This is a genomic window from Nocardia yamanashiensis (assembly GCF_021183565.1).
Classification (GTDB): domain Bacteria; phylum Actinomycetota; class Actinomycetes; order Mycobacteriales; family Mycobacteriaceae; genus Nocardia; species Nocardia yamanashiensis.
Map to the genome: position 1 here is coordinate 1708554 of NZ_CP089226.1, position 228239 is coordinate 1936792.

At 68.3% G+C, this 228239-nt stretch carries 210 protein-coding genes and 3 pseudogenes (1 of these 213 only partly in view); 102 read left to right on the forward strand and 111 right to left on the reverse strand.

The window, feature by feature from the left end:
• Window position 1 precedes the first annotated feature (1 nt).
• Together LTV02_RS08215 and LTV02_RS08220 are read left to right on the forward strand one after the other, a co-directional pair.
• Window positions 2–661 carry a response regulator gene (locus tag LTV02_RS08215; protein ID WP_233039410.1) on the forward strand — a complete coding sequence of 220 codons (660 nt, stop codon included), beginning with the start codon at window positions 2–4 and terminating at the stop codon, window positions 659–661.
• 139 nt (window positions 662–800) lie between these two features.
• A complete protein-coding gene (locus tag LTV02_RS08220; RefSeq protein WP_233039411.1) occupies window positions 801–1775 on the forward strand; it encodes an Acg family FMN-binding oxidoreductase in 975 nt (324 codons plus the stop codon).
• A 12-nt stretch (window positions 1776–1787) separates the two neighbouring features.
• Here the strand turns inward: LTV02_RS08220 and LTV02_RS08225 are convergent, their stop codons facing one another.
• Window positions 1788–2420, reverse strand: a complete 633-nt coding sequence (locus LTV02_RS08225) for a maleylpyruvate isomerase N-terminal domain-containing protein (protein ID WP_233039412.1) — start codon at window positions 2418–2420, stop codon at window positions 1788–1790.
• Between the two features lie 107 nt (window positions 2421–2527).
• A complete protein-coding gene (locus LTV02_RS08230) occupies window positions 2528–3718 on the reverse strand; it encodes a cytochrome P450 (protein WP_233039413.1) in 1191 nt (396 codons plus the stop codon).
• Between the two features lie 453 nt (window positions 3719–4171).
• Between LTV02_RS08230 and LTV02_RS08235 the strand changes: the two genes are divergently transcribed.
• Window positions 4172–4456: a hypothetical protein gene (locus LTV02_RS08235; RefSeq protein ID WP_233039414.1), complete on the forward strand. Its 285-nt coding sequence runs from the start codon at window positions 4172–4174 to the stop codon at window positions 4454–4456.
• A 17-nt stretch (window positions 4457–4473) separates the two neighbouring features.
• Here the strand turns inward: LTV02_RS08235 and LTV02_RS39205 are convergent, their stop codons facing one another.
• The 5 genes from LTV02_RS39205 to LTV02_RS08260 form a co-directional block, all read right to left on the reverse strand.
• On the reverse strand, window positions 4474–4944 hold the full coding sequence (locus tag LTV02_RS39205; RefSeq protein ID WP_269821613.1) for a transcriptional regulator: 471 nt from the start codon (window positions 4942–4944) through the stop codon (window positions 4474–4476).
• A gap of 235 nt (window positions 4945–5179) precedes the next feature.
• Entirely contained in the window at window positions 5180–6949 is a 1770-nt protein-coding gene (locus LTV02_RS08245; protein ID WP_233039415.1) for an acyl-CoA dehydrogenase family protein, read from the reverse strand.
• A 519-nt stretch (window positions 6950–7468) separates the two neighbouring features.
• The gene (locus LTV02_RS08250; RefSeq protein WP_233039416.1) at window positions 7469–8722 is read right to left on the reverse strand and encodes a cytochrome P450; all 1254 of its coding nucleotides are present in this window, start codon (window positions 8720–8722) and stop codon (window positions 7469–7471) included.
• 298 nt (window positions 8723–9020) lie between these two features.
• A complete protein-coding gene (locus LTV02_RS08255) occupies window positions 9021–9761 on the reverse strand; it encodes an RNA polymerase subunit sigma-70 (protein ID WP_233039417.1) in 741 nt (246 codons plus the stop codon).
• Entirely contained in the window at window positions 9758–9910 is a 153-nt protein-coding gene (locus LTV02_RS08260; RefSeq protein ID WP_233039418.1) for a hypothetical protein, read from the reverse strand. The genes LTV02_RS08255 and LTV02_RS08260 overlap by 4 nt, the downstream gene beginning before the upstream one ends.
• Window positions 9911–10142: 232 nt before the next feature.
• On the opposite strand from LTV02_RS08260, the gene LTV02_RS08265 reads away from it, so the two are divergent.
• Window positions 10143–10724, forward strand: coding sequence for an Rv1733c family protein (locus LTV02_RS08265; protein WP_233039419.1), 582 nt, complete (start codon window positions 10143–10145; stop codon window positions 10722–10724).
• Between the two features lie 12 nt (window positions 10725–10736).
• On the opposite strand, the gene LTV02_RS08270 is transcribed toward LTV02_RS08265, so the two are convergent.
• The 3 genes from LTV02_RS08270 to LTV02_RS08280 form a co-directional block, all read right to left on the reverse strand.
• Window positions 10737–11174: an SRPBCC family protein gene (locus LTV02_RS08270; protein ID WP_233039420.1), complete on the reverse strand. Its 438-nt coding sequence runs from the start codon at window positions 11172–11174 to the stop codon at window positions 10737–10739.
• A 103-nt stretch (window positions 11175–11277) separates the two neighbouring features.
• On the reverse strand, window positions 11278–11505 hold the full coding sequence (locus tag LTV02_RS08275; RefSeq protein WP_067712616.1) for a SelT/SelW/SelH family protein: 228 nt from the start codon (window positions 11503–11505) through the stop codon (window positions 11278–11280).
• Window positions 11506–11535: 30 nt separating this feature from the next.
• Window positions 11536–12021, reverse strand: a complete 486-nt coding sequence (locus LTV02_RS08280) for a carboxymuconolactone decarboxylase family protein (protein WP_084534978.1) — start codon at window positions 12019–12021, stop codon at window positions 11536–11538.
• Window positions 12022–12067: 46 nt separating this feature from the next.
• On the opposite strand from LTV02_RS08280, the gene pdxR reads away from it, so the two are divergent.
• The 4 genes from pdxR (at window position 12068) to LTV02_RS08300 (ending at window position 17288) form a co-directional block, all read left to right on the forward strand.
• A complete protein-coding gene (pdxR, locus tag LTV02_RS08285) occupies window positions 12068–13492 on the forward strand; it encodes a MocR-like pyridoxine biosynthesis transcription factor PdxR (protein WP_233039421.1) in 1425 nt (474 codons plus the stop codon).
• A gap of 154 nt (window positions 13493–13646) precedes the next feature.
• Window positions 13647–14636, forward strand: a complete 990-nt coding sequence (locus LTV02_RS08290) for a DUF2332 domain-containing protein (protein ID WP_233039422.1) — start codon at window positions 13647–13649, stop codon at window positions 14634–14636.
• A 244-nt stretch (window positions 14637–14880) separates the two neighbouring features.
• Window positions 14881–15540 carry a hypothetical protein gene (locus LTV02_RS08295; RefSeq protein ID WP_233039423.1) on the forward strand — a complete coding sequence of 220 codons (660 nt, stop codon included), beginning with the start codon at window positions 14881–14883 and terminating at the stop codon, window positions 15538–15540.
• A gap of 779 nt (window positions 15541–16319) precedes the next feature.
• On the forward strand, window positions 16320–17288 hold the full coding sequence (locus LTV02_RS08300) for a family 2 encapsulin nanocompartment cargo protein terpene cyclase (protein WP_233039424.1): 969 nt from the start codon (window positions 16320–16322) through the stop codon (window positions 17286–17288).
• Window positions 17289–17312: 24 nt separating this feature from the next.
• Here the strand turns inward: LTV02_RS08300 and LTV02_RS08305 are convergent, their stop codons facing one another.
• The 4 genes from LTV02_RS08305 to LTV02_RS08320 form a co-directional block, all read right to left on the reverse strand.
• Window positions 17313–19007: a sensor histidine kinase gene (locus LTV02_RS08305; protein ID WP_233039425.1), complete on the reverse strand. Its 1695-nt coding sequence runs from the start codon at window positions 19005–19007 to the stop codon at window positions 17313–17315.
• Window positions 19008–19115: 108 nt separating this feature from the next.
• Entirely contained in the window at window positions 19116–20075 is a 960-nt protein-coding gene (locus LTV02_RS08310) for an acyl-ACP desaturase (RefSeq protein WP_233039426.1), read from the reverse strand.
• A gap of 121 nt (window positions 20076–20196) precedes the next feature.
• Entirely contained in the window at window positions 20197–21519 is a 1323-nt protein-coding gene (locus LTV02_RS08315) for a family 1 glycosylhydrolase (RefSeq protein WP_233039427.1), read from the reverse strand.
• Between the two features lie 94 nt (window positions 21520–21613).
• The gene (locus tag LTV02_RS08320) at window positions 21614–22792 is read right to left on the reverse strand and encodes a Rieske 2Fe-2S domain-containing protein (RefSeq protein ID WP_067712596.1); all 1179 of its coding nucleotides are present in this window, start codon (window positions 22790–22792) and stop codon (window positions 21614–21616) included.
• A gap of 396 nt (window positions 22793–23188) precedes the next feature.
• Between LTV02_RS08320 and LTV02_RS08325 the strand changes: the two genes are divergently transcribed.
• The 4 genes and pseudogenes from LTV02_RS08325 to LTV02_RS08340 all read left to right on the forward strand — a co-directional run bounded on the left by LTV02_RS08325 (window position 23189) and on the right by LTV02_RS08340 (window position 26585).
• The gene (locus LTV02_RS08325) at window positions 23189–24430 is read left to right on the forward strand and encodes an oxygenase MpaB family protein (RefSeq protein ID WP_233039428.1); all 1242 of its coding nucleotides are present in this window, start codon (window positions 23189–23191) and stop codon (window positions 24428–24430) included.
• A 310-nt stretch (window positions 24431–24740) separates the two neighbouring features.
• Window positions 24741–25200, forward strand: a pseudogene (locus LTV02_RS08330) (AMP-binding protein); the annotation flags it as partial.
• Between the two features lie 150 nt (window positions 25201–25350).
• On the forward strand, window positions 25351–26280 hold the full coding sequence (locus tag LTV02_RS08335; protein WP_233039429.1) for a tellurite resistance/C4-dicarboxylate transporter family protein: 930 nt from the start codon (window positions 25351–25353) through the stop codon (window positions 26278–26280).
• A gap of 32 nt (window positions 26281–26312) precedes the next feature.
• Window positions 26313–26585 (forward strand): helix-turn-helix domain-containing protein, encoded by a 273-nt coding sequence (locus tag LTV02_RS08340; protein WP_233039430.1) that lies wholly within the window; start codon window positions 26313–26315, stop codon window positions 26583–26585.
• A gap of 18 nt (window positions 26586–26603) precedes the next feature.
• On the opposite strand, the gene LTV02_RS08345 is transcribed toward LTV02_RS08340, so the two are convergent.
• Both LTV02_RS08345 and LTV02_RS08350 read right to left on the reverse strand, forming a co-directional pair.
• Window positions 26604–27761, reverse strand: a complete 1158-nt coding sequence (locus LTV02_RS08345; RefSeq protein WP_233039431.1) for an alpha/beta fold hydrolase — start codon at window positions 27759–27761, stop codon at window positions 26604–26606.
• A gap of 89 nt (window positions 27762–27850) precedes the next feature.
• Window positions 27851–28726, reverse strand: coding sequence for a M23 family metallopeptidase (locus LTV02_RS08350; protein ID WP_233039432.1), 876 nt, complete (start codon window positions 28724–28726; stop codon window positions 27851–27853).
• 293 nt (window positions 28727–29019) lie between these two features.
• Here LTV02_RS08350 and LTV02_RS08355 point away from each other — a divergent pair, with 293 nt between their 5' ends.
• A complete protein-coding gene (locus LTV02_RS08355; protein ID WP_233039433.1) occupies window positions 29020–30426 on the forward strand; it encodes a hypothetical protein in 1407 nt (468 codons plus the stop codon).
• Here LTV02_RS08355 and LTV02_RS08360 read toward each other — a convergent pair.
• Window positions 30369–31055 (reverse strand): TetR/AcrR family transcriptional regulator C-terminal domain-containing protein, encoded by a 687-nt coding sequence (locus tag LTV02_RS08360; RefSeq protein ID WP_233039434.1) that lies wholly within the window; start codon window positions 31053–31055, stop codon window positions 30369–30371. The two genes, LTV02_RS08355 and LTV02_RS08360, sit on opposite strands and share 58 nt — an antisense overlap.
• A 108-nt stretch (window positions 31056–31163) precedes the next feature.
• Here LTV02_RS08360 and LTV02_RS08365 point away from each other — a divergent pair, with 108 nt between their 5' ends.
• Window positions 31164–31715: an ester cyclase gene (locus LTV02_RS08365; protein ID WP_233039435.1), complete on the forward strand. Its 552-nt coding sequence runs from the start codon at window positions 31164–31166 to the stop codon at window positions 31713–31715.
• Window positions 31712–32515 (forward strand): MBL fold metallo-hydrolase, encoded by an 804-nt coding sequence (locus tag LTV02_RS08370; protein WP_233039436.1) that lies wholly within the window; start codon window positions 31712–31714, stop codon window positions 32513–32515. Before LTV02_RS08365 ends, LTV02_RS08370 begins: the two co-directional genes overlap by 4 nt.
• Here the strand turns inward: LTV02_RS08370 and LTV02_RS08375 are convergent.
• Window positions 32473–33147: a TetR/AcrR family transcriptional regulator gene (locus LTV02_RS08375; RefSeq protein WP_332909566.1), complete on the reverse strand. Its 675-nt coding sequence runs from the start codon at window positions 33145–33147 to the stop codon at window positions 32473–32475. The genes LTV02_RS08370 and LTV02_RS08375 overlap by 43 nt on opposite strands.
• 92 nt (window positions 33148–33239) lie before the next feature.
• Between LTV02_RS08375 and LTV02_RS08380 the strand changes: the two genes are divergently transcribed.
• Together LTV02_RS08380 and LTV02_RS08385 are read left to right on the forward strand one after the other, a co-directional pair.
• Window positions 33240–34571, forward strand: coding sequence for a lipase family protein (locus tag LTV02_RS08380; RefSeq protein ID WP_233039437.1), 1332 nt, complete (start codon window positions 33240–33242; stop codon window positions 34569–34571).
• A gap of 31 nt (window positions 34572–34602) precedes the next feature.
• Window positions 34603–36198 (forward strand): GMC oxidoreductase, encoded by a 1596-nt coding sequence (locus LTV02_RS08385; protein ID WP_233039438.1) that lies wholly within the window; start codon window positions 34603–34605, stop codon window positions 36196–36198.
• Window positions 36199–36204: 6 nt separating this feature from the next.
• Here LTV02_RS08385 and LTV02_RS08390 read toward each other — a convergent pair whose 3' ends face one another.
• The gene (locus LTV02_RS08390) at window positions 36205–37773 is read right to left on the reverse strand and encodes a serine/threonine-protein kinase (RefSeq protein ID WP_233039439.1); all 1569 of its coding nucleotides are present in this window, start codon (window positions 37771–37773) and stop codon (window positions 36205–36207) included.
• Between the two features lie 93 nt (window positions 37774–37866).
• On the opposite strand from LTV02_RS08390, the gene LTV02_RS08395 reads away from it, so the two are divergent.
• Window positions 37867–38472 carry a phosphoribosylanthranilate isomerase gene (locus tag LTV02_RS08395; protein WP_233039440.1) on the forward strand — a complete coding sequence of 202 codons (606 nt, stop codon included), beginning with the start codon at window positions 37867–37869 and terminating at the stop codon, window positions 38470–38472.
• Here LTV02_RS08395 and LTV02_RS08400 read toward each other — a convergent pair.
• The gene (locus LTV02_RS08400) at window positions 38450–39325 is read right to left on the reverse strand and encodes a LysR family transcriptional regulator (RefSeq protein WP_233039441.1); all 876 of its coding nucleotides are present in this window, start codon (window positions 39323–39325) and stop codon (window positions 38450–38452) included. The genes LTV02_RS08395 and LTV02_RS08400 overlap by 23 nt on opposite strands.
• A gap of 83 nt (window positions 39326–39408) precedes the next feature.
• Between LTV02_RS08400 and LTV02_RS08405 the strand changes: the two genes are divergently transcribed.
• The gene (locus LTV02_RS08405) at window positions 39409–40404 is read left to right on the forward strand and encodes a bile acid:sodium symporter family protein (RefSeq protein WP_233039442.1); all 996 of its coding nucleotides are present in this window, start codon (window positions 39409–39411) and stop codon (window positions 40402–40404) included.
• A gap of 5 nt (window positions 40405–40409) precedes the next feature.
• On the opposite strand, the gene LTV02_RS08410 is transcribed toward LTV02_RS08405, so the two are convergent.
• Entirely contained in the window at window positions 40410–41672 is a 1263-nt protein-coding gene (locus LTV02_RS08410) for an oxygenase MpaB family protein (protein ID WP_233039443.1), read from the reverse strand.
• Window positions 41673–41742: 70 nt separating this feature from the next.
• Here LTV02_RS08410 and LTV02_RS08415 point away from each other — a divergent pair, with 70 nt between their 5' ends.
• Window positions 41743–42354, forward strand: a complete 612-nt coding sequence (locus LTV02_RS08415) for a TetR/AcrR family transcriptional regulator (protein ID WP_233039444.1) — start codon at window positions 41743–41745, stop codon at window positions 42352–42354.
• A gap of 70 nt (window positions 42355–42424) precedes the next feature.
• Here LTV02_RS08415 and LTV02_RS08420 read toward each other — a convergent pair whose 3' ends face one another.
• The gene (locus LTV02_RS08420; RefSeq protein WP_233039445.1) at window positions 42425–42808 is read right to left on the reverse strand and encodes a hypothetical protein; all 384 of its coding nucleotides are present in this window, start codon (window positions 42806–42808) and stop codon (window positions 42425–42427) included.
• Window positions 42809–42933: 125 nt separating this feature from the next.
• On the opposite strand from LTV02_RS08420, the gene LTV02_RS08425 reads away from it, so the two are divergent.
• Genes LTV02_RS08425 through LTV02_RS08435 form a run of 3 tightly spaced genes read left to right on the forward strand, consistent with a single transcriptional unit; the run spans window position 42934 to window position 45876 of the window.
• Window positions 42934–43890 (forward strand): GlxA family transcriptional regulator, encoded by a 957-nt coding sequence (locus tag LTV02_RS08425; protein ID WP_233039446.1) that lies wholly within the window; start codon window positions 42934–42936, stop codon window positions 43888–43890.
• Window positions 43891–43905: 15 nt separating this feature from the next.
• Window positions 43906–44640, forward strand: a complete 735-nt coding sequence (locus LTV02_RS08430; protein WP_067712552.1) for a DJ-1/PfpI family protein — start codon at window positions 43906–43908, stop codon at window positions 44638–44640.
• A 48-nt stretch (window positions 44641–44688) separates the two neighbouring features.
• The gene (locus LTV02_RS08435) at window positions 44689–45876 is read left to right on the forward strand and encodes a cytochrome P450 family protein (RefSeq protein ID WP_233039447.1); all 1188 of its coding nucleotides are present in this window, start codon (window positions 44689–44691) and stop codon (window positions 45874–45876) included.
• Here LTV02_RS08435 and LTV02_RS08440 read toward each other — a convergent pair.
• From LTV02_RS08440 to LTV02_RS08450, 3 genes are read right to left on the reverse strand one after another with little or no spacing between them, the layout of a single operon-like run.
• A complete protein-coding gene (locus tag LTV02_RS08440) occupies window positions 45777–47180 on the reverse strand; it encodes a HupE/UreJ family protein (protein WP_233039448.1) in 1404 nt (467 codons plus the stop codon). The two genes, LTV02_RS08435 and LTV02_RS08440, sit on opposite strands and share 100 nt — an antisense overlap.
• A gap of 48 nt (window positions 47181–47228) precedes the next feature.
• A complete protein-coding gene (locus tag LTV02_RS08445; RefSeq protein WP_233039449.1) occupies window positions 47229–47894 on the reverse strand; it encodes a hypothetical protein in 666 nt (221 codons plus the stop codon).
• 20 nt (window positions 47895–47914) lie between these two features.
• On the reverse strand, window positions 47915–48931 hold the full coding sequence (locus LTV02_RS08450) for an alpha/beta fold hydrolase (protein WP_233039450.1): 1017 nt from the start codon (window positions 48929–48931) through the stop codon (window positions 47915–47917).
• Window positions 48932–49019: 88 nt separating this feature from the next.
• Here LTV02_RS08450 and LTV02_RS08455 point away from each other — a divergent pair, with 88 nt between their 5' ends.
• The gene (locus LTV02_RS08455) at window positions 49020–49586 is read left to right on the forward strand and encodes a helix-turn-helix domain-containing protein (protein WP_233039451.1); all 567 of its coding nucleotides are present in this window, start codon (window positions 49020–49022) and stop codon (window positions 49584–49586) included.
• 17 nt (window positions 49587–49603) lie between these two features.
• Here LTV02_RS08455 and LTV02_RS08460 read toward each other — a convergent pair whose 3' ends face one another.
• From LTV02_RS08460 to LTV02_RS08475, 4 genes are all read right to left on the reverse strand, one after another.
• Window positions 49604–50332, reverse strand: coding sequence for a hypothetical protein (locus tag LTV02_RS08460; protein ID WP_233039452.1), 729 nt, complete (start codon window positions 50330–50332; stop codon window positions 49604–49606).
• Complete coding sequence (locus tag LTV02_RS08465) at window positions 50332–50679, reverse strand: GntR family transcriptional regulator (RefSeq protein WP_233039453.1); 348 nt, start codon at window positions 50677–50679, stop codon at window positions 50332–50334. The genes LTV02_RS08460 and LTV02_RS08465 overlap by 1 nt, the downstream gene beginning before the upstream one ends.
• A gap of 114 nt (window positions 50680–50793) precedes the next feature.
• Window positions 50794–51690 carry a phosphotransferase enzyme family protein gene (locus LTV02_RS08470; protein ID WP_233039454.1) on the reverse strand — a complete coding sequence of 299 codons (897 nt, stop codon included), beginning with the start codon at window positions 51688–51690 and terminating at the stop codon, window positions 50794–50796.
• On the reverse strand, window positions 51687–52922 hold the full coding sequence (locus LTV02_RS08475) for an XRE family transcriptional regulator (protein ID WP_233039455.1): 1236 nt from the start codon (window positions 52920–52922) through the stop codon (window positions 51687–51689). The genes LTV02_RS08470 and LTV02_RS08475 overlap by 4 nt, the downstream gene beginning before the upstream one ends.
• Before the next feature lie 186 nt (window positions 52923–53108).
• Between LTV02_RS08475 and LTV02_RS08480 the strand changes: the two genes are divergently transcribed.
• Window positions 53109–53453, forward strand: coding sequence for a hypothetical protein (locus tag LTV02_RS08480; protein WP_233039456.1), 345 nt, complete (start codon window positions 53109–53111; stop codon window positions 53451–53453).
• Window positions 53454–53541: 88 nt separating this feature from the next.
• Here LTV02_RS08480 and LTV02_RS08485 read toward each other — a convergent pair whose 3' ends face one another.
• From LTV02_RS08485 to LTV02_RS08495, 3 genes are all read right to left on the reverse strand, one after another.
• Window positions 53542–53835: a hypothetical protein gene (locus LTV02_RS08485; protein ID WP_233039457.1), complete on the reverse strand. Its 294-nt coding sequence runs from the start codon at window positions 53833–53835 to the stop codon at window positions 53542–53544.
• Between the two features lie 231 nt (window positions 53836–54066).
• The gene (locus tag LTV02_RS08490) at window positions 54067–55716 is read right to left on the reverse strand and encodes a DEAD/DEAH box helicase (RefSeq protein WP_233039458.1); all 1650 of its coding nucleotides are present in this window, start codon (window positions 55714–55716) and stop codon (window positions 54067–54069) included.
• Between the two features lie 196 nt (window positions 55717–55912).
• Window positions 55913–57499, reverse strand: a complete 1587-nt coding sequence (locus LTV02_RS08495) for an MFS transporter (protein WP_233039459.1) — start codon at window positions 57497–57499, stop codon at window positions 55913–55915.
• Window positions 57500–57603: 104 nt separating this feature from the next.
• Here LTV02_RS08495 and LTV02_RS08500 point away from each other — a divergent pair, with 104 nt between their 5' ends.
• Together LTV02_RS08500 and LTV02_RS08505 are read left to right on the forward strand one after the other, a co-directional pair.
• Window positions 57604–58242, forward strand: a complete 639-nt coding sequence (locus LTV02_RS08500) for a TetR/AcrR family transcriptional regulator (protein ID WP_233039460.1) — start codon at window positions 57604–57606, stop codon at window positions 58240–58242.
• Window positions 58239–59141, forward strand: coding sequence for an LLM class F420-dependent oxidoreductase (locus LTV02_RS08505; RefSeq protein ID WP_233039461.1), 903 nt, complete (start codon window positions 58239–58241; stop codon window positions 59139–59141). Before LTV02_RS08500 ends, LTV02_RS08505 begins: the two co-directional genes overlap by 4 nt.
• Here LTV02_RS08505 and LTV02_RS08510 read toward each other — a convergent pair.
• From LTV02_RS08510 to LTV02_RS08530, 5 genes are all read right to left on the reverse strand, one after another.
• Window positions 59119–59988, reverse strand: a complete 870-nt coding sequence (locus LTV02_RS08510) for an NAD(P)-dependent oxidoreductase (RefSeq protein WP_233039462.1) — start codon at window positions 59986–59988, stop codon at window positions 59119–59121. The genes LTV02_RS08505 and LTV02_RS08510 overlap by 23 nt on opposite strands.
• A 48-nt stretch (window positions 59989–60036) precedes the next feature.
• The gene (locus LTV02_RS08515; protein ID WP_408639346.1) at window positions 60037–60726 is read right to left on the reverse strand and encodes a dioxygenase family protein; all 690 of its coding nucleotides are present in this window, start codon (window positions 60724–60726) and stop codon (window positions 60037–60039) included.
• A 116-nt stretch (window positions 60727–60842) separates the two neighbouring features.
• On the reverse strand, window positions 60843–61220 hold the full coding sequence (locus LTV02_RS08520) for a suppressor of fused domain protein (protein ID WP_233039463.1): 378 nt from the start codon (window positions 61218–61220) through the stop codon (window positions 60843–60845).
• 202 nt (window positions 61221–61422) lie between these two features.
• Window positions 61423–62151, reverse strand: a complete 729-nt coding sequence (locus tag LTV02_RS08525) for a hypothetical protein (RefSeq protein ID WP_233039464.1) — start codon at window positions 62149–62151, stop codon at window positions 61423–61425.
• Window positions 62152–62175: 24 nt separating this feature from the next.
• Window positions 62176–62475 (reverse strand): hypothetical protein, encoded by a 300-nt coding sequence (locus tag LTV02_RS08530; RefSeq protein WP_233039465.1) that lies wholly within the window; start codon window positions 62473–62475, stop codon window positions 62176–62178.
• 201 nt (window positions 62476–62676) lie between these two features.
• Here LTV02_RS08530 and LTV02_RS08535 point away from each other — a divergent pair, with 201 nt between their 5' ends.
• The 5 genes from LTV02_RS08535 to LTV02_RS08555 all read left to right on the forward strand — a co-directional run bounded on the left by LTV02_RS08535 (window position 62677) and on the right by LTV02_RS08555 (window position 66213).
• On the forward strand, window positions 62677–63294 hold the full coding sequence (locus LTV02_RS08535; protein WP_233039466.1) for a hypothetical protein: 618 nt from the start codon (window positions 62677–62679) through the stop codon (window positions 63292–63294).
• 75 nt (window positions 63295–63369) lie between these two features.
• Window positions 63370–64041 carry a sporulation protein gene (locus tag LTV02_RS08540; protein ID WP_233041525.1) on the forward strand — a complete coding sequence of 224 codons (672 nt, stop codon included), beginning with the start codon at window positions 63370–63372 and terminating at the stop codon, window positions 64039–64041.
• 35 nt (window positions 64042–64076) lie between these two features.
• Window positions 64077–64856 carry a class I SAM-dependent methyltransferase gene (locus tag LTV02_RS08545; RefSeq protein ID WP_233039467.1) on the forward strand — a complete coding sequence of 260 codons (780 nt, stop codon included), beginning with the start codon at window positions 64077–64079 and terminating at the stop codon, window positions 64854–64856.
• Between the two features lie 98 nt (window positions 64857–64954).
• Entirely contained in the window at window positions 64955–65341 is a 387-nt protein-coding gene (locus LTV02_RS08550) for a hypothetical protein (protein WP_067723324.1), read from the forward strand.
• A gap of 2 nt (window positions 65342–65343) precedes the next feature.
• Window positions 65344–66213 (forward strand): alpha/beta hydrolase, encoded by an 870-nt coding sequence (locus LTV02_RS08555; protein ID WP_233039468.1) that lies wholly within the window; start codon window positions 65344–65346, stop codon window positions 66211–66213.
• Between the two features lie 49 nt (window positions 66214–66262).
• Here the strand turns inward: LTV02_RS08555 and LTV02_RS08560 are convergent, their stop codons facing one another.
• Together LTV02_RS08560 and LTV02_RS08565 are read right to left on the reverse strand one after the other, a co-directional pair.
• On the reverse strand, window positions 66263–67612 hold the full coding sequence (locus LTV02_RS08560) for a M1 family metallopeptidase (protein WP_233039469.1): 1350 nt from the start codon (window positions 67610–67612) through the stop codon (window positions 66263–66265).
• Window positions 67612–71670 (reverse strand): Pls/PosA family non-ribosomal peptide synthetase, encoded by a 4059-nt coding sequence (locus LTV02_RS08565; protein WP_233039470.1) that lies wholly within the window; start codon window positions 71668–71670, stop codon window positions 67612–67614. The genes LTV02_RS08560 and LTV02_RS08565 overlap by 1 nt, the downstream gene beginning before the upstream one ends.
• A gap of 164 nt (window positions 71671–71834) precedes the next feature.
• Between LTV02_RS08565 and LTV02_RS08570 the strand changes: the two genes are divergently transcribed.
• The 3 genes from LTV02_RS08570 (at window position 71835) to LTV02_RS08580 (ending at window position 75719) form a co-directional block, all read left to right on the forward strand.
• Complete coding sequence (locus LTV02_RS08570; protein WP_233039471.1) at window positions 71835–72998, forward strand: AI-2E family transporter; 1164 nt, start codon at window positions 71835–71837, stop codon at window positions 72996–72998.
• Window positions 72999–73216: 218 nt separating this feature from the next.
• Window positions 73217–74479 carry a cytochrome P450 gene (locus tag LTV02_RS08575; RefSeq protein ID WP_456299825.1) on the forward strand — a complete coding sequence of 421 codons (1263 nt, stop codon included), beginning with the start codon at window positions 73217–73219 and terminating at the stop codon, window positions 74477–74479.
• A gap of 13 nt (window positions 74480–74492) precedes the next feature.
• The gene (locus LTV02_RS08580) at window positions 74493–75719 is read left to right on the forward strand and encodes a cytochrome P450 family protein (protein ID WP_233039473.1); all 1227 of its coding nucleotides are present in this window, start codon (window positions 74493–74495) and stop codon (window positions 75717–75719) included.
• 44 nt (window positions 75720–75763) lie between these two features.
• On the opposite strand, the gene LTV02_RS08585 is transcribed toward LTV02_RS08580, so the two are convergent.
• The 6 genes from LTV02_RS08585 to LTV02_RS08610 are packed head-to-tail and all read right to left on the reverse strand — an operon-like array spanning window position 75764 to window position 84187.
• Window positions 75764–77251: a serine/threonine-protein kinase gene (locus LTV02_RS08585; protein ID WP_233039474.1), complete on the reverse strand. Its 1488-nt coding sequence runs from the start codon at window positions 77249–77251 to the stop codon at window positions 75764–75766.
• Entirely contained in the window at window positions 77244–78476 is a 1233-nt protein-coding gene (locus tag LTV02_RS08590) for a DUF7373 family lipoprotein (RefSeq protein WP_233039475.1), read from the reverse strand. The genes LTV02_RS08585 and LTV02_RS08590 overlap by 8 nt, the downstream gene beginning before the upstream one ends.
• A 12-nt stretch (window positions 78477–78488) precedes the next feature.
• Window positions 78489–79964, reverse strand: a complete 1476-nt coding sequence (locus LTV02_RS08595; RefSeq protein ID WP_233039476.1) for a serine/threonine-protein kinase — start codon at window positions 79962–79964, stop codon at window positions 78489–78491.
• A complete protein-coding gene (locus LTV02_RS08600; RefSeq protein WP_233039477.1) occupies window positions 79951–81504 on the reverse strand; it encodes a serine/threonine-protein kinase in 1554 nt (517 codons plus the stop codon). Before LTV02_RS08600 ends, LTV02_RS08595 begins: the two co-directional genes overlap by 14 nt.
• Before the next feature lie 5 nt (window positions 81505–81509).
• The gene (locus tag LTV02_RS08605) at window positions 81510–82721 is read right to left on the reverse strand and encodes a DUF7373 family lipoprotein (RefSeq protein WP_233039478.1); all 1212 of its coding nucleotides are present in this window, start codon (window positions 82719–82721) and stop codon (window positions 81510–81512) included.
• Window positions 82718–84187 (reverse strand): serine/threonine-protein kinase, encoded by a 1470-nt coding sequence (locus tag LTV02_RS08610; RefSeq protein ID WP_233039479.1) that lies wholly within the window; start codon window positions 84185–84187, stop codon window positions 82718–82720. The genes LTV02_RS08605 and LTV02_RS08610 overlap by 4 nt, the downstream gene beginning before the upstream one ends.
• Window positions 84188–84426: 239 nt before the next feature.
• Here LTV02_RS08610 and LTV02_RS08615 point away from each other — a divergent pair, with 239 nt between their 5' ends.
• Entirely contained in the window at window positions 84427–85383 is a 957-nt protein-coding gene (locus LTV02_RS08615; protein WP_233039480.1) for an alpha/beta fold hydrolase, read from the forward strand.
• Here the strand turns inward: LTV02_RS08615 and LTV02_RS08620 are convergent.
• The 6 genes from LTV02_RS08620 to LTV02_RS08645 form a co-directional block, all read right to left on the reverse strand.
• The gene (locus tag LTV02_RS08620; RefSeq protein ID WP_233039481.1) at window positions 85351–86670 is read right to left on the reverse strand and encodes a lipase family protein; all 1320 of its coding nucleotides are present in this window, start codon (window positions 86668–86670) and stop codon (window positions 85351–85353) included. The genes LTV02_RS08615 and LTV02_RS08620 overlap by 33 nt on opposite strands.
• 119 nt (window positions 86671–86789) lie before the next feature.
• A complete protein-coding gene (locus tag LTV02_RS08625) occupies window positions 86790–88046 on the reverse strand; it encodes an RNA polymerase sigma factor (protein WP_233039482.1) in 1257 nt (418 codons plus the stop codon).
• Window positions 88046–88471, reverse strand: a complete 426-nt coding sequence (locus LTV02_RS08630) for a YciI family protein (RefSeq protein WP_233039483.1) — start codon at window positions 88469–88471, stop codon at window positions 88046–88048. The genes LTV02_RS08625 and LTV02_RS08630 overlap by 1 nt, the downstream gene beginning before the upstream one ends.
• 109 nt (window positions 88472–88580) lie before the next feature.
• Window positions 88581–92084, reverse strand: a complete 3504-nt coding sequence (gene car, locus LTV02_RS08635; RefSeq protein WP_233039484.1) for a carboxylic acid reductase — start codon at window positions 92082–92084, stop codon at window positions 88581–88583.
• 124 nt (window positions 92085–92208) lie between these two features.
• Window positions 92209–92889 (reverse strand): helix-turn-helix domain-containing protein, encoded by a 681-nt coding sequence (locus tag LTV02_RS08640; RefSeq protein ID WP_233039485.1) that lies wholly within the window; start codon window positions 92887–92889, stop codon window positions 92209–92211.
• Entirely contained in the window at window positions 92886–94412 is a 1527-nt protein-coding gene (locus tag LTV02_RS08645) for an APC family permease (RefSeq protein ID WP_233039486.1), read from the reverse strand. The genes LTV02_RS08640 and LTV02_RS08645 overlap by 4 nt, the downstream gene beginning before the upstream one ends.
• Window positions 94413–94609: 197 nt before the next feature.
• Between LTV02_RS08645 and LTV02_RS08650 the strand changes: the two genes are divergently transcribed.
• From LTV02_RS08650 to LTV02_RS08660, 3 genes are read left to right on the forward strand one after another with little or no spacing between them, the layout of a single operon-like run.
• The gene (locus LTV02_RS08650) at window positions 94610–96058 is read left to right on the forward strand and encodes an APC family permease (RefSeq protein ID WP_233039487.1); all 1449 of its coding nucleotides are present in this window, start codon (window positions 94610–94612) and stop codon (window positions 96056–96058) included.
• Between the two features lie 27 nt (window positions 96059–96085).
• The gene (locus LTV02_RS08655; RefSeq protein WP_233039488.1) at window positions 96086–98023 is read left to right on the forward strand and encodes a primary-amine oxidase; all 1938 of its coding nucleotides are present in this window, start codon (window positions 96086–96088) and stop codon (window positions 98021–98023) included.
• Window positions 98020–98415, forward strand: a complete 396-nt coding sequence (locus tag LTV02_RS08660; RefSeq protein ID WP_233039489.1) for a hypothetical protein — start codon at window positions 98020–98022, stop codon at window positions 98413–98415. Before LTV02_RS08655 ends, LTV02_RS08660 begins: the two co-directional genes overlap by 4 nt.
• On the opposite strand, the gene LTV02_RS08665 is transcribed toward LTV02_RS08660, so the two are convergent.
• A complete protein-coding gene (locus LTV02_RS08665) occupies window positions 98375–99775 on the reverse strand; it encodes an aldehyde dehydrogenase family protein (RefSeq protein WP_233039490.1) in 1401 nt (466 codons plus the stop codon). The genes LTV02_RS08660 and LTV02_RS08665 overlap by 41 nt on opposite strands.
• A gap of 87 nt (window positions 99776–99862) precedes the next feature.
• On the opposite strand from LTV02_RS08665, the gene LTV02_RS39210 reads away from it, so the two are divergent.
• Window positions 99863–100480, forward strand: a complete 618-nt coding sequence (locus LTV02_RS39210) for a TetR/AcrR family transcriptional regulator (RefSeq protein ID WP_269821614.1) — start codon at window positions 99863–99865, stop codon at window positions 100478–100480.
• A 126-nt stretch (window positions 100481–100606) separates the two neighbouring features.
• A complete protein-coding gene (locus tag LTV02_RS08680; RefSeq protein ID WP_233039491.1) occupies window positions 100607–101791 on the forward strand; it encodes a glycosyltransferase family 87 protein in 1185 nt (394 codons plus the stop codon).
• An 82-nt stretch (window positions 101792–101873) separates the two neighbouring features.
• Here the strand turns inward: LTV02_RS08680 and LTV02_RS08685 are convergent, their stop codons facing one another.
• Window positions 101874–102488, reverse strand: coding sequence for a TetR/AcrR family transcriptional regulator (locus tag LTV02_RS08685; protein WP_233039492.1), 615 nt, complete (start codon window positions 102486–102488; stop codon window positions 101874–101876).
• 98 nt (window positions 102489–102586) lie between these two features.
• Between LTV02_RS08685 and LTV02_RS08690 the strand changes: the two genes are divergently transcribed.
• From LTV02_RS08690 to LTV02_RS08705, 4 genes are read left to right on the forward strand one after another with little or no spacing between them, the layout of a single operon-like run.
• The gene (locus LTV02_RS08690; RefSeq protein WP_233039493.1) at window positions 102587–103480 is read left to right on the forward strand and encodes a metal-dependent hydrolase; all 894 of its coding nucleotides are present in this window, start codon (window positions 102587–102589) and stop codon (window positions 103478–103480) included.
• A 50-nt stretch (window positions 103481–103530) separates the two neighbouring features.
• On the forward strand, window positions 103531–104514 hold the full coding sequence (locus LTV02_RS08695; protein ID WP_233041527.1) for a PDR/VanB family oxidoreductase: 984 nt from the start codon (window positions 103531–103533) through the stop codon (window positions 104512–104514).
• 19 nt (window positions 104515–104533) lie between these two features.
• The gene (locus LTV02_RS08700) at window positions 104534–105997 is read left to right on the forward strand and encodes a flavin-containing monooxygenase (RefSeq protein ID WP_233039494.1); all 1464 of its coding nucleotides are present in this window, start codon (window positions 104534–104536) and stop codon (window positions 105995–105997) included.
• Window positions 105997–106860, forward strand: coding sequence for an SDR family oxidoreductase (locus LTV02_RS08705; protein ID WP_233039495.1), 864 nt, complete (start codon window positions 105997–105999; stop codon window positions 106858–106860). The genes LTV02_RS08700 and LTV02_RS08705 overlap by 1 nt, the downstream gene beginning before the upstream one ends.
• On the opposite strand, the gene LTV02_RS08710 is transcribed toward LTV02_RS08705, so the two are convergent.
• Window positions 106790–107332, reverse strand: a complete 543-nt coding sequence (locus LTV02_RS08710; protein WP_233039496.1) for a DUF1772 domain-containing protein — start codon at window positions 107330–107332, stop codon at window positions 106790–106792. The genes LTV02_RS08705 and LTV02_RS08710 overlap by 71 nt on opposite strands.
• 88 nt (window positions 107333–107420) lie before the next feature.
• Between LTV02_RS08710 and LTV02_RS08715 the strand changes: the two genes are divergently transcribed.
• Window positions 107421–108008 carry a TetR/AcrR family transcriptional regulator gene (locus LTV02_RS08715; protein WP_233039497.1) on the forward strand — a complete coding sequence of 196 codons (588 nt, stop codon included), beginning with the start codon at window positions 107421–107423 and terminating at the stop codon, window positions 108006–108008.
• Window positions 108009–108551: 543 nt separating this feature from the next.
• A complete protein-coding gene (locus tag LTV02_RS08720) occupies window positions 108552–108851 on the forward strand; it encodes a hypothetical protein (RefSeq protein WP_233039498.1) in 300 nt (99 codons plus the stop codon).
• A gap of 74 nt (window positions 108852–108925) precedes the next feature.
• Here LTV02_RS08720 and LTV02_RS08725 read toward each other — a convergent pair whose 3' ends face one another.
• Both LTV02_RS08725 and LTV02_RS08730 read right to left on the reverse strand, forming a co-directional pair.
• The gene (locus LTV02_RS08725) at window positions 108926–110737 is read right to left on the reverse strand and encodes a hypothetical protein (protein WP_233039499.1); all 1812 of its coding nucleotides are present in this window, start codon (window positions 110735–110737) and stop codon (window positions 108926–108928) included.
• Window positions 110734–111246 (reverse strand): hypothetical protein, encoded by a 513-nt coding sequence (locus LTV02_RS08730; protein ID WP_233039500.1) that lies wholly within the window; start codon window positions 111244–111246, stop codon window positions 110734–110736. The genes LTV02_RS08725 and LTV02_RS08730 overlap by 4 nt, the downstream gene beginning before the upstream one ends.
• Before the next feature lie 339 nt (window positions 111247–111585).
• Between LTV02_RS08730 and LTV02_RS08735 the strand changes: the two genes are divergently transcribed.
• Both LTV02_RS08735 and LTV02_RS08740 read left to right on the forward strand, forming a co-directional pair.
• Window positions 111586–113217, forward strand: coding sequence for an ABC-F family ATP-binding cassette domain-containing protein (locus tag LTV02_RS08735; protein WP_067722743.1), 1632 nt, complete (start codon window positions 111586–111588; stop codon window positions 113215–113217).
• Between the two features lie 236 nt (window positions 113218–113453).
• Window positions 113454–113702, forward strand: a complete 249-nt coding sequence (locus LTV02_RS08740; RefSeq protein ID WP_233039501.1) for a helix-turn-helix domain-containing protein — start codon at window positions 113454–113456, stop codon at window positions 113700–113702.
• Window positions 113703–113837: 135 nt separating this feature from the next.
• Here the strand turns inward: LTV02_RS08740 and LTV02_RS08745 are convergent, their stop codons facing one another.
• The 4 genes from LTV02_RS08745 to LTV02_RS08760 all read right to left on the reverse strand — a co-directional run bounded on the left by LTV02_RS08745 (window position 113838) and on the right by LTV02_RS08760 (window position 116393).
• Window positions 113838–114800, reverse strand: coding sequence for a hypothetical protein (locus LTV02_RS08745; RefSeq protein ID WP_233039502.1), 963 nt, complete (start codon window positions 114798–114800; stop codon window positions 113838–113840).
• Window positions 114801–114811: 11 nt separating this feature from the next.
• A complete protein-coding gene (locus LTV02_RS08750; RefSeq protein WP_067722738.1) occupies window positions 114812–115273 on the reverse strand; it encodes a hypothetical protein in 462 nt (153 codons plus the stop codon).
• Between the two features lie 193 nt (window positions 115274–115466).
• Entirely contained in the window at window positions 115467–115883 is a 417-nt protein-coding gene (locus LTV02_RS08755) for an acyl-CoA thioesterase (RefSeq protein WP_067722736.1), read from the reverse strand.
• Window positions 115884–115970: 87 nt separating this feature from the next.
• Window positions 115971–116393 (reverse strand): cupin domain-containing protein, encoded by a 423-nt coding sequence (locus LTV02_RS08760; protein ID WP_408639393.1) that lies wholly within the window; start codon window positions 116391–116393, stop codon window positions 115971–115973.
• A 146-nt stretch (window positions 116394–116539) separates the two neighbouring features.
• Between LTV02_RS08760 and LTV02_RS08765 the strand changes: the two genes are divergently transcribed.
• On the forward strand, window positions 116540–117046 hold the full coding sequence (locus LTV02_RS08765) for a MarR family winged helix-turn-helix transcriptional regulator (RefSeq protein WP_067722732.1): 507 nt from the start codon (window positions 116540–116542) through the stop codon (window positions 117044–117046).
• 4 nt (window positions 117047–117050) lie between these two features.
• Here the strand turns inward: LTV02_RS08765 and LTV02_RS08770 are convergent, their stop codons facing one another.
• Together LTV02_RS08770 and LTV02_RS08775 are read right to left on the reverse strand one after the other, a co-directional pair.
• Entirely contained in the window at window positions 117051–117617 is a 567-nt protein-coding gene (locus LTV02_RS08770; protein WP_233039504.1) for a TetR/AcrR family transcriptional regulator, read from the reverse strand.
• Window positions 117618–117800: 183 nt separating this feature from the next.
• Window positions 117801–120593 carry an aconitate hydratase gene (locus tag LTV02_RS08775; protein ID WP_269821615.1) on the reverse strand — a complete coding sequence of 931 codons (2793 nt, stop codon included), beginning with the start codon at window positions 120591–120593 and terminating at the stop codon, window positions 117801–117803.
• Between the two features lie 199 nt (window positions 120594–120792).
• On the opposite strand from LTV02_RS08775, the gene LTV02_RS08780 reads away from it, so the two are divergent.
• Window positions 120793–121344 (forward strand): Rv1476 family membrane protein, encoded by a 552-nt coding sequence (locus tag LTV02_RS08780; protein ID WP_233039505.1) that lies wholly within the window; start codon window positions 120793–120795, stop codon window positions 121342–121344.
• Window positions 121345–121582: 238 nt separating this feature from the next.
• A complete protein-coding gene (locus LTV02_RS08785; RefSeq protein ID WP_269821616.1) occupies window positions 121583–122998 on the forward strand; it encodes an NlpC/P60 family protein in 1416 nt (471 codons plus the stop codon).
• A gap of 33 nt (window positions 122999–123031) precedes the next feature.
• Here LTV02_RS08785 and LTV02_RS08790 read toward each other — a convergent pair whose 3' ends face one another.
• Both LTV02_RS08790 and LTV02_RS08795 read right to left on the reverse strand, forming a co-directional pair.
• A complete protein-coding gene (locus LTV02_RS08790; RefSeq protein ID WP_233039506.1) occupies window positions 123032–123907 on the reverse strand; it encodes a patatin-like phospholipase family protein in 876 nt (291 codons plus the stop codon).
• A 216-nt stretch (window positions 123908–124123) separates the two neighbouring features.
• A complete protein-coding gene (locus LTV02_RS08795; protein WP_233039507.1) occupies window positions 124124–124399 on the reverse strand; it encodes a hypothetical protein in 276 nt (91 codons plus the stop codon).
• Window positions 124400–124627: 228 nt separating this feature from the next.
• Here LTV02_RS08795 and LTV02_RS08800 point away from each other — a divergent pair, with 228 nt between their 5' ends.
• On the forward strand, window positions 124628–125734 hold the full coding sequence (locus tag LTV02_RS08800) for a trans-sulfuration enzyme family protein (RefSeq protein ID WP_233039508.1): 1107 nt from the start codon (window positions 124628–124630) through the stop codon (window positions 125732–125734).
• A 160-nt stretch (window positions 125735–125894) separates the two neighbouring features.
• Window positions 125895–128231, forward strand: a pseudogene (locus LTV02_RS08805) ((Fe-S)-binding protein); the annotation flags it as partial.
• A gap of 110 nt (window positions 128232–128341) precedes the next feature.
• On the opposite strand, the gene LTV02_RS08810 reads toward LTV02_RS08805, so the two are convergent.
• Window positions 128342–129802 carry a DUF6882 domain-containing protein gene (locus tag LTV02_RS08810; protein WP_233039510.1) on the reverse strand — a complete coding sequence of 487 codons (1461 nt, stop codon included), beginning with the start codon at window positions 129800–129802 and terminating at the stop codon, window positions 128342–128344.
• On the opposite strand from LTV02_RS08810, the pseudogene LTV02_RS39590 reads away from it, so the two are divergent.
• Window positions 129746–129877 (forward strand): annotated as a pseudogene (locus LTV02_RS39590) (hypothetical protein); the annotation flags it as partial. The gene LTV02_RS08810 and the pseudogene LTV02_RS39590 overlap by 57 nt on opposite strands.
• A gap of 29 nt (window positions 129878–129906) precedes the next feature.
• Here the strand turns inward: LTV02_RS39590 and LTV02_RS08815 are convergent.
• Window positions 129907–130527 (reverse strand): DedA family protein, encoded by a 621-nt coding sequence (locus LTV02_RS08815; protein WP_233039511.1) that lies wholly within the window; start codon window positions 130525–130527, stop codon window positions 129907–129909.
• A gap of 229 nt (window positions 130528–130756) precedes the next feature.
• Here LTV02_RS08815 and LTV02_RS08820 point away from each other — a divergent pair, with 229 nt between their 5' ends.
• Both LTV02_RS08820 and LTV02_RS08825 read left to right on the forward strand, forming a co-directional pair.
• Window positions 130757–131674, forward strand: coding sequence for a short-chain dehydrogenase/reductase (locus tag LTV02_RS08820; RefSeq protein WP_233039512.1), 918 nt, complete (start codon window positions 130757–130759; stop codon window positions 131672–131674).
• 176 nt (window positions 131675–131850) lie between these two features.
• Window positions 131851–132078 (forward strand): DUF397 domain-containing protein, encoded by a 228-nt coding sequence (locus LTV02_RS08825; RefSeq protein WP_067707974.1) that lies wholly within the window; start codon window positions 131851–131853, stop codon window positions 132076–132078.
• Between the two features lie 81 nt (window positions 132079–132159).
• Here the strand turns inward: LTV02_RS08825 and LTV02_RS08830 are convergent, their stop codons facing one another.
• The 3 genes from LTV02_RS08830 to LTV02_RS08840 are packed head-to-tail and all read right to left on the reverse strand — an operon-like array spanning window position 132160 to window position 134366.
• Entirely contained in the window at window positions 132160–133071 is a 912-nt protein-coding gene (locus tag LTV02_RS08830) for a helix-turn-helix domain-containing protein (RefSeq protein WP_233039513.1), read from the reverse strand.
• 15 nt (window positions 133072–133086) lie between these two features.
• On the reverse strand, window positions 133087–133761 hold the full coding sequence (locus tag LTV02_RS08835; RefSeq protein ID WP_233039514.1) for a trimeric intracellular cation channel family protein: 675 nt from the start codon (window positions 133759–133761) through the stop codon (window positions 133087–133089).
• Window positions 133758–134366 carry a cysteine hydrolase family protein gene (locus LTV02_RS08840; RefSeq protein WP_233039515.1) on the reverse strand — a complete coding sequence of 203 codons (609 nt, stop codon included), beginning with the start codon at window positions 134364–134366 and terminating at the stop codon, window positions 133758–133760. Before LTV02_RS08840 ends, LTV02_RS08835 begins: the two co-directional genes overlap by 4 nt.
• A gap of 152 nt (window positions 134367–134518) precedes the next feature.
• Here LTV02_RS08840 and LTV02_RS08845 point away from each other — a divergent pair, with 152 nt between their 5' ends.
• Window positions 134519–135352 (forward strand): helix-turn-helix domain-containing protein, encoded by an 834-nt coding sequence (locus LTV02_RS08845; protein WP_233039516.1) that lies wholly within the window; start codon window positions 134519–134521, stop codon window positions 135350–135352.
• Here LTV02_RS08845 and LTV02_RS08850 read toward each other — a convergent pair.
• Window positions 135326–136009 (reverse strand): lysophospholipid acyltransferase family protein, encoded by a 684-nt coding sequence (locus tag LTV02_RS08850; RefSeq protein WP_067707984.1) that lies wholly within the window; start codon window positions 136007–136009, stop codon window positions 135326–135328. The genes LTV02_RS08845 and LTV02_RS08850 overlap by 27 nt on opposite strands.
• Window positions 136010–136060: 51 nt before the next feature.
• Between LTV02_RS08850 and LTV02_RS08855 the strand changes: the two genes are divergently transcribed.
• The 12 genes from LTV02_RS08855 (at window position 136061) to LTV02_RS08910 (ending at window position 148188) form a co-directional block, all read left to right on the forward strand.
• On the forward strand, window positions 136061–136711 hold the full coding sequence (locus tag LTV02_RS08855; protein WP_233039517.1) for an NAD(P)-binding oxidoreductase: 651 nt from the start codon (window positions 136061–136063) through the stop codon (window positions 136709–136711).
• A gap of 149 nt (window positions 136712–136860) precedes the next feature.
• Complete coding sequence (locus tag LTV02_RS08860) at window positions 136861–138054, forward strand: AAA family ATPase (RefSeq protein WP_233041529.1); 1194 nt, start codon at window positions 136861–136863, stop codon at window positions 138052–138054.
• Window positions 138055–138080: 26 nt separating this feature from the next.
• Entirely contained in the window at window positions 138081–139055 is a 975-nt protein-coding gene (locus LTV02_RS08865) for a DUF58 domain-containing protein (protein ID WP_067707990.1), read from the forward strand.
• Window positions 139052–140056 (forward strand): VWA domain-containing protein, encoded by a 1005-nt coding sequence (locus tag LTV02_RS08870; protein ID WP_233039518.1) that lies wholly within the window; start codon window positions 139052–139054, stop codon window positions 140054–140056. The genes LTV02_RS08865 and LTV02_RS08870 overlap by 4 nt, the downstream gene beginning before the upstream one ends.
• A gap of 136 nt (window positions 140057–140192) precedes the next feature.
• Entirely contained in the window at window positions 140193–140909 is a 717-nt protein-coding gene (gene fabG1, locus LTV02_RS08875; protein ID WP_067707995.1) for a 3-oxoacyl-ACP reductase FabG1, read from the forward strand.
• A 56-nt stretch (window positions 140910–140965) separates the two neighbouring features.
• Window positions 140966–141805: an NADH-dependent enoyl-ACP reductase InhA gene (gene inhA / locus LTV02_RS08880; protein ID WP_067707998.1), complete on the forward strand. Its 840-nt coding sequence runs from the start codon at window positions 140966–140968 to the stop codon at window positions 141803–141805.
• Window positions 141806–141901: 96 nt separating this feature from the next.
• A complete protein-coding gene (locus LTV02_RS08885) occupies window positions 141902–142894 on the forward strand; it encodes a ferrochelatase (protein WP_233041530.1) in 993 nt (330 codons plus the stop codon).
• A 120-nt stretch (window positions 142895–143014) separates the two neighbouring features.
• Window positions 143015–143710, forward strand: a complete 696-nt coding sequence (locus LTV02_RS08890; RefSeq protein WP_233039519.1) for a hypothetical protein — start codon at window positions 143015–143017, stop codon at window positions 143708–143710.
• A gap of 74 nt (window positions 143711–143784) precedes the next feature.
• A complete protein-coding gene (locus tag LTV02_RS08895) occupies window positions 143785–144030 on the forward strand; it encodes a hypothetical protein (protein ID WP_233039520.1) in 246 nt (81 codons plus the stop codon).
• A gap of 240 nt (window positions 144031–144270) precedes the next feature.
• Window positions 144271–146379 (forward strand): MMPL family transporter, encoded by a 2109-nt coding sequence (locus LTV02_RS08900; RefSeq protein ID WP_233039521.1) that lies wholly within the window; start codon window positions 144271–144273, stop codon window positions 146377–146379.
• Window positions 146380–146384: 5 nt separating this feature from the next.
• Window positions 146385–147542, forward strand: a complete 1158-nt coding sequence (locus LTV02_RS08905) for a sensor histidine kinase (protein ID WP_233039522.1) — start codon at window positions 146385–146387, stop codon at window positions 147540–147542.
• Window position 147543: 1 nt separating this feature from the next.
• Window positions 147544–148188 carry a response regulator gene (locus LTV02_RS08910; protein WP_233039523.1) on the forward strand — a complete coding sequence of 215 codons (645 nt, stop codon included), beginning with the start codon at window positions 147544–147546 and terminating at the stop codon, window positions 148186–148188.
• A 9-nt stretch (window positions 148189–148197) separates the two neighbouring features.
• Here LTV02_RS08910 and LTV02_RS08915 read toward each other — a convergent pair whose 3' ends face one another.
• Window positions 148198–148881, reverse strand: a complete 684-nt coding sequence (locus LTV02_RS08915) for a hypothetical protein (protein ID WP_233039524.1) — start codon at window positions 148879–148881, stop codon at window positions 148198–148200.
• A 97-nt stretch (window positions 148882–148978) separates the two neighbouring features.
• Between LTV02_RS08915 and LTV02_RS08920 the strand changes: the two genes are divergently transcribed.
• Window positions 148979–150229, forward strand: a complete 1251-nt coding sequence (locus LTV02_RS08920; RefSeq protein WP_233039525.1) for a hypothetical protein — start codon at window positions 148979–148981, stop codon at window positions 150227–150229.
• Window positions 150230–150342: 113 nt separating this feature from the next.
• Window positions 150343–151266, forward strand: coding sequence for a DUF808 domain-containing protein (locus LTV02_RS08925; protein ID WP_233039526.1), 924 nt, complete (start codon window positions 150343–150345; stop codon window positions 151264–151266).
• Window positions 151267–151366: 100 nt separating this feature from the next.
• Here LTV02_RS08925 and LTV02_RS08930 read toward each other — a convergent pair whose 3' ends face one another.
• Window positions 151367–152233, reverse strand: coding sequence for a nuclear transport factor 2 family protein (locus LTV02_RS08930; RefSeq protein WP_233039527.1), 867 nt, complete (start codon window positions 152231–152233; stop codon window positions 151367–151369).
• A gap of 91 nt (window positions 152234–152324) precedes the next feature.
• Here LTV02_RS08930 and LTV02_RS08935 point away from each other — a divergent pair, with 91 nt between their 5' ends.
• Complete coding sequence (locus tag LTV02_RS08935) at window positions 152325–152981, forward strand: winged helix-turn-helix transcriptional regulator (protein ID WP_233039528.1); 657 nt, start codon at window positions 152325–152327, stop codon at window positions 152979–152981.
• Window positions 152982–153045: 64 nt separating this feature from the next.
• On the opposite strand, the gene LTV02_RS08940 is transcribed toward LTV02_RS08935, so the two are convergent.
• The 5 genes from LTV02_RS08940 to LTV02_RS08960 all read right to left on the reverse strand — a co-directional run bounded on the left by LTV02_RS08940 (window position 153046) and on the right by LTV02_RS08960 (window position 156160).
• A complete protein-coding gene (locus LTV02_RS08940; protein WP_233039529.1) occupies window positions 153046–153510 on the reverse strand; it encodes a hypothetical protein in 465 nt (154 codons plus the stop codon).
• Window positions 153511–153841: 331 nt separating this feature from the next.
• Window positions 153842–154174 (reverse strand): hypothetical protein, encoded by a 333-nt coding sequence (locus LTV02_RS08945; RefSeq protein WP_233039530.1) that lies wholly within the window; start codon window positions 154172–154174, stop codon window positions 153842–153844.
• Window positions 154167–154451 (reverse strand): hypothetical protein, encoded by a 285-nt coding sequence (locus LTV02_RS08950; protein ID WP_233039531.1) that lies wholly within the window; start codon window positions 154449–154451, stop codon window positions 154167–154169. Before LTV02_RS08950 ends, LTV02_RS08945 begins: the two co-directional genes overlap by 8 nt.
• 65 nt (window positions 154452–154516) lie before the next feature.
• Complete coding sequence (locus tag LTV02_RS08955) at window positions 154517–154936, reverse strand: hypothetical protein (protein WP_233039532.1); 420 nt, start codon at window positions 154934–154936, stop codon at window positions 154517–154519.
• 81 nt (window positions 154937–155017) lie between these two features.
• Window positions 155018–156160 (reverse strand): acyl-CoA dehydrogenase family protein, encoded by a 1143-nt coding sequence (locus LTV02_RS08960; protein ID WP_233039533.1) that lies wholly within the window; start codon window positions 156158–156160, stop codon window positions 155018–155020.
• 74 nt (window positions 156161–156234) lie between these two features.
• Between LTV02_RS08960 and LTV02_RS08965 the strand changes: the two genes are divergently transcribed.
• Window positions 156235–156831, forward strand: a complete 597-nt coding sequence (locus tag LTV02_RS08965; protein ID WP_233039534.1) for a TetR/AcrR family transcriptional regulator — start codon at window positions 156235–156237, stop codon at window positions 156829–156831.
• Between the two features lie 98 nt (window positions 156832–156929).
• Window positions 156930–158411, forward strand: coding sequence for an FAD-binding oxidoreductase (locus LTV02_RS08970; RefSeq protein WP_233039535.1), 1482 nt, complete (start codon window positions 156930–156932; stop codon window positions 158409–158411).
• A gap of 8 nt (window positions 158412–158419) precedes the next feature.
• Here LTV02_RS08970 and LTV02_RS08975 read toward each other — a convergent pair whose 3' ends face one another.
• The gene (locus LTV02_RS08975) at window positions 158420–159166 is read right to left on the reverse strand and encodes a S1 family peptidase (RefSeq protein ID WP_233039536.1); all 747 of its coding nucleotides are present in this window, start codon (window positions 159164–159166) and stop codon (window positions 158420–158422) included.
• Between the two features lie 74 nt (window positions 159167–159240).
• Between LTV02_RS08975 and LTV02_RS08980 the strand changes: the two genes are divergently transcribed.
• The gene (locus LTV02_RS08980; protein WP_233039537.1) at window positions 159241–159735 is read left to right on the forward strand and encodes a pyridoxamine 5'-phosphate oxidase family protein; all 495 of its coding nucleotides are present in this window, start codon (window positions 159241–159243) and stop codon (window positions 159733–159735) included.
• A 77-nt stretch (window positions 159736–159812) separates the two neighbouring features.
• Window positions 159813–160556, forward strand: a complete 744-nt coding sequence (locus tag LTV02_RS08985) for a helix-turn-helix transcriptional regulator (RefSeq protein WP_233039538.1) — start codon at window positions 159813–159815, stop codon at window positions 160554–160556.
• On the opposite strand, the gene LTV02_RS08990 is transcribed toward LTV02_RS08985, so the two are convergent.
• Window positions 160547–160951 carry a VOC family protein gene (locus tag LTV02_RS08990; RefSeq protein ID WP_233039539.1) on the reverse strand — a complete coding sequence of 135 codons (405 nt, stop codon included), beginning with the start codon at window positions 160949–160951 and terminating at the stop codon, window positions 160547–160549. The genes LTV02_RS08985 and LTV02_RS08990 overlap by 10 nt on opposite strands.
• 89 nt (window positions 160952–161040) lie before the next feature.
• On the opposite strand from LTV02_RS08990, the gene LTV02_RS08995 reads away from it, so the two are divergent.
• On the forward strand, window positions 161041–161847 hold the full coding sequence (locus tag LTV02_RS08995) for a class I SAM-dependent methyltransferase (RefSeq protein ID WP_233039540.1): 807 nt from the start codon (window positions 161041–161043) through the stop codon (window positions 161845–161847).
• Here LTV02_RS08995 and LTV02_RS09000 read toward each other — a convergent pair whose 3' ends face one another.
• From LTV02_RS09000 to LTV02_RS09015, 4 genes are all read right to left on the reverse strand, one after another.
• Entirely contained in the window at window positions 161848–163878 is a 2031-nt protein-coding gene (locus LTV02_RS09000) for an AMP-binding protein (RefSeq protein WP_233039541.1), read from the reverse strand.
• Window positions 163879–164075: 197 nt separating this feature from the next.
• Window positions 164076–164483 (reverse strand): hypothetical protein, encoded by a 408-nt coding sequence (locus tag LTV02_RS09005; protein ID WP_233039542.1) that lies wholly within the window; start codon window positions 164481–164483, stop codon window positions 164076–164078.
• 252 nt (window positions 164484–164735) lie between these two features.
• Window positions 164736–165236, reverse strand: a complete 501-nt coding sequence (locus LTV02_RS09010; RefSeq protein ID WP_233039543.1) for a hypothetical protein — start codon at window positions 165234–165236, stop codon at window positions 164736–164738.
• Window positions 165237–165366: 130 nt separating this feature from the next.
• Window positions 165367–166236 (reverse strand): NAD-dependent epimerase/dehydratase family protein, encoded by an 870-nt coding sequence (locus LTV02_RS09015; protein ID WP_233039544.1) that lies wholly within the window; start codon window positions 166234–166236, stop codon window positions 165367–165369.
• A 181-nt stretch (window positions 166237–166417) separates the two neighbouring features.
• On the opposite strand from LTV02_RS09015, the gene LTV02_RS09020 reads away from it, so the two are divergent.
• Window positions 166418–167290 carry an RNA polymerase sigma-70 factor gene (locus LTV02_RS09020; protein ID WP_233039545.1) on the forward strand — a complete coding sequence of 291 codons (873 nt, stop codon included), beginning with the start codon at window positions 166418–166420 and terminating at the stop codon, window positions 167288–167290.
• A gap of 12 nt (window positions 167291–167302) precedes the next feature.
• Here LTV02_RS09020 and LTV02_RS09025 read toward each other — a convergent pair whose 3' ends face one another.
• Entirely contained in the window at window positions 167303–167890 is a 588-nt protein-coding gene (locus LTV02_RS09025; protein ID WP_233039546.1) for a GNAT family N-acetyltransferase, read from the reverse strand.
• Window positions 167891–167989: 99 nt separating this feature from the next.
• Between LTV02_RS09025 and LTV02_RS09030 the strand changes: the two genes are divergently transcribed.
• The gene (locus LTV02_RS09030) at window positions 167990–168571 is read left to right on the forward strand and encodes a TetR/AcrR family transcriptional regulator (RefSeq protein ID WP_233039547.1); all 582 of its coding nucleotides are present in this window, start codon (window positions 167990–167992) and stop codon (window positions 168569–168571) included.
• Between the two features lies 1 nt (window position 168572).
• Here LTV02_RS09030 and LTV02_RS09035 read toward each other — a convergent pair whose 3' ends face one another.
• Window positions 168573–169382, reverse strand: coding sequence for a hypothetical protein (locus tag LTV02_RS09035; protein ID WP_233039548.1), 810 nt, complete (start codon window positions 169380–169382; stop codon window positions 168573–168575).
• Window positions 169383–169641: 259 nt separating this feature from the next.
• Here LTV02_RS09035 and LTV02_RS09040 point away from each other — a divergent pair, with 259 nt between their 5' ends.
• A complete protein-coding gene (locus LTV02_RS09040) occupies window positions 169642–171840 on the forward strand; it encodes an MMPL family transporter (RefSeq protein WP_408639347.1) in 2199 nt (732 codons plus the stop codon).
• Window positions 171841–171864: 24 nt separating this feature from the next.
• On the opposite strand, the gene LTV02_RS09045 is transcribed toward LTV02_RS09040, so the two are convergent.
• The gene (locus tag LTV02_RS09045; RefSeq protein ID WP_233039549.1) at window positions 171865–172689 is read right to left on the reverse strand and encodes a DUF3097 domain-containing protein; all 825 of its coding nucleotides are present in this window, start codon (window positions 172687–172689) and stop codon (window positions 171865–171867) included.
• Window positions 172690–172863: 174 nt separating this feature from the next.
• Here LTV02_RS09045 and LTV02_RS09050 point away from each other — a divergent pair, with 174 nt between their 5' ends.
• The gene (locus LTV02_RS09050) at window positions 172864–173295 is read left to right on the forward strand and encodes an NfeD family protein (RefSeq protein WP_067708069.1); all 432 of its coding nucleotides are present in this window, start codon (window positions 172864–172866) and stop codon (window positions 173293–173295) included.
• Window positions 173296–173298: 3 nt separating this feature from the next.
• Window positions 173299–174501 (forward strand): SPFH domain-containing protein, encoded by a 1203-nt coding sequence (locus LTV02_RS09055; RefSeq protein ID WP_233039550.1) that lies wholly within the window; start codon window positions 173299–173301, stop codon window positions 174499–174501.
• A gap of 52 nt (window positions 174502–174553) precedes the next feature.
• Here the strand turns inward: LTV02_RS09055 and LTV02_RS09060 are convergent, their stop codons facing one another.
• Genes LTV02_RS09060 through LTV02_RS09090 form a run of 7 tightly spaced genes read right to left on the reverse strand, consistent with a single transcriptional unit; the run spans window position 174554 to window position 180725 of the window.
• Entirely contained in the window at window positions 174554–175492 is a 939-nt protein-coding gene (locus LTV02_RS09060) for a TauD/TfdA dioxygenase family protein (protein ID WP_233039551.1), read from the reverse strand.
• A 33-nt stretch (window positions 175493–175525) separates the two neighbouring features.
• Window positions 175526–176875, reverse strand: coding sequence for an LLM class flavin-dependent oxidoreductase (locus tag LTV02_RS09065; RefSeq protein WP_233039552.1), 1350 nt, complete (start codon window positions 176873–176875; stop codon window positions 175526–175528).
• A gap of 28 nt (window positions 176876–176903) precedes the next feature.
• Window positions 176904–177797: an ABC transporter permease gene (locus LTV02_RS09070; protein ID WP_233039553.1), complete on the reverse strand. Its 894-nt coding sequence runs from the start codon at window positions 177795–177797 to the stop codon at window positions 176904–176906.
• Window positions 177790–178623 carry an ABC transporter ATP-binding protein gene (locus LTV02_RS09075; protein WP_233039554.1) on the reverse strand — a complete coding sequence of 278 codons (834 nt, stop codon included), beginning with the start codon at window positions 178621–178623 and terminating at the stop codon, window positions 177790–177792. Before LTV02_RS09075 ends, LTV02_RS09070 begins: the two co-directional genes overlap by 8 nt.
• Window positions 178620–179699 (reverse strand): ABC transporter substrate-binding protein, encoded by a 1080-nt coding sequence (locus LTV02_RS09080; RefSeq protein ID WP_233039555.1) that lies wholly within the window; start codon window positions 179697–179699, stop codon window positions 178620–178622. The genes LTV02_RS09075 and LTV02_RS09080 overlap by 4 nt, the downstream gene beginning before the upstream one ends.
• 50 nt (window positions 179700–179749) lie before the next feature.
• Entirely contained in the window at window positions 179750–179926 is a 177-nt protein-coding gene (locus LTV02_RS09085; RefSeq protein ID WP_233039556.1) for a hypothetical protein, read from the reverse strand.
• A 10-nt stretch (window positions 179927–179936) separates the two neighbouring features.
• Window positions 179937–180725, reverse strand: coding sequence for an IclR family transcriptional regulator (locus LTV02_RS09090; protein ID WP_067708087.1), 789 nt, complete (start codon window positions 180723–180725; stop codon window positions 179937–179939).
• A 489-nt stretch (window positions 180726–181214) separates the two neighbouring features.
• On the opposite strand from LTV02_RS09090, the gene LTV02_RS09095 reads away from it, so the two are divergent.
• Window positions 181215–181550 carry a transglycosylase family protein gene (locus LTV02_RS09095; protein WP_233039557.1) on the forward strand — a complete coding sequence of 112 codons (336 nt, stop codon included), beginning with the start codon at window positions 181215–181217 and terminating at the stop codon, window positions 181548–181550.
• A gap of 71 nt (window positions 181551–181621) precedes the next feature.
• Here the strand turns inward: LTV02_RS09095 and LTV02_RS09100 are convergent, their stop codons facing one another.
• Genes LTV02_RS09100 through LTV02_RS09110 form a run of 3 tightly spaced genes read right to left on the reverse strand, consistent with a single transcriptional unit; the run spans window position 181622 to window position 184043 of the window.
• Window positions 181622–182968, reverse strand: a complete 1347-nt coding sequence (locus tag LTV02_RS09100) for an ATP-binding protein (protein WP_233039558.1) — start codon at window positions 182966–182968, stop codon at window positions 181622–181624.
• The gene (locus tag LTV02_RS09105; RefSeq protein ID WP_233039559.1) at window positions 182941–183321 is read right to left on the reverse strand and encodes a response regulator; all 381 of its coding nucleotides are present in this window, start codon (window positions 183319–183321) and stop codon (window positions 182941–182943) included. The genes LTV02_RS09100 and LTV02_RS09105 overlap by 28 nt, the downstream gene beginning before the upstream one ends.
• 50 nt (window positions 183322–183371) lie before the next feature.
• Window positions 183372–184043, reverse strand: coding sequence for a response regulator transcription factor (locus LTV02_RS09110; protein ID WP_233039560.1), 672 nt, complete (start codon window positions 184041–184043; stop codon window positions 183372–183374).
• A 189-nt stretch (window positions 184044–184232) separates the two neighbouring features.
• On the opposite strand from LTV02_RS09110, the gene LTV02_RS09115 reads away from it, so the two are divergent.
• Genes LTV02_RS09115 through LTV02_RS09125 form a run of 3 tightly spaced genes read left to right on the forward strand, consistent with a single transcriptional unit; the run spans window position 184233 to window position 195425 of the window.
• Complete coding sequence (locus tag LTV02_RS09115) at window positions 184233–194708, forward strand: amino acid adenylation domain-containing protein (RefSeq protein ID WP_233039561.1); 10476 nt, start codon at window positions 184233–184235, stop codon at window positions 194706–194708.
• A 33-nt stretch (window positions 194709–194741) separates the two neighbouring features.
• A complete protein-coding gene (locus tag LTV02_RS09120) occupies window positions 194742–195029 on the forward strand; it encodes an ArsR/SmtB family transcription factor (RefSeq protein WP_233039562.1) in 288 nt (95 codons plus the stop codon).
• Window positions 195030–195035: 6 nt separating this feature from the next.
• The gene (locus tag LTV02_RS09125; RefSeq protein WP_233041531.1) at window positions 195036–195425 is read left to right on the forward strand and encodes a VOC family protein; all 390 of its coding nucleotides are present in this window, start codon (window positions 195036–195038) and stop codon (window positions 195423–195425) included.
• Between the two features lie 12 nt (window positions 195426–195437).
• Here LTV02_RS09125 and LTV02_RS09130 read toward each other — a convergent pair whose 3' ends face one another.
• The 3 genes from LTV02_RS09130 to LTV02_RS09140 are packed head-to-tail and all read right to left on the reverse strand — an operon-like array spanning window position 195438 to window position 198186.
• Window positions 195438–196235 carry an ABC transporter ATP-binding protein gene (locus tag LTV02_RS09130; protein ID WP_233039563.1) on the reverse strand — a complete coding sequence of 266 codons (798 nt, stop codon included), beginning with the start codon at window positions 196233–196235 and terminating at the stop codon, window positions 195438–195440.
• Window positions 196232–197281, reverse strand: coding sequence for a taurine ABC transporter substrate-binding protein (locus LTV02_RS09135; RefSeq protein WP_233039564.1), 1050 nt, complete (start codon window positions 197279–197281; stop codon window positions 196232–196234). Before LTV02_RS09135 ends, LTV02_RS09130 begins: the two co-directional genes overlap by 4 nt.
• On the reverse strand, window positions 197278–198186 hold the full coding sequence (locus LTV02_RS09140; protein ID WP_408639348.1) for an ABC transporter permease: 909 nt from the start codon (window positions 198184–198186) through the stop codon (window positions 197278–197280). The genes LTV02_RS09135 and LTV02_RS09140 overlap by 4 nt, the downstream gene beginning before the upstream one ends.
• Before the next feature lie 220 nt (window positions 198187–198406).
• Here LTV02_RS09140 and LTV02_RS09145 point away from each other — a divergent pair, with 220 nt between their 5' ends.
• Together LTV02_RS09145 and LTV02_RS09150 are read left to right on the forward strand one after the other, a co-directional pair.
• Window positions 198407–199348, forward strand: a complete 942-nt coding sequence (locus LTV02_RS09145) for a pyridoxamine 5'-phosphate oxidase family protein (RefSeq protein ID WP_233039565.1) — start codon at window positions 198407–198409, stop codon at window positions 199346–199348.
• Window positions 199349–199393: 45 nt separating this feature from the next.
• Complete coding sequence (locus tag LTV02_RS09150) at window positions 199394–200413, forward strand: AraC family transcriptional regulator (protein ID WP_233039566.1); 1020 nt, start codon at window positions 199394–199396, stop codon at window positions 200411–200413.
• Between the two features lie 46 nt (window positions 200414–200459).
• Here the strand turns inward: LTV02_RS09150 and LTV02_RS09155 are convergent, their stop codons facing one another.
• From LTV02_RS09155 to LTV02_RS09170, 4 genes are all read right to left on the reverse strand, one after another.
• On the reverse strand, window positions 200460–201329 hold the full coding sequence (locus tag LTV02_RS09155) for an alpha/beta hydrolase (protein ID WP_233039567.1): 870 nt from the start codon (window positions 201327–201329) through the stop codon (window positions 200460–200462).
• A gap of 126 nt (window positions 201330–201455) precedes the next feature.
• Window positions 201456–202952 carry an APC family permease gene (locus LTV02_RS09160; protein ID WP_233039568.1) on the reverse strand — a complete coding sequence of 499 codons (1497 nt, stop codon included), beginning with the start codon at window positions 202950–202952 and terminating at the stop codon, window positions 201456–201458.
• Window positions 202953–203132: 180 nt separating this feature from the next.
• The gene (locus tag LTV02_RS09165) at window positions 203133–204047 is read right to left on the reverse strand and encodes a LysR family transcriptional regulator (protein ID WP_233039569.1); all 915 of its coding nucleotides are present in this window, start codon (window positions 204045–204047) and stop codon (window positions 203133–203135) included.
• Complete coding sequence (locus LTV02_RS09170) at window positions 204044–204679, reverse strand: TetR/AcrR family transcriptional regulator (protein ID WP_067708226.1); 636 nt, start codon at window positions 204677–204679, stop codon at window positions 204044–204046. Before LTV02_RS09170 ends, LTV02_RS09165 begins: the two co-directional genes overlap by 4 nt.
• Window positions 204680–204825: 146 nt before the next feature.
• Here LTV02_RS09170 and LTV02_RS09175 point away from each other — a divergent pair, with 146 nt between their 5' ends.
• The 8 genes from LTV02_RS09175 to LTV02_RS09210 are packed head-to-tail and all read left to right on the forward strand — an operon-like array spanning window position 204826 to window position 213869.
• Window positions 204826–206940 carry an oxidoreductase gene (locus LTV02_RS09175; RefSeq protein ID WP_233039570.1) on the forward strand — a complete coding sequence of 705 codons (2115 nt, stop codon included), beginning with the start codon at window positions 204826–204828 and terminating at the stop codon, window positions 206938–206940.
• Window positions 206941–206951: 11 nt separating this feature from the next.
• Window positions 206952–207323 carry a cupin domain-containing protein gene (locus tag LTV02_RS09180; protein WP_233039571.1) on the forward strand — a complete coding sequence of 124 codons (372 nt, stop codon included), beginning with the start codon at window positions 206952–206954 and terminating at the stop codon, window positions 207321–207323.
• Between the two features lie 2 nt (window positions 207324–207325).
• A complete protein-coding gene (locus LTV02_RS09185; protein WP_233039572.1) occupies window positions 207326–208831 on the forward strand; it encodes an aldehyde dehydrogenase in 1506 nt (501 codons plus the stop codon).
• 42 nt (window positions 208832–208873) lie between these two features.
• Complete coding sequence (locus tag LTV02_RS09190; protein ID WP_233039573.1) at window positions 208874–210160, forward strand: flavin-containing monooxygenase; 1287 nt, start codon at window positions 208874–208876, stop codon at window positions 210158–210160.
• 6 nt (window positions 210161–210166) lie between these two features.
• Complete coding sequence (locus LTV02_RS09195) at window positions 210167–210613, forward strand: RidA family protein (protein WP_233041533.1); 447 nt, start codon at window positions 210167–210169, stop codon at window positions 210611–210613.
• Window positions 210610–211284, forward strand: a complete 675-nt coding sequence (locus tag LTV02_RS09200; RefSeq protein ID WP_233039574.1) for a DUF1028 domain-containing protein — start codon at window positions 210610–210612, stop codon at window positions 211282–211284. Before LTV02_RS09195 ends, LTV02_RS09200 begins: the two co-directional genes overlap by 4 nt.
• Window positions 211285–211289: 5 nt before the next feature.
• Window positions 211290–212447: a M20 family metallopeptidase gene (locus LTV02_RS09205; RefSeq protein ID WP_408639394.1), complete on the forward strand. Its 1158-nt coding sequence runs from the start codon at window positions 211290–211292 to the stop codon at window positions 212445–212447.
• Between the two features lie 15 nt (window positions 212448–212462).
• Window positions 212463–213869: an aspartate ammonia-lyase gene (locus tag LTV02_RS09210; RefSeq protein ID WP_233039576.1), complete on the forward strand. Its 1407-nt coding sequence runs from the start codon at window positions 212463–212465 to the stop codon at window positions 213867–213869.
• A 2-nt stretch (window positions 213870–213871) separates the two neighbouring features.
• On the opposite strand, the gene LTV02_RS09215 is transcribed toward LTV02_RS09210, so the two are convergent.
• Window positions 213872–214885 (reverse strand): DUF1152 domain-containing protein, encoded by a 1014-nt coding sequence (locus LTV02_RS09215; protein WP_233039577.1) that lies wholly within the window; start codon window positions 214883–214885, stop codon window positions 213872–213874.
• Between the two features lie 186 nt (window positions 214886–215071).
• On the opposite strand from LTV02_RS09215, the gene LTV02_RS09220 reads away from it, so the two are divergent.
• A complete protein-coding gene (locus tag LTV02_RS09220; RefSeq protein ID WP_233041534.1) occupies window positions 215072–216478 on the forward strand; it encodes an MFS transporter in 1407 nt (468 codons plus the stop codon).
• Here LTV02_RS09220 and ligA read toward each other — a convergent pair.
• Entirely contained in the window at window positions 216475–218448 is a 1974-nt protein-coding gene (gene ligA, locus LTV02_RS09225; RefSeq protein ID WP_233039578.1) for an NAD-dependent DNA ligase LigA, read from the reverse strand. The two genes, LTV02_RS09220 and ligA, sit on opposite strands and share 4 nt — an antisense overlap.
• Before the next feature lie 109 nt (window positions 218449–218557).
• A complete protein-coding gene (locus LTV02_RS39215; protein WP_269821617.1) occupies window positions 218558–219343 on the reverse strand; it encodes a helix-turn-helix domain-containing protein in 786 nt (261 codons plus the stop codon).
• Window positions 219344–219403: 60 nt separating this feature from the next.
• On the opposite strand from LTV02_RS39215, the gene LTV02_RS09235 reads away from it, so the two are divergent.
• On the forward strand, window positions 219404–219808 hold the full coding sequence (locus LTV02_RS09235; RefSeq protein WP_233039579.1) for a DUF3224 domain-containing protein: 405 nt from the start codon (window positions 219404–219406) through the stop codon (window positions 219806–219808).
• A 20-nt stretch (window positions 219809–219828) separates the two neighbouring features.
• Here the strand turns inward: LTV02_RS09235 and LTV02_RS39595 are convergent, their stop codons facing one another.
• The 4 genes from LTV02_RS39595 to LTV02_RS09255 all read right to left on the reverse strand — a co-directional run bounded on the left by LTV02_RS39595 (window position 219829) and on the right by LTV02_RS09255 (window position 223237).
• Entirely contained in the window at window positions 219829–220023 is a 195-nt protein-coding gene (locus tag LTV02_RS39595; RefSeq protein ID WP_233039580.1) for a hypothetical protein, read from the reverse strand.
• A 384-nt stretch (window positions 220024–220407) separates the two neighbouring features.
• On the reverse strand, window positions 220408–221004 hold the full coding sequence (locus LTV02_RS09245) for a winged helix-turn-helix transcriptional regulator (RefSeq protein ID WP_233039581.1): 597 nt from the start codon (window positions 221002–221004) through the stop codon (window positions 220408–220410).
• Window positions 221005–221189: 185 nt separating this feature from the next.
• Window positions 221190–222167, reverse strand: coding sequence for a TIGR03557 family F420-dependent LLM class oxidoreductase (locus LTV02_RS09250; RefSeq protein ID WP_233039582.1), 978 nt, complete (start codon window positions 222165–222167; stop codon window positions 221190–221192).
• A 41-nt stretch (window positions 222168–222208) separates the two neighbouring features.
• Window positions 222209–223237, reverse strand: coding sequence for a DNA topoisomerase IB (locus tag LTV02_RS09255; protein WP_233039583.1), 1029 nt, complete (start codon window positions 223235–223237; stop codon window positions 222209–222211).
• A 235-nt stretch (window positions 223238–223472) separates the two neighbouring features.
• Here LTV02_RS09255 and LTV02_RS09260 point away from each other — a divergent pair, with 235 nt between their 5' ends.
• On the forward strand, window positions 223473–223646 hold the full coding sequence (locus LTV02_RS09260; RefSeq protein ID WP_233039584.1) for a hypothetical protein: 174 nt from the start codon (window positions 223473–223475) through the stop codon (window positions 223644–223646).
• Window positions 223647–223700: 54 nt separating this feature from the next.
• Here the strand turns inward: LTV02_RS09260 and LTV02_RS09265 are convergent, their stop codons facing one another.
• Window positions 223701–224351 (reverse strand): TVP38/TMEM64 family protein, encoded by a 651-nt coding sequence (locus LTV02_RS09265; RefSeq protein WP_233041536.1) that lies wholly within the window; start codon window positions 224349–224351, stop codon window positions 223701–223703.
• A 232-nt stretch (window positions 224352–224583) separates the two neighbouring features.
• Between LTV02_RS09265 and LTV02_RS09270 the strand changes: the two genes are divergently transcribed.
• Window positions 224584–226443 (forward strand): methylmalonyl-CoA mutase family protein, encoded by a 1860-nt coding sequence (locus tag LTV02_RS09270; protein WP_233039585.1) that lies wholly within the window; start codon window positions 224584–224586, stop codon window positions 226441–226443.
• A gap of 2 nt (window positions 226444–226445) precedes the next feature.
• A protein-coding gene (gene scpA, locus LTV02_RS09275; protein ID WP_233039586.1) for a methylmalonyl-CoA mutase crosses the window boundary here: on the forward strand, window positions 226446–228239 show its 5' portion. Its footprint extends 465 nt past the window's final position; only the first 1794 of its 2259 coding nucleotides appear in the window; its start codon is at window positions 226446–226448; the stop codon falls past the right edge of the window.

Genomic DNA, 228239 nt, shown 5'->3' on the forward strand with positions numbered 1-228239 from the left:
GATGATTCGGGTCTTCCTCGTCGACGACCACGAGGTGGTCCGGATCGGCCTGCGCACCCTCATCGACGGCGAACCCGGTATGCGCACCGTCGGCGAGGCCGCGACCTGCGCGGAAGCCCGCACGCTGCTTCCGCATCAGCACGCTGACGTGGCGATTCTCGATGTGCGGCTACCGGACTGCAATGGCATCGAATTGTGCCGTGAGCTGCGCGATGTGCTGCCCGGTCTGCGGTTGCTGATCCTCACCTCGCACTCCGATGAGGAGGCGATTCTCGGGGCGGTGCTGGCGGGGGCCGACGCGTACCTGGTCAAGGACATCGGGCGGCGGGAACTGCTCGCGGCCGTGCGGTCGGTGGCGGCGGGCAAATCGCTGCTCGATGCCCATGCCACCGCCGGGCTGATGCGGCGGCTACGGGCCGATACCGGCGCGAGCAGGCCGGGATCGTTGCACGACCTCAGCGATCGCGAATACAAGCTGCTGCGCATGCTCGGCGCGGGCCTGACCAATCGGCAGATCGCCCGGCGGATGTTCCTGTCCGAGCGGACGGTGAAGAACTACGTGTCGCAGCTGCTGCGGAAGCTGGGTCTGGAGCGGCGCGCGCAGGCGGCGGTGGTGGCCGCCCGCCTCGGTCTCGCGTCCGATCTGCCCGATGTCTGTTGAGTCGCACCGCCCGGTGAGCTGGGCTTTTGCCCGGAAGTCACGAATTCTCATGACCTTCGATTCGCTGCCGGACCGGCCCCGGCGTGGGACAAGTGGATGAGGAGACCTGCTCATCCACTCGAAAGGACCATCCCCAGTCATGCAGCGTGGCAACCCCGGCCTGGAGACGATTCGAGCCGCGATCGGACTGGCTCAGCGCGCCCCATCGGTCCACAATTCGCAACCCTGGCGCTGGCGCTTCGACGGCGGGGAACTCGACCTCTACGCCGATCGGTCCCGGCATCTGACCGCGACCGACCCCGAACAGCGGGCGCTCGTCCTCAGCTGCGGCGCGGTCCTGCATCACCTGCGGGTCGCGCTGGCCGCCCTGGGCTGGGCCAGCGACGTCGAGCACCTGCCCGATCCGGCGGACCCGGACCATCTGGCCACGCTCCGGCTGACCCGGAAAAGGCCGCGCGGCACCGACTTCGGCCTGACCACCGCCATGGTGCACCGCCGCAGCGACCGCCGCCGATTCGCCTGCGGCGAGGTGCCGCAGCGATACGTCCGCACCGCCTCGGACTACGCCACCCGCTTCGGCGCAGCGGTGCAGACCGTGCCCGAATCGATGCGCCCCCAGCTCGGCAAACTCATTCGCACCGCCGCCGAACGGCACGCCGACGACGCCCGCTATCAGGTGGAACTCGCCGAATGGAGCGGCCGGCGCGGCACCCCCGACGGCGTCCCCGCGCGCAATGTGACCTCGGTGCGCACCGACGACCAGCTGCCCTGTCGTGCCTTCGCCGACCCCGTCCTGATCGATATCGCCCAATCCCACGACGACGCCGAATGGCTGATCGTCAGCACCGACCAGGACGACCGCCGCGCCCAGCTCCGAGCCGGTGAATCCCTCAGCGCCCTGTTGCTCGCGGCCACCGACCTCGGCCTGGCCACCTGCATCCAGACCGAACCCCTGGGCGTTCCCGATCTGCGCGAGGAAATCCGATTCTCCCTGTGCGAGAGCCGCTTTCCGCAGGCGATGATCCGCGCCGGCTGGGTCCGCTCCAGCGCCGCACCCCTGGCGGAAACACCGCGCCGTGGCACCGACGAGGTCTTCGCGGGCACCTCGTACTGACCCCGGCCCAGGTCAGAACGCCGTGATCGTTCCCGGCGCCCGCTCGGCCCTGGTCAGCGCGCGCAGCACCGCGGTCTGGCCGTGCCGGGTCACGGTGAGGCTCGCCAGCAGATGCAGTACCGGTTCGAAAACCCGCGCGGGGAACGCCGGTGTCGGTATGCCCGCGCTGACCGCCAGGTCGTCGGAATGCACCACGATCTCGAGCATGCGGGTGAGCAGGAAGTCGTCGAGCAGCATCGGCCGATCGAGGATGCCGATCAGCCGATCGGGCGCTTGCGTGAACAGCGCCGTCCGTTGGTGCTCGATCGCCGTCTCGACCCGCCGCACCAGCGAGTCCACGCCGTCGGCCGCCGTGGACTCACCGTTGCGGCGGATCCAGACGCTGATGTCCGCGTCGACACCGGCCTCGAATGCCGGTGAATGCGTGAAGAATTCGGTCACCGAGAGCGACGGCGCGACGGGCGGCTCGGAATCGAGTACCGGCGTCACGTGCAGGACCTGGGCGGCCAGATGCCCGGCGAGGCCGTGGAGACTGAATTCCGGCAAAGCGCTGGGCTGCTGCCAGGCGGCCGCGACCGCCGGATTCGCGAGCAGCGTTCCCGTCGCGGTCGCGGCCGATAGGTATGCGTCTCGTACGGCAGTCAATCGCCTTGCCTTCCAATCGGGTTCGTCCCGAGTCGGGCGGCCGTGGCAGACGAGGACGACGGACCATCCGTACCCTCTGGTCTATCGACGGGTCCGCCCGCGGCGTTTCAGCCCGCCCGGGAACCCGGAAGCGGCGGCGCGGGAGCGAAGTTCACCGGCACCGCGTACGGCGCGCGATGGAAGGCGCTCGGCCGCCATCGAATCTGATCCGGCGGTACCGCCAGGACGATATCGGGCAGGGCGTCGAGCAGTTGATCGAGTGCTTCCTGTGCGATCACCATGGCCACCGATTGGGCCGGGCAGGCGCGCGGTCCCGCACCCCAGGCCAGATGGGAGCGATTGCCGGTGCGGTCGCCGGTCAGTTCGGAGTCGTTGTTGCAGGCGGTGGAACTGATGATCACCGGCTGATCCACCGGCAGCCAGACATCGCCCACGATCTGCGGTTGCCGGGGGAAGCGCACGCACGAGTTGGCCAGCGGCGGATCGCGGAACAGGACCTCTTCGATGGCGTCACGCGTCGAGACCGATCCGCCGAGCAGCATGTCCCGAAAGAACTGGTCGGTCGTCATTCGCAAGAGCGTGTTCGCGATGAGATTCCAGGTGGGCGCGGTGCCGCGGGCATAGAGCACCGCTGCCAGCGCGACGATTTCGGCGTCGTCGAGTTCGACCGGATCGTGCACCAGCGCGGAGATCAGATCGCCGCCCGGAATCGCGCGTTTGGCCGCGACGATCTCGGCGATGGCGGCCCGGAACCGGCGATCGTGCGTATCGGCGGTCGCCGCGTCCGTCGATTCCTCCAGGCCCGTCATCGCCGCGGCCAGGCGCTGACCGGCCCCGGGTGAGAAACCCATGAGGTCGTTGATCACTCGCAGGGTGAGCGGGACGGCGTAGTCGCCGAGCAGGTCGGCCGCACCCGTCTCGCAGAAGTCGTTGATCAACGGCACGGCGATCGCTTCGACGGAGGTGCGCAGCCGGAACAGATCGATGTCGCCGAGCGCGGCGTTGTAGGCCGATCGGTACCGGACATGTTGTCCGGCATCGTGTTTGCCCGCGACGGGCGTCCACTCCATCATCGGCAGCACCGGGCATTGCTCGGGCACCGTGCTCTGCCAGGCGCGCGGATCGGCGGGAAAGTGGTCGGCGTCGTTGAGCACGTGCAGTGCGGTGCGGTAGTCCAGTACCAGACTGGCCGGTACCTCGTCGGCGACTTCCACCGGGGCCAGGGCGCCGTGCTCGCGCTTGAGTTGATCGTAATGGTGATGGGGGTCGGCGGCGAAGGCCGCTGAGTGCAGTCTCATCGGCGGCGCGGACCCGCTGGAATGTTGCTGCGGCGGCCCGGATTCGGCCGTTGACCTGCGGAGGATAGACCTGTCATGTGAGCGAGCTCCCTGGAACGAGTGTGCCGACCGCGCCGCGGTCAGCTGAGCAGCATCGAAGTCGTCCGAGGTAGTCGCATCGCTGTCCAGCTGTCGTGTCGCGGTGTATCTATTTGCCCTGCAAGAAGATCTGCATCGATGATTTCGACGTCGTCACTCGCCGCACGGTTCGGGTGAACCTGTCGCCGTGCGCCGGAAGGATCTGCGAAACATCAAAGCGGGTTGCCCATAACATGTTTCGATCACTTGATCATGCTACTACCTGGTCCGGGCGGGGGCGCTGTTGTCGAAAGGATGTGCGCGCGGCGCCGATATTCGGTATAGAAAGTGCCGATAATCGAAACTTGCTTCGAGTGAAGGACAGTCGTGCAGACCGTGAGCGCAAATCCCGCGACGGAGATCCTCGGCGCCGATGCCACCGCCGCGATCGATCTGGTGCGGGCCAAGGCGCCCGAGACCCGGTTCGGCAGGTTCACCGCGCGCCGGGTTCCGGACAGCGCCAAGTACATTCAGGTGAATCGCACCGATGCCTTGGGCGTCATCCTGACCGGCGGCTGGACCTTCCTGGTCGACCTCGCCAAACAGACCGTGGTGCGGGCCGCGGTGGACCCGGACAATTTCGACAGCAAGTCCGCCCTGCGCCTGGGCACTCGCTGCTGACCTCGCCCCGGCGGCGCTCATGCGGTGGCGGCGGTGGTGGCCGCATCGTATTCGCCGGCGTAGAGCCGCGCCGCGACATCGGCGAGCAGCTCCAGCGACTCCGCGGACAGCCCGCTCGCGGTAGTCAGCAGGCGGCGCAGCCGGGGTTGCGACATCTGCCCCGCCAGGCATCGATCGTGCTGCGCGGCAGCGTGTTCCGGCATGCGCGCCGGCACGTAGAAGTACTCCACATCGACGCGGAAGTAATGCGCCAACGCCGCGACCAGCCCGTTCGACGGCCTGGTCCGCACGCCATTGCGCAACTGCGAGAGATATCCGGCCGATAGCCGATGCCCTTGCGCGCGTAAGGCCGCCACCACTTCCAAATGGGTCATCGGCGCCGAATCCGCATTGTTCAGCAACCAATCCAGCCGCGCCGCGAACTGCGCGACGGCATGCTGCGACGCGGGTAGGTAGCCCCTTCGAACTGCGTGGACTGCACTGGTCATGTCGATAGTTCTCCGCTTCGGTCCGGGTGGAACACGACGGTCGGGAAGTCTCGGGCACGGTACCGGGGCCAACGCCCCACCGGTACAGCGACATTCCCGCAATCCCGAATTAGCGGCAACTTCGGCACGACAGGTCACCACCGTGGCACGGAATTGTCGTAGCGACACGCCGGAGCCCGGTCGATCTCGCAGTACCGACCGGGCTCCGTACGGTGATCAGCCTGTCCGCCGGGAATCAGCTGCGCTGGGATTCCTGTCGGCGCGCCTCCCATGCTGCCGGGATATCGTCGGCGAGCACCGGTGCGCCCAGCACGGCATCGTCGAATTCGAACGCGGCCAAGATCGCGGGCAACTGCTCGGCCAGGGCGTCGATGGCGTCGCGGAACTGCTGCTGGATGGCGCGGGCGCCGTCGATGTCCAGCAGCCCGCGGGTGAGATACCACGCCGCATGCTCGTTGAGATATTGCAATGCGAACACATCACGCACGGCGGCTATCTCGGGTTGATCTTCGTACTGGTGCAGCAGGTGCAGCGCTTCCTCGGCACAGTAGGCCTCGGCCAGATTGAGCGCTTCCGGAATGACCGCGAGCCGGTCGGCGAGCGCCTGGGTGGCCAGGAACTGCTGGGCTTCGGCGACGATCGTCAAGGTGCGAGCGCCCAGCAGTCCCAGCCGGCCGACGGGGTCGCCGGGATCGTGCAGCCCCGCTTCGGGGACCGGTTTGCCGGCCAGGTCCTTGGCCAGTACGCGTCCGGCGACGGAACCCAGGACGTGGCAATCGCCTTCGCCGGTGATGGCGGCATGGCAGACGCCGAGATAGTCGGCGACCCGATTGGCGCTGAACATGCCCTGGGCGGCCATTTTCAGCCGACTGTCGGTGACCGTCTGCAGGGCGTGCGGCTGAATGAAGTGCTTGGCCAGCATGACCCGGACGACGGTGTCGCGCGCGGTGAGATCACTGCCCGCGAGGAAGGTCTTGATCGAGTTGCCGTAGATGGTGCGGGCCACGGTGCCGGCCAGATCGGTGAGCAGGGTGTCGCGCACGTGTGGGATGTCGAGCATGAACGGGGTGTCGAAGGGGGTCAGCGGCACCACGCGTTTGGCGGCATAGCGCAGCGCGATGTAGAGCGAGGCGCGGGCGGCGGCATTGAGGCAGGACGAGAGCGCCAGCCGGCCCACGGTGAGCTGGCTGATGGCCGAGGCGAATCCGCGCTTGCGGCTGCTCTCGTCGCGCCAGGTCAGCACGCCGTGCTCGTCGATGGTGGCCAGGTCGTTGCTCAGCCAGGCGTCGCGTTCGACGCGCAGTTTGTCGAAGCTGATGACCGAGTTGTCCATGATGACCAGCGGCTGATGATCGAGCTGGGTGATGGAGACGCCCGGAGCCGGTTGGCCGTCGGCGCCGCGCAGCCGTGCGGTGAACAGGTGCACGCCGTGATCGGTTCCGGTGGGGTCGATATAGCGCGCGCCCACGACGCACACCCGGGACACCGGAATCCCGACGCTGGGCATGAATTTGCGGGCGCGCGGGTTGGGGGTGCTGATGACGAAGCCATCGCCGTCCCAGGTGGCAGTGGTCTGCATGAAGCCGATATTGGAGCCGCAGCCGTACTCGGTGAGCAGCATGACGCCGATGGCGGAGGCGTCGTCGAGATCCTCCAGATATGGTGCCGCCGAATCGGAATCGGTGAGAGTGGCCAGGCTGCCCGAGGCCAGGTTGTAGTGCCCGGAGATCAGCGGGATGAGATCGGTCGCCAGCACCGCCGACCAGTCGAACACGGCGAACAGGGACGGCAGATCGGTCGCGATGGCCTGCGTGCTGCCGATTTCCTTGACCAGGTAACGCAATTGGTCGTAGGCGTTCTCCCGGCGCAGCGCCTGACTCTGCTGCTCGGTGACGAAATAGTCCGGGTTGCTGAGGACCTGTTGCAGCTTCCGGTGGAAGTCCGAGGGGCCGTGCCGAAGGATTTCGGCCAGCGAGTTCTGCCGGGTGTGCCCATGGGTGTCCATAACCGCTCCTACTCATTCACAGATCCCGGCGGCAAGACACCCACCGGGCATGGAAGGCGATCGCGGCGCGGTCTCGCCCACCGGCATCGGTGTTGCGGGGCGTTTACGCGGGCAGCACGGGGTGCGGGGAGACGGGGGCGGCGGAATCACCTGTCACTGGCTCGACGCACCCCTGTCCATCGGCGGCAGGCCGGCCGCGGCACGGGCGGGCGAGTGCGCGCGGTGCGCGGGGGAGTCCGTGCGGTGGGGGCCTGGCGGGCGGGGTGTGGCAAACGGCGGGCGTGCGGCGGGTGCCGGGCGCCGGACTGTTCTCGTGGTCGGGGCAACGGGCGGCAACGTCATTGCCGCACAGTTGCTTTCGACCGACAAGTTCACAATTGCAGTGTGACACACATTGTGTGGCCACTCATAGTGAACATTCACAAAACGGTCAGCGGCGCAGGCAGCCGCCGCGATCGCGAGATCGGCTGCCCGCGTGGCACTACCGCCGCCGCGCCGGTGTGCGCCGGGTTGCTGCAGCTAGACGACGGCGAAGGGACGCACGGGCGGGAACTTCACCGGCAAGGTGGTCAGCGCGCGGTGGAAAGGCCCGGGCCGCCAGACCAGTTCATCGGGAGCGACCGCGAGCCGGAGGTCGGGCAGCAGATCCAACAGCTGGTCGATGACATCGTGCACGAGCAGAATGCCGTAGGGCCGCGCCTGGGCCGGGCAGGCGTGCGCGCCACTGCTGAAGGCCAGGTTCCAGCCGTTGTCCGCGAATGCGCCGGTATTGAGCGCGGGGTCGGTATTGCAGGCGGCCATGCTGATGATGACGGGCTGGTGCGCGGGCAGCCACACGTTGCCGAGCAGGACCGGCTGGCGCGGATAGGTGATGCAGTAGTTGGCCATCGGCGGATCGGTGGCCAGCCGCTCGTCGATGGCATTGCGGGTGGTCAGCGGAACCCCGCCCGCGGGGGTGGTGAAGCGGTCGTCGGTCATCATCAGCAGCAGGGTGTTGGCGATGAGGTTCAGCGGCGGTTCGACGCCGGCGGCGAACAACAGCACCAGCTGATGCACCATCTCCTCGTCGGACAGTCCGGCCGAATGCCGGACCAGCCGGGTGGCCACGTCATCGGCCGGGTGTGCCCGCTTCAACGCGGTGAGATCCAGCAGCGCCTCGCCCATCTGGGCGTTCACGGTGGCGGTGTCGACGCCGTCGAACATGGCGGCGCTGGCCGCCGCCACCCGCTGCCCGATATCGGGCGGACAGCCCAGGATCTGGCAGAAGACCGAGAAGACCAGCGGCAGCGCGTATTGGCTCAGGATGTCGGCTTCCCCGGCCTCGCAGAACGAATTGACCAGCGGGATGGCGGAATTGCTCACCATGGTCTCGACCGTGTACTGGTTGATCCCCTCCAGCGCATCGTTGATGGCCCGGCGGTAGCGGATGTGCGCGGCGCCGCTGGTGCGAATGGCATTGGGGCGGGCCTCGACCATCGGCAGGATCGGGCAGTCGGCGGGCACGCTCTTCTGCCAGGTGCTCGGATCGGCCGGAAAGTGGTCGGAGTCGCCGAGAATGCGCACCGCGGTCGCGTAGTCGATCACCAGCGTGGCGGGCACGCCCGGCCACATGTCGACGGGCACCAGCGACCCGTATTGCCTGCGCATCCGCGCATAGGCGCCGTGCGGATCGGCCGCGAACTCCGGGCTGTAGATCGGGACCCGGGGCCCGGCGCCTTCGATCGTGGACTGCGAATTGAACATGGCACCCTGATGTACGCGCTGCGGATACACGCAAGACTCCTTGAATTCGGTTGCGGCAGAATAGTACCCAGACCGCGATACATACCGATTGGTCCGATTTGCCGGGGTCCGCTCCAGGAAGGTGGGGCGCCCGAACCGAACTGAAATCGATCCACTTCGCACCCTGTGAACGTTAGTGTTCGCGAACCCCCGGCGATGATCATTTCCGCCCGGAAATGCGGGGTTCGCGAACAGGAGTTCCGGATGAGTGCAAGCAGTCCTGCGCAACGCCGAATCAGCTGGGCCGCAGCGGGTTCGGTGGCGGCATCGGCAATGGCAGTCTCGGGCTTCAGGCGGCCGGTTCCGCTTGGCCAACAATAGGTCGGCGAGGCGTTACGCTCATCGCCATGTCGGCGCGCAGCAACTCGATGAGCCCGCTGATGTCGAGTGCTTCGAACGCCTCGATGTACTTGGCGAGCAGTAGTCTCTGCTCGTCGTCGAGGGACCGTGCAGCGTCGTGGCCCCTGTAGTCGATGCGGGACAGTTTGATCCGAGACCGCTGCAACGAGCTGGTCACCGTGGCGATCGTGGTGTCCAGTATCTCCGCGGTCTCCGCAGCTGACCATGCGAGCACATCACGCATGATCACCACCGCTCGTTGTCGCGGTGCCAGGGTCTGCAGTGCGGCGATGAATGCCAGTCGCACCGATTCCCGTTCGATCATGAGGTCGGCCGGATCTCCGGAGCGCACCCGCTGAATGGACCCGCCCCGCGCCGCGTACGCGCGTACGGCCGGGTTCGATTCGGTCACCCATTCGGACAGATCCATCGGCCGTGCGCGGCGTTGCGTGGCTTCGGCCATGTCCAGGCAGACATTGGTCGCGATCCGGTAGAGCCAGGTGCGCAGCTGTGCGCGGCCTTCGAACGTCTCGTACCTCGACCAGGCTCGTAACAACGTCTCCTGGACCGCGTCCTCGGCTTCGAACGCGGAGCCGAGCAGGCGGTAGCAGTGCGCGGTGAGTTCGCGGCGGAACGGTTCGAGCTGCCCGCCGAGGTCCCGGACCGGTGCGAGATCGCAGTCGAGTGTCACGGCTTGCCCGCTGGATGAGGGACATCGCCGCGATGGCCGGCCTCGCTCACGCCGCCCAGCGACAGGTAGGTCAGGACCACCATCTTGCGCACGGCATCCCCTTCGGATCGACTATCGATCAGCCTGCCCAGCCCGGCGACGGCGAACAACGCGCAATCCTGGAACGCACGTTTAGCCGGGCTCAACGCCGGGATCGTGGGTAAGACGTGCGGGCGAACGCCTGCACATTCCGACCGGCAGGGTCGGCCAGGCGATCGCATGTACCTCGCCGTCACTCACGACTGACGTCTCATCCGAATCGGGGGATACGCGCGGTCGCGCGCGGTGGTCTGCTGACCGGTGAAGTCGAGTACTCGCCGACGATCAGGAGGTGGCCGCGGGATGACGACCTATCCGTCGATGCCGGTTCGGGCCTGGCGGGCCGGGCCGTGGAATCCGAATCCGTTGATGGACGGCCTCGATCGGATGGTGGCTTGGGCCGTGCTGGTTCTCGGGGTGGTGATGCTGGCGGCGGTTCCGGTGGGGGCGGCGGTGGGGACCAGTGCGTACAGCGATGCCGCCCTTCGGTTCCGGGCGCAGTACGCCACGAAGACCGCTGTTCCGGCGACCGTCCTCGCCGATCCGGAGCTCGGTGCGGTCGGCGACGATATCGGCCGTCAGGTGTCGTCCACGGCTACGGCATCGGTGCGATGGGTTCGGGACGGGGCCGCTTACACGGGGGAGGCCGACGTTCCGGCCGAAGCGCGTCGCGGGGAAGAAGTCACCATCTGGCTCGATCAGGCGGGACAACCGACCCAGGACCCCGCAGCAGCTCCGTCGCCCGTCAGCACCGGCATAATGGTCGGTCTGGTTGTGCTGCTGGGGATCTGGGGTCTCGCTCTGCTTTCGCTCTCCGGGCTCATGGGGATCCGTGAGCGGCACCGCGCCATTCGGTGGGAACGGGAATGGCGGCAGGGGTTGTGAGCGCCCGTCCGCTCAGGATTGCGAGAGCGCCTTGTCCAAGGCCTGCAATCCCGCCTGGAAGATATCGCGGCCGAACGTGTTCACCAGGCGGGCTTCGGCATCGGCGTCGGCGTCGAACCGGGTCTCCCAGTGCGCGAAGGTGGTGCCGTCAGCGGTGACGGGGGTGAAACTCAAGGTCGCGTGATACGACCGCACCCCGAATGGGTCCTCCTCGAATACGTAACTGAAGCTGCGCCGGTCGTCATCGATGGCGGTCAACCGCTCGACGATGAGATCTCCGCCCGCCGTCATGATCCGCCGAACCGCTCCGACCTCGGATTTCCCTGTGTCGGAGACGATTTCGCAGGAAGCGATCGCCGGATGCCAGCTCAGATCCCCGAAGTCCCGCAGCCGAGCCCAGACCTCCTCGGCGGGGGCGTTGATAACGGCGGATGCGAATGCGAAAGCCATGAGCCACTCCTGTCCACAGCGGATGCGATCGGGCCCGGCGGCCCGATCGTTCCCGCTCACGGTAGCTACGCTCACCGGGTTCACACAGCACTTCGGGGTTGGTTCACGCGATGGATTCGGCTACCGCGGTGACGATCTGGTCGGGGCTGGGGAAGCCCTGGCGGGACTTCGCGGCCACGACCGCGCCGTCGACGGTGACCCGGTAGACGCCGCCCGATCCCGGGGTGAGCACCGGTTCGATGCCGAGCCGGCTGTCGAGGGCTTCGGCGGCGGCGCGGGCGTGCTTCAGATAGCCGCAGGGCTTGCAGTAGGTGATGACGACTTCGGACATGATGGCGCTCCTAGTGGATGTGGTTGGTGGTCAGGCGTTTTCGTCGCCGGACAGGGTCCAGGGGCGGGTGGTAGCGCCCAGCCGGGTCCAGGTGTTGATGATCGCGATGTGCCAGACGAGTTCGGCCAGTTCCTGATCGGCGAACTCCTCCGCGGCCGCCTGCCAGATGTCCTGGCTCACTTCGCTGTCGGCGAGGCGGGTCATGGCTTCGGCGAGAGCGAACGCGGCGCGTTCACGTGGGGTGAAGAAGGGAGCTTCACGCCAGACGGCGACCAGGTTCACCCGGCGCCAGGTGTCGCCGCCGGCGATCGCGTCGCGGGAGTGCATGTCGACGCAGTAGACGCAGCCGTTGATCTGGGCCACGCGGAGTTTCACGAGCTCGCGGAGCGGCTTCTCCAGAGAGGTGCGTCCCGCGGCTCGCTCGAGGCCGTTCATGGCCTTGGCGATTTCGGGGGCGAGTTCGTCGACCGCGAGGCGGGTGGTGGGCTGGACGTAAGCGGTGGTCTTCGTTGTCATGCTTCAACGGTATGGCGATAATGGATCAATTGGAGGAGCCAATCGGATGTCGAAATTATGGTCCACTTCGGATGTCGATCTGCATCTGGTCGTCACGCCCGACACCGGGCGGCGGGTGGGTTTGGAGTACGCGCTGCGGGAGGCGATTCGTGCCGGCCGCCTGGCTGCCGGATCCCGGTTGCCGTCCACCCGGACCCTCGCCGCGGAACTGGGGTTGTCGCGCGGGACGGTCACGGCGGCGTATGACCAGTTGATCGCCGAGGGGCATCTGACCGCGCGGCAGGGCTCCGGAACCCGGGTCGCCGCATCGGTGACGACCCGTGCCGCCCCGTCCATGAGTGGAGTGCCGAAACCCGTTGCGGCACCGCGCTACAACCTGCGGGCGGGCAGTCCCGACGTGAGCCGGTTTCCCACCAGCGCCTGGCTCAGAGCGGCCCGCAAGGCAATCGGCGAAGCACCGGCCGACGCGTTCGGCTACGGCGATCCCCGCGGCCGTATCGAACTCCGCACCGCACTGGCCGACTACCTGGGCCGGACCCGCGGCGTCCTCGCCGACCCCGACCGCATCATCATCACCAGCGGCGTGCAACAGGGCTTGGCCCTACTCGCCAAGGTGCTCAACGCATCCGGCACCTCGACCATCGCCATGGAAGACCCGTACATCCCGTCCTTCCGCGACACCGTGCACGCCGCCGGTCCCGCCGTCACCTCGCTCCCCGTCGACGACGACGGCGCCCGCGTAGACCTGCTCACCACCGGCGAATTCCACGGCATCGGCGCCGCCATCGTGACCCCGAGCCACCAATTCCCCATCGGCTCGACCCTGAACCCGGCCCGCCGCCAATGCCTCGCCGACTGGGCCCGCGCCGGCCACCTCGTCATCGAAGACGACTACGACGGCGAATTCCGCTACGACCGCCAACCAGTCGGCGCCATCCAAGGCATAGCCCCAGACCACGTCGTCTACCTCGGCACCGCCTCCAAAACCCTCGGCCCCGGCCTCCGCCTCGCCTGGATGGTCCTCCCACCCCACCTCGTAGCTCCCGTAGCCGAAGCCAAACAGCTAACCGACAACCACTCCGAAACCCTGGGCCAGCTAACCCTCGCCGAACTGATCACCTCCCACGCCTACGACCGCCACATCCGCTCCTCCCGCCTCCGCTACCGCCGCCGCCGAGACCTCCTCGCCTCCCGCCTCAAACCCCGAGCCGGCCGGCCCCTCACCGGCTACGCCCTCTCCGGCATCGCCGCCGGCCTCCACGCCCTCATCCGCCTCGAACCCGCAGGCCTGACCGAACACGAAGTCCTGACCCGCGCAGCCGATTACGGCCTGGCCCTCGACGGCCTGTCCGGCATGTGGCTTTCGGAGAACTCGGAAACCGCACCCCAAGGAATCGTCGTAGGCTTCGGCGCACCGTCCGAAAGCGCCTACCCGGCAGCCCTGGACGCCCTGGTACGCACGCTGTCCTGACCCGAATTCGATAGGACGGTGGCGGCGGGCCGGAGCTGTGGTTTCCCGGGGAGATGTGGGATGCGTTCCTCGCCGGTGGGATCTGGGGAGCGGGTGACGGATCAGTGTGATTTCGAGGGTGGTCCGGGGTGGGGGTGGACGGTAGGAAGGGTGGATGAGTGGGGAGACCGGTGGGTGGTATCGGCGGTTCGGTGAGGTCGAGGCGCGGGGGAGCTCGGGGCTTTATGAGTTGTGGGCGTTGGGGATTGCGGACGATCCGGGGGTGTTGGGGTTGATCGGGCGGCTGCCTTGGGAGAAGCGGCAGCCGAATTTGGTGTTGAGTGCGGCGCGGTTTCTGGGGGTGGGGGACGTGTCGTATGGGGAGTTTCGGGAGTGGGTGGTGCGAAATTGGGATGCGGTGGTGGGGGTGGTGATGAGTAAGAGGACGCAGACCAATGAGGTGGGGCGGGCTGCGGTTTTGTTGCCGGTGCTGGCCGGGTTGGCGGGGCCGTTGGCGTTGATCGAGGTGGGGGCTTCGGCGGGGTTGTGTTTGTATCCGGATCGGTTCAGTTATCGGTATGAGAGGCGGGGTGGGGTTGATCCCGAAGGGGGAGCTTCGGAGGTTCGGTTGCGGTGTGGGATCAGTGGGGAGCCGCCTATTCCGGAGCGGTTGCCGGAGGTGGTTTGGCGGGCGGGGGTGGATTTGAATCCGTTGGATGTCAATGACTTCGAGCAGATGCGGTGGCTGGAGGCTCTGGTGTGGCCCGGGCAGCCGGAGCGGGTGCGGCGGTTGCGGGGTGCGATTGCCATTGCGCGGACGGATCCGGCGCATTTGGTGACGGGGGATTTGAACGAGACTGTGGCGGAACTGGTTTCGATGGCTCCGGACGGGGCGACCGTGGTGGTCATGCACAGTGCTGTGCTGGCGTATTCGAGTGCCGAGGAGCGGGTTCGGTTCGAGCGGACGGTCCGGGGGTTGGGGTGTCATTGGGTGTCGAATGAGGGGTGCGGGGTTATCGGCTCGGTGGCGGAGCGGCTTCCGGTGCCGGTGGCGGAGACGCCGGGGCGGTTCGTCGTTGCGTTGGATGGGGTGCCGTTGGCGTATGCCGGTGCGCACGGGCAGTGGCTGGATTGGTTCGCGCGCGGTTCTGGTCGGTGCGGATAATCGGAGCGTGCTCTATCCGCATTCTCCTGGGCAGCTCGATTGGTCGGACTTGGCGGCGTTGGTGCGCCGGTATCGGGATCCGGGAGTGGCATTGCCGGTGGGGGATTGCGGACGGATTCATGTGGGGGACAAGAGGACTGCGATTCGTGTCGAGCGGCGGAAGTACTTGGCCGGCCGGGTTTGCGCGCGAGCGGAGTGCGTGACTCGCGGGACGGCGGTGTTTCGGAAGACCCGGGGGTATGCGGTGACGCTGCCCGGGGAGATGCCCCGGGCGACACGGGAGGTGGTGCTGGCGAGTGCGCGGTTGACGCGGTTCGGGGATGCGTTGCGGGAACTCATCGAAGACGGCGGGCGGCGCGCGCAGGACGCCGTGCGCGGGTGGGGGTTCGATGGGCCGGATGAAGCGCCGCTCACCCCGCCCCTTCCGCAGTCCGACCACTGGGGCTGCCGATGCTCGGAGTTCGTGGGGCTGATGGAGGCCGGGCGCACACGGGAGCTGCTGTCGTTCGGTGACAACGAGATTCGGGCCGTGCTCGAGTGCCGGCCCGGTGGGCAGGCGGTGGGGAACAACCTGGGGTTTCTGCTCTATCACGTGCTGCATGTGTACTTGCGGACCAATCTGATCGTTGCCTTCGGGCTCGAGGGCAAGCCGGGGGATTGGGGGTCGATGGCGCCGGGGAGTTCGTTTCGCGGCGAGGTGATGCAGGACTGCGACGGGCTGACATTTCTGCCGGGGGCTCGGCGGCTCCTCGCCGACGATCTCTATGTGGTCGATGGCCACGCCACCGGACAACTCGTGGATGCCTGTTTCAGCTTTCTGGTGCACTACGAAGTGTTGTGCCGGGTCGCCGGGCGGGAGGCGGACTGGGCGTCGCGGATTCGTCCTGAGCTGGGACTCTATTGAACTGGTCGATTGGTTTTCGGTCGGATTGTCCGGTTCTGTGGACGGGTGGGGGCGGGTTCTGGGGAATCGCCTGCGGGCGCGGAGCCGATGATCGATAGTTGAAGTACTGCTTCACCTTTCGATGTCCTGCCTGCTGCCAGATGACCTCTTCGATGCGATGGAGCGACATGATGCCGGTGCCCAGCAACAATGGCGAGAAGATGCGGTCCGCCGGGCCGGCGGTGGATACGGTGCGATCGGGGAGATTGCCGGCGTTCAGTGGGCCGACCGGGCTCGGGAGCGTGCTGGCGCGGCGGTTCGTGGACGAGCCGGACGCGGTGATTGCGAAAAGTGCGACGCTGGGGAGCATGTCGGCTGAGAGTGCGCCAGTCGCCTTGGCTGAGGACGCACCGGTGGAGAGCCCGCGTGCGGCGAGTGCTTCGGTCGAGAGTGCGCTAGTTGAGGATGCACCGGTCGAAAGTGCACCAGTAGAGGGTGCACCGGTTGAGAGTGCATCAGTAGAGGGTGCACCGGTTGAGAGTGCGCCAGTAGAGGGTGCACTCGTCGAGAGTGCACTCGTTGGGAGTTCACCGGTCGGGGGTGCACCGGTCGAGAGTGCACCAGTGGCAAGCGCGACGGCGGGCGGCGTTGCGGAGGCTCGGCACGCTGCGGATCGGCCTAGCGGTTTCGCAGTGCGGGTATCCGCGCCGGGATTCAGCGCGGCCGGAATCCGGCTGGGGGAGGGCACGTTCCGGCTTCCGCTGCGACGGCTGACAGCGGATCTCGAACCGTGTCGCCTGGTGGAATGGGGGGATGGTTCGGCGTCGCCCGTACTCGTTCCCCCCGCGGCGCGGGTCGACGACCGGTTGGCCGAGGAAGTCGACGAGCGGCTCGTGGCCTGGGCCGATTCGCTCGGGTTCACGGCGGAGGAACTGGAGAAGCTGCGCAAGACGGGGTATGGACGGCTCGTCATGCTCGCGCACTCCGACTGCGACGATGCGGACCGGCTGCTCATCGCCGCGCAGATGAATGCCGCCTGGTGGATGGCCGACGACTATTACGCCGATGATTCGGCGCTCGGCGCGGACCCGACACGACTGCCGCAACGCCTGACGCTTGTGATGGCGGCGATGGACCCGCTGCCGGACGCGGGCGAATTCAGCGTGCCGCTGAACGAGGCCATGACATCGGACAAAGTCCTGCGCACCTTCACCTCCGCGATGGCGAACCTGCGCCTGCACGCGACACCGAGCCAGGTACACCGAGCCTGCTACGCCACATTCGCGATGTTCGTGTCCTGGACCGCGTACGCGGCCTGGCGGCACAGCGGCCAGTCGCCGGCGGCCTGGGAGTATCTGGCGGCGCGGCAGCACGACACCTTCTACACATCGATGGCATTGATCGACCCGGTGGCCGGCTACGAGGTGCCCGCGAATCTGTTCTACGACGACCGCGTCCGGCTGGCGGCATTCCGGGCCGGCACCGCCGCGGTCCTGATCAACGACCTGGTGTCGGTGAAAAAGGATGCGGCCGACCCCAACCCGGTCTGCAATATCGTGCTGCAGATCGCGGCGGACCGCGGCTGCTCGGTGGCCGACGCCACCGAGGTCACCGTCGAACTGCACAATCGAATGGTCCGCGACTTCGAAGCCGATATCACCGCCCTGCGCACCATCCCGTCCCCCGAACTGCAGGCCTTCCTGCGCGGCCTCCGTCATTGGATGGGCGGCTCGTTCGAATGGCACAACACCAACCCGAGGTACCGCTAGCGGCGGGTGAGAACCGAAAGCGTTCTACTCCAGCGGAGCCGACCAGCGCAGCCGCGTGCCGTCACCGCCGAGAATGGCGAACGTCCCGCCCATCTCCTCGGCGCGGCGCGCCAGGTTGGTGAGCCCGCTGCGAATGACATCGTCGGGGATGCCGCGCCCGTCGTCGGCGACGACGATGGTCAGGTCGTCGGCGACTTCGATTGTCACGGAGAGGGTTTGGGCGCCGGAATGCCGCACCGCATTGCTGACGGCTTCGCGGACCACGGCTTCGGCGTGATCGGCGAGGACCGGGGAGACCACCGACAGCGGCCCGGACACCCGCAGCGTGCCGCGGATTCCGGTGTCGGCGGTATGCCGGGCGATCACCTGCTCCAGCCGTAACCGCGTGCTCTGATCATTGCCCCCGTGCAGATCGAAGATGGAGGTGCGGATCTCCTGCACCACTTCCTGCAGATCGTTCACCACATCCGAAAGTCGTTGCCGCACTTCGGGAGTGTGTGCGCGAGCGATGGTGCCCTGCAGGCTGAGCCCGGCCGCGAACAATCGCTGGATGACGTGATCGTGCAGATCACGGGCGATCCGGTCGCGGTCGGTGAGCACGTCGAGTTCCCGCATCCGCCGCTGGGCCTCGGCCATCTGGATGGCCAGCGCCGCCTGATCGGTGAAAGCCGCCGCCAATCCCAGGATTTCGTCCGAGAACACCGGTGCGGCGATGGACCGCACGATGACCAGCACCCCGAAGGTACGGCTCTGCGCCCGCAACGGCAGGATCAGCGTCGGCCCGGGATCGGCGATCGGCTTGCCCAGGTCGATATCGACGGGATGATCGAAGCGCAGCGGCATGCCCCCGGCGAACACCTGCCCGACCGCGGACCCCTCGGTACGAACGAACCCGCTGCTCGGCCCGTCACCGGGACCCGACCACCGCGCGATCCGCAATTCGCCGCTGTCGTCGGGCTCCTCGTCGTCGGTGACCGCCAGGAACGCCCGCTCGGATCCGGTCAGCACCCGCACCGACTGCACCACCTGCCCGAGCACCTCACCGGCATCGGTGCTGGCCAGGAACGCGGTCGCCACATCCCGCGTCGCCTCGATCCACGCCTGCCGGGTGCGCGCCGATTCGTAGAGCCGGGCATTGTCGACGGCGATACCGGCGGCGGCGGCCAATGCCTGCACGATCACCTCGTCGTCCTCGTTGAACGGCAGACCGTTGCGTTTCTCGGTGAGATACAGGTTGCCGTAGATCTCCTCGCGAATGCGGATCGGCACCCCGAGGAAGGTGTGCATGGGCGGATGCCCGTCCGGAAACCCCACCGACGCCGGATGGTCGGCGATGCGGTCCAGCCGGATCGGATCGGGTTGCAGGAACAGCACTCCGAGCACGCCCCGCCCGGCCGGCAGTTCCCCGATCCGCGCCGCGGTCTCCTCGTCGATGCCCTCGTGGATGAATGCGCTGAGTTCGGCCCCGGCGCCGCGCACCCCGAGTGCCCCGTATCGGGCGTCGACCAGGCTGATGGCGGTGCGCACGATGGTGCGCAGTGTCTGATCGAGGTCCAGTCCCGCGGTCACCGACAGCATGGCTTCGACCAGGCCGTCCATCCGGTCTCGCGCGTCGATGATCTGATCGACGCGATCCTTGACCTCGGTGAGCAGCTCGCGCAGCCGCAGCTGCGACAGGGTGCCGCGCACCGAGAAGGAATCGCGAGGATCACCGGTCATCTGAGGTCCGTGTTTTCTGTGCGGGATCCGCAGCATCGTGGCGTACTGCGTGCTCGCAGTCTATTTGCGAGGACCCGCGGGCTCCGTTCGCGGTCGGATCGGCGGTCCCTACCGTCGTGCGGCGGCGCGGGCCAGCGACCGGTCGCGCTGCTCCTCGAAACGCGGGATCTGCACCGACCGCAACTGCTCCAGATAGACCGCCAGCCGATCGCGCGCCTGCTCTCCGCGCGGCCCGAAGTCGGTGCGGCCGAACACATCCCACTGCCGCAGCACCGGTTCCAGCACATCCTCGAGATGCTGGCGCAGATCGTAGATGCCGTGCTTGGCCATCAGCACCCCGTTGCGGCGGAAGTTCGGCATCCCGGTGCCGGGCATGCGGAAGTTCTCGACGATCAGGTCGATGGCCTCCATGGCCTGGTCGGGCACCAGTTCCAGGGCCGCCCCGCAGAGCGTGCGATAGAAGATCATGTGCAGGTTCTCGTCCAGGGCGAGCCGTTGCAGCATGCGGTCGGCGATCGGGTCGTCGCAGACCTTGGCGGTATTGCGATGGCTGATCCGGGTCGCCAGTTCCTGGAAGCTGACATAGGCCACCGAGTACAGGAATCCGGCGTGCGCGGCGGCGGTGGCGGCGTCCACGGGCGCGGTGAAACCGTGCGTCATATGGGCCATGCGATCGTTCTCCAGCGCGACCGGATCCACCCCGCGCGTGACGACCAGGTAGTCGCGCAGCACCACGCTGTGCCGGTTCTCCTCGGCCGTCCAGCGCCCCACCCAGGTGCCCCACGCACCGTCGCGTGAGAAGTTCTCGGCGATCTCCCGGTGATAGGAGGGCAGATTGTCCTCGGTGAGCAGGTTGGTGACCAAGGCCGCCTTGGCCACCTCCGAGAGCCTGGACTGCTCTGGGTCCCAATCGATTCCGCCGAGCTGCGCGAAATTGCGCCCGTCGTCCCACGGCACGTAGTCGTGGGGATGCCAGTCCTTGAACACCGACAGGTGCCGGTCCAGCGCCTGCGCGGCGACCGGTTCCAGTTCGACGAGAATCTCACGCTGCGTCAGCTCACGCGCCACGGGTATGGTCCGCCTTCCGGTCCGAAGTTGCTCTTGATCTCCCGGACCACCGTGACGGGGCGGCGGCGCCGGAGACAGGGCCGAAAGTCCCACCGGAAAGTGACTTTGATCTTGAATCCGTTCAGGGGACCGTGACCGGGGCATCACAGCTGGCGGGCGGGTCGACCAATCCGCACTCGGCCGGTTCGCGCACCGGCCGGTACTCGGCGGACACCCCGCCCCGGGCGATGACCTCACGATAGGCGGCGACCGCATCGGTGGGGGTACGCGTCAGCGTGGGATCGGTACGGACATCGACGGTGTAGAGCCCGAACCGCGGCGTGTACGAGCCCCATTCATAGTTGTCGGTCAGGCTCCAATAGTTGTAGCCGATGATATTCATGCCGTCCGCCCGCGCGCGCTGCAACCAGTAGACGGTGTCCCGCAAATGGTCGGACCGCGTATAGCCGTCGCTCCTCGGTTTCCCGTTCTCGGTCGGCAGCCCGTTCTCCACTATCCACAGCGGTTTTCCCGGGAATCGCTTCGAATAGTGCTGCAGCGCATAGTAAATTCCCTCGGGCCGCACGGGCAGATCCCACATGCCCGACGGTGCGGTGGCCGAGCCGTCGGACAAATTCACGGCGACGAGTTCCGGTGGTTCGTAACCGAAGTAGTAGTCCACCCCGACGAAATCCAGCCGATCGCCGATCAGGTCCAGCAGCGGCCCGTTGACCTGCGACTCCGCCCCGGCGACATACCCGACATTGCTGGTCACCATGGCATTCGGCTGCACCTGGTGGATGTAGTCGTAAATCTCGTTGTGCGCCTGCGCTACTCGCCCCAGCATCTGCCCGGCGTCGGTGTGATTCTGCCGCACCTCGTGCATGATGTAGGCGACCGGCTCGTTGACGGTCACCCAGATCGGATTGCGCGCCGCGTAACGGTCGACCACCTTGCGCATATTGCTCAGCCAGTCCGCCACCATTCCCGGATTGCGCCAGCCGCCGCGATCGGCCGCCCACCCCGGATACACCCAATGGTCGAGGGTGAGCATCGGCTGCATCCCCGCCGCGACAATGGCGTCGACGACGTCGTCGTAGAAGGCGAACGCGGCCGGATCCCACACTCCCGGCTGGGTTTCCAGCCGCGCCCATTCTACGCCGATGCGAAACACCTTGACGCCCAGCTGCTTCGCCAGTGCGATATCCGACCGATACCGGGAACGGAAGTCCACCGAATCCCCGAGCCGGTCCCACCCGGTATTGGCATCGATGTAGCGGGTCCAATTGCTGTCCGGTGACTGGCCTTCGGATTGAAATCCGGAGGCCGCCACACCCCAGCGGAAATCCCCGCCGAGCGCACCGGGCGGGGTTTCCGGGGCCGTGCGTGCGACCCCGCAGCCCGGTAGCAGTACCGCGGCCATGACGAGGGCGACCGCGACGAGACAGCGAAATAGTGTGCGCATGAGCACATCCCCGGGAGCAGTACTCGAAATGAGTGAATTCGGTGACTAACTCCTGGATAGCTGCAGTTTATTGCGGGGATATGCCGGGTCGATATCAGTCCATGGCGGGTACCGGCGCCGCTGCGGCCTGATTGGCGAGGTTCTCGGCGACTTCCCGCTCCCAGGCCTTGTTCGCCTTGGTGGTGTCGACCTCGAATTCCAAGCGCTGCACCGACTTCGGGTCGATATCGGCCACGTCGACGTAGAACTGCTCGTACCAGCGGCGCAGGTGGTAGACCGGCCCGTCCTCCTCGCACAGCAGCGGATTGTCGATCTTGGACTTGTGCTTCCAGATCTCCACGTCCTGCAGGAAGCCGATGCTGATGCCCTCCTCCATCTTCTCCAGCAGCATGTCCGCGGCGTCGTCGGGGATGCCGGCGGGCTTGTGCAGGGTCATGCCCCAGTTCAGTACGAACGAGTCGTTGCTGATCGGGTAGTGGGAGTTGATCAGCACGCTCTCGATCTCGAATCCGCCGAAGCTGTTGCGCAGCGGATTGATCATGTAGGACGGGCCGAAGTAGGACGCCTCGGAGAACAGCAGGCTGTCGCCGAACTCGGCGCCGACGCCGATATCGGTGCGCGGCTTGGAGTGCAGGTACTGGGTGGCGACATGGCCTTCGAACACGTTCTTGAAGAAGGTCGGGAAGGCGTAGTGGATGTAGAAGAAGTGCGCCATGTCCACGACATTGTCGATGATCTCGCGGCAGTGCGCGCCCTCGATCACCAGCGAATGCCAGGTCCACGGCGTCCAGTCCGCGCCGCGCACGCCGTCGGGGCCGTACACGCTCTCGATCACCGGGATGGTGACCTCCGGCGCGGGCTGATTGCCTTCGTGGTCGTGCCAGACGAACAGCTGCTCATTGCGCTCGAGCGTGGTCCACGCCCGGGTGCGGGCCAGCGGCGGCACTCGCCGGGCATACGGGATCTCGCTGCATTTGCCCGCGCCGTTCCAGCGCCAATCGTGGAACGGGCAGGCGATGTCGCCGTTCTTGACCGAACCCTTGGACAGGTCCGCGCCCATGTGCCGGCAGTACGCGTCCAGGATCTTGATCTCGCCGTCGCTGTCGGCCCACACCACCAGCTTGGTACCGAAAGCCTCTACGGAATGCGGCTTTCCGTCCCGGAAGGTCTCCGCCAGGCCGAGGCAGTGCCAGCCGCGCGCGAACCGCGTGGGTGCGTCGCCCACGTCGATCTCCCGGACGCCACGACCCTGCTTCGGTGCATTTGTAACCATCGTTTTGTCTACCTGCCCAGTGCGCCAACAGTTTCGGAACCGATCCAGCTTTGAGCCCGATCCGGGACTGCGCAAATTGCGAGCCATCACCGTGAGGCACCCGTATCGGCATCGAGCGTGGCAGAACGCGTTTCGTGATGCGCGGGCGTGTTCTAGTTCACTCGGCGGCACTCCCGGAGGTGCGGAGGGGTGGCGTGCCGTGGTAGGGGGCGGCGTGAGCGGGACCTGATTCGTGGCTCTCCGACGTGCCGGGCCCGCGACCGGCGCCGCTTGATGTTACTGGTCATTCTGAACGCAATCGCTGGTTTCTGCCTTTGGCATGCAAGTCCGGATCTATTATGTGACTCGTGATTCTGGTCGTGTGGTCAGGATCCAGTCTCGACGAGGAGCGCAGGCATGGACGGATTCAGCAGGCGGAACGCTTTGAAGATGGGCGGGGCGATGGGAGCGCTCGGTGCGCTCGCCATGACGGCCCCCGCGCGGGCGGAACCCTGGACCTGGTCACCGGAAGGTTCCGTAGCGGGTACCGGCGCGGGCGCGGATCCGCTCACGGTGTGGGATGCCGAGGCCGATCCGGTGGTCGCGGCCCTGCTCGACAGTGGCGACGTGCCGAGAGTCAATGCGCTGCTGCGGACTTGGACCCGCAATGGCCAGGCGCTGCCCGACGGGCTGCCGGCCGAACTGCGCGATTTCATGGAATACGCGCGCCGGCTGCCGCAGTGGGCGGACGCGGGCAAGCTGGCGACCGCGGTCGAATTCAACAAGAAGCGCGGGCTGTATCTGGGCGTGCTGTACGGGCTGGCCAGCGGGATGATGAGCACCGTCATCCCCAAAGAGGCCCGCGCCGTGTACTACTCGCAGGGCGGCCACGATCTGAAGGACCGCATCTCCAAGACCGCCAAGCTCGGTTACGACATCGGCACCGCGAACGCCTACGGCCCGGACGGCGAGATGGTGGTGACCTGCGTCAAGACCCGCCTCGTGCACGCCGCGGTCCGGCACCTGCTGCCGCAGTCGCCGCAGTGGCTGCAGTACTCCGGTGAGCAGGTGCCGATCAGCCAGAACGACATCATGGTCACCTGGCACAGCCTGCCCACCACCGTCATGCGGCACCTGACCGCGTGGAACGTGCCGATTCCGGGGAGCGAATCGGAGGCCTTCCTGCACTCGTGGCAGGTCGCCGCGCACATGCTCGGCGTGCGCGACGAATACATCCCCAACTCGTGGGCGGAGGCGAATTCCCAAGCAGCGCAAGTGCTCGACCCGATCCTGGCGGCGACGCCGGAGGGTGCGCAACTCGCGGACCGGCTGCTGCGGCTGGGCGTGAACCTCGACCTGACCATTCTCACCAAGCCGGTACTCGGCGCGTTCACCCGCTTCCTGCTCGGCGATGCCATCGCCGACGGTCTGGCCATCGCCCGGGAACCGGTCTGGGATCCGCTATTGCGTTTCAGCTGGGGCCCTTTCATCGCGGTCCGCGAGGGCGTGCTCACCGTGGTGCCGCCGACCCAGGAAGTGTACTGGCTCTTCGACGAGTTCCTGCGCCAGTCGGCGCTCTGGTACCTCGCCGAGTTGCGCATGCCCATCAGCATCGAAATCCCCACGGCCAACCGCGATCTCAGCCAACCACCGCGTTGACCTGCTTCGAAACTTCGGCGGGCCGGACCTCCGGCTCGCCGAATCGAATTCTTACCGAATCGACTGATTGAGCTGGAGGGTTCAGGGGATGGCACGATCGCCGCGATGGGTTCTGCGCACGGTGTCCGAGGGGTTCTCGGCGCTGGCGGTACTGCACAAGCGGGCATGTTCGACCCCCTGCGTCCCGGCGACGCGATCCGGTCCGCCCGTGACGCCGGGACCGTCGGGCCGTTCGTCACCGTCCTGAACCACGCGGTCCGGCGGGATCCGCACGCGGCGGCCATCGTCGACGAACTCGGCACCCGGCGTCCCCCGCGTGCTGTCCTGCTACGACACCTCCTCTCTCCGAGTGATTTCCGCGTCCGGCTCCTCGATTTCCCCCGACCTGAGCCGCCGCACCGCCGCGGCCTTCGGTGACGTGCTCTACAGCCTCTACGCCTCCACCGAGGTCGCAGTGGTCGCCGTGGCCACCCCGGCCGATATGCGCGCGGCCCCGGGCACCGTCGGCCGCCCACCGGTCGGCTGCCACGTCGAGCTCTACGACGAACACCGCAACCGGATCACCACCCCGGGCGCGGTCGGCACCATCTTCGTCTCCAGCGGCCTCAGCTTCACCGGCTACACCGACGGGGCACCAAGGAATCCATCAACGGCCTGCTCTCCAGCGGCGACCTCGGCCATTTCGACGCCCAGGGCCCGATATCGCCGAAGCGGCCGTGATCGGGGTTCCCGACCGGGATTTCGGCACCCGGCTGCGCGCTTTCGTGGTTCCCCCGCAATGCCACCGGAAAGCTGCTGCGCCGCAGGCTCGAAGCAGGCGGCGACTGAGCTCGGCGCGGAGTCGCCGGACAGCTCGCGTCCCGGGGTATCGTGCGAGCGTTCCGGCGTTGCGAGAGCACGGCTGACCTGGCAGGGGTGAGATGACGGATCGGGCGGCAGCATGGTGGCGGGAGCTGCCGCCGGCGGCGGGGGCCGCGGTGATGGCGACCGGGATTCTGTCGATCGGATTGCACCTCACCGGGTTCGAGGTGCTGTCGGTGGCGGCGCTGGCGCTGGCTGCCGTGGTGTGGGTGGTATTGGGAATCGATTTCGCGACGCGGCTGGTGGGTCAGCCGTCGCGCTGGGTGGCGGAAGCGGGTACGCCGCCGGGGCTGACGGGCGTGGCGGCGACCACGGTGCTGGGGACCCGCGTCGTCCTGCTCGGGTGGGATGGTCTGGGCGCGGCCGCGCTGGTGCTTGCGGGGATCTGGTGGCCGGTGCTGCTGGTCGCGGTCATGCGGCGATGGAGCCGGGTGATGCCGGGGTCGGAGTTCCTGGTGTGCGTCGCCACGCAGGGGCTCGCGGTGCTGGCGGCGAGCCTGGCCGGGGCGGGCGGGCCGGTGTGGTTGTGCCGGGCGGCGCTGGCCTGGTTGTGCCTGGGCGTGCTGCTGTATCTGATCGCGTTGACGCACTTCGACTTCCGGCAGATCTGGCAGGGCGCGGGGGATCAGTGGGTGTGTACCGGCGCGCTGGCCATTTCGGCGCTGGCGGCCGCGAAAATCCTTGCCGTGCACTGGCTGTCAGGGGCAGGGCATACGGTGCTGCTGGGTGCGCTCTGGGTGTTGCTCGGGCTGAACTGGGTGCTCTACCTCGTGCTGGGGATCGCCGAGATCGCACGGCCGCGCCGCGAGTACGACATTCGCCGCTGGGCCACCGTGTTCCCGCTCGGCATGACGGCCGTCGCGACGCTGACCGCGGGCACCGTGACCGGGGTCAGCGTGTCGGGGGCGGTGGGTCGCCTGCTACTGGCGATAGCCGTAGCGGCGTGGATCCTCACGCTCGTGAAGGGATTGCGCGGACGCCTCCGCTGATCAGGGCAATTGCCTGGTTAGAGTCGAAACCGATGATCAAACAGGAGGAGTTCGACGAGCGCCGGGACGCGGGTGCCCGGACGTCCCCGGAGCGGACCGAGCTGGATCGGCTGGGTCTCGCGTACGAGTTCGGGAAGCGGGTGCGGGCGGCACGCGAGGCCCGGGGCTGGACCGTGGCGGGGCTGGCTCGGCGCGCGTCGGTGATGAGCGCCGAGGTGGCGGCCATCGAATCCGGAACGCCCATGCCGGCTTCCGTCGCCGGGCGAGTGGCGGCTATCGCCGGGGTCGAGCTCGGTTCCGGCTGAGCTGGTCGCCGCGTCGGGTCAGCGCGGGCAGGTGGAGGCGATGGGGCTGTCGGCGAACAGGTCGCCGATCCAGGGCAGCCATTGATCGGCGACGGCGGTGGGTGCTTCGTGGCCGCCGGGGACGATCAGGTCATGGACCGGGGTGCCGAGCGCGCACATCTTGGCCACGGCCGAGTCGGACCAAGAGGTGCTGACCAGCGGGTCGGCGTCGCCACGGACGATATAGGTCGGGAAGGCGCTGGCGGACTTCGGGAGGTTGGTGCGGGCTTCGAAATCGGCCACGCGCTGGGCGGCCGCGTCATCGGCGAACCAGGCTTCGGCGGGCGTGGCCGACTTGCCCAGCTCGAGATCGGCGGCGGTGAGGTCGCCGGTGCACGCGGCCTCCAAACGCGGTGCGGCGGTGAGCAGATCGCCGTACATGACGCGGTCGTAGGTGAAGGCGGGATCGCCGTACCGGATCGCTTCGACGATGTACGGCAGGATCAGGTACTGGTCCGGGGCATTGAGGGTCCGGGTGCGAACCGGCTCGTCGAGGTTGAGTTCCAAGGCGGGGGAGAGCAGCAGCACGCCGTGGATCTTCAGTTCGGGCGCATAGGATTTCGCGGTCTCGGCGGCCGATTCGGCGGCGCGTCCGCCCTGCGAGGCACCGACGAGAACGGTGTCCCGGGCGAGGGGCATACCGGTCGCGTGCGCGGCGCGGGCCGCGTTCAAGACGTCGTAGCCGGAAGACGGGGTGTCCAGATACGGTGCGGCGCCGGGACCATCGAGACCCTGATAGTTCGTCATCACCACGGCGTGCTTGCCGGTCAGCAACTGGGTGACCAGGGGCGCGGAGCCGAACAGGGTGGGGGAGTTGGTCGGTGCGCACGCGCTGACCACGCCGGAGGTGCCGTGCGCCAGGGAGATCAACGGCCAGCCGCCGGGCGGCGCGGTGCCGGTCGGGACGAACAGCGCCCCCGACACCTCGATCGACGCGCCCGACGGTGCGGTCGACCGATAGCGAAGGTAGGTGGCGGAAGAGGCCGCCGCGGACAGCGACGCATCCAGGTTCTCGAGCGACCGCTGAGCTACCAGCGTTCCCGGTGTTTGCGCCGTCGAATCGGCGGGCTCGGTGGACCGGCCGCACCCGGCCAACACCATGATCAGCAGAATCGGGACCGCGACGGTTGCACGCACGCTGCACCTCTGGAGGGGATCGGTGACGGCTCTATCGGTCAGCCGCAGTATAGCTTCGCCGCCGTCACCGATCCCTGAGCGTCAGGCCCCTAGTCGGCGCCCCAATGCTGTTCCATCAGAATGCCTTTGGCGGCCAGCCAGGACACCGGATCGATCTTGGTCCCGGATTCGTCCCAGATCTCGAGGTGCAGATGCGGTCCGGTGGAATTGCCGCGGCTGCCCACCGAGGCGATCATGTCGCCGGCGTTCACCCGCTCCCCGGCCTGCACGTACATGTCGTTGACGTGCCCGTACACCGCGATGGTGCCGTCGTCCTGCTGCACCCGGATCCACTGCCCGAAGCCCGAAGCCGGACCGGCCTCGATCACGGTGCCGCCGAGCGCGGAATGAATCGGCGTGCCCAGCGGGTCGGCGATATCGACGCCGTAGTGGAATTCTCCCCAGCGGCTGCCGAATCCGGAGCTGATCACACCCGCGACCGGCAGCACTGCGGGCGCCTGCTGGAACACCGGCGTGGCCGGGGCGCCGACCTGCGGCAGCTCCGGCACCTGCACTTCGGGCACCTGTACCTCGGGCACCTGTACCTGCGGCAGCTGCTTCTGAATGTCCTTGATGGCCTGCTCGGCCTGCGCGAGCGGACCCGCGATCTCCACCGGCAGCCCGGTGAGCCCGAACGGCGTGAGCGCGGCAACCGGTTCGGCGACGGGCGAATCCGGCACCGCGGCCTCGACCGGTTCGGCCTCGGCGGCGTCGGGCGCCTCGGTGACGGGCGCGGCCTGCGCGAGCGCGGGGGCGAGCAGGCTGGTGGTGCTGAGCAGGGTGCCGGCGGCCACGGCCGCGCCGGTGAGGGCGCGCATCCGGGTGGTCACGGGCGGTTCGGCGCGATGGCTGCGTGGGGCGGCGGCAGCCTCGCCCACTAGTTCTTTCACGGACAGGGATCCGGCGGCGTGGCGGTGCTGCGACATACGACGTCCTGGCGGTCGATCAACGGTGTACCGTCGGCTCCGGCTCACTGCGGGGTAGTCGATATCGAACCGAGGCTGCGGCGTGACGAAAACTGTACCGCGCCAGGCGTACTCGTGATGATCGTTTCGGCCGCCGGTCTCGGTTCGCCCCCGCGGAATTCACCCGGAGTTCGATTCCCGGGAGTGGCAGCGCCGACCACTTCGTGCCCAAATGTTCGCTGTATCGAGATAATTGCCTCTGAACTGCAAAAATGATGATTGCTGATCTCGGTGGGGTGGGGCATCGTTGAGGGGTGCGGCGACGGTGGCGGGCGCTGGAGACAGCAACGGTGGGTGTGGCGGCGGCGGTGGCCGGGCTGACCGTGATGGTGCCGATCGACCCCACGGTCGGCGTCACGCAGGAATCCTCGGCCTGGGTCGATCTGGCGGTGTTCAATGTGCCGCGCGCGACGCTGGCGGCGGCTTTCGTGACGGTGCTGGCGGCGGTGTGCATCGTGATGGCCAGCGACGCGGTCGGCTGGGTGATGGTGGCGCTGGGCGCGGGCGGGTTGCTCGTGGATCAGGTGCTGTGGAGCAACGAGGTCGGCTCGCAATCCCTGCTGACCTGGATCGACTCGGTGCTCGCGGGCATGCTCATGGGTACCGTCGGCACCTTGGCCTGGCATCGGAAATCGACCGCGAGCGCCTTCCTGTTCGGCGCCATGAGCGGCATTCTGGTCGGTGATTTCACCCCGGCTCCGGCTCCGGGGCAGACGCCGTCCTGGCTGAATCGCTATCTGCTGGAAATGCCGACGATCGGATTGTCCGCGCTCGTGATGGTGGCCGCCGCGCTGTGCGCACTCGGGCTGCGGCATCGGCCGGCGGTGGTCCGCAAACTCGTCGACGTGATCCCGCTGCGCCCGGTGGTGGTGGCCGGCATCGTCTTCCCGACCATTCTGCTCACCTCCGAATGGTTCGCGCAGGAAGGCCGTGAGCTGCGCGTGCTGGTGGTGGGAACGGTGTTGATCGTGTCGGCTGCGGTGATCGGGGCGTTCGTTCTGCCCGGCCGCGACGGCGTCCTCCTGCTGCTGATGGTGGCCTTCGCGGCGGCGGGCAGCACCCCGGTGACCGTGCCCCGACCCGATTGGGCCGTACTGGTTTTCGTCGCGCTGGTGGGTCTGGGCCTGGCCGCCGGGCACCGGCGCGGACTGCCGCTGCTGGCCGCCGGCTTGATCGCCCTGCTGGCTGTGGGAGCCATCCTGACCGCGCTGACCGGCGCGCACGGCATGCTCGTCGCCGTGCTGAGCGGGATGGCGGTGGCGTTCGTGGGCGGCTACAGCCTCGGCGCGGCCACCCCGCTGTTCCCGTCCATTCCGCCGCTGTGCATCGGGGTGCTGTTCGTGCCGTCGGCGGCGGTTGCGCTGTGGGGCAGGGATTTCGATCGCATCGCCTACTCGCCGAGCTGGTATCGCCCCGCCGAGCCCGCACGCGCGATCGCGCCCGGCTTGGTCGCCCTGGCCATCACGCTGGGCTGCGCCGCCGCCATCGCGCTGGTGTGCCGGGTGCGCCCGCGCACCAAGGAAGCCATTCGCGATCGGTGGGCCCGCATGCAAGCCGACGCGGAACACCCTGGCACGATCACGTTTTCGGACAGCAGCCTGTCCTACTTGGCGGCGTCGAGGCGGGACGCGGCGAGCTGGACGAGAAGGTCCAGGGTGTAATCGAATTCTCGATCGCGGTCGAAGCGCGCGAGATGCGGTGCGGCGCGGGCGATCTGGGGCAGCCCGGAGGTCTCGAGGATGCGGCGGCGTTCGGCGATGCCCGCGATATCGTCCGTGCCGAAGGTCGGTCCGGCCGAGACCTCGCGCAGCAGCGTACCGATCAGGGTGGCCAGGAAAGTGCGCAGCAGGTGCACGGCTGCTTCGGGCGAGCAGCCCCCCGCGCACAGTACGGTCAGCACCGCCTCGGTGGGCGCCAGTCCGCCGAACGAGGACAGCTGCCGGGTCAGCACCAGCGTCGCGGCCTCGGGATGGGCGAGGGTGACGCGCCGGAATTCGTGCGCCAGGGCGCGCAGATCGGTATCGAGTGATCCGGTGGGCGCGGGCATCCGGAGCTGTTCGAGGAGATGTTCGGCGACCGCATCGAGCAGACCGTCCTTGCCGTCCACATGGTGGTAGAGGCTTTTCGCGTCCACCCCCAGCACCCGGCTGACCGATCGCATGCTCACCGCCGCAATGCCTTCGGAGTCGATCACCGCCAGCGCGGCGGCCTGGATCGCCGCGCGGGAAAGCTGCGCTTCGGCCTTCGGCGGCCGCCCGCGGCGCGGGGGCGAGGTGGCGGAACCGGTCATGGCGTTCATCATTCCTCACGCTTGCTTATTTCCACGGCGTGGGTTTACTCTACCGATTATTCCCACGCCGTGGGATTCTGAGTGAGCCGAGTGCTCGGGAGTTTCGCCATGACCGACCGTTTCGCCATTCCCGCCGCCGAGGTGCTGCGCGCCCGCGAGAAACTCGTCCTCGATCACTTCCACGACGAAGTGCGCCAGGACTGGGACGACGTGCTGGCGACCTTCCCGCATCCGCACTACGAGATCATTCCGACGCTCACCGTCCACGACGGCGACGCGGAGGTACGCGGTTACTACCACGACACCCGGGTGGCGTTCCCGGATCAGGATCACGAGATCATCGCCATGCGGCACAGCGCCGATGCGGTGATCGTCGAATTCTGGCTGCTCGGAACGCATTTGGGCCCGCTGGGCGGCATTCCCGCCACCGGCGGCAGGCATCGGACCCGGATGACGGCGTATTTCGTCTTCGACGAGCACGAGCGGCTGATCGCCGAACGCATCTACTTCGACACGCTCTCGATGCTCAAACAGCTGGTCGGCGCGCTCGAACTACGCGATCCGCGCACCTGGCCGCTGCTGGTGCGGGCGCTGCGCGGACTGCTCGCCATGTCGAGCAGTCCGGACCCGCGCCTGGTGAACACCCCGGCCGCGGTATGAAGGTCCGTCATCTCAACTGCGGCACCATGCATCCGCCCGCCACGCCGGACGGGCTGGTGTGCCATGTGCTGCTCGTGGAGACGGAAAACGGTCTGGCGCTAGTCGATTCGGGCCTCGGACTACGCGATGCCGAATCGCCCGCCCGGCGTTTCGGGCCCGCGCGGCATTACGTCCGGCCGGTCTTCGATCCGGCCGAGGCGGCGATCACGCAGCTGCGAGCGCTGGGCTACGACCCGCACGACGTCCGGCACATCGTGCTCACGCACTGCGATGCCGACCATATCGGCGGCCTGGCCGACTTCCCCTGGGCGCAAGTGCATCTCACGGTCGCCGAGGCGGCGGCGGTACAGCGGCCCGGGACATTCGCCGAGCGCGGCCGGTACCTTCCCGAACCGCGAGCCCACGGACCGCGGTTCGTCACACACGAACCGGCGGCGGGAGAGTCCTGGCGCGGCTTCCCCGGCGCCGAGGAACTCACCGGCATCGCGCCCGGCCTCGTGCTGATCAGCCTGCCCGGGCACACGCGCGGGCACGCCGCCGTCGCCGTGGACGCCGGCGCCCACTGGATCCTGCACGCCGGCGACGGCTTCTACCATCACGGCCAACTCGACGGTACTGCCTCCGCGCCCCGTGCCCTGACCGCGATGGAGCGCCTCGTTGCCGCGGACTGGCAGCGCGTCGAAGCCAACCACGCCCGGCTGCAAGAACTCTGGCGGGCAGCCGACCCGGACCTGCTGCTGGTCAACGGCCACGACCCCTACCTGTTCTCGGTCGCCTCCGCGGCGGGCGTGCGCCGATAGGGTGCGGCGATCTGCGGACCGAGCTGCGGCGCCGCCGTGGACTCGCGGCGCCGCACGGCCGCGGCCGCATCGGGCTCGTTATCGGCGGTGAGGCGGTAGACGGCGCGTTCCAGTATCGGCAGCACCTGGGCCACCTCGAGGGTGCCGTCCGCGCACTGCCCCAGCAGCGCGAAAGTCATATTGGACAGCACCACCGCGATGTCTTGCAGGTATTGCGGATCCGCGCCGCCCAGCACCGCCGCCGCGATGGGCAGCACGGCATCGAGCCCATGATTGTCCAGGCGCTCGGAACCGGGCCCGACGCGCGCCCGGTGGTAGGCCTCGAGCATGATCGGATGCCGCTCCCACGGCTCGAACACGTGCCGGATCACTCGCATCAGCCCCGCGTACACCGTTTCGCCCGGCGGCGGGGATTCCATTGCGACATAGATGTTCTCCTCCATCCACCGTTCGATGGCCGAGACGATCAGCTCGTCCCGGGTCGGGAACACCTTGTAGATGGTGCTCAGTGAAACCCGTGCCCGCCGGGCCACTTCGCGCAGTTGGACGGCGTCGTAGCCGTCGGATTCGAGCAGTGCGCGCACCACGTCGATGATCCGGGCCCGCAAAGCCTCTTCCGTCTCCCTGCTCACCCCGCTACAGTAACGCCGTTACCTGAGTAACCGAGTTACTCATCGTGCTTCGCCGGGTGCCGCGCCGGGTGAGTTCGCAGAGAAAGATCACGATGCCCGGACAGCAGAATCGGACCCCGTCGCGCCGCCGGCCGGTCACGCGCGCATGGACCCTGGCCGCCGCCACCTGCCTCGCCATTGCCGCGACCTGTCTGGCGGGAGCGCCCGGCAGTGCCGAACCCGTCGACGAGTTCTACTTTCCCCCAGCGCAATTCGATACCGCTCCGGGTGCGGTCATCAAGACGGCAAGCATGCCGGTGTATCTGGCGCAGCCGGGATCCGATGGCAGCTGGCCGATTCCGGCGCAGCGGGTCATGTACACCTCGCGCACCCAGGACGACGTGCCGGTGGCGGTGACGGGGACGTATATCGACGCGAGTCAGCCGTGGCGCGGTTCCGGGCCGCGGCCGACGGTGCTGATCGCGCCGGGGACGGTCGGGCAGGGGGATCAGTGCGCGTTGTCGCTGGCGTTCTCGACCGGTATGTATGCCGCGGTGACGCCGCCGACGTTCTCGGCGAATCAGGAGGCGCTGGCGGCGCTGGCCTGGAATTCGCTGGGGGCCCGGGTTTTCGTCACCGATTACATCGGGATGGGGACGCCCGGGATCCACACCTATGCCAATCGGATCGAGGAGGCGCGGGCGGTGCTGGATGCCGCGCGCGCCGCGAATGCGTTGTCCGGCAGCGGAAGTGAGACGCCGCTCGCCTTCTGGGGATACTCGCAGGGTGGCGGCGCGAGTGCGGCGGCGGCCGAGATGCAGCCGGCGTACGCGCCGGAATTGAATCTCAAAGGCACCTGGGCGGGTGCGCCGACCGCTGACCTGTCGGCGATTCTGGATCGCATCGAGGGCAGCTTGATCGGTGGTGCCGTGGGGTACGCGCTGAACGGTTTCCTGGCCCGCTATCCGGAGCTGAACGGTGAGTTCGATGCCCGGATCAATGCCGCCGGGCGCGGACTGCTCGAGGAGCTGGCCAACGGCTGCATCGGCGACATGATCCTGCGACATCCGTTCTTGCGCACGCCCGCCTTCACCGCCGATCAGCGGCCGCTGGTGGATCACATGCGCGAAATTCCCGCTGTCGGAAGGATTCTGGCGCAGCAGCGCACGGGCTCGCTGACGCCGGGCAGCCCGGTGCTGATCACCAGCGGCAGCAATGACGACACCGTGCCGTACGGACAGGCGCGGCAACTGGCGACCGAGTGGTGTGCCGCGGGGGCGACCGTCACCTTCCGGACCAATGGGCTGCCGCCGATCCTGTACGGCACCACCATTCCGAACCATTTCGGACCGGAGCTGATCGACGGCTTCGGCACCAACAGTGCGGTGCGCTATCTGCTCGATCGGCTCGCGGACCAGCCGCTCGCGGGCTGCACCTTCGACTGACCCGTCAACGTTCGACTCTCGAAAGTCTGCCATGCCGGAAATCTCGCGCCGCGCTCTGCTGACGGGCACGGCGGCCACCGCCGCACTGCTCACCGCCGCCCGTGTCGGTGCGGCCCCGCCCGGAATCGCCGCCCGGGTCAACGATATTCCGCTCACGCGCGAGGAACATCGAGTGGTGGTGGTCGGTTCCGGGTTCGGCGGTGGCGTTGCCGCGCTGCGCCTGGCCGAAGCCGGGGTGCCGGTGCTGCTGCTCGAGCGCGGCATGCGCTGGCCCACCGGGCCGAATGCCCGGACCTTTCCGAAGGCGACAGCGCCGGACAAGCGCATGCTGTGGCACCGGTCCAGTCCGGAACTGTTCGGCCGGCCGGTGGCTTTCGAGCCGTACACCGGGCTCGTCGAGGCAGTGCCGGGAGAGAACATGACCGCCCTGTGCGCGGCCGGCCTCGGCGGCGGATCCCTGGTGTACCAAGGGATGTCGTTGCAGCCGGCCGAGGAGGTGTTCGCCGCGCACTTCCCGTCCGGGCTCGACTGGGCCGCGATGGACAGCGTCTACTACCCCCGGGTGGCGCGGATGCTTGACCTCGCGGTCGCGCCGGACGAGCTCGTCGATTCCGAGAACTACCGGGCGGCACGGGTTTTCGCCGAGCATGTGCGCCGCGCGGGACTGCCGCTGTCGAAGATCCCGATGCCGATCGACTGGAACTTCGCCCTGGCCGAGCTGCGCGGGGAGATGACGCCCTCGTACACCAACGGCGACGGCTCGATGGGCGTGAACAATGGCGGCAAGCACACCGTCGATGTCACCTATATCGCCGCGGCCGAGGCCACCGGGCGGGTGACCGTGCAGACCCTGCACGAGGTCACCGACATCGAGCGCGGCGCCGACGGCCGCTGGATCGTGCACGTCGATCGCACCGATACCTCGGGCACCGTGCTGGAGCGGAAGATCCTCACCGCCGGCGCGCTCGTTCTCGCGGCGGGCAGCCTCAATACGACGCGCCTGCTGGTCCGGGCCCAGGGGCGCGGCCAAATCCCGGACCTGCCGGATGAATTGGGCGGCAACTGGGGTACCAATGCCGACCGGATCTATGTCTGGACCAGCCCCGGCGACGAATTCGGTCGCGAGCAAGGCGGTCCCGTCGTCTATGGCAGCAAGAACTGGACGGATCCGAATGCCGCCCACACCGTCATTCAAGCCTCCATCCCGCCGCTTTCCCTGGACGCGCGATCGACCATGCTCGTCGGCTACGGCGTCAGCGGCGGGCGCGGCGAATTCCGCTACGACGCCGCCACCGGCAGCGCCACGCTGCACTGGCCCGCCGACGGCGATTCCTACATCCAGGACAACCACATCGGTCCCGCTGTCCGGCGGATCGCGGGCGAGGGCGGCTCCCTCCTGGACACGAACGCGGTGTTCCCCTCGACCTGGCATCCACTGGGTGGCGCGAGCATGGGCACGGTCTGCGATCTCGAGGGCCGGGTGCTCGGCCAGTCCGGGCTGTACGTCCTCGACGGTGCGCTCATGCCCGGCAATACCGCGGCCTGCAATCCGTCGATGACCATCGCCGCGGTCGCCGAACGTGCTCTCGCCCAGCTGGTTTCGGTCGATGTCGGCCGGACGATCTGAACGGCGCTATCCGGTCGATCGGCAGGTCTGGCCGGCGGCTTGCGCGGCGCCGGTTCCCGATACGGAGGTGGTGGCCGGTCCCGCGCCGAGCGTCGGTGCGGGCGGCGCCGTGCTCGTCCGGGTCGGAGTGGCCGGTGCGGGGGTGCCCGCCGGGGTGGCGGCGGCGGAGCCCGCGGACGGTTCGCAAGGTGGTAGCAGTTCTCTTTCGACGACCGAGCGCAGCTGCTTGTCGGTTTCCTCGCGGGAGCCCGACGGCAGGCCCTTGGCGATCGAATACTGGCCGGTGGCACGGAAATCGGCGAGTTTCAGTTCCCGGCAGCCGCTCGGAAAGGCCGAATCGGGCGGCACGAGCGTGAGTTCGCCCGATTCGGTGACACAGCCGACCTGGTCCACGTCGCGGATCGACAAACCCAGCACCGAATCCGGCATGCCGCGCAGTACGACCACGCGTCCGTTGTCGGCGGCGACGAAATAGTTGGCGCGGATCAGGTTGTAACCGATCAGCAGACCTGCCGCCGTACCGGCGATCGCGAGTGCGGCGACCAGGCGCCGGCGTGACAGCCGGGGCGCGGGCTTTTCGGGATTCTGTTGTCCGGCAGGGTGTTCCGTACTCGCGTGGGATGCCTTCGGTGGTGGTGCGCCCGGAATCAGCATCGGATCCGGGGTCGGAACCCGGTCCGGAATGACCGCCGGTTGTGGGCGCGGTCGCGGTTCCGGAACCGGTGCGGGCGATGGGGCCGGTGCTGCGATCGCGCGGTTCAGGTCGGCGATCAGCTCCGCGCAATTCGGATACCGATCATCGGGGTTCTTGGCCAGCGCGGTCGCGATCACCGCATCGAGCCCCGGCGGCAGGCCGGAGCGGAACCGGCTCGGCGCCGGTGGGGGCTCCATCAGATGCGCGCCGATCACCGCCGCCTGATCCGAGCGCGGGAAAGGTGTTCGGCCGGTGAGGAATTGGAACAGCGTGCAGCCGAGGGAGTAGATATCGGCGCGATGGTCGGCGGGCCGGCCGGAGAATCGCTCAGGGGCGGCGTAGGCGAAGGTGGCCGAGACGCTGGAGAGCGTGACGGTGTCGTCGAGGGTGCGGGCGATGCCGAAATCGGTGAGGACCGCGCGCATGCCGTGCCGTGGATCGTGTTCCAGCAGCAGGTTGGCGGGTTTGACGTCGCGGTGCTGGACGCCGCGGTGATGGGCGTGATCGAGGGCGTGCGCGGCATCGGTGATCAGGCTGGCGGCTTGATCCAGGGGGAGGCCTTCGGGTGCCGACGACAGCAGTCGCAGGGTGTCCCCGCCCGGGATGTGCCGCATGGACAGCCACAGCGCGCGATCGTCCGGGCCGTTGCGGTCGTAGACGGGCACGATATTCGGATGGTCGAGGCGCGAGGCGACCGCGGCCTCCCGGTCGAAGGCGGCGCGGGTGCGCGGGTCCGCGGCCAGGGCATCGTTGAGGATTTTCAAGGCGACTTCGCGGTCCAGCCGGGGGTGGCGCGCCAGATACACCGCGCCCATACCGCCGGAGCCGAGCAACCGCACGATGGCGAAACCCGCGAACTCCGACCCCGATGGCAACACCACGACACCCCCCGGTTGTGCGTCTGCGCTGCACCGGCACGGGATTCGACCGGGGGCGACGCGAGTTGGATTCTTGCAGGGAATAACCTCGAGGTCGTGGTTTTCGTGAAGGTGTGCGGGTTGAGTTCGATCGGCGACGTCGAGACCGCGGTGGCCGCCGGGGCCGACGCGGTCGGGTTCGTGCTGAGCCGGACCAGTGTGCGGGCCGTGGAGCCCGCGCTGGTGAAGGAATTGGCCGGAAGCGTTCCGGCAGAGGTGGATTCGGTGCTGGTCGTGCACGATGTGAGCGCCGAGGAGGGTGCTCGGGTGGCCCTGGAGGTCGGGGTCGACGTGCTGCAACTGCACGGGCGTTACTCGAAGGCGGATTTCGAGGCGGCGGCCGCGCTGGGCGTGCGGTTGTGGCGGGCGACTTCGCTGAAGGACGAGCCGGATCTGCGGGTGGGGGCGTTCGGGGAGGAAGTGCTGCTGCTGGATTCGCCCAAGGCCGGGTCGGGGCAGCGGTGGGATCTGTCGGCGCTCACTGCGGCGCGACCGACCGGCCGGTGGCTGCTGGCGGGTGGTCTGGCTCCCGGCAATGTGCGGGACGCCATCGCGCAGGCTCAGCCCTGGGGCGTGGATGTCTCGAGCGGCGTCGAATCGAGCCCTGGGGTCAAGGACCACGACCTGATTCGCGCGTTCCTCACTGCGGCGCGCGCGGAGTAACCGAATCCCGGCCCGCCTGCCGGGTATCGGCGGTGATGACCTCCACCAGCGCCTGCTCCGGATCCGACAGCCGGGTGCGGCGATGCATGAGCACGAAATCCAGTTCGCCCAGTTCCGGTAGGCGCGAATCGGTCAGCGGGACGAGGTCCTCGGGCAGCACGCTCTCCGCATGCACCACGATGCCCAGCCCGGCCAGGGCTGCGGCACGTAGACCGAGCAGGCTGTCGCTGACACAGCTGACGCGGTAGGTGCGGCCCGCGTGGCGCAACGCGCGCAGTGCGAGCTCCCGGGTCAGGCTGGGTTCGGGATAGGTCACCAGGGGTATCGGATCGTCGAATTCCGTTGCGGCGGAACGACCCGCCCAGATCAGCCGATCGCGCCAGAGCAGCCGGCCGTGCCGTTCGCCCGGCAGCCGTTTGCCGAAGACCAGGTCGAGTTCCCCGGCGGTCATCCGCGTTTTGAGGTTCTCGCTCAGGCCCACCGTCAGCTCCAGGTCGACGCCGGGATGGATGCGCTGGAACTCGACCAGAATGTCGGGCAGCTCGCGGGCCATCAGATCGTCGGAAGCGCCGAGGCGGATGAGCCCGGTCAGCGTGGAATCGGAGAAATAGCGTTCGGCCTGGGCCTGCGCGTCGAGAATGCGGCGGGCGAACCCGACCATGGCCGCCCCGTCGGCGGTAAGCGCCAGATTGCGGGTGTCGCGGCGGAACAGTTCCCGGCCCGCGGCCTGTTCCAGGCGGGCGATATGACCGCTGACCGTGGATTGCCGCAGCCCGAGCAGGCGGCCCGCCGCGGTGAAGCCGCCCGCGCGCTCCACGGCCAGGAAGGTGCGCAGGAGATCCGGTTCGAACACCGGTGAATTATCACATTTCTCGTTCGGAGTTATCGGATCGAACGTCTATCGCGATCGGTCGGCCGGCTCCTACCGTTCCAAGGGTGAGCATCCTGGCCAAGCTTCGTATCGATCCGTTCCTGCTCGGCATCCTCGCCACCGTGGCGTGCGCGGCGGTACTGCCCGCGCGCGGCGAGGCGGCGGAACTGCTCGGCTGGGCCACCAAGATCGCCATCGCGGTGCTGTTCCTGCTCTACGGGGCGCGCCTGGAACCCCGCGAGGCGCTGGCGGGTCTGCGCCACTGGCGACTGCATGCCGCCGTGCTGGCAGCGACTTTCGTGGTCTTCCCGCTGCTCGGGCTGGCGCTGCGGGTGCTGGTGCCGTCGGTGCTGAGCGAGGACCTCTACACCGGGGTGCTGTTCCTGTGCCTGGTGCCGTCCACCGTGCAGTCCTCGATCGCGTTCACCTCGATCGCGCGCGGGAATGTGGCGGGCGCGGTGGTGAGCGCCTCGCTGTCGAACCTGGCCGGGGTGTTCGTGACCCCGCTGCTGGTGATCCTGCTGCTGAACACCACCGGCGAGGTGCGGGTTTCGGCGTCGGCGGTGCTGGCGATCGTCGTGCAGTTGCTGCTGCCGTTCCTGGCCGGGCAGCTGCTGCGGCCGCGGCTGGGCTGGGTGCTGCGCCGGCCCCCGCTGCTCACCGTCGTGGATCGCGGCTCGGTGTATCTGGTCGTGTACGCGGCTTTCAGCGCGGGCGTGGTGCAGGGCATCTGGAAGGGATTGTCGGCGAAGGATCTCCTGGCCACCGTCGCCGTGTGCGCCGCGCTGCTCGCGGTCGTGCTGTGCGCGACCGCGCTCGGCAGCCGGTGGCTGGGGTTCACGCGTCCGGACCGCATCGTCATGACCTTCTGCGGGTCCAAGAAGAGCCTGGCCACCGGACTTCCGATGGCGTCGGTGCTGTTCGCCGGGCATGCGGTGGGGTTGATCGTGCTGCCGCTCATGCTCTTCCATCAGATCCAGCTGATCACCTGTGCCGCGCTGGCGCGCCGGTACGCCCGCGCGGATCAGACCGAGGCAGCCGAGCCGGCGATCGCGCGCTGATCCGCTCAGCGGCGGAATTCCTCGACCGGCTGGAATTCCGCGTGCCGGTCGCCCATTTCATTGCGGTACCACCGCTCACGGCGGGCGCGCTGCACCCGGTCGGCGAGGGCGTCCAGGCCGGGCACGATGCGCCGGGCCGTCTCCGCGCCGAAGATCAAGGGGGCCTGTGCGATCGGGTGCAATATCCAGGGGAATCGATTCGGCATGGTATGCCGGGCGTAGGTCGCCGGAGGCAGCCACACGCCGGTGTAGCCGATCTGCACCCGATAGTTGAACTCGTCGCGAATCCGCTTGTGCCACGGGGTATCCGGCTTCGGTGCGAAAGCGGGCAGATACGATTCGACCAGTTCCTCGCCGTCCGCTCCGGCCGTGTGGGCGCGTTTGACGAACGCGGCGAACATGAGCCGCACCGAGTCGCGGAAATCGCGCGGATACCACTCGGGCTGCACGCCGAGCAGGTGACCGACGTACCGCCAGAAGTGCAGTGTCGCTTCGATTTCCCGGATCGTGGTCTGATACCCGATGCTCCAGAGCGCCAGCCCCGGCACCACACTGCCGCCCATCAGGGTGAGGGTGGCGTCGCCGACGCTGATCGGCACACCCCAGGCCGCGTGATCCCATTCGGGCCGCTGGGTCAGCTTGCGGCGGATGAACACGTGCATGATCCGCACCCGCATGGCGGTCTGACGGCCGCGCGCACCGGGATCCAGGCCGCCGGGTTCGGACACATCTATCCAAAACCGCACCGTCTCCAGTTGCCGCTTGTGCGCCCGCGCACCGGTATAGCCGCCGGTGTAGGCGAGTGGTTTTGCGATCGAACTCTCCGAGTACATCTCCAGGGTGCTGGTGGTGGCGAAGCTGAAAACCGAAGTGCCCCAGCGCCGGAACACTCGTGCGCCCAGCTCTGCCAGCTCCGGATCCAGCCAGTCGGGCGGCGTCTCGTACTCGCGGAACAGCCGCACCAGCGACGGCGGCGCGTCCGGCACCGACTCGATTCCGTGGGTGAGCGCGCGATCGAGCATGGCGCGCCCGGCCTTCGGGCCCAACTCGCCCAGATACACCTCGTCCACGAACGCTTCCGCCACCGGATCGGCCTGGTAGTAGGCCGCGCCGAACGCACTCACCAGGTCCTCGGAGGGTTGCGGATCGAAGCGGAAGACGCGCTGCCACAGCCGGCGCGCCCGCTGTACATCGGGATCGGAAATCCGCTCCCGATAGCGGAATTCGGTGGGTGCCGGGTGATCCGGCGAGAAGGCCGCGGTGTTCATACCGAAACTGTAAAATGAGTTCGTGCTCATGTTCTACTTCGATTTCGCGCCGCGTTCGTAGGCCGACGGTATGGCATCTGACCTGCGCAAGAGTCCGAAACAACAGCGTGCGCTGGACTCCCGGGAACGGGTTGTCGAAGCTGCCGCTCAACTTTTCGCCGAACGCGGCATCGCCGACACCTCGACCAATCGGATCGCCGCGCACGCGGGCATGAGCATCGGCACCCTCTACCGCTACTTCGCCGACCGCGAGGAAATCGTGGAGGTACTGCGCACCCGCTTCCTGGCCGAAATCGAGGAACGCTTCACCACCGCCGTCCTCGGCACCCTCGCCGGACCGCCGCGCGACGCCGTCGCCGCCAGCCTGCGCGCCATCGCCGACACCCTCGCCGCCCAGGAGGGCCTGGCCCGCGCCCTGGTCGCGCAGATCCCCCTCAGCGCCCTCGAACTGACCGACCTCGAACGCCGCCTGCTGGTCCTCACCCGCGCCTACCTGCTGCACCAGTGGGGACCCCGTGACAATGCCGACCTCGACGGCAAAGCCCTGGTCATGATGAACACCGGCCTGGCGGCCAGCTTCCGGATCGCGTTCTCGCCCAAAGGGATCGACCGCGACCGGCTGATCGAGGACACCGCCGCCATGATCGGGGCGTGGATCGAGAGTGAACGCGAGCCGGCGTGACGAGGGCAACGGAAGAGGCCCGCGATGCGTTATCGCGGGCCTGGCTGGATCACGCTGCGGCAGGGATGGGTCAGAGCACCACGCTGTAGTAGTCGGTGTCGAAATCCATTGCGTCCTTGGCGGATTCGACCAGGGCGGCAATCCGGATGAGGGAACCGGCGAGCAGGCCGGTGAAGGCGCGGCGGCCGTCGGCGGCCTCGTGGGGGCTGGTGGACTCCGATAGCTCGAGGGCGTCGGCCCACGCCAATAGCGCGGCCTCGGCTTCGGGACCGGATAGGTCGAGGTGGATGGTGCCGAGAAACTCCGGACGGTCCGCGCCGGGCGCGGCGAGGCGGGCGCAGCTGTCCCAGGTCCAGGTGACGCTCGGCAGATCGGTGCCGGTGGCGCTGGCGGCGGTCGAATTCACCAGTTCCGACACCGTATCCATGGCGGCGAGCATGAGGGAATCGGTCACACCGGGCAGGGTCTCACCCGGTCAGCGGGGAATCCGTGTGACGCGCCGGTGCGGGTGTCATCGATGGCCGGAATTGCCATAGTCGTGTCATTGACGCCATCCGGGCGTGGTCGCAGGCTGGAGGCATGCGGGTGGTGCTGATGGTGGTGTTCGACGGGTTCCAATTGCTGGACCTGTCCGGGCCCGCCGATGTGTTCAGCGGGGCCGCGTTCCTGGGGGCCACGCCCGGGTATCGGGTGGAGATCGCGGCGACGCCCGCCGGGCCGGTGCGGTCCGCGAGCGGGGTCGAGGTGATCGCACGACATGACCTCGCGACCTGGGACGAACCCGTCGACACGCTGCTCGTGGCCGGGGGCCTGTCGTCATGGGCGGCGTGCCGGGACGCGGCGCTGGTGGGCGGGATCGAACGGGTCGCCGGGATGTCCACGCGGACCGGGTCGGTGTGCTCGGGGGCGTTCCTGCTGGCGCAGGCCGGACTGTTGGAGGGCCGCCGGGCCACCACGCACTGGGCGGGCGGAGAACTGCTGGCGCGTGAATTTCCCGGTGTGCGCACCGAACCCGATCGGATCTATGTGCAGGACGGGCCGGTGTGGACCTCGGCCGGGGTGACCGCGGGGATCGATTTGGCGCTGGCCATCGTGGCCGCCGATCACGGGCCGGAGCTGGCCCGGGAGGTGGCGCGGTGGCTGGTGGTGTATCTGCATCGGCCGGGCGGGCAGAGCCAGTTCAGCGCACCCATCGCCGCGGGTCCGCCGAAACGGGATTCCCTTCGCACGCTTCAGGTTTGGCTGGAGGAGAACCTCGCCGAGGATCTGTCGCTGGCGGCGCTGGCGGCACGCACGGGGATGAGCACGCGGCATTTCTCGCGGGTGTTCGCCGGGGAGACGGGGCTGACGCCGGCCCGCTACGTCGAACGGGTGCGGATCGGCGCGGCGCGGCGGCTGCTGGAAACCACCGACCAGCCCCTGGATCGGGTCGCGGCTGCCGTCGGGCTCGGCAGTCCCGAGACGCTGTATCGGATCTTCCACCGCCACTTGGGAATTCCGCCGGGCGAGTATCGCGCCCGGTTCACTCGGTTCTGAAAGAGAGATCGTCTGATGACATTCCAGATCGCCATCGTGTTGTATCCGGGGCTCACCGTGCTGGATGCGATCGGTCCCTACGAGGTGCTGCGCAATCTGCCGGACAGTGAACTGCGGTTCGTGTCCAACGAGGTCGGGCCGATCGTGTCCGACAGCGGGGTGCTGGTGCTCGGGGCCACGCACACGTTCGCCGAGACGCCGGCTCCCGACCTGGTACTGGTACCAGGTTCCGCGTCGGCGACGGCGACGGCCATGGCGGACAAGGAATTGGTGGAATGGTTGCGGGCGGTCCATCGGACGACGCAGTGGACCACCTCGGTGTGCAGCGGCGCGCTGGTGCTGGCCGCCGCCGATATTCTGCGCGGGCATCCGGCCACCACGCACTGGGCGGCGCAGCCCGCGCTGGCCGCGTTCGGGGCGAAATCCCGGCCGCACGAGCGGATCGTGCGCAGCGGGAAGATCGTCACCGCCGCCGGGGTGTCGGCCGGGATCGATCTCGGGCTGTGGCTGGCGGGGGAGATCGCGGGGGAGGAGCGGGCGCAGCTGATCCAGCTGGCCATCGAATACGACCCGCATCCGCCGTTCGACACCGGCCACCCGGACAAGGCGTCCGCGGATCTGCTGCGCAAGGCGCGGCTGGAGATGACGAAAATCGCTGCCGGGCCGCGGCTTCCGGTCGATATCGCCACCTCGCTCTGGCGGCTCGCCCTGAATCGCGCACGCGACCGCAAGACCCGCGCCGCGGTGTGAATCGGTCGGTCCGCCAATCGAATCCGGTGATGGGGGTAGCGTCGGGGGATGGAGCGCCTCGAGGCCGGGTTCTTCGTGGACCCGCACGCCTACTACCGGCAGTGGCGGGAACAGGGGCCGGTGCGGTGCGTCGACTTCGGTGACGGGCTGCGGCGGTGGATCGTGCTCGGATACGCCGAGGGGCGGGCGTTGCTCGCCGATCCGCGACTGGCCAAGGACATCGACCGGCTGACCGCGCTAGTGGCGGCGAAACGGGGTGTGCCGCAGCGGGATACGCCGCTCGACCCGGGGATGCGGCACATGCTCAATGCCGATGCGCCCGACCATACCCGGCTGCGTAAAGCGGTGAGCAGGGCGTTCACCGGGCGGCGCATTGCCGGGCTGCGTCCGCTCATCGAGCGCACCGCCGAGGATCTCCTCACCGGGATGGCCGCCGCCGAGGAGGTGGATCTGCTCGAAGCATTCGCGGTTCCGCTGCCGGTGGCGGTCATCTGCGATCTGCTCGACGTCGCCATCGACGATCACGATGCGTTCCGGGAGTGGACCAAGGCGATCGTGGGGACGGTGTCCGCGCCGGCCGATCGGGTGCGGGCGCAGGCTCGGATGGTGGAGTTCCTGCGGAAGTTGCTGCGGCGCAAACGCGCTCAGCCGGGGGATGACCTGCTCTCCGTGCTCGTCACCGATGCCGAGGCGCGGCTGGACGAGGACGAGCTCATCGGGATGGCATTGCTGCTGCTCGTCGCCGGGCACGAAACCACCGTCAATCTCATCGGGAACGGTACGCTCGCGCTGTTGCGGGATCGGGCGCGGTGGGAGGAGTTGTGCGGCGATCCGGCCGGTATTCCGGCGGTCGTCGAAGAGTTCCTGCGCTTGGACGGACCCGTGAATCTGGCCACCACCCGGTACACCACGGAGCCGATTCCGGTGGGGGACACCGTTATCCCCGCCGGTGAACTCGTGTCCATCGCGCTGGCCGCCGCGAATCGGGATCCCGGGCAGTATCCCGCGCCTACCGCCCTCGCACCGGAAACCAACCAGTCGGCCCACCTGGGGTTCGGGCACGGGCTGCACTTCTGCCTCGGTGCGCCGCTGGCTCGGCTGGAAGGCGCGATCGCCTTCACCGCGCTGCTTCGCCGCTACCCGAAGCTTCGCTTGGCTGCGGCCGAATCGGAGCTGCGGTGGTATCCGAACCCGGTCATTCGCGGGCTGACGGCGTTGCCGGTGCGGCTGCGCTGACGTGCTCGGGTGAGCTGGACGGTCAGGACGATGGTCGCGATTGCGCTGGCGGAGAGGATGATCGGGAGGATCGACGTCCCGGTCTGATCCGCGATGCGAGCGATCGGGTTCGGGAAACCGAGCCGATCGAATGCCCAGCCCAGGGCCGCGAGCATCACCAGGAGCGAAGCGCCCACGCGCAGGACCGGCTGGGCTCCGGTGGCCGCCAACACCAGCAGCGGCGGCAGGGCGAGGGCGACCAGTAGTAGTTGCACGGCCTCGATGCCGAGATTGAATCCGAGCACGCTGAGCGCCAGTTGACCGGTGGACAGCTTCAATTCGGCCAGGGTGAATGCGAACGCCATGCCGTGGACCAGGCCGAAGGCTCCGGCGACCAGGGCTTCGCGGCCCGGGAACAGCGGGCGGATCGCATGTGCGCCGCCCACCAGAATCGTTGCGGCGATCAGTGTTTCGATCGGGCGGGCCGGGAGATCCACGCGGGTCAACGCGCTGACCACGAGCGCGACCGAGTGACCGATGGTGAATGCGATGGTGACGGCCACGATGTGCCGCACCGCGCGGCCTGCCCGCCGGTCCGGATACCAGCGACCGGCCTTTGCGATCAGCACCGCCGGCAGAAGCAGGGTGAACAGGAACAGGAGATGGTCGGTGCCTTCGAGGATATGGTGGCCGCCGAGGACGACCATGCCGGCGAAGCCGCGCCAGACGCCGGCATCGGTCAGATCCACCGAGAGCGGCGGGACGGTCATCGAGGCGGCGTCCACGCGCAGGACACCGATTTGCCTTGCCGCGTTACCGGATTCGACCTGTCCGGCTTGCCAGTCCTGGCGGACCGCGACGATGGCGGTATGCGTGACGACCTTGTGTATGACGGCGTCGTAGGTCAGCGTGAAATGGCGCATGCCGGCGCCCGCCGGTGGGGTGAGCACGGCGTGCGCGACCAGTTCCTTATCGGGGCCGGTCGCTGTCCGGTCCGTGTAGTCCAATCTGAGGTCGGTGATTCGGACGGTCCACGGCACACCCGCTGACGTGGCGGGCCGCAGGTGGTCGCGCAGATAGGTCGCCAGTCCGGTGCTCTCGGTGTCCGACAGCCGCGTGCGCAGGTCGACACGGATGCCGCTCGCCTCCGCGAGATCCATCGTGGGGATCAGCAGTTCGGCTTCGATCGCGGTTTCGCGCACATCGAGGAACACCTTGGTTCCCGGCATCGGATGTGCTTGCGCGGGTGCGGTATTCGGGTTGCACAGCAGGGCGAGCACCGCGCAACCCAGGACGATCAGTGCGGTTCGGAGCGTTCGTGTCACAGGCCGATGATGCGCGGATCACCGGGATCGCCGAATCGGCCGATCGACCTATTTCGCGGAGGCGACCTTGTCCACGGCGGCCACGAACAGCTTGTCGAAGGCCGCGGCGTCCAGTCCGGTGTCCATGGATACCGCCGAGAGGTTGACGGTCATCCCGCGCACCAGCGCAATAGCGTCGATCTTGATGCCGGTGGTGGAGCCCGCGCCGGAGCTGCCGCTGGTGCTGTACGCGACGGCCTGATCGGCCCGCAGCCCGGCGGGTAGCTGATGCGCCGTGAACTTCAGGTGAATGTCGCTGTTGCCCTGCCGGATAGTGATATCGGCGCACTTGCCGAGGATGGTGTTCTTGATCTCGGCGATATCCATCGCGCGGTCGATCACCGCCTCGGCGTAGAACACGCCACGATCGTCATCCGTCGCGGCGACCGCCGAAATGCTGCTGTCCGGAACGCCGGACATGACATCCCGGGTGTCCTCGGTGCAGCCCGCCGGCGTCACCGTCTCGTGGCTGACCGTGGTCGATTCCCCGGGCTGCGCGGCCGGAATGATCTCCGTCTTGGTCCCCGCCGGGAAATCCGATTCGGTGAGCAGTAGCTCGGCGCGCGGTGTGCTCGGTTTCGGCTGGGATGTAGTGGACCCGCTATCGGAATCGCCGCATCCGGTGGTCAGTACGGCGACCATGGTCGCCGCTACCGCTATTCCGCCCCATCGCATCCGGCGATGATAGTCGTTCCTCACTCGAGGAAACGCCGTAATTCGGCGGTCACGAATTCGGGATTCTCCTCGACCAGCCAATGTCCGGCATGCGGAACATCAACGGCCCTGACGATATTGGTCATGCGGGGTGACACGGTGCCGCGAACCGCGTCCAGTTGCCCCTGCGCGGTCATGAGCAGGGTGGGTACGGCGGTCGGTGCGGCGGCGGTGGTATCGCGAACATCCTGGTCGAGAGTGCGATACAGGTCGAACCCGCCCGAGAGCCGCTCGGGTTCGCTGTATGTCCGTGCGAATTCACTGATCTCCGCATCAGTGAACGGTGACCGGTCCGACGTGCCCCCGAAAGCCGTGCCGCCGAACGAAACCTGCGGATAGAACAGCGCCAGATACTCCCGCACATGATCACCGAGCACCGTCTCCGGCACGCGCCGCTGATTATGAAAAGCGATGTGCCAGCTCATGGTTCGATAGGTCGCCGCATCGATTGCCGGACCCGGCAACGGCAGATCGAGGTATCCCAGCCGTGCGGTATCCGCCGGGAACTGCGCGGCATATTGGAACGCCACCGCTGCACCGAAGTCATGCCCGATGACCTGCGCGTCACGCACGCCCAGCCCGATCATGAGCGTGTGGACGTACCGCGCCAGCGTGGCCTTGTCGTACCCGCTGGGCGACCCCGAACTATCGCCCAGCCCAGGCAGGTCCACCGCGTACACGGTGTGGTTCTCGGCGAGCGCCGGCATGATCGGCCACCAGCCGTACCAGGTCTGCGGCCAGCCGTGAAGCAACACCACCGGCGTACCCGTGCCGCCCTTCACGTAATGCATGCGAACGCCGTCGACGTCGGCGAACTCGTGCCGGAAGGTGCTTTCGAAAGCCGGATCGCCCGCGGTGGCGGCGGCATAGGGCGCGATGTCCGGTGACGGGTCCGAACAAGCGACACCACCCGTCACGATTGTCAGGCTGAGCAGGGCAGCGCCCGCCGCGCGAACGAACCGCTCATATCTGCCTGCCACCCGCATTGCGCTGGTCATCGAGACTCCTTAGGTCGAGAAGTGCCCAGTCTCGCCACCCACCCCGCGACCTGGCACGCCCTCTTGCGGTTTCGGCAAGATGAATCGCATGGACCGCACCACCGACGAAGTCCTCGACCAGGTAGGCCCCCGCCTCCGCGCCCTGCGCCAATCCCGCGCCATCACCCTCGCCGACCTAGCCACCCGAACCGGCGTATCCGAAAGCACCCTCTCCCGCCTCGAAAGCGGCCACCGCCGAGCCACCCTGGAACTCCTCCTCCCGCTCTCCCGCATCTACGACGTCCCCCTGGACGATCTCGTAGGAGCCCCCCGAACCGGCGACCCTCGAATCCACCTCAAACCCATCACCCGAGCCGGCATGACCTACATCCCGCTGTCCCGCCGCCCCGGCGGCGTGAACGCCTTCAAACTCTTGATTCCCGCCACCCGTGACCCACTGGAACCAACCCTCCAAACCCACGAAGGCACCGAATGGCTCTACGTCCTCAACGGCCACCTCCGTCTCGTACTCGGCGACCGCGACCTCACCCTCCCACCCGGCGAAGCCGCCGAATTCGACACCGCCACCCCACACTGGCTGGGCACCGCCGACGGCAATCCGGTAGAGCTCCTCATCCTCTTCGGACTCCAGGGAATCCGCACCCACATCCGCTGAACCTCAGCGCTTTTCGGTCAGCTGACGTACTCACGCGGATCGACGCGAGCGGCGACCGGCCAAGCCGACGTTTCGACCGCAGGATGCCCCGATACCGCGCGTACGGCTTCGTCGATGGTGCAGGCCGAGCAGATGTAGATGGGACGATCGACGGACATGCGGGTGCGTGCCGGCGCGAAACGGCCCCACGGTTGGGCGCAGCGTGGGCAGTGCGGGGCAACCAATCCGACCCCGTACACCGGGCCGATGGAACGCTTGTCGAGTAGTCGATCAGGTTGGTGCTCAATGTGATACGGAAAGATGCCCATGGCGTGCATGGCAGCGGCGGGATCCGGCAACCCTACGGTGGTCGAGCGGCCATCGGTTCTGCGGATATGCAAAGCGGGGCCTCCTCGCAAGGCCAACGTCTTTACGCGTTTGCGACGCCCTGCGATACCCCAGCCTCCGGTTTTCGCGGTTCGGACGATTTCGACGTGGTAGATGCTTTCTCGGGAAATTTTGTAACGGGGGAAGCCGAAGAACCCGAAATTGACGATCAGGCCGTTGGGTCCTGCGCTGATGCGCTGGCTGGTCGTGAGCAGAGCCTGCGCAGCGGTCAAGGCAAGCCCGACATTGAGGAGGATTTCCCCCCACAGTGGGCCTGGCACAGTCAAGTTGACGCCGTAATTGACGGAGAAGGTACCGATTCCGAACCAGAAGTTCGGCCAGTTGGTGACGCGGCTCGTGTAGACAGTCGCGACAGGCATTACATCAACTCCTGGATCATGCCGAGCACCTCGGCCTTGCTGTACCCATTCGCGCGTGCGGCATCGATCAACTGCCGAGCAGCCTGCTCCACCGGCGCCGAAACCGGAGCCTTGGCGGTAACCCGAACCCCCCGCCCCCGCCGAAAATCCACCACCCCCTCCTCCCGCAGCCGCCGATAAGCCGCCAACACAGTATTCCGGTCCACATCCAACGCCAGCGCCAATTCCGTTGCAGGCGGCAACTGTTCATTCACCGCCAACCCCCCGTTGGTCACCGCCCGCCGAACACACCCCGCAATCTGCTCCTGCAACGACACCCTGGATGCCTGATCGATGTACCACAACATGGTGCTAATGAAACTAGCACTATTTACCGCTCCAGGCGCGCCGAAATCCACCGGAGCCCTGTCCTTCTGCGTCTTCCAGGGTGTGGACTTGCCCAGGCGTACGGCGTGCCGTGACTACAGAGCGCTCCATGTCCATGGCTTGGCGACATCTCCACGCAGGCAGGAGATTCGGTGGATTGCCTGGTGTGCGGCGGAGGGATCGGCGGCTGCTCGATCGAGTGCGAAGCCGACCCAGCGCAGTTCTTGGATGTCGGCGAATAGCCGGAAGTTCGGGTCGGTTGTGAGGGAGTATCCGCCGTACGCGTCAACGAAGGTTCGGTAGGCGTCGGCTGAGATGCGTTCGAAGTCGGTGTAATCCACGGCGAGCTGTACGAGGTCCCAGGCTCGGTTGCCGACCGACACCTTGTCGAGGTCGAGCAGCGTGGGAATGCCGGACTGCTGAGGAACCAGGAGGTTTCCTTGCCATGCGTCACCGTGAATCACGCGGACCGAGTCGCGTGCCGGTGTCGAGGAGAAGGCCTGTTCGAGCTCGTCGTGATGGTTCAACAACCACGACCGATTCTCGGCATCGATTGCGTCCGCATGCGCCAGCCGGGTGCGGAGTCCAGCGAACGGATCGTATGGGGGTAGAACAGGGTCGGATGGGATGGGCAGAGTGTGCAGGGCCCGGAGCATCGTGCCCAGTTCGGCCGGAGTGGCGGGGCGATGGTCAGGGATCCAACGCCACCAAGTGACGGGCCGCGCGTCGATGACTATCGGCTGCGGGAGGTCGGGATTCGGTTCGACCGTGGGAATGCCGGAGCTGTTGAGCCAGCGGGAGATAGCGATCTCGCGCGCGGCGGCGTCACTGGTTCCGGGCCGTCCGATCCTGGCCGCGATGTCACCACCGACGCGGTAGATGGCGTGGGAGCCGTCGCGGATCAAACTGCTGCCAGTTGCGTTCAGGCCCGCGACGCCCGCGGCCCTGGCCAGTATGTCTGCCGAGGTAGCGGTCGTGCTCGGGCGATTCACTCGGTCGGTCTTTCCATGTACGGGTCACCGAGGATCGCGCTGCGGAGTTCGGTAACGCCGGAAATTCGGCGGTGTCGTGACGACGCCGCTGCGAGCTGCTGAAGTTCTCCGTGGAGTCGATGGGAGCTCAGGGTGCTGGCTGTAGCCACCGCTTCCAGTCCCAGTGCCACGGCCTCGGTAGGGTCGCCGAGTCGCATTGTGAGCGTTGCCAACCGGGTCAGCGAGAGCGTTCGGGAACGCGGGTAGTCGGCTCCTTGCAGTGCGACAGCCTTCCGGATGCGCGGTTCGGCCAGTTCGATGCGGCCGCGTTCACGTGCGATCGGGATGAGCGCCTTTCCCGTGCCGCCGAGGTGCTCGGCCGCGTCGTAGTAGCACAGCCACGGTGGGTCGTCCTGTGGTGTACGTGCGGCGAATTGTTCGTCGGCGCTGGCTACTTCGGCGAGTGCCTCGCTGGTACGTCCGAGGGCGCCGAGGTACTGGGCGCGTAGGGCGCCGAGCATGGCACGGGCGGTCGCGGTGAGCCGATCCGAGCGCACCTGCGCGAGTTCGATCAGTGACAGTGCGTCGTCGGTGTTCCCGATGTAGGCGGCTCTGCGTGCCATGTCGGCGAGGCAGGCCGCACGCAAGCCCCATGATCCTGCCGCGTCGGCACACCAGAGCGCGAAACGGAAGTAGCGGTCGGCAGTGAGATGATCGCCGGCATCGAACGCCGCGTATCCGGCGACCTCACTGAGGTTCCCGACGGCCACCAGTAGGGCTTGCCGGATCTGTGTCGTGGCCTTGCCGTCGATCAACGGAGTGAACCTCCGGAGGCTCTCTGCCGCAAGGGAATCCGTGGAGCCGCCGCCACGGGTGTTCTCGGCCGCCGCTGCTTCGCGGACAGCGCTTCGGACATTTGCCACATCGGCAGTCCCGACGTTGGGAGTCGCCGAAATCCGCGCCGGGTCGCTTGCCCGGAAATCGGCCGGCACGCGCGCCAGATCGAATGGGCTGAAGCAACTTACCGCTTGTGGTGCCGACGATCGAGGATCGCGGTGGCGGGCGGGAGTGAACCCGAGTTCGGCATCCGAAGCGTCGAGAACGGCCCGCAGTGCCTCCCGGTAGCCCTCGTTGGGCCAGCGCACCATCCCACGCTCATAGCGGGCAACCGTGTGGCTGTCGAAGTCTCGGCGCTCGCCCCGGGTACGCCAGAGATAGTCGTTGACGGCATCCGCCAGTTCGGTGCGGCTCATGGAACGCCCAGGCACGATCGGCGAGGGTGCGGCCTCGCGACGTCGTTGCAGCTGCAGGTTCGGTGGCATCCTGCTCCGATTTTGCCCCATAATCTGCCCTCTCACGAGATATCCGCGAAGCGCCAGGCTGAGATTCGAGGCCTTCGGCAACCGCTGGGGCTGGACAACCGGTCGAATGGGGCGATCATGAGGACGAAACCTGCCGCGCTGGGTTATCTGCGTACCGACGTCAGCGGTGTACAACAGCAATGGGACGAGACGCGAATTCGCAGTCTCGCAGCCAGATTGGGCTATGCCTTGCGGAAGACGGTCGCCTTCGGTGAGCGCACCGACCAGCCTGTCGAGCGGCTGGTCAATGTCGTGAGAAGACTGGATGCGGAGGCCGTTGTCGTTCCAGGTCCACACCATTTCGAAGGTCATCGGATTCCCGCCGAACTGGTACGAGTCGTCGATGTGATCACCGTTGATCCGGACGCGACCCACGCGCGAACGGCCCTTGGTGAGCTGCCAGAGCTGAACGGAGCCCCGTAGTCGCGGTGCGGTCCGTGTCGAGGTTCGAAGGTGGGGGCACGGTGAAGGCCCAGAAGTGGTGTGTTTCTGGGCCTTCGGTTGTTTGCCGTCAGGCCGCTACGAAGACGGTCAGGCGGTAGAGGACGGCGGAGCCCCAGTTGACGTTTACGTGGACGTCGATTGTTCCGTCGTCGTGTGGGGCGATTCCGCCGACGTTGATGAAGGCGGAACCGAGGAAGGGCATGTCGATGTTGCCGGTGTTTCTGGAGATTTCGACTACGGAGGCCCATACCCGGCTGGAGCGCTGGGTTTGGGGTAGGCCGAGGTCGGTGGACTTCAGCGAGATTTTCTGGACGCCGTTGCCGCGGTAGGTCCAGCTGCCTGCATAGACGTTGAGACTCATGGTTTTCCCCCCTGTGGGCGAAGGCGGGCGCCTTCGCGAGTGGTGTGTCGATCGGATGGTCGGATCGGCACGTTGCCTATGTTGCCGTGTGGTGGGGGTGGTGGAATGCGTAGGCGTCTACTCGAAATCTGCCGGTTTTGCCGTGTTGCTCCAGGTAGATCGACTGCCTGGAAGCGGAATCGCGAAGGCCCGGAAGCGTTGGGCTTCCGGGCCTTCGGAGGTAGTGCGGGGTCAGCCGCGGCGGCGGTTGCCTCCGCCGGTGCGGGAGAAGCCGGCGAGGCCGCCGGTGCTGCCCGCGGGGGCGGCGCCGCGGCCGGAGGTACGGGTGCCCGCGTTGGAGGAGGTGCTGCGGGTTCCGTTGCCGGATGCGTTGCGGCCGTTGCCGGTTGCGGTGCGGCCGTTGGTGGAGCCGGTGCTGTTGTTGCGTGCTGCGCCGGTGCCGGTGGTGCGGCCGCCCGCGTTGGCGGGCTTGCGGCCGCCGGTTGTGTTGTGGGCGTTGGAGTTGCGGCCTTCGCCGGTGGATTGGGTGCCGCGCGCGGGGCGTTTGCGGGCGGTGGGGGCGCCGACGGGGCTGTTGCGGGGCTGGTTGGTGCGGGGCTGGCCCTGGGCGGCGCCGCGGTTGCGGGGGCGGCGGCGGGGGCCGGTGGCGCGGTCGTCGGCCGTGTCGACGGGGTGGGATTCGACGTGGGGGAGAGCCACAAGGGGAGCCACGGTGCCGACCAGGGCCGCTACCGCGGGGGAGTCGGGGGTGACCGGCTGGGGCTTGACGTCGATCTTGGCCTTGCGCATCAGGGCGGTGAGGTCGGCACGCTGGTCGGGGAGGATCAGGGTGATGACGTCACCGGCGCTGCCGGCGCGAGCGGTGCGGCCGGAGCGGTGCAGGTAGGCCTTGTGCTCGGCGGGCGGGTCGACGTGGACCACGAGTTCCACGCCGTCCACGTGGACGCCGCGGGCTGCCACGTCGGTGGCGACCAGGACCTTGGCCGAGCCTTCGGCGAAGAGTGCCAGGTTGCGGTCGCGAGCGGGCTGGGAGAGGTTGCCGTGCAGGTCCACGGCGGGGATGCCGGAGACGGTGAGCTGCTTGGCGAGTTTGCGCGCCTGATGTTTGGTGCGGGTGAACAGGATTCGGCGGCTGGTGCCGGAGGCGAGGCGGTGCACCACGGCACGCTTCGCATCGGCGGTCTTGACCTCGAAGACGTGGTGGGTCATCGCGGCGACGGGAGAGTTGGCTTCGTCGACCGAATGCAGCACCGCTTCGGGCAGGAAGCGCTTGACGAGCTTGTTCACGCCGTTGTCCAGGGTCGCGGAGAACAGCAGCCGCTGGCCGTGCTCGGGGGTGGCGGCCAGGATGCGGGTGACGGCGGGCAGGAAGCCCAGGTCGGCCATGTGGTCGGCTTCGTCGATAACGGTCACCTCGACGGCGTCGAGGCTGATCAGGCCCTGCTTCATGAGATCTTCGAGACGACCGGGGCAGGCCACGACGATATCCATGCCGCGCTTGAGCGCCTGCACCTGACGATGCTGCGAGACGCCGCCGAAAATGGTGGTGACGGTCATGCGGTAGGCCGAGACCAGCGGGTCCATGGCCGCCGCGATCTGGGTGGCCAGCTCGCGGGTGGGCGCCAGCACCAGCCCGACCGGGCGATTCGGCACGCGCTTACCGGCCAGGTCACCGGCCAGGCGATCGATCATGGGGATGGAGAAGGCGAGGGTCTTGCCGCTGCCCGTCTTGCCGCGGCCGAGCACATCGCGGCCCCGCAGCGAATCGGGCAGGGTGTCGGCCTGGATGGGGAAGGGGGCGGTGATGCCGGCGGCGGTGAGCGCACGCACGAGCGGTTCCTTCACGCCGAGGGACGCGAAGGTGGCGGGGGTCGAATTCATAGGTGTTGCAGTGCCTTTCGGGCATCGGGTGGTGCCCGAGCCGTGCTGCGGACGACAGGTCCGCGCCGGGGGCACGAATGGCGAGATTGCCGATGGGCAAAATCGATCGCCGTAAGGAAAGCTTGCCGCGCAGTTGGGGCTGCTTGCGAAGTGGTAGCGATCTACGACGCTTGATGTGACCGTGTCACATCCATGATCAAAAACTTTGGTCGTCCGAGAGTCTAGCCGACTCGCGGGTAGCAACGTCAATCGGGTGATCGAGATCGCGTCGCGGGCGGCCCGGCGCGGCGAGCGCGAGGGCCGCGCCGACGGCCGCGATCACCGCCAGTACCAGGGTGGCCTGGGAGTTTCCGTGCACGAAGGATTCTTTGGCGAAGTCGGCGAGCGGCCGGCCGGCGGGTCCGGCGCGATCGGCGACGGCGAGCGCGGCGGCGAGAGAGTCGGCGACGGGTTCGCGGACGGCTTCGGGCAGCCGGGGCAGCGCCGGGCGGATGCGATCGCGGTAACCGGCCGCTAGCAGGCTCCCGGCCAGCGCGATGCCGATGGCCGCGCCGATTTCCCGGGTGGCGTCGTTCACCGCGGCCGCGACACCGTGCTTCTCGACGGGCGTGCCGGCGACGATGGCCGCGGTGGCCGGTGTCGCGCACAATCCCAGGCCGATACCGCTGATCAGCATGGGCCACAGCACCCCGAGGTACCCGGTGTGGACGGTGATGCGGGTCATCATGAGCAATCCCGCTGCGAGAATCGCCATTCCGGCGCAGGTCATCACGCGCAGGCCGATGCGTTCGGTGAGCCACGGCGCGACGATGGACAGCGAGACCACGGGCAGCATCATCGGAACGAGCGCCGCCGCCGACCTCAGCGGCGAATAGCCCAGGATCAATTGCAGATGCTGGACCAGCAGCAGGAACACGCCGAAGGTCACCAGGAATTGCAGTGTGAGCGAGACGATTCCGCTGGAGAACCCGCGTCCCGCGAACAGCCGGATAGGCAGCAGCGGATGGCTCACCCGCAGTTCGGCCAGCACGAACAGGACGAGCGCGACGAGCGCGCCGGCGAACAATCCGAGCGTGAGCGGGTCCAGCCAACCCCGATGCGGTGCTTCGGTGACGGCGGCGACGAACAGTCCCACCGCCAGCGCCGAGGCGCCCGCGCCCGCGAAATCTATACGCGGGCGGCTGGTGTCGCGAGATTCGGGAATCCACACCGCCGCGACCGCCAATACACCAGCGCCCACGGCCAATCCGACGAAGATGGCGGGCCATTCCCAGCGCTGCATGATCAGCCCGGAACCCAGCAGCCCCGCACCGCCGCCCGCGCCCGCGACCCCGGCCCACAATCCGATCGCCCTGCCCCGCAACTCCTCCGGGAACCCGGCCGTCAGCATCGACAGGGTGGAAGGCATGACCAGCGCCGCACCCGCTCCCGAGAGCGCGCGGGCAGTGATCAACCACGCGGGATCCGACAGCAGCAGCGGCAGTGCCGCCCCGGCGCAGAACACCACCAGCCCGGCGATCAGCACCCCGCGCCGCCCGTACCGATCCCCGAGCGTCCCGCCCGGCAGCACCAGGCAGGCCAGCGCGAGCGTGTAACCGTCCACCACCCAGGTCAATTGTGCCTGCGTGGCACCGGTCGTCACCGCGATCTGCGGCAGTGCGGTGTACAGCGCCGCCATCGACGCGATCACCAGGGCGACCGCCGCGCAGGACACCGTCAGGGTCCAGCGCAGGGCGCGTGCGGAAGGCGGCGCGGGCCGGAGTTCGGTGTGCGGGGCCGTCATCGGACCTCCAGGAAACGCTACTGACAGTAGCGCTACGCTACCGTCGGTAGCGTAACTCGAATGCCCTTGATCACGAAAGGGTTTGGATGAGGCATGATGCTCGGATGGACCAATCCGCGCGCGGCGACCACCGGGGCGAGCCCATCGATCCGCGCCGGCAGCGTTCCCGCGACCGATTGCTGGATGCCGCAACGCAATTGCTCATCTCCGGCGGGGTGCAGGCGGTGACGGTGGAGGCGGTGACGAGCGTGTCCAAGGTGGCGCGCACCACGCTGTACCGGAACTTCGGCAATAGCGCGGGGTTGATCGGCGCGGCCTTCGAACGGTTGCTGCCGCAGATCCAAGCACCGGATCCGGGTGATTCGGTGCGGCGGCAGTTGATCGATCTGCTGCTGCGCCAGGCCGCGGTCATCGATCAGGTGCCGGTGCATGTGACCACGCTGGCGTGGCTGGGGCTCGGATCGACCGGCGACGGGGACCCCTCCGACCGATTCATCGCCCCGGATTCCCTGCGCGCCCGGGTGATCGAGCGTTACCGCGAGCCCTTCGATCGAGTGCTGGACAGTCCCGCTGCCCGAACCGAACTCGGCGATTTCGACCGCACACTGGGATTGGCCCAGCTGCTGGGCCCGATCGTCTTCCTGCGTCTGGTGGAATTGCGTCCCACCACCCAGGCCGATTGCGAACGTATCGTCGACGATTTCCTGGCCACGCATCGCGCACCCGAAGGCGGCATCGCATGAGTATTCGCATGGGCATCAGCACGCCGGTGGTGCTGGAGATCCCGGGCCGTACGCCGGAATGGGAGCGGACGGCCGGGATCGCGGAGATCGCACGGATCGCCGAGACCGCCGACCGGCTGGGGTTCGACCATGTGACGTGCAGTGAGCATGTGGCGGTGGCGGAGCATTCGGCGTCGGCGATGCTGGGTGGGTCGAGGGGGACGCGGTATTGGGATCCGCTGGCGACGCTGTCGTATCTTGCGGCTCGGACCACGCGAATTCGGCTGTGCCCCAGCGTACTTGTGCTCGGCTATCACCATCCGCTGGCGATCGCCAAGCGGTACGGAACGCTGGATGTGATCAGCTCCGGCCGGGTGGTGCTCGGTGCGGGCGTCGGTACGGCGCGGGAGGAATTCGAGTTGCTCGGCGCATCGTTCACCGATCGCGGGCGGCGCGCCGACGAGTCGATCGCCGCGCTGCGGGCGGCATTGGGGGAGCGGAAGCCGGAATTCTCGGGCAGCTATTACCGATTCGACGGTCTGGTGGTGGAGCCGCATGCGGTGCAGGAGCGCATGCCGATCTGGGTCGGCGGATCCAGTGACGCGGCGGTGCGCCGGGCTGCCGAGCTGGGTGACGGGTGGCTGCCCGCCGGTGTCACGCCGGAGCTGGTGCGGGAAAAGCTGTCCCGATATGCGCCCGCCGCAAAGGATTTCGAGGTGGTGGTGGGTACGGCGGAAGTGATCGATCCGATCGCCGCGCCCGACCGGGCCGAAGCGGTGATCGGCGCGCTGGCGGCGGCCGGGGCGACCATCGTGCAGCCGCGGGTGCGGCACGAATCGCTGAACCACTATCTCGAGCAACTCGATGCGCTCACCCGGCTGAGCTGCTTCGAACCGCTCACTCCCGGAGCAGATCGATGACCTTGGTTTCGCTCAGCTCGCCGTGACCGGCGTCCACCAGCCGGGTGAAAATGTCGAGTGCGGCATGGCCCAGGGCGATCGGAGCGCCGACGCTGTCGGCCGATTCGACGCCGATGCGGGTGTCCTTCAGCCGTAGCGTGCCCGTGAACGGGATGTCCCGGTCGTGTGCTCCCTCGAGCATGGCATCGGCCACGCGGATCACGGTGGGGCTGGCCGCGACACTGCGGGAAAGCGCCTCCACCACCGTCGGCAGATCGAGACCGGCGAGCTCGGCGGTGCGCAGCGCTTCGGCGGTCGCGGCGATCTGAATGGACCCGAGCAGGTTCTGCACCAGTTTGTACGAGGTGCCCGCACCGACCTCGCCGAAATGGACGATTCGATTGCACAGCGGTTCGAGCAGCGGTCGAGCCGCCTCCAGGTCGGCGGTATCGCCACCGATGAACAACGCCAGCTCCCCGGCCGCGGCGGCGCTGGGCAGGCCGGTCACCGGTGAATCCAGGTACCGGAGCTGGTGTGCGGCAGCGTGTTTCGCCAGCTCCAGCACCCACGGGCGGGAGAGGGTGGAGCATTCCACGGCGAAGGTCCCGGGCGCGGCTGCGGCCAGCGCCCCCTGGTCGCCGAGCCACATCGCGCGGGAAGCCCGGTCCTCGGCCACCATCGAAATGATCATGTGGGCGTCGCGGGCGGCGGCGCGCGGTGACTCCGCCGCTCGCGCACCTCGCGCCACCAGCGCCGCCGCTTTGTCGGGCGACCGATTGAAGACCGTCACCCGATGCCCGGCGTCCAGCATCCGGCCCGCCATACCCGCACCCATTCGGCCCACGCCGAGAAACCCGATCTTCGCCACGGCGGGAGCGTACCGGCCATCGGTGCATGCGAAACCCGAACCCGCTGATCAGGTCCGGATCGGACGCGAGGGTGCGACGCCGACCGTGAGCGAGATCCGTAATCCCTCGGCGGGTGTGCCGACCACGGTGGCGAGTTCGGTATTCCAGCCGTCGCGGAACACCTTGTCGGTTTCCAGCGACACGTGCGCGAGTTCGGCGAGACTGCGCGCGTATCCCGGATCGAAGGAATAGACCGACTGGCATGCTGGCCGGGGCAGTGCGATCTGTGAGGTGAGCCGTGCCGGCTCTCGCGCCATCGCGGATCCCAGTGAATCGAACACCTCGAAGTGGATGTGCGGCCACCGTCCCGCATAACAAGCCGGGAAGACCGAGGTGAACGTGATGCCCCCGTTCGCATCCGCCACCTGCACGCCGCGCAGATAGTTCTGATCGGCGACCCCGCCGTCATACAGGGAGTACTTTCCGTCCCGATCGCAGTGCCAGACGTACACGGCCATCCCCGCCCCGGCCGCGCCGCCCCGTCCCAGATCTCGCATCCACAGTCGCAGCGTCATCGAAACACCCGGCGCCGCACCCGCGTACGGTCCGAAACTGGACCGGATGTCCGACCGCACCACCGCCGCGTCGAGCAGGACGTCGGGTCCGTTGCTGCCGTCGGCGGGATAGGGGCCGGGTCCTTCGGCGGGCACCGCCGCGACGCCGATGCCGCGCTGACTCGAATTCCGGGAAATGCTCATGGGTGCAGCGTGCGCCGTGGCGGCGGGATGCACGCGAGTACTCGACTACCCGAATGCCGCTACGCGGTGACCGCGCACGGCCGGTAGAGATCGAACAGGTTCGTGCCCCGCGTCTCCTACAGCCGGAACAGTGCGTCCGGTCCGCGCTGGGCCCACACCTGCTCGTATTCCGCGCGGGTGGCGGGCACGAAAGTGACGAAACGCAGTGCGGGATCACCGTATTCGTCATGGAAGACATCGAACTCGGGCCCGGTCGCGAGATGCGTCCAGGCCAGCAGGAATTCGATGCCCGTCCCAGGAATCAACGGCTCGGCATTCGAATACCCCTGCCCGTACGCGTACCCCCGCCCGTTCTCGATGATCCGCGCGGCCCCCACATGCACCAGATACGCCGCCTCATCCTCCTGCTCGGGCAGCGCCGACACCACGCACTCCATCGGCAGCACCGCCTCCACCCGCTGAAACCGCACCCCCGTGGTCGCCGCCGACACCATAGAAATACTCCGATGCCGATGGAACCCGACGGCGAACCCCCGATTCCGCCGATCCACCAACGGCCCCTGCCCATGGGTGACCGGGCCGAGGTGGCGTTCGACATGCGCTAGGAGCTGCTCGAAGCGATCTGGGTCGGCATACGGATATGACATCCAGCCGAATGCTAGTGGATCCGATTCCACAGCCGCAGAAGACGTCCGGTCAGTCGCGTGGCCGGATGATCGCGAATCGACCGTCGAGACGGCATTCGAGGGTGAATGGTGAGAAGACTTCCAAGGACACCGGCGGCGTGTACCGGTGCAGATCGATCAACTGTGTGTCGTCGTCGAGGTCGCCCAGCGCGGACTGCTGTGCGGGCGACAATTCGGCGCGCAGGTCACGCCATGCCCGTGGTTCGAGGTCGGGATCGTGGAAGCTCCACGGGTGCACCACGGATTCCCAGCTGTCGTCGGATGACGCCGCGGCAAGCACATCCGCAATGCGGTCCCACCAGCTCAACAGTGAGGTCGCCAAGTAGGCGTAGGCATCCTCGTAGTCCGTAGAGCACGCCAGGATCGGTCCCCACGCACCGGTTTCCCGATCGATATTCAAGTAATAGAAGTCGCCGTTGGCGGGATCATGCACCTCCAACGCGTTCGCCGCCTCACCGGGATCAACCGGGCCATTACAGGACCACCAGTCCAGACGCGGCCACGATGCGCCGGCCGGGTCAGCGGGCGTGAAGACGTAGTCGGCGCCCGGCCCGAATCCGAGTCCGTCCACCATGATCGCTCCGACTTGGCCGAGTAATGTCCGCTCCGGTTCCGGCAGATGAACCGGGAAGGCATCGAGCTCGGCCTCACTGAACCCGCGGAACAAAGTAATGCGATCCGGCTTCTCGACAGCCAGCGATCGCAGCTTGGCTACGAGCTCGGTGACGGCGACGATCATCGATATCCCCCAACATGTTTCGCGCTACTGCCAAGTGATCGTAGAGGGCACCCTCGTTCGGGCTGCGATCCGCGCCTCGTCAGCCGAAAGGTGCGGCCCGGAATCCGGCCAGAAAGGCGTCTCCTCGCCGACGACTTTGAACGACACGTAATAGGCATGGCCCTTCGAATCGAGTGTCGGCTCCTCGCCCGCCTCGAGCGTGCCGTCCGCACGGGCCACCTCGTGCCAGAAGTCGTAGTCGAGCCGGACCACAAACACTGGCCTACGGACGACCTCGTCGTACAGCCACGAACCCGTCGCAACGATCTCCCGGCCACCCATCATGACCGGATACTACGCAAACCCGGTCGTTCTTCACTGCGCCGTGAGGCTGGCCGTCGAACAGGCCGGCAGATGCTGGGCGCTGATCGCCCGGAACGTACTCATGGTCACGAATTCACGTAGGGCAAGCGGATTCTGGAGTTCGGTGGGGGCCACCGCGGGAACGTCCGGCGTGGTTGGGTACGTCCGCATAGGATTCGGGGCATGAGTTTTTCGGGGTTTTCCCCACGGCCTGAGCAGCCGTGGGGGCGTTCGCCGGGGCGTGCCGGGCCGTCGCTGTGGTGGGTGGTTCCTGGGGTTGCGGCGATTGTGGCGGGAATTGTCGGGGCGGCGGTTTTCGGGTTGAGCGCTGTGTTTCAGATGCCGGAGAAGGTTGGGCAGTTTCAGCGTATTCAGGCGCCGGGGGCTGGTGATGTGAGTTTGGTTGCGGATCATGACTATACGATTTATTTCGAGTATGGAGGGGCCTCTGAGGAAGGGCCTGGCAAGGATGTGGCTGTTACGGTTACCGATCCGGGTGGTGGGGTTGTTCGGTTGAGTGCCTTCAGCACTACGACTACCTATTGGATCAACGATTTCGAGGGTCGGGCCGGGTACAGCTTTCATACGAATCAAGGTGGGACCTATCGGTTGGCCGCGGAGTACAGCTCCGGCGTCACCGTTGCGGTTGGTGAAGGTGCGGCGTCGGGTGCGTGGAAGACCGTGGGGATCGCGATAGCGATTGCGGTGGTCGGATGCCTCGTCGGTGCGGTCATCATCGTCACCGTCGTTATCCGTCGCGCGCGCAATCGTGCGTCGTTCGGCTCCTTATGGGACCTGTGAGACTCTGGGCGGGTGTTGGAGCAACCGTCCAGAAGTGGGGCCGTGGGAGTCGAAACTGTTGTGCGGACTACGCGGGTGTGTCCTGGTGAAACGGTCAGTGGAACAGTTCTTTTGCGTGCTGGGCAGTCTGGCGGGGACGTTACCGGGCTTACGCTCGAAATCGTGACGTACTGGGGGACCGGGTCGGGTGATGCCCGGGGGCACTGCGTCATTCACCGGAGTGAATTGCTGCGCGACTACCACTTGGAAGCCGGAGAAAGCCGCACCGTCGAATTCGAATTGCCGTTGTCCTTCGAGACGCCGCTCACCATCGTCGCGGACGGGTCGCTGCCGGGCATGGAAGTCGAGATCGTTACCAGCGTCGGTATCGACGAGGGCCGCGACGTCGCCACCACCCCCATAGCCGTGCTGCCGCTGCCGGCGCAAGCCGAGATACATTCCGCGCTGACCACTCTCGGCTTCCGGCCGTATGCGGCGGTGCTCGAGGACGGCTGGCTTCGTGGTCTGGAACGTGAACTGCTCGTTTATCAGTCGGTCGACTTCGAGGCCGTGCCGGAACACTCGGGGATCGATCGGGTGCGCGTCTCATTGCTGGTCGGTGAAGACGGTGTCGAGGCGATCATGGAGTTGGATCCGCCGTCCGAGACGGTCTACGGCTCGCTGTACCTGGATCATTCGGAGGTCGGTGAGGACGACCTGATCGATGCGATGCGTGAACAGCTCGCCAAGTTCGGTGAGGGAGCGTGACTCAGGGCGAGGGCTCGGCGGCATAGCATGGCCTAATGGGGAGAAACAGCGAGTGGGAGATAGCGGATCGCGCGACAGTGGAGCGGCGGGCGAACTCGTTCGGGGCGCAGGCCGCTGTCTATGACGAGCATCGACCGGATTATCCGATCGCGGCGGTCCGCTGGGCGTTGGAACCCGTCGCGGAAAGCGGTGGAGTCTCCGTGCTCGATATTGGTGCGGGCACTGGCAAATTGACCGGTGTGCTGCTGGCGGCGGGGGCGGGGGTGACGGCGGTGGAGCCCGATGCGGAGATGCGGGGTGCGCTGGAGCAGCGCTACCCCGGGGTGTCGGCGTTGGCGGGGACGGCGGAATCCATTCCGCTGCCTGATGATTCGGTGGACGCGGTGCTGGCGGGGCAGGCGTTTCATTGGTTCGATCTGGGGCGGGCCATTCCGGAGATGGTGCGGGTGCTGCGGCCCGGCGGGGTGGTGGCGGCACTTTGGAACGGGCATGACGATTCGGTCGAATGGGTTGCCGAGCTGGATCGCCTGTCGCGCAGTTCGGTTTCGACGCAGCGATGGAACAGCGACGGGTTGCCGGAGCATCCGCTGCTTTTTCCGTTCGAGCGGAAGGAATTTCCGCACTCGCAGGTGCGGACCGCCGAAAGTCTCACCGCCACAATCGGAACCTATTCGCACACGGTGGTGATTCCGGAAACGGAACGGGCGGAGCTGCTGGACCGGATTCTGGATTTCCTGAAATCGCGACCGGAGACGGGCGGAGGGGAGTTCGAATTGCCCATGCGTACCAGGGTGATTCGCGCAGTGGCGCGGTGAGCGCGATGAGAACTGGGCGGTTGCACTGATAACTGACAGGCGACACGCGCATCGTGCGGTGACAGGCATTCGGGGGCCGGTGGTGTGATGGTGGGGGCATGACGGGTTACATCACTGAGGCGCAGACGGTTCTGCTGACCAGGGAAGCGGCCGACGCGGTCTCCGATGCGGTGAACGCGCGGGCCGAGAGCGAGGCCGGGGTGTCCTTGCCGCCGCTGGTGTGGGTGTGGAATCGCGGGGTGTTCGCGCTGCCGGACGCGGAGGGTACCGAGGTGGAATTCCGGGGGCGGGTGGAACCGGGGCGGTATCCGGCCGGAGTGCACGAGCAGTTGCTGGCGTGGGCGGCGGGACTGCGGCTGACCGAGATCACCACGCGGGTGGAGCGGGAGCACGGGCGGCGCACCTATTCGGGGTGGCTGGCGGGATCGCGGATCCGGATCAGCGGGCGCACCGATGAATTCCGGACCGACACGGCGTCGGTATAGATATGACGACTCATACCCTCGAATTGCCCGATGCCGACATCGTGTTCGACGTGCACGGGCCGCTGCCGACCGCCGACGGGCGGGCGCCGCTGCTGATGATCGGGCAGCCGATGTGCGCGGACGGATTCGCGGACCTGGCCGCGCAGTTCCCGGATCGCACCGTGGTCACCTACGACCCGCGCGGGCTCGGCCGCAGCAAGCGCAAGGACGGGCGTGTGGAGAACACGCCCCAGCAGCAGGCCGAGGATCTGCACGCGCTCATCGCCGAACTCGGGGCGGGGCCGGTCGAGGTGTTCGGCAGCAGCGGCGGCGCGGTCACCGGGCTGGCCCTGGTCACCGCGCACCCGGATGATGTGCGCACGCTGGTCGCCCACGAGCCGCCGGTCATTCCGGTGCTGCCGGATGCCGCCGCGTCCGAACGCGCCCGCGCCGGGGTGCGAGAAGTGTACGAGGCCAAGGGATCCGGCGCGGGCATGGCCGCGTTCATCGCCATGACTTCCTGGCAGGGCGAGTACACCGACGAGTACTTCGCCCAGCCCGCCCCTGATCCGGCCATGTTCGGCATGTCCACCGAGGACGACGGCACCCGCGACGACCCGCTGCTGTCCGACCACTCCTGGGCCGTCAGCGGATACCAGCCCGACGCCGCCGCCCTGACCGCCGCGCCGACCCGCGTCGTCATCGCGGTCGGCGAGGAATCCGCGGGCACGTTCACCGCGCGCACCTCCACGGCCACCGCGGCGCTGCTCGGTCAGGAAGCGACCGTATTCCCCAGCCATCACGGCGGATTCGTGGGCGGCGACCACCCGTACGCCGGTCAGCCGGAAGCTTTCGGGCGCAAGCTGCGCGAGGTCCTCGACGCTCAGGGCTGAACGGGTCGCGCGGGGGAATCGCAGCGGAGCACGCGACGGTTCCCCTCGGCTACGCCGGCCGGGACGGCCGATGCTCGTGCGGCAGCGGCGGCAGCGGCCGCGCGTACAGCCAGCTGTCCCACAGCGGTCGCAGTGATCCGGCGCTGTAATGCCCGGCCAGATCGGTGAATTCGTCGGTGGTGACCGAGGCGTGCCGGTACCGGGCGGTCCATTCCCGCAGCAGATCGAAGAACGCGCGGTCACCGAGTTCCAGGCGCAGGGCGTGCAAGGTCAGCGCGCCCCGCTTGTACACCCGATCGTCGAACATGCGCTCCGGTCCGGGATCGGCGAGCGTGAGGTCCTGGGGGAGCCGCGCCAGCATCTCGTGCGCGGCGCGGGCCTGCCGGTCGGCGCTGGACCCGCCCGACGCCTCCGACCAGATCCACTCCGCGTAACAGGCGAAGCCCTCGTGCAGCCAGATATCGCGCCAGCGGCGAATGGTGAGACTGTTGCCGAACCACTGGTGCGCCAGCTCGTGCGCGACCAGGCGCTCCGAACCCCGGTGCCCGTCACAGTGATTCGCGCCGAAGGTGGAGATGCCCTGCGCCTCGATGGGGATTTCCAGCTCGTCGTCGGTGACCACCACGGTGTACCCCTCGAACGGGTACGGCCCGAACTTGTCGGTGAACACCTCCATCATGCGCGGCTGCCGGGCGAAATCGTGCTCGAACTCCACCCGCAGCCGCGGCGGCAGAATCGCCTGCATGGGCACCGATCCGCGCGGCGCGTCGATGCGCTGCTTGCGGTACTGCCCGATCTGGATGGTCGCCAGATAGCTCGCCATCGGCTCGGATTGCTCATACACCCAGGTGGTTTGGCTCGCCTTGGTCTGCTTGCGCACGAGGGTGCCGTTGGCGAGCGCGTAGTACGGCGAATCGGTGGTGATCGAAATGCGGTAGCTGGCTTTGGAACTGGGATGGTCGTCGCACGGGAACCAGGAGGCCGCGCCATTGGGCTGACTGGCCACCAGCGCGCCGTCGGTCAATTCCTCCCAGCCGACCTCGCCCCACAGACCGCGAATCGGCTTGGGCGGGCCCGCGTACTGCACGACCATGGCCAGCACGCCGCCCGCCGGGATCCGCTGCTGCGGGGTGATGGTCAGCTTGCCGCGCTGATGGGTGTAGCGCGCCACTTTCACGCCGTTGACGAAGACCTTCGACACCGCCAGGGACTGGGACAGGTCCAGCGCGAACCGATCCCGCACCTCGGTGGTGACCGCGGTGATCTCGGCGCGCCCGGCCAGCCGGTTCGCCGCGACCTTGTACACCAGCTCCAGGTCGTAGCGCGACACCCGGTAGCCGCGGTTCCCGTTCTGGGGCAGATAGTCGTCGATGGGTGTGTCGGTGCCCTTGCCCGGCATCAGCGGCTCACCTCCGTAGTGGACGGCCAGGGTGCGATGGGATTGCCCCACCAGCGCGTCGACGGCGGCACCGAATCGCCGCGCATGACCAGCGACGCGGGGCCGATGGTCGCGCCCGCGCCGATGCTCGCGGCCGGCAGCGCCACACAGTGCGGGCCGAGGGTGGCGCCCGCGCCGAGGGTCACGGTGTCCATGGCCATGATCCGGTCGTGGAAGAGATGGGTCTGCACCACACACCCCCGCTCCACGGTCGCGCCATCGCCGAGGGTCACCAGGTCGGCCTCCGGCAGCCAATAGGATTCGCACCATACCCCGCGGCCGATCTTGGCGCCGAGTCCGCGCAACCACACGTTCAGTACGGGCGTACCCGTCGCGGCGCGCGCGAACCACGGTGCGGCGACGTGTTCGACGAAGGTGTCGGCGACCTCGTTGCGCCAGACGAACGAACTCCACAGCGGATGTTCTTCGGCGCGAATCCGGCCCACCAGCAGCCATTTCGCGATGACCGACGCGGCGCCGGCGACAGCGCCCGCGGCCAGCAGCACCAGGCCGCTGAGCAGGGCGGCCGCCAGATGACCGAGGGTCTGGGCCAGCCAGGCCAGGGTGAACAGCACGCCCAGGCCGATGCCGAAGGTCACCAGGACGGGGATGAGCCGGCAGGTTTCCACGATGGCGCGCGCCACCTTCAGCCGCCACGGCGGGTTGAAAGTGCGTGCGGTGTCACCGGTCTCGGCGGCGCGGCGCAGGCGGATCGGGGGACTGCCCAGCCACGACGATCCGGCCTTGGCCTTGGACGGGGCGGCCGAAAGCACGGCGACCAGGCCGTTTTTGGGGACGCGGCGACCGGGCGCGGTCATGCCGGAATTGCCGAGGAACGCGCGCTTGCCGACCTTGGCCTCACCGATGCGCAGCCAGCCGCCGCCCAATTCGTAAGAGGCGACCATGGTGTCGTCGGCCAGGAACGCGCCGTCGGCGACGGTGGTGAACTTGGGCAGCAGCAGCACGGTGGAGGCTTCCACGCTCTTGCCGATCTTCGCGCCGAGCAGCCGCAGCCAGCCCGGGGTGAGCAGGCTGGCGTACAGCGGGAACAGGAAGGTGCGGGCGGAATCGAGGAGGCGTTCGGTGGCCCAGGCCTGCCAGCCCGCGCGGCTGCGCACCGGATGATGGCCTTTCACCAGGCCGATACCGAGCAGCCGCACCAGCGCGATGGTCACCACCGCGTACACGCCGAGGCTGAGCAGCATGGCCACCGGGAGGATGGCGAACGCGCGGCCGAGCCCGGCGGTGAGGGTGGTGGTGTCGCGAATCCACCAGGCGATGAGCGCGCCGCCGGAACCCAGGCCGAGGATGGGGACGGCGGCCAGCAGCATGGAGGTGACGCCGAAGATGGCGACCCAGTGCGGGGCGCGGTCGGGGGTCCAGGCGGGCCAGCGGTGCTGTGCCTTACCGACTTTCACCGCAGGGGAACCGGCCCATTCCTGCTCCGCCTTGACCTTGCCCGATACCGCGGAACCGGGGGAGATCTCGGCATTGCGGCCGATCCTGGTGCCGGGCAGCAGGATCGAGCGGGCGCCGACCACCGCGCCGGGGCCGATTACGATCGGGCCGATGTGGACGGTGTCGCCGTCGATCCAATAGCCCGACAGGTCGACCTCGGGTTCGACGCTGCATCCGTCGCCCAGTTCCAGCATGCCGGTCACCGGCGGGAGGGTGTGCAGGTCGACGCCCTTGCCGACGCGGGCGCCGAGCGCCCGGGCGAAGGGGACCATCCAGGGTGCGCCGGACAGGTTCTCGGCGCCGCTGGCCTCCGAGAGCCGGACGGCGGCCCAGAGGCGCAGGTGGGTGGAGCCGCCGCGCGGGTGGGTGCCGGGCTCGACGGTGCTGAGCAGCAGCCGGGAACCGGCCACGCACAACGCCATCCGGCCGGGCGGGGAGATGAACAGCACGAAGGCGAACAGCGTCCACCACCACGACAGGTGCGGCAGCCAGGGTAGGGAGCCGGACCAGGCGGCGATATTGCCGACGATGGCCAGCCAGGTCAGCCATTGCAGACCGGTGAGCGTGGTGAGCGGGATGGTGGCGAGCACCTGGAACAGCTGGGCGGGCAAGGGAACCGGGGCCACGTGCCGTTCCTCGACCGCGACGGTCGGGGCGCTGGCGTCCATGAACGCGGCCAGCGCGCCCAGCCGGGGGTGGTCGTAGAGGTCGGCGACCGCGATGGTGGGCTGGCGTTCGCGCAGCGCCGCCACCAGTTGCGCGGCGGCCAGGGAGCCGCCGCCGAGGTCGAAGAAGTCGGCGTTCGGGTCGGTGACCTCCGCGCCGAGGATCGAATCCCACAGTCCGGCAACCCATTGCTCGGTCGGCGAGAGCCCGGCTTCGGCGGTCGCGGCGACGGCCTTGGGCAGCGGCCACGGCAGGGCGTCGCGATCGACCTTGCCCGAGGTGCGGGTGGGCATGTCGGCGACCACCGCGAGGCGGGGCACCAGGGGAGCCGGAAGCTGTTCGGCGAGAATCGCTCTGGCGGAGGCCAGGTCGTAGCCCGGCTCGGGGCCGGTCAGGTAGCCGACCAGGATCTTGTTGCCCGCCTTGGTGGTGCGGATGGCGGCCGCGGCGGCGGTCACGCCCGGCAGATGCTGGAGCGCATTGTCGATCTCGCCCAGTTCGATTCGCCGGCCGCCGAGTTTGATCTGGTCGTCGGCGCGGCCCAGGAATACCAGGCCCGCGCTGTCGTTGCGCACCAGATCGCCACTGCGATAGGCCCGTTCCCAGCCCACCGACGGCAGCGGCGCGTACTTCTCGGCGTCCTTGGCCGGATCCAGATATCGCGCCAGTCCGACGCCGCCGATCACCAGCTCACCGGATTCGCCCTCGCTCACCGGGTTCCCGGCCGCGTCGATCACGGTGAGATCCCACCCGTCCAGGGGCAGCCCGATCCGGATCGGCCAGGACCCGTCCAGCAGCGCCGCGCACGCGACCACGGTGGCCTCGGTCGGCCCGTAGGTGTTCCACACCTCGCGCTCGGAATCCTGATTCCCGGCCAGCCGTTCGGCCAGCTCCGGCGGCACCGCCTCGCCGCCGAAGATCAGCAACCGCACCGACTCCAGGGCCTCCGCCGGCCAGGTCGCCGCCAGCGTCGGCACCGTGGACACGATGCTGATCTCCCGCCGCACCAGCCACGGCCCCAGATCCGCCCCGGTCCGCACCAGCGCCCGCGGCGCGGGCACCAGGCAGGCCCCGTGCCGCCACGCGAGCCACATCTCCTCGCACGAGGCATCGAACGCCACCGACAACCCGGCTAGCACCCGATCCCCGGGCCCGATCGGCGCACCCTGCAAGAACAGCCGCGCCTCCGCATCCACGAACGCCGCCGCATTGAGATGCGTCACGGCAACACCTTTCGGCGTACCCGTAGACCCGGACGTGAAGATGATCCACGCGTCATCGGCAGTGGTAGGGGAGTTCCGCAGCTCATGATCCATGGCGGCAGCACTGTCATCCGCCGCGGTGTTCGGCTCGTCCGTGCCGTCCGTGCCGTCCGTGCCGTCCGTGGTGTGCGTGCCGTCCGTGGTGTGCGTGCCGTCCGTGGTGTGCGTGCCGTCCGTGGTCGACGGGTCGACAGCTTTCGCCGTGGCGGCTTCCGTAGCGGCGGAGGGAGTTTCGATGCCTGCGGCGGTGACGATGGCCGTCACTTTTGCTTCGCCGAAGACCAGGCGGGCACGTTCGTCCGGGTCGTCGGCATCGACGGGGACGTAGGCGGCGCCGGCGTGCAGGACGGCCAGGATCGTGATGTACAACGCGCGGGTGCCCGAGGGCATGCGGACGCCGACGCGGTCGCCGCGGCGGACACCGGCGGCGATCAGGGCGGTGACCGCGGTGTCGATCTCGGTGCGGAGTTCGGCGTAGGAGAGGACGAGTTCGCCGTCGTCGATGGCGGGGGCGTCGGGGTAGGCCGCGGCGGTGGCGGCGAGGATGTCGACCAGGGTGCGGGCCGGGGGCGCCAGCGCGGCCCGCAGCAGCGGGGACGCGTCGGGGGTGATGTCGGCCTGCGGTTGCGGCATCGGGTACAGCCCACCTCTCATCGAACGGCCCTGCGTTTCGGCGTTCGTTGTTTCATATGAGGGTTACCAATTGGCAAACACTTGGGTGGCCACCCGCTCACGGTACCCGTGTTTCAGAAGTCGCCTTCGCCCGGTTCCAGGGCGTGTCATGCCAGACTGGGGGCGTGAGCGACCCGGTGAACGATACTGACCAGGAACATAACGGCCATCCCGCGCCGCCCGAACGCGGTGTCGTCATCGGGCGCGGAATACTCTGGCTCGCAAAGTGGTCGGTCTGCCTGGTCGCCATCGCCGCCGCGGGCTGGGTGCTGGACTATCTGCTCGCCAAATTCTGGGTCGCCGTGCTGCCCATGGCCCTGGCCTTGGTGATCTCCACCATCCTGTGGCCGCCCACGCGCTGGCTGACCCAGCACGGGCTACGCCCGGCGCTCGCCGCTTCCATCACCACCCTGGGCCTGCTCGCCATCCTGGCGGGGGTGATCGCGGGCATCGTGCCGTCCGTGGTGGACCAGGCTCCGGAGCTGGCCTCGCAATCGACCAAGGGCGTCAATCAGGTTCGCGACTGGTTACAGGGGCCGCCGCTGAACATTCGCCAGGAGCAATTGGATTCGGCGGTCGACGCCATCGTCAGCCGCGTGCAGTCCAGCGCCGAACGCATCGCCACCGGCGTGTTCACCGGCGTCAGCACCGCCACCTCGGCCATCGTGACCCTGTTCCTGGTGCTCATGCTGGCGTTCTTCTTCGTCAAGGACGGACCCAAACTGCTGCCCTGGATCCATCGGAACATGGGCAGCGTGAGCGGCCGCCACCTCGAGGAGGTGCTGAACCGGGTGTGGGCGACGCTCGGCGGCTTCATCCGCACCCAGGCGGTGGTCAGCTTGATCGACGCGGTGCTGATCGGCGGCGGGCTGGTGATTCTCGGCGTCCCGCTGGCGGCGGTGCTGACCGTGCTGACCTTCCTCGGCGGTTTCGTGCCCATCGTCGGCGCGTTCGTGGCCGGGGCGCTGGCGGTGCTGGTCGCGCTGGTCACCAAGGGTTTCACCACCGCGCTTATCGTGCTCGCCATCATCATCGTGGTGCAGCAATTGGAAGGCAATGTGCTGCAACCCATCCTGCAGAGCCGCAGCATGCAGCTGCACGCGGTGGTGGTGCTGCTGGCCATCACGGTGGGCGGTTCGCTGTACGGCATCGTGGGCGCGTTCCTGGCCGTGCCGGTGGCCGCGGTGATCGCGGTGGTGTTCCGGTACGTGAGCGAGCAGATCGATCTCGCCACCGCGCCCGCGCCCGTGCCCGGCGACCCGGACCCGGAACCAGACCCTGCCGTCTGATAGGCGCGTGATGCCCAGCGGCTCAACGCAACTGGTCCGGTCCAACCTCTTGGTCCGGTGACCTGCAATCCTTCCGCAAAGGTGGGAGTCCCACCTCCGGTACTGCTAATCTTGCCCCGCCGTCGAGGTACGGCGTTCCGGCGACCCGCTCGCCGGCGCGCCCGCCTCCGAAACCGGCTGTCGGACAAGGATTGTGAGGTTGGCAGTTGACCCAGGGGATGAACACGCAGATGTCCGGGGGATCGGCGACGGGCGGCTGCCCGGTCCGCCACGGTTCGCCGAACTCCGTGGACGGACCCCGAATCCTGCTGGGCACTGAGGAATTCGCCGCCGATCCGCACGCCGCCTACCGGGAGATGCGGCGGCGGTACGGGTCCATGGTGCCCATCGAGCTCGCGCCGGACGTGCCCGCCACCCTGGTAATCGACTACCAGACCGCGCTGCGCATCCTCAACGATCCGGATCACTTCCCGGCCGATCCGCGCGCCTGGCAGCAGACCATCCCGGAGGATTCACCGGTCCGGCCGATGATGCAGTGGTACCCCAACGCGCTGCGCAATGCCGGCGCCGCGCACGCCCGCTACCGGGGGGCATACACCGCCGCTATCGACGGAATCGACCTGCACGGTGTGCATTCCGCGGTCGAGCGCATCGCCGCCCCGCTCATCGAGTCCTTCGCCGCCGAGGGCTCGGCCGACCTGGTGTCGCAGTACGCGCTGCCGCTGGTCTTCCAGGTGCTCAATGAAATGGTCGGCTGCTCCGCGGAATTGGGGCACCGCGTCGCCACCGGTATGGCCGCGCTCTTCGACACCGTCAATGCCGCCTGGGGCATGCAGACCCTGAGCGAGGCCCTGCTCGAGCTCATCGCCCTGCGCCGCGCCGAACCCGGCGACGACGTGACTTCCCGCATGGCGCACCACTCCTCGAAGCTCAATGACGAGGAAATGCTCTACCAGCTGGTCAGTTTCTACGGCGCGGGCATCGAGCCCATGCAGAACCTGATCACCAACACGCTGCTGCTCATGCTCACCGACGACCGCTTCGGCGGCGACGTCCTCGGCGGCAGCCTCTCCACCCGCGACGCCCTCGACGAGGTGCTCTTCAACGACCCGCCGATGGCCAACTTCTCCATCAGCTACCCGCGCCAGCCCATCCTGATCGACAATGCCTGGCTGCCCGCGCACCAGCCCGTCATGATCAGCCTGGCGGCCTGCAACAACGATCCGGCCATCGCCGGCGGCGATCGCACCGGCAATCGCTCGCACCTGGCCTGGAGCGCCGGCCCGCACGCCTGCCCCGCCCGCTCGGTGGCCTACGTGGTGGTCCAGAACGCGATCGATCAGCTCCTCGACATCCTGCCCGAACTGCGGCTGGCGGTGCCCAAGAGCGAGATCTCGTGGCGGCCCGGCCCCTTCCACCGGGCCATGGTGGCGCTGCCGGTCGCCTTCCCCGCAAGCTCCGCGCCAGCCCGCGCGGTATAGAGGAGCGCTACAGATGGAACAGACACCACTCGTACTGGACACCTCCGGTGCGGACATTCAGGGTGAATCGGCTCGAATTCGCGAACGTGGACCCGTCGCGCTGGTCGAGTTGCCCGGCGGGGTGAAGGCGTGGTCGGTCACCGATCAGGTCGTGCTCAAGAGCCTGCTCGCCGACCCGCGCGTATCGAAGGATCCGCGCCAGCACTGGACCGCCTTCCGCAATGGCGAGATCACCGAGACCTGGCCGCTGCTGCCCTGGGTGGTGGCGGAGAACATGTTCACCGCCTACGGGGCCGATCATCGCCGCCTGCGCAAACTGGTGTCGCCGGCCTTCACCGCGCGCCGCACCACCGCCATGCGCGAACGCATCGAGAAGATCGTCAGCGATCTGCTCGAGGACCTGGCCGCCACCCCGGCCGGTGAATCGGTGGACCTGCGGCAGCGGTTCGCCTACCCGGTGCCTATCCAGGTGATCAGTGGGCTGATCGGCATTCCGGAACACCTCGACGGGCCGATCCACAAGTGCGTGGACGGGTTCTTCGACGGCTCCTTCACCGCCGAACAGGCCATGGCCAACTATCTCGAAATGGGCCGGCTGATCGGTGAACTCGTGGCCTACCGCCGCGACAATCCGGGCGACGACATCACCACCGTGATCATCGCCGAGCGCGACGACGACGGCTCGGCGCTGACCGACGCCGAACTGGTGGACACGCTCATGCTGGTGATCAACGCCGGGCACGAGACCACCGTCAACCTCCTCGATCAGGCCGTGACCGCGCTGCTCACCCATCCCGAACAGCTGAAAGCCGTTGTCGGCGAAGAAGTGCCGTGGTCGGACGTGATCGAGGAGACGCTGCGGTACCAGGCGCCGGTCGCGCACCTGCCGCTGCGCTACGCGGTCGAGGACATCGAGATCGCGGGCCAGGTCATTCCGCAGGGCGAGGCGATCCTGGCGTCCTACGCCGCCGCCAGCCGCGACCCGAAGATCCACGGCGACACCACCGACGAGTTCGACATCCACCGCGCCACCAAGGACCAGCACGTGGCGTTCGGGCACGGCGCGCACCACTGCATCGGCGCACCGCTGGCCCGCCTGGAAGCCGCCATCGCACTGCCCGCGCTCTTCGCCAAGTTCCCGAATCTGCGATTCGCCACGGACGCGGCGCAACTGAGCCCCATCGGCAGCTTCATCTCCAACGGTCACACCGCGCTGCCGGTGTACCTGCACGCGGAGTAGCCCGCGGCGGGTGCCGGTCGGCCGCATCGACCGGCACCCGCGCGTTACAGCGGGGCCGCCGACCACCAGTGGTCGAAGAGGTCGCGGCCGGAATGGTCGCCGACCACATTGAGCGTGCAGTTCTTGCGGGGACCGTCGTCGAACTCGGCCAGCAGCTGGCCGGTGAGGCCACCGCCGCCGATGGCGGGCAGCTCGTGCACGATCACCCGGCCCTGTCCGGAAGCGCGCTGCCAGTGTTCGTCGAGGATGATCGTCCGGTCCGGCACCGGGCCGAAGCCCAGTTCGCCCTTGGCGTCGCAGCGCACCACCAGGCGCGAGACCGGATTGCGATCGCCGTTGCAGGACAGCGTGTTCGTGGAGTCCCGCGATTCGGTCACGGCGATCGGCTTGAGATCCTCGTCCACCGAAAGGCAGCGCAGGCCCTGGAATCCGCTTCCGGACACGGTCGCGGGGAGCAGTCCGGGAAACGCCTTCACGATGAATTCGTGTGCGCCCCAAGAATCCGGCGCGAGTGCGGTCGACGAGGCGGCCGGACCGGCGGTGGGCTCGGCCGATGCTCCGTTGTGAAGCCGGAGGGCGTAGAGGCCCGCGCCCGCCGCGAGCGTGACGGTCGCGGTGATCGCGAGCGCGACCGTGAGCCGGCGCGCAGGCCGCCGGGGACGCGCTGATGGTGAGGTGCCGGTGATCAGCGCCGCGGCCGCGGCATCCGCCAGCACACCGCAACTGTCGTATCGGCGGCCGGGTTCCTTGGCCAGCGCCGTGGCGATCACGGCGTCGATCGCGGCGGGCAGGGCCGCGACGGTCGCGCTCGGCCGCGGCGGCGGGTCCTCGAGTTGGGCGCGGATCACCCCTTCGGCCGTCGGGCGTGGGAAAGGCGGTGCGCCGGTGAGCAGTTCGTAGAGCGTGCACCCCAGCGCGTAGACATCGACGCGATGATCGGCCGGTGCTCCGGTGAGCTGTTCGGGGGCCGCGTAGGCGAGGGTCGCGAGCACCGAACCGGCCTGGGTGAGCACGGTCGAGTTCGCCGCACCGCGGGCGATGCCGAAGTCGGTGATCGCCACCCGATCGGGTTGTTCCGGAATGGTTTCCAGCAGGATATTGGCGGGTTTGACGTCCCGGTGCACCATGCCGGCGCGATGGGCGTGATCCAGGCCCCGCGCCACCGCGGCGATGATGTGCACGGCCCGCTCGGCCGCCACCGGCCCGCCGGTGCGGAGCAGAGCCGCGGCGTCGGTGCCGGCCACGAACCGCATGGCGATCCACAATCGGTCGTCTTCGATGCCCCGATCGTGGACGCCGACAATGTTCGGATGCTCCAGCCGCGCTACGAGCTCCGCCTCGCGGACGAAGCGGGACCGGAACTCCGGATCCGAACTGTGCTGCGCCGACAGCACTTTCAGCGCGTCCAGGCGCGGCAGCCGCGGATGCGCGGCCGCGTACACGGTGCCCATGCCGCCGCTGCCGAGCACCCGCTCGATCCGGTAGCCCGCGAAAAGCGTGCCCGGAGCCAGGATCCCGGGCGCGCTAGACACCGTTCACCAGCAACAGGTATTGCGCGGCGGCGCGCTGCTGGGCCTCGGTGAGATTGCGGCCCACACTGGTGGCGGAGTAACGCTCGAACAGCACATGGCAGTGGAATTGGACCGGCCACGCCGGAGTCTCGACATCGTATTTGGCGCAGTAGGCGTCGGGAACACCCTTGGGCGTGGCTACGTTCCTGCCGGACGATTCCTGGGCTTTGCGCATCTCCTTGCCGAACCCGCGGCGGGCGGCGACCGCGTCCGGATAACGCTCCAGGTAGTTGTATCCGTTGGTGGCGAGGCGTTCGACTGCCGGGTCGAGGTCGTAGTTCTTCATCAGCTGGGTGGCGCGCGGGCCGAACACCACGCCGCTGGATGTGATGGTGGTGCTCCAGCCGGCCAGGTCGTCGGTATCGGGGACGATGACGGTGGGCACCGGCCAGACGCCGGGACCGTGGGGCAGCAGCCGCGCCAGCATGCCGTCCTCGTCGAGGGGCAGTTCCGCCAGTCGCTGCGGCGGCGTGGGCGCGAAGGCGCGCAGGCGGGGGATCTGGAGGTCGAAGGCCTTGCGGATCAGCCCGGTCAGGACGGCCTGATCCGGTGCGGTGTGCTCGGCCAGCACGGTGATGACGAACGAGTCGTGTGCGACGGTTCCGGCCATCGTCGGGGCGCTCGGCCGCCAATGTCCGTACGCCCCCGGATAATCGGTGAACCGCACCGCGACATTGTCCGGGCTCATGGCGGCGTCGGTGGCATCCAGCTGCCGGGCCGCCAGCCGGGCCTGTTCGGCGTCCGGGAACCGCAGCAGCAGGACCGTGAGCAGGCGCACGGCGCCGACGGCCAGCTCGTCGATCTCCACCTCGCTGCCGGTGATCGTGTATCCGGCCAGCATGGAATGGGATTCGAGTACTTTGCGGACCGGACCGGCCAGGACCCCGACCGCTTTGAGCGGACTCGGCACCGGCCCGGTGCGTTTGGCCACGCCCTTGGACAGAGTCGCGTCCACTTCGGCCGGGTCGATGATGGCCTCGCCCATCCGCACCGATTCCAGGATGCGCCCGTACTTCTCGTTGCCCGCGGGCGGTGTCGGCGGACGGATGTCATTGCCGCCGATGTCGAACACCGACCGGTCGGGGACGGCCGCGACCGGATCGCCCGGGCGGGTGCAGCCGCTCGCCGCGATCAGCGCCGCGCCGAGCAGCGCCGCGGCGCGCAGCAGCGTCGTGCGCGAAATCATCGGTACCCCTTGCTATATCGGTGCATCGAGCCACCAGCGGTCGCGCAGTTCGGTACCGGTTTCCGCGCCGACGACCCGCAGGCGGCAGAAATTGCGATCGGATCCGTCGAAGCTCACTTCGAGCTTGCCGAGTGTCTTTCCCTCGGACGTGGTGTAGTTGCCCCAGCGCACGCGTCCGGTGCCGGACGGGCGAGTCCACGACTCCTCGCCTTCGAGCCGGGCGATGGTCACCGCCTCCGTCAGCGGGGTGCGATCGCTGTTGCAGGTCGCGGTGAGCAGGATGACGGGATCCAGATCGCCGGCGCACATCACCGCGGCCTTGGGCACCACCTCGTCCAGGGAGATGTACTTGTCCTTCTGCGAGGCGTCCATGTGCATGCACAGGTTGAGGTCTTTGTATCCGGGCGCGGTCGGCGCGACCGGCAGGAGCCCGGGGAAGGTCCCGGCAATGAGCGCGGCCTTGCCCCAGGCGTCGGCATTGATCACCGTCCGCGGATCCCGCGCCGGGGCCGGATCCCCGGATTCTCCGGCGATGGCGAGCGAAACGGCCACGGCGACAGTCGCAAGCATCGCCACACCGGTCAGCACTAGTCCGCGGCGGCCGATGCGCGGGGCCGGTTGCTCACCGTCCGGTTCCTCGAGCGCCGCCCGCGCCGCCGCCGCCAGTTCGCCGCAGCTTTCGTAACGGCCGGCCGGATCCTTGGCCAGCGCCTTGGCCACGACGGCATCCAATCGCGCTGGTACGGCGGGGTTTTGCCGAGACGGCAGCGGTGGCGTCTCGAGCAGATGGGCGTACATGACCGCGGCTGGGCTGTCGCGTGGAAACGGCACCGATCCGGTGAGCAGATGGTGCAGGGTGCAGCCGAGGGCGTACACATCGGCGCGATGGTCGACCGTCTCGCCGCCGATCTGCTCGGGTGCGGCGTAGGCCAGGGTCGCGGTGAATCCGCCGTCCTCGGTGGGGTTCTCGTCTTCGTCGGCGGTGCGGGCGATGCCGAAGTCGGTGACCAGCACGCGATCCAGCGTGCTGTCCGGTTCCGCGGCGAGCAGGATATTGGCCGGTTTCACATCCAGGTGCAGCAGCCCGACCCGGTGAATCTCGTCGAGACCTTGCGCGGCCTCGGACAGGATCCGGATCGCCCGCTCGACCGGGAGCCCGGATCCCGCACCGGCGATCAGCGCGGCCCCGTCCATTCCGTCCACGTACTGCATGGCGATCCAGAGCCGGCCCTCGTGCTCGCCGCGGTCGCGCACCGCGACGACATTGGGATGGTGCAGCCGGACCGCGACCTCGGCCTCGCGCAGGAAACGCACCCGGAACTCCTCGTTGCCGGCGTGCTTGTCCGACAGCACCTTCAGGGCGTCCCGGCGGGGCAGGCGCGGATGGCGCGCCAGGTACACCTCGCCCATACCGCCGGCGCCGAGCCGCCGTTCGACCCGGTAACCGGCGAATTCCGGGTAGTCGTCGTAACTCTCAGAAGGGGGCATTCGGCCACCACCGATCGTGCAGATCCTGTCCCGACTTCCCGCCGATGACCGCGACCTGGCAGAAATTGCGGGTGGCTTCCTGGAATTCGAGCCCGACGACGCCGGTAGGGCCGTCGGGCTGGTCGACGTCCTGCCAGTTCACCCGGCCCCGACCGGAGGTACGCGTCCAGCGCTCGTCGCCGATCGGATGTTCGTCGGTCAGGTAGTACGGGGTTCGATTGGTCGAGCACCGGATGTCGATATTCTTCACCGGGTTCTCGTCCCCGGTGCAGAGCATGCGCCCGATGCCGTCCGGCAGCTTCTTCAGATCGGTGGCCTGGCCTTTCTCGTCGACCGCGGCGCACCGGATGCCCTGATAGCCGGTGGATACCGGCGTGGCGGGCAGCAAGGTGGGCAGCGCCTCGACCATGAATCGATATTGGCCCCAGGTCACGCCGCCGGTGGTGGTGGCGGACGGCGCCGCCGCTTCGTTCGAATCACGTTGCAGGGCAACGGCGGCCGTTATCGCCGCGACCACGGCCAGAATGCCCGCGGTGACCGCCGCGAGGCGTGCGCGCCGAGGGGCCGGCCGCTGGATTCGCGGCCGCCGGATCGTCGTTCGCCGCACGGGTGCGGCGGTGACTCGCGGTGCCGGTTCCGGGCGAGTCGCGGTCGCCTGCGGGATGCGCAGCGGCTGGATCGCGGGCAGCGTCGGCTCGACTCGATGGCCGAACGCGCCCGCCACCGCCGCGGCCAGGGCCCCGCACGAGGAATAGCGCTCGTCGGGGTCTTTGGCCATCGCCCGGGCGAGGACCGCGTCGATCGCCGGTGGCAGTTCCGGGCGCAGTTCGTGTGCCGACGGCGGCGGTTCGTCCAGGTGCGCCCGCATGAGCGCGACCATCGAAGCGCGCGGGAAGGGTTTGCGGCCGGTCAGCAGTTCGAAGAGCGTGCAGCCCAGCGCGTAGATGTCGGCTCGGTGATCGACGCGCTGCTCTGTGAGGGTTTCCGGAGCGGTGTAGGCCAGCGTTCCCACCACCGTGCCCACGTCGGTCAGCGCGGTGCCCTCGCCGGCCGCGCGGGCAATGCCGAAATCGGCGACCAGTACGCGTCCGTCGTCGCCGGATTCGATCAGGAGGTTCGCCGGTTTCACATCGCGATGCAGCAGCCCCGCGTGATGGGCTTCGTCCAGACCCTGGGCCGCCTCGCGGACGAGCGTGATCACGCGCTCGGTGGGCAGCGGACCCTCGGCGTGCAGCAGCCGGTCGGCATCGACGCCGTCGACGAATTCCATGGCGATCCAGAGCCGGTCGCCCTCGGCGCCGCGGTCGTGTACGGCCACGATATTGCGATGCTCGAGCTGGGCGGCCAGTTCGGCCTCCCGCAGGAAACGGGCCCGGAACTCCGCGGCCGCGGCGAAACTCGGCGGCAGCACCTTGAGCGCGTCCAAACGCGGCAGCCGCGGATGCCGCGCCAGATATACCGCGCCCATGCCGCCGGCGCCGAGCCGCCGTTCGATCCGGTAGCCCGCGAATACCGTTCCGGGGGTGAGGGTTTCGTCCATCGGCCCTACTCGCTGTTCACCAGCAACGCGTACTGCGCCGCGGCGCGTTGCCGCACATCGTCGTAATCCCGGCTGCCGATCTCCGCCAGATAGCGGCCGTACACGAGCACACAGACGAACTTGGTCATCGATTCCAGCGAATTCTTCAGGTTCTCGCTGCAACTGACGTCCGGCAGCCCGGCCGGTGCCGGTACCAGCTGGTTCACGCCCTCGGTCACCCGACCGCGGATGGCGGCGAAGTGCTTGTGCGCCGCGGCCGCGTCGGCGAACCGGGCCAGCATGTCGAATCGGTTGAGCGCCAGCAATTCGAAGGGCTCCCGGCCCACGAACAGGTCGGCGCCGCGCGGGCCGTAGACGATCCCGCGTACCTGCAACAGGGTGTCCCAACCGGCATTGCCGTCGCGCTCGCCGAGGATCACCTGCGGGTACGGCCAGCGGCCGGGCGCTTCGGGAACCATCCGGCCGAGCATGCCGTCGCGATCGAGCGCGAGCTCGGTGAAACGGTCCGCGGGTGTCGGGGTGAACTCGCGCAACAGCGGAATCTGCGCGTCGAACGCCTTGCCCGCCAAGGCCGCCAGGGCGGCGCCGTCGGGGGTGCGCTCGCCCGCGAGCACGCTGATGACGAACACGTCGTGGGCGGTGGTGGCCGCCAGGGTCGGCACGGTCGGACGCCAGTGCGCGCGGGCGGACGCATGCCCCGGAATCGCGACGGCCACATTGTCCGGACTCACCGCGAAGTCCACGGCATCCATTTCCTGCGCGGCCTGTTGCGCCGCAACGGAATCCGGGAAGCGCAGCACCACGATCTGCAGGATCCGGCCCGCGCCGACGGTACCGCGCCGGGCGGCGACCGTGTCGGTGCCGCCCACCGTGAAACCGGCCAGCATGCCGCGCTTCGCCAAGACCGCGGCCACCGGATCCGCCAGCAGGCCCGCCGCTTTCGCCGGTGTCGGCAGCGGCACCGCGCGGGTGCCGCCGAGCGGAATGGTCAGGGCCGGGTCCACCGCCTCCGGGTCCGCCATGGCCTCGGCCATCCGGACCGATTCGAGCACCCGGCCCTGGTTTTCGGTGACGGCGGTCGGCGCGAGGACCGGATAGCGGCTGAAGGCGCCCACATCGAGCGCGGCCGGATCGGGTCCGGGTGCGGGCCGGCCGGACATCGCGCACCCCGACAGCGCCAGCGCGACCGTGATCGCGAGTATCCGCAGCGTTCTCACAGCGGCGCCTCCGTCCACCAGCGGGTGCGCAGCGTAGCTCCGGAATCGGCGCCGGTGACGACGATGTAGCAGAAATTGCGATCCGGCTGGTCGAAGTACACCCGGAGGTAGCCGGTGAGCTTCAGCTCGTAGCCCAGATACGTTCCCCAGTGCAGGTGTCCGGTGCCCGACGGGCGGGTCCAGCGCTCGTCGCCTTCGGCTCGGTCGAAGGTCGGGGGCGGGGCGATGGGCGAGCGGTCGGCATTGCAGGTCAGATGAACGGTGACCGCCGGTTCGCGATTGCCGGTGCAGGCGATCCGACCGACCGGCGTGAACACGTCGATGGGCCGGGTCCGCAGATCCTCGCCGACGGCGATACAGCTGTACATCTCCTGGTATCCGACGCCGAACTGCGACGCGGGCAGCAGCTCCGGAAACGCTTGCGCGACATAGGTGTAGGCGCCCCACGACACCGAATCCACGCTCGTCTGCGGCCCGAGCGAAGTCCAGTTCGGTGCGTGCGGCGCGGGGTCGTCACGGCCGAACGCGACCGTCAGCGCCATCGCGGACACGAAGACCGCGGCCAGTGCCGTCCCGATCAGCGCGCGCCGCCGCGGGCTGCGGGGCCGCGCGGCCGGCTGGGCGGCGATCCGCACCGTGGTCTCGGCGGCCGCGCGCGCCGCGGTCGCCAGCGCACCGCCGCTCGCGAAGCGATCGGCCGGATCCTTGGCGAGCGCGGTGGCGATCACGTCGTCGAAACCCGGTGGCGCACCGAAGGTCGACGGTTTCGGCGGCGGATCGTTGAGGTGGGCGAACACCACCGCCGCGGGAGTGTCGCGCGGGAAAGGCAGGAAGCCGGTGAGCATTTCGTAGAGCACGCAGCCGAGCGCGTACACATCGGCCCGGTGATCGCCGGTCTCGCCGCGGATGCGCTCCGGGGCCGCGTAGGCGAGGGTGGCGGCGAATCCCTCGGTGTGCGTGGCGGTTTCGCCGGCGGGGCGGGCGATCCCGAAGTCGGTCACCAGGACCCGATCGCCCAGGCCGGAGCGTTCCTCGACGAGGATATTGGCGGGCTTCACATCCCGGTGCAGCAGGCCCGTCCGGTGGATCGCGTCGAGTCCGTGCGCGGCTTCGGTGAGAATCCGCAGCACTCGCTCGATCGGCAGCATGCCCGGTGCGCGGCGGATGATCTCGGCGAGGTCGGGGCCTTCGACGTACTGCATGGTCAGCCATAGCCGGCCGGCGTGCTCGCCGCGGTCGCGGATCGCCACCACATTGGGATGCCGCACGCGCGCGGCGTTCTCGGCCTCGCGCAGGAACCGGGACCGGAAGGCCGGATCGGCGGTGTGCTCCTCGGCCAGGATCTTCAGCGCGTCCTTACGCGGCAGCCGGGGATGCCGGGCCAGGTACACCGTTCCCATGCCGCCGGACCCGAGCAGTCGTTCCAGGCGATAGCCGGAGAAATCCGCTCCAACGGCGACAGCCACCCGCACTGTCCTCTCGTCCCCACAGCGCGCCGGGACCCTTCCGGCACGACGCGCCTGACAGTACGCGACAGCGCAATCCGGGCACAACGGTTCGGCGCACACCGGTTGCCCGGGGGTTACACCCAGGGTGGTGATCGCCGCCACCTCGGGCGGTGGTGATCGAGTCCTCGGGGCTCTCCTGTCCGGAGCCGGGCGGGCGAACACTTGAGGCATCGATCCGCCCGACCCTGGAGTCCCCGATGCCGACCCTCAGCCCCCTCGCCGCCCCGGCGCATCGGCGCACGACGGTCGTCACCGCGGACGGCACCGGTCTCACGGTCCGGGAATACGGCCGTCTCGACGCGAGTCTCACCGTGGTGCTGCTGCACGGGCACTGCCAGCACACGCGGTCCTGGACCTATGTGCGGGACGCGCTGACCCGGCAGTATCCGAGCGCGCGGGTGGTCTGCTACGACCATCGCGGACACGGCGATTCGGCCCGCGCCGCCCGTCGCACCTATCACCTGGAACAGCTCGCCGACGATCTGCGCGAGGTGCTGGACGCCGTCGCCCCGCACGGGCCGGTCGTGCTGGTCGGGCATTCCATGGGCGGGATGGCGCTGCTGACCTATGCCGCGCGGTACGCCCACGAGATCGGCACCCGCATCATCGGCGTCGGGCTGATCGCGACCGCCGCCGGCGGACTCGCCGAATCGGGTTTCGGCCGCTTGCTCACCAATCCCGCGATCACGTTGTTCCAGGCCGCCGTGCGTCTCGCGCCGCATCCCATGCAGCAGGCGAAACTGCTGGCCTGCAAGGTGTTCGCGCCGCTGGTCCGGCTGGCCGAGTTCGGCGATCGCAAGGTCAGCCCGCGCGTGCTCGCCCTCGCCAACGCCATGCGCAACGAGACCTCGATCGTCACCATGGCGGGCTTCCTGCGCGCCTTCACCAGCTACGACCGCACCGACGCCTTGGCGGGCCTGTCCCGGATCCCCACCCTCGTCCTGTGCGGCTCCGCGGACCTGATGACCCCGCCCTCGCACTCGGTCGCCATGGCCGCCGCCGTGGACTACGCCGACCTCGTATTGATCGACGGCGCAGGGCATTCGGTGATTCTCGAAGAACCGGAACATGTGGCCACCGCTCTGACCCGGTTGATCACGCGGGCGCGGGTCGCGGTGGCGTCAACGGTGCGGAGTGATCTTTCGGCCGCGTAGGACCTGCGCTGCGGTGCGGCCCATTCGGCGCAAGCCGGACAGCGTGCCGGGCTGGGCGAGGACCGAGCGGACGGTGGTCGTGGTCGATTCGGGGAGCGGCACATTCGCGAAGCGGTCGGCGAGCCAGTCGAGCATGCGGGGCAGGGCGAGGACGGCGAGGCTGTTGTGTTCGCTGAGAATATCGCGCAGGTAGGTGACGCGGGCGCCGCCGTCGAGGTAGGCGCGGACCTGGGCGTCGACGGTTTCGACGGCGATGATCTGGTCGTTGACGCTCTGCACCACCAGGATCGGCATGGCGGGGGTGGCGGTGCCGAGGCGCAGGTCGCGCATGACCTCGTCCACGTCGGGGCGGGCGAGCAGGGCGGTCAGCGGGACGGTGGTGTAGTCGCCGATATCGCGGCCGGACAGGTGGGAGATGGCGCTGAATGTGCCTCGGGTGCGCATGGATTCGAGGAGCTGCCGCCCGGCAGGGGTGGTGTGTTCGTGCAGCACCGCGTCCAAGGCCGGATAGACCTGGCGGAGGGCGGCCATGGCCATGACGGGCAGCCCGGCGGCTCGTTTGCCGTTGATGCGCAGGAAGGCGGCCGCGGGATCGCCGACCGGTGAACCGGCGGCCGCGCCCGCGATGTTCAGTTCCGGCGCGTAGGTGCCGGCCAGTTCTGCTGCCCAGGCGGTCGCCATGCCGCCGCCGGAGTAGCCGATCAGGCCCAGCGCCGTGTCGAGGGCGAGTTCGAGCGGGGCGAAACCCAATGTGGCGCGCAATCCGTCGAGGGTGCGATGGCCCGGCTCGCGGGGTGCGACGTACGCGCCGAGCATGCCGCCGTGATCGGGGACGGCGACGATCCAGCCGCGGGCGAGAGCGGCGGTCATGGCGAAGAATTCGAACTGGGTGGGGCTGCCGAGGGCGCGTGCGCCGGCGCGCAGCGCGAAGGACGGGAAATAGCGGGAGGACACCGAATCCATGGCGCACTGATGGCTGAGTACCCGGGGCGGGCCGGGGGCCGGGTGAGGCGGGAGCATGACGGTGGTCGCCGCCGCGTCCGGTGCGCCGTGCAGATCCGTTGTGCGATAGAGCAACTGCCACGCGGTGAGCGGCTGCCGGATGCGGCCGAACGCCGCCACCGTGACCGGGCGGGCGTGCAGGACGGTGCCGGGCAGGGTCGCCTGCCAGCCGGTGGGCGGCCGGTAGAACGGATCGTCGGCGGGCAGCAGATCGGGTGCCGGAGTATCGAATCGGCGTGGATCGGTGGACCGGGGCCCGGTGGCGGCATCGGCGTCGATGCTCATGGAATCCCTCTCGTCGGCGCGCACGGAATTGTCAGTATGAGACCGCGGCGCGTGCCGAGTCACTGTGCCTACGAGCCGAATCGGTGTGATCGGCTTGTCCAGGGAGACAAAGTGGCCGATCACTCGCCGGATGGGGGAGCGGCTGCCAGGCTTCGGGCGCGTTCGGTGAGGTAGCGGCGTTGCGGGAGGCTGCCGGTGAGTTCCGCCGCATGCCGGTAGTCGGCGAGTGCGGCTGCGGTGTCGCCGGTCATCTCCAGCAGCTGGGCGCGAACGGCGTAAAAGCGGTGGTCGGTGCTCAGGCGGCTGTCGTCGGCGAGATCCGCGAGCAGCGCCAGGCCGGCGCGCGGGTTTTCGGCCATGGCGACGGCGACCGCGCGATTCAGGGCGACCATCGGATTGTCGGTGAGCGTGATCAACGCCGTGTAGAGCGCGGCGATCTGCGGCCAGTCGGTCTCGGCGGAGGTGGCGGCCTCGTCGTGCACGGCGGCGATGGCGGCTTGCAGTTGATAGGGGCCGGGCGGGCCGCCGCGCGGCAGGGCGGCGGTGATCAAGGCGATGCCCTCGGCGATGAGGTCGGCGTCCCAGCGGGTGCGGTCCTGTTCCGCCATCGGGATCAGCTCGCCAGTAGGACCCGTGCGAGCCGGGCGGCGGGCATCGGTGAGCAGCATGAGCGCGAGCAGCCCGGCCACTTCGTCGTCCTCGGGCAGGAGCCGGAACATGATGCGGGTCAAGCGGATCGCCTCGGCGGACAGATCGCGGCGGTAGAGCGCAGGGCCCGCGGTGGCGGCATAGCCCTCGGTGAAGATCAGGTACAGCACGTGCAGGACGGCGGCCAGGCGGGCGTCGCGTTCGGCGGCGCGCGGCATGCGGAAGGTGGCGCCCGCGGCCTTGATCGATTGTTTGGCGCGGGTGATGCGCCGGGTCATGGTGGCTTCGGGGACCAGGAAGGCGCGCGCGATCTCGGCGGTGGTCAAGCCGCCCACCGCGCGCAGGGTCAAGGCGATCTGCGAGGCGGGCGACAGGTCCGGGTGGCAGCACAGGAACAACAGGATCAAGGTGTCATCGGCATCCTCGATGCGTTCACCGGCCGCGCCCGAAGTCCAATGATCCGCCGGAACCTGCTGCGCGACAATGTCTTCGCGACGGCGGCGGGCTTGTTCGGCGCGCAGCATATCGGTCAGGCGGCGGGCGGCGACGGTGAGCAGCCACGCCTTCGGATCATCCGGCGTCCCGTCGTCCGGCCATTGCGTGGCGGCGGCCAGCAGTGCTTCCTGGACCGCGTCCTCGGCGGTGTCGAAATGGCCGTAGCGGCGCACCAGCGCGCCGAGGACCTGCGGCGCGAGGGTGCGCAGCAGGTCCTCGGCGGGCGTGGGCATCAGGACTGGATTTCGTCCGCGCCCTGGTCGATGGGCCGCACATCCGCGAACGCGCGGGCCGCGACCGCGCGCGGGGCCGGGCATTCGGCCAGCCGGAGCGCGATCTCGGTGGCGCGATCGAAGCTGTCGCACTCCACGATCCAATAGCCGGCCAGCACCTCCTGGGTTTCGGCGTACGGGCCGTCGGTCACCGCGACCGGCACCCCGGCCCGGGTGCTGCCGCTGACCCGCCGGGTGTGCACCGGCGCCGCCAAGCCCCGGGTGTCCACCAGTTCGCCGGACGCTTCGAGTTCGGCGTTGAACTTGCGCATGAACTCGACCATGCCCGCGAACTCCTCCGGCGTCCACGCGTCGTCACCGGTGGCCTGGCCCGCCATACCGTCGTAGTCGCGCTGGCTGCCGTAGGACAGGATCATGTACTTCATCGGTCTCACCTCCGTGATCGGGCGTCCCGGTGACGCCTTCTTCCGGAACGTCGAAGCCGTCCGAGGGATCCGGACATCCTGTTCGCAGAATATTTCGCCCGGGCGCGATTCACAGCAGATCGAGCAGTCGGAGATCCTCCACGTATTTGCCGATGAGCTCGCGCGACAGGTGCGGGATGGTGCCGGTCGGGCCGATCCGCGCGGTCCGTACGGCCGCCTGGAAGTGCTCGGCGGGCAGCGCCGCGCCCGGGAGCGGCGGGGCCGGGCGGCGGTAGGCGTGCAGCAGCGGCAGCACCGAATCGCGGCGGCGGCGTTCCGGGAGGGCCCGCAGCGCGGTCTCGAAACGGGCGAACCATTCGGCGTAGTCGTCGATGCGTTCGATGGGCTGCCCGGCCTCGATCAGCCAGTCCACGAAGGTATCGAGGGAGATGCCGTCGCGGTGCGGATTGATGACGTCGTAGGTGGCGAAACCGGAGACATTGGCGGCCCCGAGCACGGTGATGGCGGCGGCGGTGAAATCGGCGGGCAGGCCGTCGTAATGTGCGGCGCGGCGATTACCGTGGGAGTCGGTGGCGTAGAACGACTTCGGGGCGATGCCGGTGGCGAGCAGGCTCAGCATCAGGCGCGTGAACATATCGGGCAGATTGAACTGGCCGCGGAAACGGCTGTGCGCCAGGATCATGTCCGAACGGAACACCGCCACCGGCAGCCCGAAGCGGTCGTGGGCGTCGCGCAACAGTACTTCGCCCGCCCATTTGCTGTTGCCGTAGCCATTGGCGTATCCGTCGTCCACGCTGCGGACGGCGCTGAATTCGCGCACGTCGCCGTTCTCCTCGAAGGCGTCCGGTGCGACCTGGGCGGCCACCGCGACCGTGGACAGGTAGGTCACCGGTTTGCGCTGCGTGGTGAGGGCGAGGCGGATGATCTCGGCGGTGCCCACCACATTGGGGCCGAACAGCTGGTCGTAGGGGAGTACGTGGTTGACGAGGGCGGCCGGGTGCACGATCAGGTCGACGGTGGCGGCCAGGCGCTGCCGATCCGGTTCGGCCAGGCCGAGATTCGGCTCGCCGATATCCCCGGCGAGCACCTCCAGGCGGCGCGCCGCGAGATCGCGGTAGTGCGCGAGCAGTTCCGGATCGCCGCTGTCGAAGACCGTGTCCAGGCGTGCGCGGGCGGACTCGGCATCGCTGCCGCGCACCACGCAGATCACCCGGCCCGCGCCGTGGTCCAGCCGTTCGAGCCATTCCAGCAGGAGGAATCGGCCCAGATAGCCGTTGGCTCCGGTCAGTAGCACCGTGACCGGCTCGGCCGGGGCGCTGGGCAATGATGTTGCCGCGTCCAGGGTTTCGGCGTCGATGAACTTGTCCAAGGTCAACTCCGACGCCCGGATCTCACCGGGCTGCGCGTGCACGGAGGCGGCGGTGGGCCGGGTGCCGTGGCGTTCGGTCTCGATGTACTCGGCCAGCCGCCGCAGCTCGGTGGCCGGGCCGACGATCAATCCGACCGGCACCTCCACCTCGAAGCAATCGCGCAGCAGTGTCGAGAACGTCAGTGCGGACAGTGAATCGCCGCCCAGGTCGATGAATCGGGCATCCAGGGGCGGTTCGGCCACCGCGCCCAGCACCGCCTTCGCCGCGCGGACCACGGTCTCGCCGACCGGCCGGGCGGCGGCCCCGTTCCGCAGTTCGTCCATCTCGCCGAGCTGCTGCTTTTCGAGGTCGTCGTAGAGCGCATGCAGGCGATCGCCGAACCGCTCTTTCAGCTTGGGCCGCAACAGTTTTCCGATACCCGACAGCAGGCCGTTCTCGACCGTGAACGGTTCGGTTTCGAGCAGCAGCCCGCGCGGCAGCTCGAAGGACTCCAGCTGGTTGTCCTTGGCGATGCCCTGCAACGAACGAGCCAGCGCCCCGGGCAGTTCGGCGGGATCGAGCTCGAGCGCCTGCGGGGTCGGCACGATCACCGCCAGCAGGAACGCCCGCTCGCTCGCGCCGTACACGAAGATCTGCCGGATCAGGGGACTGGTCGCGTACAGCGCCTCCAGCTTGGCCACCGCCACGAACTCGCCCTGCGACAGCTTGAGCACATTGTTGCGGCGATCCAGATAGACGAGGCGATCCGGCTCCAGCTCGGCCACGATATCGCCGGTCCGATAGAACCCGTCGGCATCGAAGATCTCCGCCGTGACGTCCGGCCGTTTGAAGTATCCCGGAATCATCTGAGTCGTCTTGACCAGGAATTCGCCACGCGGATACGGCTTGTCGGTGGTGAAATAGCCGAGTTCGGGCACATCGGCCAGGCGGTAGTCCAGCACCGGCGGTCGCCGCACCTCGCCGTCGAGGATCAACCCGCCGCCCGCTTCGGTGGAGCCGTAGCCGTCGTGCAGCACCTGCTGCAGGACGGATTCGATGAACGCCTTCATCTCCGCCGACACCGGGGCGCTGCCCACCATGGCGCGGGCCAGGCGGCCGCCCAGGAATCGTTGCCGCAGGTCGGTTTTCACGCTCTCGTCGGCGGCATCGGGATCGACGCCTTGCTCGATGAGCCGCCGCAGTTCCCGCTGATACTGCTGGAAGACCAGATCGCACACGCGCGGTACGAAGAACAGTTCGGTGGGCCGCACCAGCGCGATGTCCTCGAACAGGGTCGAAAGATCGCTCTCGGCGGTGAAATACGTGGTGCCGCCGCGTGCGAGGGTTCCGGTCAACACCATCCGGCCGGCGACGTGACTCATCGGCATATAGCTGATGTTGACGACGGGGATCATGATCTCGGTCGGCCTCGCCCACATGTCGGTGACCAGTCGGCGGGTGTACATGGCGCCTTTGGGCGTTCCGGTACTGCCCGAGGTGTAGATCAGCAACGCGAGTTCTTCCGGACGCGGGTCCGCGGGCAGCGGGATCGGCGGCAGCTCACGGCCGCGGTGCAGTGCGGCGTCTAATGGCTGGATCGAGACCGGACTGCCCGCGGTGGCCAGCCTTTTCGCGGCCGCGGTGAAGGCCGCCGCGTGCCGGTCATCGGCGGGTTCGTAGTCGAAAACCTGTAGTGTGCCGACCGGCGCGCCGTCCAGGACGCAGTCCACGGCGGCGTCCAGCAGATCCAGGCTGATCGCGAGCAGCCGAGGCGAGGTCTCGGACAGGATCGAATGCCATTGCGCCGCCGCGGCGCTCGCCTGCAACGGCACGATCACCGCGCCCGCGCGAATGCAGGCCAGATCGAGCACGGTGGTGTCGAGCCCGGCGAACCCCAGCACCGCCACGAAATCGCCGGTGCGGACCGGCGTTTCGGGATCATCGTGCCAGGCGGCGGCGACTGCCCCGGCCCGATCCCACAATTCGCGGTAGGTGATGGTCTCGAATTCCGGCAGCCACTGCCGCACCCGTCGTCCCGCGTCGTCGGTGATCAGCGCATGGGCCCGCCAGCCGATGGCCGGGCGGTCCGCGTAGTGCGCAATGATCGTGTCCAGGGTCCCGGCCAGACTCAGCCCTGGTTCGCGCACCGCCACGGCGACCTCGGGTCTCGGCACCGCCGCACGCAACTGCTCGTCGCCCAGCAGGCGGCCGAGCAGATCGGTGAAGCGGATCGAGTGCTCATCGTTCCAGCTGGTCTTCGTCATCCCGGCCCCTCTCGCTCCCGTGCGCGCTTGCCGGGGAGCGGTACCCGCTACCAATTAGCTACGCTAACTATTCCACGATGGGCGGCCGCCCGGCCATTGTCAAGAGAATCCCGGCCGCACCCGCTCAATGGCCGCGGAAGGCTGCTTCCAGGCGGTCGCGACCCGGGGCGAGGAGGCGGCGGGCGGCGTCGAGGTCGCGGAGGCGGGCCGAGGTGGTGGAGAGGGTCAGGCCCGCCACGAGAACGCCGCGCCGGTTGCGGATGGGAAGGCTCAGACAGCCGGAGCCGGAGCGCAATTCGTCGACTTGCAGGGCGTAGCCGCGGTGGGCGGCGGGATCGGATTCGGCGAGGGCCAGGCGGCCGATGGCCGACGCGGTGAGGTCGGTGGTGATGCGCTGCTCGTGTTCGATGGGGTATTCGGGGTCGGCGTCCAGGATGCGGACGCGCGGGCGCGGGGTGGTGGTGCGCAGATAGCCGGTGAGGTGGATGCCGCCGCGGGTGTGCGCGCGGAGCTGCTCGAGGGTGTCCAGCACGGTGTCGGGCAGCGGTGCGGGGGTGGCCATTCCGGCGAGCTCGGTGACTTTGGCGCCGAGGGCGAAACCGCTCAGGTCGGGGGTGCGGACCAGATACTCCTGCTGCACCAGCAGATTCAGCAGCCGGTAGGCGGTGGCGCGGGGCATGGCGAGATTGCGGCTGATCTCCCGGGCGGTCACGCCCGGACCGCAGGCGGCCACCTCTTCCAGGACCACCAGTGCGCTCAGTACCGCTTTGGGTTGCCGCCCGCCGATACCGCCCGCCGTGCTCACTCCGGGCTCCGCACGGGTGCGGTCGCATCGTCGCCGGAGCCCGGAATACGCGCTCCGCCCAGCACTTCCGAGCCGATCGGCGTGTCGTGGGTGCCGAGCGGATGCGGGCCGTGCCGTCGGGCGCGCCGGAGTCCGGCCAGCCCCAGCGCTGTTCCGAGGGCGAGCAGCCACACGCCTGCCGCGCGCGGTCCGCGCCATTCGGCGACCAGGAACACCGACAGGCAGCCGGTGAGGCCGAGCGCGGTGCCGCACGCGAGTACGGCCGGACCGAAGCTGAATTCGCCGATGCGGCGCAGGAAGAACGGGACCGCGAGGCAGACCAGGGCGTAGGCGAGCACATAGCCGCCCGCCGAGACGACCAGGAGTATGCCGACGGCCTGGGTGACGCCCGACGCGAGCAACAGCAGCGGGATGCCGGTGACGACGGGCAGGGAGACGCCGATCGCCAGATGCGGGGTCCGGTACACCGGGTGTGTGCGATGCACGGCGGGCAGCACGCCGTCGATGCCCATGCTCATCAGCACGCGCACCAGCGCGGTCGAGGACGCCAGCGCGCAGGCGAAGAACGAGGCGGCGACACCGCAGTCCAGAATCGGGGAGATCCAGCCGACGCCGTAGAACGCCGACAGGGTGCGCACCGGGTCCGGGTCGCGGCCGACCGCGACGCCGGCCGCGCGAAAACCGGTGGCCTGCACCGAGGTCGCGGCCACCACCAGAACGCCCGCCGCGAGCGGCGACCAGATCAGCACGCGCGGGACCGCGGCGAAGGGCCGGCGGGCCTCCACCGACAGCGAGGCCGCGCTTTCGAATCCGACGAACGCGGTGATGGCGATGACGACCCCGACCACCAGTCCGGAGAACGGAACACGCTGCGGGGCGAGCAGTTCCCAGGCGATGGGGTGGCGGCCCTGGCCGCGGAACAGGACGACGACCAGTGCGACCAGCACCGCCACCGCGATCGATTCGACGAGCAGGCTCAAGCGCGCCGACATGCCGATGCCGCGCAGCATCACCACCGCGCAGGCCGCGCCGGCGGCGAGCACGCTCAACAGCGGGACCGATCCGCTCGAACCCGCCTCGAAACCCATCGCGCCCAGCAGATTCGACACCTGCAGACCGATGTGGGCGAAGGAGTACATGGCGATGAACCCGTATCCGAGGATCAGCCCGATGCCGCACAGGAAGGCGGCTGTCGCGCCGAGTCCCTTGGCCGTGAAGGTGTAGAGCGAACCCGCCGTCGCGACGCGTTTGGTGAACTGGTTGATGGCCGCCGCCACCGGCAGGGTCAGTCCGACGCCGAGGATCGCCGCCCACAGCGCCCCGTCACCGCTGGTGCTCACCAGCATGCCCGGCACCGTCGCGGCGGCCGCGCACGGGGCGATGGCCGACACCGATTGCGACAGCAGCCCGGCGAAGCCCAGACTGCGGCGGCGCAGCCCGGACATGGGCGAGGTGGCGTGCACCCCGCGCACCGGCGGCGGGTCGGCGATCGCGCGGTCGAGTGCGCTGCTACGGGCGTCCATACGCCCGGAAACTACGAAAACCATGTATCGCACCGGTTTCGGGGAGATGAGGACTGCGTGGTCGCGAACGAGACAGCTCCCGTGCCGGACGGTCTCATTCGCGGTGGCCTCGACCTTTACCGCCGCATCACCGTCCCGAAAAACGGTGTGCCGACAGTGTTGAGGGTCAAAGATCCTCGCTCTTCCGGAGGTGCCACATGGCCCCCACATCCCCATCCGGCCCGGCGTCACCGCCCGCCGGGCTGCGCGGTTCGCTCGGTCCCGGCGCGATCATCTTCATGGTGGTCGCGGCCGCCGCGCCGCTCACCGTGATCGGCGGCGGCGCGCCGATCGCCATCCTCATCGGCAACGGCGCCGGCTATCCGGCCATGTTCGTGGTGTCGGCGATCGTGCTGCTGCTGTTCGCGGTCGGGCTCAGCGCCATGAGCCGCCACGTGCCGAAAGCCGGTGCGTTCTTCACCTATATCGGGTACGGGCTGGGCCGCCCGCTCGGACTGGGCGCGGCCTACCTGGCCTGGCTGACCTACACGATGGTGCAGGTGGCCGTGTACGGATTCCTCGGCGCGGCGCTCCGGCGCTCGATCGTGGACATCGGCGGCCCCGAACTGCCCTGGTACGGCTACGCGCTGGCGATCGTCGCGGTGGTCGGTGTGCTCGGCTACCGGCATATCGAGGTGAGCTCCAAGGCGCTCGGGCTGCTGCTGATCGCCGAGGTCGGCATCGTGCTGCTGCTCAGCGTCGTGGTGATGGCCCGGGGCGGCGCGGAAGGGCTGTCGGCGCAACCGTTCTCGCCCGACACGGTGCTCTCCGGTTCGCCCGGGCTGGGCCTGATGCTGGCCATCGCCGGCTTCATCGGCTTCGAGGCCACCGCCGTGTTCCGGGACGAGGCCCGCGATCCCGCCCGGACCATCCCGGTCGCCACCTACGGCGCGGTGCTGGCCATCGGTGTGCTCTATGCGTTCGCGTCCTGGGCGCTGGTCATGGCGTGGGGGCCGGACGGCATCGTGGCCGCGGCCGCCGAGAACCCCGGCGATCTCATCGTCCGCACCGCGCAGGAGTATCTGGGCACCGCCGGTGCGGTCGCCGTCAACGTGCTGCTGCTCACCAGTCTGTTCGCCTGCGTGCTCTCCTTCCACAATGTGGTTGCGCGCTACCAGCATTCGATGGCCGCGACCAATGTGCTGCCGAGCGGGCTGGCACGCGTGCACGACCGCCACCGATCGCCGCATCTGTCCTCGCTCGCGCAGACCGGCACGGCGGGCGCCCTGGTCGCGGTCTTCGCGCTGTGCGGCCTCGATCCGGAACTCGAAGTGTTCACCTGGTTCTCCGGTGTGGCGAGTCTCGGCGTGGCGGTGCTGATGGCGGTCACCTGCGCGGCGGTCATCGTCTACTTCGCGCGCACCGGCAGCGATACCCGCCGCTGGCACACCCGGATCGCACCGGCGTTCGGGCTGCTCGGGCTGGCGGTGGCGGCCGGGCTGATCGTGGTGAACTTCCCGACGCTGATCGGCGGTTCGACCGCCCTCGCCGCGGTGCTGCTGGCCGTCACCGCCGCGTTCCCGCTGGCCGGAATCGCGCAGGCGTACACGCTGCGGCGCGCCAATCGAACGGTCTACGACGGCATCGTCGATGCCATCGCCGCCTGAATTTCCTTCCCAACCAGGAGTGTTCACATGTCCACCGTTGAAACTGCGCGCACCGCAATGGACTCCGTGCTCGCCGCGCTCGATGCCGCCGAGATCGATGCCGTGCGCGAGATCCTGAGCGCGGCCGGTCTGGTCGGCCCGACCGTCCGGTTCGTCTATGTCGGCCTGGACGAGCCGGACAAGGCCGCCGTGCTGGCGCATCACGACGGCGCCGGTCCGGCACCCGAACGGCTCGCGCGCATCCTGCTGCTGGACATCTCGACCGGAGTGTCCCGCGATGTGCTGGTCTCGCTCACCTCCCACGAGATCCGGGCCGACACGGTGCTGTCGGGCAGCGGCGGCCGGGTGCCGATCCTCGAGGAGGAGTTCGCGGAAGTCGGCGTCATCCTCGCCGGCGACGAAAGCTGGTGCGCCGCCCTGCGCGCCCGCGGCGTCGACCCGGCCGCCACGGTCTGCGTGCCGCTCTCGGCGGGCAGCTACGGCATCCCGGGCGAGGAGGGGCGGCGCATCATCCGGGTGTTCGCCTTCCGGCAGGACCATCCCGAGGATCACCCGTGGGCGCACCCGGTGGACGGGCTGTGCGCCTACGTGGACATCATCGGCCGGGAACTGCTGCAGCTCATCGACCATCGGATCCTGGACGTCCCCGACGAGCACGGCAACTTCCAGGACCCGGCCCTGGCCGCGCCGGGATTCGAGGACCTCAAGCCGATCGAGATCACCCAGCCCGACGGTCCCAGCTTCCGGGTCGACGGCGATCGCGTCGAATGGGCGAACTGGCGGCTGCAACTCGGCTTCGACGCCCGGGAAGGACTCATCCTGCGCCGGTTGCGGATTCGCGACGGCGAGCGCTACCGGCCGGTTCTCTACCGCGCCTCCATCGCCGAGATGGTGGTGCCCTACGCCGACCCGTCCCCGACCCGCTTCTGGCAGAACTACTTCGACACCGGCGAATACCTCTTCGGCCGGTTCACCAACTCGCTGCGCCTGGGCTGCGACTGTCTCGGCGAAATCCATTACTTCGACGCGGTACTGAGCGACGAACTGGGTATGCCGCGCACCATCCCGAACGCCATCTGCCTGCACGAGGAGGACTACGGCACGCTCTGGAAGCACACCGACCTGTTCACCGGCGTCAGCGAGGTGCGGCGGCAGCGGCGGCTGGTGATCAGCTTCTTCACCACCGTCGGCAATTACGACTACGGCTTCTACTGGTACCTGTACCTGGACGGCACCATCGAATGCGAGGCGAAACTCACCGGCGTCGCGTTCACCGCCGCCTATCCGCCGGAGGGGTCGGCGTATCAGAGCGAGGTCGCGCCCGGGCTCGGACTGCCCTACCATCAGCACCTTTTCAGCGCGCGCCTGGACATGATGGTCGACGGCGTGGCCAATGCGGTCGACGAAGTGGAGGTCGGCCGCGTGCCGGTCGGGCCGGACAATCCGTGGGGAAACGCCTTCACCGCCAAGAGGACTCGGCTGGCCAGCGAGGCCGAGGGCGCACGCGACGCCGACGCCGCCAACGGACGGGTGTGGCACATCGTCAGCACCGAGCACACCAATCGGATGGGCGATCCCACCGCCTACGTGCTGCACGCGCACCAGACGCCGACCCTGCTGGCCGACCCGTCCTCCTCCATCGCGGCCCGGGCGGCGTTCACCACCCGGCAGCTGTGGGTGACGCGGTACGCGCGCGAAGAGCGGTATCCGGCGGGAGATCTGGTGAATCAGCATCCGGGCGGCGACGGCCTGCCCGCCTATATGGCGGCGAACCGCTCGCTCGACGGCGAGGATCTGGTGCTGTGGCACACCTTCGGGCTCACCCACTTCCCGCGCCCGGAGGACTGGCCGGTCATGCCGGTGGACTACGCGGGGTTCAAACTCCAGCCCTACGGCTTCTTCGACCGCAATCCCGTCCTCGGCGTACCGCCCAGCGCCGCCGCGCACTGCTGCCATCCGCAATGACCGCTGTTTCCGTTGCGCCGCACCGCATCACGGCTCGATGCGGTGCGGCGCTGGCCGCGGGATCGGCCTTGCTGCACGCGGCGGGGACGCCGGGACACGGACCGTCCATGCCGTTGTTCGCCCTGGTGAATCTGATGAGCCTGGCGTGCCTGGCCTGTGCCTGGCATCTGTGGACGGACCCGCGGGCGCGCGTCTGGCAGGTCAGTGCGGGAACCAGCGCCGTCATGATCGCACTGCACCTCGCCATGCCGACCCACGGCGGTCACGGCGCCGGTGCGGCGTGGATTCCGCACGCGGCGACCGGGATCGCCGGGTGCGAGATCGCGCTCGCGCTGGGGGCGCTGGCCGGGCTCAGAGCAGGCGGCGCAGCAGCCGTTCCTTCAACCCGGTGAACGGGGGATAGGCGATGCGCAGGGTGTCCGGGCGCAGCGGCTTGTCGAGCACCGCCTTGGCGTGGCTGAAGGTCTCGATGGAGTACGCGCCGTGGTAGCGGCCCATGCCGCTCTCGCCGACGCCGCCGAAGGGCAGGCCCGCCACCGCCAGGTGCGCGTTCGTGATGCCGAAAGCCAGGGCGCCGGAAGAGGTTTCGGTGAGCAGCCGCTGCTTGGCGGCGTCGGAGCCGAGGAAAGCGTAGAGGGCGAGGGGCTTGTCGCGGGCGGTGATGAAGGCGATCGCCTCGTCCAGGTCCCGCACCCGCACGATGGGCAGGATCGGCCCGAAGATCTCCTCCTTCATGACCGGTGACTCCGGATCGACGTCGGCGAGGACGGTGGGGGCGAGGTAGCGGCTCGCGCGATCGGTGGCGCCGCCGGTGACGATGCGGCCGTCGCCCAGCAGCGCGGTCAGGCGATCGAAGTGCCGTTCGTTGACGATCCGCCCGTAATCGGGGCTCTGCTGCGGGTTTTCGCCGTACATATCGCGCACGGCCTGGGTGAGGAGCGGTTCGAGTTCGCGCGCGGTCTCGCCGATCGCGAGGATGTAGTCCGGTGCGACGCAGGTCTGTCCGGCGTTCATGAACTTGCCCCACACCAGCCGCCGGGCGGCGGCTGCCAGGTCGGTGCCGGGGTCGACGACCGCGGGGCTCTTGCCGCCCAGCTCCAGCGTGACCGGGGTCAGGTGCTTGGCCGCGGCGGTCATGACGATCCGCCCGACCGTGCCGTTGCCGGTGTAGAAGGTGTGGTCGAAACGCTGGTCCAGCAGATCGGTGGTTTCCTTGACCGCGCCTTCGACCACCGCGACCGCGGCCGTGTCGAGGTACACCGGCAGCCATTCCGCGATGGCCGCCGAGGTCGCCGGAGCCAGTTCGCTCGGCTTGACGACCGCGCAGTTACCGGCGGCCAGCGCGCCGACCAGCGGTGCCAGCGCCAGCTGCAGCGGGTAGTTCCAGGGGCTGATGATCAATACGGTGCCGAGCGGTTCCAGCACGGTGCGGGCGCGCGCCGGAGCCAGCGCCTGCGGCACCCGGGCGCGGCCGGGCCGCAGCCAGCGCTCCAAATGCTTTACCGCATGGTCGATCTCATTGATCGTGAACCCGATCTCGGTGGTGTACGACTCCAGCGCGCTCTTGCCCAGATCGGCGTGCAGGGCGGTGGCGAAGGCGTCCTCGCGCTCGACCAGCATGCGCTTCAGCGCGGCCAGCTGCGCCTTGCGCCAGGCGAGCGGTCGGGTGTGGCCGGTGGCGAAGGTATCGCGCAGGCGGGCGACGGTGCCCGCCGCGGCCACGGCCTCGGCAAGAACTGCGGAATCGGTCATACCGGTCACTATATGCGAAACGAAAGGATTCAGTTTCGTAATTCGGCGGTTTCCGTTCCCGCTCTGGGTACGCAGTACGCTGACGCCATGACAGCAGAGGCCACCGTCCGCCGCGGCCGACCCCGCGACGCCGCCCGGGATCAGGCGATCCTGGACGCGACGCTGGCCGTGCTCGCCGAAACCGGCTATGGCGGCCTCACCACCGCCGCCGTGGCGACCCGGGCCGGCGTCTCCACCGCCACCCTCTACCGCCGCTGGTCCTCCAAGGAAGCCCTGGTGGTCGCCGCCGCCTCCACCTACGGCGAGCATGCCGGCGACGCGCCGGACACCGGCAGCTTGGCAGGCGATCTGCGAACCATCCTGCGCGCCAAGGCGGTGGTGTCCACCGGTCCCAGCGGCATGCTCCTGCGCGCCTTGATCGGCGAAGCCTCGCACAACGGGGTGCTCGCGGAGGCGATGGCGGCGGCCTTCCTGCAACCGGTCCGAGACCGGGTGGGCGAGGCCGTACGACGGGCCACCGAGCGCGGCGAGATCGCGCCGGTCGAAAACGCCGACCTGATCGGCGATCTCGTCATCGGGCCGGTGATGAGCCGGTTCTTCTTCACCACCTCGACTCCGGACGCCTTCGACGCCGCCGATGCCGAGCGGATCGCGGACGGGCTGCTGCCCTTGGTGCTGCGCGCCCTCGGTGCGGCGCCGTCCTAGATCAGGGCCTCGGACTGCCACCGCGGCCGCCAATGCGGCACTGCCGTCCGAGTACGGCTAAGGTCCGGATTCGTGTTGCCGCGAATTACCTTGCCGTCCAACCGAACAACCGCTGCCATCTGGCTGGTGGCGGGTCCGCTCGTGCTGGTCGCGACCCTCATGTCCGTCCAGCGTGTGCTCGACGTCGGCGCCCTGCTGGCGCCCCTGGAGTCCACCGACATCATCGGGCAGCACGTCGATTTCGAGACCTTCTGGAGTTCGGCCGCCGCGCTCACCCGGGGCGAGGACATCTACCAGACCCACGCACAGCTGCGCAATCTCAACCCGCCGCTGGTCTCGGTACTGCTCGTACCGTTCACCGCACTGGATCTCGTCACGGCCTACCGCGTCTTCCTCGTGCTGATGCTGCTCATGGCACTGGGCTCGGTCCTCGCGGTCTGCCGCGAGCTGCGCCTGCGCCCCGCCGTGACGGCCTCGGTCCTGCTGGCCGTGCTCGCGTGGTGGCCGCTGTACGGAACGCTCATCCTCGGCCAGATCTATCCGCTGCTGCTGGCCGGCCTCGTCGCCGGCTGGATCGCGCAGCGGCGCGGGCGGCCGATACTCGCGGCCGTCTTGTTCGGTATCACCGTGGCGCTCAAACCCTCGCTGGCCCCGCTGCTGCTGCTCGCCGCCGCGCAGCGCAAGTGGTTGCCGTTCCAGGCCGGGATCGCCGCGGCGGCGCTCGCCTCACTGCTCGGGGTGCTGTGCGCCGGACCGTCGAGCGCCCGGGACTGGCTGAATATCGTCACCGCCGAAAAGGTCTCCGGGTGGGTGGACAACGCCTCGCTGCCCGGGCTCGCGGTGCGCTTGGGCGTGCCCGCCGCAACCGGGATGGCCTTCGGGCTGGCGCTGCTGACCGGCACTTTGTGGTGGTGCGGGCGGCATCGCGACCGCCTCGATCCCGGCGGCACGGCCCCGTGGGCGGTGCTGGCCGCCGCCCTGCTGCTCTCGCCGATCGCGTGGCACAACTATCTCCTGGTGCTCGTGCCGGGTGTGCTCGTACTGATCCCGCTCGGCCGCGCCGGAATCGCCACGATCGCACTCGTAGTGCCGGTCATCGCGGTCACGCAGAGCAACGAGATGCCGCCACCGGGCATCGCCGCCGCCCTGACACAGTCGCTCTACTGCGCGATCCTCATCAGCTACTGGGTAATTCTGGTGCGCGCCATAACCCTTCCGCTTCCGGTCTCCCCAGGGTCCCCGACCGCGCCCCCCGAGACCGGTCCGCAGCGGCCGCGCATTCACCACGACATCAGGCTATCGGCTGGGTAGGACATCAACTGGCTCAACGCCTCTCAGCTCGTTTGTCGACCACCTCGATTCACTGGGAGACAGAACCTAGTGGCGGGTTCGTTCAGCCGATGATGATCGGCACCAGGTACTTGCCCGCGTAATCGGCCAGTTCCGCGTCGGTGTGCACCTCGATCGCCCCGAGCGGCACCAGGATCATGGAATGCACTACGCGGCAGGCTATTTCGGATCTGACGGCGAGATCGTCCGGGGCGGTGAACAATCCGCGCCGGGCCGCGTCGGCGAGGATCTGCGCGGTCGCCGCCACGGAGAGGGCGAAGACGCCGTTGTCCTCGGCGGTGAGTTTCATGATCACGCGCTCGGGTTCGACGCTGAGCAGTCGCTCCACCAGAGGGTGTGCGCGCCATCGGGTTACGACGGTGGTGAACACCCGGGTGATCAGTTCGGTGATGTCGTCGTGCTGTGCGGGCAGGCCGGCCAGCTCGGCCAGTAGGCGTTCGACCTCGCGGCGCACGACGGCTTGCACGAGGTCGTCGCGGGAGCCCACCCGGCGGTAGACGGTGACCCGGTCCACGCCCGCCTGTTTGGCGACATCCTCGATGGTCGACTTCTTGACGCCGACCTTCTGGAACTGGATCAGGGCCGCGTCCAGGATGCGGGACTCGATGTCGTCGACCGCATCGGTGCGGGTCGGAGTCGGTTTCGGCGGGGTGGGCACGGGGGCAACGCTAGCAGCCGGACGGGGCCGTGCAACAAATCGTGGCGATTTGTGTCTGCAACATTGCAATGTGATTTGTTGCGTTGTACGGTCGGCGCATGGCTGAGAAGGTCGGCGCGGCGAGGCGCCACTACAGCGACGAAGCCCATGCGATTCACGCCCGGGAGGTGCGGTTCGACTTCGCGTCGGTGCCCATGCACTACATCCCCGGGGAGGTCCTGGCCACGCACATCGTCAATGTCATGCATCTGGTGCTGCCCGAAGGGGAACGGGCCATGGCGCAGGCGCTTTCCGAAGCGCTGCCGCATATCCGGGACGCGCGGCTACGGGAGGAGGTGACCGGGTTCATCGGGCAGGAATCCATGCACGCGAGCAGTCACGAGGCGGCGCGGGAACATCTGCAGTCGATCGGGCTGGACGTGGACGGGTACGTGAAACGCGTTGCGTGGCTGGTCGATCGGATACTCGGGGATCACGGGCTGACCGGGCGGGCGCGCGAGGAATGGCTCAAGGAGCGGCTCGGGCTGTTCGCGGGGATGGAGCATTACACGGCCGTGCTCGGGGAATGGCTGCTCGAGGCGGACGTGCTCGAGCGCAAGGGCATGCATCCGGCCATGCTCGATCTGGTGCGCTGGCACGGCGCCGAGGAAGTCGAGCATCGCAGCGTCGTCTACGACGCGTACATGTATCTCGACGGCGGGTACGCGCGGAAGGCGCGGACCGCGGTGCTGGCGAGCGCGACCCTGCTGCCGCTGTTCATCGTCTCGACCGCGCATCTGTTCCGGAAGGATCCGTCGAGCGACAAGGGGCGGTTCTGGGGCGCGCAGTTCCTCGATGCGACACGGCGCGGGGTGATTCCGAGCTGGACGGTGTTCTTCAGCGAGTTGCCGCGCTATCTGCGGCCGGGGTTCCATCCCTCGCAATTGGGGCCGATGGACCGGGCGCTGCGGTACCTCGCGCATTCGCCCGCGGCCCGGGCGGCGGGGGAGTGAGCGTGATCGAGCCGTCGGCGCCGGCCGGACTGCGGGTCCTCGGCGGGGTGATGGATGCCTACAAGCGGGTCTTCGTGAGCGGACCTGCGGCCGGTCTGCTCTCGCCGTCGAATCCGGTGCGGCGCAGCGGGTTCGACGCGGTCGTGTGCGTGGATCGGGTCGAGCGGGTGGCAGCGGATGTGGTCGCGCTGACGCTGCGATCGGCGACCGGCGGCGCGCTACCGGCGTGGCGGCCCGGTGCGCACATCGATGTGTTCCTGCCCTCGGGACGGCAGCGGCAGTACTCGCTGTGCGGGGATCCGGCCAATCGATGGCGGTACCGGATCGCGGTGCGCGCGATCCCCGGCGGCAGCGGATCACGAGAGATCCACGAATCGATACGGCCGGGACAGCGGCTGCGAATTCGCGGGCCGCGCAATGCCTTCGACCTGGTGGACGCGCCCTCGTACCTGTTCCTGGCGGGCGGCATCGGCATCACCCCGCTGCTGCCCATGTCGCAGGCTGCCGGGCGGCGCGGGCGGCTGGTCTATCTGGGTAGATCCCTGGACACCATGCCGTTCCGGCACGAGCTGCCCGGCGCGGAGATCCGGCCCGACGATCGCTACGGGGTGACCGATATCGCCGAGCTGATCGCGAGCGCCGAACTCGGTGCGGCCGTGTACGTCTGCGGCCCGCCGCCCATGCTGGAGGCGGCCCAGCGCTGCCGGTTCCGGCTGGACCCGACGGGTTCGCTGCACCTGGAACGGTTCTCGGCCCCGCCGGTGGCCGACGGCATGGCGTTCGACCTCACGCTGGCGCGCAGCGGCGCCACGGTGCGGGTCGGCGCCGGCGAGACCGCCCTGGCCGCCGTGCGCCGCCGCCTGCCCGATATCGGCTACTCGTGCCAGCAGGGCTTCTGCGGCACCTGCAAGGCGCGCGTCCTGTCCGGTGCGGTCGACCACCGCGATCGCGTCCTCACCGATTCCGAACGAGCCGATCAGATGCTGATCTGTGTGTCCCGCGCCGCGGGCGACGGTCTCGTCCTCGATCTCTGATTCCGCTGGAGAACCACTGATGCCCGAAAGTACCGAGCACGCCCATATCGTGATCGTCGGCGCCGGATTCGGCGGCATCGGCCTCGCGATCAAGCTGCGCGAGGCCGGATTCGACGACCTGGTCGTGCTGGAACGCGCCGCCGACCTGGGCGGGACCTGGCAGGCCAACACCTATCCCGGGTGTGCCTGCGATGTGCCGTCGCAGCTGTACAGCTATTCGTTCGCCCCCAATCCGGACTGGTCGCGCACCTACGGGCGGCAGCCGGAGATCCTGGCCTATCTGCGCCGGGTGGCCGCCGAGCACGATGTGGTGCGGCATATTCGATTCGGCGCCGAGGTGCTCGACGCCCGCTGGGATGACGACCGGTCGGTGTGGCGGATCGAGTATTCCGGCGGGCAGCTCACCGCCGACATCCTCATCTCGGCCACCGGCGTGTTCGCCGACGCCAAGTATCCGGCGCTGCCGGGGCTGGAGTCGTTCGCGGGCAAGGCTTTCCATTCGCTGCACTGGGATCACGCCCATGATCTGACCGGCGAGAAGGTGGCGGTCATCGGCACCGGGGCGTCGGCGGTGCAGTTCGTTCCCGAGATCCAGCCCCGGGTGGGAAAACTGCTGCTGTTCCAGCGTTCCGCGCCCTGGATCGTGCCGCGCCTGGACCGCGCGACCTCCGGGCTCGAGCGGTTCCTGCTGCGCCGGATTCCGTTCACCCAGAAGGCGATTCGCGGCGGCTGGTACGCGGCGATCGAGGGTTTCGGGCTGATCTCGCTGGTGGATAAGCGCTTCCGGCATCCTTATGAAGCGCTGGGCCGCCTGCAATTGCGACGGCAGGTTCGCGATGCCCGGCTTCGCGAAACCCTGACCCCGGACTATGTGATCGGCTGCAAACGCGCCATCTTCTCCGACGCCTATCTGCCCGCCCTCGACCAGCCCAATGTCGACGTGATCACCCAAGGCATCGCCGAGGTGAAGCCCCATTCGATCGTGCTGCGCGACGGCACCGAACACGCTGTCGACACCATCATCTTCGGCACCGGATTCACCGCCATCCCCACCGCTTTCGAACGTTTCACCGGCCGCGACGGGCGCTCCCTCGCCGACCTCTACCGCGAACACCCCCAGAGCTACCTGGGCGCCACCGTCGCCGGTTTCCCCAACTTCTTCTGCACCCTCGGCCCGTTCGGTGCGGCCGGAAACCAATCGGCCATCTACATGATCGAGTCCCAGATCGCCTACATCGTCGACGCCGTCCGCACCCTGCGCCACACCGCGACCCGTCGCATCGAACTGCGCCGGCCCGTCCAGGACGCCTTCCTCACCGAAATGGCCACCCGCAGTTCCACGTCGGTCTGGCTCACCGGCGGCTGCCAGAGCTACTACACCACCCCCGACGGGCTGAACGCCGGGCTGTACCCCAACTGGAGCTTCGAATACCGCCGCCGCACCAGGCGATTCGATGCCGAGTCCTACGAGATGAGCAGCTGATGGAGTGGATGAAACCGCCGTATCCGGTACGCGACCGGGTCGTGCTGATCACCGGTGCGGGGCAGGGCATCGGCGCGGAAACGGCCCGGCTGCTGCACGCGCGCGGGGCCGAGATCGCGGTGGTCGATATCGACACCGTGGCCGCCGAATCGCTGGCGAAATCCCTTGGGGACCGCGCTTTCCCGGTCACCGCCGATGTCGCCGACCGCGGGGAGATGGCCTCGGTCATCGAGGAGGTGGTCAACCGATTCGGGCAATTGGACGTCGTCGTGGCCAATGCCGGGGTCGTCCCGGCCCCGGCCACCCTGCGATCGATGGACGCGAGCGCCTTCGACCGCGTCCTGGACATCAACCTGACCGGCGTCTTCAATACTGTCCACCCCGCACTCGATCACGTCATCCGCGCCCGCGGCCACATCGTGGTCGTCTCTTCCTGCGCCGCGTTCGCCCCCGGTATGGGCGGTGCGCCCTACATGATCAGCAAGGCCGGCGTGGAACAGCTCGGTCGTGCGCTGCGCGTGGAACTCTCGGCGCACCGCGCCACGGCGGGCATCGCCTATTTCGGCATCGTCGATACCGCCATGACCCGGAATACCCTCGACGACAACGAGATCGGCCGCCGCCTCGAGGAACTGCTGCCCTGGCCCTTGAAGACCCGCATCACCGCCGAACAGGCCGCCCGCACCATCGCCGACGGTATCGAACACCGCGCCGCCCGCACCATCGCCCCCGCCGGCTGGCAGCCGTATGCCCTGTTCCGCGGCCTGATCAACACGGTCCTCGACGGCGCGCTCACCCGCGATCCCCGCGTGCACGCCCTGTTGCGAGAGGTCGAAGCGCGGACCGTCGTGCGGAGTCGGTGACCGGCGCTGCGGTCCCACCGTCGTAGCTCGTGACAGCGATGATCAGCGCGACGAAAGCGACCAGCGCACAGCCGGTGCGGGCGAAATGGAACTGTTCCCAGCGCTGCAGCACCTCGGCATAGTCTGCGGGCGGCCCGCTCACCGCCCAGACCTTGATGTGCTGGTTGATGGGGACATTGCCGAAGCGGGTGATGAGGAAGGAGGCGAAAGCCAGGACGGCGGCGACAGCGGCGAGGATTCGGGCCCGGCCGCCGGACCGTACCGCCAGGACGACCGCACTGAGGATGGTCAACGCCATGAGGGATTGCATGACCGGTCCGTTCACCCGCATGAGCGCGGTGTGGAAGGTGAATCGGACATCCAGGGGGACCTCGCGGAAGGCATAGAGCACATTGACCGCGCCGTATCCGAAGGCCCCGGCCAGCAGGCCGGGAAACAACAGTGCCGCCGCACGAACGATTTTGGAGGGCATGGAACTCCCATCGGGTACCTATCGCAACACCGAGTTGCGATAACATCAGGGTGCCCGGAACCCGCCAATATCGCAACAGGGAGTTGCAATGCCAGCTGACGCACCGCTTGGACGTGGGCCGAAGGTCCGCGCCGCCGTACTGGCCGCGGCCATCGCCGAACTCGCCGAACAGGGCTACGCCGCCTGCACGGTCGAGAACGTGGCCAAACGAGCGGGCGTCCACAAGACCACCGTGTACCGCCGCTGGCCGGAACGGGACGGCCTGATCGCCGACGCGCTCTCCGAAAGCGTCACCGCCGACATCGCGATACCCGACACCGGTGCGCTCGAAGACGACCTGCGCGAGCTCGCCCGCGGCCTGGTCGCCTGGGTGAAAAGCCCGGGCGGACAAGCGGTACTGGCCGTCCTGCTGTCCGAGCGCATCGGCGCCACCCGCCCACCGGACGCCGTCCGGCACATCTTCCGCGACCGCATCCGCCAGGCCCTGCCGGTGGTCGACCGCGCGGTGACCCGCGGCGAACTCCCCTCCGGCATCGACCCGTCCGAGCTGGTGAAGGCCGTGGTCGCCCCGATCTACTTCCGCGCCTTGATAACTCGCGAGAAGCTGACCGATGCGACCGCCGACAATGCGGTCCGTCTCGCGCTCGCCGGCGCGCACAGCGGCGTTTTCGGCTGACGTGCCGGATCGCGGCCGATTCGACGACGCGATAGCGGCGCGGTAACCGGGCGGGCAGTGCCTGGAATGTCAGAATCGTCGAGTCGTCGCCGGTCGGCTGGTGGGTGTCGGAGGCCACGTGCTCGTGATCGAAGCCGCGCGGGGACGCCTCGACGCTGCGATTCGACGACAGAATCGGTCACCGCTGGGTCGCGGAACGGTGACGAGCGGCCGCGCCGGTTGCGGTAGCTGAAAAGTGTCTGTGAAATGAGGTGACACGTAAATCGACGAATGGAGCAGACCATGCGCTTACATCCATCCGCCATCTTGTTGATCGCTGCACCGTTGCTGGCGGTCACCGCGTGTTCGAGCAGCCAGCAGGCCTCCGACACCGCCACTTCCACCTCGGCAGCGGCGGCGACATCCACCCCGACCTCGACTCCGTCCGAGCCGGGCTGCATCGACAGTGAGGGTCACGGGCCGGACAATGGGCAGCCCTGTGAGGCGAATCCGGCCGACGGGCGGCGCGTGCCGCTCGGAACGAGCACTGGGACAAAGGTTCCCGTGCCCGCAGATGCGTATATGGCTATCTACGCGCCCGCCGACTGGGCCGCTGGCATCGCCTGTACGGTGACCGATGGCAACGGTCAGCCGCTGGAAGTCCGGGCCGCGGGTGCGGGTGCGCCCGCGGACAAGCAGTTCGAGGGCCGGACCTGGACGGTCGCGGCGACTTATGGGGCTACCCCGGGCGATTCGACGGTGAAGTGCGCCGAGCGGGCCGCCGGATCGGTGCCCGCCGATCAGGGTCCGCTGTGGGTGCGCGTGCTGCCCATCGGCATGAAGTTCGGCCAGCCCACGGGCTGATGCGGAGCGCGCCACGGTGCACTACCGTGGCGCGCCCGCTGGTCCGGCGGCCGGACATCGAGCGAGCGGGCTGCTCAGGGCCGGGTGAGGAAGTCGGCGATCAGAGCGCTTGCCATTTCCGGCATTCCATTGTTCTGGCGTTCGGCGGCGGTCACCACGTCGTAATGGCGATAGCCGGGGATGATCTTGGCATTGGCGGGGAGCAGGCCGGCGTATCCGGCGTTCTGGAGCGGTGAATCGCCCGCCAGCAGCGTGAGATTGCGGGCGCCGGCGGGGGTGCTCTGCCAGCGGTCGCCGTGCAGCAGGAAACTCAGGATGCCGCCGCTGCGGTTCTGGAGCCGGCGCAGTTCACCGTCGCGGCCGAGGCCGAGCGCGAAAACCGTGTCGGTGATGATGCGCAGCGGGGTGTACTGCTCGAAGAAATCGGTCGGTTGCCAGCCCGGATTCATGGCGTGCGCGAATTCCCGCATATCGGTGACCTCGTGGTCGCGGTCGGTCGGATTGCCGCGCACCGGATCGATGCCGTCGATGGTCGCGGCGGGCATCGCGTCGTAGTTCTTCCAGCCGCACAGCTGGCCGTGGGCGGCGGGGGTGTAGTTCTGGCCGTAGCCGACCCGCAGCGGAATGATGAACAGGGTCGGGCCGAGGATCGGCACCGAGGCCAGGCCATTGGGGACCGGATAGGTTTTGCCGGTGGTCGCGCAGTCGTAGAACCCCAGCCCGGCCTGCATGACGTATTCGGCGGAGTTCTGGTCGAACAGCATGCCGAGCATGGCGGTATTGGTGAGCCGGTAGTCGCGCGGCAGGTTGTTGCCGGTGAACAGGTCCAGGTAGTCCTTGCCGTACATGGCCCGCATCCAGGCCTCGCTGCGCAGGTCACGCGGCACCAGCGCGCCCAGCTCGCTCACGTCGTCGGGTTTCTGATCGGCGGCCATCCCGGCCAGCTGGTAGGCGTTCATGATCTCGCTCGCGGAGATCACCGGCAGCTGCGCGACGCCGAGCCCGTTCTTCAGCAGCAGATCGACGGCGTTCTTGATGACCCCGCCGACCGAGGACATGAGCAGATCCAGCGGCGGCGCCCCGGAGAACCCGGCCGGATCGGTCATGGCGAACCCGTCCACCGGCACGCTGCCGCCGCCGCACAGGCTGTAGCCGGCGTCCTCGGTGGTGGCGGCGTTCTGATCGAAGTCCCACGCCATCATCGGACCGACCAGGAACGCGCCGAGCGAATGGCCGCCGCACGAACTCTTGTGGCGGTCAGCGGGATTCGGCAGCAGGTATTCGATGACCGCGCGCCAATCGTCCATGGTGAGCGCGAGACCGTACTCGCCGAGATAGTTCAGGTCCTGCGAGGCTTGATAGCGGTAGGTGCGGCCGTCGACCGGCTTGCCGCCGAAGTAGTAGTCCGCCGCCACCCGATAGTCACCGGCGCGCTGGGCCGCGTCCCAGCCGGTGTGGTCCTCGGCGCAATTGGCGCGCCGGTCCAGGGAAATGTATTCCACGTGCTTGCCCGACGCCGCGGCCTTGCGAACCACTTGCGGGCCTTGCGGATTCAGGTTCGCCGCACCGGAGAAGGTGCCCGGCTGCATGGACAGCACCGCGTCGGCGTCCCCGGACTGCTCCGGGCCGCCCTTGGACCGGTACCGCACGAACGAGATCCAGTCGCAGGCTTCGGGATGCGCCATGCTCGAGTACGGACTCGGATAGTGCAGCCGCACATAGGTCGCCTCGACATCGTCGCCGAGCGCCGGATCGCCGCTGACCGGAATCACCTCGGCGCGATCGGCGCCCGGAAGACCGGGCGCGGCAGCCGATTCCGGCACTGCCACGCCGGTGCCCGCGAACACCAGCAACGCGGCCACGGGAATCGCTGAAGTCCACCTCACCGCAGGCTCCCCACGAAATCGGCCAGCGTCTGCGCGCTGAGATCGGTCTTGCCGTCGTTCCGCACCGACGCCGCGCCGATGGTGTCGACATGGCTGTACCCGGGCAGCGTCACCACCTGCGCCGTCGGCGGTGGCGGCACCGCTCGCGTACTGGTGCGGATCACCCGCTCCATGCCCCCGGTGGTCTCGTCGAGGCACGCGCTGCGCCGCGCCAGCGCCCAGAACTCGATATTCCGGCCCGAAACGTGCGCGGCCGCAACGGTATTGGCCGCTACGCTGTCGGAGTTCACCGCGCCGCCGATGGCCCCCGGCTGCTGCACGATGACATGGTCGGCAGCGGCGGAACTCTCCGGCCCGCCGACCGGGCGATAGCGCAGATATCCGGTCCGATCGCACTCCGGCGGATGCGCCGGAGCGCTCGAGGCCATGGCGGCGGTCGGCAGGACGGGCGAGCGCCGCACCAGGCGGCGGAGCGGACGTCTCGGGGGACGGGAGGCAAGCGAAGCCACGAAGCGGCTCCTTTCGAGTGCGAAGGTCCGACGACCGGTATCGGAACCGCTGACCACGTCGTCGCGCTTCAGCACATCACCCCGCTGACGAGGCAACTATTCGCAAATCTCAGAAAGTTCGGCCTGGCGATAGTGCACGTGCCCGAACCGGCTCGGTGCTCGCCGGCGCAGGGGCGCTGTTCGTGCGCGTGGCGCCCGTCGGCGCGATGTGGGCTAGAACCCACGTGCTGAGGCGTGGGCCGCCGCGGGCATTGGGTAAAATCGGTGGTCTTGTGTGTCGAATGCACGCACAATCGTTCAGCTAATGCCTGGCAGCCCGCTTTTACCGAGGAGACGCTTGTGATCACCGCGACCGACCTGGAGGTCCGGGCCGGAGTCCGCACCCTGCTGACGGCGCCGGGCTCCGCGCTGCGGGTACAGGCCGGTGATCGGATCGGCCTGGTGGGGCGCAACGGTGCGGGCAAGACCACCACGCTGCGCATCCTGGCCGGTGAGGGAGAACCTTACGCGGGCAAGGTCATTCGCTCGGGCGAAATCGGATATTTGCCGCAGGATCCGCGCGAGGGCAACCTCGACATCCTCGCCAAGGACCGGGTGCTGTCGGCGCGTGGACTCGACACCCTGCTGCGGGACATGGAGAAGCAGCAGGCGTTGATGGCCGAGGTCGCCGACGACAAAGAGCGCGACAAGGCCATTCGCAAGTACGGGCGGCTGGAGGAGCGCTTCTCGGCCCTCGGCGGCTACGTGGCCGAGAGCGAGGCCGCGCGGATCTGCAACAGCCTGGCGCTGCCCGATCGGGTGCTGAACCAGCAGTTGCGCACGCTGTCCGGTGGTCAGCGCCGCCGAATCGAGTTGGCGCGCATCCTGTTCAGCGCGTCCGACGGCAGCGGCGGAAAATCCGACACCACCCTGCTGCTGGACGAACCGACCAACCACCTCGACGCCGACTCCATCAACTGGCTGCGCGGCTTCCTGCAGAACCACGACGGCGGGCTCATCGTCATCTCCCACGATGTGGAACTGCTCGGCGACGTGGTCAACAAGGTGTGGTTCCTCGACGCCGTGCGCGGCGAGGCCGACCTGTACAACATGGGCTGGAAGAAGTACCTCGACGCCCGCGCCACCGACGAGCAGCGCCGGGTCCGCGAGCGCGCCAATGCCGAGAAGAAGGCGGCGGCGCTCAAGCAGCAGGCGGCCAAGCTCGGCGCGAAGGCCACGAAAGCGGCTGCGGCACACCAGATGGTCAAGCGCGCCGAGCGCATGCTGGCCGAGGCCGATGACATCCGCGTGGCCGACAAGGTGGCCCGCATCAAGTTCCCCGAACCCGCGCCCTGCGGCAAGACGCCCCTGATGGCCAAGAATCTGACCAAGCTCTACGGTTCGCTGGAGATCTTCACCGGCGTCAACCTGGCCATCGACCGTGGCAGCCGGGTGGTGATCCTCGGACTCAACGGTGCGGGCAAGACCACCATGCTGCGCCTGCTGGCCGGCGTGGAGACCCTGACCGCCGGCGAGATCGATCCCGGCCGCGGCCTGAAGATCGGCTATTTCGCCCAGGAGCACGACACCCTGGACGATCAGGCCACGGTGTGGGAGAACATCCGCCACGCCGCGCCGGACGCGGGCGAACAGGATCTGCGCGGCCTGCTCGGCGCGTTCATGTTCTCCGGCCCGCAGCTGGAGCAGCCCGCGGGCACGCTGTCCGGTGGTGAGAAGACCCGTCTCGCACTGGCGGGCCTGGTTTCCTCGGCCGCCAATGTGCTGCTGCTGGACGAGCCCACCAACAACCTCGACCCGGTCTCGCGCGAGCAGGTGCTGGACGCGCTGCGCAGTTACGCGGGCGCGGTGGTGCTGGTGACCCACGATCCGGGTGCGGCCGAAGCCTTGAATCCGGAACGGGTCATCATGCTGCCCGACGGTACCGAGGATCACTGGTCCCAGGAGTATCTGGAGCTCATTCAGCTGGCCTGAGGTCCGCCGCCCTCCTCCGGGGCACGGGAACCGCAGTCCCGCAACGAGATCCACGCAACCATCCAGACGGTTTGAAACCCAACGGGTTTCGACCGTCTGGTCGGTGTTGGGCCCGAATTCGGTGCTGATTGACCGGTCTGTGAGGATTGCGTGATTCCGATCACACCGATTCATTGATCACGGCCGCTCGAGTCTCTAACCTGGAATGAGGCGCCCACGGCGACTCGGAGGAAGTCATGAGTGACAGGCCCGCACAGGGTAAAGCCGCATTGGGTAAGGGCACGCGCGTCACCGGAAAGTCTCGGGACCGCTTGCAATCCCAGCTCAAGAAGCAGTACGAGGCCGGTGCGAGCATACGCTCGCTGGCCCGGGAAACCGGGCGGTCGTACGGCTTCATCCACAACGTGCTAGTGGAGTCGCATGTGCAACTCCGCAGCCGCGGTGGTGCGAATCGGCGAAAGGCCGGTAAGGCCGCCAGTAAATAGCCTGGGGGTGAAGCTCGCCGGTCGAGCGGTGAAAGCCGCTCGACCACTTGCGATTTCGTGTGGCATCGGCCGGTACTGCGCCGGCTCGCCACCGAGTGTGCGTCCCGGTTGTGCCCCGGTCGCCGGCCTGCGCGGTCAGCGACCGTTCACGGTGCCGTCGCCGTACACCAGCAGGTTCGACAGGCTCTGGAAGATCGGCAGCCCGGTCTTGATCTCCAGGTAGGCGAACTGGCCCTGCGGGTTCACCTCCAGGAACCAGAACTCGCCGTCCCGGCCGACGCGCAGATCCAGCACGCCGAAAGCCAGTCCCAGCGCGCCCATCAGCGTGGTCAGGGACTTGCTCACCGAGGCGGGCAGGCGGTCGGCGGTGAACGCCACCGAGGTGTCCAGGCGCGAATCCACCCGCCCCACACCGGATTGCGAGTCGATCCGCACCACCCATTCGATGCCGTCCACCCACACGATGCGCAGATCGCATTCGGCGTGCACGTAATCCTGGAAGATGGTCGGCGAATCGCTGATCGTCGTCAAGCGGGGCAGATCGGCCGGCGTCACGATGCGCGTCTCGGTGAACGCGCCGCGCCCGGTGCCGGTGCGCTTGTAAACCACTGGACCGGGCCGGGATTCGATGAAGCCGCGCGCCTCGTCCGGATCATTGGTGATGAGCGTTTCCGGCACCGCGAACCCCGCGCGATGCGCCGTCTCCAGCTGCACGATCTTGCGGCTGGCGGTGCGGTCGGCGCCCGGGTCGTTGACCCACAGCGCCGGCATGGACCACAGCAGGCCCTGTAGGAAGCCGTCGCATTCGGCGCGGCGGTAGGCGTCGTCCTCGGCGCGGGCGCTGACCGGCACCGCGCACGGATGCGGGCGCCGCCACCAGACCGAGGTGACATCGTCCAGACCCAGGACATGGGACAGTGAGCGGGCGGTGCCGTCGCGGCCGAGGCGGAAAGTGCCGTGCTCGCGCGGGAAGTCGCGCATATCGAGTCGAATCGCGGTGTGCGCGTGATGCTTCCGCAGCGTGGCGGCGAGCGCGTCGCCGTGCAGGTCTTCGGCTTCGGTGACGATGAGCACCGACCCCGTGATGCGGGGGGCCATGCGGGGAACCGTCAATCCAGGCTGTCGCAGGCGACGCCGTCGTCACTGCCGTTGTGCGAGCGGGTCTGGACGCAGGTCATGGTGGCCCCGCCGATGCCGGGCGCGGGCGCGAGTTCGAGTCCGCGCGCCCAGATTTCGGTGAGCCGCCGCAATTCGTCGTCGCCGCGGGCGGGGGAGTACTGCTGGGGCAGGGTCAGCGGGCGTTCGGTCCGCTCGATGCGACGGCGCTGCGTGAAATCGGCTGTGACGCCGTCACGCACCCGCACCAGCACCGGACGGCCCTCGCAAGAGCCCTGCGCCACCGCAATATCCCAGTCGGTGACTTCGACGATATCGCTCCACCGGAAGGTCCAGGTGCCGTCGGAGACGCGCACGCTGACATGACGGTCGGTGGCTGCTACGAGGTAGCCGGATAGCGGTGGCGCGATGGCCCCGGGCGGGGCCGAAGTGCTGCGGTGGAGGGCGCCGGTCATGCTGAACTCCGATCTGCTCGGGATTTGCTGCGGGGCCGAGCGTGATCTGAATCATATCCCGCTACGCCCGCTGATCGGTCCGCATCGAGAGATTTCCGCGCACCCGGCAAACTTCGCCGGGTGCGCGGAAACCACTTGGGCCTAAAGATTTTCGCTCCGCGCCGGGGTGGACCCGCAGGCGCTCAGCGACTGCTCAGAGACCGAGTACCTCGGGCGATTCGGCGATCTCGCGCAATGCCGCCCCCGGATCCGCAACCAGTTTGCGGGCTCGTAGATCCATCACCCCGCCGACCACGTCGATCTGCGCCGATACGGTCCCGTCCAGCTTGGTGACGAGCTGGTGCATCTTGAAGATCTTGCCGCCGGCCCATTCGAACTCGCAGCTCACCGTGACTTCGTCGCCGCCGTGCAGCTCACGGAAGTACTTGATGTTGTTCTCCAGCACGATCGGCCCGATGCCGGAGGCGATCATCTTCTCCTCCTGGATACCGGCCGCCCGCAACAACTCCCATCGGGCGTGCTCGGCGTACTGCAGGTATACGGCCTGGTTGAGGTGGCCGTTGATATCGAGCTCATAGCCGCGAACGGTGACGGGAACGGAGAAAGCCATATAACCCACAACTCGCTGCCGACCGGTCGCATTTCCGAGTATGCCGTGGTCTGCGGCACATTTTCGGCGATTGCCGAGCTATCGGGCCTACTTGCGGTTGGCGTTGCGTTCACGCCACCAGTCCGGCGCGTCCACGAAATGGTTGTCGTACTCGTCCTGGGCCGCGGCCAGCTCCTCGAAGCCCGACTCGCCCTTGCTGATGCGGTCCAGTAGCCGGAAATAGCCGAATCGCTCGACGCCGGGCATGAGCGCGATCATGATCCGCGCCCCGCTGTCCGGGGTGGCGCCGAAGGCGTGCGGCATGAGCTTCGGGACGATGATCGACCCGCCCGCGCCGACGGTGACGATCTCGTCCCCGGCCAGCAGTTGCAGTTCCCCGTCCGCGACGTAGAACAGCTCGTCGGACAGCGTGTGATAGTGCGGCGCCGCCCCGTCCGCGCCCTGCGCCATGGTGACCTCGAGGGTGCTGACCGCACCGTGCGCCTCATTGGCGTCGATCAGCAGTCGCATGGTGACCGCGGGCGTCACGAGCACCTCGCCCTGCTGTGGCTGGCGGATGATGACCGGGCGCGAGGTGGTGTTCATGGCAGGCTCCGAACTATTCGGTGATTTATAATTCGCTACCGAACTATATCGGACCGAATAGAATCCTGTCCATGGGTGAAGCGAAGGAAGACGCGGTGGATGCCATTACGGCGCAGTGGCGGCGGGAACGACCGGACCTCGAGCTCGAGGCGATGAGCATCATCGGCAGGCTCGGACGGCTCTCGGTCGTCGCCGGTCAGCGGATCGAAGCCGTCTTCGCCGCGCACGGTCTGCAACGCGGCGAGTTCGATGTGCTTGCGGCGCTGCGTCGTTCGGGGGAGCCTTACGAGCTCAACCCGTCGGTGCTCGCGGATACGCTCATGCTCTCGCGGGCGGGTATGACGGGCCGATTGGATCGCCTGGAATCGGCGGGCCTGGTGCGGCGCAATGCCGACGCGGGGGATCGGCGGGCGGTGAAGGTGGCCCTGACCGATCGCGGCCTGGAACTCATCGACCTGGTGGTCACCGAGCACGTGGAGAACGAAACCGCCTTGCTCTCGGTGCTTTCCGCGCCGGATCGGGCGCAGCTCGACCGCATCACCAGGCTGCTGCTGGCGGACCTGGAGGCCCGCCCCTGAACGATTACTGCTTGCGCCGGACCGAGGCCTCGACGAGATCCAGCACGGCTTCGAGATTGTCGTTGGCGTGCCCGGAGGCGATCCGTGCGATCAGACCGTCCAGCACGAGATCGAGATAGCCGAGCAGGACCTCGGTAGGCACATCGTCGCGCAGCGCGCCGGCGGCCTTGCGGCGCTCGAGGCGGGCCACGGTGGCGGCGGTCAGCTCGACCGAGCGCTCTTCCCAGTTGGCGCGGAAATCGGGATCGTTGCGCAGCCGGCGGGCGATCTCCAGCCGGGTGCCCAGCCAGTCGAAATCCTCGGGGTGGGCGAGCATATCGCGCATCACCTGGATCAGACCCTGGGTGGCCGCGACCTCGGCCATCCGGCCCGCGTCCTCCTGGGCCAGCGCGAGGAACAGGGCGTCCTTGTCGCGGAAGTGGTGAAAGATGGCGCCCCGGGACAGTCCGGTGGCCTCTTCGAGGCGACGCACGGTCGCGCCCTCGTAGCCGAACTCGGCGAAGCAACTGCGGGCTCCGTCGAGGATCTGGCTGCGCCGGGCGGCGAGGTGGTCGTCACTGACCTTGGGCACTGGGCTCCTCCGAAACGTGTTGTGCGGGATCTCCGTACCGATCTTGCGACCGGGACGGAGATCCCGCACGAGCGACGAGCGAAGCGATCCGGATGGATCGCGTGGCGGGCGCCGGTGAAAACCGGTGCCTGCCACCACAACTCGGCTGTGAAACAGCCCTTCACAGCCGAGCGGCGGGCAATACTAGCCGCGAATCATGTTGCGCAGCACGAACTGCAGGATGCCGCCGTTGCGGTAGTAGTCGGCCTCACCGGGGGTGTCGATGCGGACGACCGCGTCGAACACGACCTTCTCGCCGTTCTCCTTGGTGGCGGTCACCTTCAGAGTCTTCGGAGTCACACCCTCGTTCAGCTTGGTGATGCCCTCGATGTCGAAGGTTTCGGTGCCGTCCAGGCCGAGCGACGCGGCGCTCTCGCCCTTCGGGAACTGCAGCGGCACGACGCCCATACCGATCAGGTTGGAGCGGTGGATGCGCTCGAACGACTCGGTGATGACGGCCTTGACGCCCAGCAGGCTGGTGCCCTTGGCGGCCCAGTCACGCGAGGAACCCGAGCCGTACTCCTTGCCGCCCAGCACGACCAGCGGGATGCCCGCGGCCTGGTAGTTCTGCGAGGCGTCGTAGATGAACGCCTGCGGGCCACCGGGCTGGGTGAAGTCGCGGGTGTAACCGCCCGAGACGTCGTCCAGCAGCTGGTTGCGCAGCCGGATGTTGGCGAAGGTGCCGCGGATCATGACCTCGTGGTTGCCACGACGCGAACCCAGCGAGTTGTAGTCCTTGCGCGCCACGCCGTGCGAGTCCAGGTACTGCGCGGCCGGGGTGCCCGGCTTGATCGGACCGGCGGGGGAGATGTGGTCGGTGGTGACCGAATCGCCCAGCAGCGCCAGGACGCGCGCGCCCTTGATGTCCGCAACCGGAGCCGGCTCCATCTGCATGCCGTCGAAGTACGGCGCCTTGCGGACGTAGGTCGAGTTCTCGTCCCACGCGAAGGTGTCGCCCTCGGGGGTGTTCAGGCCCTGCCAGCGCTGGTCACCGTCGAACACGGTGGCGTAGGACTTGGTGAACATGTCCCGGCTGATCGCCGACTTGATGGTGTCGTCGATCTCCTGCGCGGACGGCCAGATGTCCTTGAGGAAGACGTCGTTGCCGTCCTTGTCCTGACCCAGGGCATCGGTTTCGAAGTCGAAGTCCATGGTGCCGGCCAGGGCGTAGGCGATGACCAGCGGCGGGGAGGCCAGGTAGTTCATCTTGACGTCCGGCGAGATACGACCCTCGAAGTTACGGTTGCCCGAGAGCACCGCGGTGACCGACAGGTCGTTGTCGTTGATCGCCTTGGAGATCTCCTCCGGCAGCGGACCGGTGTTGCCGATGCAGGTGGTGCAGCCGAAGCCGCCCACGTAGAAGCCGAGCTTCTCGAGGTACGGCCACAGGCCGGCCTTCTCGTAGTAGTCGGCGACGACCTGCGAGCCCGGGGCCATATTGGTCTTGACCCACGGCTTGGAGGACAGGCCCTTCTCGACCGCGTTGCGCGCCAGCAGGGCCGCGCCCAGCATGACCGACGGGTTCGAGGTGTTGGTGCAGGAGGTGATGCCCGCGACCACGACGGCGCCGTGATCGAGCACGAAGTCACCGCGCTCCGGATCGGAGACCTTGACCGGCTTGGACGGACGGCCCGCGTTGCCCACGGCGGCGGTCGGCAGACCGTTGTCGTCGAAGGCGGTGCCGGGGGCGACCGGATCGCTGGCCGGGAAGGACTCCTCGATCGCCTCGTCCAGCGCGGTGTGCGGGACCGGATCGTTGGTGTAGGTGCGGATGTCCGAGCGGAACGCGCTCTTGCTCTCCGACAGCAGGATTCGGTCCTGCGGGCGTTTCGGGCCGGCGATGGACGGCACCACGGTGCTCAGGTCCAGCTCCAGGTACTCCGAGTACGCGGGCTCGTTGTCGGCGTCGTGCCACAGGCCCTGTTCCTTGGCGTACGCCTCGACGAGCGCGAGCTGCTCGTCGCTGCGGCCGGTCAGGCGCAGGTAGTTGATGGTCTCCTCGTCGATCGGGAAGATCGCGGCGGTGGAGCCGAATTCGGGGGACATGTTGCCCAGGGTGGCGCGGTTGGCCAGCGGCACCTCGGCGACGCCCTTGCCGTAGAACTCGACGAACTTGCCGACCACACCGTGCTTGCGCAGCATGTCGGTGACGGTGAGCACCACGTCGGTGGCGGTGACGCCCGGCTTGATCTCACCGGTCAGCTTGAAGCCGACGACGCGCGGGATCAGCATGGAGACCGGCTGGCCCAGCATGGCGGCCTCGGCCTCGATGCCGCCGACGCCCCAGCCCAGCACGCCCAGGCCGTTGACCATGGTGGTGTGCGAGTCGGTGCCGACACAGGTGTCGGGGTAGGCCTGGCCGTTGCGGACCATGACGGTGGGGGCCAGGTATTCGATGTTCACCTGGTGCACGATGCCGACGCCCGGCGGGACGACCTTGAAGTCGTCGAACGCGCCCTGGCCCCAGCGCAGGAACTGGTAGCGCTCGCCGTTGCGCTGGTACTCCAGGTCGACGTTGCGCTCGAGGGCGTCGGCGGTGCCGAACACGTCGAGGATGACCGAGTGGTCGATGACCATGTCGGCGGGGGAGAGCGGGTTGACCTTGTTCGGGTCGCCGCCGAGGGTGGTGACGGCCTCACGCATGGTGGCGAGGTCGACGATGCAGGGCACGCCGGTGAAGTCCTGCATGATCACGCGGGCGGGCGTGAACTGGATCTCGGTGTCCGGCTCGGCGCTCGGGTCCCAGTTCGCGAGGGCGCGGATCTGGTCGGCGGTGATGTTCGCGCCGTCTTCGGTGCGAAGCAGGTTCTCCGCCAGCACCTTCAGGGCGTAGGGCAGCTTCTCGGTGCCGGGCACGGCCGCGAGGCGGAAGATCTCGTAAGAGTTGCTTCCGACCTCGAGGGTGCCTTTGGCGCCAAAAGTATCGATACTCGTCACGTTCAGCTCCACTCGTCTGTGAATGGGGGCCACCGGCGGGGCTGTGCCGATGGCTCGTCGAGGCGCGGGCCTCGTCCGGTTTCCAACCCTAACAGTACGCTTGTCCTGTGAACGCATCGGGGAGGTCCCCGGGCATCGGAAGCAGCTTACGGCGTGCCGTGGTGAGGTGATGTGACAAGCGGTCGCGTACTGTGCGTTCGTGACCGTCTCGCGTAACGCGGTTTTCAGCCCGCTGAAGGCGGAGCTACCGCCGAACACCGACCTGAAGTCGATCCGCCTGGATCTGGCCGACAATCACGTCGCCGCGCCCAAGAATCGGGACCAGGACGGCCTGGCCGCCATCGCCGCCGAGGCGCGCGAGCACGGCATCGATCTCAATATCGTTGTGGTGCAGGGCAACCCCGGCATCGAGGCGAACCTGCGCGATCTGGCCACCGAGGTGGGGGTGCAGGAGCACGGCACCGTGCTGGTGCTCTCCGACGATTGGGTGGGTACCTACAGCGACACCTTCACCCGCGCCCGGCTGGAATGGGCCGAGGACAAGGCCAAGTATCGCGGGCCCGAGCACACCGAGGAGGCGGCGCGGGTCTTCGTCGATCGCCTGGAGCAGCCCGAGGGGCTTTCCTGGACCGTCATCACGCTGATCGTGCTGGCCGGGCTGATCGCCGTCATCGGCGGGCTGTACGTGGTGAAGACCAAGCGCGCCAAGACCGATCCGCCCTCGGAGCGACCGCTCACCCCGGTGGGCTGAACGCTCCGTTCGCACTGACCCTCCAGTACTGACACGCCGAACCGCCGGAAATCCTTCCCGCAGTTCGGCGTTTCGCGTTGCTGGAGATATGCCGCCTGATCAGGCAAATTGCTAGCAACGTCTGAATTACACCTTTGTCATTGTGGCGTGGCTGAGCCACCCGCTAATCGAAGTGACGTACGGTTTCGCGATGGCACGGTTGGGGATGAAGTGCCGGATGGGACTCCAGGGAGGTGTGATGCGACGACCGGCATGGGGGCGGATGCGCCCGGTTCATGTCGCCACAGAGTTGCTGATCGCGGTGCTGGTGCTGGCGGTCGGCATCGGCGCCGGACACGCGGCGCCGCCACCGCCCAATCCCAGCGACAGCGAGATCGCCGACGCCGGAGCACAAGTCGACGCCGGAGTCGGCCAGGTCGGTGCGCTCATCAACCAGGTCGCGACCGCCGAACAGCAGCTGCAGCAGCTCGACGATGCCGTGGCCGTGCGCCGTGAAGCCGTCAACAAGGCCCTGGTGGACCTGCAGATCGCGCGTGATGCCGCCGATGCCGCCGCCCGCGCGGTCGCCCAGTGCCAGACCGATCTCACCGCCGCCGGCGTGAAAGTCGATGCCGCCCACGGTGACTTCGACAAGTACGTGACCCAGGTCTACATGCGTCCCGGCTCGAATTCGCTGGTCAACTATCTCGCGGCTCCCACGCCGGAGATCGCCCTGGACCGCGCTCAGATCCTCACCATCAAATCCCTGAACCAGCAGCAGGTGGTCAACGGCCTGCGCCGCGCCCAGGTCGATCAGGCCAACAAGACCGCCGTCGCCCGCCAGGCACAGCAGACCGCCGACGCCGCCGCGGCCGATGCCGACGCCAAGAAGACCGAAGCCCAGAACGCCGTCACCACCGCCCAGGCCGAACTGAACCAGCAGGCCGCTCGCCGCAACGACCTGGTGGCCCAACGGGATTCGGCCCAGCAGCGCCTGGACGCCGCCCGCGCCACCGTCACCGGCCTGCAATCCCAGCGCGACGCCTACACCGCCTGGGAAAACCAGCGCCGCGCCGACGAGGCCGCGGCCCGCGCCGCCGCCTCCGAAGCCGCCGCCCGCGTCAACGCCGACCACCGCGCCAACGGCCTCGCCAACGACGCCGGCGCCGGCCACCGCCCGCACTCCCTCATCGACAATTCCCCCGCCCCCTCCCGCTCCGGCCAGCAAGCCACCCGCCCCTCCGGCTCCCGCTCCCAGCTCATCGAAGTGGTGGTGGACCGAGCCATGGCCCAGTTGGGTGAGGACTACGCCTGGGGCGGCGGCGACGAATCCGGCGCCACCCTCGGCATCCGCGACGGCGGCGTAGCCGACTCCTACGGCGACTACGCCAAAACCGGCTTCGATTGCTCCGGCCTGATGATCTACGCCTTCGCCGGCATCGGCGTCTCCCTCCCGCACTACAGCGGCTACCAATACACCATGGGCTCCCGCGTCCCCGTCTCCGAACGCGAACGCGGCGACATGCTCTTCTGGGGCCCCGGCGGCAGCCAACACGTAGCCCTTTACCTCGGCAGCGGCAAAATGGTCGAGGCTCCCCAATCCGGCGAAGTAGTCCGAGTCTCCCCGGTCCGCGAAGACGGCATCATGCCCTACGCGGTCCGCATCATCTCCTGACGCGCAGCCATTCCCTTCGGGTCGGCGTCCTGCCTACTGCCAACCTGCGTCGGTCAATTGCTTGGCCAAGTCGTCGGCCTGGCGAATGCCAGCCCGGTATGCCACCGGCCAGCCTGCGAGGGGATCTGGATGGATTGCGTAGGTGTTGAGGATGTCGATGGTCGCCGCATCCGGACCGAAGCGCACGACGGTGCCGGTCTCTGTTGCCGCCAGTTCGGCTTGCACCAGTTCCGGTGGAAACCGGTGTGCCAGCGGCTCGATGACGACCGCGATGTCCGAGTCCGCGGCCAGGTCGGCATTGGTGGGCGACCACACGCCACCGTCGATGTAAAGGCGGTCCCCAACCACGACGGGCGGAAAGGCTCCCGGGAATGAGCGGCTCGCGGTGACGGCGGTGGGCAGCGGTACTCCGCTGTCACTACCCCACACGTGCCGCTGGCCGGTGGCAGCGTCTACGACGGCTACTCGCAGCCTGTCGTCCGGCCAGTCGCTGCCGCCCACCAGCCACTCGATCGGTGCGAAATCGCTTGGCTGCGCGGGAGCTTCGGCCATCGCCAAACGGCCGACCTCGCGTCGTGCGGCGTCCCGGTCCCGGGACCGATCGAAAAGTACGCCGAACACGGTGGCTACCAGTTCGAATTTCACTACCGAAGGCGGTTGGGTGCTGCCGGGTGGTCGCGGATCGTCGGCGAAGGAATCGAGATCCCGGCCCGCGACCAATGCGGCGCCCACCACCGCGCCTGCGGATGTGCCGATTATCGAGTCGGCCGCCGCCAAATCGATGCCCCGGCGGCGCAATTCAGCGGCCAGTCCCGCCATCCACGCCGTGCCGGGAATGCCGCCCCCACCCAGTATTACCGAGCGCCGTCCCGTTTCCCCGGACGCTCGATCGACCATGCGACTCTCCATGCCGCGATCCTAAATGACCACGGCCGCAATGAAAGTCGAGAATTGGATAGTTTTGACCGGTAGCCGACACTGCGCAGACAGCCTCGTCGATGTCCACTGCGGCACTCCATTGTGTCGAGCCCCGACTTCCGGTGCTCCAATAGAGTCGCTCGCCGGAGGGTTGCCACGCGACCGGGAAACTACGTATCGAGTACTTATTTCAGTGAATATTCGAGGTCAGGTGGGGGTCGGGCAGAAAGGCTCACAAATCGCGGGCGGAGCTGGGGGTGGCGTCTCATCGAATTCGGCGTGGTCGACGAGGATCGCGATCAGCACGACCGCCCCGATCACCAACCCCGCCGTGATCGCTACGACCGCCCAATTGAGCCGCGGAAAACTGAAGACCTCGGTCCCGTCGTCCAGCACGAGCAGTACCACCGCCGCGCTACCCGAGGACCGGGCCAGTTGCGACAGCACCGCTCCGCGCCACCAGTTTCCGGTTCTTCCAGCCACGAGCCTGATCCAATACTCCGCAATCCGTCATGATCGACACTGTCAACGCTACGCCTGACCTGGGGCGATAGCTTTTCCCTATGCACTGTATGGCATTACGGGATCAGTACGGTTCGGTCTGCATCGGAGATCGAAATGGCTGCGGCGGATAACCGAACGCGCGGTGAACCAGTCTTTGCCGCCCTGCACAATCCGCAATCGCCGCCTGTCGCTGCTTACAGTGCAGGCATGACGCCTGATCTAGATCCCTCCACCGTTGTCGTGCACGCCGGCCGGCCCGCTCGGGTCCCGGACGCACCGCTGGGCGGGTCGCCCGTTTTCAGTTCGACCTACATCGCGGGTGGCGATATGGGCTATGGCCGTTTCGGCAACGACGCCTGGACGGCGCTCGAGGAGACCCTCGGCGCGTTGGAAGGCGGACGCTGCCTGAGCTTCGCCTCGGGGATGGCGGCCGCCGCCGCGATCTGCGACCTGGTGCCGGTCGGTGGGCGCGTGGTGGCGCCGCAGCATGCCTACAGTGGTGTGCTCGCGCTGCTGGATCAGCAAGCGGCGACGGGGCGGCTCACGGTCGACCGCGTGAGTGTTGTCGATACTGCCGGGGTGTCGGCCGCGGTCGCCGGTGCGGACCTGCTGTGGATCGAGTCGCCTACCAACCCTGCCATGGAGGTCGCGGACCTCCCGGCACTCGCGGCGGCGGGCCGTGCCGCGGGCGCAACGGTCGTGGTGGACAACACCTTTGCCACTCCGCTGCTGCAACAGCCGCTGTCCATGGGCGCCGACATCGTGCTGCACTCGGCGACCAAGTTCATCGCGGGTCACTCGGATGTCGTACTCGGCGCTGTCGTCACCAACTCGGATGAGCAATGGGCGGCCCTGGAATTGCGCCGTCGAAGCCTGGGCGCGATCCCCGGCCCGATGGAGGCCTGGCTGGCGTTGCGCGGACTGCGCACGCTCGCACTGCGATTGGAGCGCGCCCAGTCGAACGCCGCGTTCCTGGCGACGCGACTGCTCGAGCATCCGCGTGTGAGCCGGGTCCGCTACCCCGGTCTGCCGGACGACCCGGGCCATGCCCGAGCGGCAGCGCAGATGTCCGGCTTCGGCGCCATCCTCGCCTTCGAACTCGGCGGCGATGCTGCCGGGGCTCAACGGGTCTGCGAAAGCACCGACCTCTGGGTGCACGCCACCAGCCTCGGTGGCGTCGAGTCCATGCTCGAACGGCGGCGGCGCTGGGTCATCGAAGTCCCGACCATCCCGGCCGATCTCATCCGCCTGTCGGTCGGCATCGAACATCCGGATGATCTGTGGGCCGACTTGGCGCAGGCCCTGAAGTCCTAGCGCCGCACCGCTGATGCCGAAGCAGCGTGCCGGTGTCCGAATGATGCTTCCGCGCCGGGGGAATCGGTGGTAGCTTGACTTCCGACGGTTAAGTTACTGGCGGGTAACATGTACTTGTGTTGCCGTGCAGTGCATTTCGGATGCAGGGGGGTCGAGGGCTGTGAATGCCGCGACGATTACATTGGGGACCATCGGCGCTGTGATCACCGCGTTGTGCTGGGCGACGTTGTTCGTCGGCGCGCGGCGGATGGTGCGGATCATCGGTGCGGGACAGGCGGATCGGTCGCGGTGGCGGCCGGTTCTGCCGCGGGTGCGGACCGTGCTGGTGGAGGTCGCGGCGCATACCCGGATGAACAAGTTCCGGACCGTCGGATGGGCGCACTGGCTGGTCATGGTGGGGTTTCTGCTCGGGATGGTGCTCTATTTCGAGTCTTACGGGCAGACATTCGATCCGGAGTTCGGCTGGCCTTGGGTGAGCGAGACGTACGGGTATCACCTGCTGGAGGAGATACTCGCGCTCACAACGATTGTCGGGATCCTCGCGCTCATCGCCATTCGGCAACTGAATCATCCGCGACGGCCCGAGCGGCTCTCGCGGTTCGGTGGGTCGAATTTCAAGGCCGCGTACGCGATCGAGGCGATCGTTGTGGTGCACGGGGGCAGTGATGTGCTGGTGAAAGCGGGCCGGATCGCCACCTACGGGGGCGGGCACGCGTCCTCCGATTTCGTCACGATGCAGTTCGCACGGTTGCTGCCGGTCAGTCCCGTGCTGATCTCGGTATTCGCGTTCGTGAAGATGCTGGCCGGTGCGGCATTCCTGGTGCTGATCGGGCGCTATCTGACGTGGGGTGTTGCGTGGCATCGGATTTCGGCGTTCGCGAACATCTACTTCAAACGCGAGCGTGACGGCGGGGTGGCGCTCGGAGCGGCCAAGCCGATGATGTCGGGCGGTGTGGTGCTCGATATGGAGGCCGCCGACCCTGATGTGGATGCGTTCGGGGCGGGCAAGGTCGAGGACTTCAGCTGGAAGGCATTGCTGGACTTCACCACATGCACCGAATGCGGGCGCTGCCAGAGCCAGTGCCCGGCATGGAATACCGGAAAACCGTTGTCGCCCAAGCTGCTGATCATGTCGCTGCGCGATCACACGTATGCGAAGGCTCCGTACCTGCTGGCCGGGAATGATGAGAAGAAACTCGGCAAACTCACCGAAGCTGAACGCGCGGAAGGGGAGCGGCCGCTAGTCGCGCACGGAGACGGGGCCATCGATCCCGAGGTGTTGTGGTCGTGCACGACCTGTGGTGCGTGTGTGGAGCAGTGCCCGGTCGATATCGAGCATGTCGATCACATCATCGATATGCGCCGGTATCAGGTGCTGATCGAGTCGGAGTTCCCGTCCGAGCTCGCCGGGTTGTTCAAGAACCTGGAGAACAAGGGCAATCCGTGGGGTCAGAACGCCAAGGACCGGCTGAATTGGATCTCCGAGGTCGATTTCGAGATCCCGGTCTTCGGTAAGGACGCTGATTCCTTCGACTGCTATGAATACCTGTTCTGGGTCGGGTGCGCCGGCGCGTATGAGGACCGGGCGAAGAAGACCACCAAGGCCGTCGCGGAACTCCTCGCTACGGCGGGTGTGAAGTTCATGGTGCTGGGTCAGGAGGAGACCTGCACGGGTGATTCGGCGCGTCGTGCGGGCAACGAGTTCCTGTTCCAGCAGCTGGCGATGCAGAACATCGAGTTGCTCAACAGTGTGTTCGAGGGTGTGGAGCAGGCGAAGAAGAAGATCGTCGTCACCTGCGCGCACTGCTTCAACGCGCTCAACAACGAGTACCCGCAGGTCGGTGGCACCTACGAGGTGGTGCACCACACGCAGTTGCTGAATCGTCTGGTGCGGGCCAAGTCGCTGGTGCCGGTGTCGCCGGTGGCGCAGAACGTGACCTATCACGATCCGTGCTACCTGGGCCGGCACAACAAGATCTACAACGCGCCGCGTGAGCTGATGGAGGCTTCGGGCTCGACGCTGGTGGAGATGCCGCGTCACGGTGAGCGTTCGATGTGCTGTGGTGCCGGTGGCGCCCGCATGTGGATGGAAGAACAGCTGGGCAAGCGCATCAACGTCGACCGTGTCGATGAGGCGCTGTCCACGCTCAATGGTGGTAACGAGCCGTCGATGATCGCGACCGGTTGCCCGTTCTGTCGCGTGATGCTGACCGATGGTGTCACCGCGCGTAAGGATGGTGGCGAGGTCGGTCAGGGTGTCGAGGTGGTGGATGTGGCGCAGCTGATGCTGCAGTCCATCGACCGCATCGAGGCCGCGCAGCTGACCGAGAACCTCAAGGTTGTTCAGCAGCCCAAGGTCGAAGAGCCCGAACCGGTTTCCGAGCCCGAGCCCGCCAAGGCCGAAGCAGCCGTCGCCGAAGCTCCGGTGCCCAAGGAGGAATCGAAATCCACCCTGGCGAAGGGCCTGGCAATGAAAGGCTCGGCCAAGGCCCCGGGCAAAGGACTGACGATCACCGGCTAGGCTGACCCCGCTGGATCGAAATGCGCAGCGCTGCTGAGATATTCGATCCGCAGCGAGCGCGCCGCCGTCTACGGCTGATATCCCGATCAGCCGCGCGTGCCGAGCGCACCCATGATGTCGTAATGGGTGCGGATGAGGCCACCTTCTGAACCGTATTCGGCACGCAATTCGTAGAGGCCGAACATCGCGCCGGTGAAATACGGTTCGCCGACGTAAAGCATCGGCAGACCGTGGTATTCGAGGAAACCCGAGACCATGGCCCGCATGGTCGGATAGCGATTGTTGGCACGGGTCAGCGGATGGAGCATGTCGGCGGCGTTCTCGAGAATCGCGCAGGCGTGGTCGGGGTCGGTGCCGCGCGCCGAGATGCGGGGATCGGTGAGGGCCAGGTTGACGTAGCCGGTCGCGGTGGGAGCGAACAGCCAGCCGACCGCTCCGCCGCGGTGGACCGCCGCGGCAGCCAGCAGGTTCGCGATATTGGCGGGCTTCTCCTGGCTGTGCAGCGGAACCTGTTGGGCGGCCAGGTGATCGGCCTCGTGCTGGGTAGCGATCGCGCGAAGGGTATCGACGCCCTGGAAAGCGGAATCGGACCATTCCCAGAGTTGGCGCTGGGTATCGAAGTGGCCGATTTCGGCGGCTTCGAAGGTCAAATCGGGCCGTCCGGCGTAGCAGAAGCGGCCGGAGGCGCGATCCCAGACCGGTTGGCGCTGGGGAAGTTCGGCGAGAGCGGGCTCGGCATCGAGCAGGACGCCGCTCATCCCCATAGCGATGGCTGCCCCGGGCGCGAGCACGGGCAGTAGTGAATCGGGAATGAAACCGGGAGTGGCCCCGCGCGGAGCCCGGCCACCGGTATTGATCACCCGCTCGGTCGTGCCACGCAACAATTCGCCGGCGGCCCGTTCGAAAATGGCACTGCGCTCCGGATCCGCCACCGCCACCGGCACCGACTCGTCATCGATCATCAAATAGGTGTACGCGCGCCCACCATGATTGAACTTAGTCATCCCCCGCACACCCAGCACCGCCTGCGCCAGCAACGCCAGCTGATCAGCCGCCAGCCACGGATCCTCGAACCGATTCAAATCAACCAGCGCACTCGTCAGTTCCGGCACCTCATTCCGAACGCCGATCTCCCGCAGCCGATTCGCATGTTCCGTCCCCGCCCACCCCCGCAGCTGATCGTTCGCCCACGCCCACAGAAACGTCCCGTCCTCCGCAAACGACCCCAAATGCCCCGACCGCCCGAACTCCCGCCCCCCGATCCACACCTTGGCCACCTCCGCGTCCACACGGGTATGTCCCAGCGGAATCGCTTGCGAGAAAGCATCGTATTGTTCCATGGCTCCGCGCAGGCTCCCCCGAGCGAGAGACGTCAAAGCATCACTGAATGTCTCCACGCCCCGGACGCTACCAGCGCGGCGCACTGTGACCGCTTGTGATAGCCGCGCCACCCGGCCTGGTTCCACAATCTCCGGAAGAACCCCCGCGTAACTGTCGAATCGGTCAACGCGCCGGAACCGGGCTTGGCGCAGCAGCTTCGCGCCCATTGCCTCGATTTCTGTGGAGCTCTGAGCCGGCATCACACTTCGAATACGAGGAACAGGCGATCGTTGCAGCGTTGAATTCACTCGAGACCGGGACACTGCAGTGACTACTGGATCGGTTCAGTGGCGGCGTGGCGGTGTTTGTGCCATTTCCAGTAGATCAGGGCGAGGATTGCGACAATCGGGAGGGCGATGATGAGGTCCGAGTTGACCTGGTGGGCGATGGCTGTGACCGATTGGCCGAGCAGGTAGCCGGCCGTGACCAGGGCGGAGCCCCAGAGGATGGCGCCTGCGGCGGTGGCGAGGAGGAAGCGGCGGAAGGGCATGGGGGACATGCCGACCAGTTGGGGGAGCATGGTGCGGAAGAAGGTGCTGAAGCGGCCGAAGAGGATGGCCCAGGCGCCGTGGGTCTGGAGGAAAAGGCCGGCTCGGTCCAATTGGGTGCGGTAGCGCTGGAGGATGGTCCATTCCAGGACTCGGGTGCCGTAGCGGCGGCCGAGGAGGTAGCCGGTGGCGGCGCCGATGATGGCGGCGGCGATTACCAGGGTGAGGGTTTGGGGGAGGCCGAGGTGGCCTTGGCCGGCGGCTGCGCCGGCCAGGATCGCTCCGGTGTCGCCGGGGACCAGGAGGCCGAGGACCATTGCCTCCTCGGAGAAGACCAGGAGGGCGACTACGGCGTAGGTCCAGGCTGAGGGGAAGGCGAGTAGTCGCTGCACCAGCGAATCCATGGCGAATACGGTAATCGGGGGGTTGTGGGTTTGCGGGGAACCGGGGTGGGAATGGCGGGGTTGTCGAAAAATCGAATCGGACCGTCGGGCTGGCGAATTGTCGGGGGTGCTGCGGAATGTATTGCGGCGCTCTAGGATTCGGGTTCTGAAGGAATGGACTGTGGGATTCGGTGGCGATCAGCGGCGATGTCTTCCGGACCGGTTCGAAAGCCGGAGAGGAGCATTGACGATGGGCCGATTGGAATTGAACGGCAAGGTGGCGCTGGTGACCGGGGGGACCCGGGGGATCGGGTTGGCGACCGCGCGGGCGCTGCGGGAACGCGGGGCGCGGGTCGCGATTATCGGACGGGATGGTGAGAACGCGGCGAAGGTGGCCGCGAGCTTGGGGGACGGGGTGCTCGGGCTGGGGGCGGACGTGGGGGATCGGGCGGCGGTGGAGTTGGCGGTGGCGGCAACCGTCGAGCGATTCGGGCGGTTGGATGTGGTGGTGGCCAATGCGGGGGTGACGGCGCGGCTGGCCACGGTGCGCGCCATGCCGCCGGAGGAGTTCGAGAAGGTGGTGCGGGTCAACCTGCTGGGCGCGTACTACACCGCGCACGCGGCGCTGCCGCACATTCTCGAGACGCGCGGTCACATCTCGCTGGTGTCGTCCATCTACGCGTTCACCCAGGGTGCGTTCGTGGCCCCGTACGCGGCCAGCAAGGCCGCGGTGGAACAGTTCGGGCGGGCGCTGCGGGTGGAGCTCGCGCCACACCGGGCGAGCGTCACGGTCGCCTATTTCGGGTTCGTGGACACCGACATGGTGCGTTTCGAGGTCGACACCGACCCGCTCGGAGTGCGCGGAACCGGTTTGGTGCCATGGCCGTTGAATCAGCACCTCACCCCGGAGCAGGGCGCGGAGGCGCTGATTCGCGGCATCGAGCAGCGGTCCGCGCAGATCATCGCGCCCAGCCAGTGGTCGATCCTGTCGCTGCTGCGCGGCATCGTCAATCCCGGCGTGGACTTCGTGATGTCGAAGCTGCCGCTCATTTCCGAACTGGTAACGCAGGGCGATAGCCAGGGAGTCGCTGATCCGGCGCCCGTGGATCCGCCGGAGCGGCCCGCTGATCGGAAGGAAGCCGCCCTGCGCGGTGGCCGCGTCGAGTGATCTTTCTTGTCGGTGGGTCGCCGTAGAGTTGCGTACATGGGAAATTCGGTGCGCCGGCGGGCGGGCCCGGGCGAATTCAGTTGCGCAGCCGCCGGTTCGGATATCACTGTGTGTGTCGTAAGCGATTCACGTGCAGGGTCATGGGGAGTGGCCCTCCGGGGGAAGGAATGAATGCCATGAACGGCAACAAGATTCGCGGGGAGCATCGCGGCGGCCCGAGGTTTGCGAAGAGCAGCTTCAGTTACGGCGGCGGCGATTGCGTCGAGGTCGCGTACCACGACGGCCGGATCGCGTTGCGTGACTCCAAGGATCGGTACAGCCCGACCTTGTGGTTCACGCGATCGGAGTGGCGGGCATTCGTGTCGGGCGTACGCGCCGGCGAATTCGATTTCGGATTGTTGTGAGGCAGGTGGTGTCGCAGCGAATTCGCTGCGACACCACCACCCCTCGTGCGGCCGACCCCTCGTACAGCCGCGTGAATCAGGTCAAGTGATGGACATGCGGAGGATTTCGGCCCGGAGTGCGGCAATGAATTCGCGGGCGTCGGTGTCGAACAAGGCCATTCGCGTCAATGCGTCCCAGCGGCGTCGATGGGCGTCGACCTGTTCGGGGCCTCGGGAAACCATGTTCCCCGGGATCGGTTCCGCCGACGCGAGCGCGTTGTCCTCGTTCTCGTAAATGACGAAACCGTGCGGAATCGTGGTGCACGCCTCGATATCCTGCGGAATCACGCCGATGGTGACCGTATCGAGGGTCTCGATGGAAATGATCCGATCGAGCTGGGCCAGCAGCACCCGATGGGGGCCGGGCCGGAAGCGCAGTGCCGCTTCGGTAATGAGGAATTCGAACCGTTTGGCGGTGTCGTACAGCACGAGCTGCCGATGCAGGCGCGCGGCGAGCGCGGCCGCCAGGTCTTCTTTGGAATAGGGGGGATCGAAATTCGCGAACACCCGCCGTGCGTAGTCGGCGGTCTGTAGTAGCCCCGGGATCAGCGACGGCTGGAAGTTCCGCACCAGGTGCGCGTCTTCCTCGAATTCGCGGATGTCGTCCTGTAGGTGTGGGCGGCCGGCGAGCGAGGCCGCCCAGTCGTGCACCTCGGGCGAATGCGCCGCTTCGGTGAGAGTGCGTAGCGCGTGCTGGGATTCCGGTTCGGCGCCGACCTCGCGCGCCCAGTCCAGCACCTGCGGTAGCGACGGGACCACATGACCCGCTTCGATGCGCGAGAGCGTGGACTGGCTGATTCCGACCCGCTTGGCCAGTTCCCGGCCGGAGATCCCGGCCAGGTCGCGTAGGCGGCGTAGCTCACCACCGAGCCGCACCCGTGGGTGAGACTCGGGCGCAACCGGATTCGCGGCAACTGCCGCGGCGTCGGTCGCGCCCTCTTCGGGGTGATTCACTGGAACCATAGTGATTCAAATCGAATCACTTTGATTCCGATCAGTCAAGACGGGCGGAATAACCGGCCGGGCAAGCGGACTCGTCCAGGAGCGCCCGAGCGCGAGTATGCGCAGGCCGGCGGCTACGACCACCGCCGCGATGGTCGCGGCGAGTGATCCGGACCACGGCCGGGCGAGCAGGAATATCGCGGCCGCGCCCAAAGCCGCTGTGACGTACCAGGATCCGACGCGAATCAGGCCGATCGGGTCGCCGAGCAGCAGATCGCGCAGCAGTCCACCGCCGCTGCACGCCACCAGTCCGACCAGTACGGCGCTGCCCACCGGCAGCCCGGCGTGCTCGGCTTTGGTGATCCCGAGCGTCAGGTACAGCCCGATGGACACCGCGTCCAGCAGCAGCACCGCAATCTCCACGCGAACGACCAAGTGCGCGAAGACCATTCCCGCACCGGCCGCGAGAACCGTAACCAGCAGATAGCGGTCGCTGCGCAGGGCGGCGGGCGGTGCGCCCAGCAGCACATCGCGCAGCAAGCTCCCGCCGAGCCCGGTCACGAATCCGACGATGACCACGCCGAGCACGTCGATCCGCTCGGCGGCGGCCCGCACGGTCGCCGCGGCCGCCCCGCCGACCGCCCCGACCGCCACCGCCGCCAGATCCAAACCGACTGGAATGTGCAGTATTTCCCCGCTCACGACCGCGCCGCGGCGGTACTGGCGAAGATATTCGACCGCACCGGCTCCGGCCCGCCCGCGATCGCCTCGATCCACTCCCGGGTCGTGCACACCGCGGCGAATCGCGACTGCAAGGTCACCAGCACCGCCTCGTGCAACTGCTCGGCACCGACATTCCCCGCCTCATTGGCCATCCCGAGCGTCCCGGTGGCATCGGCCAGGAACTCCACCGCGAACCCCCGGTGCACGGCATCGCGCGCGGTGGACTCGTCGCAGTTCTGCGTCATGTACCCGGCGATCACCACCGTGTCGATCCCGCGCTCGGTCAGCCACTCCGCCAGCCCCGTCCCGGTGAAACTGGACGGCAGCCTCTTCTCCAGCAAGACCGTGTACGGCCGCTCCGCCACCACCGGATGCAGAGCGAAACCCGCACTGCCGACCGCGAACAGCGGTGATTCCGGGGGAGCGGCATGCTGAATCATGACGATCGGGATCCCGGCCCGCGCCGCCGCGTCCATGGCAGCGCCGATATTGCCCAGGCTGATGTCGAGCGGCGGATAGGCGATGGGCAGTCCGCCCCCGATGTATTCGTTCTGTACGTCGATCACGAGCAATGCGCGCTGCATGGATTCCGGGTTCCTTCCGAGTTAGCCGAGCGATGGCCGGTAGCGGCCTCGGCATCCAGCCTCGGCGATCCGGAAGTCCCTCGGGAGCACCCTGTTTCGCCCCGGGTCCACGCCACCCGGGGTCTGTCAGGCCCCCTTTAAGATGGCCGACCGTGGAGGAGATCCCGAAGATCGGCGCGTTCCTGCGCACCCGGCGGGCCCGGCTGCGCCCGGATCAGGTCGGCCTGGTCCCGTATGGGGACCGCCGACGCGTGCCGGGCCTGCGCCGGGAGGAACTGGCGCAGCTGGCCGGCATCAGCGTCGACTACTACATCCGCTTCGAACGCGGCCGTCTGGACAATGTCTCGGACGCGGTGATCGATGCGGTGGCGACGGCGCTGCGCCTGGACCCCGACGAACGCGACTACCTCTACAACCTGGCGCGCCCGCCCCGGACCGAAACGGCCGCACCGGGTCCGGCGCTGCGCCCGCGCCTGACCCAGATGCTCGAGGCCCTGGACCCCACGCCCGCCTACGTGGTCGGGCATCACACCGACATCCTGGGCTGGAACCGCGCCGCCGCCACCGTCTTCGATATCGACTTCGCGAATATCCCCGGCCCCGAACGCACCTGGGCCCACCTGGTCTTCCGCCATGACGCCGTCCGCGCGCTGTGCGCACCGGTCTGGCCGCGGGTGGCGCGCCAGATCGTCACCTACCTGCGCCTGCGCGCCGCCGCCCGCCCCGCCGATCCGGTCCTGCGCGCCCTGCTTTCGGAGATGACGGCGACCAGCGAACAATTCCGCCACATGTGGGACACCCAGGACGTCACCGATATCGCCCACGGCCGCTACCACCTACAGCATCCGCGCGCCGGTGACCTGCACCTGGATTACGAATTCCTCACCCTGCCCGCCGATCCGGGCGCGCGGGCGGTGGTCGTCTACAGCGCCGAACCGGACACGCCCTCGCACACCGCGCTACGCGCTCTCACCGGGCTCGCCTGAACTCAATTCCTCGATCCGCGACCGCAGGACCTCGAGCAGCTTGTCCGGATCATCGAATTCGGCGGGATCCAGCGGCGCGCCGAAGTGAATCCGCACCCGCTGACTGCGGTCGAACGCCTTGCCGTCCCCGCGCACCCGCCGCATGGGCAGCACCCGGTCGGTGCCCCACGTCCCCACCGGCACGATCGGAACCCCGGTCGCCAGCGCCAGTTTCGCCACCCCGGGCTTGTACGGTTCGTGCTCCCCGGGCCCGACCAGCCGCCCCTCCGGATAGATGATCAGCACCCCGCCGTGCCGCAGAATCGTCTCCGCCTGCGTCATCGCCGCCTGCCCCGACGCACTGTCCTTGCGCACCACCGGAATCTGCCCGAGCCGTCGCACCAGCCAGCCCACCACCGGCCACGACCACAACTCGGCCATGGCGATGGCGATCGCGCGCCGCCGCAGCGCACCCCACAGGAACACCGCGTCGAGCATCGAGATGTGATTGCTGGCCACGATCACCGGCCCGTGCGCCGGCACCGACTCGCGTCCGATCACCGTGACGTGCACGAACCGCGACCACGCCAGCCCGCGCAAGACCCGGCGCACCAGTTTCGTGGTCACCCACGCGCGTTTTCCCAGCCCCTTGGGGCGTCGTCCCGCGTCCTCGTCCATTCGTCCCCCAAACTGTTCGTTTGACAGCGAAACTACCCGGAGGAGTTGCTCGTGAAGGTCTTCCAGATCGGCGCCGCGGGCGGCATCGGCCGTCGTTTGGCCGCCCTGCTGACCGAAGTCGGCGACGAAGTCACCGGTATGCACCGCAATCCCGATCAGGCCGACACCATCACCGATTCCGGCGCGACCCCCGTCACGGGTGATCTCATCACCGACGGCATCGATGCACTGGCCGAAAAATTCCGCGGCCACGACGCCGTCGTCTTCTCCGCGGGCGCGCACGGCACCGGCATGGACAAGACCACCCTCATCGACGGAAAAGGCCTGGAGAAAGCCGCCGACGCCGCCCGGCTCGCCGGAGTGTCGCGATTTCTGCTGGTCTCGGTCTTCCCGGACGCCGGCCGCGACCGGGACACCAGCGAGGGTTTCGAGCACTACATGCGGGTGAAGAAGACCGCCGATGTGTATCTGTCCCGCACCGAACTGGACTGGCTCATCGTGCGTCCCGGCACGCTGCGCAACGAACCCGGAAACGGCCTGGTCACCGCGGGTCCGGCCATCGAATACGGGGACGTGGCCCGCGACGACGTCGCCGCGTTCCTGGCCGCGGCCCTGCATCGCCCCGAATTGAACCGGGTGATCGTCGAGCTGACCGACGGCACCACGCCCGTCGCGGAGGCCATCGATCGTTTGCTGGAATGAGACTGGCAGACTGCGAACCAGGGCGGCTGATCCCAACCAGGTGCGGCAATTACGGCAGATACCTGGAATAGTTGTGGCAGCACGCACAGAGACCAAGGCGAAAGCGGGGATGTTGGGTGACTTCGACTGATGGTGTGAGTGGGGCGACGATGGCGAAATCGGATACGCCGGCTCCCGTTTCCAGCACCCTCGAGCGCGATGTCCAGACGCTGGAAAAGGCGATCTACGAAGTCAAGCGGGTGATCGTCGGCCAGGATCGCCTGGTGGAGCGACTGCTCGTGGGCGTGCTCGCACGGGGACATGTGCTCCTGGAGGGTGTGCCGGGTATCGCCAAGACCCTCGCCGTGGAGACCTTCGCGAAAGTGGTGGGCGGCAGCTTCTCTCGTGTGCAGTTCACGCCCGACCTGGTGCCTACCGACCTCGTCGGTACCCGTATCTACCGGCAGGGCCGCGAGGAGTTCGACACCGAACTCGGTCCGGTGGTGGCGAACTTCGTGCTCGCCGACGAGATCAACCGCGCGCCCGCCAAGGTGCAGTCGGCGCTGCTCGAGGTGATGGCCGAACGGCACGTGTCGATCGGCGGCAAGACCTACCCGATGCCGAATCCGTTCCTGGTCATGGCGACTCAGAACCCGATCGAATCCGAAGGCGTGTACCCGCTGCCCGAGGCGCAGCGCGACCGCTTCCTGTTCAAGGTGGTCGTGGACTACCCGTCGGTGGAGGAAGAGCGCGAGATCATCTACCGGATGGGCGTGACCCCGCCGGAGCCCAAGCGGGTGCTGGAGCCGACCGAGCTGGTGCGCCTGCAGCAGCTGGCCGCCAACACCTTCGTGCATCACGCGCTGGTGGACTACGTGGTGCGCGTCATCGCCGCCACCCGTAAGCCCGCCGATTTCGGCCTGCACGATGTGGCCGGCTGGATCTCCTACGGCGCCTCGCCGCGCGCCAGCCTCGGCATCATCGCCGCCGCGCGCGCCGTGGCGCTGATCCGCGGCCGCGACTACGTGGTCCCGCAGGACGTCGTGGAGGTCATCCCGGACGTGCTGCGCCACCGCCTGGTGCTGTCCTACGACGCGCTCGCCGACGAGATCACCCCCGACGAGGTGATCCGCCGCGTGCTGCAGACCGTCGGCCTGCCGCAGGTGGCCCCGCAGGCGGTCGCCCCGACCGGCGCCGCCCCGGCCGCTCCGATGCCCGCCGCGCCGCAGGCCGCCGCGCCCGCCATGGGCCCGCACGGCGTCCCGCAGGGTGCGCCCGGGATCCCGCAGCCGCCGCAGCAGAGCATCCCGCAGCCGCCGAACGGTCAGCTTCCGGGCGTGCCCGGCCAGCCGCAGGCCAAGTGAGACGAGATTCGGATCCGGTTGCGCCCGTGACGAATCCCGTGTCCGGCGGTTCACCGCACCGCCCGCCCTCCTTCCGGGCGGGTGAGCTGAGTGATCCGCGTTTGTCCGCCGCCTTGAAGACCCTCGAGCTCACCGTGCGCCGCCGCCTGGACGGGGTGCTGCACGGTGACCATCTGGGCCTGATTCCCGGCCCGGGCTCCGAGCCCGGTGACGCCCGCATGTATCAGCCGGGTGACGATGTGCGCCAGATGGATTGGTCGGTGACCGCGCGCACCACGCATCCGCACGTGCGCCAGATGATCGCCGACCGGGAGCTGGAGACCTGGCTGGTGGTGGATCTGTCCGCCAGCCTCGACTTCGGCACCGGCCTGTGCCAGAAGCGGGATCTGGTGGTGGCCGCGGCCGCCGCGGTCACGCATCTGACCAGCGGCGGCGGTAACCGGATCGGCGCGGTCGTCGCCAATGGCGAACAGCTGATCCGTATTCCGGCGCACAGCGGCCGTGTGCACGCCCAGTCCATGCTGCGCAAGATCGCCACCACGCCGCACGCTCGTGACGGGGTGCGCGGGGATCTGCGCGGGGCCATCGAGGCGCTGCGCCGTCCGCAGCGCAAACGCGGTCTGGCCGTGATCATTTCCGATTTCCTCGGCGATATCGACTGGCAGCGTTCGCTGCGCGCCATCTCCGGCCGCCATGATCTGCTCGGCGTCGAGATCCTGGATCCGCGCGATCTGGAATTGCCCGACCTCGGCGATGTGGTGCTGCACGATCCGGAGACCGGCCGCACCCGCGAGTTCAGCGTGACCCCGCAGCTGCGCGCCGATTACGCGCGCGCCGCCGGCCTGCATCGCCAGCAGGTCGAGGGTGCGCTGCGCAGTTGCGGTGCGCCCGTGATGACCCTGAGCACCGATCGGGACTGGATCACCGATGTGGTGCGATTCGTGTCCGCCCGGCGCCACACCTTCGGCGCCTCGACCACCCGGCAGGTACCGCGGCAGTGAGTATTACTGGCTTCACTTCGTATGTCTGGTTCCTGTTCCTGGCCGTGATCGCGGCCATCGCCCTGGTGTACGTGCTGGTCCAGCGCGGGCGGCACAAGCAGATGCTGCGTTTCAGCAATATGGAGCAGCTGGAGCGCGTGGCCCCCGCCGGGCCGAAGCCGTGGCGGCACATCCCGATCGCGCTGCTGCTCACCGCGCTGGTGTGTTTCACCATCGCCGCCGCCGGTCCGACCGAGGCCAAGAAGGTGCCGCGCAACCGGGCCACCGTGGTGCTGGTGCTGGACGTGTCGCTGTCAATGGAGGCCACCGACGTGCCGCCGAGCCGCCTGCAGGTGGCGCAGAAGGCGGCCAAGGAATTCGCCGACGGCCTGACCCCGGGCGTGAACCTGGGCCTGGTCACTTTCGCGGGCACGGCCTCGGTGCAGATGTCGCCGACCACCAATCGCGAAGCGGTGAAGGCGGCCATCGACAACATCAAACTGGCCGAGCGCACCGCCACCGGTGAAGGCATCCTGACCGCCCTGCAGTCCATCGACACCCTGGCTTCGGTGCTGGGCGGCGCGGAGACCCCGCCTCCCGCCCGCATCGTCCTGATGTCCGACGGTAAGCAGACGGTGCCCGCCGACAACGACGTCGACAATCCCCGTCACGGTTTCACCGCGGCGCGCCTGGCCAAGAGCAAAGGCGTTCCGGTGTCCACGATTTCGTTCGGCACCACCTGGGGCACCGTCGAGATCCCCGATTCCGATGGCAAGGGCTCGCAGCGCGTCAAGGTCCCTGTCGACGACGACTCGCTGCGCGAGATCGCCAAACTGTCCGGCGGCGAGTTCTATACGGCCTCCAGCCTGGAGGAATTGAACGCCGTCTACGACACCCTGGAAGAGCAGATCGGCTACGAGAACACCCGTGGCGACGCCAGCCGCCCCTGGATGCTCCTGGCGGGCCTGCTGGTCGCCGCCGGTGTCGGTTCCGGACTGATACTGCGCCAGCGCATTCCGTAATCCGCGGACGCGAAAATGCCCGACGCTACCCGACCTCGGCCGGGTGGTTTCGGGCATTCGTCGTTTTTGTTCCAATGCCGAATGTGATCTTGACCCAATGTGGGCATCCCGGCCGACACCGGTTAAGTTCTACGGCATGTCGAACTCTTCCAGGTCGGTACTGGTTACGGGCGGCAACCGCGGCATCGGGCTCGCGGTCGCACAGCGTCTGCTCGCCGATGGACACAAGGTTGCCGTCACCCACCGCGGTTCGGGGGTGCCGGAGGGACTCTTCGGCGTGAAATGCGATGTGACCGATGCCGAATCGGTCGATCGCGCGTTCACCGAGGTCGAAGCGCACCAGGGTCCGATCGAGGTCGTGGTGGCCAATGCGGGCATCGTCGACAACGTGCTGTTCATGCGCATGAGCGAGGAATCGTTCAACAAGGTCATCGACGCCAACCTGACCGGTGCGTGGCGAGTCGCGCAGCGCGCCAACCGCAATATGCTCAAGCACCGTTTCGGGCGCATCGTCTTCCTCGGCTCGGTGGTCGGGCAGATCGGCGCCCCGGCGCAGGTCAGCTACGCGGCGGCCAAGGCCGGTCTGGTCGGTATGGCCCGCGCCATCACCCGTGAGGTCGGCAAGCGCAACATCACCGCGAACGTGGTCGCGCCCGGTCTCATCGACACCGATATGACCCGTGACGAGATGACCCCGGAAATGCGCAAGACCGCGCTCGATTTCATCCCCGCGGGCCGGATCGGCCAGGCCGAGGACGTGGCCGGCGTGGTCAGCTTCCTGGTCGGCGACGACGCCTCCTACATCTCCGGCGCGATCATCCCGGTCGACGGCGGCATGGGCATGGGCCACTAGGCTCTGCCCTACCCGCGCACTCCCTGTCCCTTTCAAAGAGGAGAACCGACCAACTCATGGGTGGATTGCTCGAAGGCAAGACCGTACTCATCACCGGCATCATCACCGATTCCTCCATCGCCTTCCACGCGGCCGCGGTCGCGCAGGAGCAGGGCGCGAAGGTGATCATCACCGGTATTCCGGAGCGGCTGCGGCTGATCGACCGGATCGCCAAGCGCCTGCCGCAGGAGGTGCCGCCGGCCATCGGTCTGGACATCACCAGCGAGGAGAACCTCTCGGAGCTGGCCGACAAGGTGCGGGAGCTGGCGCCCGAGGGCATCGACGGCGTGCTGCACTCCATCGCCTTCGCGCCCAAGACCCTGATGGGCCCGGACGCGGTCAACTTCCTCGACGCGCCCGGCCCGGACGCGGCCAAGGCGTTCGAGATCTCGGCCTGGAGCTACGCCTCGCTGGCGCGCGCCGTGCTGCCGGTCATGAACGAGGGCGGCTCCATCGTGGGCATGGACTTCGATCCGCGCACCGCCATGCCGTTCTACAACTGGATGGGCGTGGCCAAGGCCGCGCTCGAGTCCGTGAACCGCTATGTGGCGCGGGAAATGGGCGAGGCCAAGAAGATTCGCTCGAACCTGATCGCGGCCGGCCCGATCAAGACCCTCGCCGCCAAGGCCATCGCGGGCACCGCCACCGATGACGCCAAGCAGCTGAACATGCTCAACGAGTACTGGGACGGCGCCTCGCCCATCGGCTGGGACGTGGACGACCCGACGGTGGTGGCCAAGTCCATCGTCACGCTGCTCTCGGATTGGCTGCCGGGCACCACCGGTTCCATCATCTACGTGGACGGCGGCGCCAGCCACAACACCTGGTTCCCGGAAAACGGCTTCGCGGCCAACTGATTCGAGGAGGACACAGTGGCTGTCGAGTCCACTGCGCACGAAGTGGATGGGCTGCTACTGCTGTCTTTCGGCGGTCCCGAACGCCCCGAGGACGTGATGCCGTTCCTGGAGAACGTCACTCGGGGCCGGGGCATCCCGCCGGAGCGGCTCGCCGAAGTCGCGGAACACTATCTGCACTTCGGCGGGGTATCGCCGATCAATGCCTTGAACCTGGAGATCATCAAGGCGGTCGAGGCCGAATTCGCCGCGCGCGGTTGGGATCTGCCGGTGTATTTCGGCAATCGCAATTGGCATCCCATGGTGGAGGACACCGTGGAACGCATGCGCGCGGACGGGATTCGCTCGGCGCTGGTGTTCCCGACCTCCGCGTGGGGCGGGTATTCGGGGTGCCTGCAATACCACGAGGACATTTCGCGGGCGCGTGACGCGGTGGCGGACGCGCCCGATCTGACCAAGCTGCGGCAGTACTTCGATCATCCGCTGCTGATCGAGGCGTTCGCTGATGCCGTGCGGGCGGCGGTGGCGCAACTACCCGCGGACCGGCGGGCACGCGCCCGGCTGGTCTTCACCGCGCATTCCATCCCGGTGTCGGCCGACCACGCGTCCGGCCCGCCGCAGGAGCAGGATCTCTACAGCCGCCAGGTCGCCGAGGCGGCTCGATTGGTCGCCGCCGCAACCGGTTTCGCCGACCACGACCTGGTGTGGCAGTCGCGGTCCGGGCCGCCGCGGATTCCGTGGCTGGAGCCCGACATCGTCGATCACCTGGACGCGCTGGCGGCCGAGGACGTGGACGCGGTCGTGGTGTGCCCGGTCGGGTTCGTCTCCGATCACCTGGAAGTGATCTGGGACCTCGACAACGAGGCCGCCCAGCGCGCCGCCGAACTCGACATCGCCTTCGCCCGCGCCGCCACCCCCGGCCCGGACCCGCGGTTCGCGCGCCTGGTCGCGGACCTGGTCCAGGAGTACCTGTCCGATGCCGCTCCGGCCCGCCTGAGCGCGGTCACCGGTCTCGGCTGCACCGTCAACGGTGCGCCCTGCACGCCCGGTTGCTGCGCATTGCCCCCGCGCCCGGCCCGCCCGGCTTCGTAACCGCCGTTCCTTCGCGATCGTCGAATTCGCTCGCCCGATACCGGTCTATGCGACTGGGCACCCGTCCGGTAGCCCGCACGGGATACCATGCGAGCCATCACGATTCAGAAGGGTACATTCATGTCCAACCCCGGTGAGGGTGCGCAGGCCACGGCCGGTGAGCATCCGAAACCGTCGCAGCGCTCCAGCACGAAGTCGGTGACGGTTCCGTCGATTCCGGACTACGCGCCCGCCGTGCCGCCGCCGTTCCTCAACGAGTCCAAACGATCCGCGGGATCGCGCACGCCCCTCATTGCCGCGGGCGTGCTGGCGGTGCTCGGCATCGCCGGAACCGCGTTCTACGGCATGCGGGCGAGCAGCGCGCAGGACACCGCCGACGAACGCGCGCACACCATCGCCGAACAGCACAAGCAGGTCGCGGACGCCAAACAGGCCGACACCCGCCGCGCCGCCGCGCTGAAAGCGGCCTGCGACTACACCGTCACGCTGACCAGCTACGACTTCACCGATCCGGAACGGTATTTCAGCGCCGTGCAGAACGCCTCCACCGGTGTCTGGCAGCAGGAATTCACCAATTCCACCGCCGGGCTGCGCGATTGGATCGGCGGGCAGTTCGTGCGCAGCGCCGCCGTCGAAAGCCACTGCGGCATCACCGCGCTGGACGGTAAGAAGGCCGAGGTGCTGGCCTCGGTGAAACAGCAGCAGTGGACCGTCGACATTCCGGATTCGCATCTGGTGCCGCTCACCCTGGTGCTCGAGCTGGAAGAACAGTTCGACGGGCGTTGGCTGGTCAGCGAATCGCGGCCGGCTGTCTGAGATCATCGTGAGAACGTCCGCCCGATCCGCCCCTGGGCGCGCGCGGGCGGGCGGTCAATTGTATTGTCGCGCGGGTGAGTACACAGGGAAGAACTACTACGGCGCGACGTTCGCAAACCGGGCGCGCGGGTCAGGGCGGGGGAGCGGCGAGCAAGAAGCGGGCGCTCGGAGCGCCCGACGTCTTCGTCTGGTTGCCGGTGATGGGTTTGTTCATGGCGGCGGGCATTTGCGCCACCATCGGTCAATCCATCCTGCTAGCCGCGGGATTGGTGGCCGCGGCGGTGGTGCTGGTGGTGGCCGATATGTGGATCAACCGCTGAATCCGGCGGTCGAGCGTGATCTGCTCGAAAGCCACGTCGCGGAGTTCGATTCCGAGGTAGGCCGGCGCATGGATCGGCGCGCCGGCCGGACGGGATTCGGCGGGATCCACTGATCGGTGGACCCGAGGTTCCACCGGTAGCGGCTGTCGGCGATGTCGCGCGATGAACAAGATTCATCCCATGCGTAATCGCTCGATTGGTTTGGCTCGTTGGAGTATTCGGCACCCCGGGTGGGCGATCGTGAGCTGGCTGCTCTTGGTGGTGCTGTGTGTGGGGATCGGACTCGCGATCGGTGGGAAGGCCGCGGGGACCGAGGATTTCCGAGTCGGGGAAGCCGGGCGCGGCGAGGCCATGGCCGCGCAAGGCGGACTGCAACAGCGTGCCCTCGAGCGGGTGCTCATCGCGGCGCGGCCCGGGGCCGAGCCGGATACAGCCGCCGTCGCGGCGGCGGTGCGTGCGGTCAGCGACCGGATGCGAGCTTTGCCGGAAGTGGAATCGGTTGGCGCGCCCCAGTATTCGCGCGACGGTGCGGTGGTGCGTGTCGACGTCGTCATGGCGGGCGTCGAACTCGACGGCAAGAAGCACGTCGGGCCGCTGCGCGCGCAGACCGCGCAGGTGCAGGCCGCATACCCGGACCTGCTGGTGGAGGAGACCGGCGGACCGTCGATCAGCCGGGGCGTGGAGGAACTGCGCGGTCGCGATCTGTCACGTACCGAGCTGATCGCGCTGCCGCTCACCCTGCTGACGCTGCTGGTCGTCTTCCGCTCGGTGACCTTGTCCTTGGTGCCGCCGTTGCTGGCGATCTCGGCGATCGCCGCGGCCATCGGATTGTCCATGCCCGCATCGCATCTGGTGCCCGACAACGGCGTGGGCACCAACATCATTCTGCTGATCGGGATGGCGGTGGGCGTCGACTACACCCTGTTCTATCTGAAGCGGGAACGCGAAGAGCGCGCTCGCGCCCGCGGCAGACTGGACGCGGCGGCCGTCGTCGCACTGGCCGCGGCCACCTCGGGCCGGGCGGTCATGATCTCCGGGTTCGCGGTCGCGATCTCCAGCGCGGCAATGTTTCTGGCCGACGACGTGATCTTCTCCTCGATCGCCACCGCCACGATTCTCGTCACCCTGGTCGCCGTGCTCGGCTCATTGACGGTCCTGCCGGGGCTGCTGGTGCTGCTGGGCGCGCGATCCGATCGCCGCGGACAGCACAGCGCGATCGATTCCCGCTGGCATCGGCCCGGGCGGATCACGGGCGCGATGCTCGGATTCGTCGCTCGTAAACCCGCCGCGGCCCTGGCTGTCTCGGTGCTCGCACTGCTGGGTGCGACGGCGCCGCTGCTCGGACTCGAGCTGTCCGATATGGGGCGGGAGACCCATCCGCGGAGTATCGCCGCCATGCGGACGTTCGATCGGTTGAATCGAGCTTTCCCGGAACTGAAATCGATGCATCAGGTCGTGGTCACCGCCGGGCACGAGAGGTTCGACCAGGTGACCGGGGCACTGTCGGAGCTGGCCCGGCGTGCGCAGTCGGATCCGGCGCTGGCCGGAACCTCCGAGTTGCGCTTCTCGCCCGATCATCGGGTCGCCATGCTGGAATTGGCGGTGCCGCACTACGTGAGCGACCCGGCGGCGCTGGCATCGCTGGAGCGGCTGCGCGATATGTACGTACCCGCCACCGTGGGTGCGCTCCCCGATGCCGAATCGGCCGTGACCGGTGATGTCGCCCGCTATGCCGATTATCCGGAGCATCAGAAACGCCAATTGCCGTGGGTCGTCGGCGCGCTGCTGCTGGCCACCTGCGCGCTGACGATCTGGGCGTTCCGGTCGGTCGTCCTCGGGCTCGTCGGCGTCGTGCTCAACCTGCTGTCGGCCGGGGCCGCGCTCGGGCTGCTCACCGTGACCTTCCAGCACACGTGGGCCGAACGCCTGCTCGATTTCCACTCGACGGGAACCATCGGCTCCCGGGTGCCGCTACTGCTGCTGGTCATCCTGTTCGGGCTGTCGATGGACTACCAGGTGTTCGTGCTCAGCCGCATCGAAGAAGCCCGGCGGAGCGGATCACCGATGCGGCAGGCCGTGCTCGACGGCATCGGGGGTTCGGCGAGCGTGGTCACCTGCGCTGCCTTCGTCATGACAACCGTATTCGCGGCGTTCGTCCCATTGCACATCATGGAGATGAAGCAGATGGGCTTCGCCCTCGCGATCGCGGTGCTGCTGGACGCCTTCGTCATTCGGATCCTGCTGCTGCCCGCGCTCCTGCTGCTGCTCGGCGACCGCACCTGGTGGCCTTCGCGCCTGCCCGGGCGCACGCGTGACGTCGGTGACCGCGCATGGCAGAAAGTAGGCTGATCGGAATGGATCAACCGCAGGCCGAGGACCGGTTCCGGACACGGATACTGCATCGCTGGTACCTGGTCGTGTGGACATCGTTCGGCCTGATCCCGCCGTTGATCGCGGTATGGGATCGCGAGGCGGCGGTCAAGTACACGACATCGGCGCTCGTGTGCCTGCTCGCCCTCGCCTGGATACCCACCCTCCGGCGTACTCCGCTGCTGCGTCCCGAGATCTTCCTCGGCGTGCTCGTCCTGGTGCTGGGTGCGATGTCGTATCTGCTGCATGGCGGGGCCGCCCTGTTCATCGTCTCGCTGCCGCAGTTCTGGATCCATGCCACGAGCGCCCGGCGCGCGGTCGGCTTCACCGTGGCCGGCGGAGCGGCCAGCCTCACCGGGGCCGTGGTCCGGCAGGAAATGTGGACCGGCAATGTGGTTTTCACCGTGCTCGGCTGTGCCGGCGGCATCCTGGTCGGGCTGTTGCTGCATCGGATCGTCCGGCACAGCGACGAGCGCGCGCGGAAACTGGCTGTCGAATTGGCACGCGCCCAAGCCGAATTGGCGAGGGTGCATCAACTCCAGGGCGCGATGGACGAACGCGAACGGATCGCCCGGGAAATCCACGACACCCTGGCGCAGGGTTTCGCCTCCATCATCGTGCTCGCGCAGGCGGCGCGCGACAACCTCGGCGCCGATCGGGACCGGGCCGCCGAACAGTTGCGTTCCATCGAGCGCACCGCGCGTGAAAACCTCACGGAGGCACGGGTACTCGTCGGCTCCGATGCGCATCGCAGCGTCGCCGCGGTCGCGGACATGCTGCGCCGCACCGTGGACAGGTTCGGCGAGGACACCGGGCTGACCGTCGATTCCGAACTGCCCGATCTGGAATGCGATCAGCCGACCAGGATCGCGCTGCTGCGCTGCACGCAGGAGTCGCTGGCGAATGTGCGCAAGCACGCCGGCGCCCGCACGGTCGGCGTCGTGCTCGCCCGGCGTCCGGACGGGGTCGAGCTCGAGATCACCGACGACGGACGAGGTTTCGATCCGGCGGCCGCGCGCGGCTTCGGCCTCGACGGCATGCGCAAACGGCTCGCCGAACTCGGCGGCGAACTCACCATCACCAGCACGGCGGGCGAGGGGACCCGGGTGCTGGCGACGATTCCCCTGAATGCGCGGGTGTGACATGACCGAAAGACCGATTCGCCTGGTGATCGCCGACGATCACACGGTGCTGCGCGCCGGTGTCGTCGCGCTGCTGGAATCCGAGCCGACCGTGCGGATCGTCGGCGAAGCCGATGACGGCCGCGCCGCGATCGAGCTCGTCGAACGCGTGCAACCCGATGTGGCGCTGCTGGATCTGCGCATGCCCGAACTCGACGGGGTGGCCGCGACCGCCGCGATCGCCGCCCGCACCGGCACCCGCGTGCTGATCCTCACCACCTATGACACCGACGCCGACATCGAGCGCGCCGTCGAAGCCGGAGCCATCGGCTATCTGCTCAAGGACACCTCACGTGATCAGCTGGTCGAAGCCATCCACGCCGCATCCCGCGGTGAGACGGTACTCGCGCCGCGTGTCGCCCAGCGCCTGGTCTCGCGGATGCGCCGACCCGCGCCCGTCACGTTGACCTCGCGTGAGAAGGAAGTGCTCGAGGCGGTGGCCGACGGGCTGTCCAATGCCGAGATCGGCAGGCGGCTCGTGATCGGAGAGGCGACCGTCAAAACCCACCTGCTGCGGGTGTTCGCCAAACTCGATGCCCGCGATCGCACGCACGCGGTCGTCGTCGCGCTCGATCGGGGCCTGATCGCCCGCCCGCGACTCGGCTGAGCGAAGTGCTCACTTGAGCACATTGACCGCACGCGCGATGACGAGGCTCATGGTGACCAGGGCGATTCCCGATTGCACCATCATGGTCAGCTTGGCCCACCACGACATCGGCATCACATCGGTGGGGCTGAACGCGGTCGCGTTGGTGAAAGACAGGTACAGGTAATCGGGAAACTGGGGTTCCCAATCCGGCGGCGCGACTTCGGGATTCTGCATCTGGACGAACAGAAAATCCGGATACGGTTTGCGGGCGTGCGCGCGAGCGGCCGGGCCACCGCGATCGAAATCCCAATACCAGAGCGCGAATACCAGCACATTCGACAGCCACACCGCGACGCCGGAGCCGAGCAGCCCCGCCGGATCGCCCGAGATGGTACCGCTGATCAAACCGTGTACCAGCTGAATCACCGCCCAGATCATGGCGAATCCGAGCAGCGCCATCAGGGTCAGCCCGGCGTTGCGCAGCCAGCGCTCCTCCCGATCCAGCCGCAGCGGCGCGCCGACGACCAGCACCACGATCACGCAGAGCCCGAGTGCGGGCACCAGCCAGCGCGGTCCCGGCGTCAGCTGCGCGGGCATGTAGTACTGCAACACCAGAAACCCCACCATGGCGACGGTGGCCGCCCAACGTGATTCGCCCTCCGTGCGTCGCGCCCACGCCGGAACCTGATCGTCGTTATCGGTGCTGCTCACGCCCAGCAGTATCACCCGGGCGGGGCTCGCGGTCCGGGAGCGACGCAATCCGCCCTCTGTCGAGCAACCGCTTGGTGTGTCAGCTAGATTCTGGCGCATGAGTTTTTGGGGTGGGAAGTTCGGCTCCGCGAAGCGTGAGCAGGCGCGGCGGGCCGAATTCGGTGCACAAGCCTTGTCGATGGTGCGGGCGCAATCCGCCATCGCCGCAGCCGATTTCGATGTCGAGAAGTTCGAGATCGCCTACGTGACACATGACGGTGAACGCGGGTGGATGAACCTGACCACCGTCTTCCGCCGGTGCGCCGACGTCTCGCCGCGTGAGGCCGCGCATCTGCTGTTCGATTTCGTCACTTCCGGTCACGCGGGCGGGCCGATCGAGCCGCCCAGCAGTTGGGCCGCCGCGTCGGGGAAACTCCGGCCGCTCATCCGCCAGGCCGGTGAGCTGTCCATTCGTATCGAGGGGATGCGCGCGGGCGATCACATCCTGTGGCGTCCGGCGCTGCCCTGCCTCATGGAGACCATCGTCCTCGATGAGCCCTCTGCCATGCGCAAAGTGCACCCCAGCCAGTTGGCCGAGTGGGGAGTGGACGCCGAAACCGTCTTCGCCGCCGCACAATCCAATCTGAATGCCTTCGCTCATGACACGGTCGCCCGCTACGACCCGAACGCTCGCGGCGGCATCCTCTACCTCCCCGATTCCGATGGCGAGCAATACGCGGGCTCGCTGCCGCTGGTCCCCGGTTGGCTGGCCGGTATCGGCGCTCGCGCGGGTGCCCGTCCCATCGTGTTCATCGCAGGTAACACCGGCGTCCTGGTGGGCGCCGAATTCTCGGCACAGCACGTCGTGCATCTGGTGACCACCGCCCGAGAACTTTTCGACCAGTCGGTTCGCCAAGTTTCGCCCGTCCCGTACACCCTCGACGCTGCCGGTCGCCTCACCCCCTACCAGGTGCCGCGAGACCATCCGGCCTGGAAGGACATCCGAGCCGCCGAATCCCTTCTCGCCGCCAACGTCTACGGACAGCAGTACGAGACCCTCCGCGCCGAACTCGACGAAGGCGCCCTCGACGACTATGCCGCCAAACTCCTGCACGCGCGCAAACCCGACGGCACCGAAACCACCATCACCCCCTGGACCGACACCGTTCCCACCCTCCTTCCGCAAGCCCACAACGTCACCCTGACGAATCCGTCGACCGGTGAAACCTTCGGCGTCCCTTGGCAAACCCTCGCCGCCGCCGTGGACCTGCATCCGGTTCCCGGTCTGTACCCGCCGCGCTACCGCGTCGAGAACCACCCCGGCGAACCGGTCATGGCCCAGCTCCGCGCCATGTCCCAAATGATCTGACCCGCCGGGTGCGGGATCAGTCGTGCCCGTACCGGCCCGCCCGAGCAGCGCATCCGCATCCAGAGGCGATGCGCTGTCCGCCCGGCCGGTGACGGGCCGGTAACCTGCCAGGCATGAGTGCAGGTCTGTTCGGACTCCTCGACGACGTGGCCGTGCTGGCCCGGCTCGCGGCTGCTTCCCTCGACGACATCGGCGCGGCCACCGGCCGGGCGACCGCCAAGGCCGCCGGTGTGGTCATCGACGACACCGCCGTGACACCCCAGTACGTACACGGCATCACCGCCGACCGCGAACTGCCGATGATCAAGCGCATCGCCCTCGGATCGCTGCGCAACAAGCTGGTCTTCATTCTTCCGGCCGCCCTGATCCTGAGCCAGTTCGCGCCGTGGCTGCTCACCCCGATCCTGATGGTCGGCGCCACTTACCTGTGCTTCGAAGGCGCCGAGAAGGTGCTCGGCCGGTTCCTGCACCACGAGGGCCACGCCGCCGAATCCGGCCCCACCGACGAGAAGTCGATGACCGCCGGCGCGATCCGCACCGACTTCATCCTCTCCGCCGAGATCATGGTGATCGCCCTCGACGAGGTCGCCGACCAGTCCTTCTTCCCCCGCCTGATCATCCTCGCCATCGTCGCCGTGGTCATCACCGCCGCCGTCTACGGCGTAGTCGGCCTGATCGTCAAGATGGACGACGCCGGACTCGCACTGGCACAACGCTCTTCACGCTTCGCCCAGACCCTGGGCCGCGGCCTGGTGACCGGCATGCCCAAACTGCTCTCGGCCCTGTCCATCATCGGCACCGTCGCAATGCTCTGGGTCGGCGGCCACATCCTCCTCACCGGCACCGACACCCTCGGCTGGCACACCCCCTACGACCTGGTCCACCACGCCGAAGAAGCAATCCGCGACGCCGTCCCCGCCATCGGCGGAATCCTGGCCTGGCTGACCAACACCGCCATCTCAGCAGTCATCGGCTTCGTCGTCGGCACCCTCGTAGTCCTGATCGTGCAGGCCTGGCCCTTCAAGAAGAAGCACTGATTCCTCGGTCGGGGAACGCGTTTCGGTCGATCAAGCTGCCTGTGGTGTGTTGTCCGCCGCTGGTCGCTGCGGGCACAGCAGTAAGCAGGTCGCCTCACCCTTACCGAACGCGCGGTGGCTCGGCGGCGAGAGTGGCGCCGCCCAGCACTGCGTAGGACCCGGTGAGGGCGACCATCGGCAGACCCGCGCGTATCGGGACGTCACGGCGCGCCAGGTGCCACAGGCCCGAGGCGGTATCGATGGTGTCGACCGCGAGCGAAAGTCGGTGCCAGCGGCGGCGTTCGGTCTCGCCGCCGGTGCGGAAACCCAACCCCATCGCCAGCGCGCGAGCACCGTAGAGCCGGGTGGTGTAGGTGAGTTCGGGGGTCGGTGTGACGCCGAGGGCTGCTGCGAACGGGCGCGGGGCGAGCAGAGTGGTCGCGGCCAGCAGGAGTCGGCCGGCGGCCATCAGGTCCAGGACGCGGGTGCCGACAGGACGTGTCCGGTCGAGCGCGCGTTCGGCGCGGGTGGGGAACAATCGCGGCAGCAGGCGCAGCGCCAGCAGCGGATGCGCCGATAACGGGCGCAGCAGCGGCAGCGGATCGAAGTAGGTGTTGTTGGCGGCCATATTGTTCTCGCGCAACACGATTCGATCGACGACGTCGATTGCGAGGCGGTCTCCGCCCAGGGTGCCTTGCAGGGTGAATTCGATGAGTACCCCGTCGGTGGTGGGACCCCAGCGGTGAACGGTGCCGTGCAAATCGGGCACTGCGGCGAACACGCTGGTGAACAGTCGCCGGAATCCTGCGTGCCCGCGGGCTCCGCGCGAGAGCGGTTGCCGGTAGACGACATCGGAATCGATCCGCGGCAGGAAGTGCTCGATGAATCGGTCGCGGTCGCCCTGGGCCAGGCCGCGACGAAAGAAGTCGACGAACTCCGCGCGTGGGTCGACCTGCTTCGAGGGTGAGAGCGCTGCGGTGGTTTCCATGATGGGTGTCCTCGCGAAATGTCGAAGCTATACAAATCTGAAGCTAGCACTTCATAATTCTGAAGTACACACTGCAGGAGATTAGACTTCGATGACCATGGCCAAACGCTCCTACAACCAGTACTGCGGCATCGCCGTCGCGCTGGACCTCCTCGGCGAACGATGGTCGCTACTGGTCCTGCGCAATCTGCTGCTGGGACCCAAACGATTCAAGGATCTGCTCGACGGACTTCCCGGCATCGGCACCGGACTGCTCAGTCAAAGGCTCAAAGAACTCGACGCCGCCGGGCTGATCACCCGCACCACCCTGCCCCCACCGGCCGCATCGACGGTCTATCACCTCACCCCCGCCGGTGAGTCCCTGCGGCCGATGTTCCTGGAACTCTCCCGATGGGGCCTGGCCCGGCTGGGCGATCCCGCCCCCGGCCAGCATGTCGACGCCGAACTCGTTGCCCTGGCGATGGAGGCGCGGTTCGACCACGATGCCGCCGGGGACGATGCCGACGGTGTTTACGAACTGCGGGTCGAGGGGCAGGTGTTCCGTTTGTCGATCACCCACGGCTCCTTCGAGATTCGGGCAGGCGCCGCCGAGTCGCCTCGGGCGGCGATCACCACCGACCTCGCGACACTGGCCGCACTCAACAACGGAACCAGTTCGCTCGCGAACGCGCTCGAGACGCAGGCCGTCACAGTATCGGGCGACACGGGGGCATTGCCGTCGCTGGCGCACGCCTTCGGCATCGTTTGAGACGTCCGCCGAAACACGCGCCAACGCAGGAGCCGAGGCCCGGTGAACCGAGCTCCCCGGGCAATCACGCCGAGACCGGGCAAGCTCCATGCAGGACGATCCGGCAGACGGCGTCGAGAACGGCCGCGCGGGACGGGACACAGAGCCGTCCCGGGCGCGGCGCGCTGGCCCAATGCCAGCCCCGCACATGGTCGTCACCGGGCACCGGGATGTGTGTGCCCGGGCCGGGGAACACGGCGCGGTGCGCGGTCAGCAGATGCCGTAAGCGCAACGGAACCGGCTCGAACGGGGCCGGCGCCGAGGCGAGGAAGATCCAGTGCCGGTCGTGGGGGTCGGCGACCGCGGGGGTGGCGGGCAGGTCCGCCAGTTGCGCGCACAGCAGCCGGCCCAGGTCGGCGGGCAGGCCGATCGCTTCCACCGATAATCCATTGACCAGGTATAGGTCCGCATCCGCCTGCTCGACCGGTAGCCCGTAGCGACTGCGGAGCAGATGCGCGGATTCGTGTGGCGAACAGCAGGATTCGAACATCGGAGCCTCCCAACGACAGGTGGGCACCCGGCGGCGGGGACGTGCGGGATCCCATGCCTGATGACGAACGGGCAGCATCCCGATTCGCACCGGACCCGCGCCGTCTGGCCCCTGCATAGAGAGGGAGAAGGGGATGTGGGCCCGGCGCCGGGTGCGGGAACCAGTGTGCGCCTGGATATTTGCCGCCGCGATGACAGCCCGATGGCCATCGCATGACCCGCTGTAACGACACGTCAGCCAGCCGGCTACGCCCACAAGTGGGCTAGGTCACAATCGCGCGGCGAATCCGCGAATTCAGTTCGATAACCAAGGCAGGGGAGTGACGGCCAGCTCAGGCGGAATGGCGAAGTTCGTCGGCGACTCGGTTCAGTTGGTCGGCGATACGGGTAAGTTTCGCCGCGGACTCGCTGCCGTCGGCTTCCTTCGCCAGATCTTGGGCGGCCAGCCAGCGGAAGTAGGCGGACTTGCTCATCCCGAGCCGGGTCGCGCGGGCGGTGACACGGGAATTGAGCTCGGCCGACATCTTCACCGAGTACGGCTTCAGCCCGGGGTCGGTGTCCTGGGCGGTATCGAGGGGCAGGTCGACCGGTTCGTCGGTGAACACGAGGCTGTCCATCAACGCGTTCACCTGTTCGATCGTGGTGGGATCGGTGTGTTCAGTCATCGGAGTTCTCCCATTTCTCGAAGTCGGCCAGTCTGTCACCCTGCAACTCCCGGCCCGCCACCAGATAGAGGTCCGATCCTGCGATTCGTGCCAGAACCTCCACTGGTTGCCGATCGGCAGTACGCATCCAGATGACGACGTACTGACTGTCGGTATTGCGCAGCCATACCCTGCTACCACCGCCGAGCCAATCGGCGAGCGCATCGACGACCTGGTCGATATCGATACCGGCGACGCCGAGCAAGTATGCGAAGCGGTAGTGCCAGTCAATAGCCACCTTGTAGAGACTACCAGCCGACTACCCGTCGAGGCCGATCTGCTGTTCGCTGACACGGAGGTGATTCAGGCATGAGCGCAGAACCAGGTCGCGCCGATATTTTCGATCGCCGGGCGCAGTGGATTAGCTTCAAGGAGGCGATACTCCAAGGCCAGATCCAGTGCCATCGTGAGAATGGATCGCTCCGCGCCGCCGGCCAGATCGGCATAGTCATCGGCGGGGTCGCGTCGATAGGCAGACAACACCCGCTCCGGCGTGAGCTTGGTGGCCTCGATTGCGCCGAACCTGCGGCGCAGCGACACCAGATAGGGATCGATCCGTTGTAGCCCTGCCGGTCCCAGCAGTGTGGCGGTGTGGTGGCGGCTTATCCAGACGTCGAGAACGGTCGCCACGGTGAGCGGGCCGGAAGCCGGCCGCCCACCGTTAGCCACATCTTGTCTCGCTGCCGCGTCGACTGTCGAGAAAGCTCCGATGCGGGTGATCATCGCACGTCAGGATGTGCGCGAAAATGACCTCATGTGCCACCGGGGGTTGGACTGAAAGATTGCTGATATGCCGTCGGCGAATCAGCTGCCGGCGAGGCTGCGGGCGATGACGAGGCGCTGGATTTGGTTGGTGCCTTCGAAGATCTGGGTGATTTTGGCTTCTCGCATGTAGCGCTCTACGGGGAAGTCTTGGGTGTAGCCGTAGCCGCCGAGGACTTGGACGGCGTCGGTGGTGACCTTCATGGCGGCGTCGGTGGCGGTGAGTTTGGCGATGCTGGCTTGGCGGGAGTAGGGGAGGCCGGCGTCGCGGCGGCGGGCGGCGTCGAGGTAGGTGGCGCGGGCGGAGTCGACGGCGGCGGCCATGTCGGCCAGGACGAAGCCGAGGCCCTGGTGGTCGATGATGGCTCGGCCGAAGGCTTCTCGTTGTTTGGCGTAGGCGACGGCGTCGTCGAGGGCGCGCTGGGCGATGCCGGTGGCGACCGCGGCGATGCCGAGGCGGCCGGAGTCGAGGGCGCTGAAGGCGATGGGGAGACCTTGGCCGGGGGCGCCGAGGAGACGGTCGGCGGGGATGAGGGCGTTGTCGTAGGCGGCGCTGGTGGTGGGGACGGCGCGCAGGCCCATTTTCTCTTCCGGCTTGCCGAAGGTCAGGCCCGCGGTGTCGGCGGGGACCAGGAAGCAGGAGATGCCGCGCGAGCCTTCGCCGGTGCGAGCGAAGAGGGTGTAGTAGTCGGCTTTGCCGCCGTTGGTGATCCAGGCTTTGGTGCCGGTGATGCGATAGCCGTCCTCGGATTCGACGGCACGGCAGCGCAGGGCGGCGGCGTCGGAACCGGCGTGGGCCTCGGAGAGGCTGTAGGCGCCGATCAGATTGCCCGACAGCATGTCCGGGAGCCAGCGCTGCTTCTGCTCCTCGGTGCCGTAGACGAAGAGCGGGTGGCAGGACAGGCTGTGGACGCTGACCGCGACGGCGACGGCGGCCCAGCGCGCGCCCAGCTCTTCCAGCACCTGCAGGTACACCTCGTAGGGTTGCCCGCCGCCGCCGAACTCCTCCGGGTAGGGCAGGCTCAGCAGCCCGGCCGCCCCGAGCGCCCGGAACGCCTCCTCCGGATACCGCTCCTGCTTCTCGAACTCGGCGGCATCGGGTTCGAGCACCTTGTCGGCGATATCGCGGGTGAGTTCGATGAGGTCGCGGGCCTCGGTGGTGGGCAGCAGGCGATCGACTGGCATGCCATTACGTTACGGGTGACACCCAATTTCGTGCAAGGGAGCACGCAATTTTCGGAATTGGCTAGACTGAGCTGGTGGTTTCCGGTCTGCCTTTGAACAAGCATCAGGAGAAGAGCCTGCGCACGCGGGCACTGCTGCTGGATGCCGCCATCGACAGCCTGGCCGAGGTGGGGTATGCGAGCGCGTCCATCGCCGATATCACCGCCCGCGCCGGAGTGACGCGCGGTGCGCAGCTGCATCATTTCCATACCCGGCAGGAATTGTTCGCGCAGACCATCGACCATCTGACGCAGCGGCAGCGGGAAGCGCTGGGCAAGCGGACGCGCACGCTGGCCGTGACGGCGTCGGCGGGGGAGGTGCTGGTCGAGTTCGTGACCGCGCCGTTCGCGGGGAAGCTCGGCAAGGCGGCGGTGGAGTTGTATGTGGGGATCGCCAACGACAAGGAACTGCGCCGCGAAATGCTGCGCGTACAGCACGATCTGACGGTCGAACTGCTGGACGCCTGCGCCGCCCGCATCGAGGTGCCGCGCGATCGCCTCGAGGCCGCGTTCTGGCTCACCATCAACCTGGTGCGCGGCGCCACCCTCGATGAGATGGTGGGCCGGGATCGCCTGCGGCGCAAGCAGGTTCTGGCCGATTGGACCCGGCTCGCGGAGCAGATGCTCAGCTGAAACACCCATCCCGGCGGCCGCGATTATCGAGCCGGATGGTGTTTTCGTACCGGTTTGCGCTGTGCGCGACCGGGAATGGCCTCGGGGGAGGCAGCGCGATGGCGATCGATCGTCGGACCGTACTGCGGGTGGCCGGACTGGCGGCGGCGAGCACCGCCTTGGGGGCGTGGACGGCCAGCGGCTGGCAACAGGCGGAATCGGCGCCGGGACAGGTGGATTGGCCCGCGCTGCGCAAGCGCCTGCGAGGCTCGCTGCTACTACCCGAGGACACCGGGTACGAGCGCGCGAAACAGGCGTTCAATCCGCGATTCGACGACCGCCGGCCCGCCGCGGTGGCCGCCTGCGGCTCCGTCTCGGATGTGCAGGCGTGCGTGGCCGCGGTCGCGGGCACCGCCGTGCGGGCCGCCGCCCGCAGCGGAAGCCACAGCTACGCGGGCTATTCCACCCCCGACGACGGCCTGATCATCGACGTGGGCGCGCTGAACACCGTCGAGGTGCGCGCCGACGGCACCGCCGTGATCGGTGCGGGCGCCCGCCTGATGGACGTCTACTCGGGCCTGGCGAGTGCGGGCCGCTGCCTGCCGGGCGGTTCCTGCCCGACCGTGGGCATCGCCGGGCTCACCCTCGGCGGCGGGATCGGCGTCCTGGCCGGAAAGTACGGATTGACGTGCGACAGTCTGGTTTCGGCGCAGATCGTGACCGCCGACGGCACCCTGCGTACCGCGTCCGCGACCTCCGAGCCGGATCTGTTCTGGGCATTGCGTGGCGGTGGCGGAGGCAATTTCGGGGTGGTCACCTCGTTCACCTTCCGCACCCGGCCCGCCCCGCGCCCGATCGTCGCCAAGCTGTTGTTCGCGGCCGGTGCCGCCACCGCCGTGCTCGGCGGGTGGCAGTCCTTCACTACCGATGCCCCGGACGAATTCTGGTCCACCCTCGCGATTTCCGCCGGTGAGGCACCGTCCTGCCGCATCAGCGTCTGTTATCTCGGCACCGAACCCGACCTGAACTCGCTGCTGGACAAGCTGATCGCGGCCACCGGTACCCAGCCAGCCGACCGGTCGGTAACCGATATGGGGTATTTGCAGGCGATGCAGTATTTCGGCGGCTGCACGAACTATGCGGTCGCACAATGCCGTCCGTCCTGGAACGGCGGCGGCCTACTGGATCGCGAATCCTTCACCGCGTCCTCCCGGGTACTGACCAAACCTCTCGCCGATCCGGACCGCTTGACCGCGCTGCTCACCGGCCGCACCGGCATGGACATCCTGCTCGACAGCCTCGCCGGAGCCGTGAGCCGAATCGGACCCGCCGACACCGCCTTTCCACATCGAGGTGCACTGGCCACGGCGCAGATCTACGTCGGCGGCATCACCGCGGCCGATCGCACGGCGGTCGCCGAAGTGCGTGACGGCCTGGGACAACTCGTCGGCGATACCGGCTTCGTCAACTACATCGACCCCGACCTGAAGGATTGGGGCCGGGCGTACTACGGCGCGAACGCCACTCGACTACGCAAGGTCGCCGACCGGTACGACCCTGCCGGCGTATTCGATTTCGCCCAATCGGTATCGAAGCTCTGATACCCCGCTCAGAACGCGGACGGCAGTCGCGCGTAAACCCCGGGATATCCCGGTTGCGCCGCTCCCCGCGCCCACGACGTGACCCCCACCAGCTTCCCGTCCGCCAATAGCGGCCCGCCGCTGTCGAATTCCCCGGTGTCGGCCTCGGTGGATCCGGCGCAGACCATATCCGCGCTGTCGAACGCGCCGGGATAGGCGGTCGCACAATCGGCATCGGCCGTGAACGGCACGACGGCCGCCCGCAGCCGCGTATTCGAGGTGTCGCCGTCGGCGGTCCCACCCCACCCGAGGACCGTGCCCGAATCCGCGTGTGGCGCGGCGATTTCGACGACGGCCCGCTGCTGCGGCGCGCTCAAGGTGAGGACGGCGAGATCGTGCCGGTAGACCTCCACCCCGTCGATCGTCTCCTGCCGGAACCCCGGATGGATGCGTACGGCCTGCACCCCCACCGTGACCCCGTCACCCGACCGCAGCTCGCTCCGATCGAAGGTGACCGTCAGCGCCTGCGGCAGCACCCCGGCCAATTGCACGCAATGCGCGGCCGTCAGCACCTGATCGGGCGCGATGAGCGCGCCTCCGCAGAACTGCCCCGACGCCCGGTCCAGGAACAACGGACTCCCCACCGCCGCGAGCCACGGATACTCCCGCGCCGAAACGTCCGAACCCCCGATCACCGCCGCGGCGGGAGAAACGGCCAGGGTGGCGCCGGCGAGCAGCGTCGCTGCCGGTGTCGCGAGACGGCGAAAGACGGTCACCCCGCCCATTCAAACAGACCGGCATCTTCCTTGGCGGCCCGGAAACTGTCGGCCCCCGCGCGTACCGTCGGGTTATGACGTCCTGGTCCGAGTTCGCTGTCGCCGCACCGCACATCTCGTCGATCTTCACCCGCCGTCACGCCGCCACCGGCAACCTCTGCATGCTGGCCACCGTGCGCGCCGACGGCTCGCCGCGCATCAGCCCCATGGAGCCGCGCCTCTTCGAAGGCCAGCTCTGGGTGGGCGGCATGCCGGGCACCACCAAATTCGCCGACCTGGCCCGCGACCCGCGCTTCTGCCTGCACACCGCCACCGTCGACACCCATGTCGGCGACGGCGACGCCAAGCTGTTCGGCACCGTGCGCAATGTGCAGGACGAGGCGCTGCACCAGCGATTCGCCGATGCGTTGTACGCGGAAACCGGCTTCGATCTACGCGGTCAGAAGTTCGATCCGTTCTATGCCGCGGAACTCACCGGGGCCTCCGCCGTCGAGGTGGTGGACGGCGAGCACCTGGAGATCACGGTGTGGAAGCCCGGCAAAGCCGAATACACGGTGCGGAAGCACTGATGACGGTCGCCCCGAACGGGCACTGCGCGCAAAGTGGCAGCAATGGCATTGTTGCACGCGATGCAATAATGCGCGAGGTGCCGAAAACGGTGCATCCCAACGCTTTTGCGGCCGTCGACAGCTATCGCGAACGCCCCTCGACCCTACCCGGTGCGGTGGTGTGGACGCGCGAACCCGTCGGTGTATCCAGCATGCCGGTGTTCCCGGACGGTTCCATGGATCTGCTCTGGATCGACGGCAGGCTCGCGGTCGCGGGCCCGGACACCCAGCCGTATCGGCCGACTTTCGGATCGGCCACCCGGATCGCGGGCATCCGGTTCTTTCCCGGCTCCGCGCCCGCCCTGCTCGGCGTCCCGGCGCACGAACTGCGGGACAGCCGAATCGACCTCGCCGACCTCTGGACTCCGGCCGAAACACGTCGCGCGCACGATCTCCTGGCCCGCGCGCACAACCCGGCCACGGGATTGGAGGCCGTCGCCGCCTGGCGGGCCGCCGAAACGGCTACGCCCGACCCGATCCTGCACGCCATCGTCACCGAATTACGCTCCGGCGAATCGATCTCCGCCATCGCCCGCCACCTGGACCTGAGCCCACGCCGCCTGCACCGCCTATCCCTGGCGGCATTCGGCTACGGACCCAAAACCCTGGCCCGCATCCTGCGCATGCAACACGCCCTCGCCCTGGCCCGCGCGGGCACGCCGTTCGCGGAGGTCGCCGTCCGCTCCGGCTACGCCGACCAAGCCCACCTCTCCCGCGAGGTCCGCACCCTCACCGGCCTGCCGCTCGGTCACCTGGCGGGCGCACGCCCCGATCAGTCCTGAGCGGATTCACCCAGCGCCGCATACAGATCCACACCGTTCCCGTCCGGATCGGCCACGATCGCATACCGCTGCCCCCAGAACGCATCGAACGGCTTCACTTCCCCGTGATAGCCCGCCGCCACCAACTCGTCGAACTTCGCATCCACCGCACCGGGACTCCCACACCGCACCGCCAGCCCTATCCGCCCACCCGCCTTCGCCCGCCAGTCGGGATGGAACGACCGAATGACCTCCTCGGTATCGAACGTCAAGCGCATCCCACCGGGCAACCCCACTTCCACATGCGGTTCGTTCTCCGCCCCATCCCCGATCTCCAGCCCGAGCCGCCGGTAAAACCCCAGCGCCGCCGCCATATCCGAGACAACGATCCCGATCACATCCAATTGCACAGTCATACTCGGAACCCTAGGAGCGTCCGCGTTGCCCGTCTTGAACAAAACGGACACCCCGCGACGCTCGAGCCCGATCGGAGAGGGCGACGGAATTGGACCGCACCCACCACCTGCACGCCTCCTCGTTCGGCACCGCCGCAGCCGCGTACGCCGAGCATCGCCCGGACTACGCCCCCGCCGCGGTCGAATGGGCGCTCGAGCCCGCACCCGGACCACGCGTGCTCGACCTCGGCGCCGGCACCGGCAAACTGACCGGCACTGTGGCGGCGCTGGGCGTGGACGTCATGGCGGTCGAACCCGACTCCGCGATGCTCGCCGAATTGCGCCGCGCGCTGCCGTCGGTCCGCGCGCTGTCCGGCAGCGCCGAGCGAATCCCGCTGCCCGACGCCTCCGTTCACGCCGTACTGGCCGGAAACGCCATGCACTGGTTCGACATGGCCGTCGCGGGACCCGAGATAGCGAGAGTCCTTGCACCCGAAGGCATCCTGGCCGGACTGTGGAACGTCCTCGACGACCGCATCGACTGGATCGCCGGACTTGCCCGGGTCGGGGGATCCGCCGCCATCGGCCCCCGGGACACCCTCGGCAGCTGGCGCACCGCGACCGCGCACCTGCACCGCTCCGGCACCGGCGAAACGGTCGGCTTCGGCACCCCCGAACAGGCTGAATTCCCGCACACCCAACGCCGTGACGCCGACTCGCTCGTCGCCACCCTCGCGACCCGCGCGGGAGTTCTGGTGATGCCGGACCCGGATCGAGCTGCCACCCTCGGCCGCATACGGGAGTTCCTCGCACGAACGCCGGAAGCGAACATGGGCGAATTCGAGCTCCCGATGCTGACCGGCGTACTGCGGGTGCGGCGGGTGTCCGGCCGACATGACGATTCCCGGCCTGCGTGACTACGGCGTGGAATCGTCGGAAGGTCCTGCCAGTAGCCGTTTGAGTACCTTGCCGGTTTCGCCGCGTGGGAGGGAGGGGAGGAAGACGATGTCTCGGGGCACGCTGAAGCGGCTCAGGCGGTTTCGCACGTAGCGGCGGACCATTTCGGGGTCCAGGCCTGAGCCGTCTCGTTTGACGATGTAGGCGGCCAGGCGCTCGCCGAAGTCGTGGTCGGGTACGCCGATCACCGCGACTTCGCTGACCTGGGGGAGGTGGGCGAGGGCTTCCTCGACCGGGCGGGGGAAGACGTTCTCGCCGCCGGAGATGATCATTTCGTCGTCGCGGCCGGCGATGAACAAGCGGCCCGCCGCGTCGAGGTAGCCGAGATCGCCGGTGTCGAGCAGGCCGCCGACCTCGTCGGGTGGCGGGCAGTTGACGTAGCCGTCGAAGAGCATGTGGTTGCCGACGAAGATGCGGCCGGTCGCGCCCACCGGGACCGGCCGCCGGTTCTCGCCCAGCACGGCGATTTTCGTGCCCAGTGGCGGCCGTCCGGCGGTGGTGGGGGAGATACGCAGATCCGCGGGCGTCGCGACGGTTGCCCACGAGACCTCGGTGGAGCCGTACACGTTGTAGAGGATGTCGCCGAACACGTCCATGAACCGCAGCACCGTCGCCGCCGCCAGCGGTGCGCCGCAACTGGCCACCACGCGCAGGCTCGACAGGTCGTGGCGGGCGCGCACGGCGAGGGGCAGATCGAGGATGCGCTGCACCATGGTCGGCACCACCACGAGCACCTGGACGCCGTGCTCAGCGATCTGCCGCAGGCAGCTTTCGGCGTCGAAGTCCTCCGAGAGCACCACGGTATCGCGCAGCGCCACGCTCAATTGCAGGGTGGCCAGCCCCCAGGTGTGGAACAGCGGTGCGGCGATGAGCATGGTCTCGTTCATGCGCAGAGGAATTCGGGACAGCAGCGCCGCGATGGTGGCGAAGCCCTTGGCGTGCGGGCGGCGCGCGCCCTTGGGAGTGCCGCTGGTCCCGCTGGTGAGCACCACCAGTTTCCCGGGCCGTGCCGGTCGGTCGAAGCCGGATCCGCCGGCCGCCGCCAACGCCGCGATGGTGTGCTCGCCGGGCACCTCGTCAGTGCGGTAGCGCCGGATATCGGCGTGCAGGTAGTGCACGAGATGTTCGAGCTCGCTGTCCACGAACAAGGTCCCGAGCTGATGCCGCTGCACGAGGTCCTCGATGCGCCGCGCCGACAGTCCGGCGTTGAGCAGCACCACATCGACCCCGAGTTTGCCTGCCGCGACCATGGTTTCGACCATGCCCACGCGATTGCGCGCCAGCAGCCCCACCGCGTCGCCGGGTACCAGGCCGAGCCCGGCGAGGGCGCTCGCGAGGGCGTGACTGCGCTCGTGGATCTCGCGAAAGGTACGGCTGCCCCGGTCGTCGACGACGGCGGTTCGCCTAGGCGACGCGGCGGCGGCCGCCGCCGCGTACCCGCCCGCCAGATTGAATCCCCATTTGACCAGTCCGCCCAGTTGTTTCACCCCGCGATCGATCCGCCCGGTGACGACGCCGGTCGTCACCACCTGCCGGGCGATCCGCAATCGCCGCCGCATCGGCGCGTCCTCGCCATTGTCGATGATCGAAGTCGGGGCCCCGGCCGCCAGCTCGGCGAGCCGGCGCAGGGCATCCCGGGTCCAGTCGGTGACGACCGAATTCGGCTGTCCGGCAATGGCGGGATGAATCCGCCCCGGTGCGAAGTAGGTGACCGTGACCCGGGTGCCGTCCTCGCGCGCCCGGAACCGGATCAGCGCGAAGCTGCCCGTGTCCGGGCATTGGAGCTCGAGGCCGTCGCTGCGCCCGGCGCGCACATCGATGCACACCGTGCGGACGCCGGCCTCGGATGTCCCGACCCGCAGCTCCCACCGCGATCCGCCGTCCGGCGTGGTGACGCGCTCACAGCCGCCGATCCCGGTGCAGATCCGCGGGTAGACCAGCGGGTCGGTCAGCAACTCCCGCAGCGATTGCGCCGCCACCGGCAATTCCACGGTCGTATCAAATATCTCGGTTACCACAGTCTCGCGGTTCTGGCCGGGCCGATTCCACCATCCCGAATCGGCGGGAGCCCCTTTATATCCGCGCGCGCGTGGTCGGCTGACCAAGATCGCGGGGTTCTGTGACGGCCCCCTGCCGACGCCGGAATCGATTGTGGGAGTGGACCAAAGCGGTCACCGCGGCGGCGGGATCAGGCGAGCGACACCACCTTGGCCTGACCGGTGACGACGGTGTCGTTGCGATCGACCAGCGCGACCCGCACCTGCACGGTCTGTCCCGCGGCGAGTGGCGCGGACGCCCCGGAAGCGCCGGTGAGGACGACGACCGCGGTGTGCGCGCTGCCGTCGCAGGTGACTTCGCGCTGACTGCCGGTGGCGGCGGGGCTCTCGGCATTGGGATCGCCCGCCATCGCCTGAATGCTCGCGACCCCGGCCGAGGCATCACAGCTGTAGTCGACCTGCACATTGGCCGGGCCGACACCGCTGACGTCGATGCTGTTGGCGGCGGACGCCGGACCGGCGGTCGCGACCAGTAGACCGAGCGCGCCGAGCGTGGTGAGAAGGAGTGCTGACCGTCGGTAGTGCTGCTTGGACACCATGGATTTTCGACCTCCTGCGTAGCGGAAACGATTGCCTGACACATCGGAGTTGCCGAACACCTGTGAAATTGCCGAACCGAGCGGAGCAGAGATCGCGGGCCTCGCGCACCGCACTTCCATGGTCCCAGACCGCGCCCAGCCGGTCCGCCCCGGCACCGCTACACCGGTGGGTCGCGGGTCCAGGACCCGCTCCCGCCGCATCGTTCCGTCGGCTTCGTTGTCGCGGCGACCCCGCTGGTTCCGCTGTCGTGACTACTCCGCCGATTTCGCCGGCGCCGCCTCCCGCTGCTCCGCCAGTTGCACCGGCGCGGCCTCCCGTCGTTCGGCCCGCCGCACCGCCCAGCCGGGCGGCGTCGCCTCGGACTTCTCCCGCAAGGCCGCCTGCCGGATATCGAGCTCCCGGATACCGGTCCGCAATTCCGCGGGATCCTCCAGGGTTTGCAGTGAGCGATACCGGTCGGCCTGCGCCTCGTACACCGACCGCAGCATCCGGCATTCGGCCTGGTGCACATCGCAATTCAACGCCGTGTGGACGATGGTGCAGATAGCGGCGCCCAGGGCCAGGTAGGCCGGAAGGTTCCCGGCCTCCTTGGTGCCCAGCACCACCGACCCGGCCACGGTGGACAGCACCGCGGCCCCGACGACGAGAATGACATTGGCGGGCCGCAGCGTGGACAACCAGGTGGAGTAGGCCCGGGCGCGAACCCGGCATTCCCGCTCGCGAGCCGCGGCGACAGCGTGAAAGTCGAGCACCACCTTGATATTTCCGCACCGCGCCCACCGCCGCCACGATTCCGCCGAACCTCTTGACGCCCATCGATATCCGCCGGTCGCCTCGGTCCCGGAGTGGGTCGGGCCCGCCGCCTGGGATCGGGCGAACCGCTCAGCTCGCGGTGAGGTCCGCCGCCCGGCCCGGACGGGTGGGCGTCCAGCCGAGTTCGGTGCGCGCCTTGGCTGCGGAGGCGAGCTGATCGAGCATGAAGGCTTCCACCATGACGCCCCAATACTGTTGGGCGTCTTCGGGATTCCAGTCCACGACCTGCGCGCCGTGCCGTTCGGCGACCGCGCGCGCCGCGTCGGCGACCCGGACGGATTCGTCGAGGGCCGCGAGGTAGACCGACCCGGCGGGCGCGGATTCCACCGCCAGGGTGTACAGCTCGCCGAGGTCGTCGACGTGCACGACCGGCCAGCGGTTCGAGCCGTCGCCGAAGTGCCGCACCACGGGGCCGTCGGGCGTCTGCTGCGGGGCGAGCAGGATTGCGGGATAACCCTTTCCGGCGCCGTAGACCAGGCCCGGGCGGATGCGCACGGTGCGCACGCCGCGGGCGTTGCCGGTCTCCTCGATGAGCTTCTCGACCGCGGGCCGCCAGGACACCACCAGCGGCGGAGCCAGCGGGGAGTCCTCGGTCAGGGTCGTCTCGCCGGAATGGCCGTGCACCCAGATTCCGCTGGTGTACACGAAAGCCTTTCCAGTACCGGCGAATGCGTCGAGCACGGTCTCGGCGACGATCCGGTCGAGTTCGCCCGCCCGCTCGTCATTGCTGGAGGCCGCGTGCACCACCGCATCGACATCGGCGAGCGCGGAGGTGAGCGCCGCCGGATCGAACAGGTCGGCCACCAGCGTCTCCACCTGCTCGGGAACCTCGCGGCCGGCGCTCGTCACCGTGCCGATCACGCGATGCCCGCGGTTGAGCAGCGCCCGTGCCGCAGCGCCGCCGATCGCGCCGGAGGCGCCCGTCACCAGAACCTTCATCAGAGACTCCTTGCCCAGTCGGCGATCACTTCTATCGCCGGTAACCGATCTAGCCGCGTACACGGTGTGTAACGACGATAGAGAATCTATCACTGCTAGATCGTGAAGTCGAATCGCGTCTGTCACACTGCGGTTCGGCGCGGTGTCTGTATGTCGAGGCCATCGACACACAGGAGGAGATATGGGCGCGGACCCGTTCACCGTGCATCGCAGTCTGCTGTTCACCGTCGCCTACGAGATGCTCGGATCCGCCGCCGATGCCGATGATGTGGTGCAGGAGACCTGGCTGCGCTGGCGCGAGGTCGATCGGGCCGGGGTGCGCGATCCGCGGGCCTATCTGGTGCGGATGGTGACTCGCCAGTCCCTCAACCGGATTCGCACGATGGCCCGGCGGCGCGAGGATTATCTGGGGGAGTGGCTGCCCGAACCCGTGCTGACGGCACCGGATGTGGCCGAGGACGTCGAGCTGGCGGAGAGCGTGTCGATCGCCATGCTGACGGTGCTGGAAACGCTCGCGCCGACCGAGCGTGCGGTGTTCGTGCTGCGCGAGGTGTTCGATGTGCCGCACGACGAGATCGCCGGGGCGGTGGGGAAATCGGCGGCGGCGGTGCGGCAGATCGCGCGCCGGGCCCGGGAGCATGTGGCGGCGCGCCGCCCGCGCGTGCGGGTGAGCCGGGACGAGCAGCGGGTGGTGGTGGAGCGGTTCCGGTCGGCCGTCGAAACCGGTGATCTCCAGGGGCTTTTCGATGTGCTGGCCCCGGATGTGGTGTTCGTGGCGGACGGTGGCGGACTGGTGCCCGCCGTGCCGCACCCGATCGCAGGCGCCGCGCAGGTGGCCGCTTTCATCGCCCGCTTCCCCCGGCTGGCGCCCGGGGCGGTGGTCACGGTGGTCTGGATCAATGGCGCTCCGGCCCTGCGCATCGATGCCCGCGGCAACCTCGAGGCAGCGATCAGCCTGGTCGTGGAATCCGGGCTGATCACCCGGGTCTACGCGATCCGCAACCCGCACAAGCTCGTTCGGCTCGGCGAGGCCATGCGATTGAGCCGGACCTGACGGGCGGCGCGGTCAGCGCAGTCGCCGTCCCAGCACCTCGTCGTCGAAGGTGCGGTCACCGAGCCGGAAGCTGCGCCGCGCCACCGGTTCGAAGCCGAACTTGCGATAGAAGCGCTTGGCCCGGTCGTTCTCCTCGTTGACGCCCAGCCAGACCGCGGCGCACTCGTCGGCGCGCGCCGCGCGCACGACTTCGTCCATCAGCGCGGCGGCGGTGCCGGTGCCGTGCCGGGCAGGATCGACGTAGAGCTTGGACAAGTAGGCGGTGTGCTCGGACTTCCAGCCCGGCGGGCAGTCGGAATGCCCGATGCCGTGCAGCGCGAGGGCGTAGCCGACGGGCGCGTCCGCGGGTCCGGCGATGAAGACCCGGCACTCGGGATCGTTCAGGTACGCGCGAAAGGATCCGATATCGAGATGATGGGCGATGAACGCGTCGATGTCCTTGCGCGCCAGCCATTTCGGGCAGGCCAGCGGAAAGGTGCGCGCTGCCAGTTCCGCCAGCGCCGCCGCCCGGCCGGGAGCGTCACCGACCAGTCGGACGGTCGCCGCGCCGTCCGGTGTGGACATCGGCTCTTCCAGTAGGTGCGACGACACGGCGGGCATCTCGGCTCCAAACGCAAACGGTTAGTTGTGTTTCTCGGAGGCTAGCAATCGCGCCGCCGAGAACGCAACTAACCGGTTGCGTTCTGTAGGCTGGCCGATATGGGATGGGATACCGCCGGCCGCCGCAAGCTGCTGTTGGAGGCCGCCACGGGCCATTTCGCCGAGCACGGCCTCGCGGGCGCGCGCGTGGACGCCATCGCCGCCGCGGCCGGGGTCAACAAACAGCGCATCTACCAGTACTTCGGCGACAAGGACGCCCTCTTCGCCGAGGTCATGCGCCAGGCCATGGAGAACACCATCGGCGCCGCCGAACTCAGCGGTTCGGGCCCGGAAGCCTTGGTGCGCTACGCCGCCCGCCTCTTCGACACCTACGCCGCCCACCCCGACCTGGCCCGCCTGCTCGCCTGGGAAGCCCTGGAACGCCGCGCCCCCATCGCCTTCGACGACCGAGTCGCGGCCTGGACCCAGAAGACCGCGGCCCTGCGCGCTGCCCTACCCCACCTCGACGACGAATCCGCCCGCCACCTGCTCCTGTCCACCTTCACCCTGGTCACCGGCTGGTGGTCGCTACGCCAACTCCAAGCCGTCCTGCTCCCCGGCGCCTGCGGCGATCACCCCCGCCGCGAAGAACTCCTCGACCAGATCCGCCGCCTCGCACAGCCCGAGCACGGGGAAGTCTGAACTATCGCGCGTGCACCGCGGCCAGCCGGGCCGCACGGATGGCGTTCCACAGTGGGCGCAACAGCGTCTCCTGGGCCGCGGCCGCGCTCGCCGAGGTGGGCGCCGAAGCCGGTTCGCGCTCGGCGACGGTCAAGATGGCGGCCACCTGATCGGCGGAATCGAGAATGCGGCGGGCGCGCAACGGCATCGACTCGGGGTAGGCGTGGCGGGTGTGACCCTCCAACTCGGCCTCGATCAGATCGCGCGGCGGAATGCCGCCGGTGTCCATGCCGGTGGTGTGCAGTTGCATGAGCGCGTCGGCGGCATCGCGCACTGCCTGGCGCATCGAATACTCGGCCTCGCCGAGCGGCATATCGGGTTCGGAGGTCATCGGAATGACGGTCGTGTACACGGTCCAGCGCAGCGCCTCGTCCTCGGTCCACACCGGGACGAGACCGGTGCCCTGCGTACCGGGCGCGCCGAGCAGCAGTCCCTCACCGGCTTCGGTTGCGGCGGCGGCGAATTCGGAACCCACCGGCAGGCCACGCACATCCCCGGGTACCGGCAGCACCAGCCGCAACTCCGCACCCGGCGCGGCCACGGCTTCCCGGATCAGCTTGAGCAGCACCATGATTCCCGCGCCGGGGCCCGCATCGGCCTCGTCGTGCGCGGCCCAGGGTAGCCCGGTGTGCCCACCGGTCACCGGGTCGCCGGCCGCGACGCTCTGCCGCGGCGCCCAGGTGCGCAGGGCGTCGAGCAGGTCGTCGGGGGCGCTGCAGCCGGCCAGCCAGGACCCGGCCCACACCGTCAGCGTCGTACTCGGTGAGCTCATCCCAACAGAATAACTGGGGGACAACTGGGGCACGGGGCGGAAATCGATCAACCGTTCGACCACTGCGGGTCATGGTCCGGGACAAGGGATCTGAGGGTCGGGTGTGTCAAGTCTGAGGATCTGGACTGAATGTGTTCCGGAATTGGGCTCTCGGTCGAAACGGTGTCGGACTCGTCAGTAATGTCGGGTGCGGGCGGCGGCCGTCGGCGGTTGGACGGGTCGCGGTTCGGTGTTGTCGGTTCGGACGAAGAGGCTTTGGATGTTCGCGTGGTGGGGTGGTGTGGTCTACCGGCTGCGATTCGGGGTGCTCGGGGTGGTGGTGGCCGGGCTGCTGGCCTTGGGGGCCTACAGCGTCGGGGTGGCCGATCGGCTGACCGCGGGCGGGCTCGAGGATCCGCGGGCGGAGTCCTCGCAGGCGGCGCGGCTGGCGGATCAGGCTTTCGGGCGCAATCACGATGTGGACGTGGCGGTGCTGTACACCGCGCCGGAAGGCAAGACTGTCGACGATCCCGAATTCAGCCGGAAGGTCATCGACAATCTGAACCGGTTGCCGCGTGAGTATCCGGAGCAGATCGCGGGGATCAACGCGGCCTACTGGCGAACCGATACCGGGAAGATCAGCGGGGCGAAGGCGGCGACCAAGGACCGCAAACAAGCCATCGCGCTGATCGCGATTCGCGGCGACACCGACACCGACATGGTGCGGAACTATCGAGAAGTCAAGGACGTCTTCTTCATTCCGGGCGTGGATGTGCAGGTCAGCGGTCTGCAGCCGATCGCGGGGACGCTCAACGACACCATGGCCGACGACCTGCACCGGATGGAGCTGATCGCGCTGCCGGCGGTGGCGGTGCTGTTGTTCTTCATCTTCGGCGGGGTGGTCGCGGCGGCGCTGCCGTTGGCCATCGGCGGGCTGACCATGCTCGGCGCGCTCGGAATCGTGCGCGTGCTCACCGATTTCATCGAGGTCAACAGTTTCGTGTCCTCGGTGGTGACCATGATCGGGCTGGGGCTGGCCATCGACTACGGGCTGTTCATCGTGAGCCGGTTCCGCGAGGAGCTGGCCGCGGGCTACGACACCCGCGCGGCCGTGCGCCGCACCGTCATGACCGCGGGCCGGACCGTGGTGTTCTCCGCGACCATGATCATCGCGAGTCTCGGCGGCATGCTGCTGTTCCCGCAGGGGTTCCTGAAATCCATGGCGTACGGGGCGATTACGACCGTCTCGCTGGCCGCGCTGACCGCCGTCACCATCCTGCCGGCCGCGCTCGGCATTCTCGGCAAGCGGGTGGACGCGCTGGGGCTGGAGCGATTCCGCCGGACCAAGACCGCCGAGGAGATCGAGAATGGATTCTGGGGCCGCTCCACCGCCTGGGTGATGCGGCATCCGCTGAAGATCGGCGTCTCGCTGTCGATCATTCTGCTGCTGCTCATCCTGCCGGTGAAGAACCTGGTCTTCGGCGGGTTCAGCGAAAAGTACCTGCCCCCGGACAATTCCGTGCGCCTGGCCAAGGAACAGATCGACACCCTGTTCCCCGGCAATCGATCCGACCCCATCGAACTGATCTTCGTCTCCGCCGACAGCACCGCGGTGGGCGCGGCGTGGAAACAAGCCGATGAAGCGCCCGGCCTGGACACCCCGTTCGAGGTGCCGTCGCGCTCGATCAAGAACCCCGACGTCTATCGCACCAAAGCCACGGTCGCCGACGTCAACGAGGCCGGCGACACCATCGACTTCCTGCGGGCGATGGAACTCCCCGAGGGCACCACCATGCTCGTCGGCGGCCTGCCCGCCGTGCAGAAGGACAGCATCGACGCTCTGCTGGTCCGCATCCCGCTCATGGTGGTCCTGGTGCTGGCGCTCACCACCCTGCTCATGTTCCTGACCTTCGGCTCCCTGGTCCTGCCCATCAAGGCCGCCCTCATGAGCGCCCTCGGCCTCGGCTCCACCCTCGGCATCCTGACCTGGATCTTCCTCGACGGCCACGGCGCCACGCTGCTCAACTTCACCCCCCAGCCCATCCAGGCCAACGTTCTGGTGCTGATCATCGCCATCATCTACGGCCTTTCCACCGACTACGAGGTCTTCCTCATCTCCCGCATGGTCGAAGCCCGCGCCGCCGGCGCCACCACTACCGAGGCCATCCGCACCGGCACCGCCCACACCGGCCGCATCATCACCGCCGCCGCCCTCATCATGCTCGTCGTCACCGGCGCCTTCGCCTTCTCCGACCTGGTGATGATGCAGTACATCGCCTACGGCATGATCGCGGCCCTCTTCATCGACGCCACCGTCCTGCGCATGCTCCTGGTCCCCGCCACCATGAAACTCCTCGGCGACGACTGCTGGTGGGCCCCCAAGTGGCTCAAACGAATCCAGCAGAAAATCGGCCTCGCCGAACCCACCCTCACCCCCGACCACCCCACCCCGGACAAACCCGACCTCGTAAAGGTCTGACCGGCAACGGAATCGACGGCCGGGTTATTCGGGTTCGGTGACGAAGTCGATGAGGCGTTCCACGGCGCCGATGAGGGGGGTTTCGAGGTCGCGGTAGGTGGTGACGGCGTTGTAGACGCGGCGCCAGCCGTCTTGTGGTGTGCCCCAGCCCAATCGGCGGCAGATGCCGGTTTTCCAGTCTTCGCCGCGGGGGACTTCGGGCCAGGCCTCGATGCCTACCGCGGCGGGGCGGACGGCTTGCCAGACGTCGATGTAGGGGTGGCCGGTGACCAGGACGTGGGGGCCGAGGCCGGTGGTGAGGCCGGTTTCCTTGGAGCCGGTGACGAGATGGTCCACCAGGACGCCGACGCGGCGGCCGGGGCCGGGGCGGAAGTCGGTGAGGCGGGCGGCGAGGTGGTCGAGGCCTTCGAGTTGTTCGACGACGACGCCCTCGACGCGCAGGTCGTGGCCCCAGACGCGTTCGACCAGGGCGGCGTCGTGGATGCCTTCCACCCAGATGCGGCTGGCCTTGGCCACCTGGGCCTTGAGGCCCGCGACGCGGGTCGAGCCGGAGGCCGAGCGGGTGGGCTGCTGCTGGGGAGCGGCTTTGGGGCGCACCAGGGTGACCGGCTGGCCGTCGATGAGGAAGGCGGCTTCGCGGAGGGCGAAGAGGCGGACGCGGCCGGCGCGGTCCTCGAGTTTCACGAAGTCGCCGTCGTAGGTGCGGTCGAAACCGACTACGGCGCCGCAGAATCCGGTGGCGGCGTCCTCGGCGACCAGGTCGCGGTCCGCGACCACGGTGGGGACCTCGCGTTTGCGCGTCCTGGAATGCCCCGAGAAGATGTCGCCGTAACCGTGCTGCCCGTTCACGGGGGCGAGGGTACCGGGGCGGGCCGCGAAATGCGGTCGCGCCGCGCCCAATCGGGGCCCGAGTGTGGGGCACGCCGCAGCGGCCCGGGCGGATTGATCTGAAATGGGCGGTTCCGGCGGCAGGATGATCACGAAAAGCGGCCGCGAGCGGGCCCGCCGACTAGTGTTGGGTGGGTGGCCGCAATCGTTTGGCTGGTCGCGGGGATCCTCCTCGCGGCCGCGGAGATGCTCATCGGCGATCTCACGTTGCTCATGCTCGGGGGCGCCGCGCTGATCACGGCGGGGGTCAGCGGGCTGGCGGGGACTTCCGTGGTGGTGGACGCCGTGGTGTTCGGCGTCGCCGCGCTCGTGCTCATACTGCTGGTGCGCCCGTTCCTGTTGCGGCGCTTCGCGACTCCGCCCCCGCACCAGACCGGCGTCGCCGCGCTGCCGGGCAAGACCGCGAAGGTGCTGGAGGCGGTCGACGAGCACGGCGGCCGGGTGAAGGTGGACGGTGAGGTCTGGAGCGCACGGCCGTTCGACCCGTCGGAGACTTTCGAGGTGGGCGCGACCGTGTGCATCATGAAGATCGACGGCGCGACCGCCGTCGTCTGGAAAGGGCCGTAAATCATGGCTGTACTCATAGTCGCCGCGGTATTGATCCTGCTGGTCGTGGTCGTGGTGTTCAAATCGGTGGCGCTGGTGCCGCAGGCCGAGGCCGCCGTCATCGAACGACTAGGGCGGTATTCGCGGACCGTGTCCGGGCAGTTGACGTTCCTGGTGCCGTTCGCGGACCGGGTGCGCGCCAAGGTGGACCTGCGCGAGCGGGTCGTCTCGTTCCCGCCGCAGCCGGTCATCACCCAGGACAACCTGACGGTGCAGATCGACTCGGTCGTCTACTTCCAGGTCACCAGCCCGCAGGCCGCGGTCTACGAGATCTCCAATTACATTGCGGCCGTGGAACAGCTGACCATCACCACGCTGCGCAATGTGGTCGGCGGCATGACCCTGGAGGAAACCCTCACCTCCCGCGATCAGATCAACAGCCAGCTGCGCGGCGTGCTGGACGAGGCCACCGGCCGCTGGGGCCTGCGGGTGTCACGCGTGGAACTGAAGGCCATCGATCCGCCCCCGTCGATCCAGGAATCGATGGAGAAGCAGATGAAGGCCGACCGTGAGAAGCGCGCCATGATCCTCACCGCGGAAGGCCAGCGCGAAGCCTCGATCAAGACCGCCGAAGGTCAGAAGCAGGCGCAGATCCTGGCCGCCGAAGGCTCCAAGCAGTCGGCCATTCTGTCGGCCGAAGGCGAACGCCAGTCCCGCATCCTGCGCGCCCAGGGTGAGCGCGCCGCCGCCTACCTGCAGGCGCAAGGTCAGGCCAAGGCCATCGAAAAGGTCTTCGCCGCAATCAAATCCGGCAAGCCGACCCCGGAACTGCTGGCCTACCAGTACATGCAGACGTTGCCGCTGGTCGCCAAGGGCGACGCCAACAAGGTGTGGCTGGTGCCGAGCGATTTCGGTAAGGCTCTCGAGGGTTTCGCCCAGAACTTCGCCACCAAGGGCGCCGACGGCGTCTTCCGCTACGAACCGTCCCCGGATACCGAGACCGCCGAACGTCCCGAGGACGATTCCGACGAGGTCGCCGACTGGTTCGACACCGCCACCGACCCGGCCGCCGAGCGCGCGGTGCGCGCCGCCGAAGCCGATGCCCGCACCCCGGTGGAACCGACCGGCATCCCGCCCCGGCCGCGCCTGGAACAGCAACCGCCGCAACGGTATCGCCCGGATCCGGGTGACCCGCCCGCGCAACCGCCGCGCCCGCTGGGCCGTTGACGGCAACGAGCCCCTCGACCGTATCGATCGAGGGGCTCGCCGCTGTTCGGGGTCAGTTCGACGAACCCACGAACCGTTCCCCGGCGATGGAGCGCGACTCCTGCCCGTCCACTCCGACCGGCACCTCACCCTCGAGCGTGGTGCGGTACAACACCCGGGTCACGTCCAGATGGTCCAGATCGCTGGGCGCGAGATGCGCGGTGGCGCGATTGTCCCAGAACGCGAGACTGCCCTGCTCCCAACGGAATCGCACCGTGTAGGCGGGATCGGACAGCTCCGCGTACAGCAGTTCCAGCAGCGCGTCGCTCTGGCGCGGGCTCAATCCGACGATGCGGGTGGTGAACCCCGGATTCACGAACAGCACCCGTTCCCCGGTCACCGGATGCACCCGTACCACCGGGTGTTCGGTCACCAGCGGCGCGGCCGCCACCCGCTTGGCGTAATCGCTCTCGGCGTCCCAGGCCGGCAGCTTCCCGCCGAACCGGTGCTCGGCGCGCAGCCCGTCCAGGAACGAGCGCAGCGATTCCGGCAGCCCGGCATAGGCCGCCGCCAGGTTGGTCCACTGGGTGTCGCCGCCGCGTTCGGGCGCGATCTCGGCCCGCAGCAGCGACGCCGCCGGGGGATTGATCAGCGGCGAGACATCGGTGTGCCAATGGTTGGTGTAGCTGAACTTCCGCTTGCCGAACCGCTTCTCGTACAGGCGGCTGTCCACGGCCAGGATCTCCGGGTACTCGGTGGGCGCGTCGTCGTCGTAGGGATGCGACGGCGTGACCGCGCCGAACCGCCGCGAGAACGCGATCTGCTCGGCGTGCCCGATCCGCTGATCGCGGAAGAACAGCACCTTGTATTCGTGCAGCGCCGCGGTGAGCTCGGCGATCTGCGCGTCGGTGAAGTCGGCGCGCAGATCGATATCGCGGATCTCCGCCCCGATATGCCCGGCCACGGGTGCGATGGTGAAAGTGCCGGTACGGTTTTCGGCCACAGTGGTCATGATGAATTCCTCAGGGTTATCGGATGAATCGATTCACGCGGTGGCCCGCGCGTCCTCCCGGGCGGCGAACTGGCTCTCGACCGGTTCGAGCCCGTAATGCCCGCGCAGGGTGGTGGCGGTGTACTCGGTGCGGAACAGCCCGCGCTCCTGCAGGATCGGCACCACCCGGTCGACGAAGTCCTCCAGCCCGCCGGGCAGATACGGCGGCATGATGTTGAAGCCGTCGGCCGCGCCCTGCTCGTACCAGCTCTGCAGCTCGTCGGCGATCTGCTCGGGCGTACCCGCGAAGGTGCGATGCCCGCGCCCGCCGCCGAGCTTGCCGATCAACTGCCGCACGGTCAGCTCCTCACGCTCGGCCAGCTCCTTGACCAGGGTGAACCGGCTCTTGCCGCCTTCGATCTCGCTCTCGGCGGGCAGCGGCGGCAGCGGCGCGTCGAGCGCGTGCTCGGTGAGATCCACACCCAGCAGCGAGGACAGCTGCTTGAGCGCGTAATCGGGGGAGATGAGGTCGGTGAACTCCTGCTCGAGCGCTCGCGCCTGTTCCTCGGTGTCGGCGATGAACGGCACCAGCCCCGGCAGCACCTTCAGCTCGTCGGCCGAGCGACCGTACTTGGCCAGCCGCGACTTCAGATCGCGGTAGAACGCCCGCCCCTCGTCGATACTGCGCTGCGCGGTGAACACGGCCTCGGCGTAGCGGGCCGCGAATTCCTTGCCGCTCTCCGAGGATCCGGCCTGCACCAGCAGCGGCCGTCCCTGCGGGCCGCGCGGCGAGTTCAACGGCCCGCGCACCCGGAAGCGCTCACCCTGGTAATCGAGGGTGTGCACCTTGTCCGGGTCGGCGAAGATTCCCGCCTCTTCGTCGAGCAGGATGGCTTCCGATTCCCAGCTGTCCCACAGCTGCACGGCCACGTCCACGAACTCCTGCGCTCGCTCGTAACGGCGCGCGTGCTCAGGGATGGCGTCGAAACCGAAATTGAACGCCTCGTCCTCATTGCCGGAGGTGACGATGTTCCAGCCGGCCCGCCCGCCGCTGATGTGATCGAGCGAGGCGAACTTGCGGGCCAGATTGAACGGCTCGTTGTAGGTGGTGGACGCGGTGGCGATGAGCCCCACCCGTTCGGTGGCGGTGGCGATCGCCGACAGCAGCGTGACCGGCTCGAACACGGCGAGGGTATTGCGCTTGATGCGCGGCCCCACCGCCAGCCCGTCGGCGAAGAACACCGAATCCAGTTTGCCGCGCTCGGCGATGCGGCCCAGCTCCTGGAAGTGCTTCACATCCAGCACCCGGTGCGCCTCGGTGCGTGGATGCCGCCAGGCCGCCTCGTGGTGGCCGACGCCCATCAGGAAGGCGTTGAGATGAAAAGGCTTGCGTGACTGCGACATACGAATAGTCCTTCGGGAAGTTCGGGGATCAGGACTGGACGCGCCAGCGGGAGAGTCGCCGCTCGATGGCGACCAACAGCCCGTTGAAGCTCAGCCCGACCAGGGAGATGGCCACGATGCCCGCGTACATGTCGGGAATCTGGAAGTTCTGCTGCGCGGCGGTGATCAGATAGCCCAGACCCGCACGCGCACCGACCATTTCGGCCGCGATGAGCACCAGGATGGACGCCGAGGCCGCCATGCGGATACCGGTGAAGATGCTCGGCACCGCGGCCGGCAGCACCACCTTGCGGAACAGCGGCAGCGGCGAGAACCCCAGCGACACCGCCGATTTCACCAGCAGCGGGTCCACGGTCCGCACGCCGGTGATGGTGTTGAGCAGGATCGGGAAGAAGCTCGCGTACACCACCAGGGCGATCTTGGACGTCTCGCCGATGCCCAGGATGAGCACGAACACCGGCAGCAGCGCCAGCGCCGCGGTATTGCGGAACAGCTCGAGGATCGGGCTCAGGAACTCCGCGACCGGCCGATACCAGGCGATGGCCACACCCACCGGAACCGCCGTGCTCAATGCGATGGCGAACCCGGCCAGCGACCGGCCGAGGCTGGCGGACACGTGCTCCTGCAGCTGCCCGTTGCGGATCAGCTCGAGCCCGGCGTCGAGCACCGCGCTGAACGGCGGCAGGAATACCTCGTCCACCAGTCCGAGCCGGGGCGCGGCCTCCCACAGCGCCAGGAACAGCGCGATGACCAGCGTCGGTTTGACGATCCGCCAGCCCAGCCGGGCGGCCGTGCGAGCGATTCGCGCGGCCGGTGAGCCGACGGCCGCACCGGTCCGGGTCGCCGGTTCGACCGCGGGCGAAGCGGTGTCGGTGACCGGCGGCGCGGTGGTGACCGGTCCGAGAGCGATGGCACTAGACATGGCTGTTCCCGTCCGCGGCCAGGGCCGCTTTCTCGAGTCCCTGCGCCCGGGTGACCTCGTCGTGCAGCAGGGTCCAGATGTGATGGCGGATATCGCGGAAGCGTTCGCTGGAGCGGACATCGGGGTCCCCGTCGCGATCCAGGTCGATGTCCACCACGGCCTTGACCCGGCCGGGCCGCGAGGTCAGCACCGCCACCCGCTGCCCCAGATACACCGCTTCGTCGATGCCGTGGGTGATGAACAGAATCGTCTTGCCGGTGGTGCGCCAGATCCGCAACAGCTCGTCCTGCAACGACTCCCGGGTCTGGGCGTCCAGCGCCGCGAACGGCTCGTCCATGAGCAGCACCTCGGGATCGAAGGCCAGGCTGCGCGCGATGGCCACCCGCTGCTTCATGCCGCCGGACAATTCGTGCGGATACCGGTTCCCGAAGCCGGCCAGCCCGACCAGCTCCAGGTATTCGTCCGCGATCCGCCGGCGCTCACGACGGCGAACGCCCTTGGCCTCCAGGCCGAATTCGATATTGGCGCGGGCGGTGCGCCAGGGCAGCAGCGCGTACTGCTGGAACACGATGCCGCGATCCAGGCCCGGCCCGGCGATCGGTGCGCCGTCGAGGAGGATCTGCCCGGCCGTCGGCTTGCTCAGCCCGCCCAGCAGATCCAGCAGGGTCGATTTGCCCGAACCGCTGGGGCCGACCAGCACCAGGAACTCCCCGGCGCGCACGTCCACGCTGATGTCCTCGATGGCGGTGAGGGTGTCGCGCTCACCGCGGACCGGGAACTCCTTGCGCACTCCCGAGAGCGCGAGTTTCACGGTCGCCGTGGTCATTTCGCCACCTGCTCACCGCTCGGCCCGCTGCTCGCCGGATATGTCCCATTGGCGTACGGGTTGTCCTTGTTGGTGTAGATGTCCTTGGCCGCGACCTTGCCCGCGGGCAGTTCGCCATTGCGGACCAGCCAATCGACCCAGATCTGCAATTCGCGTTCGGCGATCACGCCGCCCGGCACCGGAATACCCGAACTCTTCCAGTACTGGAGCAGATTCACGTTCTCGTTGCGGCCGCGCTTCTCGATAATGGTCTTGAATTTGGCCAGCACCTCGTCGCGCGGCGTGAGCTGCAACCAGCGCGTCGCCCGCGCGGTGCCCTGCACGAAATCACGCACCGCTTCCGGATGTTCCTTGATGTAGTCGTTCCGGAAAACGTAGGTGCCGTAATCGAATTGCCCGAACAGGTCCTTGTCGGTGTACAGCGGGTGCACTCCGCCACGGCCCACCGCGGTATCCCGGAACACCGAACCCAGGGCCGCCGCATCGATCTGCTTGTTGCGCAGCGCGTCCTCGGTATTGGCCGGCGGCAGCACCACCAGCTGCACCTGCTTGATCTCCTGATCGCTCAGGCCCTGATCGTGCAGCCACTGCCGGGTGATGAATTCGTGGTGCGCGCCCAGGGTATTGACGCCGACCTTCTTGCCGATCAGATCGCGCGCGGAGGTGATGCCGGAATCGTCACGGACGAAATAGCCGGTGAACGATTGTTCGTCGGCGCCGTAGGAGCTCAGCACCGAAGTGACGGGCGCGCCGCCCGCGATGAGCTTCACGACCGCGCCGTTGAAGGCGCTGCCGAATTCGATCTGCTTCGTCGCGGCGGCCTGAATATTGGCCGGACCGCTGGTGGTGTCGCCTTCCCAATGCAGATCGATCTTGGAGAAGTAGCCGAGATCGGCGGCCAGTTCGAACGGCGTGACCTGGCCGGTGCTGCCCTGATACCGCAGCACGGTCTTGCCGTCGGCGGTGGTGCCGGCATCGGTTTTCGCGCACCCGGACAGCGTGGCGAGTGCGGAGGTGACGGCGAGCGCGGCCACCAGGGCGCGCCGCAGCCGTGAGCTACGGGAAATGGAATGCATTGCTGATTCTTTCGGTGAATTCGCCGGAGGCGACGTGGAATACGAACGAATCAGGCGTGACAGATGCCGTGCGCGACGCGCATGAGATCGAGTGCGCGGCGCCGGGTGAGATCGGAAGGGATCACTCCGAGTCCTTTACGGGAGTAGTCCTTGCGGAAGAGACGATGGTGCTCGAGGTTGCCCGCAATGGTGCGGTGCGCGCGGCGGGACGGCAACCTTCGTTTCACGATGTGGAAATCAGCGTGATTCTAATTCGGCGACGGAAAGCATTGGCCCACCGGCGGTTTGGAAAAGCGGGGCGATCCGTCCCGCGGCCACCCGCATGGCGGGCACGATGCTGCGCACCAGGGAGTCGTCCAGCCGGGCCGAGCGCGCCTGCACGCCCAGCGCGCCGCGCACCCGCCGGTCCGGGCCGACGATGGGCACGGCGATGGCCCGGATCGGATCCTCGGTGTCGATGAGCTCACTGGCGAATCCCGTGCGGCGCACCCGATCCAGCTCCACGTGCGGCAGGGCGGGCTTCGAATCCCACTGCGCGGCATGACCTTCGGCGATGGCCCGGCCGGGGGAGAAGGCCAGCAGCGCATGCCCGACCGCGCTGGCGCGCAGCGGCTGGCGGGCGCGCGGGACCTGGTTCGGGCAGAAGAACACCGGCGGCCGGGCCTGGAAGACGGTGACCGCGTCGCGATCCTCGGCCACGCTCACGCTCACCGTGATCTTGATGCCCGCGGCCAGCGCGTACAGGTGCGGGGCGGCCGAATCCAGACCGAGGCGGGTGAGCGCCGGGCGCGCCAGCGAGGCCAAGCCGTGACCGATGCGGTAACGATCGGTGGCCGGGTCCTGTTCGAGCAGGCCGCCGCGCACCAGCGCCTGCGCCAGCCGGTGCGTGGTGCTGACCGGCAATCCGGCCCGGGCCGCCAGCTCGACCAGCGACAACTCCGGATCGTCGCCCTCGAAGCAGTTCAGGACCTGGATGGCGCGATCGACCGCGCGGGTGCCGGAACGGGGCTCATCGGTGGGTTTCATGGCTGCTCCTGCCGGGTAGAACGACGTTCCCGGCACTATCCCCAGCGCCGCGACCGGCGGCAATGATTGCGCGCAGCGCGATCCCAGCCGGTCAGCGCACGAATTTCCAATTCTGCCGCGCGGGCGCGCCGGATAACGGCATCGTTTTGTGCTCGCTTTGTATTACGCGAGCCGGATCACTAAATTCACGTGACCTCCGTCACATTATCGGCCGTAAATTCGGTATTTGTAATTCGTTATCCATCCGATGCCATCTGCGAAAACCGCGCGGATCTCGCGTATTCCCATTTGTCAACCCACCGTGATCGCAACGTGATTCGCCGTGATTGTTCCGTTACCGTCGCTTTCGGCTCGGATAACCGAGCTCGAACTCGAATCGCCGAACACCGGCAAGCCCGTCCCGCGATTCGAACGCAACCGACATCCCTGGGGACGGGGACCCGCCGCTTCGAGCGCGGGCCGGAAGGGCGCAGGTAGGGAACCCAACTTATGCATCGCAACCGGAAGCTCACCTCCCGCATGCTCGCCGCCACCGCGGCCGTCGGCGCGCTCGTGTCCGTCCCGTTCGCGCTGTCCACCGCGACCGCGTCGGCCGCGAGCGGCAACTGGGACGCCGTCGCGCAGTGCGAGAGCAGCGGCAACTGGGCCGCCAACACCGGCAACGGCTTCTACGGCGGCCTGCAGTTCACCCAGAGCACCTGGAACGCCTACGGCGGCTCGGGCAACGCCTCCAACGCCAGCCGCGAGGAGCAGATCCGCGTGGCCGAGAACGTGCTCGCCGGCCAGGGCCGCGGCGCGTGGCCGGTCTGCGGCGCTTACCTGTAAGCGCTCCGGCTTCACAAGCAAGATCGAGCCCCCACCGTCCGACGACGGTGGGGGCTCGCTTCGTTGAGCAGTCATCGACTGCCGCTGCCGCGCGCGGCCGGTGCACAGGCGGCCGGGGCCGGTCGGAGTTGGGTTGGGGAGGGCCGGCTCTCGGCGGACGGTGAGAGGGGCTGAGCGGGGACGGTGGCGGTGAGGCGGGTGCCGGTGCCGGGTGCGGAGTCGAGGTCGAGGGTGCCGCCGATAACGGCCAGGCGGTCACGCATGTTGGTGAGGCCGGCGCCCGGGGGATGGTCGGTGGGGTCGAAGCCGGAGCCTGTATCTGCGATTGTGACCGTGAGGGTGCCGCTGGATTGGCGGGCGGTGATGGTGACCGCCGTGGCCGGGCCGCCGTGTTTGACGCTGTTCTGGAGGGCTTCGAGGCAGCAGTAATAGAGGGCGGTCTCGATGTCGACGCTGTAGCGGCCCAGGGCTTGGGCATCGACATGGACCGGTACCGGGCAGCGGCCGGCCGCTGCGGGGAGCGCGCCGCGCAGGCCGTCGGCGGCGAGGAGGGGCGGGTAGATGCCGTGGGCCAGGCGGCGGATCTCGGCGATCGCGGTCTGCACCAGGTCGGCCGCTTCACCGAGCAGCTCGGAGCAGCCGCCCGCATCGTCCGAGGCGAGCTGCCGCGCCAGTTGCAGCGTCACCGCCACCGCGACCAGATGCTGTTGCGCGCCATCGTGCAGATCGCGTTCCAGCCGCCGGCGTTCGGCGTCGGTGGCCGCGACCAGCCGCGCCCGGGAGGAGGTGAGCTGGTCGGCGCGCTCGGCGAGCAGCCGCTGCGAGGAGGCGAGCGCGTCGGCGTTGTGCTGGGCGGTGACGGCGATCTCGCGCATGGTGGCGGCGGTGTGCCAGAGCACCAGCAGGATCATCGCCACCACGGCGGGCAGCCCGATCGAGGCCACGTATTTCAAGGCCAGCGGCGGGTACACCACCAGCGGCGCGGCGATCACCCCGCACGCCGTCACAGAGCCGATGGTCACGAACATGAAGCGCCGCAACTGCTTCCGCCCCACATACGGCACCGCGAAGATGGCCGGCAGCAGCACCGCGACCACGTGGATGGGCAGCGTGAACGGCGACAGATACGACGCCACGATCGCCCCCGTCCACACCGCCACCGATATGGTGGTCGCCGACCCGGCCAGCTCCCCGCGCTCGGCCTGCCGCCTGGCCACCAGCAGCAGCGCGCCCTCCACCGCCAGCAGCACCACCATGGCGACCGCCCACCAGTTCGGCCCGCGCAGCGAGATGATCCCTGCGCACGCGATCAGGACCACATCGGTGCCCAGCAGGCCGAGCAGGAACACCCGCAATCTGGTGCGCGCCAGGGTGTTCGCGGTGGCCGCGGTCAGGGCGAGGGTGTCAATCCCCTCCATACCCGGGCGAGCAGTTCCGGGCTCAGCGTTTCCTTGTGCACGTAACCTGCTGCGCCGCACTGTGATACCTCGTCCGGAAGATCGGATGTGTCATAGGTCGACATCAACACCACGGCCAGCCCGGGCCGCATGATCCGCAACCGGCGGGTGGCCTCGATCCCGCCGATCCCGGGCATATTGATATCCATCAGCACCAGTCCGGCCTCATCGTCGCGGCTCAATTCGAGCGCGGCCTCCCCGCTGTCGGCCTCGCCCGCGACCATGAATCCCGCACTGGCGGAGACCATCGCCGCGGCCACGCGCCGAAAGGCGGGCCGATCGTCGACGATCCACACTCGCACCCGTGCAGTCATGACGCAATGGTGCGGTCCGAGGGGCGGACCGGTAAAGGGTGCACACACCCCTAATCGTTCTTGGAGGCCAGAAACAGCAGTACCGCGCTGACCCGATGATCCAGCGCCGGGTCCGCGGTCAGCCCGAATTTGGCGAAAATCGAATTGATGTGTTTCTCGACGGCGCGCTGGGTGAGCGAGAGCCGTTGCGCCACCACCCGATTGCTGCCGCCGCAGGCGATCTCGGCCAGCACCTCGCGCTCGCGCGTGGTCAGCAATCGCACCATGTCGTCGTCGCGCTGCCGTGACAGCAGCACCTCCATGATCGTCGGATCCAGCACCGATCCACCGCCCGCGACCACGTGCACCGCGTTGAGCAATTGCTCGAACCGCGCGATCCGCTCCTTGAGCAGATAGCCCCGCCCGGCCGAGCCGCCGTCGAGCAGCGCGGTCGCGTATTCGGGCTCCGCGTAGTGCGACAACACGATGACCGCGGTCTCGGGATGGGAGTCCCGCAGCAGCCGCGCCAGCCGCACCCCCTCGTCGGTTCCGGTGGGCGGCATGCGGATATCGGTGATGAGGACATCGGGGCGGTGTGCGCGCACCAGTTCCAGGGTGGCGTCGAAGTCGGTGGCGATGCCGGCCACCTCGATGCTCGCGTCGGTGGCGAGCACGCGTAGCACGGCGTCGCGGATCAACAGCGAGTCCTCGGCCACAACAACTTTGACGCCCGTTGCGTTCACAATGTCTCAGCATCCTCCGGCGGTGCACCGCGCGCACGGGTATTCGGCTACCCGGTTGCCGATGCCCCCGCTACTCGGGGCTCGGGGGTGCACACACCCCGCGCAGAAGTGGTATGTGCAGGCTGCTGTGCGCGCGGCGCTTCCCCGAAACTCGAATCGCACCAACCACCAGCACTTCTGGAGAATCCCGTGCGTGTTTCCGCCGAAGTTTCCGCCGCCGCCCAGCCCGCCGGGCCCCCGGCCGGTCGGTCCGCCCGAGCCTTTCCGCTGTCGGCGGCGCAGCGCGGAATCTGGTTCGCCCAGCACGTCGTCGGCGCGCCCCCGATCTCGGTCGCCCAGTACCTCGAGATCACCGGACCGCTGGAGGTGGAGGTCTTCCTGTCGGCGCTGCTGGCGGCGGGACGCGAATTCGGTACCGGATACCTGCGCCTGATCGAGATCGACGGCGAGCCCTACCAGTTGGTCGATACCGCGCAGCCGGAACTGCCGAAGGTGCTCGATCTGCGCGATTGCGCGAATCCGGACGCGGTGGCGCGGGACTGGATGAGCGAGGAGTACGGCACGCCGCTGGATCTGCTGCGGGACCGCCTGGTCGAGACGGCGCTGCTGCGCGTCGCCGACGAGCGCTGGCTCTGGTACACGCGCATGCACCACATCGTGATCGACGGCTATGCGATCAGCACCGTGGCGCGGCGCATCGCCGAGCTCTACAACGCGGCCGTCGCCGGGGAGCCGCTGCCGCCGGCGTGGTCGGAGGACCTGGTCGCCATCGTGGACGACGATGCCGCCTACCGGGATTCGGAACGCTTCCGCGCGGACCGGCGGTACTGGGCCGGACATCTCACCGGCTTGCCCGAGGCGCCGAGTCTCGCGGGCCGCGCCGCCCGGGTGGACTCGCATCCCCGGCGCACCGGGGCCATGCTGCCGCGCCGCACCGCCGAACTGCTGGAAGCCACTGCCGCAGCGGTGAATTCGAGCATCGCTCCGGTATTGGTGGCGGCGTTCGGGGCGTTCCTGGCCCGGATGACCGGACATGCCGAGATCACCCTGAGCCTGCCGGTGTCCGGCCGCACCACCGCGAAACTGCGCCGCTCGGGCGGCATGGTCGCCAATGTGGTGCCGCTGCGGCTGCGGGCGGATCGCACCGCGACCGTCGGCGAATCGATCATCGCGGCCCAGCGCGAGCTGACCGGCGCGCTGCGGCGGCAACGGTATCGGCAGGAGGACATCCTGCACGATCTGGGCCGCGCCGCCGACAGCACCACCGCGTTCGGGCCGGCGGTGAGCATCATGCCGTTCGTGCCGCACCTGCGTTTCGGCGCCGCGTCCGCGGTGGCGCAGGTGCTGACGCCGGGCCTGATCGAGGATCTGTACCTGGTGCTGTACACCGGATCCGAGGTCACCGGAACGCATATCGACTTCCTCGCCAATCCGAATCGGTACAGCCAGGACGAGCTGCGCGAGCACTACGACCGGTTCCTCGACTTCCTGCACGATTTCCTGGCCGCCGGGCCGGACGCACCGCAGTCCACCCCGGCCCTGCTCACCCTCGCCGAACGGGAACTGCTCGTGCCGGCCTGTGGCGGGGCGGCCGAACCCGCGCGCACCCTGCCCGAGATCCTGTCCGCGGCAGCGGCTTTCGATCCGGAGCGTACGGCGCTGATCGCGGATCGGGCGGTGCTGACCTACCGGGAACTAGACGAGCGGTCCGATCGCGTGGCGCGCCTGCTGCTGGGCCTCGGCGTCGGCCCGGAAGTGCCGGTGGCGGCGGCGATCTCGCGCTCGGTGGAGACCATCGTGATGCTGTGGGCGGTCGCCAAGACCGGCGCGGTGCATCTGCCCATCGATCCCACCTACCCGCCCGGCCGCATCCGGCATCTGCTCGACGATTCCGGGGCCGGGGCCGGGATCACCACCGCCGCGGACCGTCCGCACCTGCCGGATTCGATCGATTGGCTGGTGCTGGACGACCCCGAAACGGTGTCGCGCGGTGCCGCCTGCCCGGCCGGGGCGATCACCGATGCCGAGCGCGGCGGGGCCATCCACGCGGATCAAGCGGCCTATCTGGTCTACACCTCCGGGTCCACCGGCGTTCCCAAAGGCGTCGTGGTGAGCCATCGCGGCCTGGCGAATTTCGTTGCCGAACAACAGGAACGGTACCGGGTGCGCGGTGACGCGCGGGTCCTGCACGTGGCCTCGCCCAGCTTCGACGCCACCATGCTGGAACTGCTGATGGCCATCGGCGCGGGCGCCACCCTGGTGATCGCGCCGCCCGACGCCTACGCCGGACCGGCCCTGCAACGCGTGCTGCGCGAGCACCGGGTGACGCATGCCTTCCTCACCCCGGCCGTGGTCGCCACCCTCGAACCCGCCTACCTGCCCGACCTGCGCATGCTCACCGTCGGCGGCGAACGCGTCCCGGATGAGCTGGCGGCCCGCTGGATTCCGGGCCGGCGCCTGCACATCTGCTACGGGCCGACCGAAACCGTCATAGTCGTGCTCATCGGTGCTGCGCTCGCCGAGGGCGACGGCGTGAGTCTGGGCGGGCCGATCCGGGGCGTGCGGGCGGTGGTGCTCGACGACCTGCTGCGGCCGGTGCCGCCCGGGGTGTCCGGCGAACTGTATGTGGCGGGCATCCAGCAGGCGCGCGGCTACCACCGGCAGGCCGCGATGACCGCGCACCGCTTCGTCGCCGACCCGTTCGGCCCGCCCGGCACGCGGATGTACCGCACCGGGGACGTGGTGCGCTGGGGTGTGGCCGGAACCCTGGAATATGTGGGCCGCAGCGACTTTCAGGTGAAGGTGCGCGGCCAGCGGGTGGAGCTGGGTGAGATCGACGCGGTGTTGTCCGGGGAGGAATCGCTGGCCTACGCCGTCACCGTCGCCCAGCCCGGTCCGGGCGGGGCCGTCGTACCGGTGTCGTATGTCGTCGCCGCGCCCGGCGCGCGGGTGGATCCGTTGCGGCTGCGTGAGCGGATCGCCGGGGTGCTGCCGCGGCATCTGGTGCCGGCCGCCATCGTGACCCTGGACGCGATTCCGATCGATCCGGTCGGCAAGCTGGATCGGAAAGCGTTGCCGCTGCCGGACTTCGGGGCCGCCCGCCGCGGCTACCTGCGGCCCAGCACCCTGGTGGAACAGCGGCTCGCCGAGATCTTCGCCGACGTCCTCGGCCTGGAACGGGTCGGCGCGGACGATTCCTTCTTCGATCTCGGCGGTGATTCGCTGCTCGCCACCCGCGTGGTCGCCAGGGTCGAGACCGTGCTCGGTTCGGCCATCGCGCTGCGCGACCTGTTCGAAGCGCCGACCGTCGCGCAATTGGCGCGGCGCCTGCCCAACGTATCCGCGGCCCGGCAGCGGCCCGCCCCCGTGGCTCTCGAACGCCCGGCGCGGCTGCCGCTTTCGCCCGCACAGCAACGCATGTGGGTGCTCAACCAGCTCGACACCGCCTCGCCCGCCTACAACGTGCCGATCGCGCTGCGGCTGACCGGCTCGCTCGATATCGAGGCGCTCGCCCTCGCCATGGGCGATGTGATCGAACGCCACGAGGTATTGCGCACCGTCTACCCGGCCGACGCCGGCGGCCCGTTCCAAAGCGTGCGGCCCTATCGAATCGAACTGGCCGACTTCCAGGTTCTCGATACCCCGGCCGAACGGCTGCCCGCCGAACTCGAACGACAGGTGCGCGCCGGATTCGACGTCACCGACCGGATTCCGGTGCGCATCAGGCTGTTCCGCCTCGAACCCCGGCAGCACGTGGTGCTGCTGGTCATACATCACATCAGCGCCGACGGCCTGTCATTGGCGCCGCTGGCCGCGGATGTGATGGCCGCCTACATCGCCCGCTTACGGGCCGGTGCGCCGTCGTGGACGCCGCTGGCCGTGCAGTACGCGGATTTCGCGTTGTGGCAGCACGCACTGCTCGGCGACGAGCGCGACGAGGGGTCACTCGCCGCCGAGCAGTTGCGGTATTGGACGATGGCCCTGGCCGGGCTGCCCGAGCGGCTGGAACTCCCGGTCGACCGGCCCCGCCCGGCCACGCCATCCCTGCGCGGCCGTGTGCACGCCTTCGAGATCGATGGCGAAACCCACACCGCAGCAAAGGAACTCGCTCACGCGCAGGGCATGAGCCTGTTCATGGTCGCACACGCCGCCTACGCGGTGCTCCTGTCGCGACTGTCCGGCAGCGCCGACATCACCGTGGGCACCCCGGTGGCGGGGCGCGCGGATCCCGTACTGGACCCGATGATCGGCATGTTCGTCAACGATCTCGCCCTGCGCACCCGCATCGAACCGGACGTCACAGTGACGGAATTGCTGGCAGCCGTCAGAGCCTCCGATCTAGATGCCTTCGCGCACAGCGACATTCCCTTCGAGCGAGTGGTGGCAGCCCTGGATCCCGTGCGCTCCACCGCCCATCACCCGATCTTCCAGGTGATGATCGCTTTCGAGAACTTCACCATCCCCGACGCGAGCCTGCCCGGCCTGCGAGTCGAAGTCCTCGAAGCCGACCGGGGAACCGAACAATTCGATCTGGCCCTGACCCTGCGCGAACGACCGACGGGCGGAATGACCGCCGAACTCGGTTACGCCACCGACCTTTTCGACGACTCCACGATCCGGGACTTCGCTGACCGTTACGTGCGCGTACTCGGTGCTCTCGGCACCGACCCGAGGCTCCAGGTCGGCGACCTGGAGATCCTCGCCCCGCGCGAGCGCGCGGCCCTGTACCCCGTGCGCGGCGCGGCAACATTGCCGCCACGCACCTGGCCGGACCTGCTCACCAGTCGAGTCGCGGACCGCGCGGACACGGTCGCGGTCCGCAGCGGCGACGCCACCCTCACCTACCGACAACTGGACGAGCGCTCGAACCGGCTGGCGCGCCGCCTGATCGCACGGGGTGCGGGCCCGGAAACAGCCGTCGTGGTGGCACTGACACGCTCTCCGGAATCGATGACGGCCCTGTGGGCAGTCGCCAAATCCGGTGCGATGTACGTCCCCGTCGATCCCGGCCAACCCCGAGCCCGCCTCGAACACGTGATCACCGATTGCGCTGCGGTGTTGGGGATTACCGCACCCGAGCACGTGCCCGCACTGTCGCCCGTCCTGAATTGGCTGGTGCTCGAGCCGAATACCTTCGCCCGCGGCGATGCCTCAGGTCAGCTCGGTGCGGCCTCGGTCGCCTCGCACGTGCGAGCCGGCGCGGCCGCGCAGTCTGCTGAAGGGAAACAGGTCGCCGCGCACGAGCAGGACCGCGAGGGCCAACTGGCCGGCGCGGGGGAGCAGGTCGCTGGGGGCGAGCCGGGCGGCGAGGGCCGGCAGGTCGGCGCGGGGGTCGCTGCGGAGCCGTTCGGCCCGGAGTCGTCCGCTGCGCCGGTGACCGATGCCGATCGGGTGCGGTCGCTGCGGGCGGCGCATTGCGCGTACGTCGTCTACACCTCGGGTTCGACCGGGATTCCGAAGGGGGTGAGCGTTACTCATGCTGGGCTCGCGAATCTCGTGGCCGCGGCGCTGGACGCGCTCGAGCCCGGCGCGGACGGCCGGTTCGCGCAGTTGTGCCCGCCGGTATTCGACGTGTCGATCGAGGAGGTGACCGTGTGCGCGGTGGCCGGTGGCACGGCGGTGATCGTGCCGCCGGGGGCGTATGCGAGTACCGCGCTCGCGGAAGTGCTGGACGCGCAGCAGGTCACGCACCTCGAGGTGACGCCGGGCGTGCTGGCCACTTTGGCCCCGGAAGACCTGCCCGGTCTGCGGACCGTGGTGGTCGGCAGCGATGTCTGCCCGCCGGAACTGCTGGGGCGCTGGGGCGATCGGGTGCGGCTGGTCAATTCGTACGGTCCGACCGAAACCACCGTGTCGGCCACGTTCAGCCGGCCGATGCGACCGGGTGCGGCGGTGACCATCGGTGCGCCGGGTGCCGGATTCTCGGCGCTGGTGCTGGACGATCGGCTGCGGCCGGTGCCTGTCGGTGTGACCGGCGAACTGTATCTGGCGGGGCCGGGGCTGGCGCGCGGGTACCTGGGCCGATACGCGTGCACGGCCGAGCGTTTCATCGCCTATCCGTGCGGTGCGCCGGGCGAGCGCATGTACCGCACCGGGGATCTGGTGCGGTGGAACTCCGAATTGGAGCTGGAATATCTGGGGCGCAGCGACTTTCAGATCAAGTTGCACGGATTGCGGATCGAGCTGGGGGAGATCGATGCCGCCCTGACCGCGCTGCCTGGGGTGGCGCAGGCCGTCACCGTCGGACATACCGATGCGGGCGGTCATCGGGCGCTGGTCTCGTATGTTGTCGCGACACCGGGGCAGAACATCGAGGTAGAGCTGGTGACCGGGCTGTTGCGGGATCGCCTGCCCGGTTATCTGGTGCCCGCCCTGATCGTTCCGCTGCCATCGTTGCCGCTCACGCCGACCGGGAAAATCGACCGCAAGGCACTGCCCGCACCGGCGTTCGAGACGACGGCCGAGTATCGAGCGCCGCGCACTCCCGCCGAACTCGCACTGGCGGAACTGTTCTCGCAGGTGCTGGGTCGCGAACGCATCGGAATCGACGATTCGTTCTTCGCCCTCGGCGGCGACAGCATCATGGCGATTCAACTGGTGTCACGGGCGCGGGCGCGCGGACTGTACCTGAGTGCCCTCCAGGTGTTCGAACATCGGACGGTCGCCGCGCTGGGCCGCATCGAGAACCTGGAAGTCTCGGTGGCCGAACCGGATTCGCCGCTCGAATCACCCGGCGGCTACCTGCTGCCCGATATCGGCGCGCTCGATCTCGACTGCTGGCGTGTGCGTTATCCCGGTTTCACCGATGTGTGGCCGGTATCGCCGTTGCAGGAGGGGCTGTACTACCACGCGCTCCTATCGGGACCGGCCCTCGATCCGTACCTCACCCAGACGGTCGTCACCCTGGCAGGCGACCTCGATACCGCCCGGCTCCGAGCCGCCTTCACCACCGCGCTCGCCCGCCACGCGAGCCTGCGCGCCGCATTCGTCCTGGACTATCGCGGCCGGCTCGCACAGATCGTGACCGCCCCGGCTCCGATGCCCTGGCGCGAAACCGATCTGCGCGGCGAGACCGACCCGGCCCTGGCCTTCACCGCGCTGGCCGACGCCGACCGAACGGCGGGCTTCGATCCGGCGGCCGCGCCCCTGCTGCGCGCCACCCTCGCCCGCACCGCCGAGCACGAATACCGGCTGCTGCTCACCGCGCATCACATCGTGCTCGACGGCTGGTCCTGCTCGCTGCTGCTGAGCGAACTGCTCGCGCATTACGCGGGCGGAACGGACCTGCTGCCCGCACCCGCCGCCTACCGCGACTTCCTCGCCTGGCTGCACCGCTGGGACGCGGCGGGCGCGCGAGCGGCCTGGGGCCGGGCCCTGGCGGGCGCGGCCGAACCCACCATGCTCGTCCCACCCGACCGTGGGGGCGGACCATGCCCGGCTCCCGGGCATGTGGATTTCGGGTGGGACGTGGAGGGGACACGAGCGGTGGGCCGGCTGGCCGCGGCCGCGGGCGTGACGGTGAACACCGTCGTGCAATGCGCGTGGGCCATGGTGCTGAGCCGGTTCACCGCTCGTGCGGATGTCGTTTTCGGCGCGGTGGTTTCGGGCCGCCCGCCGGAGGTGCCCGGCGTGGAAGCGATGGTCGGGCTGTTCGTGAACGCCGTGCCGGTGCGGGTCGCACTGGACCCGGGGGAATCGGTGACCGAACTGCTGCGACGGGTGCAGCGCGAGCAGGCGGGGCTGCTGGAACACCATCATCTGGGATTGGCGGAGATTCGAAGCGCCACCGGCGCCGGGTATTTCGATACCCTGCTGGCCTTCGAATCGCATCCCGGCGGCGCGGACGCCGACGGGACGGTTGCCGTCGACGGTGTGCGCGTAGTGGACACCGAGGCGATTTCCGGAACCCACTATCCGCTGACCCTCGCCCTGCATCCCGGGGAGCGGCTGCGCGGCCGCGCCACCTACCTGCCCGGGCAATTGGACGAGTCCGCGACCCGCCGGATCACCGAACGGCTGGTGCACGTGCTGTCCGAGCTCGCCGCCCATCCGGACCGGCGCATCGGCGAGGTCGAGGTGCTGGCCGGTGCCGAAACCGGCGATTTGACCACCCGTTTCGGCACGCCCGCCGCGCCCGCGGCAAGTCTGCCCGAACTGCTGGCCGCCGCCGTCCACCGCAATCCCGGCGGGATCGCCGTGGTCGACGGGCACTGCTCGCTGACGTACCGCGAGCTGGATGAGCTCTCGAATCGTTTGGCGCACAGGTTGATCGCGCTCGGTGTCGGACCCGAGGACGTGGTCGCGCTCGCGCTGCCGCGCTCACTGGAGTCGGTGCTGGCGATCTGGGCGGTCACCCGCGCCGGAGCGGCGTTCGTTCCGGTGGATCCGGACTATCCGGCCGCCCGGATCGAGCACATGCTCACCGATTCCGCTGCGGTGCTGGGACTTACCCAGGCCGCACACCGGGACACGCTGCCCGAGGGACTCCATTGGGAGATCATCGATGACCACCTGGAATCCGGACCAGCCGCGGACGGCGACCCGCTCGAATTCGCCCTGCCGCTGCCCGCACAGCGCGCCTACGTGATCTACACCTCCGGGTCCACCGGGGTGCCGAAGGGTGTCGCGGTCACCCATGCGGGAATCTCGAATCTGGCTGTCACGCAGAGAGAAACGTGCGCACTCGACTCCGAAGCCCGGGTCCTGCACGTCGCCTCACCATCCTTCGACGCCGCGGTGTTCGAACTGCTCATGGCGCTCGGATCGGCGGCCACCCTGGTCATCGCGCCGCCCGGCGTCTACGGCGGCCCGGACCTCGCGCGACTGCTGCGCACGGAACGAGTGACCCACGCGGTCATCACGCCGGCGGCGCTGGCCACCCTCGATCCGGCCGGGCTCGACACCCTGCGCTTCGTGATGACCGCCGGTGACCGCTGCCCGGCGGAACTGGTGACCCGTTGGGCCGCAACCGAATCGGGCGCACCGCGACGGTTCGTGAACGGCTACGGACCCGCCGAGACCACCATCGCCTCGAATATCAGCGGGCCGCTGCACCCGGGCGAGCCGATCACCATCGGCGGTCCCGGCCGCGGACTGCATGCCCTGGTGCTCGACGGCTGGTTGCGGCCCGTGCCGGTCGGTGTGGCAGGGGAACTCTATGTCAGCGGTGTGCAAGTGGCGCGCGGCTACCACGATCGGCCGGGAGCCACTGCGGCCCGCTTCCTCCCGAGTCCCTACGACACACCGGGCACCCGCATGTATCGCACCGGAGACCTGGTGCGCTGGACGGCATCCGGCGACCTGGAATTCCTGGGCCGCGCCGACGCACAGGTCAAGCTGCGCGGCATGCGAGTCGAACCGGGCGAGATCGAATCGCTCCTGGTCGCGCAGCCGGGCGTCGCGCAGGCCGTGGTCCTCGTCCGCGACGACGGTGCGGGCGACCGGGTGGTGGCGTACCTGACCGGCGCCGCAGCGGAAATCGACCACACCGCGGTGCGGGCCGCCCTCGCCCGCACCCTGCCCGCGCACCTCGTCCCGGGAGCCTTCGTCGTGCTCGACGCGCTCCCGCTCACCGCGAACGGCAAACTCGATCGCGCGGCGCTGCCCGCACCGGCGGTCACCACCCGCCCCTACCGGGCCCCGGAAACGCCAGTGCAAGAAGCGATTTCGACCGCCTTCGCGCAGGCCCTCGGACTGCCCCGGGTCGGGCTCGACGACGACTACTTCGCCCTCGGCGGCAATTCCCTGCGCGCGCTCTCGGTCATCGGCCTGCTGCGTGCGGCCCTGGACACCGATATCCCGGTCGGCTGGTTGTTCGAAGCCGGGACCGTGGCGGCCCTCGCCCAGCGCATCGCCGACGGCGGCGACCCGGACCCGCACTACGGCTGGGACCTGGACGTCTTGCTGCCGATCCGCCTGGGCGGCGACCGGGAACCGCTGTTCTGTGTCCATCCCGCCTCCGGAATCGCCTGGTGCTACCGGGGTCTGGCGACCCTGCTCGCCCCGGGCCGGCCCATCTACGGCCTGCAATCGCCCGAATACACCGAGCCCGCGAACGAACCCGCGTCCATCGACGAGTTCGCCGAGCAGTACGCCGCGGCGATCCGCTCGGTGCAACCGCACGGCCCCTACCAACTGCTCGGCTGGTCGGTCGGCGGCGAGATCGCCCATGCCGTCGCCGCCCGGCTGCGCGCGGACGGCGCCGAGGTCGCGCTGCTGGCCATGCTGGATTCCGACTGGGGCTGCTACGACGATCTCGACGTGCCGGTCATGACCGCCGGCGAACTGGTGCGCATCATCGGACCCGACTTCGGCGTCGCCGATATTCCACCGGAGCTGTCGACCGAGGCCGCGGCCGCCCTGGTCGCCGCGCGCTTCGGCATCGACGCCGCGAGCGTCGCGCACGCCCTCGACCGCATCACCTACTGCTTCAACCGCACCGCGCAGATCAGGAGCGGACACCGGCGTCCGCTGTTCAACGGCGACCTGATCTATTTCACCGCGACCCGAGGCGTACTGCGCGCGGATCACGGCAGCGGCGGATGGCGGCAGTACATCGGCGGCGAGGTGGTGAATATCGATCTCGACACCACCCATGAGGCCCTGACCTCGCCGGATGTCCTCCCGGCCATCGCCGCGGAACTGAATCGGCGACTCGATACGTGACATGCAAGTGGTTACTTGCCTATAGTGGGCGGGGTGAGCGACGGTACCGATCCCGCCGAGGTGTTCAAGGCGCTGGCCGATCCCACGCGCCGGGTCATTCTCGACGAGCTCGCCGAACGGGACGGTCAGACGCTGTTCGAACTGTGCGGGCGGCTGACCATGCGGCACGGGATGTCGTCCACGCGGCAGGCCATCTCCCAGCATCTGGATGTGCTGGCGGCCGCCGGACTGGTGACCACCGGCCGCGAGGGCCGGTACAAGTTCCACTACCTGAATCGGGAACCGCTGCGAAACCTCACTGACCGCTGGCTGAAGGAGTAGACGATGTTGCGTATCAATGTGACGAGCGTGTGGGTGGATGATCAGGCCAAGGCGCTGAGCTTCTACACCGACGTGCTCGGGTTCGTGAAGAAGACCGACATACCGCTCGGCGGACACAGCTGGCTGACCGTGGTGTCGCCGGCCGCGCCCGACGGCGTCGAGTTGCTGCTGGAACCGGATGAGCATCCGGCATCCAAGTCGTTGAAGGAAGCCCTTGTCACGGACGGCATTCCGTTCACCTCGTTCGCGGTCGACGATATCCAGGCCGAATACGAGCGCCTGACCGGACTCGGCGTGCGCTTCACCCAGCCGCCGGTGGACCACGGCACCGTCACCACCGCCGTGCTCGACGACACCTGCGGCAATCTCATCCAGATCGCCGAGATGAAGTCCTGAGCAGGTGACCGGCTAGCTGTGCGCGGCGTAGATCGCCTGTGCCAGCTCGGATTTCAGGGCCTGGAAATCGGGTGTGGCGGTGACCGTCAGGGAGCGGACGCCGCCGGGTTCGTCGCCGGGCAATTCCACCCGGCGGTCCACGATCACCCGGCCCGGGCGGGCGCTCATCACGAGCACCCGGGTGGACAGGAAGACCGCCTCTTCCACCGAATGCGTCACGAACACAATGGTTTTCCCGGCCTGCCGCCACAGGCGCAGCAACTCGACCTGGAGCCGTTCGCGGGTGAGCTGATCGAGCGCGCCGAACGGCTCGTCCATGAGGATGATGCGCGGGTCGTTGATCAGCACGCGGGCGATCTGGGCGCGCTGCTGCATGCCGCCCGAGAGCTCGTAGGGGCGTTTGTCAGCGGCATCGGCCAGACCGACCAGCTCCAGGAGGCGGTCGGCTTCGGCGCGGCGGGTCTTCCTGTCCACGCCACGGCATTTCGGGCCGAATTCGACATTGCCGCGCACCGACAGCCACGGGTAGAGGGTGGGGGCCTGGAAGACCACGCCGCGTTCGGGCGCCGGACCGGCGACGCGGTCCGCACCCACCACCAGCGTGCCGGTGGTGGGTTCCAGGAAACCGGCGAGCATTTGCAGCAGCGTGGTTTTGCCGCAGCCGGACGGGCCGACGATACTCACGAACTCGCCGGGTTCGATGACCAGATCGGTGGGGGAGAGGGCGATGGTCGAACCGTTCGCGGTCTCATAGGTTTTCGAGACCCCGGTCAGCGCCACCCGATCCCGGGTGCCGACGGCGGCTGTCATTTCGAGCTCGCCGCGGCCGTGGCATAGACGGCCCCGGTGTAGGTCTCCGCGCTCGCCAGCCCTTGGATCTCGCCCTGGCTCAACAGGAATTCCGCCGACGAGCGCAGATCCGCCCCGAGCTGCTTGCCCAGGTAGGAGGCCCCGGCCTGGGTGGACGCGTCCACATAGCCGTACTCGGTGAGCTGCTTGCGGATATCGGCGACCGGAATGCCCAGCTGCGCCGAAATGCGGGTGGCGGCGTCCTCCGGCGAGCTGTTGATCAGCTTGACCGCCCAGTTCTGCGCGGCCGTCCAGACCTCGAGGAAACGCGGGTTGGCGGTGACGAATTCGGCGCGGGCGCCCTCGAGATCGTAGGTCGGCTTACCGGCCTTGGCGGTTTCGGCGGCGGTGGTCACCACGTGCCCGTTCTTGGTCAGCTCCGACAGCGTCGGCTCCCAGATGAACGCCGCGTCGATCCCGCTGTCCCGCCACGCCGCGGCGATGGCGTCCGGCTGCATATTGACCAGCGTCACCTCGCGTTCGATCCCGGCGGCGGTGAGCGCGGCCAGCAGACTGTAGTGCGAGGTGCTGGCGAACGGCACCGCGATCTTCTTGCCGCGCAACCCCGCCACGGTGGTGATCGCCGGATCCTTCACCACCAGTGATTCCGCCGCGCCGATCACATCGTGCACCCACACCACCTTCATGGCGATGTTCAACGGCGCCGAAATCGCCCGGGCGGCAGCGGAACTGCCGAGCAGGCCCATATCCAGGGAATTGGCTCCGAAGGCCTGGATCACGGTCGCGCCGGAGGCGAACTTGCTCCAGGTGATCTTCGCCTTGGGCAGGCAGGTCTCCAGCACCCCGGCATCCTTGACCACCAGCGCCCCATTGGGAATGTCCTGGTAGCCGAGTCGCACCGTGCCGGTGAAGGATTCGTCCACCGCGACCGGGCAGGCGGGCCGATCGGCGCTGCCGCCGGATTCGGTGCGCCCGGATTCCACGCAGCCGGTGAGCGAGACGGTCAGCGCGCCGGCCAGAGCCAGCGCCGCGAAAGTGGCTTTCACGCTTTGCCTTTCCACGGCACGAGCAGCGCGCCGATCCATTTGATGCCCGCGTCCAGACTCAGCGCGGTCAAGCCGATGACGATGATGCAGGCCATGGTCAGCGCCGTGTTCAGCTGCTGACCGGCCAGAAAGGCGAGGCCGCCGATACCGGGAATGCCATTGTTCAACTCGGCCGCCACCACGGTGGTCCAGGCGAAGCCGATGGCGACGCGAATACCGCCGATCACCTCGGGCAGGGTCGCGGGCAGCAGGACCCGGGTGGTGACCTGGAAACGGTTCGCGCCCAGGGACCGCGCGGCATTGATCCGATCGGCCGAGACGCCGTGCACGCCCGAAATGGTGGCGATGACCACCGGCGGGAACGCGGCCAGGAACAACAGCCAGATCTTGGAGGTGTCGCCGATCCCGAACCACACGATGAGCAAACCGATATAGCCCAGCGGCGGCAGCGTGCGCAGGAAGTTCAGATACGGCTCCACCACCGCGCCAATGGTTTTCGAGGTGCCGAGCACGAATCCCACGATCGGCCCGAGCAGCACGGCCGCACCCGCCCCGGCGGCGATGCGCTGCAGGCTGGCCACCAGGTGCTCCCACAGGAAATAGTTCTGCTCCCCGCGCACCTGACGCGGCACTCCCGGCGCGAGTTCGTGCCAGCTGTTGGCGCGCACGAACGCCGACCACACCGCCTGCGGGCCCGGCAGGAAACGCGGATCGACCAGTTCGACGGCGGCGACCACCCACCACAGGGCCAGGAAGACCGCCAGCGAGAACGCCCGCACCGCGATCGCCCGCACCCGGGGCGCGCCGAGAACGGTTCGCCGCCTGACGGTTTCCCGCGCTACAGGCGGGGCCGCGCCGTTCGCGCCGGGCGCACCGCGATCGGCGGCGATCGGGGGAGAGGACACGCGGGGACTGCCTTCCGGTCGGACAATGGGCGTGGACCGACGGCGCCGACCCCGGGCCGAAACCGTCCGGTGCGATCCTTGCGCGGTCCGGGCGGCGCGCACAGGGCCACGATCACCGTGATTCGAAGTCCCCGCCCGGTCACGGGAACGCCACCAGAAGTTCCCGCCTCGTTATCGAACCGCCACACGAACTAGCCCCGGCGTTCCTACGCTCCCACCCATGACAGTCACCTGGCCCGACGAAGTGGACGACATCCTCGGCGGCGACCTGACCTGCGCGCTGGCCTACCTCACCCCCGCCGGCGGCGTGGTCGTCACGGCGGTCTCACCGATCGGGCTGCGCGATCGGACGCTCGGCACCGTCGGCTTCACCACCTCGCTCGGCTTCGGCAAGAAACTCGAACGGATCGCCCGGAATCCCAAGGTGGCCTTGGCTTTCCATGCCCGCGAGCACGGGCTGGGCGATCCGGGCAATCAGCGGTACGTGCTGGTGCAGGGCACCGCGACCTTCGACGAACACCCCGATCAAGCCACCCTGGACGGTATCGGCGCACAGGCCACGCCCTATCTGGGCGCACCGCGGCGCGGCCGGTTCTGGGATCGCTGGCTCAGCGCGTACTACGCCGACCGGGTGCTGGTGACGGTCGCCATCGAGCGGATCGTGGTCTGGCCCGATCTCACCGCCACCAAGACGCCCGAGGTGTACGGCACGCCGCTGCCCGCCGAACCCGCGGCGCCGCAATCGCCGCCCGCCAAGGGCACCGGCCCGCGCGTGGAGGTGGCGAAGGCGGCCGCGCGGGTGACCAAGCTCCCGCATCGGCTGCTGGGCTATCGCCAGGCCGACGGCTATCCCGCCGTGGTCCCGGTCCAGATCACCGCCGCCGGACCCGAGGGCATGCACCTCACCGTCCCGGACTCGGTGCCCGAATCCGGCCGCCGCGCCGGGCTTTTCGCGCATTCCTATCGTCCGGCGCTGGTCGGACTGCAAACCCGGCAGCACACCGGCTGGCTGGAGGTCACCGCGCAGGACGCCGTCTACGCCCCGCACACCAGCTCGGGTTTCCTCGCGCCCCCGAACAAGACGCTGCTTCTACTGGCGAACGGTTTCATGGCTCGGCGCGGGCTGAAGAAGGCCGTTCGCGCACGGCGGAAGACGGAGTGACCCGCTAGAGACCATTCGGTCTGAAAGCTTCGTTACACTCCGCCGGTGATCGAAGGCACCATTCCTCTGCGCACCGCAGTCGTTCTGCGGGATACGGCGCTGCGCGTCGGCGCGACACCATGGAATATCGGGACCTTCACGGACATCGATCCGGCGGGGCTGGGCGACGACCGGCTGCGGGTGCCCATCGAATCGGCGTGGCGATTATGGGAACTCATCGGCGCCACCGGCGGGCCCGGCGCCGGACTGTGCGCCTCGGCGGCGGCCGAACGCGGCGTGCTCGGAGTGTGGGATCACCTGTTCAGCAGTCGCGCCACCCTGGCCGAAAGTCTGCGCGCGGTCATGGAATTCCGTTCCGCGGTCACCGATCCGGCGGTGGAATGGCAGGTCATCGAGGACGGCGGGCTGCTGACGGTGCGGGTGGGCGTGGCCGTGGAATCCGATCCGGTGTTCGTGCCGGTCGAGGAGTTCGTGCTCACCCTGATCCTGCGCCGGGTCCGCGAAGCCACCGGGCAGTACCTCGTGCCGGCCCGGGTCGCGTTCACCCATCGCGTCACGCACCGCCGCCGCGAGCTGGCCGACGAATTCGGTACCGGGCGTATCGATTTCGGCGCACCGTACTCCGAGATCACCTTCCTGAACGCGGCGCGGCTGCCCACCGGCGGTGATCCCGGCCTGGGTGAGGTGCTGTGCCGGTACGCCGGACTGTTGCAGACCACCTCGTACAAGACGCCGGACTGGCGGGACAAACTGCGCGCCGCCATCTCCGAGGCGCTGGCCTACGGTGACGCCGGGCTGGAAGCGGTCGCGCAGCGGCTGGCTATCAGCCCGCGCACGCTGCAGCGCCGGCTGGCGGAAATGCACACCACCTGGAGCGCGGAGATCGAGAGCGTGCGGCACGCGCAGGCCCGGGACCTGTTGCGCGACACCGCTCTTCCGGTGCAGGCCATCGCGGCGCGGGTCGGGTACTCCGATGCCCGCACCCTGCGCCGCGCTTTCCAGCGCTGGTCCGGTCAGACTCCCGACGCCTTCCGGAAGGAGGCCGCCGGGAGTTCCGTGCGCTGATACCCCGCGTGATCCGCGCACGGATCGGATGCGATCCGCCCGGGGCTCAGCGCCCCAGCACCTTGTGGAACAACTCCGCCGCCACGTCGGCCGCGGGGTTGATCAGGTTCGGGTCGTCGTAGAAGTCGATCTGGCCGATCGACTCCAGCCACACCTCGGACTTCTCGCCGGGCACGGTCGCGAAGAACTCGCGGGCGAACGGCGGCACCAGCGCGTTCTCCGAGTGCACCATGGCGAACGGCACCGCGATGCGGGCGGCGGCCTCGATGGAATCGAAGTCGCCGTAGGCGAACGACGCCACCGCATAGCCATTGGTGTAGTTCGGCACCGCGCCGCGCGGGGTTCCGTAGAATTCGTACGCCTCCCGCAGCGGCATACCCACATCGCCGCCGTCGGGCGCGACCGCCGGAATGGTTTCCGACACACCGGTTTCCCGCCACTTGGCCTCGGCGGCCCGGCCACGCTCGAGCACCGCCGGATCCGGCGGCATCGCAGCGGTATTGGAGTAGAACCCGGCCACACCGGTGAACGCCTGAATCCGCGGATCGTCCGCGACCGCGCGGGCCATATACCCCGCACCCGCGCACACACCCACCGCGACGACCGGCAACTGCGCGGTCCGCTCGTCGGCGGCCAGCGCGGTGACCGCGTTGCGAATGTCCTCGGCCTTGCCGAACCCGTTCTCGAACTGGCGCGGCTCACCCGCGCTCTCCCCGAAGGTCCGGTGGTCGAACGCCAGCGCCGCGAACCCGCGCTCGGCCATGGCCCGCGCATACGCCCCGGCCGCCTGCTCCTTCACCGAGGTCAGCGGACCGCTGGTGACCACCGCGGCGATCGGCTCCCCGTCGGGCAGATGCAACAGCCCGACCAGTTGATCACCGTTGCTGGTGAATGTGAATGGTTCGGTTCTCGTCACCGTGATCCCCTCGAATAGTTTCGGCTCGTGAAGCCTAGGGCCGCGGCCGAACCGGCCGGGGGGACAATTCGAGCCGCACCGGGAACAATCCGCGCCACTCCCACCGGATGGAAGCAGTTCCGCAGACTACTCTGCCGGGCTCAGAGCAGGAATGGGTTCGCTCGCATTGCGTACCGCCGCGGCACGCCAGTACCCGACCGCGCCGAGCACCAGCAGGACGGCCAGCGTCCCGAGGGTGAACAGCTCGAACTGGGCACGATCGACACCCCACACCGCCAGGAAGTCGTAGTCGAGTCCGAAGAGGCTGTCCAAGACGCCGGGGAAGATCGCCACGAACGAGCCGAGCACGACCCAGGCGAGGCAGAGCAGGCCCAGCGCCGCGAAGCCGCGATCGCTCACCGGCACCCGGAAAGGCCGGGGCTGGTCCGGGAATCGGGTGCGCAGGCGGATCGCCGCCGGAATCACCAGCAGGTAGCTCAGCAGGAAGGTGGTGATCGAAATGCTCAGCACGACCGCGAAAACCGAAGCGCTGGAACCGGTCACCTGCATCGCCACCAGCATGAACACCGTGGCCACGACGCCGGACAGGAAGTTCACGCGCAGCGGCGTGCCCAGCCGGTGATGGAAGACCCCGAAGAACCCGCCGAAGAACGCGCCGTCCGCGGCCGCGACCGCCTGCACCCGATCGCTGATGATCATCCACGCCGCGCCCTGACTCATCAGGATCACGATGAACAGCACGGCCGCGACCGTGGCCAGCGGCTCGGCGGCCGGACCGTAGACGGTGAACACGGTGCCGATGGCCTCGAGCAATCCGCCGATGCCGGTGATCTGGTCCTTCGGGACGACGACCAGGATCGCGAAGATCGGAATCAGGTAGCAGGCGGCGGCGGTCAGGCAGGACCGCAGCAGCGAGATGGGGACGTCACGCGCCGGGTTGTCCATCTCGGCCGCGGCCGCGCTGGAGGATTCGAAACCCAGGTAGGCGAACAGCAGGATCGGGGTGACCCCGAGCAAGCCGGTCATGGTGGGGCTGAAGTCGTGGAAGGAGAGTCCGGCGATACCGTGCTCGATCGCGTACGCGACGGTGGTGCCGACGAAGAACAGCAGCAACCCCAGTTTCAGGATCGCGCCGATGGTCGGAATCCACTTGCCCCGGCGCAGGCTGACGACGGCGGCGAGCACGGTCAGCCAGATGAAGCCGAGTTTGAACAGATAGTCGCCCACCGATCCCGCGGGCAGGCTGCCGACATGCTCGTTCCAGGTGGCGGCGGCGAGAAACGAGATCGAGCCGCCGACCCATACCGGTTGGGTGACCCAGGTGAGCAGTGCCGCGATCGCGCCGGCGCCGCGGCCGAAGGCCGTGCGGACCCAGGTGTAGGCGCCGCCCTCCTCGGTGAACGTCGAGCCGACTTCGGCGAAGACCAGACCGTAGGGCAGCAGGAAGGTCACCGCGAGCACCAGTGCCCAGGTGAAGGTCTGCGCGCCGAAGGTGGAGACCTGGCCGAGGGTTTCCAGGCCGACGACAGCGGCGATGATGAGGAAGACGATGTCGAAGCGGCGCAGGGCCTTGACCAGGTGCGCCGATTGTTCCGTCGCCAGGGCTGTCGGGGTGTCAATCATGTTCCGTCTCGATTCGGGGTGCCGAGCATTCTTTGAGATTCATCTCGATGAATGATGTTCAGCAAACAACGCCATCGTGTTCAGAACATGTGAACGACGCATTTCCCTGCCTATGGTTTTTTGATGCAGATCATCGAAAATGGTGAGTCCGGCGCGCTCGCGGCCCGTGTACGCGCTGATTCATGCGCTGAAGGTCGCCCGGATCCGGGTGGCGACCGCGCGTACCCGGGCGGTGCGCTGCACGCCTTTCAGGCTCGCGAGCACGACCGACAGCGGCTCGACCTCGTCGGCGATCGCGACGGTGACCACGCGACCGCCGTCGTAGGTCAGATCCGAGGCCGGCAACTGATTGAGGATGGAGAATCCGTGCCCGCGCGCCACCAGCCCGCGCACGGCTTCGTAGCTGCCGGTCCGATACCGGACGGTCGGCGTGATGCCCGCGGCGGTGAACATCGCGAGGAAGTAGTCGCGGCTCACCGGCAGGTCGAGCAGCACCATCGGGTCCTCGGCCAGATCGCGCAAGCGAATTGCGGTCTCGCCCGCCAGCCGATGATCCGGGGGCAGCACCACGTGCGGCGCGTAGGTGGCCAGCGTCTCGCACTCGAGATCGTCGGCGATGCCCAGGTCGTAGCACAGCGCCAATTCGCTGCTGCCGTCCCGCAGTGCCGTCCGCACGGTGTCGGGCCGCACCTCGACGACGTCGATCTCCAGCTCCGGATGTGCCTGTCCCACATCGGAAATGAGCCGGGGCAGCAGGAACGGCGTCAGGGTGACGAAGGAGGCCAGCCGCACCCGGCCGCGGACCGCGTCCTCGTGACCGCGCGCGGCGTCCAGGACATCGCCCAGATGCGCGAGCAGGCCGCGGGTATCGCGCAGCATCTGCTCGCCCGCGGCGGTCAGCACCAGCCCGCGTGAGCGCTGCCGGATGAACAGGGGCGTGCCGATCTGGTGCTCGAGTTGCGAGATCGACGACGAGATCGCGGACTGTGCCACCATCAGCCGTTCGGCGGCCCTGGTCATGCTCAGGAACGTGGCCGCTTCGACGAAGTATCGAAGCTGGGTGAGGGTCACGTCGGGGCGGCGCTGCGAATTCATGACATCGCCGTGCTCTCGGCCGCGTCGAAGTCGCCGAGGCGGCAGCCGAGCATGGCCTCCAGATACCCCAGCACGCTGTTGCGGGCGCCGATCGCGCTGATCCGGCGGTTGCGAGCGACGATGTGCAAGCCGAACGCGTCCTCCAATCCGACTGCCGTGCGGGCGATTTCGTCCGCGGACGCGGTGAAGGTGAACGCGCCGTGACTGCGGCCGATCTCGAGCGCCGTGGTGTACAGCGACACTTCCAGATCGAACAGCGTGGTCATCAGCACCGAGTGCCGGGGATTGCGGCTGGCGTGCACATGCAGTTCGTAGAGCACCACGCACAGCGGGTCGTCGGCGGTATCGGGGATGCCGAGTCGCACTGTCCGGTACAGCCTTTCGACCGGATCGGAGCACTCGCGCACGGCGTCGAGCCGGCGCCGGTAGAACCGGTCCACCGCCGCTTCGTGCACTTCGAGCAGCAGATCCTCCATCGAGGGGTAGTAGTAGCTGACCAGCCCCGCCGACAGTCCCGCCTCCTGCGCGACGTCCTTGATGCGCAGCCCGGTCAACCCGCGCTGGGCGATCGCCGCGGTCGCGGCGGCCACCATCTCGTGCCGCCTGTTCTCCTGCTTCTTCGGACGCGCCATGTTCAACATTATTTATGAACTGCATCAGAAAACAAGTTCAGGTTTGATCTCTCCCCAGGTGGACAGATAGTGCGGGCCGGACAATTATTTGAGATCAATCGCAAAGAACGGTGCGATCCGATCCCCACTCCAGTCAGGAGCCTGCCGTGCGTGATCCCCGCTACGACATCCTCTTCGAGCCGGTCCGTATCGGGCCGGTGACCGCCCGCAATCGGTTCTTCCAGGTTCCGCACTGCAACGGCATGGGCTACCGCGATCCCTCCGGCGAGGCCTACATGCGGCAGGTCAAGGCCGAGGGCGGCTGGGCGGTGGTGTGCACCGAGCAGGTCGAGATCCACCCCACCTCCGATATCGGGCCGTTCATCGAACTGCGGCTCTGGGACGACCAGGACCTGCCGGCTCTCACCCGGATCTCGGAGAAGATCCACGAGGGCGGCGCGCTGGCCGGTATCGAACTGGCCCACAACGGGCTCAACAGCCCCAACCTGATCAGCCGCGAGACCCCGCTGGGACCGCAGCATCTGCCGGTGGTCTCCTGGAACTACGACCCGGTGCAGGCCCGCGAGATGACCCGGTCCGATATCGCCGACCTGCGGCATTGGCATCGCGAAGCGGTGCGCCGGTCGCTGCGGGCCGAGTACGACATCGTGTACGTCTACGCCGGGCACGCGATCGGCGGGCTGCATCATTTCCTGTCCCCGCGCTACAACAACCGCACCGACGAGTACGGCGGCAGCCTGCGCAACCGGGTCCGGCTACTGCGCGAGATCCTCGAGGACACCCGCGAGATCTGCGAGGGCCGCGCCGCCGTCGCCTGCCGCATCTCGGTGGACGAACTGCTCGGCGACGCGGGCATCACCCGGGCCGAGATGGAAGACGTCATCGGAATGCTCGGCGAGCTTCCGGACCTGTGGGACTTCGTGCTGGGCAGCTGGGAGGACGACTCGGTCACCTCCCGCTTCGGGCCCGAGGGCGAGCAAGAGCCCTATGTGCGCGGACTGAAGCAGCTCACCACCAAACCCGTTGTGGGCGTCGGACGTTTCACCTCACCGGACATGATGGTGCACCAAGTGAAGAGCGGCGTGCTCGATCTCATCGGCGCCGCCCGGCCCTCGATCGCCGACCCCTTCCTGCCCCGCAAGATCGAGACCGGCGATCTCGAGGACATCCGCGAATGCATCGGCTGCAATATCTGCGTCTCCGGTGACTTCACCATGTCTCCCATCCGCTGCACGCAGAACCCCACCATGGGCGAGGAATTCCGGCGCGGATGGCATCCCGAGCGGATCAAACCCCGCTCGTCCGAGTCGACGGTGCTGGTCGTGGGTGCGGGCCCGGCGGGTCTGGAGGCCGCGCGCGCCCTCGGTCAGCGCGGCTACGCGGTCAGTCTGGCCGAGGCGACGCGCGAACTCGGCGGACGGGTGCGCACCGAATCGAGCCTGCCGGGACTGTCGGCGTGGATCCGGGTCGTGGACTACCGCGAGCAGCAATTGCGGCGGCTCGACAATGTCGAGGTCTTCCGGCAGAGCCCGATGACCGCGGATGACATCCTCGGCAACGACTTTCAGCAGGTGGTCGTCGCCACCGGCGCGCGGTGGCGGCGCGACGGCGTCGCACGCTGGCACACCCACCCGATCCCGATCGACGCCGGGGCCGAAATCCTCACTCCCGACGACATTTTCGGCGGATTGCGCCCGCGCGGTCGCAAGGTCGTGCTCTTCGACGACGACCACTACTACCTGGGTGGCGTGCTCGCCGAACTGCTGGCCCGCGAGAAGTTCGACGTCACCCTGGTCACCCCCGCCGCCCATGTCTCGCAGTGGACGACCAACACCATGGAAGTCCATCGCATTCGCAAGCGGGTGATGAACGCCGGCGTCGATGTCCAGGTCAACCGGGCCGTCACCGCGGTCGCCGCCGACGGTGTGACGACGACCTGCGCCTTCACCGGCCACGACGTCACCGTGCCCGCCGACAGCGTTGTATTCGTCACCGCGCGATTGCCCAACGACGGCCTGTACACCGAATTGCACCGGCGCAAGGACGAATGGCAGGCCGCCGACCTGCGCTCCGTGCGCGGTATCGGCGATGCCTGGGCGCCCGGGACCATCGCCGCCGCCGTGTGGTCGGGCCACCGCTACGCCGAGGAACTCGACGAGCCCGCCCGCACCGATCCGGTGCCCTTCCGCCGCGAAGTCACCGGCCTGTCCACCGAATCCGTGCTGCTGCCCTTCCCGTCCCTTGCCGCACAACAACTTTGAGGAGACCACCGATGCCTGCCGTCAACCCCGTTCCCACCGGCCCCGAGCTCGCCGCCACCATGACCCCCAGCGCCTATGTCACCGCCGCCACACTGCGGTCCGGAGATCCGCAGGAACACGAAAGCGCCCACCTCGCCAGTGCCGACCAGCGATTCAGCGTCGGCTCCTGGCGCGCCCAGCCCTACACCGAGTACATCGAGTCCTACCCCGGTGACGAGTTCACCCATGTGCTCGAAGGCTCACTGACGCTGACCTCCGACGACGGTGTGGCTCGTACCTTCGGTCCCGGCGATTCGTTCACCCTCGAACGCGGCTGGCGCGGGGAGTACCGGGTCGACGAACCGCTGCTCAAGCAGTTCGCCATCTACATCCCGGGGGAGTGACGATGAGAGCGCCTTCCTCGGTCGCCGACTGGTCGGCCCTGGCCGAAACACTCAGGCCGCGCACCGAACTGTTCATCGACGGATCCTTCCGCCCCGCCGCTTCGGGCGCGACCTTCGATTCGATCGCACCGGCCACCGGCGACGTGCTGGCGCGGGTCTGCGCCGGCGATGCCGCCGACGTGGATCGGGCCGTCCGTGCCGCCCGCTCGGCCTTCGAGTCCGGGGTCTGGTCCCGGGCGGCATCGGGCGAGCGCAAGCGGGTGCTGCTGCGGCTGGCGGACCTGATACTCGAGCATCGGCACGAACTGGCGCTGCTGGATTCGCTCGACATGGGCAAGCTCGTCACCGAGGCCGACACGGTCGACGTGCCGTCGGCCGCAGCCCTTTTCACCTACTACGCCGAAGCGCTGGACAAGATCCCCGGCGAGATCGCGCCCACCGATCCCGGCGCGCTGGCCCTGGTCACGCGCGAACCGCTGGGGGTGGTCGGCGCGGTCGTGCCGTGGAACTTCCCGCTCGATCTCGCGGTCTGGAAACTCGCCCCCGCACTCGCCGCCGGCAACAGCGTCGTCCTCAAACCCGCTGAGCAGTCACCGTTGTCGGCGCTGCGGCTCGCCGAACTGGCGGCCGAAGCCGGTCTGCCCGACGGCGTGCTCAATGTCGTCCCCGGCTTCGGCCCGACCGCGGGCGCGGCGCTGGGCCTGCACGGGGACGTCGACGTGCTCGCGTTCACCGGCTCCACCGCGACCGGCAAACGGTTTCTGCGCTACGCCGCCGACTCCAACCTCAAACAGGTGTGGCTCGAATGCGGCGGCAAGAGCCCCAATCTCGTGTTCTCGGACGCCGATCTCGACGCGGCCGCGGAGAAAGCGGTATTCGGCGCCTTCTACAACCAGGGGGCCGTGTGCTCGGCCAACTCCCGCCTGCTGGTGCAACAGGACGCGGCCGGCTACCTGATCGAGGCGCTGCTGCGGCACGCCGCCGCGATCCGCCCCGGCGATCCACTCGACCCGGCCTCCACCCTGGGTGCACTCGTTTCCGAGGAACACACCCGCACCGTCATGGGGTTCATCGACCGCGCCCGGGCCGAGGGCGAATTGCTGCTCGGCGGCAACCGCACCACCGTGGCCGGGCGGGGCTGCTTCGTCGAGCCGACCATCTTCACGGGCCTGCCCGCGGATGCGGAACTGGTCACCCAGGAAGTCTTCGGCCCGGTGCTGTCGGTGCAGACCTTCCGCGACGAAGCCGAGGCGGTGCGCCTGGCCAATGACAGCGTGTACGGCCTGGCCGCGTCGGTGTGGACCGACAGTCTCGATCGCGCCCATCGGGTGTCGTCCGCACTGCGCGCGGGCACGGTCTCGGTGAACACCGTCGACGCCCTCAGCGCCCAGACGCCGTTCGGCGGTTTCAAACAGTCGGGCTTCGGCCGCGATCTCTCGCTGCACGCGCTGGACAAGTACACCGGCCTGAAGACCACCTGGTTCGCCATTCGCCCGGCGGTCGGCTGAGCCATGGAATCGACAACTCTCCCAGTGCATCCGGAGGTACGAGTGTCCACCGAGAAGATCGACGTGCTCGTGGTCGGCGCCGGTCAGGCCGGTATCGCGATGAGCGAGCACCTCGGCGCCCAGGGCATCGCGCATCTGGTGGTCGAACGCGATCGTGTCGCCGAGCGCTGGCGTTCGTGGCGCTGGGATTCGCTCGTGGCCAACGGGCCGGCCTGGCACGACCGCTTTCCCGGGCTCGAATTCGATATCGCCGCCGATGAATTCGCCACCAAGGAACAGGTCGCGGACTACCTCCTCGCCTACGCCGACAAGATCGGCGCGCCGATCCGCACCGGCGTCGAGGTCACCTCGGTACGCCGGAACACCGGCCGCCCCGGCTTCCGCGTCGAGACGACCGGCGGCAGCATCGACGCGCGCTTCGTCGTCGCGGCCACCGGTGCGTTCCAGCGGCCGATCATCCCGAATGTCATCCCCGCCGACACCGGTATTCATCAGCTCCACTCGTGCTCCTACCGCAATCCGGAACAGTTGCCCGACGGCGCGGTGCTCGTGGTCGGCGCGGGCTCATCGGGCGTGCAGATCGCCGATGAGCTGCGGCGGTCGGGCCGTGCGGTCCATCTCGCCGTCGGGCCCCACGACCGCCCGCCGCGCAGCTATCGCGGCCGCGACTTCTGCTGGTGGCTCGGCGTGCTGGGCAAATGGGGCGCGGCGGCGCCGCCGCTGGGCGCCGAGCACGTGACGATCGCCGTCAGCGGAGCCCGCGGCGGGCACACCGTCGACTTCCGCGCGCTCGCCGCGGACGGGATCACCCTGTGGGGGACGGCCACGGCCTTCGCCGACGGGGTCGTGCGCTTCGGGTCCGACCTGCGGACGAACATCGAGAACGGCGACGCGAACTACCTGTCGATGCTGGCCGAGGCGGACGAGTATGTCGCCCGCAACGGTCTCGACCTGCCGGAGGAACCCGACGCACACGTGCTCGGCCCGCTACCGGACTGCGTGACCGAACCCGCCGCCGAACTCGTGCTCGCCGAAGCCGGTGTGACCACGATCGTGTGGGCGACCGGATTCGCCAACGACTACGGGTGGTTGCAGGTCGACACCTTCGACGAGCGCGGAAAACCGGTGCACCAGCGTGGGGTTTCGGCCGAGCCGGGGCTGTACTTCCTCGGCCTGCCATGGCTGTCGAACCGCGGATCGAGCTTCCTGTGGGGCGTCTGGCACGACGCCGGATACCTCGCCGGGCAGATCGCGATCCAGCGCGGCTATCTCGCGCACCGGGGGCAGGGCGAACGGTCCCTGTCCGCGGAACCATCCGTGAGCATCTGAAAGGAACTGTGCGCCTTGACTTCTCCCACCCACCGGCGGATTCGGCCGTTCAACACCAAGGACACCTACCCGGAGCAAAATCTCTCGAACGACCTGTGTCAGGCCGTGGTCGCCGGCGGCGTGGTCTATCTGCGCGGGCAGATCGGCCAGGACCTTCAGACCCGGGAGTCCGTCGGCATCGGTGATGCGGCGGCGCAGGCGGAGCGGGCGATGGCCAATATCGCCATGCTGCTCGACGAGGCGGGCAGCTCGCTGCGCGACATCGTGAAGGTCACCGTCTACCTGACCGACATCCGCTACCGCGAACCGGTGTATCGGGTGATGGGGCGGTGGCTCGAAGGCGTGTTCCCGGTCTCGACCGGACTCGTCGTCGAAGCCCTCGCCCGGCCGGAATGGCTGGTCGAGATCGACGCCACGGCGGTGCTCAGCGACCCGAAGGACGGCGGCGCATGACCCTGTCCCTGGTTGCCCGTGACCCCGGCACCGGGGTTTTCGGCATGGTCATCTGCTCGTCGAGCCCCGCCGTGGCGGCACGCTGTGCGCACGCCCGTGCGGGGGTGGGAGTTGTTGCCTCGCAGAACATTACGAATCCGGCGCTCGGTACGCGGGTGCTCGACCTGCTGGCCGAGGGGCGCGGCGCCGCGGCGGCGCTGGAAGCGGCGTTGGCTGCGGAGCGGTACCCGGAGCACCGTCAGGTGACCGTCGTCGATATCCACGGCGGCACCGCCGTGCACTCCGGCGCCCACAGCCTGGGCGTGTATGCCGAGGCCGTCGGTGAGCACGCCGTGGCGGCGGGAAATCTGCTCGCCCACGACGGGGTCGTCGCCGCGCTGCTCGCTGGCTACACCGGCAGCGATGCGGAGACCTTCGAGGACCGCCTGCTCGACGGGCTCAGGGCGGGGACGGCGGCCGGCGGGGAGGCGGGGTCGGTGCACTCCGCCGGTCTGCTGGTCGTCGACGATGTGTCCTGGCCGGTCACCGATCTGCGGGTCGACTACGCCGCCGACCCGCTGACGGATCTCGTTGCCCTGTGGGAGCTTTGGCGACCGCAGAAGGCCGACTACCGGATGCGCGGAATCGATCCGACGGCCGCGCCCTCCTACGGCGTTCCGGGTGACCTGTGACCACGATCGACGATGTGGTCACCGCCGGAGTGGCCGCCGCCCACCCGGGCCTGGTCCGGCTGTCCCGCGATCTCTACGACCACCCCGAAATCGCCTGGGAGGAGGTCAGATCGGCGCGCCGGGTGGCGGAACAGCTGGCGGACAACGGATTCGAGGTCACCGAGCGGTACTGCGATCTGGACACGGCGTTCGCCGCCCGGATCGGCAGCGGTGACCTGCACGTCGCGGTGTGCGCGGAATACGACGCGCTGCCCGGTCTCGGACATGCCTGCGGCCACAACCTGATCTCGGCCATCTCGGTGGGCGCCGCGCTCGCGCTCGCACCCGTCGTCGACGACCTCGGCCTGACGGTGTCGGTGCTCGGCACACCCGCCGAAGAGGGCGGCGGCGGCAAGATCGAACTCCTGGAACGCGGCGGTTTCGACGGACTGCACGCGGCGGCGATGGTCCACCCCGGCCCCGTCGACGTCGCCGTGGCCCGGCCGTTCGCGGTGTCGCACAGCCACATCGAGTATCGAGGCAGATCCGCGCACGCCGCCGCCTACCCCGAGCGGGGCGTCAACGCCGCCGACGCGTTCACCATCGCGCAGGTCGCGATCGGGCTGCTGCGCCAGCAACTGCCGCACTCGGTGCGGGTGCACGGCATGATGACGCGCGGCGGTGAGGCGCCGAACGCGATCGCCGAACACACCGCCGGCCGGTGGTACGTGCGCGCGGAAACGCTCGCCGAACTCGCCGAGGTGGAACCCCGGATCCTGCGCTGCTTCGAAGCGGGCGCGTGGGCCTCGGGCGCCGCACTCACCATTACGCCCGAGTCGAAGCCCTACGCCGAATTCCGCACGGACACCGAACTTCTCGCCTGCTACGAGCGGCGCGCGATCGCGGTCGGGCGCCGGTTCGGTTCCGGCGCGGACGCGATGATGGCCCGGGCTTCCACCGATATGGGCAACGTGTCCCAGCTCATCCCGGCCATCCATCCCTACATCGGCATCGACTCGATGCCCGCGGTCAACCATCAACCCGAGTTCGCCACCGCCACCGTCACGCCCGTGGCCGAAGCGGCGATCGGGCAGGGTGCGGCGGCGCTGGCGGGCACGATCGTCGACGCCGCCACCGATACCCGGATCCGCCATCGCCTGATCCGCGGCCACCGCGCGGACTGACGCAGGAGCACAGTCATGGTCGCATCGACTCCGTCCACCGTCCGCACCGAGCACGATCTGCTGGGCTTCCACGATGTTCCCGCCGACGCCTACTATGGCGTGCACACCGCACGCGCGCTGGCGAACTTCCCGATCAGCGGGGTGCCGATCTCCCGGCTGCCCGACCTGGTCGTCGCGATCGCCGCGGTGAAACAGGCGGCGGCGCAAGCCAATCGGGAGCTCGGCGAGCTCGACGGCGATATCGCCGACGCGATCATCGCGGCCTGCGCCGAGATTCGCGGCGGGGCGCTGCACGACCATTTCGTGGTCGACCAGATCCAGGGTGGCGCCGGGACCTCCACCAATATGAACGCCAACGAGGTGATCGCCAACCGGGCGCTGGAGATCCTCGGCCACGAGCGCGGCGACTACCGCCTCGTCCACCCGCTCGAACACGTCAATCGCGGACAGAGCACCAACGACGTCTATCCCACCGCGGTCAAGGTGGCGATCGGATTCGCTGCGCGCGCACTGGAACACGCGCTTCGAGTACTCGGCGAAGAGTGCCGGGCGAAGTTGGCCGAGTTCGCCGGGATGATCAAACTCGGCCGGACCCAGCTACAGGACGCCGTGCCGATGACGCTGGGGCAGGAATTCGGCGCCTTCGCGGTGACCATCGGCGAGGACGCCGATCGCCTCGCCGAAGCGGCCCTGCTGATCGCCGAGATCAACCTGGGCGGCACCGCGATCGGGACCGGGCTCAACACCCATCCCGCGTACCCGGGCATCGTGTGCGAGCACCTGCGCCGGATCACGGGACTGCCGCTGGCCACCGCCCGGGATCTGGTCGAAGCCACCTCCGACGTCGGTGCGCTCGTTCAGCTCTCGGGGGTGACCAAGCGGTCCGCGGTGAAACTGTCGAAAATCTGCAACGACCTGCGGCTGCTGTCGTCCGGACCGCGCGCGGGCCTGGGCGAGATCGATCTCCCACCCGTGCAGGCGGGTTCGAGCATCATGCCGGGCAAGGTGAACCCGGTCATCCCCGAAGTCGTCAACCAGGTCGCCTTCGAGGTGATCGGCAACGATCTCACCATCACCATGGCCGCCGAAGCCGGACAACTGCAGCTCAACGCCTTCGAACCGATCATCGCCCGCGCGCTGCTGGCCTCGCTCACCCACCTCACCGCCGCGGTGCGGGTGCTCGGGGACCGCTGTATCCGCGGCATCACGGCCAACCCCGAACGCATGCGCGAGTCCGTCCTCGGCTCGGCCAGCATCGCCACCGTGCTCAATCCGGTGCTGGGGTACGAAGCGGTATCCGCGCTGGTCACCGAAGCGATTGCCACCGGTGCCTCGATTCCGGAGCTGGTGCGCCGCTATGCACTGATCGACGACGCGGTGCTGACGCGCCTGTTGAGCCCGGAGCATCTGTGCCGTCGTTGATGTCAGTGCGGAATGAAACCGGCGGGGCGGGGTTCGGGGCGCGAGGTCAGGTGGGCTTCGATCAATTGGGCCACCTGGTAGGCGTGTTCGGTGGGTTCGAGGTGGGGGAGGTATTCGACCGTGCGGGCCAAGGCTGGTAGGTCGACGGACAGGTACATCGCCATGAGGGGATTGACGAAGAGTTCTGTGCCCGAGGTGCGGTCGGTGGCGTGGACGTCGCCGAATTCGCCGCGGAGGGCGCTGGCGATCTGGGAATGAACGATGCTGGGGCGCAGCGGTGTTTCGGCGAGGGCGTGCACGACGGCGGCGAAATAGGCTGTGCCTTCGGGGCTTTCTGCGGGGATGGACAGGGCGCCCAGGTAGGCGTGTTGCTTCTGCAAGGCGGCCAGGTTTTCCAGGACGTGGGCGTGGCAGACGCCGTGGTAGGCGTCGACGCCGAAACCGACGGAGACCACGAGTCGATTGATGTCCGGGAGACCGGCGACGGCCGCGAGGCTGGTCATATCCTCCTGCGGTGTGCCCAGCCCGGCTTCGTCGCCGCGCAGCAGAATGTCCGTGCCGCCGTCCACCAGCACGATGGTGTCGATGCCGAGCCGCTCGACCAGGGCCGCGTAGGCCGCGCGCAAGGGGCGGACGCCGGATTTGGGGAAGGCGTAGACCAGGGGATCGCGGCCGGTGCTCGCCAGCCAGCGGGCCAGGCTGCGCTCCGGGAAATAGTCGTCGTTGCCCGCCGATTCCGGGCCGATCGCGGCCACTCCGGGCGCGAACCAGTCGTGGAGCGCCAGCCGGCGCAGATTGCTGAAGGACAGATTCGCCAGATGCACCGTCTTGCCCTGCGCCTGCAAGGCCACGGCCAGCGGGAGTCCGCCGTACACGTCGAATCCGCCGCCCGCGCCCGCGATCAGCACCCGGGTGGCATCCCGCAGGCGGGTGAACAACGGCGGCTCGGCCAGGCGATACGGAGTCACCTCGACATGATGGCCGCGGAATCGAAATACGGCCAATGACTTTGCCATTCGATTCAATTGTGACCACGATCACAGACCGGGTTTAGGCGCTGGTGGGACCGGTCGCCCGCGCACCCGTGCCGGACCGCCACCGTTTGCGCGGCGATTGCATGGGTACCGGTCTGTTTCGTGCGAGAAACCACGGAACCGAACAAACCCGGCTTTCCGCTACGGAGGTCGGTCGCCGCGAGCGCCATGGGCAATGCCACCGAGTGGTTCGACTACGGCGTGTACGCGGCCACGGCGGGATACCTGACGTCGGCCTTCTTCCCGGGCTCGCTGGGCACCCTCGGCACCATGCTGGGCTTCGCGGTCTCCTTCGTGCTGCGCCCGCTCGGCGGCATGGTGTGGGGGCCGCTGGGCGACCGCATCGGGCGCAAAGCCGTGCTGGCGACCACCATCCTGCTCATGTCGGCGGCCACCGGCGCCATCGGGCTGCTGCCCACCCACGCCACGGCCGGCGTGCTCGCGCCAGTGCTGCTGATCCTGTTGCGCGTCGTGCAGGGATTCTCGACCGGTGGCGAATACGGCGGCGCGGCAACGTATCTGGCGGAATGCGCGAACGATCGCAAGCGCGGATTCCTGGGCAGCTTCCTCGAATTCGGCACGCTCGCCGGTTTCGTCGGCGGTTCAGCGGTGGTGCTGGCCTGTCAGCTGGCGCTGGGTTCGGACGCCATGTACGCCGGTGGGTGGCGGATTCCGTTCCTGCTGGCCGTGCCGCTGGGGCTGACCGGGTGGTATCTGCGCGCCAAGCTGGACGAGTCGCCGGTGTTCACCGAGCTGTCGGAGCAGGATTCTCGCGATACCCCGCCGGGTGGGTTGCGCGAGGTGCTCACCACCTACCGCCGTGAGGTGCTGACGCTGATCGGGCTGGTCGTCGCGCTGAACGTGGTGAACTACACGCTGCTCACCTATCAGCCGACCTATCTGCAACGCACGCTCGGGCTGGGTGAATCGACCACCACGGCCATGATGCTCATCGGGCAGGTGGTCATGATGGTGTCGCTGCCGTTCTTCGGGCGGCTCTCCGATCGGGTCGGGCGGCGGCCGATGTGGCTCGTTTCGCTGATCGGATTGACCGTGCTCGCGATACCCATGTACATGCTGATGGGGCTCGGAACCGCCTGGGCCGTCGTCGCATTCGTGGTGCTGGGGCTGTTCTACGTTCCGCAGCTGTCCACCATCAGCTCGACCTTCCCGGCGATCTTCCCCACGCATGTTCGATATGCGGGATTCGCGCTGGGTTACAACGTGTCCACCGCCCTGTTCGGCGGTACCGCCCCGCTGGTCAACGAGGCGGTCATCGAACGAACCGGTTGGTCACTGTTCCCTGCGGGATACATGGTGGCGGCGTCGCTGGTCGGCCTCGTGGCCTGCGCGTTCCTGCGCGAGACGGCGGGAACCTCGTTGCACGGCACCGAGATTCCCGCGACCGACACCGAGGCCGAGAAGGTCGCCGCCGGGGTCGCCGCCGTCGGAACCGAAGCCGCCGCTCCCGAGTCGGCGGCTGCCGCTCCCGAGGCAGCCGCGCCGGTGCGACCCATTCCGGCGGTGTCGCACCACGAACCACCGGCCCGCCCCGCCGGCGTCGCCGAGGCCTAGACGACGTTGGCGTCGATCAGCATGGTCCAGATCTCGCCCTGATCGACGACCGCGACGCCGAGCTTCTCGGCCTTGGTGAGTTTGCTGTCGCCCACGCCCGCGCCGGTGATGAGCATGTCGGTGCTCGCCGACACCGACGAAGCCGTTGTCGCCCCGGCCTTCTCGCACAACCGCTGGAAGGTCGGGCGGGCGACCTTCTCACCCGAGCGCGGGTCGCTGATGGCGCCGGTGATCACCACGGTCTTGCCCTCCAGGGGCGCGCCGGCGGCCACCACGGGCGGTAGATCCTCCTCGCGGACATCGAGGGAGACGCCGTTGGCGCGCAATCGATCCAGTTCCGGGCGCAGCCGGGTGAGGTGCGCGACCAGCGAGGCGGCGACCTTGGGGCCGATGTCCTCCACCGCCACGAGACGCTCCTCTCCGGCGTCGGCGACCTCTTCCAGGGAGCCGAAGCCGGAGCGGGCCAGGCGGGCCGCGGTGCCGTCGGAGGCCATCGGAATGGCCAGGCCGATGAGGGCGCGGCGCAGGCCGACCTGGCGGCTGGCATCGATCGAGTCGATCATGCGCTGCGCGGAAACCTCACCGACACGGTCGAATTCGAGCAGCTGTTCCTTGGTCAGGGTGTAGAAGTCCGACGGCTGTTCCAGGATGCCCGCCTCGGCGAGCCGCTCGATCCACACCGGGCCGATGGCGTCGATATCGGCCGCCGCGCGCGAAGCCCAGTGGATGAGCCGCCGCACCGTCTGCGCGGGGCAGGAAACGTTGGTGCAGAACAGTTCCCGGCTGTTGCCCTGTTCGGTGACCGGCTGCTGGCAGGACGGGCACACCGTGGGCGGCACGATCTCCTGTTCCGCGCCGGTGCGTTTGGCGGCATCGAGCACGCCCGCCACGAACGGGATCACGTCACCGGCGCGGCGCACCAGCACCGTGTCGCCGATCTTGATGTCGCGGGCGCGGATCACCTCTTGGTTGGCGAGCGTGGCCTTGGTGACCGTGGTGCCGCCCACGAACACCGGCTCCAGCCACGCCACCGGCACGATCTTGCCGGTCTTGCCGACATCCCAGATGACCTCGCGCAGCAGGGTGGTCTTCTCCTCGGCGGCGAATTTGAACGCCAGCGCGCCGCGCGGCGAGTTGGAGCGAGTTCCGGCCGCGGCGTAGGCATCCCGGTCCGCGAGCCGCAGTACCGCGCCGTCGAGGTCGTAGTCCAGGTCGTTGCGGCCGTCCTCGATCGCGCTGATCGCCGCCTGCGCCTGGGTGGCGTCGTCGCAGTGCCGCATCTGCGCACCGGCGATGCCGAGGGCCCGCAATCCGTCTTCCAGATCCAGTGCGGCATCGCCCGAGGAGTCGTCCAGATCGAATCCGAAGAACTGCAACCGCCGCTCGGCGACCGTGGCCGGATCCTTCGCCCGCAGCGTGCCCGCGGCCGCATTGCGCGGATTGATCAACGGCTTGTCCGGATGCGCCGTGTTGTACGCCGCGAACGTCGAGCGCAGCATCACTGCCTCGCCGCGCACCTCCACCCGCCCCGGACTGTCGATCTTCTCCGGCACCCCGTCGACCAGCGCCCGCACCAGCACGGTCACGTCATCCCCGGTGGTCCCGTCACCGCGCGTGATCGCCCGCGCCAACCGCCCGTCCTCGAACACCAGCGCCAGCGACAGCCCGTCCAGCTTCGGCATCACCACCACCGACTGCCCCGGGAACCGATCGAAGAACGCCGCCACCTGCTCGGGCTTGGTCGCCTTCTCCAGCGACAGCATCGGCCGCGAATGCCGGATCGGCGCGTGCAGTACCCCCGGCGCACCCACCTGCTCCAGCGGATTCGGATCCGGCGCCAGCTCCGCATGAGCCCCCACCAACTCCCGCAGCTCGTCCTCGATCAGGTCGTACTCGGCATCGGCGACCAGCGGCGACCCCTGATAGTAGGCCTCCCGCAGCACCACGATCCGGTCAGCGAGCTCTTGCATCCGTTCCCCAATTTCCACAGCTCCAGACGCTACCCACTCCCACCGACACCTGTGCTCAGCGACTCATGATGACCTTGAGCCAGCGCCGGATCGTGGCTGCCGATGCTGGTCATTCGTGGCGGAGGTAGGTGGTGGGGGAGCGGCCGACCATGGTTTTGAAGTCGCGGGTGAAGTGGGACTGGTCGGCGTAGCCGAGTTCGGCTGCGAGGGTGGCTAGGTCGATGGGGTGTTCGTCGAGGCGTTGGGCGGCTTCGTGGAGGCGGTAGCGCTGGATTACCCATTTGGGGGAGACGCCGATGTATTCGCGGAAGAGTTTTTGGAGGTGGCGTTTTGCTATGCCGGAGCGGTGGACGAGGTCGTCTACGCGCAGGATCGAACGGTTGGTGCGGGTTTCGTCGACTATCTCGTTCAGTAGAGGGGTGTGGGCCAGGTCGGGTGGAAGGCGGTCGCGGATGAAGGCTTCCGCTGTGGTGCGGCGGGTTTCGGTATCGGTGGGGGCGGCGAGGTGGTCGGCGGTGGGGCCGAGGATCTCCGCGGCGGGGAGGACGCGGTCGGTGAGGTCGGCGACGGGGGTGCCGAGGAGTGCGTGAAATCCGGCGGGGCGGAAGGTGGTTCCGAAGATCTCGCCGCGCCCGGACAGGGTGTCGGTGAATCGTCCGCGTAGTACGCCGTGGATGCGGCATTGGCCGTTGTCGACCACGAGTACTACCGCGGGGCTCGGGAGCACTTCCACGACGAAGGGGTCGCGGCCGATCAGGTCCCAGCGCACGGACCAGTGGTGGGCCACGATGTCGGTGAGATCGTCGGCGGCGGGGATCATCGCCTCGCGGTAGACGCCCGCCCCCGACTGCGGATCGAGCAGCCCACGCGCCGGCTCGGCGGTCCTGTGGTCCATGGCCCCTGCTGTTCGCGTTTGTTCAAGACGGCACCCGATCTCGACCATAGCGTCGAAGCCATGACGACACCGACTACCGCGACCGGCACCATCGAATCGAAATCCTGGGAACAGGCCCCGTTCGCCGACGCCACGGACGCACCGGCCCTGGGCATCTCCGAGGGTCACGACACCTACAGCGGCGCCATCGAAGGAGACGCCGAATGGCGGGGCCTCACCTGCACCGCCGCCGACGGCAGCGGCGCCTTCGACAGCCTCCAACGCATGAACTGCACCCTCGCCGACCGCACAGGCACCTTCGTGCTCCGCATGACCGGCACCTTCGACCCCGACGGAAACTCCCGCGCCCAATGGTCGGTCCTGCCCGGATCCGCCACCGGCGAACTCACCGGCCTCACCGGCACCGGCGGCTTCGACTCCACCGACGGCGTCCACACCTACACGCTCACATACGATTTCGAGTAGCCGAGGGAGGCGTGCCCGGTTCATGGCATCGGGTGCGCCGGTCCGGTTCGCAGCCAGGCGTGCAGGACCTCGAAGTCGGTGTCGGTCAGGCCCTGAAAGCAGTCGACCTGCCGTAGGAACGCGGGTGCGGGATGGTGTCCGGCCACCCACTCGCGGTCGGCTTCGGTGATCTCGTCGTCGACCCAGGCGAACGGGCGGCCGGCTGCCCAGGCCACGAGAGTGCGTGTCTTCCAAGACAATCCGAACCAGCGGTCTTCGTGAATCTGTGATGCGGTGGGCTCGGGCCAATGGGCCACGGGGAGCGGCGGCAGGCCCAATAGCGGTGCGAGGTGGGTGTTGGCTTCCTCTTCCCATGTTGTGGCCCAGACCAGTTCGCAGGGGAGGCCTGCCAGCCGGTGCCCGAGGGCGTGGGTCAACCGCGATCGGGCCGGCCCGGATTCGGTGGTGGGAGAGAGGTCGAGCGGGTCAGCTCCGAACGGGAGCAGTGGGCCGTCGACGTCGAGGAACAGCAATGGGCGTGACCCGTGAACAGCGTTGTCCGATGGGGTATTCGGTCTCACACTCGCGGTGTACCAGATGTTCGGCGATGGTGCCCGGGCTCAGGTCTGGCTGAAGACGGCGGCGAGGTCGTGTTCGTCGCCGCGCAGTTCGCCCATCGCTGTCGCCTGCTCGATGGTGATGCTGCCCGCTGCCAGACCCAAGACCGTTGTCGGGCCGCTGTGGAAGACCGTTGCCGGTCGCTGGGCGGGGTCGAGGGTGGTGTGGGTGCCGGTGTGGTCGACGCGGACTGCCACGAGCTCGCCTTCGACTTCCACGCCGATTACGGTCGGTCGCTCGGATCGTTTGCCTCGCAGCAGGGCTCGCAATGCGACCACGAGCCAGTGGGTGCGGAAGGCGTCCCCGCGCCGGGGTCCTGACTCCATCAAGGGTGCGCTCCAGGCCACGAGCGATTCGACCGTGCTGCGCAGTTCCTCGCCCCATGGCGTGAGGTGATAGGTCACACCTCGTACTCCCGGATCGAGCCGGCGCTGCAGCACGCCCGCACTCTCGAGTGCGCGCAGTCGATCGGCGAGCAGGTTGGTGGCGATGCCGGGCAGTGCTGCCTGCAGATCGCTGTATCGTGCTGGGTGGATGAGCAATTCGCGGATGATCAGCAGATTCCAGCGTTCGCCGACGATGTCGAGCGCGCGTGCCAATCCGCAATACTGGCCGTAAGTCCGGGAGGAGTCTGGTGGTCGCATTCCCGCTTCCGAGGGTCGTGTGAGGAACTGGGCCATCTACTACCTACGTACGGCGATAGTAGATATTGATCCACGACCATGCAAGATCAAGTCTGGGCAGTCGCTTATGTCGCGATTGCCCAGACCGTGCCGGACTCGGATCAGGCGGCGGCCGCGCGGAGTTTCTCGAGCAACGGTCCGGCCGCCTCGTCGAGGAACTGCTGCTGCGCTTCGTCGCCGACCTGCACGAGTGCGATATCGGTGAATCCGGCTTCCCAGTAGGGGCGGACGGCCTCCACGACCGCGTCCAGGTCCGGGCCGCACGGAATCGAGTCGGCGACGTCCTCGGGCCGGACCAGTTGGGTCGCTGCGGCGAACCCGTCCGTGGTGGGCAGATTCGAATTGACGTCCCACCCGCCGGTCGACCACCGGAACTGCTCGTGAGCACGCTGAACGGCCTTGTCCCGGTGCGTATCCCAGCTCACCGGCACCTGGCCGGTCACTCGTACGGCCCCGTCGCCGTCGCTGGCCTGCCGCCAGGACTGGACGAGATCCGCGTCCGGATCGGTGCTGATCATCTCATCCGCCAGCGGCGCGAACCGCTCGACCGATCGCGCACCGGACACGGCCACCGCGAGGGGCACCGGATCCGGCGGCAGATCCCAGATCCGCGCGGAATCGACCCGGTACCAATGCCCGTGCCGGTTCACCGTCCCGCCCGCGAGCAGATCGCGGATGATGCCGATCGCCTCCTCGAGCCGCTCGTGGCGTTCGGCCACACCCGGCCACCCCATGCCCACCACGTGCTCGTTGAGACTCTCCCCGCTGCCCAGCCCCAGGGTGAACCGGCCTTCGGCGAGGATCTGCAACGTCGCGGCCTGCTGAGCCACGATCACCGGGTGATAGCGCAGCGTCGGGCAGGTCACGTAGGTCATCAGCGGAATCGAATCGGTGGCCTGCGCGACCGCGCCGAGCATGGTCCAGGCGTGCGGTGCGTGCCCCTGCTCCTCGAGCCAGGGCGAGAAATGATCGCTGCTGACCAGGAAATCGAATCCCGCCTGTTCGGCGGCGACGGCGTACCCGACGAGTTCGCGTGGGCCGCTCTGCTCGGTCATCAGCGTGTATCCGAATCTGGTCACAGGCTCGCTCCTCCGGTCGTGGTTCGCTGGATACCGACGAGCTACCCGATGGCCGCCGATTGATGCGTGCGCCGCAGCAACCGGATCACCGCCCGATCGACGATGTCGCGCTGCGCCTGCGGACTGTCCGCGCGGCGCGCCCGGCCCAGGGCGGCGGCGATCGTGACGCCCTCCTCGAAAGCGCGCAGCACACGCGGATCGACATAGGAGGCGCGCACCACGGCGGGCGTATTGCCCAGCAATTCGGCCACATCCGACATCACCTGCCGCACCACGGTTTTGCGGCCCCGCACGGAACTCGGCGCGGTCACGGTCGCGAGCCCGGCGGCGGCCAGCACGGTCGCCTGCCAGGTGCGCAGATCCTTGACGCTGAACTCGGGCCCGGTGAGCTCCCGGAAGCGGGCGTTGACCGTGTCGGCGTGCACTTCGTGGAGGCCCGTTCGATCCCGGTAGACGAACAGCCGCTGCGTGTCCGTGCGAGCGGTCAGCAACGCCCGCAATGCTTTCGCCAAGGCGACATCGCACACTTCGGCCTGACACCGGATACCGCTCTTGGCCGGGAAATCGAGCGCGATCCGCGCGCCGTGCACCCGGACATGCTCGCGCAGCAGCGTCGCGACCCCGTGTGACCCGTTCGTCTCGGCGTACTCCTCACCGCCGACCCGCAGTACCCCCGAGTCGAGCAGCGTGATCGCGGCGGCCAGGACGCGATCCTCGTCCAGCCCCCGCCGATCCAGGTCGGCGCGCAACCGCTCGCGCAAGTCCGGCAGCCGGGTCGCCAGCTCCAGTACCCGGTCGAACTTCTCCTCGTCCCGTTCCCTCCGCCATTGTGCGTGGTAGAGATACTGTTTGCGGCCCGCCGCGTCACGCCCCACCGCCTGGATATGACCGTTCGGATACGCGCAGATCCACACCTTGCGCCAAGCCGGTGGAATCGCCAGCTCCCGAATCCGCCGCAGCGTCTCCTCGTCACGAACCACCTCACCGGCGCTGGTGACGTAGGAGAACCCCCGCCCCCGCCGTCGGCGCAAGATGCCGTCGCCCTCGATCGTGCTGTGCCGCAATCGCATTCGTCACACCGCCCGAGCCGATCGCCGGGCGTCATGGCGGAGAGCGCGAAGATCGGACAAGGCGGGCTCCTGGACGCGACGTGGACGGTGTGCTCGACGGTGATACCCCGCTCCTCGGCGATCAACCGGCGACATGCCCGTTTGCGCTCCCGGCCCACGGGTAGAGCGACCTCGTCGATCGAATCCGCCCCACCGCGACCCGCCCCGGCGAGCGCCGCCAGAACCAGGAGCTGTGATGAACCGGAAAACCGGCGATCCGCGTGAGCGCGCGGACCTCGACGACGATGCGCAGAGCACCGAATTCGCCGACGAACACGAGGCCGTGACCGCCGACCGGGACCCGGAGGGCGAGACCGAATCTCCCGACGGACTCGGCGGCATGGACCCCGACAACGGCACCGCCGTGTGACCGGAGCCGAAGGCGGTAAGGCTCGAAAAGGTTCTCGGCTGGGGCGCGGGGTGATCAGCGCTCGCCGGGCAGTGCCATGCGGGCGTCGACGACCAGTCCGGCGACGCCGGCGGCCAGGCACAGGGCGGTGATCGCCAGCTGGGTGGGGGAGGTGCGGTTGGTGAGCGCGTCGCCGAGCAGGACGGTGCCGATGGTTCCGGGCAGGATGCCGAAGACGGTCGCGATGACATAGGGGGTCATGCGGATCGAGGACAGGGCCGCGCAGTAGTTGACGATGGAGAAGGGGGCGAAGGCGATCAGGCGCAGTGAGCCGATCGCGAGCCAGCCGCGGCGGGCCAGGCGGGCGTCCACGGCTTGGACGGCGGGATGGGTGAGGCGGGCGCGGACCCGGTCGTGATCGAGGGCGCGGACCAGGACCAGGGCCAGGACGGCGCTGAGGGTGGTGGCGGTCAAGGCCAGCGTCAGGCCCAGTGCCGACCCGAAGAGCATGCCCGCGCTGAGGGTGAAGATGGTGCGCGGGAAGGGAAGTACGCACACCAGGGTGTGCAGGGCGAAGAAGACCAGCGGCAGCGCCGGGCCCACCGAATCGGCCCAGGAGCGGATCTGCTGCGGCCCGGGGTGGGGTGCGAAGGCGGCCAGGGCGAACAACACGCCGCAGGCGAGCAGGGCGACTACGACCCGCGGTTCGCGGAGCCGGCGCAGCAGCTCGGGCAGGCGGGTGAGCTGGGCGGACAGGCGGGTCCGGGGCCTGCTCTCGGTTGTTGGCACCGCGCCAGGTTACCCGCTGGTAGTGGGACTCCGTGGACGGGAATCACAATGCTGCGGTTAGCATCAGGGTAAAGACGATGAATGCTCGTTAACCGAAGTGCCCGTTGAGCTGTGGGAATGCAGTAGAAACCGGTCATCCGGTCAGTGAGTGGAAGAGGGAACAGCAGCTATGCCGATTGCTTCAGACTCGGGCACCGAACCGGTGCCCGGGTATGCCGCCTGGCGCAAGGGTGTCGCCGGGGTGCTGGCCAAGGCCCGCAAGGTGGATGTGTCCGAATTGCCGGACGAACCGGAGAAGCTGCTTGCGGTAAAGACCTACGACGGCCTGACCGTCGATCCGCTGTACACCCGTCGCGACGAGCTGCCCGAGCAGCCGCTGCCGGGGCAGTTCCCGTTCGTGCGCGGTGGCGATGCCGCCCGGGACGTGCACCGGGGCTGGTACGTGAGCCAGCGCTTCGGTGGGACCGATGCCGAGACCGTGAACCAGGAGATCCTGTTCGCGCTCGAGAACGGCGTCAGCGCCGTGTGGTTGAGCGTGGGCGCCGACGCGGTGCCCGTCGCCGACCTGAAGACGGCCGTCAAGGGCATGCTCTTCGATCTCGCGCCGATCACCCTGCGCGCCGGTGACGAGGTGAACGAGGCTGCCGCGCAGCTGTTCTCGGTGCTCGACGGTTACCAGGCCGAGGATCGCAAGGCGATCAAGGTCTCGCTCGGCGCGACCCCGCTGACCAGCCTGTTCGCTGGTTCGCCGGCCATCGACCTGGACGGCGCGGTGGCGCTGGCCCAGCAGGCGGTGGCCCGGCCGGAGACCGTCCGCGCCATCACCGTGTGCGGCGTGGCCTTCCACAACCAGGGCGCCTCCGATGCCCAGGAGCTGGGCGCGGCCGTCGCCGCCGGTCTGGAATACCTGCGCGCGCTCACCGACGCGGGCGCCGATATCGCGGATGCGCTGGGCCAGCTGGAGTTCCGCTTCGCCGCCACCGACGACCAGTTCGAGACCATCGCAAAATTCCGTGCCGCCCGCCGGCTCTGGGCCCGCGTGGCCCAGGTGTGCGGCGCGCCCGCGTTCGGCAATGCCCCGCAGCAGGCCGTCACCTCGCCCGCCATGATGACCCAGCGCGATCCGTGGGTGAACATGCTGCGCACCACCCTGGCCGCGTTCGGCGCGGGCGTCGGCGGTGCGGACTATGTCACCGTGCTGCCCTTCGACGACGCCCTGCCCGCCGGGGAACTCGGTGTCTCGCAGGCGTTCTCGCAGCGCATGGCCCGCAACACCCAGCTGCTGCTGCTCGAGGAATCGCACCTGGGTCACGTGCAGGACCCGGCCGCCGGTTCCTGGTACGTCGATTCGCTCACCGACGAACTCGCCGCCAAGGCGTGGGAGTTCATGCAGGAGATCGAGCAGGCGGGCGGTTACCTGGCCGCGTTGCAGGCCGGTCTGCTGGCCGAGCGCATCGCCGAGACCAAGACCCGCCGCGATTCCGATGTGGCGCACCGCAAGACCGCCGTCACCGGCGTCAACGAGTTCCCGAACCTGGGCGAGGAGCCGCTGTCGGAAGCGGCCCGCGTGCCCGGCGCGACCGCCCGCTACGGCGCCGCGTTCGAGGAACTGCGCAACCGCTCCGATGCCTTCCTGATCGCCAACGGCGCGCGCCCCAAGGCGCTGCTGGTGCCGCTGGGACCGGTGGCGGAGAACAATGTCCGCGTCACCTTCACCGCCAACCTGCTCGCCTCCGGCGGTATCGAAGCGGTGCATCCGGGCGCCATCGGCCTGGACGAGATCGGTAAGGCCGCAACCGAATCCGGTGCGTCGATCGCCGTGCTGTGCGGCGCCGACAAGCGCTACACCACCGAAGCCGGCACCGCCGTGGACGCCCTGCGCGCCGCGGGCGTCACCACCGTGCTGCTGGCCGGTCCGGACAAGGTGGTCGCCGACCTGACCGGAACCTCGCGCCCCGATGGTTTCGTGGCCGCCCGCATCGACGCGGTCGCGGCGCTGTCCGGCCTGCTCGAGAAGCTGGGAGCATAGGAATGAGTGAGATCAAGCATCGCATCGGCAATTTCGCCGAGGTGCCGCTGGCCGACGGTGACGCCACCGCCGCCCAGGTGAGCGCCGCCGAGGTGAGCGACTTCGTCGCCGCGGCCGCCACCGCCAATCACTATGCGCCCGAACAGCTCACCTGGGCCACCCCCGAAGGCATCGACGTGCCGCCGGTGTTCACCAAGGCCGACCGGGACGCCATCGCCGAGGCGGGCTACCCCCTCGACAGCGTGCCGGGCGTCTCGCCGTTCGTGCGTGGTCCGTACCCGACCATGTACGTGAACCAGCCGTGGACGATCCGCCAGTACGCGGGCTTCTCCACCGCCGCGGACTCCAACGCCTTCTACCGCCGCAATCTGGCCTCGGGTCAGAAGGGCCTGTCGGTCGCCTTCGACCTGGCCACCCACCGCGGCTACGACTCCGATCACCCGCGCGTGACCGGTGACGTCGGTATGGCGGGCGTCGCCATCGACTCCATCCTGGATATGCGGGAACTGTTCGATCAGATTCCGCTGGACCAGGTTTCGGTATCGATGACCATGAACGGCGCGGTGCTGCCGATCCTGGCGCTCTACGTCGTCGCCGCCGAGGAACAGGGCGTCAAGCCCGAACAGCTGGCCGGAACCATTCAGAACGACATTCTGAAGGAGTTCATGGTCCGCAATACCTACATCTACCCGCCCAAGCCCTCGATGCGGATCATCTCCGACATCTTCGCCTACACCTCCGCGAAGATGCCGAAGTTCAACTCGATCTCCATCTCCGGCTACCACATCCAGGAAGCCGGCGCGACCGCCGACCTGGAACTGGCCTACACCCTCGCCGACGGCGTGGAGTACCTGCGGGCCGGGCTGGACGCGGGCATGGAAATCGATCAGTTCGCGCCGCGGCTGTCGTTCTTCTGGGCCATCGGCATGAACTTCTTCATGGAGGTCGCCAAGCTGCGCGCCGGGCGGCTGCTGTGGGACGAGCTGGTCGCCAAGTTCGAGCCCAAGAGCGCGAAATCGCGTGCCCTGCGCACCCATTCGCAGACCTCGGGCTGGTCGCTGACCGCGCAGGACGTGTTCAACAATGTGGCGCGCACCTGTGTGGAGGCGATGGCCGCGACCCAGGGCCACACCCAGTCGCTGCACACCAACGCCCTGGACGAGGCGCTGGCGCTGCCGACCGACTTCTCGGCGCGCATCGCCCGCAATACCCAGCTGCTGATCCAGCAGGAGTCCAATACGACGCGCCCCGCCGACCCGTGGGGCGGCTCGTACTACGTCGAATGGCTGACCCACCAGCTCGCCGAGCGGGCCCGCGCCCATATCGCCGAGGTGGAGGCGCACGGCGGTATGGCGCAGGCGATCTCGGAAGGCATTCCGAAGCTGCGCATCGAAGAGGCCGCCGCGCGCACCCAGGCGCGCATCGACACCGGGCAGCAGCCGGTGATCGGCGTCAACAAGTACCAGGTCGAGGAAGACACCCCGATCGAGGTGCTCAAGGTCGAGAACTCGCGGGTGCGGGCCGAACAGCACGCCAAGCTGGAAAAGCTGCGCGCCGAACGCGATTCGGCCGAGGTCGAGCGGGCGCTCGCCGAATTGACCCGTGCCGCCGGTTCTTCCGAGGGCGGCATGGACAACAACCTGATGGCCCTGGCCATCGCGGCCGCGCGCGCCAAGGCCACCGTCGGCGAGATCTCCGACGCCCTCGAAAAGGTCTACGGCCGCCACCAGGCCGAGATCCGTACGCTCTCCGGCGTTTACCGTGAGGAAGCGGGCAAGGTGACCAATATCAGCAAG

Coding starts and splice junctions, on each gene's coding strand:
- LTV02_RS08215 (WP_233039410.1), top strand. CDS start 2: ATGATTCGGGTCTTCCTCGTCGACGACCACGAGGTGGTCCGGATCGGC.
- LTV02_RS08220 (WP_233039411.1), top strand. CDS start 801: ATGCAGCGTGGCAACCCCGGCCTGGAGACGATTCGAGCCGCGATCGGA.
- LTV02_RS08230 (WP_233039413.1), bottom strand. CDS start 3,718: ATGAGACTGCACTCAGCGGCCTTCGCCGCCGACCCCCATCACCATTAC.
- LTV02_RS39205 (WP_269821613.1), bottom strand. CDS start 4,944: ATGACCAGTGCAGTCCACGCAGTTCGAAGGGGCTACCTACCCGCGTCG.
- LTV02_RS08245 (WP_233039415.1), bottom strand. CDS start 6,949: ATGGACACCCATGGGCACACCCGGCAGAACTCGCTGGCCGAAATCCTT.
- LTV02_RS08265 (WP_233039419.1), top strand. CDS start 10,143: ATGACGACCTATCCGTCGATGCCGGTTCGGGCCTGGCGGGCCGGGCCG.
- LTV02_RS08270 (WP_233039420.1), bottom strand. CDS start 11,174: ATGGCTTTCGCATTCGCATCCGCCGTTATCAACGCCCCCGCCGAGGAG.
- LTV02_RS08275 (WP_067712616.1), bottom strand. CDS start 11,505: ATGTCCGAAGTCGTCATCACCTACTGCAAGCCCTGCGGCTATCTGAAG.
- LTV02_RS08280 (WP_084534978.1), bottom strand. CDS start 12,021: ATGACAACGAAGACCACCGCTTACGTCCAGCCCACCACCCGCCTCGCG.
- pdxR (WP_233039421.1), top strand. CDS start 12,068: ATGTCGAAATTATGGTCCACTTCGGATGTCGATCTGCATCTGGTCGTC.
- LTV02_RS08290 (WP_233039422.1), top strand. CDS start 13,647: ATGAGTGGGGAGACCGGTGGGTGGTATCGGCGGTTCGGTGAGGTCGAG.
- LTV02_RS08305 (WP_233039425.1), bottom strand. CDS start 19,007: ATGACCGGTGATCCTCGCGATTCCTTCTCGGTGCGCGGCACCCTGTCG.
- LTV02_RS08315 (WP_233039427.1), bottom strand. CDS start 21,519: ATGCGCACACTATTTCGCTGTCTCGTCGCGGTCGCCCTCGTCATGGCC.
- LTV02_RS08320 (WP_067712596.1), bottom strand. CDS start 22,792: ATGGTTACAAATGCACCGAAGCAGGGTCGTGGCGTCCGGGAGATCGAC.
- LTV02_RS08325 (WP_233039428.1), top strand. CDS start 23,189: ATGGACGGATTCAGCAGGCGGAACGCTTTGAAGATGGGCGGGGCGATG.
- LTV02_RS08335 (WP_233039429.1), top strand. CDS start 25,351: ATGACGGATCGGGCGGCAGCATGGTGGCGGGAGCTGCCGCCGGCGGCG.
- LTV02_RS08340 (WP_233039430.1), top strand. CDS start 26,313: ATGATCAAACAGGAGGAGTTCGACGAGCGCCGGGACGCGGGTGCCCGG.
- LTV02_RS08350 (WP_233039432.1), bottom strand. CDS start 28,726: ATGTCGCAGCACCGCCACGCCGCCGGATCCCTGTCCGTGAAAGAACTA.
- LTV02_RS08360 (WP_233039434.1), bottom strand. CDS start 31,055: ATGACCGGTTCCGCCACCTCGCCCCCGCGCCGCGGGCGGCCGCCGAAG.
- LTV02_RS08365 (WP_233039435.1), top strand. CDS start 31,164: ATGACCGACCGTTTCGCCATTCCCGCCGCCGAGGTGCTGCGCGCCCGC.
- LTV02_RS08370 (WP_233039436.1), top strand. CDS start 31,712: ATGAAGGTCCGTCATCTCAACTGCGGCACCATGCATCCGCCCGCCACG.
- LTV02_RS08380 (WP_233039437.1), top strand. CDS start 33,240: ATGCCCGGACAGCAGAATCGGACCCCGTCGCGCCGCCGGCCGGTCACG.
- LTV02_RS08385 (WP_233039438.1), top strand. CDS start 34,603: ATGCCGGAAATCTCGCGCCGCGCTCTGCTGACGGGCACGGCGGCCACC.
- LTV02_RS08410 (WP_233039443.1), bottom strand. CDS start 41,672: ATGAACACCGCGGCCTTCTCGCCGGATCACCCGGCACCCACCGAATTC.
- LTV02_RS08415 (WP_233039444.1), top strand. CDS start 41,743: ATGGCATCTGACCTGCGCAAGAGTCCGAAACAACAGCGTGCGCTGGAC.
- LTV02_RS08425 (WP_233039446.1), top strand. CDS start 42,934: ATGCGGGTGGTGCTGATGGTGGTGTTCGACGGGTTCCAATTGCTGGAC.
- LTV02_RS08430 (WP_067712552.1), top strand. CDS start 43,906: ATGACATTCCAGATCGCCATCGTGTTGTATCCGGGGCTCACCGTGCTG.
- LTV02_RS08435 (WP_233039447.1), top strand. CDS start 44,689: ATGGAGCGCCTCGAGGCCGGGTTCTTCGTGGACCCGCACGCCTACTAC.
- LTV02_RS08445 (WP_233039449.1), bottom strand. CDS start 47,894: ATGCGATGGGGCGGAATAGCGGTAGCGGCGACCATGGTCGCCGTACTG.
- LTV02_RS08450 (WP_233039450.1), bottom strand. CDS start 48,931: ATGACCAGCGCAATGCGGGTGGCAGGCAGATATGAGCGGTTCGTTCGC.
- LTV02_RS08455 (WP_233039451.1), top strand. CDS start 49,020: ATGGACCGCACCACCGACGAAGTCCTCGACCAGGTAGGCCCCCGCCTC.
- LTV02_RS08460 (WP_233039452.1), bottom strand. CDS start 50,332: ATGCCTGTCGCGACTGTCTACACGAGCCGCGTCACCAACTGGCCGAAC.
- LTV02_RS08465 (WP_233039453.1), bottom strand. CDS start 50,679: ATGTTGTGGTACATCGATCAGGCATCCAGGGTGTCGTTGCAGGAGCAG.
- LTV02_RS08475 (WP_233039455.1), bottom strand. CDS start 52,922: ATGAGCCGCACCGAACTGGCGGATGCCGTCAACGACTATCTCTGGCGT.
- LTV02_RS08480 (WP_233039456.1), top strand. CDS start 53,109: ATGAGGACGAAACCTGCCGCGCTGGGTTATCTGCGTACCGACGTCAGC.
- LTV02_RS08485 (WP_233039457.1), bottom strand. CDS start 53,835: ATGAGTCTCAACGTCTATGCAGGCAGCTGGACCTACCGCGGCAACGGC.
- LTV02_RS08490 (WP_233039458.1), bottom strand. CDS start 55,716: ATGAATTCGACCCCCGCCACCTTCGCGTCCCTCGGCGTGAAGGAACCG.
- LTV02_RS08495 (WP_233039459.1), bottom strand. CDS start 57,499: ATGACGGCCCCGCACACCGAACTCCGGCCCGCGCCGCCTTCCGCACGC.
- LTV02_RS08500 (WP_233039460.1), top strand. CDS start 57,604: ATGGACCAATCCGCGCGCGGCGACCACCGGGGCGAGCCCATCGATCCG.
- LTV02_RS08505 (WP_233039461.1), top strand. CDS start 58,239: ATGAGTATTCGCATGGGCATCAGCACGCCGGTGGTGCTGGAGATCCCG.
- LTV02_RS08515 (WP_408639346.1), bottom strand. CDS start 60,726: ATGAGCATTTCCCGGAATTCGAGTCAGCGCGGCATCGGCGTCGCGGCG.
- LTV02_RS08520 (WP_233039463.1), bottom strand. CDS start 61,220: ATGGTGTCGGCGGCGACCACGGGGGTGCGGTTTCAGCGGGTGGAGGCG.
- LTV02_RS08525 (WP_233039464.1), bottom strand. CDS start 62,151: ATGATCGTCGCCGTCACCGAGCTCGTAGCCAAGCTGCGATCGCTGGCT.
- LTV02_RS08530 (WP_233039465.1), bottom strand. CDS start 62,475: ATGATGGGTGGCCGGGAGATCGTTGCGACGGGTTCGTGGCTGTACGAC.
- LTV02_RS08535 (WP_233039466.1), top strand. CDS start 62,677: ATGAGTTTTTCGGGGTTTTCCCCACGGCCTGAGCAGCCGTGGGGGCGT.
- LTV02_RS08545 (WP_233039467.1), top strand. CDS start 64,077: ATGGGGAGAAACAGCGAGTGGGAGATAGCGGATCGCGCGACAGTGGAG.
- LTV02_RS08550 (WP_067723324.1), top strand. CDS start 64,955: ATGACGGGTTACATCACTGAGGCGCAGACGGTTCTGCTGACCAGGGAA.
- LTV02_RS08555 (WP_233039468.1), top strand. CDS start 65,344: ATGACGACTCATACCCTCGAATTGCCCGATGCCGACATCGTGTTCGAC.
- LTV02_RS08560 (WP_233039469.1), bottom strand. CDS start 67,612: ATGCCGGGCAAGGGCACCGACACACCCATCGACGACTATCTGCCCCAG.
- LTV02_RS08565 (WP_233039470.1), bottom strand. CDS start 71,670: ATGCCGCAACCGCAGGCCGACATCACCCCCGACGCGTCCCCGCTGCTG.
- LTV02_RS08575 (WP_456299825.1), top strand. CDS start 73,217: ATGAACACGCAGATGTCCGGGGGATCGGCGACGGGCGGCTGCCCGGTC.
- LTV02_RS08580 (WP_233039473.1), top strand. CDS start 74,493: ATGGAACAGACACCACTCGTACTGGACACCTCCGGTGCGGACATTCAG.
- LTV02_RS08590 (WP_233039475.1), bottom strand. CDS start 78,476: ATGATTTCGCGCACGACGCTGCTGCGCGCCGCGGCGCTGCTCGGCGCG.
- LTV02_RS08595 (WP_233039476.1), bottom strand. CDS start 79,964: ATGCCCCCTTCTGAGAGTTACGACGACTACCCGGAATTCGCCGGTTAC.
- LTV02_RS08600 (WP_233039477.1), bottom strand. CDS start 81,504: ATGGACGAAACCCTCACCCCCGGAACGGTATTCGCGGGCTACCGGATC.
- LTV02_RS08615 (WP_233039480.1), top strand. CDS start 84,427: ATGCCGACCCTCAGCCCCCTCGCCGCCCCGGCGCATCGGCGCACGACG.
- LTV02_RS08620 (WP_233039481.1), bottom strand. CDS start 86,670: ATGAGCATCGACGCCGATGCCGCCACCGGGCCCCGGTCCACCGATCCA.
- LTV02_RS08625 (WP_233039482.1), bottom strand. CDS start 88,046: ATGCCCACGCCCGCCGAGGACCTGCTGCGCACCCTCGCGCCGCAGGTC.
- LTV02_RS08630 (WP_233039483.1), bottom strand. CDS start 88,471: ATGAAGTACATGATCCTGTCCTACGGCAGCCAGCGCGACTACGACGGT.
- car (WP_233039484.1), bottom strand. CDS start 92,084: ATGACGAAGACCAGCTGGAACGATGAGCACTCGATCCGCTTCACCGAT.
- LTV02_RS08645 (WP_233039486.1), bottom strand. CDS start 94,412: ATGGACGCCCGTAGCAGCGCACTCGACCGCGCGATCGCCGACCCGCCG.
- LTV02_RS08650 (WP_233039487.1), top strand. CDS start 94,610: ATGGCCCCCACATCCCCATCCGGCCCGGCGTCACCGCCCGCCGGGCTG.
- LTV02_RS08655 (WP_233039488.1), top strand. CDS start 96,086: ATGTCCACCGTTGAAACTGCGCGCACCGCAATGGACTCCGTGCTCGCC.
- LTV02_RS08660 (WP_233039489.1), top strand. CDS start 98,020: ATGACCGCTGTTTCCGTTGCGCCGCACCGCATCACGGCTCGATGCGGT.
- LTV02_RS08665 (WP_233039490.1), bottom strand. CDS start 99,775: ATGACCGATTCCGCAGTTCTTGCCGAGGCCGTGGCCGCGGCGGGCACC.
- LTV02_RS39210 (WP_269821614.1), top strand. CDS start 99,863: ATGACAGCAGAGGCCACCGTCCGCCGCGGCCGACCCCGCGACGCCGCC.
- LTV02_RS08690 (WP_233039493.1), top strand. CDS start 102,587: ATGGCTGAGAAGGTCGGCGCGGCGAGGCGCCACTACAGCGACGAAGCC.
- LTV02_RS08695 (WP_233041527.1), top strand. CDS start 103,531: ATGGATGCCTACAAGCGGGTCTTCGTGAGCGGACCTGCGGCCGGTCTG.
- LTV02_RS08700 (WP_233039494.1), top strand. CDS start 104,534: ATGCCCGAAAGTACCGAGCACGCCCATATCGTGATCGTCGGCGCCGGA.
- LTV02_RS08705 (WP_233039495.1), top strand. CDS start 105,997: ATGGAGTGGATGAAACCGCCGTATCCGGTACGCGACCGGGTCGTGCTG.
- LTV02_RS08710 (WP_233039496.1), bottom strand. CDS start 107,332: ATGCCCTCCAAAATCGTTCGTGCGGCGGCACTGTTGTTTCCCGGCCTG.
- LTV02_RS08715 (WP_233039497.1), top strand. CDS start 107,421: ATGCCAGCTGACGCACCGCTTGGACGTGGGCCGAAGGTCCGCGCCGCC.
- LTV02_RS08740 (WP_233039501.1), top strand. CDS start 113,454: ATGAGTGACAGGCCCGCACAGGGTAAAGCCGCATTGGGTAAGGGCACG.
- LTV02_RS08745 (WP_233039502.1), bottom strand. CDS start 114,800: ATGGCCCCCCGCATCACGGGGTCGGTGCTCATCGTCACCGAAGCCGAA.
- LTV02_RS08750 (WP_067722738.1), bottom strand. CDS start 115,273: ATGACCGGCGCCCTCCACCGCAGCACTTCGGCCCCGCCCGGGGCCATC.
- LTV02_RS08755 (WP_067722736.1), bottom strand. CDS start 115,883: ATGGCTTTCTCCGTTCCCGTCACCGTTCGCGGCTATGAGCTCGATATC.
- LTV02_RS08760 (WP_408639393.1), bottom strand. CDS start 116,393: ATGCGACTGCTGATCGACGCCAATGAGGCGCACGGTGCGGTCAGCACC.
- LTV02_RS08765 (WP_067722732.1), top strand. CDS start 116,540: ATGGGTGAAGCGAAGGAAGACGCGGTGGATGCCATTACGGCGCAGTGG.
- LTV02_RS08785 (WP_269821616.1), top strand. CDS start 121,583: ATGCGACGACCGGCATGGGGGCGGATGCGCCCGGTTCATGTCGCCACA.
- LTV02_RS08790 (WP_233039506.1), bottom strand. CDS start 123,907: ATGGAGAGTCGCATGGTCGATCGAGCGTCCGGGGAAACGGGACGGCGC.
- LTV02_RS08800 (WP_233039508.1), top strand. CDS start 124,628: ATGACGCCTGATCTAGATCCCTCCACCGTTGTCGTGCACGCCGGCCGG.
- LTV02_RS08810 (WP_233039510.1), bottom strand. CDS start 129,802: ATGGGCGCGAAGCTGCTGCGCCAAGCCCGGTTCCGGCGCGTTGACCGA.
- LTV02_RS08815 (WP_233039511.1), bottom strand. CDS start 130,527: ATGGATTCGCTGGTGCAGCGACTACTCGCCTTCCCCTCAGCCTGGACC.
- LTV02_RS08820 (WP_233039512.1), top strand. CDS start 130,757: ATGGGCCGATTGGAATTGAACGGCAAGGTGGCGCTGGTGACCGGGGGG.
- LTV02_RS08825 (WP_067707974.1), top strand. CDS start 131,851: ATGAACGGCAACAAGATTCGCGGGGAGCATCGCGGCGGCCCGAGGTTT.
- LTV02_RS08840 (WP_233039515.1), bottom strand. CDS start 134,366: ATGCAGCGCGCATTGCTCGTGATCGACGTACAGAACGAATACATCGGG.
- LTV02_RS08850 (WP_067707984.1), bottom strand. CDS start 136,009: ATGGACGAGGACGCGGGACGACGCCCCAAGGGGCTGGGAAAACGCGCG.
- LTV02_RS08860 (WP_233041529.1), top strand. CDS start 136,861: ATGGCGAAATCGGATACGCCGGCTCCCGTTTCCAGCACCCTCGAGCGC.
- fabG1 (WP_067707995.1), top strand. CDS start 140,193: ATGTCGAACTCTTCCAGGTCGGTACTGGTTACGGGCGGCAACCGCGGC.
- inhA (WP_067707998.1), top strand. CDS start 140,966: ATGGGTGGATTGCTCGAAGGCAAGACCGTACTCATCACCGGCATCATC.
- LTV02_RS08885 (WP_233041530.1), top strand. CDS start 141,902: ATGCCGTTCCTGGAGAACGTCACTCGGGGCCGGGGCATCCCGCCGGAG.
- LTV02_RS08890 (WP_233039519.1), top strand. CDS start 143,015: ATGTCCAACCCCGGTGAGGGTGCGCAGGCCACGGCCGGTGAGCATCCG.
- LTV02_RS08905 (WP_233039522.1), top strand. CDS start 146,385: ATGGATCAACCGCAGGCCGAGGACCGGTTCCGGACACGGATACTGCAT.
- LTV02_RS08910 (WP_233039523.1), top strand. CDS start 147,544: ATGACCGAAAGACCGATTCGCCTGGTGATCGCCGACGATCACACGGTG.
- LTV02_RS08920 (WP_233039525.1), top strand. CDS start 148,979: ATGAGTTTTTGGGGTGGGAAGTTCGGCTCCGCGAAGCGTGAGCAGGCG.
- LTV02_RS08925 (WP_233039526.1), top strand. CDS start 150,343: ATGAGTGCAGGTCTGTTCGGACTCCTCGACGACGTGGCCGTGCTGGCC.
- LTV02_RS08930 (WP_233039527.1), bottom strand. CDS start 152,233: ATGGAAACCACCGCAGCGCTCTCACCCTCGAAGCAGGTCGACCCACGC.
- LTV02_RS08935 (WP_233039528.1), top strand. CDS start 152,325: ATGACCATGGCCAAACGCTCCTACAACCAGTACTGCGGCATCGCCGTC.
- LTV02_RS08940 (WP_233039529.1), bottom strand. CDS start 153,510: ATGTTCGAATCCTGCTGTTCGCCACACGAATCCGCGCATCTGCTCCGC.
- LTV02_RS08945 (WP_233039530.1), bottom strand. CDS start 154,174: ATGACTGAACACACCGATCCCACCACGATCGAACAGGTGAACGCGTTG.
- LTV02_RS08955 (WP_233039532.1), bottom strand. CDS start 154,936: ATGATCACCCGCATCGGAGCTTTCTCGACAGTCGACGCGGCAGCGAGA.
- LTV02_RS08960 (WP_233039533.1), bottom strand. CDS start 156,160: ATGCCAGTCGATCGCCTGCTGCCCACCACCGAGGCCCGCGACCTCATC.
- LTV02_RS08970 (WP_233039535.1), top strand. CDS start 156,930: ATGGCGATCGATCGTCGGACCGTACTGCGGGTGGCCGGACTGGCGGCG.
- LTV02_RS08980 (WP_233039537.1), top strand. CDS start 159,241: ATGACGTCCTGGTCCGAGTTCGCTGTCGCCGCACCGCACATCTCGTCG.
- LTV02_RS08990 (WP_233039539.1), bottom strand. CDS start 160,951: ATGACTGTGCAATTGGATGTGATCGGGATCGTTGTCTCGGATATGGCG.
- LTV02_RS09005 (WP_233039542.1), bottom strand. CDS start 164,483: ATGGTGTCCAAGCAGCACTACCGACGGTCAGCACTCCTTCTCACCACG.
- LTV02_RS09015 (WP_233039544.1), bottom strand. CDS start 166,236: ATGAAGGTTCTGGTGACGGGCGCCTCCGGCGCGATCGGCGGCGCTGCG.
- LTV02_RS09020 (WP_233039545.1), top strand. CDS start 166,418: ATGGGCGCGGACCCGTTCACCGTGCATCGCAGTCTGCTGTTCACCGTC.
- LTV02_RS09025 (WP_233039546.1), bottom strand. CDS start 167,890: ATGCCCGCCGTGTCGTCGCACCTACTGGAAGAGCCGATGTCCACACCG.
- LTV02_RS09030 (WP_233039547.1), top strand. CDS start 167,990: ATGGGATGGGATACCGCCGGCCGCCGCAAGCTGCTGTTGGAGGCCGCC.
- LTV02_RS09035 (WP_233039548.1), bottom strand. CDS start 169,382: ATGAGCTCACCGAGTACGACGCTGACGGTGTGGGCCGGGTCCTGGCTG.
- LTV02_RS09040 (WP_408639347.1), top strand. CDS start 169,642: ATGTTCGCGTGGTGGGGTGGTGTGGTCTACCGGCTGCGATTCGGGGTG.
- LTV02_RS09055 (WP_233039550.1), top strand. CDS start 173,299: ATGGCTGTACTCATAGTCGCCGCGGTATTGATCCTGCTGGTCGTGGTC.
- LTV02_RS09060 (WP_233039551.1), bottom strand. CDS start 175,492: ATGACCACTGTGGCCGAAAACCGTACCGGCACTTTCACCATCGCACCC.
- LTV02_RS09065 (WP_233039552.1), bottom strand. CDS start 176,875: ATGTCGCAGTCACGCAAGCCTTTTCATCTCAACGCCTTCCTGATGGGC.
- LTV02_RS09070 (WP_233039553.1), bottom strand. CDS start 177,797: ATGTCTAGTGCCATCGCTCTCGGACCGGTCACCACCGCGCCGCCGGTC.
- LTV02_RS09075 (WP_233039554.1), bottom strand. CDS start 178,623: ATGACCACGGCGACCGTGAAACTCGCGCTCTCGGGAGTGCGCAAGGAG.
- LTV02_RS09080 (WP_233039555.1), bottom strand. CDS start 179,699: ATGCATTCCATTTCCCGTAGCTCACGGCTGCGGCGCGCCCTGGTGGCC.
- LTV02_RS09090 (WP_067708087.1), bottom strand. CDS start 180,725: ATGAAACCCACCGATGAGCCCCGTTCCGGCACCCGCGCGGTCGATCGC.
- LTV02_RS09095 (WP_233039557.1), top strand. CDS start 181,215: ATGCATCGCAACCGGAAGCTCACCTCCCGCATGCTCGCCGCCACCGCG.
- LTV02_RS09100 (WP_233039558.1), bottom strand. CDS start 182,968: ATGGAGGGGATTGACACCCTCGCCCTGACCGCGGCCACCGCGAACACC.
- LTV02_RS09105 (WP_233039559.1), bottom strand. CDS start 183,321: ATGACTGCACGGGTGCGAGTGTGGATCGTCGACGATCGGCCCGCCTTT.
- LTV02_RS09130 (WP_233039563.1), bottom strand. CDS start 196,235: ATGACAGCCGCCGTCGGCACCCGGGATCGGGTGGCGCTGACCGGGGTC.
- LTV02_RS09145 (WP_233039565.1), top strand. CDS start 198,407: ATGACAGTCACCTGGCCCGACGAAGTGGACGACATCCTCGGCGGCGAC.
- LTV02_RS09160 (WP_233039568.1), bottom strand. CDS start 202,952: ATGATTGACACCCCGACAGCCCTGGCGACGGAACAATCGGCGCACCTG.
- LTV02_RS09165 (WP_233039569.1), bottom strand. CDS start 204,047: ATGAATTCGCAGCGCCGCCCCGACGTGACCCTCACCCAGCTTCGATAC.
- LTV02_RS09170 (WP_067708226.1), bottom strand. CDS start 204,679: ATGGCGCGTCCGAAGAAGCAGGAGAACAGGCGGCACGAGATGGTGGCC.
- LTV02_RS09180 (WP_233039571.1), top strand. CDS start 206,952: ATGCCTGCCGTCAACCCCGTTCCCACCGGCCCCGAGCTCGCCGCCACC.
- LTV02_RS09185 (WP_233039572.1), top strand. CDS start 207,326: ATGAGAGCGCCTTCCTCGGTCGCCGACTGGTCGGCCCTGGCCGAAACA.
- LTV02_RS09200 (WP_233039574.1), top strand. CDS start 210,610: ATGACCCTGTCCCTGGTTGCCCGTGACCCCGGCACCGGGGTTTTCGGC.
- LTV02_RS09210 (WP_233039576.1), top strand. CDS start 212,463: ATGGTCGCATCGACTCCGTCCACCGTCCGCACCGAGCACGATCTGCTG.
- LTV02_RS09215 (WP_233039577.1), bottom strand. CDS start 214,885: ATGGCAAAGTCATTGGCCGTATTTCGATTCCGCGGCCATCATGTCGAG.
- LTV02_RS09220 (WP_233041534.1), top strand. CDS start 215,072: ATGGGCAATGCCACCGAGTGGTTCGACTACGGCGTGTACGCGGCCACG.
- ligA (WP_233039578.1), bottom strand. CDS start 218,448: ATGCAAGAGCTCGCTGACCGGATCGTGGTGCTGCGGGAGGCCTACTAT.
- LTV02_RS39215 (WP_269821617.1), bottom strand. CDS start 219,343: ATGGACCACAGGACCGCCGAGCCGGCGCGTGGGCTGCTCGATCCGCAG.
- LTV02_RS09235 (WP_233039579.1), top strand. CDS start 219,404: ATGACGACACCGACTACCGCGACCGGCACCATCGAATCGAAATCCTGG.
- LTV02_RS09255 (WP_233039583.1), bottom strand. CDS start 223,237: ATGCGATTGCGGCACAGCACGATCGAGGGCGACGGCATCTTGCGCCGA.
- LTV02_RS09260 (WP_233039584.1), top strand. CDS start 223,473: ATGAACCGGAAAACCGGCGATCCGCGTGAGCGCGCGGACCTCGACGAC.
- LTV02_RS09270 (WP_233039585.1), top strand. CDS start 224,584: ATGCCGATTGCTTCAGACTCGGGCACCGAACCGGTGCCCGGGTATGCC.